Annotated in this window: 172 protein-coding genes, 1 tRNA gene, 2 other RNA genes and 3 pseudogenes (1 of these 178 only partly in view); 137 read left to right on the top strand and 41 right to left on the bottom strand. The window is 55.8% G+C overall.

All coding sequences use genetic code 11. The annotated features are described in order from the left end of the window. Positions 1–57 precede the first annotated feature (57 nt). Positions 58–131, bottom strand: a tRNA-Val gene (locus tag PT279_RS06610). 199 nt (positions 132–330) lie between these two features. Between PT279_RS06610 and PT279_RS06605 the strand changes: the two genes are divergently transcribed. The 3 genes from PT279_RS06605 (at position 331) to PT279_RS06595 (ending at position 4,015) form a co-directional block, all read left to right on the top strand. Continuing rightward, on the top strand, positions 331–2,103 hold the full coding sequence (locus tag PT279_RS06605; protein WP_277166587.1) for a serine/threonine-protein kinase: 1,773 nt from the start codon (positions 331–333) through the stop codon (positions 2,101–2,103). Beyond that, positions 2,100–2,813 carry a hypothetical protein gene (locus tag PT279_RS06600; RefSeq protein WP_277166586.1) on the top strand — a complete coding sequence of 238 codons (714 nt, stop codon included), beginning with the start codon at positions 2,100–2,102 and terminating at the stop codon, positions 2,811–2,813. Before PT279_RS06605 ends, PT279_RS06600 begins: the two co-directional genes overlap by 4 nt. A 134-nt stretch (positions 2,814–2,947) precedes the next feature. Next, positions 2,948–4,015: a leucine-rich repeat domain-containing protein gene (locus PT279_RS06595; protein WP_277166585.1), complete on the top strand. Its 1,068-nt coding sequence runs from the start codon at positions 2,948–2,950 to the stop codon at positions 4,013–4,015. Positions 4,016–5,903: 1,888 nt separating this feature from the next. Here the strand turns inward: PT279_RS06595 and PT279_RS06590 are convergent. Beyond that, complete coding sequence (locus PT279_RS06590; RefSeq protein WP_277166584.1) at positions 5,904–6,485, bottom strand: hypothetical protein; 582 nt, start codon at positions 6,483–6,485, stop codon at positions 5,904–5,906. 156 nt (positions 6,486–6,641) lie between these two features. Here PT279_RS06590 and PT279_RS06585 point away from each other — a divergent pair, with 156 nt between their 5' ends. From PT279_RS06585 to PT279_RS06490, 20 genes are all read left to right on the top strand, one after another. Next, positions 6,642–9,050: an Ig-like domain repeat protein gene (locus PT279_RS06585; RefSeq protein ID WP_277166583.1), complete on the top strand. Its 2,409-nt coding sequence runs from the start codon at positions 6,642–6,644 to the stop codon at positions 9,048–9,050. Between the two features lie 150 nt (positions 9,051–9,200). After that, positions 9,201–9,494, top strand: a complete 294-nt coding sequence (locus tag PT279_RS06580; RefSeq protein ID WP_277166582.1) for a WXG100 family type VII secretion target — start codon at positions 9,201–9,203, stop codon at positions 9,492–9,494. 80 nt (positions 9,495–9,574) lie between these two features. Then, positions 9,575–14,173, top strand: coding sequence for a type VII secretion protein EssC (essC, locus tag PT279_RS06575; RefSeq protein ID WP_277166581.1), 4,599 nt, complete (start codon positions 9,575–9,577; stop codon positions 14,171–14,173). A gap of 30 nt (positions 14,174–14,203) precedes the next feature. Further along, positions 14,204–14,572 carry a DUF4176 domain-containing protein gene (locus tag PT279_RS06570; RefSeq protein WP_277166580.1) on the top strand — a complete coding sequence of 123 codons (369 nt, stop codon included), beginning with the start codon at positions 14,204–14,206 and terminating at the stop codon, positions 14,570–14,572. A gap of 2 nt (positions 14,573–14,574) precedes the next feature. Further along, the gene (locus PT279_RS06565; protein WP_277166579.1) at positions 14,575–14,847 is read left to right on the top strand and encodes a DUF5344 family protein; all 273 of its coding nucleotides are present in this window, start codon (positions 14,575–14,577) and stop codon (positions 14,845–14,847) included. 2 nt (positions 14,848–14,849) lie between these two features. Further along, a complete protein-coding gene (locus tag PT279_RS06560; protein ID WP_277166578.1) occupies positions 14,850–15,323 on the top strand; it encodes a hypothetical protein in 474 nt (157 codons plus the stop codon). Next, a complete protein-coding gene (locus tag PT279_RS06555) occupies positions 15,320–19,012 on the top strand; it encodes a TNT domain-containing protein (protein WP_277166577.1) in 3,693 nt (1,230 codons plus the stop codon). The genes PT279_RS06560 and PT279_RS06555 overlap by 4 nt, the downstream gene beginning before the upstream one ends. Before the next feature lie 65 nt (positions 19,013–19,077). After that, positions 19,078–19,845 carry a hypothetical protein gene (locus PT279_RS06550; protein WP_277166576.1) on the top strand — a complete coding sequence of 256 codons (768 nt, stop codon included), beginning with the start codon at positions 19,078–19,080 and terminating at the stop codon, positions 19,843–19,845. 49 nt (positions 19,846–19,894) lie between these two features. Beyond that, on the top strand, positions 19,895–20,611 hold the full coding sequence (locus PT279_RS06545) for a hypothetical protein (RefSeq protein ID WP_277166575.1): 717 nt from the start codon (positions 19,895–19,897) through the stop codon (positions 20,609–20,611). A gap of 51 nt (positions 20,612–20,662) precedes the next feature. After that, the gene (locus PT279_RS06540) at positions 20,663–21,079 is read left to right on the top strand and encodes a DUF5082 family protein (protein WP_277166574.1); all 417 of its coding nucleotides are present in this window, start codon (positions 20,663–20,665) and stop codon (positions 21,077–21,079) included. Positions 21,080–21,137: 58 nt separating this feature from the next. Next, positions 21,138–21,431 (top strand): hypothetical protein, encoded by a 294-nt coding sequence (locus PT279_RS06535; RefSeq protein ID WP_277166573.1) that lies wholly within the window; start codon positions 21,138–21,140, stop codon positions 21,429–21,431. Positions 21,432–21,482: 51 nt separating this feature from the next. Next, complete coding sequence (locus PT279_RS06530) at positions 21,483–22,328, top strand: hypothetical protein (protein ID WP_277166572.1); 846 nt, start codon at positions 21,483–21,485, stop codon at positions 22,326–22,328. Between the two features lie 417 nt (positions 22,329–22,745). Beyond that, on the top strand, positions 22,746–23,468 hold the full coding sequence (locus PT279_RS06525) for a hypothetical protein (RefSeq protein WP_277166571.1): 723 nt from the start codon (positions 22,746–22,748) through the stop codon (positions 23,466–23,468). Between the two features lie 282 nt (positions 23,469–23,750). After that, entirely contained in the window at positions 23,751–24,509 is a 759-nt protein-coding gene (locus PT279_RS06520; protein ID WP_277166570.1) for a hypothetical protein, read from the top strand. Further along, on the top strand, positions 24,509–25,408 hold the full coding sequence (locus PT279_RS06515; protein ID WP_277166569.1) for a hypothetical protein: 900 nt from the start codon (positions 24,509–24,511) through the stop codon (positions 25,406–25,408). The genes PT279_RS06520 and PT279_RS06515 overlap by 1 nt, the downstream gene beginning before the upstream one ends. A 235-nt stretch (positions 25,409–25,643) precedes the next feature. Then, positions 25,644–27,308: an FHA domain-containing protein gene (locus PT279_RS06510; RefSeq protein ID WP_277166568.1), complete on the top strand. Its 1,665-nt coding sequence runs from the start codon at positions 25,644–25,646 to the stop codon at positions 27,306–27,308. A gap of 435 nt (positions 27,309–27,743) precedes the next feature. Continuing rightward, a complete protein-coding gene (locus PT279_RS06505) occupies positions 27,744–29,045 on the top strand; it encodes a DivIVA domain-containing protein (RefSeq protein ID WP_277166567.1) in 1,302 nt (433 codons plus the stop codon). A gap of 162 nt (positions 29,046–29,207) precedes the next feature. Continuing rightward, positions 29,208–30,845: an alpha/beta hydrolase gene (locus PT279_RS06500; protein ID WP_277166630.1), complete on the top strand. Its 1,638-nt coding sequence runs from the start codon at positions 29,208–29,210 to the stop codon at positions 30,843–30,845. A gap of 240 nt (positions 30,846–31,085) precedes the next feature. Then, complete coding sequence (gene recO / locus PT279_RS06495; RefSeq protein WP_277166566.1) at positions 31,086–31,808, top strand: DNA repair protein RecO; 723 nt, start codon at positions 31,086–31,088, stop codon at positions 31,806–31,808. 2 nt (positions 31,809–31,810) lie between these two features. Then, positions 31,811–32,611, top strand: coding sequence for an isoprenyl transferase (locus PT279_RS06490; protein ID WP_277166565.1), 801 nt, complete (start codon positions 31,811–31,813; stop codon positions 32,609–32,611). Positions 32,612–32,774: 163 nt separating this feature from the next. On the opposite strand, the gene PT279_RS06485 is transcribed toward PT279_RS06490, so the two are convergent. Further along, positions 32,775–33,824 carry a LacI family DNA-binding transcriptional regulator gene (locus PT279_RS06485; protein WP_277166564.1) on the bottom strand — a complete coding sequence of 350 codons (1,050 nt, stop codon included), beginning with the start codon at positions 33,822–33,824 and terminating at the stop codon, positions 32,775–32,777. An 86-nt stretch (positions 33,825–33,910) separates the two neighbouring features. After that, positions 33,911–34,288 (bottom strand): thiamine-binding protein, encoded by a 378-nt coding sequence (locus PT279_RS06480; protein WP_277166563.1) that lies wholly within the window; start codon positions 34,286–34,288, stop codon positions 33,911–33,913. Positions 34,289–34,441: 153 nt separating this feature from the next. Here PT279_RS06480 and PT279_RS06475 point away from each other — a divergent pair, with 153 nt between their 5' ends. The 20 genes from PT279_RS06475 to PT279_RS06380 all read left to right on the top strand — a co-directional run bounded on the left by PT279_RS06475 (position 34,442) and on the right by PT279_RS06380 (position 57,365). Further along, positions 34,442–35,962, top strand: coding sequence for a glycine--tRNA ligase (locus PT279_RS06475; protein ID WP_277166562.1), 1,521 nt, complete (start codon positions 34,442–34,444; stop codon positions 35,960–35,962). 577 nt (positions 35,963–36,539) lie between these two features. Next, positions 36,540–37,754 (top strand): tRNA dihydrouridine synthase DusB, encoded by a 1,215-nt coding sequence (gene dusB, locus PT279_RS06470; protein ID WP_277166629.1) that lies wholly within the window; start codon positions 36,540–36,542, stop codon positions 37,752–37,754. A gap of 104 nt (positions 37,755–37,858) precedes the next feature. Next, positions 37,859–39,055 carry a cell division protein FtsZ gene (gene ftsZ, locus PT279_RS06465; RefSeq protein ID WP_277166561.1) on the top strand — a complete coding sequence of 399 codons (1,197 nt, stop codon included), beginning with the start codon at positions 37,859–37,861 and terminating at the stop codon, positions 39,053–39,055. A gap of 21 nt (positions 39,056–39,076) precedes the next feature. Beyond that, complete coding sequence (locus PT279_RS06460) at positions 39,077–39,565, top strand: cell division protein SepF (RefSeq protein ID WP_277166560.1); 489 nt, start codon at positions 39,077–39,079, stop codon at positions 39,563–39,565. A 6-nt stretch (positions 39,566–39,571) separates the two neighbouring features. Further along, a complete protein-coding gene (locus PT279_RS06455) occupies positions 39,572–39,850 on the top strand; it encodes a YggT family protein (protein ID WP_277166559.1) in 279 nt (92 codons plus the stop codon). Positions 39,851–39,901: 51 nt separating this feature from the next. After that, the gene (locus PT279_RS06450; RefSeq protein WP_277166558.1) at positions 39,902–40,228 is read left to right on the top strand and encodes a DivIVA domain-containing protein; all 327 of its coding nucleotides are present in this window, start codon (positions 39,902–39,904) and stop codon (positions 40,226–40,228) included. A 117-nt stretch (positions 40,229–40,345) separates the two neighbouring features. Continuing rightward, the gene (locus PT279_RS06445) at positions 40,346–41,620 is read left to right on the top strand and encodes a DivIVA domain-containing protein (protein ID WP_277166557.1); all 1,275 of its coding nucleotides are present in this window, start codon (positions 40,346–40,348) and stop codon (positions 41,618–41,620) included. 13 nt (positions 41,621–41,633) lie between these two features. Further along, positions 41,634–42,200, top strand: a complete 567-nt coding sequence (locus tag PT279_RS06440; protein ID WP_277166556.1) for a signal peptidase II — start codon at positions 41,634–41,636, stop codon at positions 42,198–42,200. After that, complete coding sequence (locus tag PT279_RS06435) at positions 42,197–43,123, top strand: RluA family pseudouridine synthase (RefSeq protein ID WP_277166555.1); 927 nt, start codon at positions 42,197–42,199, stop codon at positions 43,121–43,123. The genes PT279_RS06440 and PT279_RS06435 overlap by 4 nt, the downstream gene beginning before the upstream one ends. Before the next feature lie 80 nt (positions 43,124–43,203). Next, positions 43,204–46,776, top strand: coding sequence for a DNA polymerase III subunit alpha (gene dnaE, locus PT279_RS06430; RefSeq protein ID WP_277166554.1), 3,573 nt, complete (start codon positions 43,204–43,206; stop codon positions 46,774–46,776). 202 nt (positions 46,777–46,978) lie between these two features. Beyond that, complete coding sequence (gene hisD / locus PT279_RS06425; protein WP_277166553.1) at positions 46,979–48,376, top strand: histidinol dehydrogenase; 1,398 nt, start codon at positions 46,979–46,981, stop codon at positions 48,374–48,376. 81 nt (positions 48,377–48,457) lie between these two features. After that, positions 48,458–48,856 (top strand): GNAT family N-acetyltransferase, encoded by a 399-nt coding sequence (locus PT279_RS06420; RefSeq protein WP_277166552.1) that lies wholly within the window; start codon positions 48,458–48,460, stop codon positions 48,854–48,856. Positions 48,857–48,932: 76 nt separating this feature from the next. Further along, positions 48,933–50,096: a histidinol-phosphate transaminase gene (locus PT279_RS06415; RefSeq protein WP_277166551.1), complete on the top strand. Its 1,164-nt coding sequence runs from the start codon at positions 48,933–48,935 to the stop codon at positions 50,094–50,096. Between the two features lie 237 nt (positions 50,097–50,333). Continuing rightward, positions 50,334–50,936, top strand: coding sequence for an imidazoleglycerol-phosphate dehydratase HisB (gene hisB, locus PT279_RS06410; protein ID WP_277166550.1), 603 nt, complete (start codon positions 50,334–50,336; stop codon positions 50,934–50,936). Next, positions 50,936–51,823, top strand: coding sequence for a hypothetical protein (locus PT279_RS06405; RefSeq protein WP_277166549.1), 888 nt, complete (start codon positions 50,936–50,938; stop codon positions 51,821–51,823). Before hisB ends, PT279_RS06405 begins: the two co-directional genes overlap by 1 nt. Positions 51,824–51,973: 150 nt before the next feature. Then, entirely contained in the window at positions 51,974–52,672 is a 699-nt protein-coding gene (hisH, locus tag PT279_RS06400; RefSeq protein ID WP_277166548.1) for an imidazole glycerol phosphate synthase subunit HisH, read from the top strand. 115 nt (positions 52,673–52,787) lie between these two features. After that, positions 52,788–53,516 (top strand): bifunctional 1-(5-phosphoribosyl)-5-((5-phosphoribosylamino)methylideneamino)imidazole-4-carboxamide isomerase/phosphoribosylanthranilate isomerase PriA, encoded by a 729-nt coding sequence (priA, locus tag PT279_RS06395; RefSeq protein ID WP_277166547.1) that lies wholly within the window; start codon positions 52,788–52,790, stop codon positions 53,514–53,516. A gap of 216 nt (positions 53,517–53,732) precedes the next feature. Beyond that, on the top strand, positions 53,733–54,389 hold the full coding sequence (gene pgmB, locus PT279_RS06390) for a beta-phosphoglucomutase (RefSeq protein ID WP_277166546.1): 657 nt from the start codon (positions 53,733–53,735) through the stop codon (positions 54,387–54,389). 225 nt (positions 54,390–54,614) lie between these two features. Further along, positions 54,615–55,952, top strand: a complete 1,338-nt coding sequence (locus PT279_RS06385) for a glutamine synthetase family protein (RefSeq protein ID WP_277166545.1) — start codon at positions 54,615–54,617, stop codon at positions 55,950–55,952. Between the two features lie 225 nt (positions 55,953–56,177). Beyond that, the gene (locus PT279_RS06380; RefSeq protein ID WP_277166628.1) at positions 56,178–57,365 is read left to right on the top strand and encodes an MFS transporter; all 1,188 of its coding nucleotides are present in this window, start codon (positions 56,178–56,180) and stop codon (positions 57,363–57,365) included. Between the two features lie 19 nt (positions 57,366–57,384). Here the strand turns inward: PT279_RS06380 and PT279_RS06375 are convergent, their stop codons facing one another. The 3 genes from PT279_RS06375 to PT279_RS06365 form a co-directional block, all read right to left on the bottom strand. Beyond that, the gene (locus PT279_RS06375; RefSeq protein WP_277166627.1) at positions 57,385–58,308 is read right to left on the bottom strand and encodes a hemagglutinin; all 924 of its coding nucleotides are present in this window, start codon (positions 58,306–58,308) and stop codon (positions 57,385–57,387) included. Between the two features lie 214 nt (positions 58,309–58,522). Further along, the gene (locus tag PT279_RS06370; protein WP_277166544.1) at positions 58,523–62,854 is read right to left on the bottom strand and encodes a DUF3418 domain-containing protein; all 4,332 of its coding nucleotides are present in this window, start codon (positions 62,852–62,854) and stop codon (positions 58,523–58,525) included. A gap of 101 nt (positions 62,855–62,955) precedes the next feature. After that, entirely contained in the window at positions 62,956–63,615 is a 660-nt protein-coding gene (locus PT279_RS06365) for a methyltransferase (RefSeq protein WP_277166543.1), read from the bottom strand. 215 nt (positions 63,616–63,830) lie between these two features. Between PT279_RS06365 and hflX the strand changes: the two genes are divergently transcribed. Next, positions 63,831–65,267, top strand: coding sequence for a GTPase HflX (gene hflX, locus PT279_RS06360; RefSeq protein WP_277166626.1), 1,437 nt, complete (start codon positions 63,831–63,833; stop codon positions 65,265–65,267). Here the strand turns inward: hflX and PT279_RS06355 are convergent. Beyond that, on the bottom strand, positions 65,264–67,771 hold the full coding sequence (locus PT279_RS06355; RefSeq protein ID WP_277166542.1) for a BspA family leucine-rich repeat surface protein: 2,508 nt from the start codon (positions 67,769–67,771) through the stop codon (positions 65,264–65,266). The two genes, hflX and PT279_RS06355, sit on opposite strands and share 4 nt — an antisense overlap. Positions 67,772–68,229: 458 nt before the next feature. Between PT279_RS06355 and PT279_RS06350 the strand changes: the two genes are divergently transcribed. The 3 genes from PT279_RS06350 (at position 68,230) to PT279_RS06340 (ending at position 71,652) form a co-directional block, all read left to right on the top strand. Continuing rightward, entirely contained in the window at positions 68,230–69,189 is a 960-nt protein-coding gene (locus PT279_RS06350; RefSeq protein ID WP_277166541.1) for an L-lactate dehydrogenase, read from the top strand. A 256-nt stretch (positions 69,190–69,445) separates the two neighbouring features. Then, positions 69,446–70,381, top strand: a complete 936-nt coding sequence (locus tag PT279_RS06345; protein ID WP_277166540.1) for an AEC family transporter — start codon at positions 69,446–69,448, stop codon at positions 70,379–70,381. Positions 70,382–70,779: 398 nt separating this feature from the next. After that, complete coding sequence (locus PT279_RS06340; RefSeq protein ID WP_277166625.1) at positions 70,780–71,652, top strand: cation diffusion facilitator family transporter; 873 nt, start codon at positions 70,780–70,782, stop codon at positions 71,650–71,652. Positions 71,653–71,686: 34 nt separating this feature from the next. On the opposite strand, the gene lexA is transcribed toward PT279_RS06340, so the two are convergent. Beyond that, positions 71,687–72,451 (bottom strand): transcriptional repressor LexA, encoded by a 765-nt coding sequence (gene lexA / locus PT279_RS06335; RefSeq protein WP_277166539.1) that lies wholly within the window; start codon positions 72,449–72,451, stop codon positions 71,687–71,689. A 108-nt stretch (positions 72,452–72,559) separates the two neighbouring features. Between lexA and PT279_RS06330 the strand changes: the two genes are divergently transcribed. Together PT279_RS06330 and nrdR are read left to right on the top strand one after the other, a co-directional pair. Then, positions 72,560–72,892 carry a LysM peptidoglycan-binding domain-containing protein gene (locus tag PT279_RS06330; protein WP_277166538.1) on the top strand — a complete coding sequence of 111 codons (333 nt, stop codon included), beginning with the start codon at positions 72,560–72,562 and terminating at the stop codon, positions 72,890–72,892. A 178-nt stretch (positions 72,893–73,070) separates the two neighbouring features. Continuing rightward, entirely contained in the window at positions 73,071–73,532 is a 462-nt protein-coding gene (nrdR, locus tag PT279_RS06325) for a transcriptional regulator NrdR (RefSeq protein WP_277166537.1), read from the top strand. 229 nt (positions 73,533–73,761) lie between these two features. Here nrdR and PT279_RS06320 read toward each other — a convergent pair whose 3' ends face one another. Next, complete coding sequence (locus tag PT279_RS06320) at positions 73,762–76,098, bottom strand: AAA family ATPase (protein WP_277166624.1); 2,337 nt, start codon at positions 76,096–76,098, stop codon at positions 73,762–73,764. Positions 76,099–76,593: 495 nt separating this feature from the next. On the opposite strand from PT279_RS06320, the gene mraZ reads away from it, so the two are divergent. The 12 genes from mraZ (at position 76,594) to PT279_RS06260 (ending at position 91,723) form a co-directional block, all read left to right on the top strand. Then, a complete protein-coding gene (mraZ, locus tag PT279_RS06315) occupies positions 76,594–77,121 on the top strand; it encodes a division/cell wall cluster transcriptional repressor MraZ (protein WP_277166623.1) in 528 nt (175 codons plus the stop codon). Then, the gene (rsmH, locus tag PT279_RS06310; RefSeq protein WP_277166536.1) at positions 77,121–78,206 is read left to right on the top strand and encodes a 16S rRNA (cytosine(1402)-N(4))-methyltransferase RsmH; all 1,086 of its coding nucleotides are present in this window, start codon (positions 77,121–77,123) and stop codon (positions 78,204–78,206) included. Before mraZ ends, rsmH begins: the two co-directional genes overlap by 1 nt. Next, on the top strand, positions 78,203–78,652 hold the full coding sequence (locus tag PT279_RS06305; RefSeq protein ID WP_277166535.1) for a hypothetical protein: 450 nt from the start codon (positions 78,203–78,205) through the stop codon (positions 78,650–78,652). Before rsmH ends, PT279_RS06305 begins: the two co-directional genes overlap by 4 nt. Position 78,653: 1 nt before the next feature. Next, the gene (locus PT279_RS06300; protein WP_277166534.1) at positions 78,654–80,453 is read left to right on the top strand and encodes a penicillin-binding protein 2; all 1,800 of its coding nucleotides are present in this window, start codon (positions 78,654–78,656) and stop codon (positions 80,451–80,453) included. A gap of 91 nt (positions 80,454–80,544) precedes the next feature. Beyond that, positions 80,545–81,432 (top strand): UDP-N-acetylmuramyl peptide synthase, encoded by an 888-nt coding sequence (locus PT279_RS06295; RefSeq protein WP_277166533.1) that lies wholly within the window; start codon positions 80,545–80,547, stop codon positions 81,430–81,432. 146 nt (positions 81,433–81,578) lie between these two features. Then, positions 81,579–83,159 (top strand): UDP-N-acetylmuramoyl-tripeptide--D-alanyl-D-alanine ligase, encoded by a 1,581-nt coding sequence (murF, locus tag PT279_RS06290; protein ID WP_277166622.1) that lies wholly within the window; start codon positions 81,579–81,581, stop codon positions 83,157–83,159. Next, positions 83,156–84,259, top strand: coding sequence for a phospho-N-acetylmuramoyl-pentapeptide-transferase (gene mraY / locus PT279_RS06285; RefSeq protein WP_277166532.1), 1,104 nt, complete (start codon positions 83,156–83,158; stop codon positions 84,257–84,259). Before murF ends, mraY begins: the two co-directional genes overlap by 4 nt. A gap of 122 nt (positions 84,260–84,381) precedes the next feature. Further along, positions 84,382–85,815: a UDP-N-acetylmuramoyl-L-alanine--D-glutamate ligase gene (murD, locus tag PT279_RS06280; RefSeq protein WP_277166621.1), complete on the top strand. Its 1,434-nt coding sequence runs from the start codon at positions 84,382–84,384 to the stop codon at positions 85,813–85,815. Beyond that, the gene (gene ftsW / locus PT279_RS06275; protein ID WP_277166531.1) at positions 85,808–87,208 is read left to right on the top strand and encodes a putative lipid II flippase FtsW; all 1,401 of its coding nucleotides are present in this window, start codon (positions 85,808–85,810) and stop codon (positions 87,206–87,208) included. The genes murD and ftsW overlap by 8 nt, the downstream gene beginning before the upstream one ends. A 63-nt stretch (positions 87,209–87,271) precedes the next feature. Continuing rightward, positions 87,272–88,441 (top strand): UDP-N-acetylglucosamine--N-acetylmuramyl-(pentapeptide) pyrophosphoryl-undecaprenol N-acetylglucosamine transferase, encoded by a 1,170-nt coding sequence (locus PT279_RS06270; protein WP_277166530.1) that lies wholly within the window; start codon positions 87,272–87,274, stop codon positions 88,439–88,441. Between the two features lie 262 nt (positions 88,442–88,703). Further along, entirely contained in the window at positions 88,704–90,335 is a 1,632-nt protein-coding gene (murC, locus tag PT279_RS06265) for a UDP-N-acetylmuramate--L-alanine ligase (protein ID WP_277166529.1), read from the top strand. Continuing rightward, positions 90,335–91,723 (top strand): FtsQ-type POTRA domain-containing protein, encoded by a 1,389-nt coding sequence (locus PT279_RS06260; RefSeq protein ID WP_277166528.1) that lies wholly within the window; start codon positions 90,335–90,337, stop codon positions 91,721–91,723. Before murC ends, PT279_RS06260 begins: the two co-directional genes overlap by 1 nt. Before the next feature lie 15 nt (positions 91,724–91,738). Here the strand turns inward: PT279_RS06260 and dtd are convergent, their stop codons facing one another. The 7 genes and pseudogenes from dtd to PT279_RS06225 form a co-directional block, all read right to left on the bottom strand. Next, positions 91,739–92,224 (bottom strand): D-aminoacyl-tRNA deacylase, encoded by a 486-nt coding sequence (gene dtd, locus PT279_RS06255; protein WP_277166620.1) that lies wholly within the window; start codon positions 92,222–92,224, stop codon positions 91,739–91,741. 232 nt (positions 92,225–92,456) lie between these two features. Continuing rightward, positions 92,457–92,851, bottom strand: a transfer-messenger RNA (tmRNA) gene (gene ssrA / locus PT279_RS06250). Between the two features lie 228 nt (positions 92,852–93,079). Beyond that, a complete protein-coding gene (locus tag PT279_RS06245) occupies positions 93,080–93,976 on the bottom strand; it encodes a carbohydrate kinase (RefSeq protein WP_277166527.1) in 897 nt (298 codons plus the stop codon). A 113-nt stretch (positions 93,977–94,089) separates the two neighbouring features. Beyond that, on the bottom strand, positions 94,090–95,349 hold the full coding sequence (locus PT279_RS06240; protein ID WP_277166619.1) for an ROK family transcriptional regulator: 1,260 nt from the start codon (positions 95,347–95,349) through the stop codon (positions 94,090–94,092). A gap of 297 nt (positions 95,350–95,646) precedes the next feature. Further along, on the bottom strand, positions 95,647–96,168 hold the full coding sequence (locus tag PT279_RS06235) for an NUDIX domain-containing protein (protein WP_277166526.1): 522 nt from the start codon (positions 96,166–96,168) through the stop codon (positions 95,647–95,649). Between the two features lie 78 nt (positions 96,169–96,246). Continuing rightward, positions 96,247–96,792, bottom strand: coding sequence for an AraC family transcriptional regulator (locus PT279_RS09285; RefSeq protein WP_348519377.1), 546 nt, complete (start codon positions 96,790–96,792; stop codon positions 96,247–96,249). A 51-nt stretch (positions 96,793–96,843) separates the two neighbouring features. After that, a pseudogene (locus PT279_RS06225) lies at positions 96,844–97,041 on the bottom strand (cupin domain-containing protein); the annotation flags it as partial. A gap of 268 nt (positions 97,042–97,309) precedes the next feature. On the opposite strand from PT279_RS06225, the gene PT279_RS06220 reads away from it, so the two are divergent. Together PT279_RS06220 and PT279_RS06215 are read left to right on the top strand one after the other, a co-directional pair. Then, on the top strand, positions 97,310–98,737 hold the full coding sequence (locus tag PT279_RS06220) for an MATE family efflux transporter (RefSeq protein WP_277166525.1): 1,428 nt from the start codon (positions 97,310–97,312) through the stop codon (positions 98,735–98,737). A gap of 54 nt (positions 98,738–98,791) precedes the next feature. Beyond that, positions 98,792–99,433 carry a sugar O-acetyltransferase gene (locus PT279_RS06215; RefSeq protein ID WP_277166524.1) on the top strand — a complete coding sequence of 214 codons (642 nt, stop codon included), beginning with the start codon at positions 98,792–98,794 and terminating at the stop codon, positions 99,431–99,433. Positions 99,434–99,439: 6 nt separating this feature from the next. Here the strand turns inward: PT279_RS06215 and PT279_RS06210 are convergent, their stop codons facing one another. Further along, positions 99,440–101,038, bottom strand: coding sequence for an aminopeptidase P family protein (locus PT279_RS06210; RefSeq protein WP_277166523.1), 1,599 nt, complete (start codon positions 101,036–101,038; stop codon positions 99,440–99,442). Positions 101,039–101,218: 180 nt separating this feature from the next. On the opposite strand from PT279_RS06210, the gene PT279_RS06205 reads away from it, so the two are divergent. After that, positions 101,219–102,841, top strand: coding sequence for a folylpolyglutamate synthase/dihydrofolate synthase family protein (locus tag PT279_RS06205; RefSeq protein WP_277166522.1), 1,623 nt, complete (start codon positions 101,219–101,221; stop codon positions 102,839–102,841). Between the two features lie 361 nt (positions 102,842–103,202). After that, positions 103,203–106,991, top strand: coding sequence for an AAA family ATPase (locus PT279_RS06200; RefSeq protein WP_277166521.1), 3,789 nt, complete (start codon positions 103,203–103,205; stop codon positions 106,989–106,991). Between the two features lie 158 nt (positions 106,992–107,149). Here the strand turns inward: PT279_RS06200 and PT279_RS06195 are convergent, their stop codons facing one another. The 5 genes from PT279_RS06195 to PT279_RS06175 form a co-directional block, all read right to left on the bottom strand. Continuing rightward, positions 107,150–107,881, bottom strand: coding sequence for an amino acid racemase (locus tag PT279_RS06195; RefSeq protein WP_277166520.1), 732 nt, complete (start codon positions 107,879–107,881; stop codon positions 107,150–107,152). A gap of 131 nt (positions 107,882–108,012) precedes the next feature. Further along, positions 108,013–109,323, bottom strand: a complete 1,311-nt coding sequence (locus tag PT279_RS06190; protein WP_277166519.1) for an ATP-grasp domain-containing protein — start codon at positions 109,321–109,323, stop codon at positions 108,013–108,015. A 153-nt stretch (positions 109,324–109,476) separates the two neighbouring features. Then, positions 109,477–110,469, bottom strand: a complete 993-nt coding sequence (locus PT279_RS06185; protein WP_277166518.1) for a GNAT family N-acetyltransferase — start codon at positions 110,467–110,469, stop codon at positions 109,477–109,479. 90 nt (positions 110,470–110,559) lie between these two features. After that, entirely contained in the window at positions 110,560–112,113 is a 1,554-nt protein-coding gene (locus tag PT279_RS06180; protein WP_277166517.1) for a UDP-N-acetylmuramoyl-L-alanyl-D-glutamate--2,6-diaminopimelate ligase, read from the bottom strand. 225 nt (positions 112,114–112,338) lie between these two features. Then, the gene (locus tag PT279_RS06175) at positions 112,339–113,103 is read right to left on the bottom strand and encodes an exonuclease domain-containing protein (protein WP_277166516.1); all 765 of its coding nucleotides are present in this window, start codon (positions 113,101–113,103) and stop codon (positions 112,339–112,341) included. A 315-nt stretch (positions 113,104–113,418) separates the two neighbouring features. On the opposite strand from PT279_RS06175, the gene PT279_RS06170 reads away from it, so the two are divergent. Together PT279_RS06170 and PT279_RS06165 are read left to right on the top strand one after the other, a co-directional pair. Then, positions 113,419–114,108, top strand: a complete 690-nt coding sequence (locus tag PT279_RS06170; protein WP_348519376.1) for a sigma-70 family RNA polymerase sigma factor — start codon at positions 113,419–113,421, stop codon at positions 114,106–114,108. Positions 114,109–114,197: 89 nt separating this feature from the next. Continuing rightward, entirely contained in the window at positions 114,198–114,491 is a 294-nt protein-coding gene (locus tag PT279_RS06165; RefSeq protein ID WP_277166515.1) for a hypothetical protein, read from the top strand. 545 nt (positions 114,492–115,036) lie between these two features. On the opposite strand, the gene PT279_RS06160 is transcribed toward PT279_RS06165, so the two are convergent. The 5 genes from PT279_RS06160 to PT279_RS06140 form a co-directional block, all read right to left on the bottom strand. Further along, on the bottom strand, positions 115,037–115,987 hold the full coding sequence (locus PT279_RS06160) for an aldose 1-epimerase family protein (RefSeq protein WP_277166514.1): 951 nt from the start codon (positions 115,985–115,987) through the stop codon (positions 115,037–115,039). A 250-nt stretch (positions 115,988–116,237) separates the two neighbouring features. Beyond that, positions 116,238–116,747 carry a Cys-tRNA(Pro) deacylase gene (gene ybaK / locus PT279_RS06155; protein WP_277166513.1) on the bottom strand — a complete coding sequence of 170 codons (510 nt, stop codon included), beginning with the start codon at positions 116,745–116,747 and terminating at the stop codon, positions 116,238–116,240. A 320-nt stretch (positions 116,748–117,067) separates the two neighbouring features. Further along, positions 117,068–118,123 carry a type I glyceraldehyde-3-phosphate dehydrogenase gene (gap, locus tag PT279_RS06150; RefSeq protein ID WP_277166512.1) on the bottom strand — a complete coding sequence of 352 codons (1,056 nt, stop codon included), beginning with the start codon at positions 118,121–118,123 and terminating at the stop codon, positions 117,068–117,070. 71 nt (positions 118,124–118,194) lie between these two features. After that, positions 118,195–118,566 (bottom strand): arsenate reductase family protein, encoded by a 372-nt coding sequence (locus PT279_RS06145; protein WP_348519375.1) that lies wholly within the window; start codon positions 118,564–118,566, stop codon positions 118,195–118,197. A gap of 179 nt (positions 118,567–118,745) precedes the next feature. After that, on the bottom strand, positions 118,746–119,591 hold the full coding sequence (locus PT279_RS06140) for a thiamine diphosphokinase (RefSeq protein ID WP_277166510.1): 846 nt from the start codon (positions 119,589–119,591) through the stop codon (positions 118,746–118,748). 121 nt (positions 119,592–119,712) lie between these two features. Between PT279_RS06140 and PT279_RS06135 the strand changes: the two genes are divergently transcribed. Beyond that, a complete protein-coding gene (locus PT279_RS06135) occupies positions 119,713–120,219 on the top strand; it encodes a GNAT family N-acetyltransferase (protein ID WP_277166509.1) in 507 nt (168 codons plus the stop codon). A 68-nt stretch (positions 120,220–120,287) separates the two neighbouring features. Here the strand turns inward: PT279_RS06135 and PT279_RS06130 are convergent, their stop codons facing one another. Beyond that, the gene (locus PT279_RS06130; RefSeq protein ID WP_277166508.1) at positions 120,288–121,352 is read right to left on the bottom strand and encodes a 2,3-butanediol dehydrogenase; all 1,065 of its coding nucleotides are present in this window, start codon (positions 121,350–121,352) and stop codon (positions 120,288–120,290) included. 336 nt (positions 121,353–121,688) lie between these two features. Here PT279_RS06130 and infC point away from each other — a divergent pair. The 15 genes and pseudogenes from infC to PT279_RS06055 all read left to right on the top strand — a co-directional run. Next, positions 121,689–122,351 (top strand): annotated as a pseudogene (gene infC / locus PT279_RS06125) (translation initiation factor IF-3); the annotation flags it as partial. Positions 122,352–122,694: 343 nt separating this feature from the next. Beyond that, positions 122,695–122,889 (top strand): 50S ribosomal protein L35, encoded by a 195-nt coding sequence (gene rpmI / locus PT279_RS06120; protein WP_277151572.1) that lies wholly within the window; start codon positions 122,695–122,697, stop codon positions 122,887–122,889. A 55-nt stretch (positions 122,890–122,944) separates the two neighbouring features. After that, positions 122,945–123,328: a 50S ribosomal protein L20 gene (rplT, locus tag PT279_RS06115; protein ID WP_277141910.1), complete on the top strand. Its 384-nt coding sequence runs from the start codon at positions 122,945–122,947 to the stop codon at positions 123,326–123,328. Positions 123,329–123,547: 219 nt separating this feature from the next. Then, positions 123,548–124,606 (top strand): class C sortase, encoded by a 1,059-nt coding sequence (locus tag PT279_RS06110; RefSeq protein WP_277166507.1) that lies wholly within the window; start codon positions 123,548–123,550, stop codon positions 124,604–124,606. 227 nt (positions 124,607–124,833) lie between these two features. Continuing rightward, positions 124,834–127,497 carry an LPXTG cell wall anchor domain-containing protein gene (locus PT279_RS06105; RefSeq protein WP_277166506.1) on the top strand — a complete coding sequence of 888 codons (2,664 nt, stop codon included), beginning with the start codon at positions 124,834–124,836 and terminating at the stop codon, positions 127,495–127,497. A gap of 171 nt (positions 127,498–127,668) precedes the next feature. Then, the gene (locus PT279_RS06100; RefSeq protein WP_277166505.1) at positions 127,669–129,645 is read left to right on the top strand and encodes an isopeptide-forming domain-containing fimbrial protein; all 1,977 of its coding nucleotides are present in this window, start codon (positions 127,669–127,671) and stop codon (positions 129,643–129,645) included. Positions 129,646–129,775: 130 nt separating this feature from the next. Continuing rightward, on the top strand, positions 129,776–130,696 hold the full coding sequence (gene xerD, locus PT279_RS06095; RefSeq protein ID WP_277166504.1) for a site-specific tyrosine recombinase XerD: 921 nt from the start codon (positions 129,776–129,778) through the stop codon (positions 130,694–130,696). A gap of 475 nt (positions 130,697–131,171) precedes the next feature. Then, on the top strand, positions 131,172–132,011 hold the full coding sequence (locus PT279_RS06090; RefSeq protein ID WP_277166615.1) for an AAA family ATPase: 840 nt from the start codon (positions 131,172–131,174) through the stop codon (positions 132,009–132,011). A 76-nt stretch (positions 132,012–132,087) separates the two neighbouring features. Then, positions 132,088–133,017, top strand: a complete 930-nt coding sequence (locus PT279_RS06085; RefSeq protein WP_277166503.1) for a segregation/condensation protein A — start codon at positions 132,088–132,090, stop codon at positions 133,015–133,017. 281 nt (positions 133,018–133,298) lie between these two features. Next, positions 133,299–133,958, top strand: a complete 660-nt coding sequence (gene scpB, locus PT279_RS06080) for an SMC-Scp complex subunit ScpB (RefSeq protein WP_277166614.1) — start codon at positions 133,299–133,301, stop codon at positions 133,956–133,958. A gap of 134 nt (positions 133,959–134,092) precedes the next feature. After that, entirely contained in the window at positions 134,093–134,911 is an 819-nt protein-coding gene (locus PT279_RS06075) for an NUDIX hydrolase (RefSeq protein ID WP_277166502.1), read from the top strand. Between the two features lie 186 nt (positions 134,912–135,097). Beyond that, a complete protein-coding gene (typA, locus tag PT279_RS06070; RefSeq protein ID WP_277166501.1) occupies positions 135,098–137,026 on the top strand; it encodes a translational GTPase TypA in 1,929 nt (642 codons plus the stop codon). A gap of 214 nt (positions 137,027–137,240) precedes the next feature. Then, positions 137,241–137,765 (top strand): alcohol dehydrogenase, encoded by a 525-nt coding sequence (locus tag PT279_RS06065; RefSeq protein ID WP_277166500.1) that lies wholly within the window; start codon positions 137,241–137,243, stop codon positions 137,763–137,765. Next, positions 137,762–138,811, top strand: a complete 1,050-nt coding sequence (locus tag PT279_RS06060; protein WP_277166499.1) for a prephenate dehydratase domain-containing protein — start codon at positions 137,762–137,764, stop codon at positions 138,809–138,811. Before PT279_RS06065 ends, PT279_RS06060 begins: the two co-directional genes overlap by 4 nt. After that, the gene (locus PT279_RS06055; RefSeq protein WP_277166498.1) at positions 138,805–139,881 is read left to right on the top strand and encodes a prephenate dehydrogenase/arogenate dehydrogenase family protein; all 1,077 of its coding nucleotides are present in this window, start codon (positions 138,805–138,807) and stop codon (positions 139,879–139,881) included. The genes PT279_RS06060 and PT279_RS06055 overlap by 7 nt, the downstream gene beginning before the upstream one ends. Before the next feature lie 92 nt (positions 139,882–139,973). On the opposite strand, the gene PT279_RS06050 is transcribed toward PT279_RS06055, so the two are convergent. Next, positions 139,974–140,249: a DUF6725 family protein gene (locus PT279_RS06050; protein ID WP_277166497.1), complete on the bottom strand. Its 276-nt coding sequence runs from the start codon at positions 140,247–140,249 to the stop codon at positions 139,974–139,976. Between the two features lie 174 nt (positions 140,250–140,423). Here PT279_RS06050 and PT279_RS06045 point away from each other — a divergent pair, with 174 nt between their 5' ends. The 16 genes from PT279_RS06045 (at position 140,424) to acnA (ending at position 162,931) form a co-directional block, all read left to right on the top strand. After that, entirely contained in the window at positions 140,424–140,582 is a 159-nt protein-coding gene (locus PT279_RS06045; RefSeq protein WP_277166496.1) for a hypothetical protein, read from the top strand. Further along, positions 140,551–141,105 carry a hypothetical protein gene (locus PT279_RS06040; RefSeq protein WP_277166495.1) on the top strand — a complete coding sequence of 185 codons (555 nt, stop codon included), beginning with the start codon at positions 140,551–140,553 and terminating at the stop codon, positions 141,103–141,105. Before PT279_RS06045 ends, PT279_RS06040 begins: the two co-directional genes overlap by 32 nt. A gap of 49 nt (positions 141,106–141,154) precedes the next feature. After that, positions 141,155–142,183: a tyrosine recombinase XerC gene (locus PT279_RS06035; protein WP_277166494.1), complete on the top strand. Its 1,029-nt coding sequence runs from the start codon at positions 141,155–141,157 to the stop codon at positions 142,181–142,183. A 197-nt stretch (positions 142,184–142,380) separates the two neighbouring features. Further along, the gene (locus PT279_RS06030; RefSeq protein ID WP_277166493.1) at positions 142,381–144,033 is read left to right on the top strand and encodes an ABC transporter substrate-binding protein; all 1,653 of its coding nucleotides are present in this window, start codon (positions 142,381–142,383) and stop codon (positions 144,031–144,033) included. A 319-nt stretch (positions 144,034–144,352) separates the two neighbouring features. Next, positions 144,353–145,978, top strand: a complete 1,626-nt coding sequence (locus tag PT279_RS06025) for an alpha-amylase family glycosyl hydrolase (protein ID WP_277166492.1) — start codon at positions 144,353–144,355, stop codon at positions 145,976–145,978. Positions 145,979–146,117: 139 nt separating this feature from the next. Further along, positions 146,118–147,758, top strand: coding sequence for an ABC transporter substrate-binding protein (locus PT279_RS06020; protein ID WP_277166491.1), 1,641 nt, complete (start codon positions 146,118–146,120; stop codon positions 147,756–147,758). A 245-nt stretch (positions 147,759–148,003) separates the two neighbouring features. Beyond that, a complete protein-coding gene (locus PT279_RS06015) occupies positions 148,004–148,930 on the top strand; it encodes an ABC transporter permease (RefSeq protein WP_277166490.1) in 927 nt (308 codons plus the stop codon). Between the two features lie 22 nt (positions 148,931–148,952). Further along, the gene (locus tag PT279_RS06010; RefSeq protein WP_277166489.1) at positions 148,953–149,930 is read left to right on the top strand and encodes an ABC transporter permease; all 978 of its coding nucleotides are present in this window, start codon (positions 148,953–148,955) and stop codon (positions 149,928–149,930) included. A 17-nt stretch (positions 149,931–149,947) separates the two neighbouring features. Further along, positions 149,948–151,972: an ABC transporter ATP-binding protein gene (locus PT279_RS06005; protein ID WP_277166488.1), complete on the top strand. Its 2,025-nt coding sequence runs from the start codon at positions 149,948–149,950 to the stop codon at positions 151,970–151,972. Between the two features lie 137 nt (positions 151,973–152,109). After that, on the top strand, positions 152,110–152,976 hold the full coding sequence (locus tag PT279_RS06000; protein WP_277166487.1) for an exodeoxyribonuclease III: 867 nt from the start codon (positions 152,110–152,112) through the stop codon (positions 152,974–152,976). Between the two features lie 98 nt (positions 152,977–153,074). Continuing rightward, the gene (locus PT279_RS05995) at positions 153,075–154,004 is read left to right on the top strand and encodes a DUF3710 domain-containing protein (RefSeq protein ID WP_277166486.1); all 930 of its coding nucleotides are present in this window, start codon (positions 153,075–153,077) and stop codon (positions 154,002–154,004) included. A 144-nt stretch (positions 154,005–154,148) separates the two neighbouring features. Then, positions 154,149–154,949 (top strand): DUF3159 domain-containing protein, encoded by an 801-nt coding sequence (locus tag PT279_RS05990; protein WP_277166485.1) that lies wholly within the window; start codon positions 154,149–154,151, stop codon positions 154,947–154,949. A gap of 191 nt (positions 154,950–155,140) precedes the next feature. Further along, entirely contained in the window at positions 155,141–156,439 is a 1,299-nt protein-coding gene (locus PT279_RS05985) for a TRAM domain-containing protein (protein WP_277166484.1), read from the top strand. A 14-nt stretch (positions 156,440–156,453) separates the two neighbouring features. After that, a complete protein-coding gene (locus PT279_RS05980; protein ID WP_277166483.1) occupies positions 156,454–157,029 on the top strand; it encodes a hypothetical protein in 576 nt (191 codons plus the stop codon). Positions 157,030–157,208: 179 nt separating this feature from the next. Further along, positions 157,209–159,911, top strand: coding sequence for an HAD-IC family P-type ATPase (locus PT279_RS05975; protein WP_277166482.1), 2,703 nt, complete (start codon positions 157,209–157,211; stop codon positions 159,909–159,911). A gap of 302 nt (positions 159,912–160,213) precedes the next feature. After that, positions 160,214–162,931 carry an aconitate hydratase AcnA gene (gene acnA / locus PT279_RS05970; protein WP_277166481.1) on the top strand — a complete coding sequence of 906 codons (2,718 nt, stop codon included), beginning with the start codon at positions 160,214–160,216 and terminating at the stop codon, positions 162,929–162,931. A gap of 147 nt (positions 162,932–163,078) precedes the next feature. Here acnA and PT279_RS05965 read toward each other — a convergent pair whose 3' ends face one another. Further along, positions 163,079–163,888 carry a Bax inhibitor-1/YccA family protein gene (locus tag PT279_RS05965; RefSeq protein WP_277166613.1) on the bottom strand — a complete coding sequence of 270 codons (810 nt, stop codon included), beginning with the start codon at positions 163,886–163,888 and terminating at the stop codon, positions 163,079–163,081. A 313-nt stretch (positions 163,889–164,201) separates the two neighbouring features. Beyond that, the gene (locus PT279_RS05960) at positions 164,202–164,966 is read right to left on the bottom strand and encodes a GTP pyrophosphokinase family protein (protein ID WP_277166480.1); all 765 of its coding nucleotides are present in this window, start codon (positions 164,964–164,966) and stop codon (positions 164,202–164,204) included. 152 nt (positions 164,967–165,118) lie between these two features. On the opposite strand from PT279_RS05960, the gene miaA reads away from it, so the two are divergent. Then, the gene (gene miaA, locus PT279_RS05955) at positions 165,119–166,102 is read left to right on the top strand and encodes a tRNA (adenosine(37)-N6)-dimethylallyltransferase MiaA (RefSeq protein ID WP_277166612.1); all 984 of its coding nucleotides are present in this window, start codon (positions 165,119–165,121) and stop codon (positions 166,100–166,102) included. Between the two features lie 8 nt (positions 166,103–166,110). Here miaA and PT279_RS05950 read toward each other — a convergent pair whose 3' ends face one another. After that, a complete protein-coding gene (locus PT279_RS05950; RefSeq protein ID WP_277166479.1) occupies positions 166,111–166,926 on the bottom strand; it encodes a Fic family protein in 816 nt (271 codons plus the stop codon). A gap of 208 nt (positions 166,927–167,134) precedes the next feature. Between PT279_RS05950 and PT279_RS05945 the strand changes: the two genes are divergently transcribed. The 7 genes from PT279_RS05945 (at position 167,135) to PT279_RS05915 (ending at position 174,940) form a co-directional block, all read left to right on the top strand. Continuing rightward, entirely contained in the window at positions 167,135–170,032 is a 2,898-nt protein-coding gene (locus PT279_RS05945; protein WP_277166478.1) for a DNA translocase FtsK, read from the top strand. A gap of 37 nt (positions 170,033–170,069) precedes the next feature. Then, positions 170,070–170,759: a CDP-diacylglycerol--glycerol-3-phosphate 3-phosphatidyltransferase gene (pgsA, locus tag PT279_RS05940; RefSeq protein WP_277166477.1), complete on the top strand. Its 690-nt coding sequence runs from the start codon at positions 170,070–170,072 to the stop codon at positions 170,757–170,759. A 184-nt stretch (positions 170,760–170,943) separates the two neighbouring features. Beyond that, positions 170,944–171,501, top strand: a complete 558-nt coding sequence (locus PT279_RS05935) for a nicotinamide-nucleotide amidohydrolase family protein (protein WP_277166610.1) — start codon at positions 170,944–170,946, stop codon at positions 171,499–171,501. A gap of 66 nt (positions 171,502–171,567) precedes the next feature. Next, the gene (locus PT279_RS05930; RefSeq protein ID WP_277166476.1) at positions 171,568–172,080 is read left to right on the top strand and encodes a helix-turn-helix transcriptional regulator; all 513 of its coding nucleotides are present in this window, start codon (positions 171,568–171,570) and stop codon (positions 172,078–172,080) included. Positions 172,081–172,289: 209 nt separating this feature from the next. Next, positions 172,290–172,562 carry a DUF3046 domain-containing protein gene (locus PT279_RS05925; RefSeq protein WP_277166475.1) on the top strand — a complete coding sequence of 91 codons (273 nt, stop codon included), beginning with the start codon at positions 172,290–172,292 and terminating at the stop codon, positions 172,560–172,562. Positions 172,563–172,798: 236 nt separating this feature from the next. After that, complete coding sequence (gene recA, locus PT279_RS05920) at positions 172,799–174,007, top strand: recombinase RecA (protein ID WP_277166474.1); 1,209 nt, start codon at positions 172,799–172,801, stop codon at positions 174,005–174,007. Between the two features lie 438 nt (positions 174,008–174,445). Beyond that, positions 174,446–174,940, top strand: a complete 495-nt coding sequence (locus PT279_RS05915; RefSeq protein ID WP_277166609.1) for a regulatory protein RecX — start codon at positions 174,446–174,448, stop codon at positions 174,938–174,940. An 84-nt stretch (positions 174,941–175,024) separates the two neighbouring features. Here the strand turns inward: PT279_RS05915 and rnpB are convergent. Next, positions 175,025–175,405, bottom strand: an RNA gene (gene rnpB / locus PT279_RS05910) — RNase P RNA component class A. 183 nt (positions 175,406–175,588) lie between these two features. Between rnpB and raiA the strand changes: the two genes are divergently transcribed. Together raiA and secA are read left to right on the top strand one after the other, a co-directional pair. Further along, a complete protein-coding gene (gene raiA, locus PT279_RS05905) occupies positions 175,589–176,281 on the top strand; it encodes a ribosome-associated translation inhibitor RaiA (RefSeq protein ID WP_277166473.1) in 693 nt (230 codons plus the stop codon). A gap of 270 nt (positions 176,282–176,551) precedes the next feature. Continuing rightward, complete coding sequence (gene secA, locus PT279_RS05900; protein WP_277166472.1) at positions 176,552–179,473, top strand: preprotein translocase subunit SecA; 2,922 nt, start codon at positions 176,552–176,554, stop codon at positions 179,471–179,473. Positions 179,474–179,758: 285 nt separating this feature from the next. On the opposite strand, the gene PT279_RS05895 is transcribed toward secA, so the two are convergent. Beyond that, positions 179,759–180,316, bottom strand: a complete 558-nt coding sequence (locus PT279_RS05895) for a DUF308 domain-containing protein (protein ID WP_277166471.1) — start codon at positions 180,314–180,316, stop codon at positions 179,759–179,761. Between the two features lie 85 nt (positions 180,317–180,401). On the opposite strand from PT279_RS05895, the gene PT279_RS05890 reads away from it, so the two are divergent. Beyond that, positions 180,402–181,148, top strand: a complete 747-nt coding sequence (locus PT279_RS05890) for a lysophospholipid acyltransferase family protein (RefSeq protein WP_277166470.1) — start codon at positions 180,402–180,404, stop codon at positions 181,146–181,148. 71 nt (positions 181,149–181,219) lie between these two features. Here the strand turns inward: PT279_RS05890 and PT279_RS05885 are convergent, their stop codons facing one another. Then, positions 181,220–183,568 (bottom strand): Stk1 family PASTA domain-containing Ser/Thr kinase, encoded by a 2,349-nt coding sequence (locus tag PT279_RS05885; protein ID WP_277166469.1) that lies wholly within the window; start codon positions 183,566–183,568, stop codon positions 181,220–181,222. A 99-nt stretch (positions 183,569–183,667) separates the two neighbouring features. Next, complete coding sequence (locus tag PT279_RS05880) at positions 183,668–184,903, bottom strand: polyprenyl synthetase family protein (RefSeq protein WP_277166468.1); 1,236 nt, start codon at positions 184,901–184,903, stop codon at positions 183,668–183,670. A gap of 163 nt (positions 184,904–185,066) precedes the next feature. On the opposite strand from PT279_RS05880, the gene PT279_RS05875 reads away from it, so the two are divergent. From PT279_RS05875 to PT279_RS05830, 10 genes and pseudogenes are all read left to right on the top strand, one after another. Next, a complete protein-coding gene (locus PT279_RS05875; RefSeq protein ID WP_277166467.1) occupies positions 185,067–185,999 on the top strand; it encodes a hypothetical protein in 933 nt (310 codons plus the stop codon). Positions 186,000–186,221: 222 nt separating this feature from the next. Beyond that, the gene (locus PT279_RS05870; RefSeq protein ID WP_277166466.1) at positions 186,222–187,685 is read left to right on the top strand and encodes an RNA polymerase sigma factor; all 1,464 of its coding nucleotides are present in this window, start codon (positions 186,222–186,224) and stop codon (positions 187,683–187,685) included. Between the two features lie 248 nt (positions 187,686–187,933). Continuing rightward, entirely contained in the window at positions 187,934–190,393 is a 2,460-nt protein-coding gene (locus PT279_RS05865; RefSeq protein WP_277166465.1) for a DNA topoisomerase IV subunit B, read from the top strand. A 259-nt stretch (positions 190,394–190,652) separates the two neighbouring features. Beyond that, positions 190,653–191,918 (top strand): MFS transporter, encoded by a 1,266-nt coding sequence (locus tag PT279_RS05860; RefSeq protein WP_277166464.1) that lies wholly within the window; start codon positions 190,653–190,655, stop codon positions 191,916–191,918. 54 nt (positions 191,919–191,972) lie between these two features. After that, positions 191,973–195,458, top strand: a pseudogene (locus PT279_RS05855) (DEAD/DEAH box helicase); the annotation flags it as partial. A 1,937-nt stretch (positions 195,459–197,395) separates the two neighbouring features. Continuing rightward, positions 197,396–198,094, top strand: coding sequence for a lantibiotic protection ABC transporter ATP-binding protein (locus tag PT279_RS05850; protein ID WP_277166462.1), 699 nt, complete (start codon positions 197,396–197,398; stop codon positions 198,092–198,094). Beyond that, complete coding sequence (locus PT279_RS05845; RefSeq protein WP_277166461.1) at positions 198,091–198,915, top strand: ABC transporter permease; 825 nt, start codon at positions 198,091–198,093, stop codon at positions 198,913–198,915. The genes PT279_RS05850 and PT279_RS05845 overlap by 4 nt, the downstream gene beginning before the upstream one ends. Then, positions 198,912–199,739, top strand: a complete 828-nt coding sequence (locus PT279_RS05840; protein WP_277166460.1) for an ABC transporter permease — start codon at positions 198,912–198,914, stop codon at positions 199,737–199,739. The genes PT279_RS05845 and PT279_RS05840 overlap by 4 nt, the downstream gene beginning before the upstream one ends. Then, entirely contained in the window at positions 199,736–200,449 is a 714-nt protein-coding gene (locus tag PT279_RS05835; RefSeq protein WP_277166459.1) for a response regulator transcription factor, read from the top strand. The genes PT279_RS05840 and PT279_RS05835 overlap by 4 nt, the downstream gene beginning before the upstream one ends. A gap of 1 nt (position 200,450) precedes the next feature. Beyond that, the gene (locus PT279_RS05830; RefSeq protein ID WP_277166458.1) at positions 200,451–202,049 is read left to right on the top strand and encodes a HAMP domain-containing sensor histidine kinase; all 1,599 of its coding nucleotides are present in this window, start codon (positions 200,451–200,453) and stop codon (positions 202,047–202,049) included. A gap of 159 nt (positions 202,050–202,208) precedes the next feature. On the opposite strand, the gene PT279_RS05825 is transcribed toward PT279_RS05830, so the two are convergent. Then, positions 202,209–204,953 carry a DNA topoisomerase IV subunit A gene (locus tag PT279_RS05825; RefSeq protein WP_277166457.1) on the bottom strand — a complete coding sequence of 915 codons (2,745 nt, stop codon included), beginning with the start codon at positions 204,951–204,953 and terminating at the stop codon, positions 202,209–202,211. A 111-nt stretch (positions 204,954–205,064) separates the two neighbouring features. Between PT279_RS05825 and PT279_RS05820 the strand changes: the two genes are divergently transcribed. After that, positions 205,065–206,261 (top strand): nucleotide pyrophosphatase/phosphodiesterase family protein, encoded by a 1,197-nt coding sequence (locus PT279_RS05820; RefSeq protein ID WP_277166456.1) that lies wholly within the window; start codon positions 205,065–205,067, stop codon positions 206,259–206,261. A gap of 135 nt (positions 206,262–206,396) precedes the next feature. Here the strand turns inward: PT279_RS05820 and sepH are convergent, their stop codons facing one another. After that, positions 206,397–207,650 (bottom strand): septation protein SepH, encoded by a 1,254-nt coding sequence (gene sepH, locus PT279_RS05815; protein ID WP_277166455.1) that lies wholly within the window; start codon positions 207,648–207,650, stop codon positions 206,397–206,399. A 176-nt stretch (positions 207,651–207,826) separates the two neighbouring features. Between sepH and PT279_RS05810 the strand changes: the two genes are divergently transcribed. Genes PT279_RS05810 through PT279_RS05800 form a run of 3 tightly spaced genes read left to right on the top strand, consistent with a single transcriptional unit; the run spans position 207,827 to position 210,978 of the window. After that, on the top strand, positions 207,827–208,117 hold the full coding sequence (locus tag PT279_RS05810; RefSeq protein WP_277151701.1) for a DUF4193 domain-containing protein: 291 nt from the start codon (positions 207,827–207,829) through the stop codon (positions 208,115–208,117). Further along, positions 208,117–208,596, top strand: coding sequence for a dUTP diphosphatase (dut, locus tag PT279_RS05805; protein WP_277166454.1), 480 nt, complete (start codon positions 208,117–208,119; stop codon positions 208,594–208,596). The genes PT279_RS05810 and dut overlap by 1 nt, the downstream gene beginning before the upstream one ends. 57 nt (positions 208,597–208,653) lie before the next feature. Further along, positions 208,654–210,978, top strand: a complete 2,325-nt coding sequence (locus PT279_RS05800) for a bifunctional (p)ppGpp synthetase/guanosine-3',5'-bis(diphosphate) 3'-pyrophosphohydrolase (RefSeq protein ID WP_277166608.1) — start codon at positions 208,654–208,656, stop codon at positions 210,976–210,978. Positions 210,979–211,147: 169 nt separating this feature from the next. Here PT279_RS05800 and PT279_RS05795 read toward each other — a convergent pair whose 3' ends face one another. After that, a complete protein-coding gene (locus PT279_RS05795) occupies positions 211,148–211,687 on the bottom strand; it encodes a peptidylprolyl isomerase (protein ID WP_277166453.1) in 540 nt (179 codons plus the stop codon). Positions 211,688–211,883: 196 nt separating this feature from the next. Between PT279_RS05795 and PT279_RS05790 the strand changes: the two genes are divergently transcribed. The 12 genes from PT279_RS05790 to PT279_RS05735 all read left to right on the top strand — a co-directional run bounded on the left by PT279_RS05790 (position 211,884) and on the right by PT279_RS05735 (position 226,027). After that, entirely contained in the window at positions 211,884–212,900 is a 1,017-nt protein-coding gene (locus tag PT279_RS05790) for a MetQ/NlpA family ABC transporter substrate-binding protein (protein WP_277166452.1), read from the top strand. 125 nt (positions 212,901–213,025) lie between these two features. Beyond that, a complete protein-coding gene (locus tag PT279_RS05785; RefSeq protein WP_277166451.1) occupies positions 213,026–214,297 on the top strand; it encodes a methionine ABC transporter ATP-binding protein in 1,272 nt (423 codons plus the stop codon). 44 nt (positions 214,298–214,341) lie between these two features. Further along, entirely contained in the window at positions 214,342–215,031 is a 690-nt protein-coding gene (locus PT279_RS05780) for a methionine ABC transporter permease (RefSeq protein ID WP_277166607.1), read from the top strand. Positions 215,032–215,297: 266 nt separating this feature from the next. Then, on the top strand, positions 215,298–216,311 hold the full coding sequence (locus PT279_RS05775) for a MetQ/NlpA family ABC transporter substrate-binding protein (protein ID WP_277166450.1): 1,014 nt from the start codon (positions 215,298–215,300) through the stop codon (positions 216,309–216,311). A gap of 174 nt (positions 216,312–216,485) precedes the next feature. Next, entirely contained in the window at positions 216,486–217,637 is a 1,152-nt protein-coding gene (locus PT279_RS05770; protein WP_277166449.1) for an amidohydrolase, read from the top strand. Between the two features lie 169 nt (positions 217,638–217,806). Then, positions 217,807–219,513 (top strand): NAD+ synthase, encoded by a 1,707-nt coding sequence (locus PT279_RS05765; protein WP_277166448.1) that lies wholly within the window; start codon positions 217,807–217,809, stop codon positions 219,511–219,513. 320 nt (positions 219,514–219,833) lie between these two features. Further along, the gene (locus PT279_RS05760) at positions 219,834–220,085 is read left to right on the top strand and encodes a hypothetical protein (protein WP_277166447.1); all 252 of its coding nucleotides are present in this window, start codon (positions 219,834–219,836) and stop codon (positions 220,083–220,085) included. Between the two features lie 333 nt (positions 220,086–220,418). Then, entirely contained in the window at positions 220,419–222,794 is a 2,376-nt protein-coding gene (gene pflB, locus PT279_RS05755) for a formate C-acetyltransferase (RefSeq protein WP_277166446.1), read from the top strand. A 244-nt stretch (positions 222,795–223,038) separates the two neighbouring features. Next, complete coding sequence (pflA, locus tag PT279_RS05750; protein ID WP_277166606.1) at positions 223,039–223,920, top strand: pyruvate formate-lyase-activating protein; 882 nt, start codon at positions 223,039–223,041, stop codon at positions 223,918–223,920. A 113-nt stretch (positions 223,921–224,033) separates the two neighbouring features. Next, positions 224,034–225,206, top strand: coding sequence for a hypothetical protein (locus tag PT279_RS05745; protein WP_277166445.1), 1,173 nt, complete (start codon positions 224,034–224,036; stop codon positions 225,204–225,206). 132 nt (positions 225,207–225,338) lie between these two features. Continuing rightward, positions 225,339–225,626: an AbrB/MazE/SpoVT family DNA-binding domain-containing protein gene (locus PT279_RS05740; protein ID WP_277166444.1), complete on the top strand. Its 288-nt coding sequence runs from the start codon at positions 225,339–225,341 to the stop codon at positions 225,624–225,626. A 5-nt stretch (positions 225,627–225,631) separates the two neighbouring features. Continuing rightward, complete coding sequence (locus PT279_RS05735; RefSeq protein ID WP_277166443.1) at positions 225,632–226,027, top strand: putative toxin-antitoxin system toxin component, PIN family; 396 nt, start codon at positions 225,632–225,634, stop codon at positions 226,025–226,027. Between the two features lie 9 nt (positions 226,028–226,036). Here PT279_RS05735 and PT279_RS05730 read toward each other — a convergent pair whose 3' ends face one another. Further along, the gene (locus PT279_RS05730; protein WP_277166442.1) at positions 226,037–229,540 is read right to left on the bottom strand and encodes an SIR2 family protein; all 3,504 of its coding nucleotides are present in this window, start codon (positions 229,538–229,540) and stop codon (positions 226,037–226,039) included. Positions 229,541–229,943: 403 nt separating this feature from the next. Here PT279_RS05730 and ileS point away from each other — a divergent pair, with 403 nt between their 5' ends. Then, on the top strand, positions 229,944–230,133 hold the 5' end (the start) of the coding sequence (ileS, locus tag PT279_RS05725) for a mupirocin-resistant isoleucine--tRNA ligase (RefSeq protein WP_277166441.1). 3,191 nt of this gene lie beyond the right edge of the window; 190 of the gene's 3,381 nt are visible here — the first part of the coding sequence; its start codon is at positions 229,944–229,946; the stop codon falls past the right edge of the window.

Here is a 230,133-nt window from a genome sequence, read left to right as displayed (position 1 = left end):
GTCTCTAATCAAAAAATGAACCCTTGAAATCATTGCGATTCCAAGGGTTCGAATGTGTGGGCAATAAGGGATTCGAACCCCTGACATCCACCGTGTAAAGGTGGCGCTCTAACCAACTGAGCTAATTGCCCGAAGACCTCATTTACTCTACCGCAACCGTTGCCCAGCGGGGTGTCGGCAGATTGGCGTGCCGTGCCGCTGGCGGCGAATAATGGTAATTACGCCTAAGATTGTATATTATAATAAAAGTCATTTAGATATGATATTTTGAATCTAGTGTAATCGGTTGATATCGGTCAAGACCGGCGAAGCTTTTATAGGGAGAAGCTGGTGGCGAATAAAGGCAACAGATGGGTCGGCAAGCATTACGAATTGCTGACGGAAATCGGGCACGGTGGCATGTCCACCGTGTATTTGGCGCTTGACGCCACGCTGCATAAGCAGTGGGCCGTCAAGGAGATTCGTCATATCCCGGACAAGGAACAGCGCAAGTTCATCATCGACGGCCTGATCAGCGAAGCCAACCTCATCAAGACCTTCGATCATCCCGCCATTCCCCGTATCGTCGATCTGATTGAGGAAAACGGCAGTCTTTATATCGTCATGGACTATATCGAAGGCGAGACGCTTTCCGCGCTGGTTGCCAAGGAAGGCGCGCAAAGCGAGGAGCGGGTGACCGCGTGGGGCATCCAGCTATGCGACGCCCTCGATTACCTGCACCAGCGCATCCCGCCAATCGTTTACCGTGATATGAAACCCTCGAACGTCATGGTGACCCCGGAAGGCGCCGTCCGCATCATCGATTTCGGCATTGCCTGCGAAATACCGCCGAAACGTGGCGAACTGCCCAAAGACTATGAAGCGCGAATGGGCACGCCGGGTTACGCCGCTCCCGAGCAGTACGACGAGTTCGGCCGTTGCGATGCACGTACCGACGTTTATGGCTTGGGCGCGTTGCTCTATGTGTTGCTTACCGGCAAGCCGATCGAAGGCGAACCCTACAAGGCGGCTCCGTTGCGCCAGGTTTTGCCGTCGGCTTCCGTGGGGCTGGAACGTGTGCTGAGCAAGGCCATGCAGCATGATCCGGATCAGCGATATCAGGATTGCGCGCAATTTGCCTACGACCTTGAGCATTATTCCGATAGGGACACGAAACGACGCAAGACCATGCAGATGAAATGGCGTGCGTTCTGTGTGCTGTGCGTGGCGAGTGTCGTCGCTTTGGTATCAGGCGGTGCCACGATGGCGGCCGGGGCGGTCAATGCGAATTCGAATTATGACCTGCAGATGAGCCTGGCCGCACAGTCGACGGACAATAATGATGCCGATGCGCATTACGTCACGGCCGCGAATATCAGACCAAGTGCCATAGACCCGTATGAGGGGCTGATCAAGCGTTATGAATCCGACGGGGTGTTCAGCGCTTCCGAGGAACACCAGTTGCAGCAATCGCTCGACGACCATTCTGAGGTTTTGCAGAAGCAGGGCGGGAATTGGGGGCGTCTTTGCTTCGACGTCGGCAAACTTTATTGGTACTACTATTCGGTTGATCCTTCGAAGAGTCCCGACGTGGGAAGCGATTCCAACGCGCAATCGCAGTATCTGCGTATCACCGCCGCCTCGCATTGGATGAACGTAGCTGGTAACACGAATTTCCGGGATCAGAAGCTGGCCAAGCTTTATGCCACCATCGCAGATTTCAATACCTCGATAGTCCCGTTGATCAACGAGGGGTCGGACGCCGGAAAGTATGCGCCGTACTTCAAGAATCTGAACTCGCTCATGCACATGATGCAGACGAGCAGCAACGATGTCATGAAGCTTTCGACCGTCAACACCGTGCTTGAAGCGTTGCGTACCTATCCGCGCAAATTCCGTGCCGACGGCGTTAGCCAGGACCAATTGAACAAGGCCATCGATGTGGCGCAGAATCTTTCGCAAGGCGTCGATCCCACCACGGCCAAGTTGCGGCAGGCAAAGGACCAGGCGACCGGCTCCATCGCGCCTGCCAGGCAGGCGGTGGCCGAGGCGTTCGTGGATATCGCAGGAACCAATGATGCAGGCGGTGCCGCCAATAACGGCGGGAAGGAGACCAGGCTATGAGTTCGGGATTCAAGATTACCGCTGTTGTGCTGTTCTCGCTGGCCGTGGTCTGCGCCATCGTGGCCGTCATTTTGTATTTCGCTTGGAACATCAGGGCCATCCGTGACACGTTGACCGGCAAGACCGCAGAACGCCGCATCGCCGAGCTTCGCCGCGAAAGCGGTCGTTGGAAGGTCGATTCCAGGCGCTCTGAGGTACAAGAGAATGAGACGCCTTGGCGTGCCGACCAGATACACGGTGGATCTGATTCGGAGGCGTTGGGCGGCGGCTCACCTTTCGTTGGGGATTCGATATCTGCTGAGTCTTCTGCTGGGTCAGAGGATGAGGAAAACGCTGGAACCACATTGCTGGGGCAAAGTCGGCAAGCCGACGGTGCCGAGGCGGATGGAGAAGAAGGGCTTTCAACCACCCTGCTTGGGCGAGATCGACAGGTCGGCGTTGACGACGAAGAAGGCGCGACCACCCTGTTGAAGGGTTCGAGCAAGGGCAAGCCCGTTGCATCGCATAAGGCGGCTGAAGCTGAAGATGAGGATGAACCCTCGACAACCTTGCTTGGCGGTGCCTCTTCTAGTTCTGCGGATGGCGATGATGAGAAGTTTTCCACGACGTTGCTTGGTGGCGCTTCGAAGCATTCGGCAGATGACGGCGATGAAGAGCCCTCAACAACCTTGCTTCGTGGCAGCAAGCCGAAAGGCGGCGGTCAACGATGACGGGGACTTGTAGGGTAGCGCCTTCGCCTGGTTGCTTTGGCGGATGACTGCTTGGTTTTAGGTTTTTGCAATTTGTTGGTTTCGGGCGGGCCTGAGTGGTTTTGGTCTGACCGATTGATTGAAAGGAAAAGAAGATGAGGTTTTCAAGGAAAGGCGTGCGCAGGTCGTTGGCGGCCTGTGCAGCGGGCGTGGCCGCGGTGGCGATGTTGGTGCCGGGTTCGGCGAATGCCGTGGAGACGCGGGGCAATTGTGTGGTGGGTACGAGCACCATCGCCCAGTGCTTCCCGGACACGAGGCTAGCCGCTGATGTCGCGGCCAAGGGCGGGGTCGCAGTCGGCGACGTGTTTACTCAGCAGGTCGCTGACAGCGTCGTTTTATTGCGAAACCATTATGTTTCGTTGCAAGGGGTTCAGTACCTCACTAATCTGGGTTACCTGGAGACCGCTAATACTACGTTAAGCGATCTTTCTCCATTGGCGGGCTTGACTCAGTTGACTCATTTGAATGTGTCGTATAGTTCTGTTTCGGACATTTCCCCGCTAAGGGGGTTGACGAATCTGACGACGCTCGCTCTCGAGCGTGATGAGATTACCGATATCTCTGTTCTTTCCGGGTTGACGCAACTGAGGGACCTGTCGGTCGATGGGAACCACATCGCTGATCTTCGTCCGCTAAAGCCGTTCGCATCCCGATCTGACATGATTAATTTGTACGCCCCTGAGCAGATTCCGGCTATGAATCCTCAGCCGGCTGCGACATGGCTGCAAACTCCGAGGGGCTTGGATGGGGAATATATTCGCCCGACGACCATCACCCCGAGTTCCGGGGTCTTCGATCCTGTAACTGGTGTGGTCAGTTGGACCGGCCTGAATGAGGGAGACTCGATAGGTTTTGTTGCTGATTACCATTTCCCTAACCAACCACCCAATATGTATAACTATGATTATAACAGTTTTACGACGTATTCCGTTTCTGGCCCGTCCGTGCCTTCGGCGGCTCCGACCCCGTCTTCTACTCCGGCCCCGTCTTCTGTCCAGAAACCGGTTTCTGGCAACCCTGTTTCTGCCAATGTGCAACAGCCGAAGGCGGCCGCTTCGGGGTCTCTGGCCGAGACAGGTACATCGGTGCTCGGCATTGCCGGTATGGGGGCGTTGGTGATGCTGCTCGGTGCAGGCCTGTTCATGGCACGTCGTCATGCCTGAGCGTCAATCCCATTGACGGATTGGCTTCTATGGTTTGAAAGATTTTCAGTTTTATAGATAAATGATGTGAGGAATTAGAATGAGAAACAAGCATTTTCATGCTGTCCGTACAGCGGTTTGTGCGGTTGCGTTGTGTGCCGTGTTCGGATGCGGTGCTGCTGTTGCGGCGTCAGCTGCGGGGAATTCTTCGAGTTCTCAGCCTAATTCCTCGCAAACTAATTCAGTGATAGGCCCTCAAACCGATCCGGCAACAGGATCGCAGCCTCAACCGGCTGCTCCTTCACCGGGTTCCGACGCTTCTCCTGTGACGCCGCAACTTCCCAATGTTCCCGATAGTGAGATTGCTGTGGCTCCTTATGCGAGAAATCCACAAAACAATCTCGCTTCGCATATCAAGATCACTTACGGTAATTCAGAAACGGATCTGGATGCTCATTACTCGGGGAACTGGTGGAGTAATGACGCAAATAGTCAGGATCCACAGTACGACCCATTACGTATTTGGGCGAACAAAGATCATCCGAAAATAACGGTAACAGTGGATTCCGCTTCTGCCGCCCAAGGATACCAAGTCTCCAAGGATTCTCCTGTAATCAAGGGCGGGGAAAAAATTTTTTCTCCCAGCAACCCGAATTTAAACAGCGTAACTGTCGAGCCAATTCTTTCGGATCAACCAATGTACGTATATGTTCGAATTGGATCCGGCTTTGCTGAAGCCCCGGGGACCGGAGCTCCGGTGACCTTTAAAACAGGACAATTCGTAAAACTTCCGATTTACGCAGATACCCAAGTTCCTGACTTTACTGTTTCTTCTAGTGAAATACACTATGCTGATGATCTTAACCCAGATGGGATAGTGCCCTTACAAAGCTCATCAAAAGATTCCAGTGGCATCGGAATCACGATTCAGGTCAGAGCTTCAGATCCACAGCAAAAAATACAGTCAACTTCGGGTCAACCGGATACTTTTGCCCCGGCTTCGGGTCTTGTCGCCGGGCAGAAGATAAATGTTCAGTACCCCGATTCCGGTAATGCTTTAAAAAATATTGATACTGAAACTTGCGCTATCAACCCTGATTCTCAATGTGTTCAGTTCACAATGAATCTGGACATGTTGGTGAAACTCAACTATATACAACGTAATCAATATGGTCAAAGCGTCGCTGTGAATCTGGGCAAGCTTGTTTTTTCGGTTTCTGATAGAGCGGGCAATAACTCGTCCTCTTCTCTTGCTGATATGCCTGCATTCAAGCAAAATAACATAAAGAATTGGAACATATATAATACGCCGAACAAAATGGATTTGCCTAACAATATCACCGAAGTAATTACACCTTTGGATGATTCTGGTAATTTTCCCGATAATCCTTTGATTAATTCTTCCACTAATCCAGAAATAGCTCCATGCTCAAATTACGATAACGGGGTTTGTACGCAAAATACCGTAAAAGCACATTCTGTTATGGTGACTGCACGGTTCAAGGGAAAGTTCCAGACACTCATTTATCAGTTGAGGAATTTTGATCCGAGGCTTACTTATACGTATACCGATACTACTTCTGTCCCTCTGAAACCAATAACATCAGATCCAATTGATATTTGCCCAGTCTCTGGAAAAGATAGAAGCTGCAAAGATTTAACTGGAATTGAAAAAGAATATTCCACGATGCTTCTCCATGAAGGTGGATATACAGGAGTGGAATTCACCCTTTCCTTTAGGAAGTCTGCCAATTTACCGGGGCAAAACACCGATGATGGGAACGCTTCACGTGAGTTTTTGCCTCTTCCTGAAGCGAATGTTCTTGTAGATGGCACAGGTCCAAAAGTAACGGGTGCGAAGCTGGATTTGTCGCCTACTGCTTCCAGTGATAATTCGTTCAGTCAGAAGCTATCCGGTAACAAGTCGATACAGGTTCTGGCGACTGTTGCGCAAAAGCCGATGGCATACAACATAAGGATGCAAGATATATTGCCAAAGGATATTTCCGCGGACAACATATCCGTTATGAACGAGAAATGGACGTCCCAAGTCAAGCTTACCCATAAATCTAACCCTGAGAAGAGCAACGAGTCTTGGATTGAGTATCGAAAGTATGATACATATGCAGAAGTCCTCGATGCCGCGAAACGGGAGGGAAACGGCCAAGAACAAGCTTGTGCGGCGGATGATGGCTGTCATTTGACGCATATTGATCTGACCGAAGACAAGTTTGACACTGCCAGTGGTTGGCTGAACAATGAAAATACGCTGAAATTTAATGAGGATGGCGCATACCTGCTTTCTGACATCGTTGTGCATGCCGCCGATAACGCCGGCAATGTGAGCGAGAAAAAGTTCAGTCAGCTCACTGATGACGGCAATGAAATAATCGTAATAGATGGGCAAAAAGACGATAAAAAGGCAACTCTTCAGGTTTGCGACTTGATAAAAGACAAGCAGAAAGGTTGCACGGACGGCAATACCTGGCACAGAAATTCTGCAGCGCTCAAAGTTACTGTGAATGACAAATGGTTCCCAGTTGCTTCCAGATTGTCGGCCAACAAAAGCATGCTTGCTCCTGAACCAGGAAATCCGGGTGAAGTGTCTTTGGGAGAATTCACAGCAGGCGAAGGCGATAACTGGATTATGAATGTGCAGTTGCCGACTAACGGCAGCGGAGAGGGCGCAGGCAGGACCGTGGAAGGTCGATACGGCTTCAAGCTGACGTATCAAACTATTGGAGGAGTGTCGATTCAGAGTCCAAATCTTGAATTTGGTGTGGACTACACCGCGCCGCGGTTCTCCAAGGTTGATTTCGAGCCTGCCAGTCCTTCGCAATGGAACTGGGTCTTTGCGACTCAGCCGGAGATTATTAACATATCTGCGGCTGATGATGTTTCGGGTGTCTGTAATGTCAACGACGGGCAGTGCCAGGGCACCGGCCCTGCATTCCATGGAGTGTTTTCCGAACAGGGGACCAATAGTCCCAATAGCAAGATCGATAGCCGCGATACAGGCAATCACCAGACAGACGTGTCGGTGAGTTTCGGCGACGATTCTGAGCGGTTGACGCTCAAGGGCTCGACCCTGCACATCAGCGACAGGGCAGGCAACGTCAGCTCGCTGGATTTGGGTGACACGGTGATGCCTTCCGGCTATGTCGCGGACAAGGACAAACCCAGACTGCTCTCCAACCTGCCGAAGGGCACCACGGGTATCGCGATCGATACCAAGACCCCGACGATCGGTGTGGTCTACGACAACAATGACGTGCGCAACGGTAAGTATTACAAAGCCAATCGCACGGCGACGGTGACCATCAATGAATCGAACTTCGACTTCATCAAGGACAACGACAAATACCGCGATATCGTCGTCACCCAGGCTGACGGCTCGAAGATGACGGTCGATGCCGACAAGTTCGCCAACCCGAACAAGGACGGCTCGACGTGGGTGGCGCAGGTGCCGTGCGACCATGATGCCGACTGGGCCTTCGACGTCTCGCTGACCGATCCGGCCGGCCATGTCGCCGTCCCGTTCCATGACGAATTCACCATCGACACGCAAAAGCCGGTACTCGAGATGAAATTCGACAACAACGACGCCGAGAACGGCAACTATTACAAGGCCGTGCGCACCGCAAGCATCAAACAGACGGAGCGCAACTTCAGCCCTGCCGACACCGCGGTGACCGTAAGCGCGAAGGACGCCAACGGGGTTGCAGTAACCCCTCCGGCCGCGGCCCCCTGGTCCGAAGCGAACAAGGATTACGAACGCACCACTTCGGTGCCGTTCATGGGCGAGCTGCACTACTCGATCAAGGTGACGGCCACCGACCTGGCGGGCAACACCGCCGAGGCCGTCGAAGAGCCTGAGTTCGTCATCGATTTGACCAAGCCGAAACTGGCAATTAGCCAGGTCGCCGACAAGACCGCCTACGCGGGCAAGGTGACGCCGCAGATTGATTTCAGCGACACCAACTTCGACCCGATGTTCGCCGATTACACGCTGACGCGCACCAGGAACCCCGACCCAAGCAAGAAAGACCAGAACGCGAAGCGCGGACAGTCGAACGACAACGATGTCTTCCTTGAAAGCCAGGAACAGGACAGCAGCACGTCAAAGTCCGTCGCCCTGCCGGACGTGGAACACACCGTCGACAACGACGACGTTTACACGCTCGACGCAAAGGTCAAGGACAAAGCGGGCAACGAGAGCGAGCAGAAGGTGGTGTTTAGCTTGAACCGCTTCGGTTCCAACTACATCCTCGACGGGGCCACACAGAACATTCTGGGTCGCTACATCAAGGTTCCGCAGGAGGTGCACGTCACCGAGATCAACGTCAGCGGTCTGAACTTCGACAAGTCGCATACGGAACTGGTCCACAATCAGAGCGTCAGGTCGATTTCGGCGGCGCAGGACTACCATCTGGTCAGCGATCAGACCAGCGGTTGGCAAGAGGACACCTACGATTTCCCGGCCACCCTCTTCAATGGCGATGGCTATTACCGGCTGCGTCTGTCTTCGGTCGATGCTGCGGGCAACCTTTCGCAGAACACGATGAACAAGAAGAACGAGGCACGCAACGGTGACGCCCAGATCAACTTCGCAGTGGACCACGACAAGCCGACGGCCTCGGTGGACGAGCTCAAGAGCAACGCTGTGGTCTATGTGCCTTCGCGCGACCTTGTGGTCGATGCCAAGGACGACGTGGCGCTCAAATCGGTCAAACTCAAGGTCGATGGGCGAACCGTGGGGCAGTGGAAGGGCAAGAGTACGCTCTCCCCGATGAGCCGGCGCCTCGATGCCGACCAGCACGAGCACGTCGTGGAGGTCGTATCCACCGATATGGCTGGCAATAGCACAACGGCCGTCTATTCCGGCATCGTGGTGGCCACGAGCTGGTGGGCCTACATGATGGCTCGCGGGCTTCTGCTGCCACTGGTCTTCGGCGGCATCATCGTGGTGGCGCTTAGCGTTATCGGCGCTGTTGTAGCGGTACGCCGCCGCAAGTCCGTCGCCTACCGAAGGAACGTCTTCAGGCACTCTAGGTAGGCCGCATCATCCTTCGTCGGCTGCCGTTGCTTCGCTTTCATGACTATTGGGGTGATGGCGGCCGGGAAGGATAACCATCAAAGATTTTGCGTCGAAATCCGGCGCAAGCTCTTCCGGTCCAACCGGGGGAGGCAAGGAAAGGAAATTAAAATGGCAGGACAGATTCGAATTACGCCGGAAGATATGCATGCTCAGGCCGGTAATTATCGTAAAGAAGCTGACAACGTCAACAATGTAATCCATAATATGGATACTCTGCTCCATACATTGATGGGCGAATGGGAAGGCGCTGCGAGTAGGTCATATAATGACCGTTATCAGCAGTTGAAGCCCGGCTTTATTCAGGCCCGTGACCTCATTAATGAAATTGCTGCTGCTCTTGATAAGACGGCTAATACTTTGAGCGATACCGATAACGCCATCGCCAACGGATTCCGCGGCTGAAAGTTTTCAAAAGCATGCTTGGGGAAGTATTTTGCTTCCCCAAGCATTGATACGTATCGCGACTATTTTCGGAGATTGACATGCTGCTCACTGTTCTTGCAGATAACAGGATTCATACATTGACCTTGGCTGATAAGGCATCGGGAATGCAATGGATAACTGTGCCCTTGCGAAATGGCGAGCAACGTGTTGCCCGGGTAGAGGCACACGATGGCTCATGGGTGTTGTCGCCCAGAAAAGGGAGTCGGATGGTGGATTCCGCCGGACGACAGACAGATACTGCTGTATTGCTAGCTTCGAAGTCTTCCGCGTATGCGATAGATGATGGCTCAATGCCGGTTTCGGTGATTGCTCGTAACGCCACGGAAAATGACAAGACGTTTACCATTACGGGCTTTGTTGCGGAGACAACAGTGACTATCGGCAGAGCGCCGGAGTGCAGCTTTGCTTATGAATCTCCATATGTATCCACTAAGCATGCGAGCATAAGATTTGTGAAGAACCAGTTCGTTCTTACGGATTTGAATTCGGCGAACGGCACTTATGTCAATGGTGCAAGGGTGCCGGCAAATTCCCCTGCAATATTGAATCCCGGGGATGTCATAGAAATACTGGGATTGATCATCACTGTTGGTTTCAAGTTTTTAAGCTACAATCATCCTGATGCGTTGAAAGTACAGAATAATCCTGCACTTGCCGCCTATTGGGAACCGCCTCAGCAGAATACCGACAATGGCGAGGAGCCGTCGCAAGATACCGAAGATGCAGATTATTTTTATCCTGCACCGCGTTTTAAACGTGATATCAAACCTTTTAAACTTACCGTTGACGCCCCTCCTGCAGCGCAGAAACCGGATAAGACCTCCATTGCAAGCAAGATAGGACCTTCGATGGTCATGGTGCTTGGAGCGTTGGTTTCCGGGTCGGTGATGGCTATGAGGATGCAGCAATCCAATGGATCGATACTCACCGCGATTCCCATGTTGGTAATGGCGGTTTCCATGATTGCGGGCAGCATCTTATGGCCGATTATCAATCGGCATATGGAAAACAAACAAATTGCCGGTGATGAGAAAAAGCGTAGACAACGATATGCCGAATATCTCGATCAAGTACGTGCACAAATTGCGAACGAGGCAGCGACGCAGAAGGCAATTCTCCATGAGAATCGGATCTCGGTGCAGGAATGTGTCAATCGGGCGCTTAGACATGATCCTCGCATGATGGATCGGACTCCTGCCCATGACGATTTCCTTGAACTGAGACTTGGCGTGGGTACGCTTCCACTTGCCGCGGAAATCAAATATCCTGACGAGCATTTCTCCATCGAAAAAGATGACCTTTCTGAAGTTGTCTACAAGTTGGCGAAGGAGCCTACAGATATCACTGAAGTGCCTGTTTCGGTCGAGTTGCGAAAGAACGCGGTTATAGGCATTTGCGGCAGCGGGGTTTCAGCACAACAGTTTCTTTTTGGTCTTGTGTCGCAGCTGGCGGCTTTGCACTCTTACGAGGACGTTAAGCTGGTATTGATTTGTAATCCCGATGAACGCGAGCAATGGGCGTGGGCACAGGCGCTTCCCCATATCTTCTCGAACGATAAAAGCGCTCGTTATTTTGCAACTTCAATGGAAGAGGCCAGTGAACTTTCTCTTGAGCTGGGAAAGGTGGCACAGCAACGTCGGGAAGAAAAGAAGGAAGACAAGGCGATTCCGTTACCTTGTTATGTAGTATTATGCACTTCAAAGAAATTGATGGAGAAAAGTGAGTTCATCGATGACTTGGCTCGCCACCCTTCACCCGGATTTACGTTGGTGTGCATGTCCGCCGAACGCAAGGATTTGCCAAAGCAGTGTACTTCGATTATCGAGCTTTCAGAGAGTGAAGGTGTTATCTCCAACGTCGCAGACAGCACTGGTACAGGTGTGAAATTCATTCCTGACATAGCCATGGGAGCGGATGGATGTCTGAAATTGTCGCATGCGTTGGCTTCAACACGTTTGGATATTGCCGAGTCTCATATGGCGTTGCCCGATTCGCTCGGGTTTATGGATATGTACAAGGTAGGTAACGTTGAGCAGCTAAACGTTCGGAAGCGTTGGCAGGAGGCTAGGGCCTCTGAAACGTTGGCTGCACGAATTGGGTTGGACCCGCAAGGTGAACCTTTCTATCTGAATCTCCACGAAAAATTCCATGGTCCGCATGGCTTGATTGCGGGCACAACCGGTTCTGGAAAATCAGAGTTCATTATTACGTGGATTCTGTCGATGTGTGTGCAATACTCGCCTGAAGAAGCGGCGTTCGTATTGATTGATTATAAAGGCGGCGGTTTGGCCGGTGCTTTTGATAACAATCGTTATCGTTTGCCTCATCTTGCAGGGACCATCACCAATCTCGATGGTGCCGCTGTCACTCGCAGCATGGTGTCAATACAAAGTGAATTGAAGCGGCGCCAGGCTTTGTTTAATGAAGCTCGTGAGGCCGCCGGTGGGGACAATGTTGACATTTATGATTATCTTCGCATGTATCACGAGGGGAAAGTTAAAGAGCCTTGCCCACATCTGTTCATTGTGGCAGATGAGTTCGCTGAGTTGAAGCAGCAGGAACCTGAATTTCTGGACGAGTTGGTTTCGGCTGCTCGTATCGGTCGTTCACTGGGTGTGCATCTGGTGTTGGCGACGCAGAAGCCAAGTGGCGTGGTCAATGATCAGATTTGGAGCAATTCCAAGTTCAAGGTGAGTTTGAAGGTTTCTGATGCTGCTGATTCCAAAGAGATGATTCAGCGGCCAGACGCGGCGGAATTGACACAGGCCGGAAGATTCTACTTGCTTGTAGGCTACAACGAGCTCTTCGCTGAGGGACAAGCGGCATATTCGGGTGGCCCTTACCGTTCTTCCGAACAATACGAGGAGCCAGTGGACGATGCTGTAGTGCTTATAGGGGATACCGGTCGGAAACTTTCATCGGCGCATCCTGCATCAAGGTCTGCTTTTGCCGAGTCGAGTACGCCAGAACTCGTGGCAGTGCTTGGGCATATTTGTGACGTTGCGCGTTCAGAAGGGCTCAAAGCGCGACAGCTATGGCTTGACCCCATTCCTGCTTTGGTTAAAGTTGAGGATTTGGAAAGTACGCATGACACTGGGATCGGCAGGCATGCTTCGGAAAATTCTGAGCAGGATGAAAAACATGATGGTTCTGATTACATTTTGGAACCAATTGTCGGTGTTTTGGACGATCCGGAGCATCAGGAGCAACGCGTGCTTTCGCAGCCGTTGACAGCAGGCGGAAACCTTGTGATGTATGGCGGTGTGGATTCCGGAATAGAACAGGTGCTGCTCGCGATGCTGTTCGACTTGGTGAAGACACATGACGCATCGCATTGCAATATTTACGTTCTTGACCTTGGTTCCGAGGCGTTGGGCGCCTTGCGCAGAGCTCCGCAGGTAGGTGATGTGGTGGTCAATGGTGAGGACGAGAAGGTGCTACGGCTGTTCGACATGTTGGAGTCGATGGTCACTGAACGTCGTGGGCGGCTGGCCCCATATGGTGGTTCATTCGACCGGTATGTTTTGGAACATGATGACATGCCCTCGGTGGTGTTCGTGCTTAATGGTGTGGCGGCGTTCACAGAGCTGTATGAGCAGACGCTGATGGACCGGCTGGTGCGTCTGTCGAGGGACATGCCGCGCGTGGGAATGACATTGATCGTGGTGGCAGGAACGGCGAATGAGATTCGTGGGCGGCTGAGGTCGAATCTGAAGAGCCGTCTGGTATTCGCGTTGGATGATCCGGACGGGTATATGGAGGTTCTGGGCTCGATGCGAGGCGTGGTTGCCCCTTCCCGCTTCGGCCAGGGGCTGGTTCGTCTTGGCGAGGTGACGTACCTGTTCCAAGGGGCGCAGGTGCTGGGTCGCGGTGGTGACGAGTACGGCTATGTGGAGCGCGCTTGCGCCGGCATGGCAGGGGAGGTTTCCGGAAGCGCTGTTGGAGTTCCTGTTATGCCTGAGAGAGTGGATGCCGGGTATTTAGCGGGGCATTGCGGCGAGGATGTCGATTTCCCGTTTGGCGTGTATGAGGGCGATTTGACGCTCGCGGGCTTTGATTTCCGTGAACGTCCAATCGAGCGTGTTGTGTTCAACCGAACAGCTGATGGTCTTGCTTTCGTCAGGGCGTTGTTGCGCTTTATGTCTGCCAATCCGAAGTGTGATCTGGCGTTGTTGGATGTTGGCAAGAAATTTGCCGATCTGCCCGGATGTTGCTCGTTCGAGACGCAGGATGACGGTGCGGCGCTCGATTACCTGTGCGCGTTGGGCGATAGTTCTGACCGGTCGCCAATGAAAATGGTGTTTGTTTCGGGAATGTCGGGTCTATTATTGCGTGGTTTGCCGGACAAGACAGCCAAGGTAACGGATTTCTTGACTTCCCTTGATGGCAAGGGAGCCGCTGTGGTCCTGTTCGATACGCCGAATGATGCGATGTACGGCTCAGATTCGTGGTTCACGGCTCATTCCTCGTCGTCGAACGGCGTGTGGGTCGGCGCCGGGCTTGACGGACAGAACTGTGTGCAGCATACCTATGGTGTCGGCGAACGGGTCGATCCGAAGGTTAAGGCCCCGTGGGGCTATGTCGTGCTGGATGGCGGGCCGAGGAAGGTAAATCTTCTGGCTTGTGGAGACGAGTAAACGAAGGAACTAACAAAAGGAGCGGTTGTTATGGAGCGTGTGGATTTCTTGCCGTTGGGTTCGGTGTGCAGGGTGAAGGGCATCGACGGCCGGATGATGGTGATCGCCCGGGGCGAGCAGGTAGGTTTCCCGGACGGACCGCGTTATTTCGATTATGGCGGCTGCCTGTGGCCTGAGGGGCTGGTCGGCGACCGCATGGCGTATTTCAATCGTGAGGGCATCGTCGAGGTTGTCCGCCGGGGTTTCTCCGACGAGGAAGACAGGGAATACGTGAAGAAGACGAATGACGCGATTGCCCAAATAGATTTGCCGCGCGGCAACCCGCCGGAAGATGTACAAGATGCCGAGCAGTCGGATGGAACCGGTAGGTCTGCAGTCGACGTAAACCAGGAGGTCTGATCATGGGTGAAATCAAGGCGAATGACGAATCGCTGTCCGATATTGAGAGTTCGTTGAATGGTGTCGTGGTGAAGCTTCCTGATAAGTTCAGTCCTTTCGAGGGAGGAAGTTCAGCCGATGGCTATAACGAATTCAAACGCCAGCTTAAGGACGTTAACGACGTGTGCAAGAAGTATGGGGCCTTGCTGGCGGCTGATGTCAAGGTTTTGAAGTCTGCGGTAAAGCAGCTGCAGGATAGCGATGAAGCCGTGAGCGCTTCCTTCGCAGGGAGATAGAGATGGTCAATCAGAATCATGAAGAGCAAGGCGAAGAGCGTCGTGATGGTCGGCGTCCGATGTATCGGAAACGGAATGTGGTGCCGGTGGTGCCGTCACGCGCCAAGGGCTGTCTGATAGCGATGGGTGTGCTGAATGTATGCATGGCTGTTTTCTTGGGGACTGTATCGGTGCTTGCTGGTTCGTCTATGTTCAGGATGGTGGAGCTGGTGTCGTTGGGCGTGGTGGCTCTGGTATGTCTAGTGGCGGGTGCGGTGACTTTGGTGTTCGTGGGTGTGCGTTCGCGTGCTTGGCGCGAGGTTGTTCGCTGGTCGTGCCGTGTGGGGCTTGTGCTGTTGGTTCTCGTTGCGGTGATGGACGTGGTGCTGCGTTCGGGCAGCGATTATATCGCGGTGTGTTTTGTGATGCTGTTTGTGGGTGCGATGTGCATCGATTCCGTGTTGCATTTTCTTGATTTCGTGGAGGTTAGGTCATGAGCTTCAATGTAAGCGCAAAAGATGTCGATTCCTTGGTGAAAAGCGTCGCGAAGTATGAGGATGATCTGGAGAAGGCTATGAAGAATCTCTCCAGCGCTATAGATAACTTGTCTGGTAACCAAGGTTTTTCAGGTGCCTTGGCTACTAGCGTAAAGGCCTATTTTTCTGAGGTTCATGGTGCTGCCTCCCAATCGTTGCTGACGTTGGCTGCAGAGGCTTTGGCAATTGCATCACAGTATAAACAGGGTTATACAGGCATTGATGGTTCTGCGACATTCCATCTCACTGATGCCTCTTTGTCAGCGGCCAGTAGCCAAATGGCTAGTTTCAAAGGTGGGGTCGAGTCTGCTTCCGGTTCTTTGGCGGCGCAGATTTCATCCATCAGGGACATCATTTCGATTGCAAATCCGTCGATGGCGTCTTTGGATAACTCGTTGGCTACGACTCAGGCCAATGCGGACGATACAAATAATAAGGTATCTGCGCATGAGCAGAACAGCATGCAAAACGCCAAACGTATCGGTGATCTTGCGTCGTCATTATCGTCGTTCTTGGATGGGCAAGGCGCGCATCCCACGGGAGGAGTGGGATATGTGCCCGGCTCCGTTTTTGAGTCGCCTGCATATCAGGCTCTTATCGGTTCTCTTGGCTCTGCTGTGGATGTTGTTTCTCAAAGCGAATCCGTGATACAGGCGGCATTGAAGTCGGTCGAAAAGAATGATGAGATTCGTCAGAAGATTGCCGAGGCTGAACAGCGGAAAAAAGATGGTGTATGGCAGTTGATTGCGGGAGGACTTGCTTTGGTCGGCACGGTTGCCGTGTGTGTACTGACGTGTGGTGCTGGCGTTCCCGTGGTTCTCGCAGTAGGGGGTGCTTTGCTAGCAGGCGCTTTCGATGCTTCGGAAATGGCGGAGGGCGCTGGCAAATGGTATTACGGTGCGAAAGGAGATGCGACGACTAAAGTTATTAACCCGGTGCGTGACTGGTTGATGGGTGGCAATCAGAAGGCGTATGATACGGCTTCGTTCTGGGTCCATACCGTTGATTGTGCTATTGCTCCAGTAGGTGGCGCTGTCAATCTTGCCCGAGCGAGTACGACTGTTGGAGGCAAAGCCCTCGCCCTTGGGCGGGTTGCGCTTGAGCAGGGTGCGGGATATGCAGGAGGCAAACTGTTTGGTGAGGCCAGTGATGCGATCTTCGAAAAATTCGGAGCGAGTCAGTATGAATCCGCAGCATTCCAAAATGCAATTGGGCTGAAGGGCAGTATGAAGGGCATGAAAGGTCCCCATGAAGATACGTTCCATCATACGACCGAAGATTTGGAAGGATCCAAAGGCAAACATGCTTGGGTTGACCCTGACCGTCCGGTGCGTGGAACGGAAGCCGATATCAAGGCGTACCAAATCGGTAAGGATTTGCATGAGATTCGAGATTGGGCTTTTGATGCCGTTTTTCTTCCTGCGTATTCTCATCAAGACGCAGCAAAGAATTTTGCCATTAAAGGTACGGGACATCAAGATACTGTATTTTCTCATGATGCTCCTGCTCATAGGGATAGTGCAGGGCAAGAAAGGGCCAAGAATTCTACGGGTGAGGCGATGCATAGTTCCTCATCTGATTCTCAGTTGAGGACTGAGCATTTCGGACAGACTGATCCGACGGATACGGCGAAAGATGAGCGACGTACCGAATCAGCTGAGAGCAAGCATTCATCGGTTGGCGGCAATGGATCTCGGAACGGCGCCGTTCAGTCAGATCGATCTCAGTTTGATAAAATTGATAAGTCCGATGAATCAAGGAATACAGATGCCACGAACAAATCGAATAATAATGGAAAATTGAATCGTGATAATGCAGCTTCCCCTGTTTCGAGCAACAGATCTTCAGAGCATCCTGCCCGACCAGAGCAAGGACAGACGAATGTAGGGGATTCCCGCAACAATGCCGTATCTTCCCATGACACAGGACAGTCCAGCAACGAAGGGAGCATACCGAGACAAGGTTCTGAATCCAAGAGTCCCGCTTCCGTTGGCCAGGGCGGTGTTGTCCATGAGACTGCAAACAAATTGGCCGATGGTGGTGCGCAAGCAGATCTGCACCCTACTACTGACGACAACGGTGTCAAGAATGGCGGTATGGGCCAGCCCGATGACGTGAAACCCACGGATGCCAACGGGTCCGATGCTGCCAATGCCGGTGCTAATAGACCGAATGGTGACGTCAGCGGCAACACCAAGGCAGATGTGAATGACAAGGTGGAGCATGCCGATGGTTCAGAGAAAGGCAATGCGCACACGGCCGATGCCTCCGTGAAGGATGATGGTACAGTAAAGTCCGACAAGGAGGATAGCGTTGCAAAGGGTGACGATGCGATAAAGTCCAATCAGGCAGATAGCGCAGCAAAGGATACCGAATACAGTAAAGAGAACAGGTCGGCTAGATCGGACAAATCCTCACATTCTGCAGAGAAGACGGAGTCCAAGTCTGCTATTGGTTCCGAAGGGGATGCGAATAAGTCCGGAGAAAGTAAGAACTCTGGTGGTGTTCATCATGGGGTTTCGGATTCTCATGACACGCGTAAGGATAATACCCAGGCGGGCGATGTTGCCGAAGACGCTAAACCTAATACCAACGCGAATGGTATCAAACAACCTGAGCATGATGGCATCATTGATGGGGCAGCAGATTCCTCTCATCACAACGTCAGTAAGGATTGGGCGGCAACGGGCAGTCAGGATGAAGGTGGTTCGTCCTCTTCGCAAGCTGCCGGCCATGTGGCAGCGGCTGATACGTTTGTGAAGGTGGTCGATGGGCATCCCGTCGACTCCTGCGGCACGCTTTTGCAGGATCCGAGTGGTGAGAACAGGCCATGGCATCAGGATAATTATGCCGATTTGCGGGATGCGGGTGCCAGCGAAGCGGATGCCAGACGCATGGCATGGTGGAATAAGCCACCGTCTGGTGAGCAGTATCAAAAGTATGAGTATCAGTACAACTCGGTGATTGACCCAAAGGATCCGGCTGCGCCTTACAAGCTTGACGCTGATGGCAGTATCCTGCGAGATCCTGATGGTAATCCTATCAAGGAGCAGCATTGGATCGATCCAGTCACCGGGGAGGCCCATTACCCACGTCAGGCGGGCTTCGAACTCGGAAAGGGCGAGAAACTCGAAACACAGGTAATGGAAAGAGGACAACTGCTTGATCGAATTGGCGGGGAAGACGGAGGATATCTGGCAACAGTGGATGATCCGGCCCATCAAGGTGCGCCTCTCGACGAGCGGAGCGTTGCTCCTTGGAGCAAGAGAAGCAGCCGTCATCTTTACGTTGTGGTCAATGAGTTCAAAGCGTTGCGTGGACAAGCGGCTCCAGCTTTCGGTGATCCGGGTGGAGCTGAACAGGTCATTGTTCCCAAGGATCCACATGAGGGAGGATATACAGGTGAAGATTTATCAAGACTAGGAACAGACAAGGTGACGCCAGAAGATCAGCTGAATACGGTCGCTGATATGGTTGATAAAAACTGCGAGAAAATGTCGGGTCGTGAATATGATTCCATTCATGATTTGGTCGCAGATTTCTCGAAAGAAGATACCAATAAGGGCCTGATAGAGGTCCATTACAACGAGGAGGGGAAGATAGTAGTCGGGCCGCCTCCGGAGTCCGAGTCTGGGCCCGGAAAATCCTGAAATAGGAAGAGTATTGCCTGATGTCTAACAATGGCGTGTGTGGGTCGTTTTGAAAGGAGTGACGTATGGATTCTGGAGATGCGAAAAAAGTGGCTGCGGCGTTGGATCCCGTGGCGCGACGGTATGGGTGGAAGGCGGATATGGATGTGCTGAATGGGGGTGTCGCCGGCGTGTCGTTGAGCCCATTGGGGTTCCAGGTGGAGAATATGTTCTGTGTGTATCTCACTGAGGGAGGGTTCGATGCCAGGTACCGCGGTCGTTATCATGATTCGTTTCTGAAGGTGGATACTTTGGATGGTCTGCGCCTGTTGTTCGATCTGGTGTTGGCGAAGCATGGTGATCCCAATGAGACCGGTGACCCATCGATACTTGCGGCTTGCCGCCAAGTGTGGCCGGAGTTGCCTTCGGGGCTTTACAAACTGAAACGAGAGGCAATGACGCCTTGGGAAGTCCCTGAGGTAGTTGGTGAGTTCGTAGATTCGCGATGGTGGTCGTCCGGTTCGTTAAGACGGCATGCGGTGTGTCTGGTCGGCGGTGGTACGGGCCGCGACGGCTTGCCGGTGTATCGTCTGGTGTACGTGGATGGTGGAGATGGTTATTACGAATATGGCAATATCCCTGGCCGGCATGAGGTGCTGGCTCCGGATGGTGCCGCTTACGGCTATTCCGTGTACCGCCACGCGGTATCTGCGATGGCGGAGGCTGCGTGGACCCTGCGGTGTGCGTGGAATCGTATCCGTGCTTTGGGCTCCGAAGATAATCCAGATGCGGAGAAGATTGTGGCCTTTTTCGTGCGGGAAAAATTTAGCAGCCTTTGGAGTGTAGGCCTATAAAACTTATCCCGGTTGTTTTGGTCCAATTGTATTTTTGGAGGTGTTCTATATGGATTTTAATGCTGTGGTCGGGGCCCTGAGCCCGGTGGCCCGCCAACGTTGGTGGGTGTTGTATCGTTCGGGCGAAGGCGTGGATTGTCTGGAGCAGACGGGTGAGGAAACGGTGGATCGGGAGAATTTCTACCGGTTTGTGCCTTCGTCGGAGGGGTGTGGGGTGTATGGCGTGCATCGCAATGTGTCATCGCCTGTGATGACGGTCAAGGGAGAGGGAAACCTCAGACTGTTGGCCGATTTGCTGATGCATGATCCTTATATGGACTGGCCTGAGGCGATCCGCACGTTCCATTCCTATGATGGTCGGCCGTGGAATCTACCTGACCTGTTTTCCAAATATCTGGACGGGCGCTGGTATTCGGCAGGGAAGCCCAAGCCTGGTGCGGTGTGCCTGATGGATGCACAGGAGAATGGTGCCGGATTCGTGTTGATGTATGCGGGGCCGAACGGTGGCCTGTTCATGCAGCCGGGGGAGGTCGGCTCGTATTCGAATCGTGTGCCTCTGCTGGCTTACCGAGCTTGGGATTTGCAGGAGATTGATCGTCGTGCCCATGAGTTCGACGTGCGGCCAGATGATGAGACCGATGTGATTCGGCGGAAGTATGCGTTGGATGTGATTGAGCACGGGGCGGCATTGTCGAGTGTGAAGCATCTGATTCGTGAGGGGTATATTCAAGAAGTGGATGGTCCGGACGAAGTTGGCCAGGCTTAATGCCTAGGGCTCGTTTTCATTTGGGTTGATGAACATAAGGAGTTGATTGGGATGGCGCAGAGTAGGAGACAGCTGGAAAATCAGCGGTCAAACGCACAGTCGTGTATTGCGTCCGCGAAGGCATCGAATGCAAAGATTGACGAGCAGCTGTCCCGTCTGAAGACGGCCCTCGGCCAAGTCGACGGCATCTATCAGTCGTGCAAGGGGTTGTCGCGTTCGATTAACAAGTATGACGTAGGTGGCACCTGGCAAGGCGACCGGCGTGAGGATTTCGAACATAAGAAGAGCAGTGCGCATGGTGATGCGGATTCGTATACGAACGCGGTTGACAATGTGTACGACCAGATTCATGACAAGATAAATGAGCTGAACGACCAGAAAATTGACAACAATGGCATTATCGGCGATGCTCAGAGGACGCTGAACAATGTCGTCAATGCGTTGCAGAAGTGGGTCCATGACTGGTGACCTTTAGTGTGTCGGATTTTCCGGCTCGGGGTTTTGCTGCGTCTGTCTTTGTGACAGGATGTGTCGTTTTCTTTGGAAGGATGGGTTGATGGCGGATCAGGGCGATAGGGTGTTGTTGCATGTGTGGCTGCCGGCGACGCGACGGTCGTATGATGTGTGGGTGCCGTCGGACATGTCGGTGCATGAGGCTGCGGTGTTGACTGGCTCGATTCTGGCGGGCCGTGAGCCGGGCCGGTATGTGGACCGTGGCGATGTGGCGTTCATGGATTCGGGGACGGGCCGTTTGCTCAATCCTGCGGCGAGCGTGTCGAGTGCGGGTCTGGTGGATGGCAGCCAGGTCATGCTGGTGTGATGGGCAGGTCCAAAATCGACGAGGCTGTGCCTGGGGGGGGGGATGGAGCGGATGGCTGGCGTTGAGGATCTTGGAAGGCCGGGGAATAAGTTCGTAGGCGTGTGGCGTGCCGTCGGGCCGGTCGGCCAGTCTTCGGATTCGTCTCGGTCGGGTGCTTGGTCGTTTGATTTTACGTTGACTGGGCCGATGTGGTGCAGGTTCGCGCAGGCGTCGAACGCGTACGGCAGGGGGATACGTCTCATCGGCGTCCTCTTGGTCATCGGTGGTTTTGCGGCCTTGTGGGTGGGGTTTTCTGTGTGCACGCCGTTCGAGATGCTTCTTTTGACGGCCATCGGTGCTATTGGTTTGTTGGCGTGTACGCGGTCGTATTCGTGTTGGTTGTTGATGCATACGGTGTTGTGGTCGGCGTGTGAGTGGTTCGATGTGCCGGCGTTGAATACGTGGCAGGCGAAGGAGACGGTGTCGGCGTGGCGTGAGCACCGGTTCGACGCGCGTTGGCTGACGCCGTGCCGCCTGGTGGCGGACCAGGACGGGGTGGTGCTACTGCGTCGTGTGCGGGGCGGGGTGCGTGAGATGCGTGTCTCGTGGTCGGATCTGGCGTGTGTGCGGCTGACGGAGGAGGCGGTGGTGCTCTCGCCGTCGGCTGGCGGCCTGTCTGGTGTGGACATCATTCCGGCGATCGCGGATGCGAAGTTCGCGGATTTGTCCGGTTGTGTGCTGGTGGATCGGAGGGTGGTGCCTGATGTGGACGGGTTCGTCTCCTGGTGTCGGGAGCGTATCGCGGCCGCGTCGCCTCGGTTGCGTGGCCCGCGTCGTTGGTGGCGTGGGTTGTGGTCGTGGCTGTATGCGGACGGGAAGTATCTGGACGGCCCGCCGGCATGGGCGGCGAACAAGTGAACGGGGTTGTGCATGGTCTTTGACCGTGGTTTTAACGAAGAAAGTCGGTAATGGCCGAGAGTCTCGCTAGAAGTTTCCGTCCTGTGTGAGACCAATAGCGAACGTACTATTCCGATAGATGGAAGCCTGACATATGGGTTTGGGTGCCGGTGGAGTTTGTTCCCCTGAAAGGGTGGTGTCGGGGAACATAAATGGCTTTGGAGAGAGGACTGCTTTATGAGATTTTTGGATGAGGGTAGGAAGCCCTGTCCGTCTGTTGTCCGTTACCGTATACAGGCCCGGTTGTATGGAGTCTTTTGCTTGGTGGTATGTGTGTTTCTTCTGTATCACTCGACAATTGGGTTTCTTGATGGTAAAGACTCGCCTGTTTTGTGGCAATGGATGCTTCAAGGTTTGCTGCTTGGATTGGAGGGCAGCATGCTCTTACTGCTTGCGTGGAAGCCCAAGGATCGGTGGTATGACTGGTTTCGAGTTGCCGGTTATGGCGGGATCATGATTCCGGTGTTTGCGGTTATTGCGTGGATATCTGGTTCCAAGTCATATATTCCTTATGTGTTACCGGGTTTGTTGGTTTCGGCTGTGGCTTTGTTTGGCGGGGATCGTCTGTTCGGGGAGGACTTGCCGGAGGGCGTGAGGCGTCCCAAAACGATGCCGGATACTGCGGCGGTGCTCAAGTCGGGGCATGGCCTGATCTGGAGTGACGAGGCTGAGCGCGGAGGCTCGGCCGAAGAGCATGGGTATGTGCCCTATCGCCGAAGGGTGCGTCAGTTCTCGTTTGTGATGTTCGGTATGGCGGCGCTGGCTTTGGGGATGGGCGTGTGGTTCCTTTGGATGGGGCACGGTGGTTTTTCCGGTGACAACCGCGCGGTGTCGTTGCTGGCTGTCTCGCTGGTCGTCCAGGCCGTATTCATCGCGGTATCCGGGTATTGGTACTTCAAGATTTCGAGCTTCTTGTCGGAGGGTAGCCGTTCGGGGCTGAAAGCTTCGTGCTGGCTTTCGGCGGGTGTGGGGCTGGTGTGCTTGCTGCTGCTGGCCGTGCTGCTTGATGGCGATGAGAAGGCGTTCTGCATGGCGGGGCTGTTCGGGTTCTTCCCGCTCCTGTGTGTCGGGATGGTCAACCAGTGGATACTCAAACGGTGAAGAGCGGTGCATGCTGTGCTAATAAACGAGAATGTGATGAGGAATAGGCGCAGGTATGGCAGTCGATTGGATATGGAATCAAGGTAAAAACAGCAGTGGTATAAGGACGCGAAGAACGGGTTCAGGAACGGTTTTGACGATCTATTGCATGGAGGCAAATGATGAGCGGGCGTTTTTTGCCGGACAGGTCGGTTGATGGTTCCCCGTCCGTTCTGTCGGGTCCGTTTCGTTTTGGGTTGGGGGTACCGCAGGGAGCTGTTCCGTGCGGAGAACGGTGTCTACATGCGCAAGCTGGGGTTGATCGGCACGGTATGCGCCGGGTGGTTTTCGGTTGCCGCGGTTTTCACGTATTATATTCCGCTGTTTTTCGGGCTGCCTTCTTCTGCGGAAGTCAGCAAGGATGAGTTTTGGCCGGTGACCGGTGGTTTTTTGATTGGTTGTTTTTTTGTGTGGTGTCTGGTGCGTCCGCCGTTTCTGTTTGTGTTTCGTTCGGGTGAGGCGCGTTCGTTTTTCCGGTTCCATGGGTTGCGTGTGTCCGGGGGCGCGGATCCGCGGGGGGGGCTGTCGGTTTCAGTGTCGACGTCGTTGTGCGGGCTGGGCGGCGAGGAGGTGGCGGCCGACGGGACGGTGGTGCGTACGCCGTATGCGTTCATGCGGCGGTGGCCGGTGGTGACGCGTCGTTTCGTGTTTCTGCCGGTGGCGGATTGGCGCAGTGATTCGGCGTTGTGGAACATGGTGGGGGTGAACTGGGCGTTTCGTCCTGAGTGGGACGGTGAGGGTGTGGCGTTGCCGCGTTCGGGTGTGTCTGGCGTGTGGCGTGTGTGCTGGCGGGTGCATGGGCGTGTGCGTGAGGCGTCGAGGCGGTATCGGCGTGCGAGGCGTCTGGCGGGTCGTGGGGTGCGTGATCCCGCGGCGGTGTCGGAGGCGTTGGCGTTGATGCGTCCGGAGCTGGAGTGGCTGGCCGAGGGCGAGCGCCTCAACCAGGAACGTGAGCGGCAGGCGGATCGGGATGCCGTATTATCCGAAAGGAGTGGGTGCTGATGAGCGGTTCTGGCAATGCGGGGTTGCCGACGGACGGGCATGTGCGCGCGCAAGATGCCGTCGGATCGGGCGGCCGTGCGTCGAGTTCGTCTGCATCCGCTGCTCGGTCATTTGATTTCATGTTGACTGGTCCGATGTGGGGCGAGTTTACTGAGGCGTCGAACGCGTATGGGCGTGGGGTGCGTCGCATCTTGTTGCCGTTCATAGTGTTTTTCGGCGTGGTGCTGTTAGCGGGTTTCCTGAGGAACGGGACTTTGTATATTCCGGGTGATGAGGGGAAGGCGGTGCTTTGCCTTATTGGGATTATGGCGGTGTGTTTGTTCTTGTGTTGGGGACGTTTGGATTGTTCGTTGGTGTTGCATGTGATGTTTCGTTCGGTGTCGGATTGGTTTGCGGTGCCGAGTACAAGCACGGCGGAGTTGACGCGGGTGTTTGCTGAATGGCGTGCCGATGATTTCGATTCGCGTTGGAATACTCCGTGCCGGCTGACGGTCGATGCGGATGGTGTGGTGTTGGAGCGTTGGGTGCGCGGCGCGCATGCTCGTGAGGGGTCGGCGGGCCGGCGTCGTGTGGTGCGCGCTTCCTGGTCGCAGTTGGATTGTGTGCGTCTGACGGAGCATGCGGTGGTATTGTCGCCGTCGGCCGGTGGAAAGGCGTCGATTGATATCATCCCGGCTGTGGCGGATGTGCGGTTCGCAGATCTGGATGGTTGTGTGTTGGTGGACCGGAGCGTGGTTTCTGATGTGGAGGGGTTCGTGGCCTGGTGCCGTGAGCGTATCGCGGCTATGGCGGTTCCGTTGCCGTCGCGTGGCCTGTGTGCGTGGGTGCGTCGTTTCTGGTCATGGTTGTACGGGGACCGTGAGTTTCTGGACGGTCCGCCAGCATGTGCAGCGAAGTGAGTCGCTGATGGTGATGTCTTTGTTGGTTGTGGTTTTAAGTATAAGGAGTCGGTGATGAAGGCTGTCTGCTCGACAGTGATTCCTTTTTGCTGGCGATGTCTGTATTCTTTCGCCAGCATGATATCGAAATTATCGCCAATGAATTAGAATGATTTTATTCAGATAATTCTGTCAAATCGTATCAATGGCAGGTGCGTGTTGGGCGTGCTTGTGCTCGTGCGTTGAAAGGGATAGCGTGAAAGAGAAGAAACTCAAGGACCGTCACACCGGCGCGCGCACGCTGAGCATCCATACCACGCGCGGCGAGAACCTGGATTATGAACGTGCCGAATGGCTGGCGACATGGCCTTCCCCGGTTCTACTCAGGTTCAAATACGAGGTCAAGGGTCACAACAACCTTTTCTATTACGACATCACCGGTTTGCCCACACTCAAGGAATATCTGGGCATGGGCATCTCCCGATCGCAGTATGTCTCGCTGCTGCGCTCGTTGGGCAGGCTCGGCGATCTGTGCTCAAAGGCGAACCTGCCGATGGAGATATTGCGTTTCGAGCCGGAAAACGTGTATGTCGCCAATGACGCAATGGTGTTTTGCTGCCTGCCGATGACCCCTGTTGTTCAGCAGATGTCGGTACTCGCTCTGTTGGCGCTTCTTGCCGATTCGAGCAAGGTGAAATTTGTGCTGCCCGCCGACCGGGAACTCACTGCACGCACGATGGATTTCGTCCGGCGCTCCCGTGTGTTTTCGGCGTTCGATTTCAACGAGTTTCTTGCAAACAATTTCGGTGGCGCCTCGGGAATGGCGGGCGCGCAGTCTTCGGCGTCGCAGGATTTCTCAGCCCGAGGTCGTTCGCAGGAAGCCGTGTTCGATCCGTTTGCATCCGATGCGCAACATGGTCAGGCCGGCAGTGGCCTGCAGAACGATGCTCGTCGGCAGGCTCCTTTCGGACAGTCTTACCCGAATGGGCAACAGGCTGGCGGCGGAAATGGTCCCGACGTCTTGCAGCCTGCGTCTGGGCGGCCTTACGCAGACCCTAGGCAGGCGTCCGTGGCTTCATCTGCCGGGTTCTCTCTTCCATCTCAAACTCAGGCTTCAGCTCAGGCTCAGGCTCCAACTCAAGCTCAGACTTCATCCCACGTTCCATCTCAAACTCAAACGTCAGCTCAAACTCAAGCTCCGGCTCAGCGCCCAGCCCAAGTTCACTCTCCAGCTCAGACCGCTATTGGCGTCGACATGCATACAAATCGGAATTCCGGCCAGGCAGATTCCTCCCACGATACCGACGGTGAGACTCGACCGAGCCTTATACACCCGCCTTCCGCGCAGGTCCAATTGCCGCAATCTCACGATCAGGCCGATGCCGAAAACAATAAAGCAGATGTTACGATGGCCGATCGTCCCGCAGAGCCCCAAACTCCCTTGGATTCCGGGACCCGTGCGCTGTCCGGGGCTTTGAGGCCTTCAAATCCAGGTCTGGCCGGAGCCGATTCAACAGGTAGGGTGCAGGCGGCAAACCATATGGCAACGTTCGCCGCGGTCGGGCGGAATGGCATGAATGGCCAAACGGCTCCTGCGAATTCCGCTTTTGTTCAGCAGCCCGCTGCATCCCGATCTTTTGCGGTGGTGCGTGACAGTGATGGGTCCAGGCTATGTACGGCGGTGAATACGGTGATGATCGGGCGTTCCAAACGCTGTGCCGCGAGAGTTGGCGGCAATACCAATGTCAGCCGCATCCACGCTAGCGTCACCGACCTCGGCGGCGGCCGGTTTGCCGTATCTGATTTGGGCTCTGCAAACGGAACCACCGTGGCCGGCAGGGTTCTTCATCAAGGCGATCAGGCACAGGTCGAGCTTGGGGAGCATTTCAGCGTGGCCGACGAGTCGCTTCATCTCGAATAGTTCGGTTGAACGCTAGGATTTTTGCCGTGTGGCGGCAGTCTCCGACGGGTTTCGCATGGTGCGGGTTTGCATGGCTTTTTGTCGTTGCAGAACGATTTTGAAAGTGGTTTCAGGCGCGTCCAAAGATAATGTTGCCGTTATGGTTCTGATCCCTTCCGAGGCGTTGACGGTCTTCGCCCCAGTTGGCAACTGACATATTGCGAGGTTTCGTCGTTGTCTTGCAAATGTTGTGAGTATAGTGCGGTCGCGCTGTTTGAGACGATTATAGTCAAATTGTCGCAAAAAGCCGTTTGAAAAGTTATGATGTTCGATTTTGTTAAGAGGTATTAATGTGTGCTTATAGACGTTTACGCTTTTTGCGTGAAGGCAATCGTATTGCGTCGTAACGACCACGTATACTAGCAAAGATGCATAGATCACCAGGAGGCAGAACTGATGGCTGAAGAGTCGGGTAACAACCAAAGCTCAACGGGAATAGAATATGCGGGAAAACGTAAGTGGGGCTATGACGTTGATCAGGTGAATGATTTCCTGGAGCGTGCCCATGAAATGTATGATAGGAATGATGGCGAGCTCACTCAGCAGGACATTCAGAGTGCTGCATTTACCTTTACCAAGGGTGGCTATGTCATTGCCGAAGTGGATGCCGCGCTGGCGCGGCTCGAGCATGCGGTGGTAGACAAGGAGACGGCCCGTCAGATTGGCGGCGATGGCAACGTGGCTTGGCAGGCTCGCACGCAACAGCTTTATAGCATGGTCAGTAATCATGCCAAGCGTAGCCATAAGGACCGTTTCATGCGTGGGGAGAAGAAGCGTCCTTCTTACGATGTCAAGCAGGTTGATCGCCTGATCGACCAGGTTATCGTCAAGGCCTCTGACGATTTGGGTGTCAGGTCTCTGAGCAGTGAAGAGGCGAAGGATCTCGCCGATCTCAACTCAAGCACTGTGGCCAATGTCATTTTCACCCAGCGCAAAGGCAACCACGGCTATGACGAACGTCAGGTCGATTATTACCTTGATGCCTGCGTCCAGCTTTTGAGCCGCATCGAATCCTATGCGCGTATCACGGATTACAACGAAAAGAACGCTACCGCAGCTGCAGCAGCCCAACCGTCTGCGGCTCCGGCGCCGGTTCCTGTTGTTGCGCCGGTACAGCCTGTTTCCGTGTCCGACAATGCCTCTGTCAGCCCGTTGATCAATGACAATGCCACGGTTCCATTCGCGGATCAGCCTATTCCATCAGCTCCATCGCCTGTCCCTCTCTATCAGGCTACGCAGTCAACGGAGCCTGCACAAAATGCTCAGACTACTGTTTCCTCGGGTTCTTTTGACGCGTTCCAGACGGACAGCCAAACTGTGCCCAATGATTTTGGCGCGGCTTCCTCTTCCACGTTTGATTTCAATACCGCGGTTCCCAATACACCCGCTCCGGTAATTCCCAATTTGCCAGATGGCGTCGGAACAACGGGCAACAATGTTCCTCAGCCAGTCCAAGACACCGCGGCCGATGCAAATTCCTCATTGGCTGCCTTGGCCAGTATGGCGCGTACCGCTGAAAATACATCCAAGAATGCCGAAACCTCAGCGTTTAATCCTCAGATGCCAACGCTCAGCACCCCGTCTCAGGGTATTGCTGACAATGGTGCTGCGAGTGCCAGCCCCGATGCCGAGATCCCGAATATTTTGTTCCCCGATCCCAGCGCCGGCAAAAGCGATGATCAGAAGACCGGTGAGTGACACTTCCATCAGCAGCGTACGCTGTGCCGTGGGCCACTTATCATGAGCACTGTGTCCAATGAATTGTCCTGCCAAACCGAGGTTTCCGGAGCTCAAAGCCAAAACACCGATAGTGTTTCGGGCAACAAACCCAACGAACCATGGGGACTTGGCCGTCGTCTTTTGGTGACCATTCCCATCTTCATTGTCCTTTTGGGCATTTTGGTGACGGTTTCCAGCCTCACCAGCGTTTCATGGAAAAGGGAACCCACCGGGCAGTCGGTGTCCACGCTTTCGCCCGACACCGCCGTCACTTTCGACAACCCTAAGGGTTTGCCGTTGGCACATCGCGACAGTTTCAAGGTTTCCTCGCGTACGGTCACTTTGGATATCAAGCGGCCTTCCACCGGCGAAGTTCAGCGTATCAATGTCCTGATCCGGGCGCCAAAAGATCCGGCTGGGGTGAGCGCAAGGCATCCCGGTGTTGTTTTCATGCACGGCGCAGGTTATGGGACCGCTGAAAACAGTTTCGGTGATGCCGCTGCGGATCTTTCTTCGGCCGGTTTCGTCACGGCCGTGCTCGACAAGCCTGTCTGGTCGACCAGCGATTTGACGCGCGACTATCCGGGCAGCGCGAAGGCTTACGACCAGGTCGTTCAATATCTGCGCAGGCAGTCCAACGTCAATCCGGACAAGGTCGGGCTTTACGCTACTTCCGAGAGCACGTGGATCTCGCCTTATGTCATTAAGTATGACAAACGTATCGCCTTCCAACTTCTTTTAAGTCCGATGGTTTACGGACCTCGTCAGTCCGTGGGATTTTTCGTCGCGCAGGACTTCTCGTTGGTCGGGGCGAACAACGGCTACCAGTCCATCGTCCGCCGGCTTTTCTACACCGATACGCAGATGATGGGGCTTCAAAACCTTGATTTCCCGATGGATCTGCCCGAGGCTTACTCCGTACCGACCATGGTGGTCTACGGTTCCAAAGATGTGTTGACCGCGCAGGTCGAAGGGCTGGAGCATATTCTTTATTCGGCTCACCGCGCCGGCAACCAGGACGTGACGGTGCGTAGCTATTCCGTGGCCAACCACGTTTTGCGGCTGGGCGACGAGGCGGAAAGCGGCACGCCGTTCGCCGATGATTACATCAATGACGTCATCTCATGGGCTGTGGGCACCACCGCCGACCTCAAACAGACCAGCGAGCTGGTCGCCGGCACCACCATCCGCCAGTCCATCGCCGTGCCGCTGGAACTCAAAGCCGACCGCAACCTCACCATTTACGGTTCTATCGTCAATGTCGGTATGGTGATTTTGCTCCTCGCGGCGCTGCTGATGGCGCTGGTCGGCTGCGGAATCAAAGCGTTGCGTCTGATCCGTCATGATCACAATCGGGTATTCGGCTTCATGCGCGGATTCGGCAGCGAACTTTTTGCCGTCACGCTTACGACGCTGGCGACGTTCGTGCTTTTCGCCGCCGGCCTTGGGCAGGTCATCATGGCCGTGGTCAAGCTTGGCTGGGGCGGGGCGCCCACGGAGAACCCGGGCATGATGCATTGGAGCTGGCCGGTCATCCAGGTGGTTTCGATTCTGGTCGTGTGGGCGTGGGCGCGCATTCTCGCCCGCTGCATCGAAGTCGCGCAGGTGCGCGGACTGGCGCAGCTCCCGCCACGAAAAGGCGCGATCCGTGAGGTGGTCAGCGGCCGTGAACCGGTTTTCGCTTCGAAGCGTTTCGGTCGTGTCTTCTTCTGGCTTGTCGCCGCCGCGATGTTCAGTGTCCTGCTGTTCTTCGCGTTCTGGGGCCTGTTCATCTTCTAAAACATGGTTCGTCCCGCTATTCGTACCAAGTTATTGTTGGTTATCCTGCGGGTAACCGGTCAATCCTGCAAGAAAACGTACGTTTTGACGCGCAAAAGCATACGAAAACTAGCGGGATTGACTGGTTACTGACAGTATGATTGGATTTCGTAACCCGTCAAGCGGTGCTCTCGCTTGAGGCATAGCGACGAGCGGTGCCCGTAGTATGTATGGTGGTGTCGGAATCGGGGAGGTGAGCGGATGGCGTTGTACCGGGACGAAGCTGTGGTCTTGAAAACCGTCAAACTCGGCGAGGCCGACCGCATCCTTACCCTCATGACCAAGAATCACGGCAAGGTGCGTGCCGTCGCCAAAGGGGTGCGGCGCACCAAATCGCGCTTCGGCGGCAGACTGGAACCCTTCATGCGTGACGACCTGCTCATCGCCGAAGGCCGTTCGCTGGACGTCGTCTCGCAGGCCTCCTGTATTTCCTCTTACGCCGCACGTATCTGTGTGGATTACGATGCCTATACTGCCGCCAACGTCATCGCCGAAACGACGGATAAGCTTGTCTCCACCGAGCACGAACCTGCCCAAAGACAATATATGCTATTGATTTCCGCGTTGGCGGCACTTGTCCGCGCACGTCATCCGGCCGAGGCCATCAGCGATTCCTATGTCATGCGGGCCTTGTCTCAGGCCGGTTGGACCCCGCGCCTTTCCTCATGCGCGGTGTGCGGCAAGCGCGATGACCTCGACTATTTTTCCGTGGCTTCCGGTGGTATTCTCTGCTCCACCGACCACACACCGGATTCACGGCGCATGGACCTCGACGGCCGTGAGCAGATGGAGGCGTTGATCGAGGGGGACTGGAATGTGCTTGACCGCACTCCTCTGAGAGCCGAAATTCGTCGATTTGTTGAAGAATGGGGTGAATATTACCTCGAACGTCCCATTCGCTCACTGAAGTTGCTAGATTCTTAAGTATGGCTTTCGAACATGTGGATTACACCTCGCTTGACGTGCCCGCGGCACCGTTCTCCGATCCGTCGATTATCCCGGCATTTCCGAAGAATAAGGTTCCCCGTCACGTCGGCGTGATCATGGACGGCAACGGACGTTGGGCCCAGCAGCGTGGGCTGACCCGCACCCATGGCCACCAGGCTGCCGAGCCGGTCGTTTTCGATACCATCGCCGGTGCCATCGAGGCCGGGGTGCGTTACCTGAGCCTCTATACTTTTTCGACGGAGAATTGGAAACGCAGCCCGCAGGAAGTCCGCTTCCTGATGGGCTTTTCGCGCGATATCATCCACCGCCGTGTGGCGCAGATGGACGAGTGGGGCGTGCGCGTGCGCTGGTCCGGCCGTCGCCCGAGACTTTGGAAATCCGTGATCGACGAACTTGAGGTTGCCATGGAGCGCACCAAGCACAATTCGACCATCGACGTGGTCTTCTGTATCAATTACGGCGGTCGTTCCGAGATTGCCGACGCTGCCGCGGCCATAGCCAAAGAGGTGCGCGACGGCAAAATCAGCGGTGATCGTGTCACCGAATCGATGATTTCCGAGCATCTTTATAATCCAGACATCCCCGATTGCGATTTGATAATCCGCACTTCCGGCGAACAACGCACTTCGAACTTCCTACCATGGGAAGCGGCTTACGCGGAACTTGATTTCGCGCCCGAACTTTTCCCGGACTACGGGCGTGAAGCCCTGTGGCGCTCCATCGATCACTACGTACATCGGGACCGACGTTTCGGCGGGGTAAAGGCCAAGTCGAAGTGACAAGTCAACAAGCCGATTAGTAGTATATAAGTCGGATCGGCAAATGGCGAAAACAAATAAACGGCTCTTCCGAAGTGTTACGGAAGAGCCGTTTATTTGTTCATCAATTATCCGTTGGTGATTATCGCAAACAAGTATCACGGATAATCGGCAATAAATGCTTCTATTTCTGTCCGACCACCGATTGGTTTCCAATGATTTGGCAATGGATGCAGGCCGGGATGGCCGAATTGATCGGCGGAAGGTCGATGAGGTTCTTGGGGAACGGATCTTCGCCCAGTGAACGCTTCTCAATGAGCGAGACCAGCTTGGAAACCGCCCAATAGCCCATTTCATAATACGGAATGGCGACGCTGGTCAGTCTGGGGGAGAAGGTATCGGCGATGTTGCTGTCGTTGCCCACGCCGATAACCGAAAGATCCTTGCCGACGGTCAAGCCACGGCGTGCGGCGCATTCGTAGATATACCATGCACGCGCGTCATCGTAGCAGAAGAAGGCGTCCGGCTTTACCTGGTCGAATAGCGAGGAAATCAAACCAAGAGCTTCGTCATTCTGCGAGATGTTGACAACCAGCTCCTTATCGAAGGGGATTTCCGCTTCGCTAAGCGCCTTGCGGTATCCTTCAAGCCTCGTGGCCTGGGCGATGGTGGGTGCGGAATTGCCGATGTAAGCAATTCTCTTGGCTCCGGCTTCAATGAGCTTTTTCGTCGCGTCATAGCCGACGAAAAATTCGTCAGGCTCGACGATGGGGAAACGGTTGTCTACGGTGTTGGTGGAAATCAGCACCAGCGGCGAATGGACCAGATCCTCAGGGACTTCAGTGACTTGGCTGGAAGGCCTGGAATAAAGGAAACCATCCATGCCGTAACGCTGTAGCACGGAAATCTGATCCGTCTGACTGGCTGAGCCGTCCGTGTCGACGAACAGGATGATGTAGCCGTAGTGGCTGGCTGCATCCTGTGCGCCCTGCAGGGTTTGTGCGGTGTAAGGGATGTCATAGATTTCGTCGGCGACGAATCCCAGAATCCCGGTTTTGCTGGTACGCAGGCTTCGGGCCATCGGATTGGGCTTGTATCCAAGCTCGTCGGCAATTTCCCGCACCTTTGCGGCTATTTGTGTTTTTACGCGCCCGGCATCCCTATTGTTGAGAACCAAGGAGACAGTGGAGATCGAGACTCCGGCCTTCTCCGCAACGTCTTTCATTGTCATCATATTTTCTAATCTATACCTATTTACGGACTAAGTAAACACTATGCTTATTATTTGAAATAAATGTCTATTTCGTTGGAAACTGGCGTTTATTTCGTTTGACCTAGAATCTCGTCAACAAGCTGTTTCTTTTCTTTGATTTGACCAGAAAAACCGGGACGTATGTCAAGTTTAAGTGTGACCTCGGTTCGAAATCCTTGACTTGACAGCACCATCGTCGCGTCCCGTACGGTCTTGAGCACGTCGTCAAGATCGCCCTCGATATTCGTGAACATCGCGTTGGTTTCGTTGGGCAGTCCCGATTCGCGGATGACATTGACGGATTGTGCGACGTATTCGCTTAGTTCCGAGCCGGTACCGCTGGGCGCGATGGCCACGGCGGCGACGGTGTTGATATAGGGCTTGCCGGTTTTCGGGTCGGTGGGAATGGCTTGTTTTACGGCGTTGCGGTCAATGTTCTCACTCATAATGGTCTCCTTAATAACTGATTGCATGCTACCTTCAAGGCTTAGCATTGCCGGTCGTCGCGTTTGCACAGTGTGTCAGGCTATGTCGGTAAAGTGGACACACAAGTACATGTGGTGAAATGGCTGATTAAAGCCGAAAACGGAAGGTGTGTTGTGGCTCAATCCAAACTTGATGAAGTCGTATCGCTGGCCAAGCGTCGTGGTTTCGTGTTCCCTGCGGGGGAGATCTACGGCGGCACACGTTCCGCATGGGATTACGGTCCCCTTGGCGTCGCTTTGAAGGACAATATCAAGCGCGAATGGTGGCGTTCGATGGTGGTCACCCGCGGCGACGTCGTCGGTGTCGACACCTCGATCATTCTTCCTTCTGCGGTCTGGGAAGCTTCTGGCCATGTCAAGGTCTTCAACGACCCGCTGATCGAATGCCTCAACTGCCACAAGCGCCAGCGCGCGGACAAGCTCGAAGAATCCTATGCCGAGAAACATGGCGACAAGATGCCCGAGAACGGTCTCAAGGATATCGTCTGCCCCGATTGCGGCACCCGCGGTGAGTGGACCGAACCGCGTGACTTCAACATGATGCTGCGCACCCACCTCGGACCGGTGGACGACGAGAATTCGCTGCACTATCTGCGTCCGGAGACCGCCCAGGGCATCTTCGTGGACTTCAAGAACGTCATGACTTCCTCGCGTTCCAAACCGCCGTTCGGCATCGCCAATATGGGCAAGTCGTTCCGCAACGAGATCACCCCCGGCAACTTCATCTTCCGCACCCGCGAATTCGAGCAGATGGAGATGGAGTTCTTCGTCGAGCCTGGCACCGATGAGGAATGGCACCAGTACTGGATCGACACCCGCACCCGCTGGTACACCGACCTGGGCATCAACCCGGAGAACCTGCGTCATTACGAGCATCCCAAGGAGAAGCTCGCGCACTATTCCAAGCGCACCGTCGACATCGAATACAAGTTCGGCTTCAAGGGCTCCGACTGGGGCGAGCTCGAAGGCGTGGCCAACCGCACCGATTTCGACCTTTCCGCGCATCAGGAGCATTCCGGCGAGGATCTGGCCTTCTTCGACCAGGCCAGCGGCAAGAAGTACATTCCCTACGTCATCGAGCCGGCCGCGGGCCTGACCCGTTCGCTCATGGCCTTCCTCGTGGACGCCTATGCTGTTGATGAGGCGCCGAACACCAAGGGCGGCGTCGATCGCCGTACCGTGCTGCGTCTCGACCCGAGGCTTTCGCCGGTCAAGGCCGCCGTCTTCCCGCTGAGCAAGAAGGCGCCACTGCAGGGCATCGCCCACGACTTGGCCGCCGAACTGCGCCAGCATGACTGGATGATTGACTACGACGAGGCCGGAGCCATCGGTCGCCGCTATCGTCGTCAGGATGAGATCGGTACCCCGCTTTGCATCACGGTCGACTTCGACACCGCCGACGACCACGCTGTCACCATCCGTGAACGCGACTCGATGAAGCAGGAGCGCGTCGACCTCGACAACGTGGCCAAGTATGTCGCCGACCGCATTTCAGAGAAGCGGGTGCGTTACCCCGAAGGCCCGGCCTCCATCGTCGGTACCACCGCAGCCGATGGCGCCGTGGACTTCGCCAAGGAGTCCGGCGTCGATGAGTCCGCCCCGGTCAAGGTCGCAGAGGCCGGCGGTCTCTACTGAGTCGCTCTGAAGACTGGTTAATAAAAAGCTGTGCACAAGCTTTAACTGGCGTTGCTGGGTGTCGGGATATACAATGTCTAGATACCTTCCAGGCCGGTAGGCCAAGCTTTATGTCTAGCCATCGCATATCCCGACGCCCAGCACTCAACGGAATCTAACTGTTTGTATTTGGATTTAAAGTAGGCATCTGCAGTTGTTTAGAGTTAAGCGGCTGAGTTTCAAAACGTGTTGAGTGGTGGGCCGGGGATATGCGATGCTTGACCGTAAAGACTTGGCCGCGAAATCGTAGATTTCGCCTTCGCGCTCGAGAATCGCGCTCACCTCGCCTACAATCAGTCCACTGGACTGATTGCTTAACGGCGAGGCCCAGAGCGTGTCGGACATTGTATGCCCCAGCCCCAAGCACGCCAGTCGAAGTATTGTTTTTACGAACATTAAATAAACGACGAATATTGAGTAAATAAAAAATAGGTGATACGTGAAGGATTTTAAGGAATGGCTGAGCAAAGTGGATTATTCGGAGGCTCGGCAGCGGTTTGATGATGGCTGGGATGAGGTGCTCAAGGGGCTGCCCGGGTTGGATTCAAGCGAAACCAGTGCGCAGGATGGCGAATATGAAGCCGCGGATGATGGCAAGCCGTTGCCGAAGATCGCGCCCGTCGACTTGGGACCATTGCATATCGAGACTCCGGTGGTGCTCTCTCCGATGGCGGGCGTGACCAACTGGCCGTTCCGTTCGATTTGCCGTGTGTATGGTCCCGATGGGCTGTATGTCGCCGAAATGATTACTGCGAGAGCACTCGTCGCCCGCAATCCCAAAGCGTTCCGCCTCTGCCGTTTCGCACCCACCGAGAAGATTCGTTCACTGCAGCTCTACGGCGTCGATCCCAATATCACCGCGCAGGCTGCGCAGATGGTGGTTCATGGCAATCTAGCCGATCACGTTGATCTGAACTTCGGCTGTCCGGTGCCCAAAGTAACCCGTCGTGGCGGCGGTTCTGCGATGCCATGGAAAACGGATTTGTTCCGCGAGCTCATTCATCGCGTGGTCGAGGTGTGCAGCGATGCCAATATTCCTGTAACTGCCAAAATTCGCGTCGGCATCGACGCTGATCACACCACCTTCCTCGATGCGGCCCGTATCGCTGAAGACGAAGGCTGTGCCGCCGTAACGCTTCACGCGCGTACAACCGCAGAATATTATGGTGGCCACTCCGACTGGAGCCGCATTGCTGAACTCGTTGAAGCCGTGGATATCCCTGTCTTCGGCAACGGCGACATCTGGGGAGCCGAGGATGCACTGGAAATGGTGCGCGAAACCGGTTGCGCCGGCGTCGCCATCGGCCGCGGATGCCAAGGCAGGCCATGGATCTTCTCCGACATCAAGCACGCCTTCGCCGGCTCCGACGAACGCTTCAGCCCGACGCTGGGCGGTGTTTTCCAGATCATCATGGCACACGGTCAACTGTTGCTGCGCTTCTATGACGGCGATGAGACCATGGCCGTACACGATTTGCGCAAGCACGTCGCCTGGTACCTCAAGGGGTTCCCGGTCGGTGGCACAACCCGACGTGAATTCATGGAATCCGAAACGTTGGATGATGTCAAAAAGGTAATGGACAAACTTGACCCGTCCATCACATACCCGGAACGCATCGCCGACAAACCTCGTGGCCGTGTTCGCTACGCGAAAAAGGTTCACGTCCCTTACGGTTGGTTCGATTCGCGCACCACTACCCATGAGGAGCGCGAGCAGCTTTTCGGTGATGACCCCATGGATGCCAGCTACTAATTTAAAAAAATCCAAAAAATCTGTGGTACACCCCGGGAAATAGTCTTAATTTAGGCGTGTTCTGCGATAGAGTAATAGGCATAACCGTGAAGTGACAGGAGACTATGGTGAGCGAGATTGCCCAGAATGACAATTTCAACGATAAAACAAGCATCAAGGTGGTCGGTGTCGGTGGTGCCGGTGGTAACGCCGTCAATCGCATGATTGCCGAAGGCTTGCAAAACGTTGAATTTGTAGCGATTAATACCGACGCGAAAGATTTGCTCCGCAGCGACGCAGATGTCAAGATTTCCCTGAGCGATCACTCCAGCCGTGGGCTCGGAGCCGGGGCTGACCCCGAAAAAGGCGCCAAAGCCGCGCAGGATCACCAGTCGGATATCGAAGAGGCCCTCAAGGGCGCCGATATGGTCTTCGTCACCTGCGGCGAAGGTGGCGGCACCGGAACCGGTGCAAGCCCGATCGTGGCTCGTGCGGCCCACCAGCAGGGTGCGCTGACAATAGCTGTCGTCACTCGTCCGTTCGCCTTCGAGGGTCCACAGCGTGCTGCCTCCGCAAAACTTGGTATCGAGAACCTGCGCAAGGAAGTCGATGCGCTCATTGTCATCCCCAACGATCGTCTCCTTGAGCTTTCCGACAAGACCATCGGCATCGTAGATGCTTTCAAGACCGCGGATACCGCGCTTCTGGCCGGCGTACAGGGCATCACCGACCTGATCACGATGAACTCCTACATCCACGTCGACTTCTCAGATGTCACCGCGATTCTTCGTGGCGCGGGCACGGCCCTCTTCGGCATCGGCTCGGCACGCGGCGAGGACCGCGCCACCCAGGCCGCCGAAATCGCCATCAGCTCGCCGTTGCTCGAAGAGAGTATCGAGGGCGCCCACGGTGCTCTCATCAACATCGCCGGTCCTACCGACCTGAAGCTGCAGGAAGCCAGCGACGCCACCGAACTGGTTCGCAAGGCCATCCATCCGGAAGCCCAGATTATTTGGGGTCTCGCGCTCGACGATGCTTATGGCGACGAGGTCCGTGTCACCGTCATCGCGGCAGGTTTCGACGCCGAAGGCAAGAAGGACGCCGAGAACCTCGACGAGGGTTCAGATACGGCGTCGCGCAACGCCAGTTCGTCGGCGGAAACCTATGTGTCCGAACCGCAGACCCCGCTGGTCCGTCATATGCCCGATCTGGACACCCCGACCGTTTCGCACACTCCGGAGAACGAATCGTATGACGATCCCGATGAATCGTCTTCGCCCGATGATCCCGGCGATCTCGATATCCCCGATTTCCTGCGCTAAAGAGAAGACGAAAGGATTGTTATGGCTGGATATATGAAAAAGGCGATGTCATATCTTGGAATGTCCGATGTCGTCGACGACGATGACGACGAAACGATGGAAGCCGAAGATGCCGCACCCTCCGATTTCGATTCGGACAGCACTGTGACACCGATCACCCCGCATACGGCTTCGGTTACCCAAAGTCAGGACAGCTCTTCGTCTTCGCGCGCAGCCAAGCCTTTCCCGGCAGGCCGTATCAACCGTATCACCACGATTCATCCCAAATCCTATGACGAGGCACAGAAGGTCGGTCGTGCCATTCGCGACGGCATTCCGGTGGTCTTGAATCTGACCGGTGTCTCCGAAGCTGTCGCCTACCGCATCGTCGACTTTTCCGCAGGCGTGGTCTTCGGTGTCCGCGGTTCGCTTGAGCGTGTCACGCCCAGGGTCTTCCTGCTGAGCCCTGCTCAGGTCAACATCAAGGTGGATCAGTCATCTTCCGACGAATCCGAAGACGGCCTGTTCTGAGGTTTTATGCTGTATACCATCCTTTACCTGATCAAGTGGCTTATCAGCATTTATGAGACGGTGCTCTTTATCAGAGTACTGATTGACTGGGTGCTCGTGCTGATTCCGCGCTGGCGTCCGGGCCCCGTGATTGGTGCGATTATCAATGTCTTCTATGTTTTGACTGAGCCACCGTTGCGCTGGTTGCGCCGGTTCATTCCCGTCATCCGTATGGGCAATGGCGGATTGGACTTCACACCGGTGGTGTTGTGGTTCATTCTGGCTGTGGTGGCGTTCATCATTTAGTTTTCAATTTTCGGGGCAGAATTCCGCTTCCTCATGGAGAAAGGCCATATTATGGTGTTGCTGACGGCACAACAAGTAAGCAATAAGGCGTTCCAAGTAGTGCGTTTTAAGGAAGGCTATGATGTCGGGGAAGTCGATGATTTCCTCGATCAGGTCGCTGACACTCTGACCGCGCAGCAACAGCGGATTTCGTATCTTGAGGGCCAGCTTGGTGCGGGTGCTTCTTCCGCTGGCCCGGTCTCCGGTATGGGGGCTGGCGCGCAGGGCTTCGTACCGGACGTCTCATCGTCTTCGTCGTATTTTTCTTCGATCGATTCGGAATCCACACCGGGCAATGACAGGTTCTCGTCCTCGCAACAGGTTTCATGGGAACAATAAACATAAAATAAGTATCTTGGAGAAAATGTGAGACCTTCGGGTACACTGCTTGGTGTAAGATTTGTTCAAGAGTCAAAAAATCAGAGGCATTATGCCCAAAGTGAGGTGTAAAAGTTTATGGCACTGTTAACGCCGAAAGATATCAGGGAACATGCCTTCCAAACCGTACGTTTTAAAGAAGGGTACGATGTCGAAGAGGTCGATGACTTCCTCGATCAGGTAACCGAGACCGTCGAAGCTCTCGGCAAGCAGGCTATGGCCAATGGCAACGGTCAGTCGACGCAGTCGCTGGGTCCGGATGTCAGCAAGCTCAATTCCAAGATTTCTGATTTGACCAGCCAGGTCCAGACCTTGAGCCGCGAAAACCAAACCCTGAAGACGGCGGCCAGCCAACAGCAGAATGCCACCAATCAGTCTGCTACCGCAAGTGTGGATGCCTCAAAGCTCGCCGAAGCCGAAGAAAGCAACAGGGCCCTGGCTGAGCAGAACAAGCAGTTGAAGGATCAGGTAGATCGCTTGAACTCCCAGATCGATCAGCTCACCGCTCAGGCAGCGCAGGCCGCCGGCAAGAAGGATATCGACAACCAGCTTGTCGCCGTCCAGCATGAGCGCGACGAATTCCGCAACGGCAACGAGAAGCTCACCCGTGAACTGGAACAGGCCAAGAAGCAGCTCTCCAATGCCAGCGAGCAGAGCCAGAAGCTGCAGGATCTTTCCCGTCAGCTTGAGGAATCCAAGCAACGCGAGAATCAGTTGCGCGCCCAGGTCTCCAAGATTGAGCCGAGTACCGAGACCGGCAGCCTGCAGAAGATCGCAGGAGCTGCTGCTGGAGCCAATAGCGAGCCCGAGCGTGCGACCGCCATGCTGACGCTTGCCATGCAGCTGCACGACCAGTACGTCGACAAGGGCAAGGCGAAGGCCAAGGAAATTACCGACGCCAGCCAGGCCAAGTACCAGGAACTGGTCAACAAAGCCAACGACTATTCGACCCGCACACGCAATGAATCCGACGAGTATGCCAAGCAGACCCGTGGCAAGGCTGAGGAATATTCCAAGCAGACCCGCTCCGAAGCGGATGCATATGCACAGAAGACCCGTACAGCCGCTGATGATTATTCCACGCAGAAGCATTCTACGGCCGATACCTACGAGTCCGAAGTTCAGCGTCGCGCCGCCGAGTACGACCAGAAGACCCGTTCGGCTGCTGAGACCTATGCCCAGCAGGTGCGTGACAACCTCGCATCGCAGTCCAAGGTCATCGAGGACAATATCCAGAGCCTGAAGCAGTTCGAGACCGAGTACCGCACTCGTCTCACTGAGTTCTTGGGCCAGCTTGTCTCCCAGGTCAGCGATACGAACACGTACAACAAGATGGAAGAGTCCAAGGACTGATTCGGCCATCGATATGAAGAATGTATCACCCAAACGGCCGCGCAATCGTGTGGCCGTTTTCGTTATCGTAGCCGTGGTGGCGCTGTTGGCCGATCGACTCACCAAAGTGTGGGCGCAGGGCGCGCTGAGCGATGGCAAAACCATCATCGTCATTCCGAAGCTGCTGGGGCTGACGCTGGTCCGTAATCCCGGGGCGTCGCTGGGAATGGGTTCGTCAGTCACCTGGCTGATTTCATGTCTGGCTTTCGTGGCCTGTGTGGCGTTGGTGTATCTGGCCCTGACCACGGTTTCGCTTTGGTGGACGGCGGCGTTGACGTTGGCATTTGCCGGAGCTTTCGGCAATCTTATCGACCGCGTCGTTTTCGCCGACGGTTTCCTTAATGGTAAAGTGGTCGATTTTCTCAACTATGGCTGGTCTGTTGGCAATGTGGCCGATATCGAGCTGGGAATCGCCGCGGTCCTTATTATCGTTTTGCTGTTGACCAGCGTTTCGTTCAGTGCAAAAGATATGAACAATACCGAAGACACCGATGTGGAGCCGTCGTATAGCGTCGAGGATAGGGGAGAGAACAGCCGATGAGCCGACTGGTACCTGCCCCGGATGCTTTGATCGGCAAGAGATTTGACGTTGCCGTAGCGAAGATGCTTGGCGTCTCGCGTTCCAAAGCCGTCGAACTTATTGAGGCCGGCGAGGTATCTGTATTACAGCACCAAATTTCAAAATCGGGAACACTGGCCAGCGGCGATACGGTTGAATTCGATATCGTTGAGCCCGATCCTGAGCCGGAACCGCTGGCGGAAGACATGACCGTCGTCTACGAGGACGAAGATATCGTCGTGGTCGACAAGCCTGTCGGCGTCGCTGCGCATGCTTCGGCCGGGTGGACGGGGCCGACGGTCTTGGGCAGTCTTTTGGCCCGCGGAGTACATATCACATCTATGGGAGCTCCCGGCAGACAGGGTATCGTCAGCAGACTCGACGTCGGTACCAGCGGATTGATGCTGGTATGCAAATCCGACTTGGCCTATCGAGAGATGCGCCGTCAATTTGCCCATCACGAAGTGACCAAAATCTATCATGCACTTGCGCAGGGCAACCTGACCCACGACAAGGCGACCATCGAAGCGCCCATCGGCCGTGCCAAAGTCTCGGATTTCCGCTTCACCGTCACTCCTCTTGGCAAAAAGGCGATTACGCATTGGGATGTGCTTGAGCGGTTCAGCGAAGCGACACTCGTAAGCGTCAATCTCGAAACCGGCCGCACCCACCAGATCCGTGTACATTTTTCGTCCATCGGCCATCCGCTGGTAGGCGACTCGATGTATGGCGCCAATCCCGTGTTGGCTGATCGCTTGGGCCTGACTCGCCAATGGCTGCACGCGATGCGCTTGGAATTCAAGCATCCCCGCACCCACGTCCGCACTGTGGTAGAGTCCCGTTATCCCGCCGATTTGCAGCATGCGTTGGACGTCGTGCGCGAAGACAAACAAGAAAAAGAATAGAATTTTTTGATCAAAACATATACCCGAAAATGATTCGCTGAAGGCTTTTCGAGTCTGACCGGCTCGGTATCGTGGAGAGCATGGCTAATTCCGGGAATTTCGTTCAGTTGCATAACCATACCCATTACTCGCTGCTTGACGGCGCATCCAAGATTCCCGATCTGATCAACCGCGCCAAAGAGCTTGAAATGCCGGCTGTCGGTATTACAGACCACGGCAATATGCACGGTGCCTATGAGATGTGGAGCAATGCCGTAAGCGCTGGTATCAAGCCGATTATCGGCATCGAAGCGTACGTCACTCCTGAGACCTCCAGGACCGACAAAACCCGTGTACACTGGGGCACCGAAGCCCAACGTAGCGACGATGTCTCCGGCGGTGGTTTCATCACCCATATGACCCTTTGGGCCGAAAACGACGAGGGCCTGGTCAATCTGATGAAGGCTTCGTCGGTGGCCAATCTGGAAGGCCGAGTCGGCAAGTGGCCGCGTATGGATTACGAGGTACTGGAAAGGTACCACAAAGGCGTTATCGGCACCTCCGGCTGCCCATCCGGCATCATCCAGACCCGCTTGCGTCTGGGGCAGTACAAAGAGGCCTTGCGTGCCGCCCACCAGCTGCAGGACATCTTCGGTAAGGATAATTTCTATATCGAACTGATGGACCATAATCTCGAGATTGAAAAGAGGGTCTCCAAGGACCTGCTCAAGATTGCCAAAGACCTCGGTGCCCCTATCATTGCCACCAACGATTCCCACTACGTCCACGAGGCAGATCGTGGCTCCCAGGACGCGATGCTCTGCATCAATTCCGGCTCTCATCTCGACGATCCGAACCGCTTCAAATTCGACGGTTCCGGCTACTACATCAAGTCCGCCGAGGAGATGCGTGAGCTCTTCAAGGATTTGCCCGAAGCTTGCGACAACACGCTGGAAGTGGCGGAACGCTGCAACGTGATGTTCGATGACCACGAGGATGGCGCCTTCATGCCGCTGTTCGACTGCCCGGACGGCTGGGACGAGACCTCGCTGTTCCTGCACGATGTGCAGAAGGGCCTTGAGAAACGTTATGAAGGCAACGTACCGGACGACGTGCGTAAACAGGCCGACTACGAGTGCGGCGTGATCTGCCAGATGCAGTTCTGCGGCTACTTCCTCGTCGTCGCCGACTACATCAACTGGGCCAAGACCCACGGCGTGATGGTCGGCCCGGGGCGTGGCTCCGCGGCAGGATCGATGGTGGCCTACGCCATGGGCATCACCGAACTCGATCCGCTGGAACACGGCCTGATCTTCGAACGGTTCCTCAACCCGGAACGCGTCTCCCTGCCTGATATCGATATCGATTTCGATCCTGAAGGCCGCCAGAAGGTGCTCGACTACGTCGCCGACAAATATGGGCATGACAAGGTGGCGCAGTGCGTCATCTACGGCACCATCAAAACCAAGCAGGCTCTCAAGGATTCCGCGCGCATCATGGGCTACGAGTTCTCCGTTGGCGACCGCATCGTAAAGGCCTTGCCGCCGAGCAAGAACGGCAAGGACGCGAGCTTGAAGGAGATGTTCGACCCGACCTCCAAGAAATACGCCGAAGCACGCGAGTTTCGTGAGCTTTACGACTCCGATCCGGACGCCAAACGCATCACCGACCAGGCCAAGGGCATCGAAGGCCTGATCCGCCAGACCGGTGTGCATGCCTGCGCCACCATCATGTCGGCCACGCCGATCACCGACACCTCTCCGCTTTTGGAACGCACCGACGGCACGGTGACCACGACCTTCGAATATCATACGTGCGAAACGCTGGGACTGGTCAAGAACGACTTCCTCGGCCTCTCCAACTTGACGGTCATCCGCGACACCTTGAAAAACATCGAGCTCAACGGCAAAGAGCCTATCGACTACACGAAGATTCCGCTGGATGACAAGGAGACTTACCAGCTTTTGACACGAGGCGACACCCTCGGCGTCTTCCAGCTCGATGGCGACGGGATGCGGGCACTCCTCAAAAGCCTCAAACCCGATAACTTCAACGATATCTCCGCACTTATCGCCCTCTACCGTCCGGGCCCCATGGATGTCGACTCGCACAACAACTATGCCAAGCGCAAGAACGGTTTGCAGCCCATCACCCCAATCAACGACGAGGTGGCCGAGGCGCTGGCCCCGGTGCTCGACGAAACATACGGTCTCATCGTCTATCAGGAACAGGTGCAGTCCGCCGCGCGAATCCTGGCCGGTTATTCGCTGGGACGCGCAGACGTGTTGCGACGAGCGATGGGCAAGAAGAAGCCCGAAGTGCTGGCCAAGGAACAGAAGCCGTTCTTTGAGGGTATGAAGCAGCACGGCTACTCCCAAAAGGCCGCGCAGGACGTCTGGGACATCTTCGTGCCGTTCGCCGGCTATGCGTTCAACAAGGCGCATTCGGCAGCATACGGGCTGATCTCCTACTGGACCGCATACCTGAAGACCCACTATCCGGTGGAATTCATGGCTGCGTTGCTGCAGAACGAACGCAGCAACAAGGACAAGACCGCGCTCTACCTGGGCGAGGCACGCCGCATGGGCATCAAGGTGCTGCCGCCGGACGTCAACGAATCCCGGCTCGAATATGCTCCTGTCGGTGACATCATCCGTTTCGGCCTCGGTGCCATCCGCAACGTCGGCGACAAGGCCGTGCAGGACATCATCGCCGAACGCGAGAGCAAACGCGGCAAGTTCGTCAACTTCATGGACTTCATCCGCCGCGTGCCGTTGAGCGCGCTCAACAAGCGTCTGGTGGAATCGCTGATCAAGGCCGGTGCTTTCGACTCCATCGACCCGAACCGTCGTGCGCTTTTCCAGATCCATGAATCCGCCATCGACTCCGTGGTGAGTCTCAAACGCAAGCAGGCCGAAGGGCAGTTCGACCTCTTCAGCGGCCTCGGGGACGACGATGGCAGTGAAGGCGAAAGCGGCGATGGCGCGATGGGCGACGCGCAGGTCAGCGTTCCCGACATCGAGGAATGGGACAAGAAGACCAAATTGAACTTCGAGCGCGAAATGCTCGGGCTCTACGTCTCCGATCATCCGCTTTCCGGAATGGCCTCCGTGCTCAACAGCTTGCGTGACATGTCCATCGCCCAGCTGGTCAACAGCGCCGCCAATATGGACGACCGGCAGCAGGTCACCATCGCCGGGTTGATTACTTCAGTCGATCGACGTGTTTCCAAGAAAGGCAACCCCTGGGCCATCGTCACCATCGAAGACATGGAAAGCTCCATCCAATGTATGTTCTTCGGGCGCGCCTACACCGGTGCCGCCGACAAGCTGGCCGTCGACGAGGTGGTGCAGATCCGCGGGCAGGTCGAACAGCGCGACGAAACGGTGAGTCTGCGGGCCAACGATATGAATGTGCCGAACCTCGTGGCCGAAGACGAACGGCCCTTGGTACTCACCTTGCCGCAGACCGCTCTCAATCGTCCGCATGTCATGAAGTTGGGGAGGATACTCACGGGCCATCCCGGTGTCTGCGAAGTGAAATTGGCCATCATGGATTCTGACGGCAATGCCAGGGTGTTGACGTTTGGTGATCGTTTTCGTGTAAAGCGCGACACGTCGCTTTTCGCCGAGATCAAAATCCTCTTCGGTCCCAAGTGCCTGCCTGCGTCGTAGATTTTGTTATGGTTGGCCGTGCTTCATTGGACATGCCAATCGTCTCGTTCGAGGGCCTCTTGGCATGCCAAGAGGCCCTCTTGTAGCGGTTTCTGGCATAATATACACGATTTACTGTAATGCAACGAACCAAATGGGCAATCGGTCTCAGAATGTGAGTTGTGTCTCATACTGAGGCCTTGTGCCGAATACGATTGCAGGTATGGAAAATAACACCATGCGAATTATCGATCTGCGCGGAAAGCGCCTCACTCGCGCGCAAATGCTGGAGGCTATGCCTCGTGCCGAAATGGGTACGAACGAAGCCAGCAGCGCTGTGCGCCCTATCCTCGACGATGTCAAGGCCCGTGGAGCTGCGGCCTTGCGTGATTTCGAGGAGAAATTCGATCACATTCGCCCGCACCATCTGCGTGTGCCCGTTGACGCGATGCGCAGTGCGCTCGAAGAGCTGGACCCTGAGGTTCGCGCCGCCATCGAGGAATCGGTGCGTCGTATTCGCAAGGTCTGCGCCTCTCAGGTGCCGAAGGACTTCTACACCGACCTGGCCGAAGGTGCACGCGTCGCCGAACGCTGGATTCCGGTCGAGCGCGTCGGTCTGTATGTGCCCGGCGGCAAGGCGGTCTATCCGACTTCCGTAATCATGAACGCCGTTCCGGCCCAGGTCGCTGGCGTCTCGTCGCTGGCCATCGCCACGCCTCCGAGCGCTGACAACGACGGCTTGCCCAATAAGACCATTCTTGCCACCTGCGCCATCCTGGGCGTAGACGAGGTCTATGCGGTCGGTGGTGCGCAGGCCGTCGCCATGTTCGCTTACGGCGCTAACGGCTCGGAGCCGCAGGACGGCGAAGTGCTCTGCGAACCGGTCGACAAAATTACCGGTCCGGGCAATATCTTCGTGGCCACGGCCAAGAGCATGGTCTCCGGTATCGTCGGCATCGACGCGGTCGCCGGACCCACCGAAATCGCCATTCTTGCGGACAAGACCGCCAACCCGAGCTGGGTCGCGGCCGATCTGATCGGTCAGGCCGAGCATGATGAGCTCGCCGGTTCCGTTCTGATCACCGACAGCGAGGAATTGGCCAAGAAGACCCAGGAGAGCCTTGATTACCGTGTGCCACGCACCATGTCGCACGAGCGCGTCGCCACGTCGCTGACTGGCCGTCAGTCGGGCATCATCCTTACCGACGGGCTCGACCAGTCGGTGGATGCAGCCAACGCCTACGCCGCCGAGCATTTGGAAATCCAGACCGAGAACCCGGACGAGGTTGTGCCGCGCATCAAGAACGCCGGTGCCATCTTCCGTGGCCCGTATTCGCCGGTTCCGTTGGGCGATTACATGTCCGGTTCCAACCACGTGCTGCCCACCGGCGGCACCGCCCGCTTCGCTTGCGGTCTCGGCGTGCACACCTTCATGAAGCCGGTCGAGGTCATCGAATACGACGAGCAGGGCTTGAAGCCGCTGGCCTCGTTGATCAATGCCTTCGCTGTCTCCGAAGACCTGCCTGCCCATGGCGAGTGCGTGCTGAGCCGCTTCGTCGATGATCCGTACGATAAGGCCACGCTCAAGGAACAGGAGCGCAGGGCCGGCCTGCGCAAGTAGGCTATTCGTTTTTGGCCTCGGGGTCGGCGGTCTGAAGCCGCTGGCCCCGAGGCCTTTTGAATTATTGGGAGGGAATCGGATATGATCGTCTATACGCATGAACGGAGCATCACTGTTGAGCAACTTGCTTGCGTGTTCGATCGATCTGGAATACACCGGCCCACCAACGATTTGGCTAGGTTGCAGGAAATGCTCGACAATGCCGATGTTTTATGGACGGCGTGGGAAGGCGAATGTCTTGTCGGCGTGGCACGCGCCCTGACCGATTTCAGCTATGCCTGTTATCTCTCGGATCTGGCAGTCGACAAGGATTATCAGCGTCAGGGCATTGGTTCTGGACTGGTGGACAGACTCCGTCGTCAGCTTGGATCGGATGTTTCGTTGGTGTTGCTGGCCGCGCAAAGTGCGATGGAATACTATCCGAAACTGGGCTTCAATCATATCGACAATGCGTTCTTAATAGCCAGACAGCCTTTTTAGAATTAACAGGATTCATGCCGGATTGCCGTATGATTGCCATAATGGCCGATTAGTATAAAAAGTTAAGAGGAATATCATGACCAATTCGATTCCACAAGATCTGCCGTTGCGCAACGATCTCATCGGCGAAGTGCCGTACGGGGCGCCACAACTCGATGTGCCGGTTTGTCTGAATGTGAACGAGAACCCGTACCAGCCGGTGCCTGCCGTGGTCGATGAGATCGCTGAGGATGTCCGTAAGGTTGCCCCGACCTTGAACCGTTATCCCGACCGCGAGCACACCGAGCTGCGGCAGGCCTTCTCGGACTATCTTGAGCGTGAATCCGGTGTGAAACTCGGCGTCGAGCAGCTGTGGGGCGCCAATGGCAGCAACGAGATCATGCTCCAGCTCTTCCAGGCCTTTGGCGGCCCGGGACGCAAGGCGTTGGGCGCCGATCCGACCTATTCTATGTATCCCGAATATGCGCGTGACACGTTTACCAAATGGATTACGGTGAAGCGCAACGCTGATTTCTCGCTGAATCTTGAGGCTTTGCTGGACGCCATGGAACGTGAGCAGCCATCGATTATTCTGTTGACCAGTCCCAATAATCCTACTGGCACTATCCTGCCGATGGATCAGCTCGAAGCCGTGCTCAAAGCCGCGCAAAACGCCAAGGTCGAGGGAGCCGCAGAAGGTGTGCATCCGGTGGTCGTGGTGGATGAGGCCTATATCGAATTCCGTACTCCTGGCACACCGACGGCGTTGCAATTGCTTGCAAAATACCCGAACCTTGCCGTAAGTCGCACCATGAGCAAGGCTTTCGCTTTTGCAGGCGCTCGTGTGGGTTATCTGGCCGCCGACCATGGCATCGTCGACTGCGTTCGCATCGTGCGCATGCCCTATCATCTTTCTGCCGTCACGCAGGCCACGGCACTCGCAGCATTCAAACACACCGACGAGCAGCTGAGCCAGGTGAAACACCTGCGCGAGATTCGTGAAACCACTGCCGAGTGGCTTAAAACCCAGACTTGGCACGGCAAGCCGCTTCAGGTCGCGGATTCCCAGTCCAACTTTGTCCTCTTCGGCGGTTCGTTTGAAGACCGTGACCGCATTTTCGACGAGCTCCTGAAGCGTGGCGTCCTGATTCGTGTGGTTGGCCCGGACGGCTGGTTGCGTGTTTGCATGGGCACCGACGAGGAGATGGCCCGTTTCCGTGAGGCGTTGACGGAAGTGCTGACAGAACTTGGAAACCAATAACTGTTATTGTGATTCGTAATTTGCAGCATAGAGACGAATCAAGGTCGTTGTTGCGCCATGTTTTGTGTTGTATACGTTGGTCAGTGCGATTTGTATAGCAGGTGCGAATTACGGTTCCGACAATGATAAATCTTTCTTACACATTATTGTAATGCATATGGTTTTCGCTTGACTTTGTAATGAATTATGATGGTAGAAGCTTTGAAATGTGTGCGAACCAGCGATAAAGGAGCGGGTATGGCAAGAACGGCGACAATAGTGCGCGAGACCAGCGAATCCAAAGTCGAACTGAGTCTGAATCTCGACGGCACCGGCAAAACCGACATCGAAACGACGGTGCCTTTCTACAACCATATGATGACCGCGCTCGGCAAGCATTCGCTGATCGACCTCAAAATCCGGGCCAGCGGCGACACCGACATCGATGTGCATCATACCGTCGAGGACACGGCCATCGTCTTCGGTGAGGCGCTGAAGCAAGCACTGGGGGACAAGCGCGGTATCCGTCGGTTCGCCGATGCCACTGTGCCGCTGGACGAGGCGCTCGCTCGTGCGGTGGTCGACATTTCCGGGCGCCCGTATGCGGTGTGCACCGGGGAGCCGGAAGGGTTCGAATACGCCATGATCGGCGGGCATTTCACCGGTTCGTTGGTCCGTCACGTCATGGAATCCATCGCCTTCCACGCCGACCTCTGCCTGCACATGACGGTGCTCGCAGGGCGTGACCCCCACCATATCGCTGAAGCCGAGTTCAAAGCGCTTGCCCGTGCGTTGCGTTTCGCCTGCGAGCCGGACCCTCGTATCGCCGGCATCATCCCCAGCACGAAAGGGGCGCTGTGATGAGCGAACGTCGCGATGATAGCAAAGAGAACGACGACTTTAAGAATTTTAACAACTCAGACGACGCTGATAACGTCAGCGGTTCCGACTCTGCCGATAATTTCGCCAATACGAAAGGTTCCAAGGGTTTTGGCGATTCTGACAACGTCAATGGTTCCGCTGATTCAAACGACGATAACGGCGGCCTGTTCAGCGACGAAGAACTGGAGAAGGCGCTCGCGGGATTCGAGAAGGAATTCGCAGACGATCCCGATGGCAAAAATGTCGGTATGGACGATGACGGCAGAAGCTCTGAAAATCCCGGTATGAATGGCACTGATTCTTCGCTCGACGGTGTCGATGACAGTGCCGAACAATCCGACCGAAGGATTACCGACGAACTCGACAAAATGAACTTCGACGAGGAGCTCGAAGGGCTTATCGGCAACCGTGCCAAGGTCGCCATACTTATCACCAGGCTGATTTCAGCGGATCTGCTAGCTGCGTTCTGCCAGATCGCGGACATTTCCGCCGACTGCGTGGCCGATGAAAACGGAGCCGTGGCCATTCTGCATAACCTGGATGGCGACGCCCCCGAAGGTGCGGCCAAGGACCTTACCGGCGTGGTCAATGGTATGCCTGCGGTGCTGTCGGTCAACCGCGCGGACAAACTCGTCTCAACGCTTTATATGGCCGGTGAACCGGGTCAGCAGTTCGCGCCGCCGATGCTCTTCACCACTGCGCCCAGCTGTGTCGAAGACCTGATGCTTGGCATCACCGATGTCGCCGGACTCAAGGAGCAGGGCGTGCGTGTGGTGGCGACCGCCGATTTCGACCGTAAGAAGGCGTTCGAGGTGATTGCCGACCATACACGTTCGCGTGGGAGCGGTAAGCCGAATATTGAATGAGCGATGATTCGTTCTCATGGGCTGGAAATCTGCCGCCAGGCCGCATTTTAAATTATTCCGTATCGTATGGTGAATGATGGCGACGGTTTGCGGTAATCCGGGCGATACTTAGAAACAACCAGACAAATGTAGGGAAACGGGGAACAGGCAATGACCGCAGTGGTGGTGTTCGATTACGGCTTTGGCAACGTGCGCTCGATGATGCGCGCACTGGCGCATATCGGGCTTGAGCCGACCCTGACCAGCAATCGTCGTCAGGCGCTCGAGGCCGATGGACTGGTGGTGCCCGGTGTAGGTGCTTTCGCCGCATGCATGGACGGGCTCAAGGCGGTCGGTGGCGATCAGGTCATACTCAATCGCCTGTTCGCGGGACGTCCGGTGCTTGGCGTGTGCGTCGGCTTGCAGATCATGTTCAGTCAGGGCACTGAAGGCGGCAAGGTCAGTGACGGCCTGGACGTCATTGATGGCAGCGTCGATCTGCTTGACGCGGATGTCGTCCCACACATGGGCTGGGATACAATCAGTGCTCCCGCCGATTCGGCGATTTTGCATGGACTTGAGAATGAGCGGTTCTATTTCGTCCATTCGTATGCGGCAATGGGTGCTTCCATTCCGGCGAAGCCTGTCACGGGCGCGAGTTTCGTGGCCTCGGGAATAGATGGCTATCATGGCCATGCACAATCTTCCATTGATGATGTCGATACGCAAAAGGTCGGTTTTTGCGATTACGGACGTAGTCATTTCGTGGCGTCCTACGAGCGTGGCCCGCTTTCGGCCACCCAGTTCCACCCCGAAAAATCGGGGGAGGCGGGTGCCCAGTTGCTCAAGAACTGGGCCGCGACGCTGTAACGTAGAGATTCAGCGGTGCGGTAATGCGGGATTCGGGAAATGCGGAGCCTGCAAATGTGCATTCCATGCTGAGCGTTGATAGAAGGAATATGAAACTTCAATTCAAGGAGAAAACATGCTGACATTGCTTCCGGCCGTTGATGTCCGAGGCGGCAAGGCCGTGCGCCTGCGCCAAGGCAAATCAGGCTCCGAAACCGATTATGGCAGCCCGTATGAGGCCGCACAGACTTGGTTCGATGAGGGAGCGACTTGGATTCATTTGGTGGATCTCGACGCTGCGTTCGGCACTGGCGACAATCGCTCGAAACTGCGCGAGATCGGCGAAAAACTCGGCGACAAGGTTCATATCGAGATGAGCGGCGGCATCCGTGACGACGCAAGTCTCGAAGCCGTTTTCGCAGCCGGGGCCGCACGCGTCAATATCGGCACCGCCGCGTTGGAAAACCCGGAGTGGACAGCCAGAATCATCAGGAAATACGGCGACAAGGTGGCCATCAGTCTCGACGTCAAAGGCCACACGTTGGCCGGTCGGGGATGGACCAGCAAAGGCGGCGATCTGTTCGAGACCATGGCCATGCTCGATAAGGCCGGCTGCCAGCGTTACGTGGTCACCGACGTTGCCCATGACGGCATGATGGACGGCCCGAACCTCACGTTGCTGCGTGAGGTCGCCGAACGCACGCCGGCCCATGTCACCGCTTCCGGCGGCATTTCCGGCCTCGATGACATCCGTGCGGTTTCCGAGCTCGAAAATGTCGGTGTGGATGCTGCAATCCTTGGAAAATCCCTTTACGCCCATGCTTTCACCCTCAAAGAGGCGCTCGCGGTTGTAGGACAGAAGTAACGTCGGTCTCTTGAGACAGGCTTACCGGGCGGATTCGTTGGTCAGAGCAGAAAGCCGGTCCGAATATTGCTTCGTAATAGAGTTTGCGCTGCGAGATTGGAACAGATTGGAATACCCCTGTGGTAATTCAGCGCAAATCGATAATGCGAATATTGCGAAATGAGTATTATTCTCTATTGAATATAAACGTAAAAGAGTAAAAGAAAGAAGGAGTCGATGAAGGGTGCGCTTTTTGATTTGGACGGTGTAATTGCCGATACCGCCGTTTATCATTTTCAGGCTTGGCGCAAGTTGGCCAGGGACCATTTCGACCGCGAGCTTCCCGACGAACTTGAGGAAAAGACCAAGGGCGTCAGTCGTGCGGATTCGCTCAAGGTGATTCTGGACTATCTTGGCGTCTCGGTGCCGCAAAAGGAGTTTGACGCCTTGGCCGCCGAAAAGAACGAGGCATACCGTGGGCTTTTGGCGGGGCTTACTTCGGCCGATATCCTCCCGGGCATCCCGGAGCTGATTGGTCAGATGAAGCGGCATGGCATAAAGCTTTCGCTGGCTTCGGCAAGTATGAACGGCCCGTTCATCCTCGAGAAGCTTGGCCTCTCGTATACGTTCGACGCGATTGCCGACCCGAGCAAAGTGGCCGCCGGCAAGCCCGCCCCTGACATTTTCCTGGAAGCGGCTTCCGAGATCGGCGAAAAGCCGGAAGATTGCGTGGGCCTGGAGGATTCCGTCGCCGGAATCACCGCCATCAATACCGCCGGAGCGTTTTCGGTAGGAGTCGGCAGTCCCAACGAGCTCGGCCATGCCAGGCTGCTGGTGCCGAATACCGGTGCGTTGAAGTACGACGATATCGAAAAGGCTTGGGAGCGTCGATAATTTCGTAGAAGAGCCAAAAGGTTGGTTGACAGCAAAGCAGGAACGGTGGAATGTCGTCGATGTGAAATTGTTATCAACCGACTTTTTATTTGATTCGATAATCTCTCGCTAATTTGAAGTCGGAAAGTAATAATCGTTCCTGCAACCTGAAGCGGAAAGTTCCGAAAATATCCCCGCGACTCATGGTTTAACTGGAATGTAATAATGCCGTGAGAACATAGGAATATGGATAAACAGCAGGAATTCGCCTTGCGTACCGTCGAGGAACGCGATGTGCGTTTTATTCGTTTGTGGTTCACCGACGTGCTGGGGACGTTGAAGTCCGTGGCTATCGCCCCTGCGGAACTCGAGGACGCCTTTGAGGAGGGCCTCGGCTTCGACGGCTCGGCGATTGAAGGCATGACCCGCGTCTCCGAAGACGATATGATCGTCAAGCCGGACCCTTCCACTTTCCAACTGTTGCCGTGGCGCGACGGTCCGCAAGGTACCGCCCGCATGTTCTGCAACATCTTGACCCCGGACGGTGAACCGTCGCTCGGCGATCCGCGCCACGTCTTGGAACAGGAGCTTCAAAAGGCCAAGGAGAAGGGCTTCACCTTCTACGTCCACCCCGAAATCGAATTCTATCTTTTCGAACAGCAGGACGATTGGGGCAAGCCGCCCACCCCCGTCGACTACGGCACCTACTTCGACCACGTGCCGCGCAGTCCCGGGATGGACTTCCGTCGTGCTGCCGTCAACATGCTTGAGCAGATGGGCATTTCCGTCGAATACTCGCACCACGAGGTCGGACCGGGCCAGAACGAGATCGACCTGCGCTACGCCGACGCGATGGCGACCAGCGACAACATCATGACCTTCCGCACGGTGGTCAAGGAGATTTCGCTGGAGCGCGGCATTCACGCCAGCTTCATGCCCAAGCCTCTTACCGACGAGCCTGGCAGCGGCATGCACACTCACCTGAGCCTATTCGAGGGGGATTCCAATGCCTTCTACGAAGCCGGGCAGGAATTCAACATGTCGCTGATCGCCCGCCAGTTCGCCGCCGGCATCCTCTACCATGCCCGCGAAATCAGCGCAATCACCAACCAGTACGTCAACTCCTACAAACGTCTTTGGGGCGGCAACGAGGCCCCGAGCTACGTCTGCTGGGGCCATAACAACCGTTCGGCACTGCTGCGTATCCCGCAGTATAAGCCCGGCAAGGGCAATTCGGCTCGTATGGAATACCGCGCGCTGGATCCGGTGGCCAACCCGTATCTGGCGTTCTCGGTGCTTCTGGCTAGCGGTCTCGACGGTGTTGAGCAGAAGATGACGTTGTGCGAGCCGACCAGCGACGCGGTCTGGGATCTGACTGACGCCGAACGCAAGGCCATGGGCATCGAGCCGTTGCCGGAGAATCTTGACGAGGCGCTTAAGGTGATGGAGAAGTCCGATTTCGTCGCCGGCGTTCTGGGCGAGCACGTCTTCGAGTACTTCCTGCGCAACAAGCGCCAGGAATGGGACGATTATCGCCGCCAAGTCACCCGCTATGAACTGGAGAAGTTCCTGCCCAAGCTCTAAAAGGGTATGCCCAGCTGCTGTGTCTCGCTGGGTTTCGTTCAGTGGCTATTTATGGCGGTTTCGTTTTATTCGCGCGAGTTCGAGCCGGTTTTGGCATGCCTCATCCGTAAAATTTGATGGAGGGTATTCAAGTTTTAGGCAGTTTGGCGGGGCGAGAAGAAGATGGCAAAGGGATTAGTGCAGGGCAATGCCGGCGAGGCGAAAGCCGATGCGGGGCACGATAAGATGGCTCAACCTGCCGGCCGCCGCTTTTGGAACCTGCCTGTCTTCACGCTGGTGGCCATGAGCTTCATGCTGGGGATGAGTGAATTCATCGTGGTCGGCATTCTGCCCGACATCGCACGCGGGCTTTCCGTTTCCGAGGTCGCAGTCGGCAATCTGGTCTCGATTTTCGCCTTCGTCTATGCCCCGGCCACCCCAATCGGATCCGCTCTGAGCGGCCGTTTCCCGCGTTTCCCAACCCATATGGCGCTTATCGTCGTTTTTATCCTGGGCAATGTCTTATGCGCGGTGGCTACGAATTTCGCGTTTCTGGTGGTGGCCCGCATGGTCATCGCGCTGGTTTCCGGCACGTTGGTTGCGATGTCGATGACCTATTCCGGCGAGGTCACCGATCCGGAGCACCGCACGAAATTCATCGCTTGGGTATTTTCCGGCTTCTCACTTGCCTCCGTTGCGGGCGTTCCTGTGGGTACGTGGCTTGCGGGCGTGTGTGGCTGGCGTTGGACATTCTGGCTGATTGTCGCTTTGAGCGTCGTACTCATGATCCTGATGATTATCGTGTTGCCGCGTAGCGGCCAGATGCAGCATATCGGCTTCATCGCCCAATTCAAGCTTTTCTTCGACCCGCGTATCGATCTGGGTGTCGCCGCAGTCCTATGCGGGGCTGCGGCCAGCTACGTCTTCTATACTTATCTGACGCCCATTATGCGTGACGAAATTCATCTGCCGAAACAATATCTTAGTGTCGGTTTGGTCGTTTTCGGCCTCGCCTGCCTTTGGAGCAACCTTTACGGAGGCAAACTGGCGAACAGGGGCAAAGGCGTTGAACCGTTGGCACGCATCCGGCCCATTTACGTCGCCCAGACTGTGTGCCTCTGCGCCCTACCTCTCGTCCATTTCCTGCCGTGGCTCGGCGTGCCGTTGCTCATCGCGCTTGGCATGCTGATGTACCTGCAGAACTCGGCCTCGCAGGTGCTCTACATGGACGTTGCGGAATCCTCGCACCCCGGCTGCCTCAACCTGGCCTCGTCGCTCAATTCGATGTCATTCAACATCGGCATCGCCCTGGGTTCGGCTGTCGGCGGTTTGGTCAACGGTGCGCTCGGCCTGACTTGGCTCGGCCCGTTCGCCGCCGTTTTCGGTGCATTAGCCGTCGTCGTGACCTGTTTGCTGCGCCGCTATATCAAGTAGTTTTACGGTTGCGTCGCCGCTACTTGCGCGGGTCGCCGAACCAGTTGTTGTAGATCAGAGCGAAGTTGCGGTTGCCGTAGCTGGAGCAAGAGTCTCCCTCGTTGAAGCCCGCTTTCAGTGACGCGGTGTTGGGTTGGTAGGGCGTGTAGACGTAGAGGAGCGCCGTGGCCTGGTTGCGGATGTAGACCTGGGTGCCGCCGCAGCTTTTGTTCGGATGATACTGAACGTAGTTGAGCGTTCCGACGTGGTAGCCGTATTTGCTTTCGTGGGCTTGATAGTACCTGAACCGTTTCGCCGAGCCGTAGACCTGATTGAAGAAGCCGGCATATTGCGGGTCGCAGTCGGCATCGTCCGGGCAGCTCAGGCCCATGGCGGCTTTGTACTGGAAGTCGGTGGGATTGGCCGAGCCGATGAGATGCTGTTCCTTTTGCATTACAGTAAGCAGTACTTTTTCGCTGACGCCGCAAGCCTGCGAGGATTTGTAGATGATGGCGCTCGCAGATTCGCCTTTTGCGCCTTCGTAGGCTTTGCAAAGGCTGTTGGCGGCAATGTCGGTGGTATCGAAGGTCTTGACGGGCAGGCAGTTGGTTGAGGTGCAGTTTGGGCCGTGCTTGATGATGAAGGCTTGTACTTCGGCCTGGCTCATGGCGTCGGCGTTGAAGAACTGCGCGTCGGAGATGATATTGCCAGGGTCGAAATCATATTTCTGGACCAGCTCTTCCTGCCGTTTCTGCGCGTCTGTGACTTCGATATGCCACTGGACCATACGAATGAGCCCCATCACCAGTGCCATTACGCAGATCACTGCGACGATACCACCGAGAACCACACCTACTTTTGCGGGTACGCCGGCCTTGCGCCACTTGCGTTTGCAGGTCGCGATGAATTTGGCAGGGGAGTGGGAACGTTTGCGGGACTTGGAAGATGAGGTCACTTGGCCAATGCTACCGTTCGCCCCTGAAAGTTTTCCTACAGAAAAGTCGGGTTGCGGAAATTGTCATCATGCAATGCTATCTGCCGTCTAGGGAGTCATAATGGCCGAACGAAACGAATCAATCAGGGTAATCGTTTACAGTCTTGGACTCCGGCGATTTATCTGGCCAGTAAGACGGACAGATGGCAGTAAACACCGTTCAAGCAACGATGATTATAGGCGATTAGTCCAACAGCTTGCGGATGCGTTTGAGACTGGCGGGGGACTTCGTGCCCAGTTCCTGCGCCCACAGGGAGACGTAGAATTCCTCGAGCATCCAGCGGGCCTGCTCCACCTGCTTGCCGAATTGCTCGCGTCGGGGACCGGCGGGTTCGGCTTTCAGTTTTTCTTCGGCTCTCGTCACCAAGTCCTTGGCCTCATCGGCCTCCCATGCCCAACGGACGTCACGGTTCTTGTCGGTTTTGGCCTTTTCCAAGCGCATCAGGTCGGCGTGCAGGTAGCGTTCGATGTTCGGCAGCGCTTGTGGCGGGGTCGAACCCACGAAAACTGGGTAGACGAGCGTGGCGATATGCTCGCGGACCGATTGCAGCACGGCCAGCATGGTGAGGTCGGCTTTGCCGCCCACCGCCGAATCGACGGCCGCATAGCGTTTGAGAATGGCGATGACGTCATGAGCCACGGCGTAGACCGTGTCTTCGAAAGTCTGCGTCACCCCGCTTACGGCCTCAGCCAGAGCGTTGTCATCGGCAAGCTTGTCGATATGGGGAAGCAGACGTTTGACGGCCGCTAGCTCAAGGTCATCGACCAAGAGTTTCGTGGACTTGTAGGGCGCGCTGGCTAGCATCAGCGCCTCGTTGCCAAGCCAGCGTGAGGAAATGCGGTCTTCGGGCAGTTTCAGCTTTTCGTATGCCGCTTGCCAGAGCATTTCGGCTCGCGAAACCGTGGTGGCACCGGCTTTGTTCAGAAGGTTCGCCTGTGCGACCACCTTGCCCTGCGACTTGGCCTTGCTAGCCTGTCGCTCCACGGTTTTCCGAGCGCTGGCCTGAGCTTGACGGGCGAACTTACGTTGCAGCTCGACAAGCGATTTGCCCGTGCCGAGCACCCGATAACGTTGTGCCTTGCCGTGCCGCTGGGCCCGGAATGTTGCGTCATCGATGATCGTCGGAGTATTGGCGGTATTGTCCGGATTATTCTGTCCTGATTGGGCGTTGGCGTTGTTCTTTCGGGAATTCGAAGCGGAACTGTTTGCGTACTTATTGTAGGGAATCGCTGAGTTGCTGGCATCGGCGGCATCAACGTGGTTGCGGTCGCCTTTGCTGTTTCGTTTGTTGCTGCGCCGGTCCTTACTGGGTGCCGGTGGCAATGGTTCCTCGACGCTGAACGCGACGCGCAGATACGGTGAAAGCTTGTCGAGCTGGTCGTTGTTGAAGTCTTCGGGGTGGATGGTCGCGTTGACGCTGGTGATGGCGGCATAAGTGAAGGCGTGAGCGAAGTCGGGCCAACGTGTGGTGCCGGTCGCATCGTCTATTGGCGGTAAGCTTGGCTTGCCCTCAGAACCCGATCCGGGAAGGTCGGGGTAGCGCTCGTCAATAGCGGCGCGGATGCTGCGGGCCGTGTCGGGCGCGGGTACGAACTGGACGCGCAGCGACTTCGGCAGCGACTTGATATAGCCCAGAATAAGCTCGTCCAGAAGTCCCGGCACGTTCCAAGTGAACTGCTCGGGAGTCAGGCGGGACAGGGCCTTGATGGGGATATGCACGGTTACGCCGTCGGCGGGGTCGCTGGGGTTGTAGATATAACTCAAGCGCAGGTCGATAGGGGTACCGTCGGTTCCGAGCGTGTGCCATTGGTCGGGGTAATCGCGCAAGTCCACGGATTCGTGCGATTGCAGGCGCTCGACCTTGTCCGGGTCGAAGTCGAGCAGGTGTGGCTGCGTCTGGTGGATGGACTTGACCCATTTGCCGAGGTCGGCGACGCTGGTCACGTCAGCCGGAATGACGGCGTTGTAGAAGTCGAACAGATCTTCGTCACTGACGCTATCGGAAATTTGGCGGGTGCGGTTGGTGTCGTCCACCGCGTCCTGAAGAATGTCTCGGTTGGCCTCGACGAAATCGTCATAGGAGAAACGCTGCTGGATATCGCCTTCGACCAATCCTTGACGAATCAGAAAGTCACGGGCTTCGGGAGGATTGATACGACCCCATTGCACCGGCCGGTCCTGGACGATGGGCAGGCCGTAGAGCAGCACCTTCGAACTGGCGATGGCGCTGCCGCGCGAGCCCGACCAATGGGGCTCGGCGTAGGTGACGCGGGTGAGGCTTCCTGCCAATGGTTCGGCCCACGCCGGATCGATGGCAGCGGAATAGCGCGCCCACAGGCGTGAAGTTTCGGTCAGGTCGGTCGCCATTACCCACGGCGGGGTGGACTTGGCCACCGACGAGGCAGGGAAGAGCGCGAACCGTGTGCCGCGCGCACCTTGGTACTCGTTCTTTGATTGCTTGGCCGCACGTTTCATGGCTCGGGCTTTTGCTGCACCCTTGAGGCCGGAGAAGTCCGAGGCTTTGGGCTCGCGCACCACCTGCATGCCCATCATCGAGAGCAGACCGGCGAGCATGGAGGAGTGGATGCCCTGCGAATCCCACGAGCAGCACAAGGCATGAGCCGCCTGCTGATTGATCGGCAACATGAGGATTTCCGGTGCCGGACGCGAAATAGGGGCGGGCTTGCCCACCTTGAAATGCATCTGCCGGCACATCTGCCGCAGCTGGGAGACGAGGTCGCGCCATTGGCGCAGGCGAATGAAGTTGAAGTATTCGGACTTGCAGATTTTGCGCAGCTTGGCGTTGCCGGTGTGGTTGCCGTCGTTGCCTTCGTTAGGGCCGAAAATATGGTCCCATATATTGAGCGCGGTCAGAAAATCGCTGGTCTCGTCGGCGTAGCGGTTGTGAACGCGGTCGGCTTCAGCACGGATTTCGTCGGGCCGTTCACGCGGGTCCTGCAGGCTGAGGAAGGCGACGATGACCAGCACTGCGGCGAGCGTGTTGGGCGTGGCTTTTTGCGCGGCCTCGAGGATCATACGGCCCAGCCTGATATCGATGGGGATGCGCGAAAGTTGACGGCCGGTGTGGGTCAGGCGCACCTCGCCGTGCTTGCGCGCGATGGCCTTGAGCTCGGTCAATTCGTTGAAGCCGTCGGAGACGGAACGGGTGTCCGGCGGATCGATGAAGCCGAAATGCGTTACGTCGTCGGCCGTGCGCGCAACGCCCACCGACAGCATATGTAGTACAACAGCCCCAAGCGAAGTGCGCAGGATCTCCGGCTCGGTGAAGCGTGGGCGGGATTCGTAGTCGTCCTTGGAGTAAAGGCGGATGGCGATGCCGTCGGCGATACGTCCGCATCGGCCGCTTCGCTGGTCGGCGCTGGCCTGGCTGATGGCCTCAATCGGCAGACGCTGCACCTTGGCGGATTTGGAATATCGCGAGATACGCGCTTCGCCGGGGTCGACCACGTAACGGATGCCGGGTACGGTCAGCGAGGTCTCGGCCACGTTGGTGGCGATGACGATGCGCTGGTGTGTATGGTGCTCGAAGACGCGGTGCTGTTCCTTGGAAGACAGGCGGGCGTAGAGTGGTACGATTTCCAGTGCGTCCGGGCGACGCATATCGGCGGCACGGGGGCCGAAATGGTGGCGGATGGCATCTTCGTATTCGTGGATGTCGCGCTCGCCGGAAGCAAAGACCAGGATATCGCGCGGCCCGCGGTCGTGCGAGGAATGGATGACCAGCTCGGCACAAGCTCGTGCCACGGCTCGGGGCATATCTTCGCTGCCGGTGTTGCTGAAGCTGTTGCCGGAACCATTGCGGCTGTCGGCTCCCGGAATCTCGCCGTTTTCATTGGGTAGCGACCCATCGGCAAATCCCGGCACATGCCGCATCAGCGCGGGCATGCCGCCCAGTGGCTCGTAGACGATTTGCACGGGGTAGGTGCGTCCGGAGACTTCGATGACGGGCACTTTCGTGTGCAGCGCGTCCTCGAAATGCTCTTTGAATTTCACCGAGTCTATGGTGGCCGAAGTGATGATGAGCTTCAGATCGCGGCGCTTCGGCAGCAACGCGGTCAGGTAGCCGAGCAGGAAGTCGATGTTGAGGCTACGTTCGTGCGCCTCGTCGATGATGATGGTGTCGTAACGCGAAAGCCGCGGATCGTGCTGAATCTGAGCCAAAAGAATGCCGTCAGTGACGATGCGCAGACGTGTTTTGGGTGAGCTTTTGTCGGTGAAGCGGACCTGATAGCCGATTTCCTCGCCGAGCTTCACACCCATTTCGTCACAGATGCGTTCGGCTACGGTACGTGCGGCCAAACGGCGCGGCTGGGTGTGTACGATCTGATGGCCGTGGGTGCCACGGCCCATCTCCAGAAGCATTTTCGGAATCTGGGTGGTCTTGCCCGATCCGGTCTGTCCGGAGACAATGACGACCTGCGAATCCCGCACCGCGCGCTGGATCTCGTCGCGCGCGGCGCTAACCGGCAAGTCTGAAGGATAATGGTATTTCATGTGTTTCTCTATTGTACGCACATCCAAACGGGGACATTGAAAAACAGGCGAGCAGCATCGTACCAATCGTTTCCAAAGTGCCTTTTGGATGTGCGGGTTTGTCAGTGCTTTACTTCGATGACACGGTAGCCTTTGGAACTCGCATATTTCGATACCTGATAATCGTCGCCGAGCTCGGCCGAAAGCCACCTGATCAGCGAATCGCTGCCGAGGTTTTTCTGCACGACAAGATAGGCGTATCCGCCGGCCGTAAGCCGCGGAAGCCAAGCCATAAGTAACGTATGCAGTTCGTCCTTGCCCACGCGAATCGGTGGGTTCGACCAGATGAGGTCAAAGGTGAGGTCAGCCGGCATATCCGAGGCCTTTACTGTGTGGATGCGCTTGGCTAGCCCCAATTTCTCTGCATTGGTTTTCGTCAGTTCCAGCGCACGTTCGTTGATGTCAAGTGCCCAGATATCGGCCTTTGGAGACTCCAGCCCAAGTGCCAATGCGATCGGTCCCCAACCGCAGCCGATATCGAGAAAAGTCCCGTTTTCCGGCACTTCCGGCGCATGCCGTAGCAGCACGGAAGTCCCAAGATCCAGACGATGCCCCGAAAACACCCCGTTGGAAACCTCGACATCCACGTCATGCCCACGCAAAGAAACGTGCAGGTTCCGCCGCACGTCGCGCGAGGCCGGTTCCGCCGTAAAATACTGTTCTGCCGATTGGTGTTCGGCATCCGTTCGTTCCTGTTGCTTTCCTGCTGTTTCGCTCATCATGCCCCGTCAGATTTTTGTTTTTTCGGCCTTCGGCTGTGCCGCAATAATAGGTTTCCAATATTAGTGGCATACCGGAACAGTGAAACGCGTTCACCTCACCGAATATGCTTGGATAAAGATGGATTTTCAACTATCGAAAGGTTGATTTATTGGCAACAAACGACGGGCGTAAGGACGTTCAGGCTGAGCATGGTGAACGTGGCGAGCAGAACGAGGTGCTGGGACGTAAGTCCGACATCCTGCAGGAGCAAAGCGATGGCCGCGCTCCCGGGGTCGAGGAGTGGAACGAACGCGAGTCGCGCAACGAGCTCAAGCATGTCACCGGCTTGGGTGAGATGCAGGATGAGACGGATGTCGAATACCGCAAGGTCCGGCTTGAGCGCGTCGTGCTGGTGGGGGTGTGGTCGAACGTAGACACCACCATCGAGCAGGCTGAGGAATCGTTGCGAGAGCTGGCGGCGCTTGCTCACACGGCCGGTGCTGTGGTCTGCGATGGTGTATTGCAGCATCGTCTGAAGCCCGACGCCGCCACTTACGTCGGCCGGGGCAAGGCCAAGGAGATTGCCGGTATCGTCGCACAATGCGAAGCCGATACGATCATTGTCGACGGCGATCTGGCACCGAGCCAGCGTCGTGCGCTTGAGGACGCCACCAAAGTCAAAGTGGTCGATCGCACGGCCGTCATTCTTGACATTTTCGCGGCTCATGCCACCAGTCGCGAAGGCAAGGCACAAGTGGAGCTGGCGCAGCTGGAATACATGCTTCCGCGTCTTCGTGGTTGGGGCGGATCGCTTTCCCGTCAGGCCGGTGGTCAGGCTGCCGGCGTCAACGGCGGCATCGGTTCCCGCGGCCCGGGCGAGACACAGATCGAGATGGACCGTCGAGTCATCCGCACCCGCATCGCACGCCTCAAGAAGCAGATTCGGGCCATGGCTCCGGCCCGTGAGGTCAAACGTGGTTCCCGCCATCGCTATGGCCTGCCTACGGTTGCCGTGGTCGGCTATACCAATGCCGGCAAGTCCTCGTTGGTAAACCGTCTGACGAACTCCGGTGAGCTGGTCGGCAATGCGCTGTTTGCAACCCTCGATACGGCCGTCCGACGCGCCAAAGCTGCCGACGGACGTCTTTATGCCTACGTCGATACGGTCGGTTTCGTGCGTCGTCTGCCCACCCAGCTGGTCGAGGCGTTCAAATCCACGCTTGAGGAAATCGGCGAGGCCGATGTCATCTTGCATGTAGTCGATGCCTCCACCACCGACCCGTTCGCCCAGATCGAAGCGGTCAACGACGTGCTCGTCGGCATCGACGGCGCAACCGACATCCCACGCATTCTCGCCTTCAACAAGGCCGACCAGGTCGACCAGGGCACGCTCGATCGTCTGCACAACATCCGTCCTGACGCACTTATCGTCTCTGTGGCCGACGAAAGGGGCTTGGACGACCTGCGTGAGACTGTGGAAAAGGCGTTGCCCGTCCCACAGGTGCATGTCGAGGCGCTGCTGCCGTATAGCGACGAGGCAGGGTCACTGCTTTCGCGCATTCGTGAGTACGGCAAAGTGACCAAAGAGGATTACCGGGCCGACGGTGTGGCGCTGGAGGCGGATGTCGATTCCCGGCTTGCCGCCCAGGTCATGGAGTTGGCTATCGGCTAGGTGCGCCGGTTCCATTTTGTGATCAGACGTTTTCTGAGAGCGATGGCAACGGCAACCAGACTAAGGGCCAGAAGGATGCCGGGTATTCCGATGGCTGTCAATGTACTGCCGGTGAGTGGCAGAGCCGAGACTCCTCCCGCGCCTTGTGCGGCGACGATTTTGGCGGGAACCGAGGCGCTGTAGTCGCCGTTGGCGTTTTTCGCTTTGGCGGTGATATCGCCGGTGCCGTGTGTTTGCGCTTCGGATCCCGCGATGCTCCATTTCCCGTCTGATCCGGTGGTCGTTTCGCTAGTGGTATGGTCCGGCCAGGTGACAGTGACGGTGTCGCCGGCTTCCGGCTGCCCTCCCTGATGGTCGAGAACGGCTCCCGAAACGTCCTGGCCCACGCTGAATTGGGCGTGGTCGAAGGAGACCACCGGCTTCACCGCTCTGCTGGACCATTGGACGTAGAAGGTCATCGGTTCCAGCACGTAGAGGGTGTCTCCAGGATGGTATTCGGTGCCGCTGCCATCGGCTTCGGTGTTCCAGGAAACCGCTTGGTCGCTGGGTTTGGAGACTCTCGTGAAATCCGGAATCTCCAGCAGCTGGCCTTCCTGTGTTGTGGTGATGTATCCTCCGCTACCGCCGTTCGGGTCGAAGGTAAGACGGGCGGGTTGGGCATTCCTGTAGACGCCGGCAGATGCCGTGCCTCCTTGGTTGATGCGTGTGACCAGGTCAGAACTATTCCCGACCGCGAATCCCTCGGAACCGGGCGTGATGGTCGTGCCGTTGCCATCGCTCAGATGCAGCCATGAGAGCGGGGCGCTGAGTGTGAAGTACTGGAAGGCTTCCGAGCGGAAACGGGTATAGGGGCCCACGGTAAGGTTGTTGAAGAAGGGGAGGTTCATGAACATCTTGTACATGTTCGTGACGTTTCGTGTGTCCCAGCTTGACGCATTGAGGTTTTTAAGATTGCCGAGATGCCTCGTCGGATAGAAGTCCACTCCGAACATGTCGGACATATCTGTCACCGAACTTGTGTCCCAGCCGCTGGCGTCCAATGTTTCCAGCTTCGTTTCATAGAACATGTAGGACATGTTGGTGACCTTGCCAGTTTTCCAATTATGCACATCGAGGGTGGTTACGCCCGAGTTCGCGAACATATAGCTCATATCAGTGACGTTGTTTGTGTTCCACTGGCCGATATCGAGTGTGGTCAGTGACCGGGTGGAATCGAACATATCGCGCATGTTGGTGACGTTGCCCGTCTTCCATCCGCTGATTGGCAACGCTCCGAGATCATAATCGCGATCGAACATGCTGTTCATGGCCTTGACGTTATGAACATTCCAATTGGCGACCGGTAGTGATGTAATGCAAAAAAGGCCGGCGAAGGCACGTGACATGTCGGTGACGTCGCTGGTGTCCCAGCTTCCGATGCCGGATAAAGTCTGTAGGGAAAGATTTTCGGCGAATATGCCCTGCATGTTGGTGACGTTGGGTGTGTCCCATCCGGAGAGGTCAAGAGAAACGAGTTGCCTCCGATTGTTGAATGCGTCGAGCATGTCGGTGACGTGGCTGGTGTCCCATCCGGAGAGGTTCAATGAGGTGAGTTTGTCGTCGTCGTGGCCCGTTGAGAAGATGCCGCGTATGGTCTTGAGGCTGTGGGTATCCCAATTGGAGAGGTCCAAGGATGTGAGTGAAGACACGCTGTAGAACGTACTGTTCATGTTGGTGACATTACCGGTATGCCAACCGTGGATATCGAGGGCGGTCAGCGAGGAATCGAACTGGAACATCTCTTCCATACTGGTGACTCGGCTGGTGTTCCAGTTTTTCAGATTGAGCGAGGTGAGATGTACATCGCCGGTGAACATGTCTCGCATGTCGGTGCTGGCGCTGACGTCGATTTTGGAGGCGTCCAAGTCCGTCAGGGAACGCATATCGTAGAACATGTATTCGGCGGCTTTTCCTTCGGATTTTAACGAACCCGAACCGCTGAAGGTCAGTGAGCGCACCGAATCCATCTTGAAGAACAGCCCGCTTTTGTTATAGCCGAAGTCATGTGAACTGGTAACGCTCAGAGGTCCGTCGATGACGATGGACGTCACTCCTTCCCCGGGGTCGCTGTTCTTTTGCCAGGGAATGTCGTAAACCTCGTCGCTGGGATGTATGTCGGGCGAGCTTCCGCCGGAGAGATGAAGCGTGCACACTTTGCTGCCATCCGTCGCGACGCCATCGTCGGTGATGCTCCACGTCACGCTTCCCCACATGGCAGGCCCGCTGGGCACGCATGCCGGCGTGGGTGATTTTCTCTCGAAAGACGGATTGGATTGCGGGGAGACGGAAGGCGGGGTTCGCTTTTTCTTGGTGGCTGGGTTTTCTTCTTGCGCTTCGATGTGCGTAGAGGGGCTCGAAGCCTCGGGTGTGCTTGACGCCTGCGTTGCCGCGGCCTGGGAGATGGTGGCCAGTGTGAGCATGGCTGTTACGGCCACGGCACATATGGTGCGGATATTGGTGCGCATTGCGTAAGACCCTGTTCGCTCGAAAGAAAATTACCTCATAATAATTTTAATTTAATATAGATAATCTGTTGGACAAGGACTTTCGATCTCAATGATAATTTAGACTGTTTTCTCCTCACTTTTGGAAGCCGAAGGGGGGCAAGTTCGAAACTGTGACGAATTTCAAATTTATGTAGGCCGTCTGCTAAAATGAAGTAAGCCACAAATTCCGTTTTGGTGCCGATTTCGGTTCGGCAGGGCGGTAACCACCGGTACTGGGGGACGTGCAAATGACTCGTTCACGGGTTGTGTCGGTCAAGGTTTGCGGCGATCACAATGACGAGATGCATGGCGCTGCTATACTGCCGCGTTCCAGCATGCCCGCATAGCTGTGTGAAAGAGGATCGAACATATGCCACAACTTACCGAGTCGGTTATTGTTCCTCTTCGGCACACCCATTTTGAAAGGGCTCAATCATATGTCCAATTCGATTAAACCAACCAAGCTTGCCATCATCGGAGCCGGGGCCGTCGGCTCCACACTTGCCTTCGCCGCCGCCCAGCGCGGCGTCGCCCGCGACATCGTGCTCGAAGACATCAACAAGGAGCGCGTCGAAGCCGAAGTCCTCGATATGCAGCACGGCTCCAGCTTCTACCCTTCCGTCTCCATCGACGGTAGCGACGATGTGGAGATCTGCCGCGACGCCGATATGGTGGTCATCACCGCGGGCGCCCGCCAGAAGCCGGGCCAGACCAGGCTCGACCTCGCCAGCGCGACCATCAACATGATGAAGTCCATCGTTCCCGGCGTCATCAAGGTCGCCCCGAACGCCATCTACATGCTCATCACCAACCCGGTCGATATCGTCACCTACGTGATGCTGAAGCTCTCCGGTCTACCCGCGAACCAGATCTTCGGCTCCGGCACCAACCTGGACACGGCCCGCCTTCGTTTCCTTATCGGCCAGCAGACCGGCGTCAACGTCAAGAACGTGCACGCCTACATCGCCGGTGAGCACGGCGATTCCGAAGTGCCGCTGTGGGCTTCGGCCACCATCGGCGGCGTGACCATGTGCGACTGGAAGGCATTGCCCGGGCACGAGCCGCTCGACGCCGCCAAGCGCGAGGAGATCCACCAGGAAGTCAAGAACGCCGCCTACCGCATCATCAACGGCAAGGGCGCCACGAATTTCGCCATCGCCATGTCCGGTGTCGACATCATCGACGCGGTCCTGAACGATTCCAACCGCGTGCTGCCGGTTTCCTCGCTGCTGCAGGACTTCCACGGCATCTCCGACATCTGCATGTCCGTGCCGACTCTGGTCAACCGTTCCGGTGTCAACTCCCACATCAACACGCCGCTTTCCGACCACGAACTCGCGGAATTGCGCCGTTCGGCCGACACGTTGAAGGAAACCGTCGCGCAGTTTGGGTTCTGATCTTCGGCTGTTGATCGTTTAGCGATAAACACGTGGAATGCCGCTTCTGCTTCTTGTAAAGCAGGCGGCATTCGTGATTTCTATAGATGTTTGGTCAATAACTTTTCTTGTCCGTTGGGTGAGACGGAAACTTCAAGAAAATATGCGTCGTGTACAGTAGCCCTAATTCACGCCAGAACCTCTACGTGCGATGTAGCTGTTCAATGATGTACGTCTAGATGTTTATAGGAAGGCGTGTGCGAGATGGAGGTGGATTATGCTGAAAACCGTCATATTTGCGTTGTTGCCGATACTTGTCACCATGTTGCTTGGCGCTTTTGCCGCCAAACGTGGCGATTTTGATAGTACTGATAGCAGCAGGCTCATCAAATTCGTCATGAATTATGCTCTCCCCATGCACGTTTTCGGTGGTATCTGGGCCACCAAACGCAAATTGATAGTGGAGGATATCCCGCTGGCATTGTGGATGCTGGGCGCCATGCTCGTGTCTTATTTCCTGCTCTATTTCATCTATTGGAAAATCATCAAGAACCAGAGTGGGCTTTCTGCACTCCGTGCGCTTTCGGTGGCCGACCCCTCAATTCCCTTCATCGGTTCCGCGGTGCTTCCCCTCTTCTTTGACGAGAGTATCAGCGCCATCGACATCGGCATCGCCAGTCTTATCATCAATGTGATTCTGGTCCCGTTCGTCTTCGAGGCGCTTGCTGCGGATGTCAACAAAGAGAACGGTCCAAAGATTTCCGTTGGCAAACGGTTGGTGAAAGGGCTTAAGAAACCGCTGGTGCTTGCGGCGTTCCTCGGTTTCATCCTTTCCATTTGCGGTTGGTCGATGCCCAGCGTTCTCGAGCCCACGTTCACGGTGCTTGGCAAGACGGCGGGCGGTGTTGCTATGTTCGCCACTGGCATCGTGCTCGTGACCCGCAAGATCTCCTTCAACCCGCATGTCTGGCTGACCGTGGGTCTGAAGAACATTGTCTATCCTGCCATTATCTGGGTACTGATGGTCGCCACGGGTATGCCCAGCGAGCTGACGCGCATCGTCGTGATCACCATGGCCATCCCCACCGCCACACTGCCCACGAATCTGGCCATCGATTACGGCATTCACGAATCGGAGATGGCTTCGACGCAGTTCCTGAGCACAGTGCTTTCGTTTATTACCCTGAGCTGTGCGATGCTGTTGCTGCAGTAGCGCAAATTGTTGGTTTGAGTTGGTTTCTGGCGTTTTGCCGGCGGTATTCAGAGCATATTTGACGATGAAAAAGATTGTCGGTTTCAGTGTCAAAGAAAAATGAAATGCACAATATTGTGCGACCTGCTTGTTCTTCGGCTCTGAGCCGCAAAACCCAACTCCCGCTTAGGTTTTCATGCGTATAGTGTCACCAGTAACGAGACATGTTTGACGCGTGAAAATTGTGTCTGCGTCAAGCGACGGAAGCTGAAGGGAATTTGATTCTGGCTTCGTTGAAGTGATGGATCGGGCAGGGAGAGGATATGGCTTCGCAACATCAGGAAACCGAAACGCAGATAGTCAAAGGCACCCAATCCGTGGATGGCCAAGGCAAGGCGAAGGAACACCAGAGCAGACTGATGGTGACGCTGGGGCTTACCCTGACGATTTTCGTGGTTGAGGTTGTTGGTGCCATTATCACTGGCTCTCTCGCGCTCCTGGTTGATTGTGCTCATATGTTGACCGATGTCGCTGTGCTCACCGCTTCCACGATTACCGCCATACTGATGCGCAGACAGCCCGACAAAGAACGGACCTGGGGCTGGGCGCGGCTCGAGCCGATCACCGCAGGCCTGGGTGCATTGATTCTGATGGCCGTGGGTGTCTACGCGTTGATCGAAGCCGTGCTGCGTTTGGCAGGCGTCTCCGGTGAAGAGGTGCAAAGTGTCGGCATGCTGCTGGGATTCGGCATTCTCGGTCTGGTGTTCAATCTCATTTCCGTCTTCGTTCTTTCCGGCCAGCACAAAGACAACATGAACATGCGCGCCGCATTCCTGGAGACTATGAACGATGCGCTTGGCTCGCTTACCGTAGTGGTTTCGGCCGTCGTCATCATGACTACCGGTTGGCACGGTTTCGATGCCGTCGCCGGTGCAGTCATCGCGTTGCTGATTGTGCCAAGGGCCTTCGTGCTGATGAAAAACGCGGTTAAGGTATTGCTTGAGGAGACACCTGAAGGCTTGGACTTGGACGAGGTCCGCGAGCATATGAAAAACGTCGACCACGTCATCGATGTTCATGATGTGCACGCCTCGACGGTGGCCACCGGTATGCCGATTCTGACGGCTCACGTCGTGGTGGAGCCGGGTTTGACGATGGCCCAGGGCGCCGATATCCTGCATCAGTTGCACACCTGCCTGACCGACCACTTCTCGGTTTCGATTCCCCACACCACCTTCCAGTTGGAACCGCAAGGCTTCAGCCAGGCCCAAAGCGAGAAGATTCATCGCTGAATCTGCAGTGATATCGGGTGGAAACGATAGTGGTTCAGATCTTGCGCAGGACCGTAACGACCTTGCCCATTACCTTGGCGTAGGTGCCGTCGATGGGGGAGTAGGCCGGGTTGTGCGGCATCAGCCAGACATGGCCGTGGTCCTTCTGGAAGGTCTTGACCGTTGCCTCACCGTCGAGCAGGGCGGCCACGATATCGCCGTTTTCGGCCGTCTCTTGTTCGCGCACCACCACGAAATCGCCGTCGCAAATGGCGGCGTCGATCATGGAATCCCCATGGACCTCGAGCATGAAAAGGTTGCCGTTGCCGGTAAGGCGTTCCGGCAGCCTCATCACGTCGTCGACATGTTGCTCGGCGGTGATGGGTGTGCCTGCGGCGATGCGGCCGACCAAGGGAATGTCGTGCGATTGGGCGATGGCTTCATCTGTTTCATCTTGCGAGCCGAACGGAAGAACGGTGGAGGTGCGAGTGGTTTCACGGATATTCGCTTCGTTTTCCACCAGTTCGATGGCGCGTCCCTTGTTCGCGTTCATCCTGATATAGCCTTTGTCTTCGAGGACCTCGAGCTGGTGCTTGACCGACGAGGGGCTTTTGAGACCGGCTTGCTCACCTATCTCTCGAAATGAAGGGGCGAAACCGTAACGGGAAACGTGCCTGCGTACCGCATCGAGAACTTTGCGTTGCCGGTCTGTCAGCTGCTGGTTTGGGGTAGCTTGGGCGAAGTCGCCATGCGGATTATGGATAGGTGGAAGGCTGCTCACGTTAGTTCCTTTCGGCGTTTGACTTACAGCATAACTCATTTTCCTTTGAAAATCAAACAGATGTTCGATTTCGCTTTGCTTTTTTCGAACAAGTGTGCCAATATAGAACAAACGTTCGTTAGTACAAATGTTCTAAGGAGTGCAGAGATGAGTGAAAAAGGCAGTGGTTGCAAGGCCCGGAGTGCAGCAAATCGTCATCGCATCATGCGCAACAGGGTTGTTGCAGCACTTGCGTTGGCCGTCGTCGTATTCTTCGGCTGGCAGGCGGTCGCCCCGCATGTCGCCAATTCGGCAACCGGAGACGCCGATGTAGTCAGCTATACGGTTCGTCCCGGCGACACGTTGTGGTCGTATGCCCAGCAGATCACCCCGGAAAACAAGAATGTCGGAGACACAGTTGCCGAAATCATGGATCTGAACCGGTTGGATTCGGCTCAATTACAACCGGGCCAGAGGATCATGGTTCCTGAAGAGGCATGAATCCTCGGCTCTGCTCGTTTGTTTCGTCAGACGCCGGGGCAAGGATCCAACGCAGGTGCATATATTCGGCAGGTTAGGTTTTCGCCAGAGGCTGCGTTTGGCGTCAAGTAGGTAATCGAGTGTGAATATGTCTCGATGCAGACACACTGTTCTCCCGACCTCTGGATAAGGTGACAATATGCATTGTCCTTTTTGCCAGAATAATGACACGAAAGTAGTCGATACGCGTATCAGCGAAGATGGTCATTCTATCCGACGCAGACGCGAATGTCCTGAATGCGGCCGCAGATTCACCACGGTTGAGACAACGATGCTTCTGGTCACCAAGCGTTCCGGCAATTTGGAGCCCTTCGATCGTCAGAAGGTCATCGACGGGGTGTGCAAGGCATGTCAGGGCAGGCCTATTGATGAAGATGCGCTGAAACAGTTGGGGCAGCAGGTCGAGGAGGATTTGCGCAGTCAGGGTTTGGCACAGGTGAAATCCGAGGATATCGGCAAAGCCATCCTCAAGCCGTTGCGTGAACTCGACGAGGTCGCCTATCTGCGTTTCGCCAGCGTCTACCAGAATTTCAACGGACTGTCTGATTTTCAGAAGGCCATCGACGATTTGAAACAAGACAAGGCCACTTCTGGCAAATAGCATATTGAAACCAACAAGATTCCTCCATACATGGGCAACATACGTGAACAACCGTTGCAATCCTACATTTTGAAATTTTGGAATGAAAAGATTTCAACGGTTTTCTGTTGCTCTAGGCCGGCTGCGCAGTAAGTGAGTTTTAGCGCAGTACGGCTATGCTGCGACAGTTTGGTTCTGTCGTCGAACTGTCACAGCATATTCATGTCAATACTGGTTGTCCTTTGAGGTTTTATATATCGAGCAGGCTTTTGTCGTTTTCGGTTTCGATGATGACAAGTCGTTGTGTCGGGCGAGTCAGAGCCACGTAAAGATCGGCTGCACCTGAGAGTCGTGATGGCGCGTCTTGGGCGATTTTACCGGGTTGTACAAGAACCACGGCGTCGTATTCCAAGCCTTTGATCATCTGAGTGTCACAGACACTCAAAGGAGCATCGCTCAGAGACCCTTCAAGACTGGCGTTTGCAGCTGTCTGGTCGTCCTGCCCGTCGATTCCCATCAGTTTCGAGGCGAGGGCCTCGCCCTTGATTGCCAGCAAACGAGCGTAAAGATTCTGCCGTATGGCTGTATTCAACGAGTCGGATGCAATGACTGCGACCCGTCCGGTTCCGTCATCGGAAATGAACTGCCGTACCAAGTCCAGCGTTTCATCGCCGATGGTCTGCAAAATGTGGGCCTCGGAAGCCTCTTCATCTCCTATATTCACGCGTTTCACCGAATCGGCCATCGTTCGCACGCCCTTGGTGGTCGACACGTACAGTCCCTCGTCTTCGGCGAAACGGGTGGCCAGCTGCGAGACTTCCTGTGGGTTGCGATAGTTGATCGTCAGCTCTTTGAGGTCCCAGCCGTCAGTTCCGAACAGGCGGTCCATGGTCTTCTCCCAGCGGCGGGTTCCGCCCAGAGCGGAGGTCTGGGCCACGTCGCCCACGATGGTGAATGAACGCGAGGGACAGCGGCGCATCAGCATCCGCCAATCCATGGCCGTCAGCTCCTGAGCCTCGTCGATGACGATATGCCCGTAGGTCCATTCGCGGTCAGAGCCGGCCTTCTGGGCCACGGCTTCGGCGTCCAGTCCGTTGATGTTGTCGACCAGCGTGGAGGAGGTGACGATGCCCGAACCGATTCCGGCTTGAGCCAGCGTGTCCTTGGCGAACTGTTCCTCTTCGGCTCGTTTGGCCTTGGCGGCCACTTCACGGGCTGAGACTTTCGGGTCGGGCCCGAGCAGCTCCATGGCCTCGTCGAGCAGCGGGATGTCGGAAACGGTAAGCGGGGAGTGCTTCGGTCGAGTCAGCGCCTTGATATCGGCGTCGGTAAGCCATGGGGCGAATCGGCGCAGCTGTGCGGGCTTGGCGAAAAGCTGGTCGATAAGCCATGGGGCGTTCATGGGCAACCAGGCCAAGTTCAGCGCCTTGCGAATCTCGTCATGCATTTTCAGCTGCATTGCCGCATCGGAGATTTCCGACTGTTCCGGCGTATAGTCAAGGTTTTCGACGTACCGGTTGCGCATGGCGCTCAAAACGCTGCGCACAAAGGTCTCTCTGGCCTTGTTATGCGGGGAATGTGTGCGCTTGGCATCTTCCAGTGCCTGTATGATATCGCTTTTGCGCATGGGCACATCCATGCCGTTGACACGAACCGTCGGCAGGTGCTTGGGGACGCGTTCGCGGGCGGCGACGGCATTGGCGATGGCGCTGGCCATGCGTGCCTCACCTTTCAGCTGCGCGGCCCGAGGTGAATCCATTTTCTGAGCGGCAAAGCCCGGCACCAGGTCGCCGATGGTGCGCGAAACGACGCCCGTCTCACCCAACGAGGGCAGCACCTGGTTGATATAACGCAAAAAAGCGGAACTCGGCCCCACCACAAGAACGCCGGAGCGTTCGAGCCTGCGCCGGTGAGTGTAGAGAAGATAGGCTGCGCGATGCAGCGCCACGGCGGTCTTGCCTGTTCCCGGTCCGCCCTGCACCACGATCGCGCGGTCCATCGGCGCACGGATGATACGGTCCTGCTCGCCTTGGATGGTGGCTACGATATCGGTCATTTTGCCGGTGCGTTTGGAATTGAGCGAGGCGATCAACGCACCTTCGCCGGTCAGCGTCCCGGCCTGTTGAGCCTCGTCGACCTGTCCGGAGTTGACGTCGAGTACCTCGTCCTCGATGCCTACGACCTTTCGGAAATTCAACGTGATGTGCCGACGCATGACGATGTCGCCGTGATGGGATGGCGTGGCTTCGTAGAACGGCCGTGCGGCCTCAGCCCGCCAGTCGGTCAGAATCGGCTCGTGGTTTTCGCTGGAAAGTCCCATGCGCCCGATGTAGCGTTTTTCGCCCTTGTCGCTGTCGATGCGTCCGAAAACCAGCCGGTCTTCGACGCCGCGCAACTGGGTGAGCCTGTCCTCGTACATCGTGGCAAAGGAATCCCGTTCGGTGCGCATGGTGGGGGAACCATGGGCACCGGCTGCGCGGACCGTGTCGAGACGCGAGCGGGTCTGTGAACGTAAGGAATCCAGCCGTCCGTAAGCGCGATCGACCGCATGCTGTTCTTCGTCGATTTGCGAGGAGTAGCTCGACATGTATACGTTCCCCTTCATTTGGGTGGTTCCGGTTGCGTTTGTTACTTGAAAACTCGAATTAATAATTCTAGCCTGCACTCCCTATTTCTTTTGAGCTGATTGTGCTCTTGGAAAATGCCGTTTCGACGGATTGAAATTCTCGTTATTTCGGCATCGTTCGGGCAGGTGTATCGATTAAGCGACTATTGAATCCTCGGTCTTATGAAAATCGCTCCTCGCAGGATGTTTTGTGTATCGCAAAATGGCAGGATTGAATTTTTTGGAGTCTAGAAATCGTAAAAACTGCCATGAGACAAGTTTTTTTGAAGAAAAATTGAGATTTTTGCGTTTTTGTGGGGAAGAATGGTGACAAGTGGGGTAAAGTGGTGAAGTAGTTGTAAGACTTGACAGATTGTTGGCAGTTATCCAAAAGGAGGAGGCGGAATGGCGGGGCGCGATAAAAATCCCATCAGCGGCGAACCGTTTCCTGATTCCTCCGTTCCCGCCTTTTCTTCCATGAACATCAATCCCTCCAATCCCGCCACTTCGTCGATTCAAACGTCCGATGCGGCCAACGGAGCCGTATCTGCATCGCCTGCGCCAGAACCTCTCCTGCTTGGCACCTATACCCCGAAAATTGACCAGAAGGGGCGTATGGCTCTGCCGGCCAAAATGCGCGCCCAACTTGGCACGGGCATGGTGATGGCCCGCGGTCAGGAAAAATGCGTCTATCTCTTGCCGCAAACCGAATTCCGTCGTATAGCGGCGCGTATCCAGCGTGCTTCAATGGGCAACAAGGCCACCAGAAGCTATCTGCGTGTCTTCCTTTCCGGTGCCGTTGAGGGCGAACCGGACAAGCAGGGCCGCGTTTTGGTGCCGCAGAACCTGCGCAGTTACGCGGGCTTGGGCAATGACATCGTGGTGATCGGCGTCGGCACCCGTGCCGAAATCTGGAATAAGGAATCGTGGGACGCCTATCTTGCCGACCAAGAGGAAGGCTATTCCGACATAGCTGATGACGTATTGCCGGCGGTGGAGTGGTGATGAGAGATTTCAACAACATCCATACCCCGGTCCTCCTGGACGAATGTGTCCAGCTGGTCACCCCCGCGCTTGAACATCCGCGTGCCGTGGTGGTCGATTGCACGCTCGGCCTGGCCGGGCACGCGACGGCTTTTTTGAAGGCCGCCCCACAGGCCCGACTGATCGGCATCGACCGCGACGAAGAAGCGCTTTCGATGGCCGGCGAACGGATGAAGGAAGCAGGGTTGAATGACCGGTTCACACCTATTCATGCGGCCTTCGATGAGTTCGGCGATGTGCTTGACGATTTGAAGCTGGACCGCGTCGATGCGGCATTTATGGATTTGGGGCTTTCCAGCCTGCAGATTGACGAAACCGATCGCGGATTCTCCTATTCCCATGACGCCCCGCTCGACATGCGCATGGACACCGGCCAAAGCCTTGACGCCGCAGGGATTTTGGCACAATATTCCGAAGACGAGTTGGTTCGGGTTTTCCGCGAATATGGCCAGGAACGCTTCTCCAGACCGATTGCCCGAGCCATCGTGCGCCAGCGTGAAAAGGAGCCCCTGAAGACCTCTCGCCAGCTCGATGTTCTCGTCGATCGTGTCGTGCCCAAGGCCCACCGAGCCAAAGGCAACCCCGCCAAGCGCGTCTTTCAGGCCCTGCGCATCGAAGTCAACGGTGAACTTGACAAGCTCAAGCGCACGCTGCCGCAGATTGCCAACAGGCTCGACGTCGGCGGCCGCTTGGTGGTCGAGTCCTATCATTCGCTCGAAGACCGCACGGTCAAGACGTTCATGGCCCAAGGGCTCGTGGTCGATGCGCCGGCCGATCTGCCGGTCGTTCCTCCGGACGCGCAGCCGTTCTTCAAGGAACTGACCCGGGGGGCGATCAAAGCGGATGAAGCCGAGATCGAGTATAACCCGCGCTCGGCTCCCGTCAGATTGCGTGGGATCGAGCTTTCCCGTGAGCTTCCCGAACGTTGGCACAATCGGTTTGCGCAGGATGCCCGGGAAAATCCGACGGCTGGCGGCAATGTGCGTGGCGAGTTTTTGCATGACAATCGAGACAAACGAGACAACCGAAGGAAAAGGAGGGGATGATGAGCACAGCGACAGCAAGATCGGTTCGTTCCCGTATTGCCCCTGCCGGGCGTGACGACGATACCCGTGCGGCATCCTCACGTCCCAAGCTCCAGGTGGTTGCCGGCGGCAAGGAGAAAAAGGACAGCGACAATGTGGCTTCAGGGATTTTGGGCCGTATCAGAACGGTTTCGGTGGTCCACGTCATCATCGCGGTGGTCTTCCTCTTCGCGGCGCTGCTCGGTTCTCTGGCCCTGCGTACCCAGATGGTGCAGAATTCCTTCGAGGCGGCACAGGTGCAGTCGTCCATCAGCAAGCTCAACCAGGATGTCGAGGACGATCAGGCACAGCTTGACGGCTTGCAGGCAAGTCTTCCAGACCGTGCCCAGAAAATGGGCATGGTGCCTCAGTCCGGTCCGCTGTCGATAGATCTTCAGGGATACCAACCTACGGGTAAAGGTCAGTGATATGCGAACAGGCGCCAAGAAAAGCAAAGGCAAACAATTCGTGTCGCGTTGCACCGTGATCGCTACGGTGCTTGCGATCGTATTCATTGTGTGCTTCGGTCAGTTGGCCAATCTTCAGCTGCTCAACGGCCGCGAGATGGCCGAAGCGGCGACGGCGGGCCGTACACTGAAAGTGCCCGTCCACGGCATGCGTGGCAAGATACTGGACACCAACGGGGCCGTTCTGGCGCAAAGCGTGGAGCGCTATACGATTATCGGGGACCCGAAAGCCGCACAGGAATACGACCCGATATGCAGCACGCAGATCACCGACAACTGCACGCAGACCAAGAAACAGGGAGGCAAGACCCTTGGTGTGGTCGGCGCCGCGCGTGTGGCCAGGATGGCCGCGCCGATACTGGGCATGGATCCCATGGAGCTTGGAGGCAAACTTGCCGGGTCCGGCCGTTATGTCGTCTTGAAAAAGGATGTGGAACCTGCAGCCAAACGTAAGCTCGACAAACTTGGCCTCGGTGGCATCGTTTACGGCGAACTTTCGCAGAACCGCGTCTATTCCGACGGCACGCTGATGGGTGCCTTCCTCGGAGGAGTCGACGACAAGGCCAACGGCGCCTCGGGCATGGAACAGGTCCAGAACGCGGCGCTCGCCGGCGCTGACGGTTATAAGATCTACCAGCAAGGCAACAACGGCGTCGAAATTCCCGGCACCTTGACCGATTCCAAGGCTGCTCGCAACGGCAGCGATGTCAAGCTGACCATCGACGCGGATGTGGACTGGTTCGTCAAGAAGGTGCTGACCGAAGGCAAGGCGCAGTATCACGCCGATTGGGCGATAGCCTGCGTCATCGATACGCGCACCCATCAGATCATCGCGCTGGACGATTCTGACGAGATCCAAGCTGGCAGCGACCAGGCCAAACTGAACGTCTCCCGTGCGGTTTCCGAAACCTTCGAACCCGGCTCCATCGGCAAGACCTTCTCGATGGCAGGCCTCTTGCAGCACGGCGTCCACCAGATGACCGACCAGTTCCAAGTTCCCGATCGTTTAGATAAAAACAATCAGGTCTTCACCGATTCCGATAGTCACCCGCTTTCCAACTGGACCCTTGCCGGCATTCTCCAGCAGTCCTCCAACGTGGGCATGGTCATGGCCTCCGACAACTACAAGGACCAGGACCGCTACGACATGTTGACCAAATTCGGCATCGGGCAGCCCACCGGTCTCAACCTTCCCGGCGAATCGCGAGGAACGCTCACCAACCCCAACGCCTGGGACAAGCGCACCCGCGACACCATCCTCTTCGGGCAGGGCTATTCCACCAACATCCTTCAGATCACCAACGCCATCGCCTCGATCGCCGACGGCGGCATCTACCGCAAGCCGTCCATCGTCGCCTCAACACAAGATGCCGACGGACACGTCACCGAAATGCCTCAGGACGAAGGTACGCGCATCCTCGACCCGAACGTCGACTCGCAGCTGCTCAATGCCATGGAGTCAGCCGCCGAAGAGTACCACAGAACGGCCGGCATCGACGGCTACCGCATCGCCGGCAAGTCCGGCACCGCGCAGGTCGCAGGACCCAGCGGCGCGCTCGATGGCATCGTAGGCGATTTCACTGGCATTCTTCCCGCCGACAACCCGCGTTTCGTGGTCACAGTGGCGATGAAGAACCCGCAGGGCATGTTCGGCGGCCTCACCAGCGGCACGCTGTTCAAGCAAATCGGTGAATTCCTTATGCAGAAGTATGAGGTCCCGGCCTCGACTCCGCGCAACAATGCTATTCCTGTGTCGTGGTGACAATGGCGGCAGGTGCCCACACGGCTATGAAATCGAATCGAGCGGCAGTGACTGCTGGCTGCCCAACGTTTCCGACGGGAGGGGTCGAAGCATGAGCGTGGTGAGCGAATCGATTTCGCGGCGTGTGACCTTGGGCTATATCGCCAGCCATTACGGGTTCAAGCTTGAGCCCAAGTTTTCTGACGGCGTTACGGTTACCTCGATTGCCGATAGTCCGGATTCGGTGCGTCCGGGAGCCCTTTATGTGCTCAAAGGCGATGATGACCCATCGTTGCTTTCTGTGGCCGTGGCCCGTGGCGCATATGCGGTATTGGTGCCGCCTTCGTTTGCCTCACAAGCCCGATCCGTAGGGGTTCCGGTGCTGTTTGCCACCCCCGACCCCGAAACCATGGGGGCGCTGGCTTCCGATATCGCGGGAATGCCGGCCAATACCATGGCGGTATTCGTGGTTTGCGGCGAGGACGACCAAGAAACTCAGGCCGATGTGGTGCGCTTGGCCGATTTTCTTCATATGCTCGGCAACCCTGTGGGTATCGTCAGCCGTGCGGGTTCCAGTTCGCTGGAACGTGAGCTTGAAATGAATTATCCTCTGGGAATCCTTGACGTCCAGCACACATTGGCGGTCTGCTCGGAGGATGGGGCTGCGGCGATGGTGGTTTCCGCCGACAGTGAGACCCTGCGCCCCGGAGCGCTTGAAGGCGTCAGTGTTGATGTGTTGGGGTCCATCGAAACGCTGAACAGGGCTCAATCGGTCGACATGCTCGAATCGGTTCGGAACCGTTATGGTTTCATCATTGACGAACACAAGCGTCTGGTCTCCTGTTCCGAGGAATCCAATTGGCTGGTCGGGCAGAGTGGGCCGGCAAACGGTCTGCAGGCCCAACGCAGGCTTTCGCTGGCAATCGCCATGGCGCTGGATGCTGGGGTGCGCCGCAGCAATATCCGCAACGCGCTGCGTGTCTCTAAGGAAATGCAGTGAAAACTTTATTTGACGACAGTCCGTTTGATACGGTTTGCATGAGTTGATTGCAACCTGCATTGCAAGCGATATTGAGATACATATGAGACAAAAGGTGGCATGCGTTGAGCACTAAGATGACAGGGATTTCAGACGGCCAGCCCGGTATGATGCCGATGACGATCGAAGAGATCGCGCAGACGGTCGATGGGCATATCGTTGTTGGCTCTGATTTTCAGATCCCCCTTGGCGCAGTGGCGACTTCGACATTCAGCGATTCCCGGCAAGTCAAGGCTGGTTCGGTTTTTGTCGCCATTAAGGGCGAACGTGTGGACGGGCATGATTTTGTCTCCGGTGTGGGTGCAAAAGGCGCGGTGGCGGCGCTGGTTGATCACGCTATCGACGGCGTCGGCGATATCGCACAGATCGTGGTTTCCGACACCATAAAGGCCTTGGGGCGTTTGGCTCACCATAATATTGTACGGCGCCGTAAGCTTGATTCTGCTTTTTCCGTCATCGGCATCACCGGGTCGGTCGGCAAGACCACCACCAAGGACCTGCTGCATTCCCTTCTGGCTTCTCTTGGCGAGACGGTGGCGCCGGTCGGCTCGTTCAACAACGACATCGGCCTGCCGCTGACTGCCTTGAAAGTAGGGGAGTACACCCGCTTTTTCATCGCCGAAATGGGTGCCAACCATGTCGGGGAAATCGCCAATCTGACGAAAATCGTTCCTCCTGATCTCGCTGTGGTTTTGAAAGTCGGCGTCGCCCATTTGGGGGAATTCGGTTCTGTCGAACGTATCGCCCAAGCCAAAAGCGAGATTGTGCAGGGACTGATGCCCGACGGCATCGCCGTGCTTAACGCAGACGACAAGCATGTGGCGGCTATGACGAAATTCGCGCCCGGCAAGGTTCTTTGGTTCGGGCTTGATAGCAATGCAAAACCAGATGCTCGGCGGATGACTGCCACTGATATCACCGTCGATTCCTTGGATCGTCCGAGCTTCACTCTGGTGGCTCCTGACGGTTCCAGCACGCCGGTGCATCTCGGAATCGGAGGGGCCCACAATGTCGTGAATGCGCTTGCTGCAGCCACCGTCGCATACTATTTTGGGATGCCGCTGGCCGATATCGCTTCGGGGCTTGACAATGTGAAACATATCAGTCCTCATCGCATGGCTGTGTCGAGCGTGAAACTTGACGATGCCGATTTCACGTTGATCGATGATTCCTTCAATGCGAACCCCGACTCCACGCGTGCGGGGCTTGACGGGCTTGCCCGTTGGGAGACTGCCGAAAAGTCTGCCGGTGATGGGTTGCAGACGGCTAAGAACGCAAAACCCTATCGTATCGCCGTGTTGGGAGCCATGCTTGAGCTTGGCGAAGACGAGCTCAAATTGCATCGGCAAGTCGGTGAATATGCCGCGGGGCTTGGTATCGACGAAATCATTGCCGTAGGAAACGAGACCGACAAGCATTTCGACCAATTGGCCCAAGCGTTGGCACAGGGCGCCGAAGCGGAAGAAAAGCACGTGGACGCGGCAAAGAGTCAAACGCGTACCCCCGTCGTGGTGCAATGGGTACATAGTGCGGGTGAGGCCGAGCGGCTGGTCGCCGAGGCCGCCCGCCGGCATGAAAATACCGTTGTGCTGCTCAAAGGATCGCATATTTCGGGGCTTTCCGCCTTGGCCGAACGTTGGGCGCACGCCAAAAAGCAGGAACGTACAGAAGTGGAGCCGAAACATTGATTTCCCTTATCATCGGCATCGTGGTCTCGCTCGTGGTCACGATGGTCGGTACGCCGGCCATGATCAAACTCGTGCATCGGCTCCATTACGGCCAGTACATTCGTCAGGACGGTCCACAGTCGCATCTGTTGAAGCGTGGCACCGCCACGATGGGCGGCGTGGTCATTATCCTTGCCGTGCTGCTTGGTTGGGGCGCTTCGGCTGTGTACCGCGGGTTGACTGGCGGTCAGGCCGTTTCGTGGTCGGCGGTTCTGGTGCTTTTCGCCATGGTTTCCATGGGCAGCCTGGGATTCATCGATGATTTCGCGAAAGTGCGCAAAAAGCAGAACACCGGCTTGAGTGTCGGCGGCAAGTTCTTCGGCCAGTTTGTTTTCGCTACCATTTACGCGGTGTTGGCGCTGCTGATTCCCACCAAATCCGGCTTTCCTTCGGCGCAGGCGGGTATGAGCTTCATCGAGCACCCGTTCTTCAGCTTTGAATTCGCAGGCAAGGCCGTCGCCATCATCATTTTCGTCATCTGGGTCAATTTCCTGATGATCGCATGGACCAACGCCGTCAACCTCACCGATGGACTCGACGGGCTTGCCACCGGTTCCTCGATGATTTCCCTGGCCGGTTACACCATCATCGCCTTTTGGGAAAGCTATCACGTCAAGGGTGGTCCGAAGCCCGGTTATTCCTATGCGGTTTCCGACCCGCTGGACCTGACGATCATCGCGGCCTGCGCGGCCGTGGCCTGCTTCGGCTTCCTCTGGTACAACTCCAACCCGGCCACCATCTTCATGGGAGACACCGGCTCGCTGGCTTTGGGCGGTCTTTTCGCTGCGCTTTCCATTGCCACGCACACCGAATTCCTTGCTGTGATCATCGGCGGGCTCTACGTCATCGAAGCGATGAGCGATGTCATCCAGGTCGGTTGTTTCAAGCTCACCCACAAACGCGTCTTCAAGATGGCGCCTATCCACCATCATTTCGAGCTGATGGGTTGGAGCGAACAGAAGGTCGTCGTGCGTTTCTGGATGATCGAATTCATGTTCGTGCTCATCGGCCTCGTGATTTTCTACACGGATTGGGCGTCGCGTACCGGCTTGCTGGTGTAGGCGACGATATCGAATACGGCGTTGACGGCCAAAGCTTGGAAAGGAAGTTTTAGATGCAGGCAGCAGGGGATTCCGGATTTTCATCGGTGCGTCGTGACGGCGCGGCAAACGGGTCATCGGCTCTGGATGTGAGCGGCAGAACCGTACTGGTGGCGGGTCTAGGGGTCTCCGGCCGTGGTGCAGTGGAAGCCTTGCAGGGCCGTGCCGGGCGTGTGATCAGTGTCGACGAGAAGAAGCCCGAGGCCGATCTGCATTCCTTCGACGATATCGATTGGGATGATGTCGACATCGTGGTTGCTTCGCCGGTTTTCAACCCGCGTACGCCTTTCATCCTTGAAGCCCAGCGTCGTAGTATTCCGGTCATCAGCGAAGTCGAGCTGGCTTGGGCCTTGCGGGTTCCCGCCGAGCATTCGACGTTGCATGAGCCGGCGCCATGGGTCGGCATCACCGGTACCAACGGCAAGACCTCGACCACGCAGATGGTTTCCGCTATGCTCACCCATTGCGGTATGGACGCTCCAGCGGTGGGCAATATCGGCAAATCCGTCAGTCTCGCCGCCGTAGATCCGAAGCATGATGCCTTGTGCGTGGAACTGAGCAGTTTCCAGATGCATTTCACCGATTCGTTGGCACTGGATTGCGCGGCCATCACCAATATCGCCGCCGATCATCTCGACTGGCACGGTGGCATGGCCAATTATGCCGCCGACAAATCCAAGGTCTTCCACAACGCCAAGCGCGTATTGGTCTTCAATGCCGACGACAAGCGTGTTTCCGCGTTGGCCGATGAAGCCCAGACCGGCCCAGAATGCCGCAAGATCGGTTTCACGCTCAATGCCCCGCAGCCTGGCCAGATCGGCATTGCCGACGGCTGGATAGTCGATACCAGCGGTTTGGCCGGTGCCCCGGAAGGGGATATGAACACGTTGGCCAAAGTCACCGAATTCTCCCATCTGTGCGAGCCTGACGGCACTGTATACCCGCATCTGCTTGCTGATGCCATAACCGCGCTTGCCCTTGCGATGGGTTTGGGCGCTGATCCGGGCCGCTGTCTCGATGCACTGCGTGCCTTTGCACCCGGCGGCCATCGTATCCAGACCGTCGCCACCGCGCATCTGGAAGACGGCGGTGTCGTCCGCTTCGTCGACGATTCCAAAGCCACCAATGCCCATGCCGCCCATGCCTCGCTTTCCAGCTACAAGCCGAAGTCCGTGGTCTGGATTGCCGGAGGGCTTGCCAAAGGCGGGCATTTCGAGGATCTTGTGGCCAACCAGGCCAAAACCATCAAAGCCGCCGTCATCATCGGCGTCGACCAGAAGCCCATGCTCGAGGCCTTCAGCGCCAGCGCGCCGGATATCCCGCTAACCGTTATCGACCCGAATGACAAGGCAAGCGTGATGGCCCGAGCTGTCGAAGCTGCCGGCGCATATGCCACAAGTGGGGATGTGGTACTGATGGCGCCCGCCTGTGCTTCTATGGACCAGTTCGTCTCCTATGCCGACCGCGGCTCCCAATTCGCCGACGCCGCCCAAGACTGGGTGCGCAGACATGGCTAGACGCGTATACAATCGGGATGAGAAGCAGCGGGCTGACCCGGCCAAAAAGAAAGGTCGCGGTAGTCGAAATTCCACATCCAAAATCTCGCGGACCGGGAATCAGAATTCCGCGTCAATCGATGGCGACAAGCAACAATCCCGATCCCGAATCAGCGTTCTGTATCATAAAGCCAAAGGATTGTCCCAATCCGACAACCCGCTTCCCACAGACACCTCCGACACCATCGACGTCACCGATTACAGCGGCATTCGCGCTTTGCTGAACCCGTTGTGGTGCTACTACGGGTTCCGTATTTCCGTGATCGCGCTGACCTGTTTCGGTGTGGTCATGGTCTTTTCCGCCTCTTCGGTCACCATGATCGCCGCCAACCTTTCTCCATGGAAACAGGCGCTGAGCCAGGGGCTTTACTGCCTGATCGGCCTGCTGGTCTGTGTCGGCGCGATGCATGTGCATTCGGACCGCTACCGCAAGATCTCGTTGGGATTCGTGATTTTCTCGATTTTCCTCCAGCTGCTGACGATGACTCCGCTGGGGGTCACCATCAACGGCAATACCGGCTGGATCGGCATCAAGAACAAGTTCACCATGCAGCCGGCCGAGGTCATGAAGCTTGCACTGTGCATGTGGATGCCGTGGGCGGTGGCCAGGGCCGCGAAACGCTATAAGACTCAGGGATTCAAAGCCTATCTGCCGATGGTTGTCGTCTTTTTGGCTTGCCTTGGTGCCGTCATGCTCGGCGGCGATCTGGGAACGGCGCTCATTCTTGTGGCTATCGGAGTCACGGCGATGCTGGTCGGCGGTTTCCCCACCAAATGGCTGGTAGGCTCCGGCCTTGCTCTTGTGGTCTTGGTCGTTCTATTCGTCATTACCAGTCCGAACCGTATGCTTCGTATTACAGCGGCCTACCGTCCCTGTCCGGCTTCCGCGTTGCAGGGGGAGTGCTATCAGTCGATGCATGCCAAATACGCCATGGCTTCCGGCGGTTTCTTCGGCGTCGGTATCGGCAATTCCCGTGAGAAATGGAATTACTTGCCTGAGGCCCACAACGATTTCATCTTCGCCATCATCGGCGAGGAGACGGGGTTCGTGGGTGCTGCGGCCGTGGTCATCCTCTTCGCCATCCTGGGCTGGTGCATGTTCGTCATCGCTTTGCAGACACCCGACAAATACGCCTCGCGCGTGCTGATCTGCATCGCCATCTGGATTGTCGGCCAGGCGCTCGTCAATATCATGGTCGTCATCGGCCTGCTGCCGGTGATGGGTGTGCCGCTGCCGTTCGTCTCGGCAGGTGGGTCGAGTCTGGTGATGTGTCTGTTCGCGGCAGGCGTGGCTACCAGTATGATGAAGATGCAACCGCAGATTCACGCCAATATCGCCGCACAGCGTATCTGAAACGATATTGGCGTTTAAAGGTTGTGTCGATTGGATGTCAAGGCAAGCCGAGGGAAAGAGCATATGAAGCATATCGTATTGGCCGGAGGCGGCACGGCCGGGCATGTCAACCCGCTGTTGAGCGTCGCCGCCGCCATCAAACGTGAGGATCCGCAGGCCGCCATCAGCGTGATTGGCACCGATGTTGGTCTTGAAAAGGAGTTGGTGCCGCAGGCCGGTTTCGAGCTTGATACCATCGCCAAGGTGCCGTTCCCGCGGCGTCCCAATATGCAGGCGCTGCGTTTCCCGGGTCGTTGGCGTCAGGAGCAGAAGAAAGTCCGTGCGATTCTTGAAGCTCGTCGGGCGGACGTGGTCGTCGGTTTCGGCGGTTATGTTTCTGCTCCCGTCTATACGGTCGCGCATTCCATGGATCTGCCCATCATCATCCACGAGCAGAACGCGCGTGCCGGCATGGCCAACAAACTCGGCGCCCGATGGGCCGATTTCATCGGTACCGCTTACGAAAACACAGGTCTCAAGGCACATGGCGATGCTGAAATCCGCCGTGTCGGGCTTCCGCTGCGGCCGGTGATGGCGGATTTGTGCCAAAAGCTGCAAAACGATAAGCAAACGGCACGCCAGTCCGCCGCCGCACAGCTCGGCATCGATCCCGAGCGTCCACTGGTGGTTATCACCGGTGGTTCCCTGGGCGCGGTGAGCCTCAATGAGGCCGTGAGCGGGGCCGCCGCAGAACTGCTGAAAGTGGCTCAGGTCATCCACCTTACCGGACGGAAAAAAGGTGCCGAAGTCAGCCAGCGAGTAAGGAGTACGGTGGGTGAGCAGGCGCTTACTGACCTGGATCCGGCGCACGCAGGTCTTGGCGATTACCATGTTGCTGAATATCTGGAACGCATCGACCTGGCGTTTGCCGCGGCAGATCTGGTGATCTGTCGTTCCGGGGCTGGCACTGTGAGCGAACTGGCTGCCATCGGCATGCCCGCGGTCTATGTCCCCTTGCCTATCGGTAACGGCGAACAGCGTTTCAACGCCCAGCCGGTGGTCGATGCCGGAGGCGGGCTTATGGTCGCCGACAGTGATTTTTCGTCGGCTTGGGTACGTGAGCACATACCCGCCCTGATTGCCGATGCCGGACGTCTGCAGGCAATGGGCCGCAAAGCTTACGATTACGGCATTCGCGACGCCGCGCAAACCATGGCCGGCATCGTGCTGGGCTACGCCGGACGCAGTCATTGATGTGTAATATGACAGTGATGAATCCCGTCTATGTGCTGTCCTTTTGCCATTAAAGTTTTATAAGGTGCACGGGGTTACGCAACGGCAAAGTCGATGGCAATCGGCAATTCGTCAGTTTTTTAAGTAGTCGCGGACTTGCAAGATGCCAATTGCAAGCAGTCTGCGTGGGTTTGCGGCTTGGGCTTCGGCAAGGCGGGATTATCAGGTATAACGGCATCAGTGATGTTTTTCATCGTGAAATCTAGCGTTCAAGGAGCGTATCGTGCAGTCAAATAATGGCTCTGAACCCATCGTGCTTGACCCGACGAAGGCCGCGTTCGGCCCGTCGGATACGCTGGCCTCGCTTGGACGTACTCATTTCATCGGCATCGGCGGAGCCGGCATGAGCGTTCTGGCCGAGATGCTGCATGAAGAAGGCGTTGAAGTCACCGGTTCCGACCGTGAGGCCAATGCCAAAACCGATAGGTTGACAGCATTGGGTATCAACGTCTATTTCGGTCAGCGTGGACAGAACGTTGCAGGTGCGCAGACCGTCGTCTACTCCAGCGCCATCAAACCTGACAATCCGGAAATCGTCGCCGCGGCACTTGCCGGAGCGCGTATCGTTCACCGCAGCGATATCCTGGCGCTGCTCATGGCCAGCAAATGCGCGGTCAGCGTCGCCGGCGCACATGGCAAGACCACCACCAGTTCGCTGATTTCTCATATTCTTGTCAATGCCGGTGTCGAGTCCGATGCCGAGGCTGCGGCCACACCGCAATCCGTCAGACTTGCCGACCCGAGCTACGCCATCGGCGGTTCCATTCAGGGTCCCGACGGTGTTGCCATCGACGGAGGGCACGCGGGCGGCGGTGACGTATTGGTGGCTGAATCCGACGAATCCGACGGAAGTTTCGAAAAGTACCGGCCGCAATTCGCTCTGATTACCAACGCCGAAGCCGACCATCTCGACCATTACGGCGACGCCGAGCACTACCAGCAGGCGTTCGTCGAATATGCCCGACATGCCAAGGGATATGTGGTCATGTCCATCGACGACACGGGGGCCCAGGCCATCGTGCGTGCGCTGCCGGCCGAGGTGGCGACCAGGACCATCTGCTATACCACCAATCCGACTGGCGATATCGCTCAAATCGTCGGTTTGAACAATACAGAAACCGGCAAGGGCGGCAATTTCCGGCTCGTTCGCATCCTTTCCGAACAGGAAAGTGCGGGAGACGGCACAGAACGGTTCACCATCGAGCTGCCGGCCGGTTTTGCAGGATTCGCGGAAGTTCGCCGTATACCCGTCACCTTGGGGATTCCCGGCATCCATAACGCGCGCAACGCGACTGCGGCGATCGTCGTAGCCACTTTGCTAGGCATGGATCCGGCGCTCGCCGCCCGCACGGCGGCAACGTTCAAGGGGGCGTCGCGTCGTTTCGAGGTCAACGGTGTCGCCGACGGGGTAACGGTGGTCGATGATTATGCCCACCATCCTACCGAAATCGCCGCGCTGCTTGACGCCGCACGCCGCCGCTACCCGGATTCGATCATCCGCGTGCTTTTCCAGCCGCATCTGTTCAGCCGGACCAAGTTCTTCATCAGCCGTTTTGCCGCCGCACTGGCCAAGGCCGATGACGTGGTCATCGCGCCGATCTACCCGGCACGTGAGCGACAGGAGGATTTCCCCGATATCACCTCCCAAGTCGTTGTTGACGCGGCGCAAAGCTTGTCCCATAACCCTTCTCAGGGATGGATCGCCGCTTCGAAGGACCTTGAAACCGGTGCCGAAACGTTGGTCCGCCATTCAAACCCCGGAGATGTCCTCATCACCGTAGGGGCGGGTGATGTCACCACGATGGATGATGTCATGCTCGCAATGCTCAGGGCGCGCGCACAGGAGTCGCGCTGATGGCCGGCCGTCGTGTAACCAGCTCGAGCAGCGGCAAAAACGGTTCACCCCGACGCGGGCGGAGCTCCGCATCCTCGTCCCAATCCTCATCGACATCGCACGACGAACCGATGGTCAATGATTTCGGCGTGCGGACAGGCAGACGTGGGAAAACGGGACATTCGGATTTCCGCATGGGCGAAAACTCACAAAACAAATCGCGTTCGTCGCGCAGCCGTACAAAAGAGGATTCGCTGCGTCAGGCGCGTTCGGTGGCATCCGGCACGCCCGTCGGTGACGATACGACGGTTGATGCCCGCCGCGCAAAACGTAGGGCGAGCGCTTCGAAAATGGCGTTGACGGGTGGCAAACCAGCTCAATCCGCCGGGGCACAGCCATCTCGCAACAAGAAAACCGTAGGCTTTTTCCATCGTCGCCAATCCGGAAGGCCGAAGTATGGCATCGACGAGCCGTTGACGGATACTGACGACACGTCGCAGCCTGCCCGTTCGCCGCGTTCGGCTTCATCCGCCAATGCAGCCACCAAAAGTGCTCCCGGAGACTTCGTCGACGCTCGAGCACTGAAAAACGAGGACTTGGTCGGTGAGACTTTGAACCAGACTTCTGGTTCGTTGGGCGTTGCGGCGCGTCCCAAAGTCATCGATTTCAACGCGCGGCTCAAAGAGCGGCGACGGGTCAGCGCGTTCAAGACGGTGACTAAAGTCTTGGCAACCCTTGTGGTTCTTGCGCTTTTGGTGGCTCTCGGATGGGTTCTTTTCTTCTCGCCGGTCTTTTTACTTGATCCGCACCAGATTTCGGTATCCGGCGAAAACCAATGGGTCGGCAAGGCCAGGGTCGTTTCCATCGCAGACAAGCAGGCAGGCAAATCGCTACTGCTGGTCTCAAGCGGGGACGTCGAGCAGGAGCTAAAAAGCATTCCTGGAGTCTCGATGGCCAAGGTTGAGAAGGTCTATCCGCAAGCGATGAAAGTCACCATCACCGCACAGGAACCCGCAGCGATGCTCCAGACACCAGACGGCAGCGAGACCGCCGTTGACGGTTACGGGCGTGTGCTCAACAAGGTCGGCAATGTCTCGACCAAGGGCATTCCCGTCATCGAAGTGAACGACGTCAAGACGAGCCTTCGAGACCGTTCCGTTCAGCAGGCCTTGAAAGTGCTGGGTCTTCTTGACGGGAACACGCGTGGCGCCATCACCAAGGTGACGGCCAAAACGCAGGATTCCATCACCACTGAATTGAACGGCGGCCAACGGGTTATCGTTTGGGGTGACGCCTCCGACATGAAGCTCAAAAAGGCCGTGGTCGACAAGATCATCAACGACCCGACCAAGATCGGCGACAAGCACCAGGTCGACGTTTCGGCCCCGCTTCGCCCGATCATTAAGTGACCGGTTTTAGTTTTATCAGTGCTTGGCCATGAGCTCATCGGTGTCGAAGAGGATGGTCACCGGGCCGTCGTTGGTCAGGCTTACCCGCATGTGCGAACCGAAACGGCCGACCTTTACGTTGATGCCTTGTGCTTTCAGCGCGTCGTTGAAATCAAGCCAGATTTGTTTGGCATGTTCCGGTTTTCCGGCTTTGATGAAGCTCGGCCGGTTGCCTTTTCGCACGTCGCCGAACAGCGTGAACTGCGAAATCGACAGGATTTCGCCGCCGACTTGCGCCAGTGAAAGGTTCATCTTCCCGTTCTCGTCTTCGAACACGCGCAGCTTGCTGATTTTGTTGGCAAGCCAGTCGATCTGTTCCTGCCCGTCCTCATCACTGACTCCGACGAGCAACACATATCCGATTCCGATATGCTGTGGGTCGAATGATTTGTCAACTTCGCCGCTGATTTCGTCGACGACGTCGATATCGGCTTTACTGACTTTCTGCAACACGATTCTCATGGTTGCCAAGTCTAGTCTCTCTTGATGTACAAATAGATAACGAGAATGCCATCAACGACCTATGAAAGACTCACCGGGCGACCAACAAGACCCACCAAACGACCCATATAGACACTTAGATACGTGTCAAAATACCTTGAAACTACTTTGGCTTACTATCGTTGCGAACGGCTTGAAAACGACGTAACCACAACGAAAAACGCCGCCAAGGCGAACCCTGGCGGCATTTGAACAGTGGAGATGCGGGGAATTGAACCCCGGTCCGATGACCGAACCCTCAGTCTTCTACGTGCGTAGTCCGCTGGCCTTTTGGCAGTTTTTCTGCCCCCATCCGTGTCGCGGACAATGGATGGCGAGCATATCTACAGTTAAAGTCCCTGAGTCACCCTGTGGTTCAATGGCTCAAGCAAGTCCTCTAATGACGCCCAACATCCTCCCGAAGACGAGAAGGAGTGGACGGAGCAGCTGCTCACCGGTTAATCCTGGCGCGAAGCTCAGGCAGCGAGAGCGAACTCAGTGCGATTAGATTTAGCACTTGTTGTTTCGTGGAGGTCATCTCGAGTGGACTCCACATTCTCGGCACGCTTCCCTGCGACGAACAGGTCACCGTCGAAACCGATCATCCCCAAATTTTCAATTATCAAATTGTCAAGTCCCGGTTTGCGCCGGAACTCTTCATTTTAGCTTGTCGCTGCGACGGTTATCACAAGACGGTCTCTGAGCGTAATTTTCCGCGTCAAGTGTCGCGGTTTCTTTGCCTGATTTACGCAATAAAAGTCGGAGCGCCAACATAACGTTCGCACTCCGACATGCTGAAATTCAATAGAATGGAAAATCTACTTCGTTTTCAGTGGTTTATTTCTCGGCTTGTGCCAGATAGTCGGGAATGTCCTCCGGGTATTGCGGCCAGGCGCCGGCCTGCGTGCAGACGAAAGCGGCGGTGTTGACGGCGGCGCGGTGCGCTTCGACGAGTGACGCGCCGGTGAGCACCTTGGCGGTGAACGTGCCCGAGAAGGAATCGCCGGCGCCGACGGTATCCACCACATCCACGCGCGGAGTGTCCAAAGTGGAGGATTCTCCGTCCTTGGCGATGATGGTGCTGAAGGTCGAGCCGCCGGTTAGGATGACGTAGTTGAGGTCGTACTTTTCCGTGAACCAGTTGCAGGCCTCTTCGTCGGAGGTGCCGCGGATGCCGAACATGTCACGCAGCAGCAAGAGCTCCGCGTCGTTGATCTTGAAGACGGTCGCGTAGCCGAGCAGTTCGTTGATCAGGTCCTTGGAATAGTGGTCGCCGCGGATGTTGATGTCGAAGAATTTCATCGCGGTGGGCTTGGCGTGCTTCAGGAGCTCGACGATGGTGTCGTGCGATTCTTGGCTGCGCAGGGCGAGGGTGCCGTAGCAGATCGCGTCGGCCCTCTGCACCATGTTGATCAGCTCGCGGGTGTAAAGGATGTGGTCCCAAGCCACGCCCTTGATGATGGTGTACTCCGGGATGCCGTTCTTCAGAGCGACCTCGACGGTGGAGGTCGGCCAGGCGTTGCGCTGCACGATGGACTCGACTCCGGACTGTTTGATCGCCTCGACGAGTTCATCGCCCAGCGGGTCTTCGCCCACGGCGCTGATGGCGTGGCCCTCCGCGCCGTTCATCGCGGCGTGATAGGCGAAATTGACGGGAGCGCCGCCTGCGCGCTTTCCGGTGGGGAGCATGTCCCAGAGCAATTCTCCTAGAGAGACAACGATTGGCTTGGTCATGATATGATCCTTTCTTACATCTTTTATACGTTTTTCAATTATGAAATTGTCGATTGATTGGTTGCGTTATCCATTTCGGCTAAAAGTCGGCATGGAATCGATTCCGTTTGAGGTTATCGCGCGTTTCCTGGCGGCCGAGCGGCCCGGAAATAGGAAGGACGGTCCAAAAATTGGGTGATGGCCGTAGCAGCGGCACCAAGTACGGCCGCGTCGGTGGGCAGGCTGGAAAAGGTGATTTCGGTGGATTGGGCGATTTCGGGGATGACTCGTTGGTTGACAATCGCTTGCGCAGCGTCGAGTAGCTGTTGCCCGCCAAGCGCCCCGATATCGCCCAGCACGATACGACGCGGGTTGAAGACGTTGCAGATGATGACGCATCCGTAGCCCACGTAGCGGCCGATGTCGGCGACCAAACCACGAGCTTGACGGATTTGCGGGGTATCCCCGCTTTGTTTTTCGGCGAGGGCGAACAAGGCTTTGCACGCTTCGATATGTGTCATTGCCTCGGAGCCGTGGATGATGCCGAGTTTGTCGATTTGCTCGTGGATCGCGCCGGCTGAGCAATAGCATTCCAGACAACCGACATTGCCGCATTCGCATTTTCTGCCATCGACGGCATCGATGGAGACGTGGCCAAGTTCGGTGGAGGCGCCGAGATTGCCGTAGACGAGCCTCCCGTTTTCGATGACCCCGAGGCCGACGCCTTCGCCAAGCAGAAAATAAGCGAGGCTGCCGGCATCGTCAAGTGTGCCGAAAAGCCGTTGGGCCAACGCGCCGGCACGCGCGTCCTGTTCGATGAAAACGGGAATGGGGCAGTTCTGTCCGAATTCCTTCTGGAAATTGATGTTGCGCCAGTGCGGCATGCTGGAAACGAGCGCGGCGTAACCGGTGCCGTGCAGGTACGGCCCGGGTACGGCCATGCCGATGGCGACGATATAGGGGTCGGCGGCCAGCAGAGAATCGATGGTCTTGTGTGTGGCGTCGATGGCGGCGTCAATCGTGTCATCGCTGACCCGCGGCATGTCCGTAAGGCTCAGACGTTTGCCTTTGAGGTCGAAAACGCCGATTTGCACTAGGCTGCGCGCGAATTTGACACCGATGAAATGGAATCGGGTGGTGTCGATTTTCAACCCGATGGAGCGACGGCGTTTGCTGCCTTCCATATCGCCGGTTTCGGTCACGATGCCGGCTTCGATTAGACGCGCCGTGATTTTCGTGATGGCGGCGGGGGTGAGGCCGAGGGCTTTGGCGATTTGCGCTCGCGAGGAGATGCCGTAGCGATACAGATGCCACAAGGTCCTTGAACGGTTGCGTTCGGAGACGACCGATTGCGGTGCTGTGGCATGTGCCGGGTCGTCGGGAAAGTCAGGCATCGAAGGCGCAAGATGGTCGATTGAGAAGGATTGTGCACAAGGCTGAGGCGTTGCGGATTCGCTGTGTTCGAGCATCTGACACCTCCTCGGGTCATTCCCTCATCGGTAACCGCCGTCCATGTCAATTCCATATTGATGAACTGACTTCATATATTAACGAGGTTAACGCAAAACTGCAAATCAAAATATGATTAAAATCATTATTCGATATTATTGTGGATTGTTCGGAGTCAAATGTCCCAATAGTGAGCATTGTGGTTCGGGCTGTTTTCGCATGGAGACGCGATGCAGTTTGCCCTATTGCAGCTGGTTATTTTGGATGAACAAGGCATGGGCATCGCCGTTGGCGTTGTTGCGTTGGTATTCGTCGAAGATTCTAAGACGCTCGACGGTGCTTTTGGCAAGCGGCTGGGGGAGATTGTCGCGCGAGAACCAGCCGACTTTAAGGCTTTCGTCGTCGCCGACGAACGGGTCCGCGTTGCCTCCAGGCACCAGACGGCAGAGGAACGAATGGTCCATGTACTGCGTGCGGTCGCCGTTGGCATAGGTGATGATTTCGGACGACGAGATGACGGCGACCAGATCGGTGACTTCGGCGTCGATACCGGTTTCCTCCTTGATCTCTCGCACCACGGTGTCGGCGGGCTGCTCGCCTGGCTCGTTGATGCCGTAGACCATCGCCCATTCGCCGGTATCGGCCCGCTGCCCGAGCAGGATGTGGCCGTTGCCATCCTTGACAAGTCCCGTGACCCCGTTGAGCCACAACAGATCATGTCCGATTTTCTTGCGCATCTCGATAATGAACGAGGGTGTTGTCATGATTTCTTCTTCCGTTTGAACGTTCTTTGGTTTGCTTTGAGCGTTACCAGTGATAATAGAGCTTTTGGGATATGTCGGTTATATCGCTTTTGCGTTTTTCGCGCGATATTCCTTGGGCGTGCATCCCATGAGTTCCCTGAAAGTGGCGGCAAAGTAACTGGGCGAGGGAAAGCCGACACGGCGACCGATTTGGGTGATTGAAAGTTCCGTGTCTCGTAGGAGGTTCGTGGCTGCTCCGATTCGCACCCCGGTGGTGTATTGAATGGGGGACTGGGCGAGGAATTTCCGGAAAATGTTGTCGCAGGTGCTTCGGCCCACCGATCCCGAAGTGGCGATTGCGGGCAGGGTGAGGTTTTCGCTGTAATGACGGCGGATATAGCTGGTCATCTTGCGCAAAGCGCCGATTTGGCCGTTTTCTGGAATTGCGGGAGTCGTCCCTTTTTCGTCCAGAGCTTTCATTCGTTCGTACAGTATTCTTGCGATGTTGAAAAATGTCCCCAAACCGGTCAATGGCAGGGTTGGCTTGTTGCTCTGGCGGTGAAGCGTGTCGAGCAGCTTGATGATGGGGTCTTTTGCTCCGCCTTCGTCGTGCAGTACCAGATAAGGCATGGCTGTGGATTCCATAATCGGCAATATGAAATGTTTGGTGATTTCGTCCGGCGCGTTGACCTCGATGGGATTGAAGAGGATGCAATAGAATTTGGAATCCGTCTTGTCGGCTGAAAAACCGTAATGCAACCTTTTGGAATTGACGAATATGGTTTCGCCTTCATTAACCCGCACGACTTTGCCGTCGATGAAGTAGTCCATGTGTCCTTCGAGCATTCTGGTGAATTCAAGGTCGACATGCCAATGGCACAACGCTTGGTTTTGGGGAAATCGCTGAGTCGTGCGTCATCCACATAAAGGAAGTCGGTCGGATAGCGGTAGTGCACGACTTCCGATCCGTCGGCGTAGAGCTGTGGCCTTGCCTGCAATTCGTCATTGGAGACGGGAATCCCGTTCATGGTGTCGCTCTCCTTTATTACTCCCGTTCTGCTGTCTATGGCCATTGACGGTTTTGGTATGTATTTATAGTTTCAAGGTATATTATGGCACTTTTTGTTCTACTTGTGGAAGATAGTATTAATAGACTTATCTCATGACGAAAAATGCTGAAGAATCCTCTCCTGTGAGCAGCCATGACAGGCAAGCCGGCGACGGCATTGAGGATTCCTCGCGTTCGTCGTTCCTCCGACTGATTGCGCCGCTTGCTTTGCCCATGGCGGCGCAACAGTTCATGGTAGCTCTTTCCTCGTGTGCGGATTCGCTGATGATGGCAGGCGTCGGCCAGAACGAGCTGGCGGGAGTCTCGCTTGCCGCGCAATTCCAATTCATCTTTTCGCTGTTTCTGACCGCCCTGACGGTGGCCATGAGCACGTTGGTCGCCCAGTATTGGGGCATCAAAGACAGGGTGACGGTTGCGAAAGTCTCCGCTTTTGTAATGCGTTTTGTTCTTCTTGTCTCGTTGATATTTTTCCTGCTGCTGGTTTTGGCGCCGGGCGCGTTGATGAGGTTCATGACCAATGACCCTTCCTTGATTCCCGTAGGTATCGAATATCTGCGGATTTCCGCGCCGTCGTATTTCTTTCTTGCCGCCTCCCAGGTGCTGCTCTGCCTGATGAGGAACGTCGGACTGGTGGCTCAAGGCACTTGGGTCAGTTTCGCCGGCTTGCTGGTGCATCTTGCGCTGAACGTGGTGCTGATTTACGGCTGGTTCGGTGCTCCAAAGATGGGAGTGTTGGGCGCGGCCGTCTCGAATCTGGCCTCTCAGGTATTGATCTGGCTGGGGTTGATGCTGATCCTTCGCATTCATGGCTGGGCTCATTTCGGCCTCAAAAACATCCTGCGCCGCGAGTCTCGGCTGCAGCACGATTTCTGGCGTTACTGTCTGCCGCTTTTGGGCAATCAGATTGTCTGGGGCGGTGGTTTTAGCATGTACACCGTCATCATGGGTCATCTCGACGGTGACGCGGTCGCGGCCAACGCCATAGCCAACATGGTCAAGGATCTTCTGGTATGCGGTTGCATCGGGCTGGGCAACGCCGGCAATGTGATCGTCGGCAATATGCTCGGCCGCAACGAGTTTGCGAGGGCCAAACGTACGGGAGGGGAACTTACGAAGTTCGCCATACTGGCTGGTGTCGTTACCGGTCTGGCGATTCTTGCTATACGTCCGTTGCTGCTTCGTTTTGTTGGATTATCGTCCCGTGCGACGAGCTATCTTTCCGTCATGCTGGTTGTCTGTTCGTATTATGTGATCGGCAAATCCATCAATGTCACCACGATCAACGGCATTTTCCCGGCCGGCGGCGATACCAAGTTTGGCCTCCTGTGTGATTCGGTGGTGATGTGGCTGATCGTCATCCCGCTGGGGTCATTGGTCGCATTTGTTTTCAAACTGCCGGTTCTGGTGGTCTATGTGCTGCTCAATATCGACGAGATCATCAAGCTTCCCGCGGTGTCCATCCACTATCGCCGTTATCGTTGGCTGAAAAATGTGACCATTGAAGGTGAAGAAATAAGATAACGTATACAAATTTATAAGTAATACAAAATTAAGTTAGATCAAGGAATATCCATTATGAAAACGATGCATCAACGAATGGAAGAGGGGCTGCTGTTCACCGACGAGTGTGAGGGGCTTCCTGAAGAGCGCTTGGCGGCAAAGAGGCTGATGCGTGAATTCAACGCATCAGATCCGGCGGATACCGAAAACCGTGTGAAACTAATGGCCAGGATTTTCCACATCGACGGGGCCCAGGCCGCGACATTCTGGATCGAACCACCATTCAGCTTCGCCTACGGCAGCCATATTTCCATCGGTGAAGGTGCCTATATCAATGTCGGTTGCACGTTCATCGACGACGGCAGGCTGAAAATCGGCAAGGGGCTGATGTGCGGGCCGAATGTCACCATTGCCACCGTGAGCCACCCCATCAATTCCGACCTACGCGAGTACATGTATACTTCGCCGGTGACGATCGGTGACGATTGCTGGATCGGCGCCGGCGTGACGATTTGCCCGGGTGTGACCATCGGAGCCGGCACCACCATCGGCGCCGGCAGCGTGGTCACCAAAGACATTCCCGATCATGTAGTGGCCGTCGGCAACCCTTGCCGCGTATTACGTAAGGTCAGCGAGCAGGACATGACCACTTACAACCACGGCCATCCCATCGATCCCGCCGACCTTGAGGAAGAGCGCCAACTAAGAAACAGCTAAGCTGAGTTACTTATTGACGGCTGCGCGCTGCGCCATCCATGCCTCGACATCAGGGATCTGCTTCGGGATGTCCTTGGAAATCCATTCCGGGCCGTTTTCGGTCATCAGAACGTCGTCTTCGATACGCACGCCGATACCGCGCATCTCCGGAGGAATCAGCAGGTCGTTCTTGGCGAAGTAGAGACCCGGCTCGATGGTGAAGACCATGCCTGGTGTGATCTTTGCGCCCTGATAGGACTCGTAGCGGGCCTGCGCGCAGTCGTGCACGTCGAGTCCGAGGTGGTGTGCCACGCCGCAGGCAAGCCAACGGCGATGCTGCTGGCCTTCGGGCGAAAGCGATTCCTCCACGTCGACCTTCAGAATGCCCCAATCGTGGAGTTTTTGCGCGATGACGCGCATGCAGGCGTGGTGGATGTCGGAATAGGTTGCACCTGGCTTGGCGGCCTCGAAACCGGCCTGCTGGCTATCGAGCACGGCCTGATAGATCTTCTTCTGCAGTGGCGTGAACTTGCCATCCACCGGGAAGGTGCGGGTGATATCGGCAGTATATAGGCTGTCGACTTCGATACCCGCGTCAATCAGCAACATTTCGCCGTGACCGACCACACCGGTGTTGCGCATCCAATGCAGGATCGGCGCGTGTTCGCCGGAGGCAACGATGGTGTCATAACCGACGGTATTGCCTTCTTCGCGTGAAACGGCATTGAATTCGCCTTCCAGCATGCGTTCGCTGCGCGGTTTGCCAACGGCTTCGGGCAGACGGGTCAAGATGCGGTCGAAACCATCTTTGGTGGCGGCGACGGCCTTGCGAATTTCGCCGACTTCGTAGGAATCCTTGACCATACGTGCTGTCGAGGCGAACTCCTGCAGTTCGTCATCGGCCTTTTCGTTGGTGGCCGGGTCTGGGAAACCATTGGCTTCGCGCACGTTCTCGACTTCGTCGGTCATCTCCGGGTCGGCCAGGCGAACCACACGCATGCGCACAGCGCCGGCCTCAGCGCCGACATCCTTGCCTAGAGCATCGGGCAGTTGGGCGATATCGTGGGTGGCGATGCCGGTCATTGCGTTGAGCTCTTTGAGTCCGGCACGCGGGCCAACCCAATACTCGCCGTAATGGGCGTCGACGTAATAGGCCTCGGTGCTGTTGTCGGCACGAGGGGCCACGAAAAGCTCAGGCGTATGCGTCTTGCCGGCTTTGGCTTCAGAACTTTCGGGATCGACAGGGTTCAGCACGAGCACCGCTCCGGCTTCGTAATCCTGCCCAAGTCCCGTGTAATACGAGAACTCCGTGTTCGGACGGAAAGCATAGTCGTCATCGTTGTTACGTACTTTGGGCGTGCCGGCCGGAATAACGATGCGCTCGCCAGGGAAGCGCTTCCCAAGCGCTTCGAGACGCGCTGGAATGAATTTGCTGGATTCCAACGGCTCGATTTCCGGCTCCTGATTGTCCCAGCCGGTCTTCATGAATTCCGCGAATTTCTTGGATGTGGTCGGCCGCAGCGTGCGGTTGTTGGTCCTGTCTTCCATCGGTTGGTCTGCTCCCGGCGCTTCTGCCATTTCCTGTGCCTCGTATTCCTTGTCGTTTGCCGTAATGACTTCGCTCATGCGTGTTCTCCTCATTGGCGGGTTTCGATTGTCATTCTAATAAACGGCCTGTCCCGCAAGGAAATGGGTTTTAAGAAGCCGAAGATTACGTTATTCGCCGTTCGGCTTAGCGCTGGTGACACCGTTTCATAGAATAGTTATGTCTATTTTTTCAAGGGTTTTACACCAAAACGAGGTCTTATGTCATTCGAGCATCCGAAAACCAATGGGGTCACCATACGCGAGGTTGAGCGCGAGATCATGTCCCGGCGCACCACCCACGAGGAGCTGGGCCACGATCTCGAGGTGATGAACCTGATGCTTGACCTGTTGGGCCACCCGGAAGATACGTTCCGTATCATCCATATCACCGGCACCAACGGCAAAGGTTCCACCGCCCGCATGGCCGAGGCCATCTGCCGTGCCTACGGCATGCGCACCGGGCTTTACACCTCACCGCACCTTCAGAAGATCAACGAGCGCATCGCCGTGGACGGCCAGCAGCTTTCCGACGACGATTTCATCGACGCATGGATGCAGATCAAGGATTTCGTCGCGCTGGTCGATCGCAAGATGGAGGCCGACGGCAAGGCGCCGATGAGCTATTTCGAGATTTTGACGGCGATGGCCGTCTGGAAGTTCGCCGACGCACCCGTTGATGTCGCTATTTTCGAGGTCGGCATGGGTGGCAAGTGGGATGCCACCAACGCGCTCAACGGCGATGCTGCGGTTATCGGGCCTGTTGACATGGACCACATGCAGTGGTTGGGGGACACGGTCGAGAAGATCGCTACCGAAAAGTCCGGCATCATCAAACATGAATCCACCGCGATCATCGGCGTGCAGCCGCATGAAACCGAAGTTATGCCCATCTTGGAGCAGGCGGCGGTGGCCGAGCATGCAACGCTGATCCGTGACGGCGAGGAGATGGAGGTCGTTTCGCGTCAGCCTGCGGTCGGTGGCCAGCTGGTCACGTTCCGCACCCCGAACGGCACTTATGAAGATATTCCGGTCGCCAAGTTCGGCGAGCATCAGGCACACAACGCTCTGGCGGCGCTCGCGGCAGCTGAAGTTGTCATGCCGGTCAACGGACAGCTCACGCAGGATGTGGTGGCCGAAGCGTTGGGCGGGGTCAAGATTCCCGGCCGCATCGAGCAGGTGCGCACTTCGCCGACCATTATCGTCGACGGAGGACACAACGTCAACGCCGCCGAATCGTTGCGTGCGGCTCTCGAGGAAAACTACAGCTTCGAGCAGTTGGTCGGCGTCGTCGCGATGATGAAGGATAAGCAGGTTGAGGAATATCTCGGCACGCTTGAGCCGATCCTGAGCCATATCATCGTCACGGAAAACTCGTGGCGAGATCGAGTAATGCCCGCTGAAGAGCTGGAGAAAATCGCCGTTGGCGTGTTCGGCCGCGACCGCGTCACCCGCATCGACAACCTTCCCGACGCCATTCAGGAGGCCGTTAACATGGTTGACGCTGATGATGAGTTGGGTGTCGGCTACGGTCACGGCGTGCTCATCTGTGGGAGCTTCGTCACGGCTGGCGATGCTCGTACGCTTCTGATGGAGAAGAAGAATCCCGAACTGGCGCTGCCCAAGGCGCAGCGTGTGTCTGGAAAACCCAAGGGAGACAAAGCCGACGACGAATCCAAGAATGCCAAAGACGAAGACGAAGATATCGTCTCTGAAGTATTCGGCGACGCCTTCGGTGATTTCGGGGTCAAGCAGGTCCCGTTCGAGGGCGAGCCCGAGCCCGGCAACACCGCCGAGCAGCTCCGTCATCATGCCAATGGTGACGGCACAAAAGGCGACAAGTAGGCATAACCCGTGAGAAAGGCACCTTTTTAAGCCCTAAATAGTGCTTTTCTCCTCAAGTAGGGTTATATCTCAGTGGCAAAAGCACCAAAATAGGCTTGGAATGGTGCTTTTCTTCTCAGCAGGATCACGAATCGGTGAAGAAAGCGCCATTTTGGGTCTGATTTGATGCTTTTCTCACGGGTTGTCATGTTGACTGAGGCGAAAAGCACGTTTTTGGGTCGATTTTCGTGTTTTTCGCCGCAGTTGTGGCAGTTACGGCTGATTTGCTGGGTTGCCCCAGACGGTATGATGGCTACAGAAAGTGGAAGCGTCTCGCAATGACGCTAAGGGTTTGCGGAAAAGCAGAGGAAGTCAATAATCCATGTATCTGAAGGAACTGACGCTCAAGGGATTCAAGTCCTTCGCTTCCGCGACCACTCTGCGATTTGAACCGGGCATTACTGCCGTTGTGGGCCCGAACGGTTCCGGCAAATCCAATATCGTCGATGCGTTGACATGGGTGATGGGGGAGCAGGGCGCGAAGAACCTGCGTGGCACCTCGATGGAAGACGTGATTTTTGCCGGCACTTCCTCGCGTCCTCCGCTGGGACGCGCACAAGTCAGCCTCACGATTGACAACACCGACGGCACGCTCGACATCGACTATACAGAAGTCACCATCAGCCGCACCATCTACCGCAACGGTGGCTCCGAATATGCCATCAACGGCTCGCCATGCCGGCTACTCGACATTCAGGAACTTCTGAGCGACACCGGCCTGGGCCAGCAGATGCACGTCATCGTCGGCCAAGGCAGACTTGACGAGATTCTCAAAGCTGACCCCGCCGGTCATCGCGCCTTCATCGAAGAGGCCGCGGGTATTCTGAAACACCGCAAGCGCAAGGAACGTGCGATACGCAAGCTTAAGAACACCGAGGCGAACCTTGCTCGTACTGACGATCTCCTTCACGAGATTCGCCGGCAGCTGGGACCTCTCGGTCGCCAGGCCAAGATTTCACGGCGCGCGGCAAGCATCCAGATTTCCTTGCGTGACGCACAGTCGAGGATTTTCGCCGAGGATGCCCAGAAATCCATGGAAAGCCGCGCCAAGCTTCGCAATGATCTGGGTGATGTGCGTCGAGAACTGGAAGGTGCACAGCGCGAACTGGCGAAGGTCAAGGTGCATATCGAGCAGGTCGAGGCGCTGAGCTCCGAATCCAGTCCGGCCATGGAGAAAATCAACGAGACTTGGCATGAGTTGTCGAACATTGAGGAGCGGTTCCGTTCGCTGGCTTCTTTGGCCGACGAACGTGCGCGTTCCTTTGCCGGTCAGATGATCACGAATTTCGGCGAGGATCCCGACATTCTCGAATCCCGTGCCAAGGAATTGGATGGCCAAGCGGAAGCGCAGAAAAAGGCCGTTTCCGATAGACGCTTGGACTACGACAAGGCGACCGAAGCGCGTGCGGGCAATGAAAAGCAGCTTGCAGCGGCCCGTCAGACGTTGACGGAACTGCGGAAGGCCGCGCAGGAACACACTTCGAAAGTGGCAAATCTGCGTGAGCTCAAGACGCGAGAGGAATCTGCCATCGAACTGGCGCAAAGCCGTACCAAGGACTTCAACGGGCAGCGAGAATCCATCGCGAAGCAACGTGACGATGCCACCGCCCAGCGCGATACTCTTGAAACGGAAACGCAGAATGCCGGTGAAAAGGACAGCGCCGCCGAGCTTGAAGCGGCGAAAACCGCGATGCAGCAGCGTCAGGAGGAGCTTGACGTCTTACAAGAGCAGCTGCGGGCTGCGAACGCCAAGGTGACGGCGCTCAAGGCCAAGGCCGATGCATTGAATGAGATGTTGGAGAGCCGCAACGCTTCCGGCGAGCTGGAACAAGATGACGCTGTGGCCGCGTTGGGTAGGCTTGCCGACTTTATTCACGTCGAGGATGGCTGGGAAGAGGCCATCGCCCATGCGCTTGACCAATTTGCCAGTGCCATCGTGGTGCCGGGTAAGTCCAATATGGTCGAGGCTCTGCGGCGGGCCAGTGAGGGCAAGCTCGGACAGGCAGTTGTATTGCATCCGCTTGAAGGCGGAAACAGTGATAACGCTGGAATCGAAAAGGCCGATGGCAAAGACGGCCAATATCCGGTTCGTTGCGCTTCGACGTTGGTAAGTGTCAATGATTCCGCCAAAGATGCTGATTTTGCAGCCAGTGTTGTGCGTGCCGTGCGGCTTTTGCTGGATGATGTCGCAGCTGTACCTGATATGGATACTGCGCTGGAAGCCGTGGAGGGGAAGCGGTTCGGTCAGGTCGTCACCAAGTCCGGCGAAGTGGTCAATGCCGTGGGCGCCATCGGCGGTTCCTCGCGCTCGCAGAGCGATTTGTCATTGGCCGCAAGGCATGACAAAGCTGCGGCAGAAGCCAAAAAACTTCAAGGCGAGGTAGATGCTATACGGCCGAAGATTAAAGCCGCACAAGAGGCTCGAGATAAGGCACGTCTTGAAGTTGACAAGCAATCACAACAGCGCATTCAGGCCAAAGTCAAGGCTGATCAAGCTCGTAAGAATCTCAAGAATGTCGAAGATCGCGTCAAGCAGCTGACGCGCCAATTGAACGGTCTTGACGAGAAAATCAAGCAGACCGACGATGACCGGCAGACCCACCAGCTTAAGCTTGAAGATTTGAGCCAGGCGCTGGAAACCGCCGAACATTCCGACACCGAAAACGAAGACTTCGACGATTTGGACAAACGCGTACACGAGCTTGAGACCACGCTCGATAAGGCGCGTGAGCAGGAAGTCTCGGCCAAAATCGTCTGGAACGACGCTAACCGCAAGGCTGATTCGCTCGTACGTCAGGCTGGTCTGCTGCACGATCAGTCAAGCGAAGCCGTCACTCGTCGCACCAAGATGAAGGCGCTCAACGAAAAGCGCGAACGTCAGCAGACCCATGACCGGCAAATCGCTGCCGACGCGAGGGGCATGGCCGCATTGGTTGCCGCCGAACTCAAGACTGTGGTCGCCAAGCGTGACGAACTTTCCAAGGCCGCTTCCAGCCACGATGCCGAACTGAAGCAGTTGCGCGCGCAACGCGACGAGGCCGAGCCGAAGGTCTCGGAGTCGCAACAGCATGAGCACGAGCTGGACGTCAATCGCGAGCGTCTGGCCGCGCAATACGGCCAGATTGAGCAGAAGGTTTCGGATACGTTGGGCATGGATCTCGAGGCGTTGGTCAACGAATACGGACCCGACAAGCTGGTTCCGGTCCTTGACGACGAAGGCCATCCGATTCCGCTCGAAAACAGTGATGGCACTGATGGTTCTGTCACTGAAAATGGCGAATCGACATCGACTTCAACTGTTGACACCGATAACGTAGACGCAGTAGATAATGCAAAGAATGTTTCTGACGTCGAAGTCTCTGACAATTCAGATGAAAATACGTCTGAAGTCGATAATCAGGACGATGCAAACGAGAACGTACCAATCGATGCCGATCATTATCAGATGGTGCCATACGTCCGTGCGGAGCAGGAGAAGCGCTTGCAAAAAGCCGAGCGCGACCTCAAGGCTCTAGGCAAGATTAATCCGTTGGCAGCCGAGGAATTCGACGCGCTCGAGACGCGCAACCAGTACCTGAACGACCAACGCAACGATGTCGCCAAGAGCCGTGATGACTTGCTGAAGCTCATCAAGGACCTTGACCATACGATGATTGAGGTCTTCAAGAACGCTTTCGATGACACTGCGGCCGCGTTCGAAAAGGTCTTTGCCACGCTCTTCCCGGGCGGCAAGGGACGACTGCGTTTGGAGAACCCTGACGATTTGCTCACCACCGGTGTCATCGTTGAGGCCAGTCCAGCGGGTAAGCGAGTCAAGCAGCTCAGTTTGCTCTCTGGCGGCGAGCGCAGCCTCACCGCGCTGGCGTTGCTCTTCGCCATCTTCACCGCACGCCCCAGCCCGTTCTACGTGATGGACGAGGTCGAAGCTGCGCTCGACGACATCAACTTGACCCGCCTGATCAACGCGTTCAACGACTTGCGCAAGCACGCCCAGCTCATCATCATCACCCACCAGCAGCGCACGATGGCCATCGCCGACGCCCTCTACGGCGTAACAATGCGCTCCGACGGCGTCACCGCCGTAGTGAGCCAAAAGCTCGAGCACGAATGAGTAAAAATATGATTTTGGCTCGGTAACATTAAATGTACCGAGCCAAAATCGTGGAAATATTCCAGTCCTTTCAATTGAGACACCGTCTGATAAAAGCGTTATTGCCGGACTTTTGATTCCAAACGGATAGCACTGCCGCAATTGATAATGTCAGTGTACTACTTTCGTAGTGCTTTCGCACGCTCCACGGTATCCTCGGCAAGAATCGTTTGGGCGTCGATGATGGGTAGATTGGGGAGCGGGAAAGCCTCGTTTAAGACCGAGAGTTCGGTGCAGCCTAGGACCACGATATCGCAACGGTAGCGAGCTGACGGGGACTTGTTGAGGAACGTGTCGATGACGAAGCGATAGCGATCGAGGCTCAGCGGGCCGCCACTTTTTACATCGTCGTAGATAAGCGAGTCGATGCGCTTTTGCAGGTCATCGTCGGGTTCGATGAACGCATAGCCGGCGGCTTCAATCTCGCGTTGGTAGAGGCCGGAATGGCGGGAGCCTTCGGTGCCCATGAAGCCTACGCGCGGGTGCGTGGAGACCGGCAGAGTTGTCTTCATCCGTTCCACGGCACCGGTGAGCATGTTGAGAATCGGGACGTCGGTGAGTTCTTGGAAACGCGGCAGCATGAAATGCGCGGTGTTGCAAGGAATCGTAATGAAGCTGGCGCCGATGGACGTGGCCTTGGCAATATCGTCGGCGATGACGGGGAAGGGGTCGTCGGTGCTGTCGCCGAGCATGAAATCGGTGCGGTCGGGCACGGAGGCGTCGTTGAAAACCACGTAATCGAGGAAGTCCTGGTCGGTGGTGGCCTCGCTCATCTTGTCGATCAGCCGGATATACGATTCGGTTGCCAAGGTTCCCATACCACCAATAACGGCGAAAAACGGTCGTTTCATAGCTCTCCCAACCAACAGATACGGTATCCGCTCGAAACGGAATGTAACGATGCTCCCGACTTATAGTACCAGCGTAAGGTATCTTATGCGTTTGAATATGGTTGCGTGTCTAGACAGGCACGATTCCTGATCTAGCCCCGCTTCGGCGCATACTGCTTGAAATCGCGTGAGATGTGCAGCTGCCAGCGCCAAAGTTCCAGCGTGCGCTTGAAGTTGCGGTCGGCCGGGTTGAAGCAGGAACGGCTCCACTTACCTTCGCTGATGAGTCGCAGCGCGTCATCCTTGAGTTGGCCGGCGGGAGCGTACTTCTTGAGCACCCGCTTCGGAATTTCCATCCAGAGATGTTCGCTGAAACACAGCGACGGCTTGGCATGATGGTGCATCACCAGGTCTTCGGCGATCCAGCGGGCCAGATTGAAGCCGGCTTGGGTGACGTAGTCGCTGCTGCCGCCCGGCCTTGGGTTGATTTCGAAGAAGCGGTAGCTGCCGTCACGCGGGTCGCGTTTGATGTCGAAATTCACGTAGCCGGTGTAGCCGAGTTCATCGATGAGGCGTTTGCATTGCTCGTAAACGGTTTTGTCGCCCTCCGAAATGATGGCTGCGTAGTTGCCGATGCGGTTGGGCGCGTATTCCTCCATGACCGGCCGTCCCATGCACATCATGGCTACGCTGCCGTCGCTGTTGACATACGCGTTAAGCGTGCGCATGCCGGTGTCGTCGCCGGGAATGAATTCCTGGATGATGAGGTCGCCGCGGTATCCGTTCGTATAGATGTCGTGCGCGACTTGGCTGAGTTCGGCGGCATCACCGATGGTGTAGGCCTTCTTACGTCCGGGGAAATCAATGCTCAGGTACGAAACGCTGTCCGCAGCCTTGAGTTCCAGCGGGAACACGGAAGGCTGCGGAACCTTTTTACCAGACTGGAAATCGGCAAACGAATAAACCGCCGTCAGCGGGGTGTTGACCTTCGTGGTTTCGCAAAGCTTCCAGAACGAGACCTTGTCAACGGCGCGTTCTAGCGTCGGTCCGTCGATGGTCGAAGTCAGATAGTCCTTGCGGATTTCGTCACGATGCTCGGCCAGCAGCGCGGCAGAGGTGTCACCGCAGGCGATGATGAGCAGTTGACGGTTGGGATTCTGTGCCTTGAGTTTCATGGACAGCTTGTGCAGTTCGGGCACGAAATGCTCGTCTTCGGTCAGATCTGCGATGACGTGAATATCAACGATAGAAGAGTTCCGGCATTGAATCAGTGCAGCCGGCCCGACGGCCAGCGATTTGACGCCGTAGGTCTTGTAGAACCCGCAAGCCAGCCCATACGCATTGGCTCCCGTGCCAATCAAAACCGGCAGGAACTGGGGGTGCTGAGCCTGCTGAGTCTGTGCCGAGGTTGCGCCAGTAGAAGCAGCGTCGAGGCTGCTGGCACCGTTTGTGTTGTTTGCCATGATATGCAATCCTTTGCAATGACCTGACCGATGAAGGGATAAAATCAACTGAATCAACCAGTCAAATGATTCAGGAATCGAATAGTCAATGGGCTATAAACAAATCAGTTTTCAACTATCCGGCTAATTGGCTGGTTCCACAATTCTGCAACTTTATAGCTTGTTTTTAAGCTTTTTCGCCGCCTTGAGTGTCTTGTAGAAAGTCTTTTTGATCGGCACGTCGCGGGCGGGTGCAACCGGGGTGATGTCTTCGGTGAACTTGCACTTGAACTCGTTCAGCCCCATCAGACTCGGCGCGAAATCGCTGCCGATGCCCATTAAGTCGTAGTCGGTGATACCTTGCGAACTCAAGATGCAGCATTCCTGATAGAGCAGTTTGTCGGTGACATGTAGACGCATCACATCGTTACGCATCGCGGCGTAGTAGCGCACGGCGCGCGTTCCGTTGACGGTGACGATTGACCAAGCCACCACGCGCCCGGCGATACGTGCGGCGAACACGCGGCAATGGTCGGCCCCCAACGCTTCTATCATGTCGGAATAATCGGTGATGGGAGCCGGGGCAAAACCGTCACGTTTTCCGGTTTCCACCATCACGTCGTAATATTCGCGGAAATCGGCGATGGCTTCTTTCGTCTCGTCGGCCACATCGGCGGGGCACTCTCGCAGCGCTTTGCGCACGTCACGACGGCCGCGCTTTTTCATTCGCGTGATAATGGCGTCATCCCCGCCGGTGACATCGATGATGACGGTCTGGTTATACGGAATCGTCGAAAGCACCCGCGTGGTGCCGCCGGTGTACCAAGTGTCAATGCGTAGAAAAGCGACCTTCTTATCGACGCGCTGCACCTCGGAGACGATGGCATCGATGGTCTCGCGTTCCAGCTTTTCGTCTGGTTTGGCAATCCAGGCCGGTCCGTGAACGGCGCGCAGATAGTGATAGCCGTGCGTTTCCATATCGGTAAATCCGATGAACGCCACGGTCTTGCCGTCCTGAAGGATTTTGTAGGAGCCCCATGGCGTGCGTCCGGGGATGTCCGCCTGGAACTTGGCCCATATGCCGGTCTGCTCGATCGGCAATGTGACGCCGGCCTCACTTGCGTCCTGCTCCATCTGAGGGTATTCGGTTTTTTCTAAGCTGATCATGCTTTCCTTTATCGTTTCGCTTCCGCTCGCTGAATCAAGTGTACGTCTATGCGCGCGCCCGAAGGCTGTATCCGAAATCTTTCACAGGGCTTACGAGAACAGCCGGGTGACGATATGGGTATCGCCTTCGTAGGAGGCGTGTTTGCCGTCGACCTTGAGCCATTGTTCCTCGCCTTTGCCGACAATCAGGATGACGTCGAAACCATCATGGGCCTGAGCCTCAGCAATCGCTGTCTCGACGGCCTTCTGACGGTCGACAATGATGGTGGAGTTCACATTGGGGTCGTTGACGGCAGCCCGCATCGTTTCGCAGATATCCTCGGCGCGTTCCCTGTCAGGGTCGTCGGTGGTGATGATGATGCGATCGACACGGTGCTGCGCGGCATCGATGATCTCCTGCCTGCGATCGACGGCCTTGCCGCCCGCTGAGCCACTGACCAAGGTGATGCGTGGTTTTTCGGCGCCATAACGTTCCATCGTGAAATCGATCAGCGCGGAAACGCTGGCGAAATTGTGGGCGTAATCGACGATGGCGATGTTCGGGCCATGTGCGTCCTTGAACTGTTCCATGCGCCCAGAGATTCGCACGTTTTCAAGGGCATGTGCAACTTTTTTATCGGCCAAATCAATGCCGGCAAGCTGGGCGATGGTCAGCGCGGCGGCCGCGTTGGCATAGTTGAAGTCGCCATCCATACGCAATTTATAGGTATCCGCGGTAGCCGTGCCCGCAACCTCGATATGGAAGGCCGTACGATCTTTATCGGCGGGCCAGGCGATGGTGTCGGCCGCGGTGCCGCTGTCGCGTCCGTCCGTATGTAGTGCAAAAGTCGTCACGGGAACGTTCGCCGCCGCCGCGTCCTCTTTTATAAGATCGGCGTGATCGCAGTCCGCGCCGAGCACCAGCGTTTTGCTGTTCGCGGTGATTTGCCGTTTGCAATACAGGTAATCCTCGAAGGTGGGGTGCTCGATGGGGCTGATATGGTCGGGGGAGATATTCAGAAACGCCCCAACGTCGAAGGTAAGCCCGTAGACGCGGTGGACCTTGTAGGCCTGCGAGGAGACTTCCATCACCAAGTAACGCATCCCGTTATCAAGGGCTTCGCGCATCATCCGGAAGGCATCCATCGATTCCGGCGTGGTCAGAGCGGAAGCCTTGTAGGTATGTCCGTCAAGGCAATTGTCAACCGACGAGAACAGTGCGGCCTTGCCGTCGCTGGCGGCGTTCAGGATCGCCTGAGCGAAGTAGGCGGTGGTCGTCTTTCCCTTGGTTCCGGTGATGCCGATAACCGTGAGCTCGTCCTGCGGCCTTTCGTAGAATTCGGCGGAAAGCAGGCTCATCGCCTTGCGTATGTCGCTTACGATTATGCCAATGGCACCGCATTCGGCGCTGAAATCGGTTTCCGCGACGTAGGTTTTGAGCCCGCGTTCGTCGCAGCCGTCAAGATAATCCGCCTTGAAATGGCCTTTGCAGCACAGCAGCGTTCCGTCGCGCACCTCTCGTGTGTCATACGTAATGGAGGTAAAGGCATCCTCGGATCCAACGAAACGAGCAGGGTTGCGCGACCACGTTTTGCCTTGGATGATTTCCCGTAAAAGACCATGCTTTTCAAGCAATTCAACCGCAGTTGCCAGAGTCAGAGCCATATCAGAACCTTTCTTGCCGTCCACAAGGTTAACGCATTGCGCCAGCCAAAATAAGAGATACCTGCCACAATCGAATGGAACTTACACATCGAGGTGAACCCGTCGCCGTTTGCGCGAAACCGGATATGTATGATTCCGCGGGATCATCAAGACAAATCAGCCGCTTGCCGCTGCGAAGCCTCTTATCGATTCTTTACTGGCGCTTCAACACTGTTACATGGCCGTTTACAGCCAGTTGTCGGTGATGGGCCGGCGACCGCGCGACTCTATCCACTTGTTGAACGAATCCTTCCACTTCTTGTGTGCCTTGCGCTGCCAGTCCATGAGATCGCCGAGCTTCAAGTTGCCGACCTGCGGATACAGCGTCGACATCGGCTTGATCAGATCGACGGCCGCAGTGGTGTCAGCGGTGGCGTCGTGGAAGTCGCCGTGCGGCTCGATGCCGTAATATTCGGTAGTGTAGGTCAGCGTCCGCTTGCCGTGACGGTGCGAGATTTCGCGGTCGATGACCAACGGGTCGACCACCAAAAGCTCGTCCGGCAGTGCCTGAAGCTTCCAACGCTTGAGGTCACCGGAGAGCATCCGCACGTCAAAAGGCGCGTTATAGGCCAGCAGCGGGATGCTCTTGGCCTGGGCCGCGGTGACGATACTGCCGATGGCAGCGATGGCATCGCCGGGTTCCGCGCCGTTGGCCTCGAGGAATTCATCGGTGAACCCGTTGACGCGGCTGGCGCCTTCGCAGATGTGCCGGTGCGGATTGACCACCCATTCCGCCACTACATCGCCAAGGTAGCCTTTCGCCGGATCTCGCAGAACCAGTGAGGCGGAAACGATGGCGTCACTGGAACCGGTTCCTGTGGTTTCGGTGTCGAAACCAAGCAACCAGGCCTCGCCGAGCGTCGTGTCGTCGTCTTGCTGCGGGGCCTGAGCTATGGCATCGAGCAGGATTGCCGCGTTGTCCGGGTCGGGATTGTTTTTCATTGTTGTCATAACCATATTGTGCGTTTCGATTCCGACATTGTATTGCATTTTTTTGAGAGTGACATTCGAAGATTCAGGATGTTTTCATTCCATGCAAATCTGGGCATATCGATGGATTCCGGATCAAGCTTCGATATGAGACCATGTCGAAAAAACCGTTTGTCGGCAACGAAAATGTCTTGATATATTCCTGTAAATGCGCGTGTCGGACGAAGCATGGCAAGCGTTTAGAATAGTAGTGTGACGCAAACCGACCAGGCACAGCCCAAGCAGCAAGAGCACGAGACGACCGCTCAGAAGCGAGCGCGTTTCGAGGCTTTGGCGATGCCTGCTGTCGACGCGCTCTACCGTCAGGCGATGAAGCTGACGAACAACACGGAGGACGCCCAGGATCTGGTGCAGGATGCCTACGAACGCGCGTTCAAGGCCTTCGACAGTTTCCGTCCCGGCAGCAATTTCGAGGCGTGGATGACCACCATCGAGCGCAACGCCTATTTCAACCAGTATGCCAAGGCCAAGCGTCGCCCCCAGCGTGCCAACGATTCGACGGGGGAGTATGACGATTGGGATATTTACTCCGCTTCCGACCACTCATCGGAAGGGTTGAAATCCGCTGAACAGGAGTACTTGGACGGGTTCGCTCCGGCGGAAATCATGCAGGCGTTGGATTCGCTTTCACCTGAACGCCGGCAGGTCTTTATCGACACCGCCATCGATGGCAAATCCTACAAGCAGGTCGCCAAGGAGCAGGGTATCAAGATCGGCACGGTGATGAGCCGGCTCAACCGCGCGCGCTCGCAGCTTAAAGACGAGCTCACTGAATATGCGAAGCAGCGTGGTTATGGCAAGGGCACTGCCGCTGAAACTGAAACGTCAACCCAAAAGACGGAACCGCCAAAGTCGCCGAAAACAACCAAAAAGGCAGAACTTGCTAAGTCGACGGAAAAGGTGAAACCTGCGAAACTCCAAAATCGTGGGGATTCGGCCAAGGCGGCTGAAAAGGCCGAAAAGTAGACAAAACCCGCGTCTTCACTATCCGCGAACCCCAAAACGGCCAAAATGAGTAATAATAGTCAATTAGATGTCACGAAAGGAGAACGACGATGGACGGACGAATCGAGCGTACCAGCCGAGTGGTGGTGAGAAGCCAGCATTCCGATGGTTTCACGCGTACCGACATCGAAATCTCCCGCTATGATTCCAGCAATCGCGTCCCCGATGACGAGTGCTTCAACCCCGAATCCTGCTGTGATGCCCGTGAAAAGGCGTTGATCGCCGAGTTGCGTGAACTGTTGCGCCCGGCCTCCGCCCCGCAATGCCTGATTGCCAAGCTCGAAGCGACGCTTGACCGCTGTTGCCTCGAGGAATCCTGCGGCGGTGAAGTCGCGTCCGCATAGCCGTTCGGTTTGTCAAAATTCGTTTCCAGCCACGCTTTGATGTGTGGCTTTTTTGATGTGTTGATCTATACCGGTTACACCTTGACCTCTGGAAATGTTGACAGTGACGTCGGTATTGATGCTTGTTGATTGGCGCTGATAATGGGAGACAGGCGCTGGCAGCGTCGCCGTTGCCGCGAATGTGCAGCCGGCTTGGTATATGAAAAATGCCTCGCTTGTTGCGAGGCATTCGTCATTTTTACGTACCTAACGGAACTCAGGCATTTGGCCTTTTGCCGTGGTTGGCCGCCTTTTTGCGGCGTGCCTTACGCTTACGTCCGCGCATTCCCATGATGGACTCCTTTACATTAATGAATAAGCCTTAGGTATTATCGCACGTTGTTGCGACTTCGCATGGGGTTTACTGCTAGTTTCAAGTCAGTTCCGCTAGTTTTCGTATACTTTGAACTCCTAAAACATACGAAAACTAGCAGGATTGACCGGTTACTCGCAGTTCTCAGATTGGCGTGAGTCGCAAGCAACTATCAAGCGAGCCGGAGAATGGTTCAGCGCTGCTCGGCCTTGAAATAGAGGTTGGTGGAGCTGGTTTCGCCGGGACGTATGACAATCAGGTCCTTGCCGCTGTTGAATGCGTTGGCATAGGCCGTCTGCGGCTCGATGGCAACGCCGGCGGGGTGCGACTCGGGTGCGAAACCGGTGCCGGTGCACATCTGGAAGGAGGTGATGGTCTTGTCTCCGCCGACGCTCACGGTCAACCCATCGGGGCGTGTCAAGGTGGCGAAGGTGTTGCCGTCGGCATCGCGTTCGACGTCGGTCCACGCGTCATCATACGGTTGCTCGGTCAATGCGGTGGGCTGGCGCAGGTCGTATTTGCTGCTGACAGGTTCCGTGCCGCAGGGCAGCAGACGCTCATTGACGGTGACATGGGTGTGCGCCGGAATGGTGACCGAGCACTGTGCGTTCTGTCCGTCGATTTCGTCGCCGTAACCGCCGAATCCGTTGGCGATCCACGGGTGGATAGCCAGGGCCCACGGCGCGTTGACGCTGTCGTTGTTGGTCGCAGACAGCGTGAGCTTAAGCCCGTCGTCGCTGACGCTGAACGTTGCACGAACCAGCAGGTCGAAGGGGTAGCCTTTCATGTTGCCGGTGCGCCAGGTAAGAGTCACGCGGTCCTCTTCGAGGTTTTCAAGGTTCCAGAAGGCTCGGTAGCCGTAGCCGTGGATGGCATTGTGCTTCTCGTGCTCATCGATGGGCAGCTTATAGGTCTTGCCTTCGAAGGTGTAGACGCCATCCTCGATGCGGTTGGGGAAGGGGACGAGCAGCTCGCCGTTGGTGCAGGGCACCGGCTTGTCCGCGTCCCATGAGGCGATCATGTCTTTGCCGCGGTAGGTGAGTTTGCGCAGTGTGGCGCCGAGCTGCGTGACCACAGCCGCGTAGTCCCCATGTGAAATGGTGAATTGCTGGCCCGAGCGTGGGGGCAGAACCGATGAAGTCATGTCAACTCCTGTGTAGAAACGTATTTTTTACCATTCACTATTCTAATGCGTCACCCTGCTTAATTTGCATCCAACGTTTGCATGCGATTTTGCCAAAGTTAGAGTTCTTGGTGCGCGAAGGGACTCGAAATAGCGCAATTGGTCCACATCTTTCGATAAAACGGTTCTCTTGGCGCATCAAGAGAACCGTTTTATAAGAGAATCATGCTCAGGTTAAAGTTTCCTTGAGTTTCCGACTTCGATGGCTGCTTTACCAAGTGCCGATTTTGGCGATGGTCGCACCGAGTACTTTCACGAGGTCGTTTGGGTTCACTCCGACGCTGAAGCCGCGTTTGCCGCCGGAGACGATGATCTCGTCATATTGCATTGCACTTTCGTCGAGCACTGTCTTGTGCTTCGTACGCTGGCCGAGCGGGGAGATGCCGCCGACCACATAGCCGCTTTCGCGCTGTGCCGCCTTCGGGTCAGCCATGGCTGCCTTCTTGGCGCCGACAGCCGCCGCAAGATATTTCATATCGAGGTGTCCGCTTACGGGTACCACACCGATGACCCGTTCCTCACCGGTATCGGCCATAAGTGTCTTGAACGAGCGATGCGGATCGACGCCGAGCTTTTCCGCGCCTTCGAGCCCGTAACCCTCGTCCATGTGATCCGAGGAATGTTCGTACTCGTAGATTTTAAAGGGAATTCCGGCTTCGGTCAGTTCGCGCGTGGCTGGAGTGGAGGCCGTCCCTGCCGTTTTCCTGTGTTTCTTGCTCATGTCTTTAAGTTTTACCATTTCTGCGGCAGGCATGTGCAGCCATCGGCATTGCGTGACATTCCAGCCTCCGCCAATGGGAATTGCCACTAGCCTGTGAGTGATCCCGACATGAATGAGCCACCGTTGCTGGTTCAGTGGTGCGAATATGGCGTGACTTGATAATTGCTCCATAAAAGGGCCGATGCGCATGTCTCGGCGGCCCATTTATAAAAGGACCTGTGACATGATGAAGGGCCTCCGTCCCAATACTGGATGGAGGCCCTTCATCAATAAGCTACCTATTTAATATCTAACAGATACCTATGATTATCGCAACTTGCTCACTTGCTCAGTTCGGCGAAGTAGAGCAGGGTGCGGATCATGTTGCAGGTGAAGCCGTACTCGTTGTCGTAGAAGGCGACGGTGCGGGCCAGCGTGGTGCCGTCAATGGTGTTGACGTCGGTCTGCGTCGGGTCGAAGACGCCGCCGTGGGTGTCATCGATGATGTCGGAGGAGACGATGCTGTCAGCGTTGTAACCATAGGTCTCGTTGTTCTCGAAGGCCTTCTTGGCGGCTGTGTTGATGTCGTCGGCGGTAACGTCCTTGTCGAGCACAGTGAAGAGCTCGGTGATGGACCCATCCGGGACCTGCACGCGCTGTGCGTGACCTTGCAGCTTGCCTTGCACGGAAGGAACGACCTTGCCGATGGCCTTGGCGGCACCGGTGGAGTGTTCGATCGTGTTGACGGCGGCGGCGCGGTTGTTGCGCGGCTTGGAACCACGAGGGCCGTCGAGGATCATCTGGGTGCCGGTGTAGGCGTGGATGGTGGTCATGTAGCCGACCTTGATGCCGAAGTTGTCATCAAGCAGCTTGACGAGCGCCGCGAAGGAATTCGTGGTGCAGGAGCCGGCGGAGACGATGTTGTCGCTTGGCTTCAGAATGTCTTGGTTGACGCCGTAGACGACGGTCGGGGTGGTCTCGTCCTTCGCCGGAGCGGAGATGAGGACCTTCTTGGCGCCGGCGTCCAGGTGAGCCTGGCTCTTCTCGGCGGAGGTATAGAAGCCGGTGCACTCGAGCACGAACTCAACGCCATCGTTCTTGACCCACGGAATGTTGCGGGCGTCCTTCTCGGCATAGACCTTGTATTCCTTGCCATCGACGATGATCGCGTCATCTGTGGACTTCACGTCGACCGGGGTACCGTCATCGTGACGGAAAGTGCCGTGCGTGCTGTCATACTTCAAGAGGTAGGCGAGCATGGAAGGCGTGGTCAAATCGTTGATTGCTGCGACTTCGATGTCACCGGCCTCGCCACCGCGGGCCTGAAGTTCGAAAATGCGACGGAACGCAAGGCGGCCGATGCGGCCAAAACCGTTAATACCAATCTTTACTGTCATGTAATACTCCCTAAAGGAAACAGCTTGGGGACGCGGGCTAGCGTCCTTTGCCGTATATTTACCAACACTTGTTACTTTAACTGGTCTTCTGTACTAGACAGGGCGTTTTTCCATGTTTCTGGTCTAAAACCGACCAAAATTTTGTTAGCGTTCACAATGATTGGGCGCTTGACCAGCATGCCATTGGTTGCAAGGAGTTTCAGCTGCTCGTCCTCGCTCATTTCGGGCAGTTTGGTCTTGAGCTTCATTTCGCGATAGGGCATGCCCGAAGTGTTGAAGAAGCGCTTCAATGGCAGGCCGCTCGCCTTCCACCAGCGCTTGAGTTCCATGGCGGTGGGGTTGTCGCCTTTGATGTCGCGTTCGGTGAAATCGATGTCGTTTTCATCGAGCCACTTGCGGGCCTTGGCGCAGGTGGAGCAATGGCTGTAGCAGACAAAGAGCACCTTACCGCCCTGCTGGGCTGGATCGGGTTTTTCAGTTGTGGAATTCGAGCTGGTTTTTGCGTTGGTCATGATGGGTCCTTTCATTACGCCATTGCGTTGCTGATTTGATACTAGGACTTTTTGAAGGTTGAAATACGAAAAAATCCAATCGTGTGCTATCAGACAAACTCCGGTTTCGTTCACCGCGACTTATTGAGCAGCGTGGAGACCTGCGAAGCCAACGGTCCCAACGTTTCCGTGGCTTTGACATCGGTGCTGAACGTCGGCAAAGCGGCGACGAAGGGGAAGGTGACGATAAGCGTGCCGTCAGTCACGCTGATGGAGGCCGCGCGTCCGTCGAGCAGTTCGTTGCTCACTCCGAGCACGGTGTCGCTATGCATCGTGCCGTTCTTGAGCTCATATTTGAGTCCGGTTTCCGTGACCCCGCGCGAGATGTCGGCGTGAGAAAATACGGAAACCATGCGGTCTATGGTGTCGGCACCTGTATCGCAAGCCGTTCTTAAACCGCGAATGATGACATTTTGATTGTTAGGATCCGTTTTTACAATTTTGGCATTGGTCTTATTTGCTTTGCCGGCAGTGTGCAAGTCGTTGGCAGGGAAGTGGAGCGAGCCGTTGCAGATGGCGGTGACCACGCTATGCTCGCCATAGAGCAACCCACGTCCGCCATTATGGGCAAGTAGCGCGAGCATCTGGATATTGGCGATAGTGTGGTCGATCCGTCCGCCGAGGCCGCCATAAATACGAAAATCCCGGTAGCCCCGTGTCCATCCGGCTTTCAGCGCCGAAAGCATGTCCGGGTCGTCGTGTTCCGGCGGCAACGCTATGGTTTCTGCGCCTGCCGGAACCTGTACGTTCGCCGAATCAAAGTCCCCAATGACCAAGTCAACCCGAGCCCCCAACTCGCGCGCGTGATCAAGCCCCCCGTCCGCCGCAATAACGAAGCCATTTTCTGGAAGTGCGTCGCCGGACGGTTCATTGCCGTAATACGTTCCGGCGGCAAAGATGACACAAGTTTGAGACATACCGCAATTGTAGATTAACGGGTGCGCCGCACGACAATCGTGATTTTGGGGAAGCTTTGGATTTGTAAGGAACCACGACCATAATATGGTGCATATTCGAGTTCATCATCAAGGGGGATTTGTGGGCAGCCATTGCATCGTCGTTCGTCACATCACGCAGGCTGATTTCAAGGCTAAGGCCGAAGTGCATTCGCGTACTTGGCACGAGACCTATCAGGGTAAGTTGCCACAATGGCTGGTCGACAAGATCACTCCGGAATTCGCCCTCGGAGTCACTAGGCGCCATGATCCGGCGAACGTGTTCGTGGCGCTGATGGACGGCGAAGTGGTGGGTTACGCCGAGCTTGCCAATCCCGCCCGCGAGCCCAGCGATTATCCCGATACTGCGGAACTGGCCGCGATTTATGTCCTGAACCGTTGCCAAGGTCTTGGCATTGGGCGCAGGTTGGCGCAGGCGGTGTTCGATACCTTGCCTACCAAGCGTGTGGTGCTGTGGGTGTTTGAATCCAACGAAAAGGCGCAAGGATTTTATCGCCATATGGGTTTCCATCCCACCGGCAAGACCCAGACAGAGGATAACGGTGCTAACCCGGAGCTCGAGTTCGCCAATTTCGATACGGCGTCGTGAAAACGGAAAGTGGCAGGCAACCCCAACTTGGCTGCCTGCCACTTCTCATTACTGTTGACTAAAGGCGATTACATCTGGACGATGATCTTGACATGGTGTTCGGCATCGTTGCGCAGGGCTTTGAAACCTTTCTCCACGATGTCATCGACCTTGATTCGGTCAGTGATGAACTGCGAGAGATCGATGTGCTTGTCGCGTACCAGTTTGATAACGGGCTCATGGTCATGGGCGTAGCCAATGGAAGCGCCGACGAGCTTTTCCGGCATGATGAGCTCAGGAAGCACGTTGAACGTGACGGGCTTGGCATGCAACGCCACGATTTCCAGCCTTCCCTCAGGACGCAGGGCGGAAAGCAGCTGGTGAACCACAATTTCGGAGCCGGCCGCATCGAACGCGATATCCGCGCCGGCGCCGTTGGTCTCTTCGTGCACCCGTTTGCCGAGATCTTCCTTGCTGGGGTCGATGACGATGTCCGCAGACTTGGAGCTCAATGCTTTTTCCTTACGAGCCCCAGAAAGCTCGGAGACGATAACGCGGACGCCCTTGGCTTTGAGCACGGTGCCAATCAGTAGACCGATGGGGCCGGCGCCGCCGACTACGGCGGTCTGTCCAGGCTGGGGGTTGGTGCGGCGCACCGCATGATAGGCCACCGACATGGGCTCGATAAGTGCAGCTTGGTCAAGCGGCAGATCTCCGATGGGGTGTACCCAGCGGGACTCGACCACGATATGCTCGCTCAGACCGCCGCCACCGCCGTTGACTCCGATGAAACCCATCTTTTCGCAGGCGTTGTAATTGCCGGACTTGCAGGCGTAGCATTTGCCGCAAACCATAAGCGGTTCGACGACGACGTGGTCGCCGACCTTGACGGTGGTGTCGACGTCATCTGCGATTTCCTCGACAACGCCTGAGAATTCATGGCCGAAACCTGTGGGGAGTTTCTCGCCGGAAAGCGGGTGTGCGACGCCAGGGGTGATGCCGCCGCTTTCAGGACCATCAAAGTAAAGATGCAGATCCGATCCGCAGATGCCGGTGTAAGCCGGTTTGATCTTGATGGTTCCCGGTTTCAGCTCCGGTTCCGCAATATCGTCAATCTGAATATGTTCTTTGCCGTAATAACGTACAGCTCTCATGCCTTCTCCTTTTAAAATGTGATTGAAATCACATCTATGATAAGTCATTGATGTCGATGTACCGGTTCGGGAATGTTCTGGATTGTCTGCAGGCAGGGTATACTAAGACAGGCTTGAGAAATCAAGAAAGTGGGTGCGCCCCACCTGGAAGCTTTTCGTAGCTTCGGGTTCAAAACATTTCCTACGTTTAGGTAGGGAATCGAAAGCTTGGCATTCGCCGTGGCTTTCTGCTGCGTCGGTTATTCTGACGCCTGCGTTTTGAATCTTTGCCGCGATTAATGCCGAAAGTGTTTCGGTAAAGGTTTCCGTTGTCAGCGCGTCCAAGAGCAGCAAGGATTGGAGTTCATCATCAGCGCAGAACCACGCATTAACGACGAGATACGCGTTTCCAAGGTACGCCTGATCGGCCCGAACAGCGAGCAGGTCGGGGTCATCGCGACCTCAGTCGCATTGAATCTGGCCAAGGAAGCGAATCTCGATTTGGTTGAGGTGGCGCCGAATGCGGATCCTCCGGTGGCCAAGCTCATCGACTATGGCAAGTACAAGTACAACGAGAAGATCAAGCAGCGCGAAGCGCGTCGCAACCAGAGTGCGGCCGAGATCAAGGAAATTCGTTTCCGTTTGAAGATCGACGAGCATGACTTCGAGGTCAAGAAGAGCCATGTCATCCGCTTCCTTCAGGGCGGCGACAAGGTCAAGGTCACCATCATGCTGCGTGGACGTGAGCAGTCTCGTCCGATCGGCGGTGTGGAGCTTCTGCAGCGTCTGGCCGATGAGGTTTCGGAATACGGCACCATCGAGTTTTACCCGAAGCATGAGGGACGCAACATCTTCATGACGTTGGCTCCCAAGGGCAAGAAGATTCATGCTAAGTCCGAGCAGCGTCGTCGCGGCGCCGACACCCGTGCCGACCGTCAGGCCCGCCAGAAGGCGAGGCTCGCGGCCAAGGAGAAGGAAAAGGCTCAGGAAGCCGGTCAGGCGAAGGCTGCGGTCAATGAAATCAAGTCAGCCGAATCGTCTGTTCCTGCAAAGCCTACGAAAACAGCCGAACCGAAGATTTCTACAAAGCCTTCCGTCAAAGCAACGCCCAAGGCAACTAAGGCCGAAGTACCTGCTAAGTCCGCTGCTGCCAAGCCTGCGAAGTCGGACAAGCCGGCAGCGCCCGCTTCCAAGAGCGCGAAGCCGAAGCCTGCAGCAGCAGCCAAGCCCGCAAAACCAGCTAAGCCGGCGCCAAGGGCGAAGAAGTAACAACAAATTTTTGTGTCGGCTGATTCAAACGTCGGCAGACACAGGGCATCGAAGACTGAATTCGATAACCTTGAAGATAAATAGGAGGGCAGCAATGCCGAAGATGAAAACCAATTCCGCCGCGAAAAAGCGCGTCCGCGTCACCGGTACGGGCAAGCTCATGCAGGCTGGCACCTCGATGCGCCACAACCTTGAGCACAAGTCCGCGCGCAAGCGCCGCAACCTCTCCCGCGACCAGGTGCTGGCCACGTCGCAGAGCAAGAACATGCGAAAGCTGCTCGGCCGCTGAAATCGGCTTGGTTTATAGGGTTTAAGTAAGTTTATAGAAAGCTAGAGGAAACAATATGGCACGTGTCAAGCGCGCAGTGAACGCTCATAAGAAGCGTCGCGTCGTTCTCAAGAGGGCTTCGGGCTACCGTGGCCAGCGCTCCCGTTCGTATCGTCGTGCGAAAGAGCAGCTGCTCCATTCATTTAACTACAACTTCCGCGACCGCAAGGCGCGTAAGGGTGACTTCCGCAAGCTGTGGATCCAGCGTATCAACGCCGCCGTCCGTGCTCAGGGCATCACCTACAACCGCTTTATGCAGGGTCTGAAGCTCGCGGGCATCGAACTCGACCGCCGCGCGCTTGCCGAGCTCGCCGTTTCCGATCCGGACACCTTCAAGACCATCGTCGACAAGGCCAAGGCCGCGCTGCCCAAGGACGTCAACGCTCCGGTGGCTGCCTGAGTATTTCTCAAGCGATATCTTTCAAGCCCTGCATTTTTAGATGTGGGGCTTGTTTGTTTGTTTGTGTATTCATCCCAAAGCAGTGATAATCTCATGCAAAGATATATGACATGATGAAATCAGATCGATGTCGATTGTCTGTGGCTTGGGTTGCCGCATTTGTTTGATTAGGGCAAGTACTGGGCATTGTATGACCCCTCAGAGGAGGGTGTGGAGATCATGGGCGAATTGAATCCAACTGATGGCAGCGGCAGAGGTGCTGGTTACGTGTCCAATCCAGACGGCGGCATTGCAAATACCGACATCTCGAATGACGCCATTGCTGATCGCGACATTTCCTTCGAGGATGTGCTCAGGCATGGCAAAGTTCGCTATCATGTTATTCGCCGTAAACGCAAGGTCATCAACGCTCTCAAGACATTGATGGCGCTGTGCGTGGTTGCGGCGGTGGCGTTGGCATTGTGGCTGCCCACGAACCAGTACATCAACTCCCGCGAGCAGGAGCGGCAAGCCGTCGCCGCCATGAACCGGGTCAAAAAATGGCCGCAGGGCCGCGTTGCCCAAGAACTTAACAAGGCCAGACAATACAATGCCGGCATCGCCGCCGGCAGCCAGTCATTCGGCGAGTATACCGACCCCTTTGCTTCCGGTTCGGCGGGTAAGAAAGACAAGAACAAAGTCGTCACTCGTTCCGAACGCGACACGGTCTATCAGGGACTGCTCAACAGCGGAGGAGGCGTGATGGGCATGGTACGGATTCCCAAAATCTCCTTGAAGCTGCCGATCTACCATGGCACTTCGGATAAGGTACTCGACAAAGGTGCCGGCCATCTTTACGGCACCAGCTTGCCGGTTGGCGGGAAGTCGACGAACGCCGTGATTACCGGCCATACTGGGCGGCCTTATGAGCTGTTGTTCACTCGACTTGACGAGCTCAAAAAAGGTGATGTCATCTATATCAACACGCTCGACCACACCTTCGGTTATCAGATTACGTCCATATACGTCGTGTTACCCGATGACACGCGCTATTACAAAGTCGTTCCCGGCAAAGACATCCTCACGTTGATGACCTGTACACCGTATGGCGTCAATTCGCACAGGTTGGTGATCACTGCCGAGCGGCGTCCGATTCCCAAGGACATCCCATACCCTGACGACGCATCTGGCGACGGAGTGCTTGCAGGGGGTTGCTCGGCCTTGGCGATTCTTTCTTTGGGGATAATTATCAATGTAATTCGCCACCGGCGTAAATGGCCTGTACGTCATTGCAAGTGATTTTCTTTTGATGTGATGCAATGTTTGATGTGATGCAATAGCGAGATTTGAGACATTCTATCAAAACCTTATATATGCGCCTGAATTGGTTAAAAAACCAAGTAAATCAAAGATAAAAAGTCGCTTTATTTCCTTTGTGATTCTCCGTTGTACCAATTTGTTATACAATAGTTATTGATTAGATATATTAATCAACGGATGTTTTAGTAGTGCCGAAGGTGGCAACTATGTTACGTAATGGTGATAAAAACAGCAGGCTGGCGACTTCCCTGTGTGCATTCCTGCTCGCTGTTTTGCTTGTCGTGGCGCAGGGCGTGGTCTGCTCTTTCGGTTCCGTTTCCTCGAAAAGCATCGCGAATGCCGCTGAGGTATCGACGCAGGATGTTCCGCAGACCAGCAAGCCGAAGCTGACCAAGATGCTGGCCGACAACCAGCATATCGTGCTCAACAACTATTATATTTTGCCCCTCACGCCTACACGTGAACAGATGCGTGCCGATTTTGTTGTTCGTGTGCGTCATGGCCAAGTCAATGTCAAGGCGACGAATTGGTCGAATATGGCTTGGCAATGTTCCGACGGAACGTATCACATCGGTCAAAGTTGCGGCATGATCATCCGATATGCCTACAACATGAACCTGCTGCTAAGTGGTGCCATCAACACACTTGATTACAAGAACACGATGTCAGGTAAAACCGGCGCCATGAACTGGGCGGCCAATCAGGACGATTGCTTCACCATCCACAGCGTGCTGACGGCAGGGAATTATGATTATCTCACCATCTCGGTGACCTGCGCCCTTGATGTGACGGGGCTAACGACCAGTGCATATGACGTAGGAGGCTCGGAGCTCAACCAGTTTCTATGGGTTGAGGTGCCGACGGTGGCTTTGAATTCCATCCCACCTAATTATGGCGGACTTTATCCCGTGTTGGCCACAGAGCAACTGGGTGTCGACACCGACTATATGACCAATGTTCTCGCAGATTATCCGGCCTATATTTATCAGGATACGTTATGCGGCGATAATTCCGATGGACAGGGATGCAACGGACCGCGTGCCATGGTCGGTTGGAACAATAAACCGGCTTTGTGGAGCAACGGACAGGCCAATTGGGGGTTGGTCACCGATTTTGGTTTGACGGCCAACAGCACCAATTACAATCCCGGCGTCGCGCCACCCACATCGTTCTTCGTCAAATGGTTCAATCGTGCATCGGCCTCATCGCCATGTTCCAACACGTCTTCCTATTATTTCCAATGGATTGGCTTGAAAGACGGCCAATGGGTGCCGGTAACCGATTTGACACCGCATGCCCAGTTGGTCTCCCAGTCGGCGATCAACGGCGAACGGATTCAAGAGGCCGCAAATGATAATACCGGATTCGCGTTTAACAACAATAACTCCTCCTTGCATTTGCGTTCAATGCAAGGTTCCGGGGGCGGATTGAGCATCGCGCAGAACGCGGACGGATCTATCGATTTTGCGAGGGCCAGGGCTGATCAGGGTCTTGACGGCTATTTCAAGCTGGTTACGTGGCCTGTTACCAATCCTGGTGACACCAGATGCACGGCATCCACTATCTCTTCTTCTCCGTGGACTCAGAAATTCAGTCCACGCGATATCTTCAACCCGGTGCTTAGCCAGTTGCAGAATAATGAAGATCCCGGAATCTCGACTTCTATGACCCAGACCGAAATCGCCACGTTGGTCAACAAGGCTTGGGTGATCGATACGGTCTTCAACAAGTACGGTCTGCCGGTCCGCCCGCCGGTCATCACCGCGCCTGCCGAAAATGCGTATGCCGGCCTGCATCCGACAATCAATGGCACCGGCGAGCCGGGGGCCACCATCAACCTCTATGCCGAGAAAGACGGCAATCTTATCGATCCGAACAATCCCAATGATCCTGATAAGGCGGGCCGTCTGGTAGGAACGACGACCGTGGACGGAAGCGGCAACTGGTCGATCGTCGATACGGGCAACACCAAGGTCACGGGTTCTCAGCGCTATCATGCCACGCAGACCGCGACGAGGGATTCGGAAGATATCACTTCGGAGTTCTCCAACATCCGTACGGTTCAGTTCGCGGTACCGAGTACCGCGCCGCCGGTGACAACAATTGACGTGCCGCATACGACCAATCCGAATGGTGGCGTGCTACTGGGGACCGATAGAGTTGTCATCCACGGTACGGCGAGCCCGAACTCGCCCGGCGAGACGTTGAAGGTCTATGTCAGGCATGCGTCCGACCCGCCGATGAGTGAAGGCGATATTATCAGCGGCTGCACGCAGGTCCTTACCAATGCTGGATCGCAGAATTGGTCGTGTGAGGTGGTTCCGTCGTTCTTCACCAGCGAGTTGGCCCAGGGCGAGGACTATGTGTTCGTCGCAAAGCTGGTCAACACTACGGGAGGCGTGGATTCTGGCTTCTCCGCAGACAAGGAACAGATTGTCGATATGACAGCGCCTTTTGTTGCCTTCGATGCTTTACAACCCTTGAACACGATCAGCGGTACCGCATATCTCGATGCAGCCCATACGGTTCCAGCCAACGGGGCGACGATTCATATCCATTGGCCTGACAATTCTGAGGATACGGCGACCGTTCAGGCGGGTGGCACCTGGTCGTTCTCTGTACCGTCGGGCATGACATCTGGTCAGGTCAGAGTGTACGGCATCGATCCGCAAACCAACGAGTCCGATTGGATTGTTCATGAGCTTGAATTGTCCGCGCCGGTCTACTCGTTGCCGTTGACCGGCGATCACAGCAAGCTGGTGTTGATCATCGCCGGAATTATCGCGGCGTTGCTGGCGATTGGAGCCGGTGTCTACGCGGTGATCGATAGAAAAATGAGGTTTGGAAAGGCGGCGGCCGATGATCCCTAAATTGGTGAGTTGCCGGGCGGCGTCAGCGTTGACGCTGATGTCGCTCCCGCCGCCCGGGGCGTCCGGCCGCTGCAGGTCGAGGAGGTATAGCGGCTGAATAAACAGTTGATTGCCGGACATAATCAATATCAATATTTGAAAAACGAAATTTCACAGAGAAAGTGAACCATCATGAATATCAGTAAAGGATTGAGACGCGGCGTTGGCGGTGTTGTCGCCGCTGCGGCCCTCTTGGCGTTGGCGATGGTGCCTGCGGGCACCGCGTTGGCGGATACCAACATTCCCATTGATCAGAACGCCAATACGACGTTGAAGATCAAGAGCAAAGGTTCCCGGCTGCGTGGACATTACTTCACCGCAATGCGCATCGGTGCCTATGGCAATGCGCAGACCCCGACCGTCGGTGGCGGGAAATTGTCCTCGGTTGGTGTGGATTCCAGCCAGGTCGATGCCGGCGGTGTGCCGGCTAACGAGCAGATCATGCAGGCCATGAAGGACGCCTATACAACCACCAGCACCAGCGGCTCTTTGCCTTCCGGTTATAGCAACAACCCTGTTGGCGCGGTTGCGGTTACGTGGCTTGGCTTCCCCTCGTCTATCACACCTCCTTCCGGAGAGACGGCAGATACCACCTCGAATTCGAGCTCGGCGGCTTGGAGTGGCAGCCTTCGTAAGTTCGTCACTACGTTGACAAAGAATACGAATTTCAAGAACCGTCTTGCCGATGCCACACATGGTCACGAAGTGCAGGCTTCGACTACAGTGCTTGATGATGATGACACCACAGTTGAATTCAATGTCAAACAGGGTATCTACATCATCGTCGACACCACCGCCAACCACGGCACGGTGAGTTCCACCGCCATTCCGGTATCAATTCCTATGCTGGCAAGCACGGCAGTGGTTGACACCGCAAGCACTCCGAATGTCTACGATGCCTTCTCCACAAGTCCGTTGGTCAAGCTCGGTGAGGTCAGTGTGAAGAACGACCCGCTGATCGTAAAGAAGAAGATGATTGACCCGACCACTGGTAATGCTGCCGTCGGTGACACATTGACTTATATGATCGTTGCCAAGGTCCCATTGACCACAGGGTTCAGTCACTATACCTACGTGGTCCAGGATGATCCTTCTGCAGGTTTGACCTATCAGGGAGTAACCAGCATCAAGTTTTCCACTGATGCCAATTTTACGGATACCGGGATTGAGCATACATTGACCGGTTCTGATTATACGGTGTCTGGCGGTGCCTCTTCCGGAGCCCCGGTGGAGTTTAACTTCTCCGGTAGTATCATCAATTTCACGCAAGGCACCCCTTCATATTACAATGACTATATCAAGATCACCTATACGATGAAGATCGATGACAGCGCACGTGAAGGTACCCAGTTGCAGAACGGTGTGTCGTTGACCCATTCCAACGATCCGGGCAATCCGCCAACTGGCGACGGCGGAACTCCTGGAGACGGTACGACTACTACTATCGACAACAGCGGTGACCCGACCGGCACCGTCAAGACATATATGTACGGCTTCAGTCTTGCCGATGTCGACAAGAACAACCATGCGACGTATTTGACCGGTGGTGAATTCCAGATCAAGCAGGGTGCCACGGTGATCAAGTTCAAGAAGTTGGGTGATGGAACGTATCAGAAGGCTGCGGACCAAACGGCTACTGCCGATAACGTTACCGTATTCGATACGTTGACTCCTGCTCTTGGCAGTGGTGGTGGAACCTATGACCTGGCTATCGGCAGGATGCGGTTCACAGGCCTTGCAGAAGGAACCTACACTGTTGTGCAGAACACGGTGCCGGTACCGTATTCGGCTCTGGGCAAATCGACCTTCACCGTCACGGTTTCGACCGATACGGCTACCACTTCCGTTCCTACTCCAACCGCTGAGACACCTGCGTACTCCAACTCCCATGATGGATGGGACCTGGTTGCTGAGAATAACTGGAACCCGACAACTGATCCTAATCATTACATCCTTGTGCAGGAGATTAACTCCTTCTCGCAGCTGCCTATGACCGGCGGCGCTGGTGCGATTGTGGTCGGCCTCGTTGTCATCGTCCTGCTTGGCGGCGCTGGAGCGCTCTTCTTCATCACTCGCCGTGGCGAGAAGTCCCTGAGTAAGGAAGTCTGATGTTCTAGCTTTCTCATCCGAGAAAAACCTGTGCAGCTCATACGCCGTCGCAAACGGTGTGTGGGCTGTGCGGGTTTTCTTGCTGAAAGCGGCAATCGCAAAAGTCGCCTAATGAAGTGAAAATGGAACCATGAACGGAACGGACGCACTGCTTGGCCAGTTTCTGGCGCATATCGACGTGGAGCGCGGGCTGGCGAAATCCACGGTGAAGGCGTACGCGGCCGATATCCGCAAGTATCTTGGGTGGCTGGAAGGCCGGAATATCAAGGATTTAGCGAGTGTTACCACCCATGACGTCGAGGCGTATGTCGCTGCGCTCGACAAGGCGGGGGAAAGCGGGCGCAGCAAGGCGCGGCGGCTCGCCAGTGTCCATGAGTTCCACAAGTTCGCGTTGACACAGGGAGTGGTGACCGACGACGTTTCCGCGCGGGTCAAGGCGCCGAAAGCAAACGGGCATCTGCCGGACGTGCTGAGCGTCGACGAGGTCACGCGGTTGCTCGACGCCGCTTCCATGGGCGGCAGCGACGACCCGGTGGTGTTGCGCGACAAGGCGTTGTTGGAGTTCATGTATGCTACCGGCTGCCGCGTTTCCGAAGCCGTTGACGCCGATCTGAACGACGTCGACACCAACGAGCGGGTAGTCGTGCTTACCGGTAAAGGCTCGAAACAACGGTTGGTGCCGTTGGGAGAGTATGCGATCAAAGCGCTGCAACGCTACGTTTCGCTGGGACGGCCGCAACTCGAGGCCAAGGCCAAAGGAGGCAGGGAGCGGCGCGCGATCTTCCTCAACAAACGCGGCCGGCGGATTTCGAGGCAATCGGTATGGGAAGTCGTCAAAGCGGCGGGAGAGCGCGCGCATATCGACAAGCCGCTGCATCCGCACACCCTTCGCCATTCCTTCGCCACTCACCTGATTCAGGGCGGCGCCGACGTGCGCACTGTTCAGGAGCTTCTTGGGCACGCCTCGGTGACCACCACGCAGATCTACACCCACGTCAGCCCCGAAACCCTCATCGAAACCTATCTGATCGCCCATCCACGTGCGCGGTGATGCGATGAAAATCAGGATTTTAGCATCAGAATCCTGATTTTGAGCGTATGTTCGTTGAAGCTGCGATGAAACTCACAATTAGGGGGCGATTTTGCTGATTTTCCGCGCATGTTGGACGAGACTGCAGAAGGCAGAGAGGAGTCGGGTTGTTGGCATGTGAACGGATTATGATGACTATCAGTATTGCGTAGCGAAGAGGCGGGAGAGTGTGATGGCAAGGAAAAGTGCGAAGTCACGCGGAACCAATGGCAGGAATACAAGTAAGAACACTGGCAAAAACCGTGTCAAAAGACCGAACGGCGTTAGCTCGCAAAAGCCCAAGAGCCAATACCGTGACGGCGGATTCAGTAAGGAGCGGTGGCTCGGTGAGGAGCAGCCGAAACGCGTGGTGCAGGGCAAGCTTGCGATTCCGGGAACGATTTCTGTGAAACCGCTAGATGAAAGCGTGAACAGGCCTGTTGCTAGCATGAATGACATGCCTACCGATCTTCTTGGACGTAATTATGAGACTTTTCCTGCGCCGAAATCGCTTGACCATCACGGTCCGGCGCGCATCATCGCGATGTGCAACCAGAAGGGCGGGGTCGGCAAGACGACCAGTTCCATCAACATCGGCGGGGCGCTGAGCCAATACGGCAGGCGTGTGCTTATTGTCGACTTCGATCCGCAGGGGGCCGCCAGCGTGGGCCTCGGCATCAATGCAAACACCGTGGATGCTACCATTTACAACGCGTTGTTTGATTCGTCGCTTGACGTGCATGACGTGGTGCAGCACACCGATTTCGAGAACCTTGACATCATTCCGGCCAATATCGACCTTTCCGCTGCCGAAGTGCAGCTCGTCACCGAGGTCGGTCGCGAGCGCATTCTTGCCAGCGTTTTGGAAGGTGTGCGTGACGAATACGATGTCATTATCATCGACTGCCAGCCTTCACTGGGCCTGTTGACCGTCAATGCGCTCGCCGCAGCCGATGGTGTGATCATCCCCGTCGCCGCCGAGTTCTTCGCCTTGCGTGGCGTGGCGCTGCTGATGCAATCCATCGAGAAAGTGCGCTCGCGTATCAATCCTCAGCTTGAGGTCTACGGCGTTCTGGTGACGATGTACACCTCGACGCTGCATTGCGAGGAAGTGCTGCAACGCATCTACGAGGCCTTCCAGGACAAGGTCTTCCATTCGGTGATTTCCCGTTCCATCAAACTGCCGGATTCCAACGTCGCCGCGGCTCCGATCACCATCTACGCGCCAAATCACAAGACGGCCAAGGAATATCGCGAAACCGCACGTGAGCTCATCGCCCGTGGCATCGTGGATTGAGAGATTTCGGTTTCGTCGATAATAAAGATTTCGTGGTTTCTGAATACTTTCAAGTCAGTCGTGCAAGTGAGGTGTCATGAGCGAGGATGAGTTTGAGATTCCCGTTGATGACGCGACTTTGAAACCGAATCTTTCAGATAATGCTGGGATTCCGAATGGTGCAGATGTCTTAGGCGGTACCGAGATCAAGGAGCCACAAAAGTCCGGAGGAAAAGGCTTTTCGGTCAATCTCTCCATTTATTCTGGACCGTTCGACGCGCTGCTGACGATGATCGCCAACCGCAAGCTCGAGCTTACGGAGGTCTCGCTTTCCGCCATCACCGAAGAATTCATCGAATACGTGCGCGGACTTGACATGGCCCGCGACATGGAGCAGGTCAGCGCTTTTCTTGATGTCGCCTCCGTTTTGGTGGAGGCCAAAAGCGCCGCGATTCTGCCCGGTGACGAGAACGGCGAACGCGACGAGCAAAGTATGGAAGCCCTGCGCGAGCGGGATCTGCTTTTCGCGCGTCTTGTGCAATATCGTGCATTCAAAAGTGCCGCCAACGATTTCCGTGAGCTTTTTGCCGCCAATTCCGGCCGTTTCCCGCACCCTGCCTTCACCGATCCTGCCATTTCCGCGATGCTTCCTGAATTGGCTTGGACGCTTGCACCGGAGGATTTGGCGAAAATCGCCGCCGAAGTATTTTTGAACGCACCGGCCGACGAGGTGCGCCTCGATCAGCTGCACGTCTCGCAGGTCGATCTGAAACAGCAATCGCAGGTGGTTCGAGATCGGTTGCGAGGACTTGGCGACGGGGAATCGATGACCTTCGGCCAGCTGACGGCCGATGCCAAGAGCACGTTGGTGGTCGTCGCCAGGTTTTTGGCCATTCTGCTCTTCTTCAAGCAAGGAGTATTACAATATAAGCAGGCCGGTCCGTTCGAGGATTTGCATTTACGATGGATACCAGGTGCCGATAACGGGGACGACGCCGTGGAAGTGAACGAGGGTGATTTCGCATGAGCGAGACCAATGATATGGCCGAGAACGGCGTGGAATCGACAGGCGGGAATGGATTCGTTGAATCCGCTGTGGGGATTGATATGGAAGATTTGAATATTTTTGAAGCCGATGATGAATCAGGTGATGATGCCCAAAGCGAAACCGTGAACGAGGCGGGTGACACCGAGCAAAAAAGCCATGAAAACTCTGACCGGGGCAATGATTTGAAGACTTACAGGTCCGGCGAAAGTAATGACGCTTCGGCATTAGGCCCAGATGAGCCCTCCACTCGACCCGAATACGTGGACTTTTCCGTCGAGGATTTTCCCGGCGGCTTGGAGTCCTGTCTTGAGGCGATTCTGATGGTGGCCGACCAGCCGCAGCAGGCGGGGGATATGGCCCGTGTGCTGGCGGTCGACGAAGGCGAAGTCACGGCGGCGCTTGAGTCGATGCAGCGTGAATATGACGGTGACGAGTCCCGGAACCTTGCCCCTCGCGGCTTCGAGTTGCGGCACACCGCGCGCGGTTGGCAATATGGCAACCGTGCGGTCTTCGAGCCGGTGGTCTCCGCTTTCGTCACCGACGGGCAGATGGCCCGGCTTTCGCAGGCGGCGCTTGAGGCGCTTGCCATCGTCGCCTACAAGCAGCCGATCACCCGCGCCCAGATCGCGGCCATTCGTGGTGTCAATTCCGATGGGGTGGTGCGTGCGTTGAATGTGCGAGGTCTTATCCGGGAGGAGGGCGCCGACCCTGATTCCCGTGCGGCGCTTTTGGTCACCACGGGCCTTTTCCTCGAGAAAATGGGTCTTGAGTCTCTTGATCAGCTCCCGGAACTCGCACCGTTCATGCCGAAGGCCAGCGATGTGGTCAGCCAGGCCGAAAAAGCGGATACCGACGCCTCGGTTGCTGCCGCTTCCGCCATTCAGGGCGAAACCGAGACCGTGTCCGGCTTTGCGAGCTGAAATTGCGATATCGGCATGCGGCTTCTTCGATTCGGGAAATCCATGACTCGCAGTAAAACGATGTGGCACACTTGGTAATCTTGATTTGGTAATGTTGGCTGAAGAAATCGGACATAGCGAAGGAGCGTATCGACATGTGGCAGGGCAATGTGACGGAACGCAAGGCAGGCCCGCCCGAGGTCGGGGTTTCCGTCATTATTTTCGCCTTGGCGCATTCTCATGACGGCGATGACGGCAAAGCCGAACGCGACGAATTATGGATACCGTTGGTACGTCGTGTTCGTGAACCGTTCAAAGGGATGTGGGCGCTTCCCGGCGGTGATTTGCTGGCCGGTAAGTCGCTGGAATGGTCGGCATACGTCGCGCTGGAATCGACCACGAATCTGCGTCCGCGCTATCTCGAGCAGCTCTACACTTTCGGTGATCCGCATCGTTCCGGCTCCGCCCTTCCCATGGTTTCCATCGTTTACTGGGCATTGATCGGCAGCGCTCAGGTCGATGACCTGCGTGACGGCGACAACGTGCAATGGTTCGCTGAATCCGCCTTGCCGTCTCTCGCCTTCGACCACGCCGACATCATCAAGTATGCCTTGGATCGTCTGCGTTCCAAAATGTCGTATCCCGACGTGGCTTCCAAGCTGGTCGGGCCGCGCTTCACCTTGCGCCGCCTTCACGACGTCTACGAGGCCATCGCCGGACGGACGTTCGACTTGGGTAATTTCCGTCGCAAAATGCTTGCTTCCGGCCAACTCGAAGAGACTGGGGAGAAGCTTGCCGAAGGCCGGCACAGGCCAGCAGCCGTCTATCGCTACATACCCGGGGTGGTGGCAGAAGACGATGAGGCATGGAAATCCTGGGACAAGCAGCCCAACCCCCAATCTGACCGATCGGGTATGGCGCTTGGCGGCTCCGAGTCCGGTGACGATGTGCTTTCTGCATTGACCACGGTTTGAGCATCTTGGCCGATTGACGTTTGCGACTTCAGCCGAGGCCGACGGAACTTACGATTCCAAGGCTTTGCAAATAGCGTATCCGTGTCGGGATACGCGGATACTATTGTGAAGGTTTGTGTGTAAGTAGAAGGTTAGAGTAGTTCTATCTGATAGACACCCAAGAAAAGGTAATTAGGAGAGGCTTTTATGGCGGTACGTGGTGATATTCGGAATGTGGCGATCGTGGCTCACGTCGATCACGGCAAGACCACGCTGGTCAACGCGATGCTTCAGCAGTCGCATGTGTTCAGCGAACGCGAGGAAGTGCCGGACCGTGTGATGGATTCCAACGATCTCGAGCGTGAGAAGGGCATCACCATCCTCGCCAAGAACACTGCTGTACGTTACACCGGCCCGCTGGCCGCCAAGTACGGTGAACCCGATGGCATCACCATCAACGTCATTGACACCCCCGGCCACGCCGATTTCGGCGGCGAGGTCGAGCGCGGCATCTCCATGGTCGACGGCGTCGTGCTGCTGGTAGATGCCTCTGAAGGCCCGCTGCCACAGACCCGCTTCGTGCTGCGCAAGGCACTCGAAGCCAAGCTGCCGGTGATTCTGTGCGTCAACAAGACCGACCGTCCCGACGCCCGTATCGAAGAGGTCGTCAGTGAATCCACCGATCTGCTGCTGGGCTTGGCTCAGGACGTGAGTGAGGAAGGCGTGGACCTCGATCTCGACTCTCTGCTCGATCTGCCGGTCATCTATTGCGCCGCCAAGGCGGGATACGCCTCGGTCAACCAGCCTAAGAACGGCGAGCTGCCGGACAACGACAATGTCGAACCGATTTTCGACGCCATCATCTCCAACATCCCGGCTCCGGAATACGAAGAGGGCGCTCCGCTACAGGCCCATGTCACCAACATCGATGCCTCCGATTACCTCGGACGTCTCGGCCTGGTCCGCGTCTACAACGGCACGCTCGAAAAGGGCAAGCAGTACGGCCTTTCCCGTGTAGATGGCACCATTGAGAACTTCAAGCTCACCGAGATTCTGCGTACGCAGGGCCTTGAGCGTACTCCCGCAGAGAGCGCCGGCCCTGGCGACATCGTCGCGGTCGCGGGTGTGGACGACATCATGATCGGCGAGACCATCGTCGACAAGAACGATCCGAAGCCCCTGCCGCTTATCCATGTCGACGACCCTGCCATCTCCATGACCTTTGGCATCAACGATTCCCCGCTGGCCGGCCGCGAAGGCAAGGACCACAAGCTCACCGCTCGCATGATCAAGGACAGGCTCGACAAAGAGCTCATCGGCAACGTTTCTATCAAGGTGCTGCCGACCGACCGTCCTGATGCTTGGGAAGTGCAGGGCCGTGGCGAACTTGCGCTCGCCATCCTCGCCGAGCAGATGCGTCGTGAAGGCTACGAGCTGACCGTCGGCCGCCCACAGGTGGTCACCAAGACCATTGACGGCAAGCTCAACGAGCCTATGGAAGCCGACACCATCGACGTGCCCGAAGAATACATGGGCGCCGTCACCCAGCTCATGGCTGACCGCAAGGGCCGCATGGACTCCATGTCGAACCACGGTTCCGGCTGGGTCCGCCTGCAGTTCACGGTTCCTTCCCGTGGCCTGATTGGCTTCCGCACCGCGTTGCTGACCGCTACTCGCGGCACCGGTATCTCCAGCTCCATTTCTGCCGGATATGCTCCGTGGGCTGGCGAAATTTCGACCCGTCTGAATGGCTCGATGGTTTCCGATCGCGCCGGTACCGCTACTCCGTATGCGATGCAGCGCTTGCAGGCCCGCGGCAACTTCTTCGTCGAGCCGCAGTCCAACGTCTATGAAGGCCAGGTCGTCGGCATCAACAACAAGCCCGACGAGCTCGACGTCAACATCACGCTTGCCAAGCACATGACCAACATGCGCTCCGCCACCGCCGATGTGCTCGAGACGCTCACCCCGCCGATCAAGATGAGCCTCGAAGAGGCACTTGATTTCGCCAACGAGGACGAGTGCGTCGAGGTCACCCCCGAGGCCATCCGCGTGCGCAAGGTCATCCTCGACCGCGACGAATGGTACAAGTGGCACGCTCGTCAGCGTCGCCAGAACGCCAGCAAGGCCAAGTAAGGCTCATTCTTTTAGCTCAATGCGCACCCACCATCCAAAACAACGGATGTGGGTGCGCATTGTCATAATGCCCGACGTGCGGCATGCTGGTAAATCGTCGATAGACCGATTGACTGTGTCTTTTTACTTGGTTAGGGTCAAGCAAACAAGTAAAAAGGCACAATTGGGAAGATGTGATGCTGCCTTTGACCGCCCGATGGGGCATACTGGCACTATGACTTCTCCTGCCGTATCAGCCAAAACCGTCGCGCAAAAAGCGGATTTGCCGTGGTCGTATCAATACAATGCGTGGATTCGTGCGCTCATATGCATAGTGACGGGCATTGCGGCCGGGGTGTGCGGCACGCTGGTGCACCGGCTGGGAGCGCAATATAATGTGCCGATTGGTTTGATACTTGCCTTATTGATTATCGGTATTTCGGCCTGGAGCGCCCGCGCACGCAGCGGGGTAGTAGGCCTAGGACTGCATCTGATCGCTTCTTCCGGCGTCATCGCCGTTGCGTCGATTACCGCCACGTCGGGCGACATCCTTTTGCCGATGGGTTTCTATAGTTCACGCATTCCGTTCTTCAGCCAGAATGCGTTCTGGTTCTGGTTCTTCGGCATGATTGTCATCCAATTCGTAATGGTATTTCTTCCACGAAGCCTGTTCGTTATTCCTGCTCCTAAAAAGGCTTCCGTCGGCCGTCGTGATGCCGCACAGGCTGACAGTGCTTCCCGAGAGGTGGCACAGGCATGAGCGCTTTCGAAGAGAACACAAACGATAATAGAACAGGGCAAACGAAGCACTCCGTCCCGCACAAGCTGTTCTTCCTTGGCCCGCAAGGTTCATTCACGCATCAGGCGGCTGCGAGTGCGGCGGAGATGTTGGGTGAAGACGGCCAATATATTGCGCTGGTCGCACGTGAAAATGTTCCCTCCATCATCAGTGACGTCGAGGCAGGAGAAGGTTGGGGCGTCATTGCCTGGGAAAACAGCGTTGAAGGCTATGTCGTTCCGAATCTTGACGTCGTCATCGACGCGAAGGATCTGGCCGGTCTCAGTCGTCTGAGCGTGGATATCGCGTTCGATGCTTTCGTGCGTGCCGACGATGGCAAAGTGTGTGATGCGAATGAAGGCGAGCATACGCCATTGCATGAGATAACGGCGCACCCACATGGTTTGGCGCAATGTACAAGATTTGCTAGGGAGCATGATTTGACCCCGGTTCCCGCTTCTTCGAACGCTGCGGCCTGCCGTGACGTCAAGTCGGGACAGGTGGCGTTGGGGCCGGCCTTGTGCGGTAAATTATATGGTCTCAAAACGCTGGAACGCAATGTTCAGGACTTCGGCGGGGCCAATACCGATTTTCTTGTCGTGGCTCCCAGAGATGATGCTCGCTCGGTTTTGCAAGGGTATCGGCAGGCCGATATCGCTGATTTCGAGACGATTATCGCGGTGATTCCGTTGAGCACCGGCCCCGGTGTCATCGCCAAACTGCTTGATTCAGTGCGTGACGAGGGCCTCAACATGACCAGCCTCATGTCGCGGCCCATCAAGGGCCACGCCGGCACTTACAGCTTCATCATCACCCTGGATGCAGCACCATGGCAGTCCAATTTCAGCCATCTTCTTCATCAGATTGTCTCGGACGGCGATTGGGTCAAGACACTGGCCGTCTATCCGAGAGGCGAGCATCCGAACCCGCCGGTCGACACTTGGATGCTGCCGCAAGGCGGGATATGCCGCAAACGCTTGCATGCAAGCGATGTCGAGACGAAAGAGGAAAGGGAACTGCTGTGGTGAAAACGGTCGGGATTGTCGGTTTGGGGCTTATTGGCGGTTCGCTGGCGAGGCTGTTGACCCAACGAGGCGTTGAGGTCGTCGCTTTCAACCACAACGAAAAACCATATGCAGCCGCACGCCAGGACGGGATTGCCTGCATGGGCTCGTTAGAAGAACTCGCCGCAGCCAAGCCGGAGATACTTTTCCTGTGCAATCCGCTGAAGGCCATGCCCGAGATGTTGCGACGGTTGGCGCCGATGCTTGACCGCAAAGCAACCACGCTGAGTGATGTCGGCAGCGTCAAGGCCATGGTGCATCAGCAGGTCAAAGAAGCCGGTCTGGCTGATTGCTATGTCGGGGCGCATCCGATGGCCGGCACCGAGTTTTCTGGGTTTGCGGCCAGCGATCCGGCCATCTACGACAATGCGCTTTGGGCAGTGACAGTTGACGAATCCACCGATTACCAGCGTTTCCTCAAGGTAGCCACGCTGATTACCGGTGTGGCCGGCGACCGCATCATCGTTCTTGACGACCAGACCCACGACCGAGCAGCCGCGATGATCTCGCATGCGCCGCATGTCGTTTCGACCGCATTCATCAACGAACTGAGTCAAAGCCCGGATCGCAACATTGCCACTGCACTCGCCGCCGGTTCCTGGCGCGACATGACCCGAGTGGCCCTGACCGACCCTGAACGCACCCGCGCGATGATTGAGGAGAACGCGGACAACGTAGAAATGCTGTTGCGCGACCTTGCCGTCAGGCTCACCTCATTCGCTGATGATCTGCACTCCCACGATGACGGGGCGCTGAACCGGTTCTTCACCGCTGGCCAGCCGTTTCGTGACTACAAGCTGCGCGAAAGGAAGTTCGGCACGTCCGGAGAAACCGATGGTGGCGGCAATGACGTTGCCGCCCTCGAAACGGGTTCGGTCAAAGAAACCGAATCAGGAGCGGGGAAGCGCATCGTCATTGATGTTGCGAAGTCGGATTGGCAATGCACCTTCCTCGATTCCGCACGCCGCGGAGAACATGTCGTCCGTTTCATCCAACCCTGGCAGGTCGAGGTCGAGAGGCGTTCCGCCATTTGACCGATTTGTATTACAGTTTAGGCAGGCGTTGAAAATCAATCATGTTGTACTGCAAATTTTGCACCTGAGAATTGCGCCAGGTCTTGATCGTTTCATCTGCCGGTTGATTCGGGGCTGCGCTGATGCGGCTGTTTGCGCTCGGGGATCGGCTTCAGCGCAACAATGCGTTCGCGTGGGATATCAACATCCTGAGCCGGGCGTGACCCGTTGGCGGCAGGGTCACGTGTGATGCAAAGCGTGTTGCTGTCCCACGAGCGGACATGGCCGATGAAATCGCGGAACTGCTGACGGCCGGTCTGCGGATCGTGCCCGTCCAACGTGCGCACCATAAGCCGTGCCCCGGTAGGAATGGACTTTGGTAACGGCATGTTTTCCGCTTTCGTGAAGTTGATTTCGAATACTATCGTTAAGTTATTCGTTATCCACTATACGCAAACATTGTTGTAATCAGTCATTCCGTTCTTGTAAAGTGTAAGAACATTGTTTGGCACTAATTTTCTGAGCGTACCAGACTTTGTAAAACCAAAGGAAAGTGGGACAATATGGCACGAGATAAGATACTTGAGCGCGCCAAGGCGCCGACTGGCCGAAATCTTAAGCAAGATGAGTATTGGCAGTCTTTGGAACGTTCTTTTAATAAAGATTTTATTGAAGCGGCACGGGAGAAATATGACAAGCGAAAGCGACTGCCGCTGGACTGAAGCGTCTCCTGATTATAGAGGAAGACTGCAGCAATTTGCATGTGCCGCCCCTTTGGGCGGCTTTGCTTTAAATGCTGTGCGAAAACATAATCAATATTACGCAGAATATGAGTATGAGGTTCAATCCACGATACGGGATATGAGAGCGTGGGACCGCAAGAGTCAGTGGGTCGATATTTGTGTATCTCGCGAGAAGCAGGAACGTATCTGGTCTTTTGTTTGGTTCGGCGTTGTCGGTGGAACAAAAAGAGACTCGATGGGAACCTATATGATTGGTTATATTGCCAGATCTCTGGATGCAAAAGGTTGCCATTTCGGAGATTCGACGTTGAAGCATGCTCTTTCTGTCATGGAAAACAATCAAAAAGAAACTGGAAGAGACGCAGTTATTGGTGTGCGAATAGATCCTGACAATAAAAATAGCATGACACTTTTCAAGAGGAATGGATTTAGTGATACGGGCCGGGACCCAGAAGCAGAAGAATATCATAGATTAGTGCGATTTGGGTTTGATGAGTCTTAGTTGCTCGCGATATCGTAATGTGAAATACAATATTGAGGAAACAAAGTTTATGGAATATCGGCGTCAGATAAACCAGTTTCTTACCTTTCTCAAAGCCAACCGCGGGCTTTCCGATAACACGGTGAAGGCTTACCGCAGTGATTTGCTGGAATGTCTGGGTTTTCTTACCGATAGTGGCGTAACCACCCTAGACACGGTCAGACTCGAGGACCTGCGAGGCTGGATGGCCCACGAATCAGGCACTCACGCCCGCAGTTCCATGGCACGCAAAACCGTGGCCGTGCGCAACTTTTTCGCTTGGGCCGACGAGCACGATGTCATCGCCACCAATCCCGCCGCAACACTGATGACGCCGAAAATCCCGCAGACCTTGCCCACTGTCTTGAACGAATCCCAGGCCGAGAAGCTGATGGATAGTGTCGACGCCCAAGTTTCTCCGAAGCCCAAAGACGAGGCGCTCGCCCTGCGCGATGCCGCGATGGTGGAGCTGCTCTACGCCACCGGCATTCGCGTCGCTGAGCTCACCGGACTCGATATCAGCGATGTCGCTTTCGATACTAGGACCGTTCGTGTCACCGGCAAAGGAGACAAGCAACGCGTTGTGCCGTTCGGGGCGCCCGCTTGCCGTGCGCTTGAAGCATGGCTTTCAGATTCGGGGCGGCCGGTCTTATTTAAAGCTGGAGACCAATCCAAATCGGGAAAAATTGTTTCTAAAAAAGTAAAACTGGCTAAAACTGCAAGCGCCGCTGATGGCGCAAGTGTTATTAAGGGTAGAGGAGAAGCCGATAAATCCAACGATTCGAAAGCTGCGTTGTTTCTCGGGGCTCGCGGGGCGCGCATCGATCAGCGTGTGGTGCGTGAGGTGGTCCACGAGCAGGCCGAAAAAGCTGGGGTGCCCGACATCGGCCCACACGCTTTGCGCCACAGCGCGGCGACCCACCTGCTCGACGGCGGTGCCGACTTAAGAGAAGTGCAGGAGATGCTTGGTCATTCCTCCCTGAAAACCACGCAACGTTATACACATGTTTCCATCGAGCAATTGAAGTCGCGGTATCGCCAGGCTTTTCCGCGAGCGTAACGATAGGATTTGCTTTTTTTATATAGACATTCAATGGTCTCCATGAATTTTTGCTGTTCATTTTTTGAAAACGGGCTTGCATAATCCATAAGCTAGCGTATAACTTGAAATGCAAAGCAATGAGGTTGGCGACTATGCCGGCCTTTTTTGTTTGAAGTGCGGGTTTCTGCACAAAATACAAAGATAGGAGAAATCTTATGAAGAAGAAAGGTCTGGCACTCGCGGCGGTAGCCTGCTCAGTGGCCATGCTTCTTAGTGCCTGCGGTGGCTCCGGCTCTGGCTCTTCGTCGAGCTCATCGTCCAAGGGCGGCAGCAACATCATTATTGCTTACAGCAGTGAACCGCAGAATCCGCTGGTCCCCGGCAACACCAATGAGAGTGAAGGGGCAAAGCCCATTCAGCTTGCCTTCTCGGGTCTGATTACTTTTGATTCCAAGGGCAATCCGAAGAACGAGGTCGCTCAGTCGATCACTCCGAATGCCAATTCGACCCAATACACCGTCAAGCTCAAGCCGGGCTGGAAATTCACTGATGGCACTCCTGTCACTGCCGAGTCCTTCACGAAGGCTTGGAGCTATACGGCCAACGCGAAGAACGCACAGAAGGGTTCTTCGTTCTTCTCCACTATCAAAGGTTTCTCCGACCTGCAGAAGCCTGATGGCCTCAAGGGTGACGAGCAGCTTTCCGGTCTCAAGATCGTCGACGACAAGACCTTCACCGTCGATATGGCACAGCCCGATTCGACTTTCCCGATCAAGGTAGGCCATTACGCCTTCGCGCCTCTGCCCGCCTCCTTCTACAAGGATCCCAAGGCGTTCGGCGAGAAGCCGGTTGGAGATGGCCCCTACAAGGTCGTCGCGTGGGACCACAGCAATGACATTAAACTCGTGAAGAACAAGGATTACAAGGGTGTCCAGCCTGTCAAGAACGACGGTGTCACCTTCAAGATCTACACCAAGGATGATGCGGCCTATGCCGACGTTCAGGCCGGCAAGCTTGACGTCATGGAAACCGTCCCTGCTGCCGACAGCAAGTCCTTCCGTACCGATTCCAGCGTCCAGCCTTACAACAAGCCTGGTTCCGTCAACCAGATGTTCACCATTCCTTCCGATCTCAACCACTTCAAGTCCGGCACCGAGGAAGGTACCCTGCGTCGTCAGGCGATTTCCATGGCGATCGACCGCAAGACCATCGTCAACAAGATCCTCAGTGGTCTGGGCGTGCCGGCCGATGATTTCACCTCGCCGTTGACCCCTGGCTACAAGTCCGGCCTCAAGGGCAGCGAGAACCTCAAGTACAACCCGACCAAGGCCAAGGAACTCTGGCAGAAGGCCGAAGCCATCTCCAAGGACACCGAACCCCTCACCTTCGCTTACAACGCTGATGGCGGGTCCAAGCCTATTTTCGACGCTGTTGTCAACTCCATCAACAACGCGCTCGGTTCCAAGGTCGCCAGCACCAATCCGATGCCGACCTTCCAGCAGTTCCGTGATGCGGTGGGCAACCACTCCATCAAGGGCGCGTTCCGTTCGGGCTGGCAGCCGGATTATCCCTCGGCTGAGAACTACCTGTTCCAGAACTTCGCTTCCGGCGCTGCCGATGGCAACGGTTCGAATGACGGCGGTTACAAGAACCCGAAGTTTGATGCGCTGATCGATCAGGCTTATGCGGCCAAGGATCAGGATACGGCCAACGGCTTCTATACCCAGGCTCAGGAGATTCTGCTCAACGATCTGCCCGCCATCCCTATGTATTATAAGAACAATGATGGTGTCGCTTCGACCAAGGTCAATGGATTCGAAATGAATTGGCAGGGCGAGCCTGTCTACGGCGAAATAACCCGTAAGTGAGACGACCTTTTAGCGTGATCCTTCGGCTTTATGTCGCTTTATCCGTAAGGGATTGATTCGCCGGGGATTATATCGGTCGCCAATAAAAGGAAGCACATGCTTTTGTCATGTGCTTCCTTTTTTGTTGGAATCCAACGGTTTGTGTAAAGAAACACCGGGAGGGTTGCCTGGGCGAGAAAGCCTTGTGGCAAGTCGTCAGCGGTGCATGGGTTAAAACAATCGCTATAGGTGTGTCTGATTAAATGCCTCGGATATAATTCTTTGTAGAGAATACGATGTTATTTCGTTTCATCGATGGCGAGAGAAGGGAAAACCCGGTATGTCGATTACCAAGACACCGTCGTGGCTTCAGGATGCAAGATTCTATGAGATCTACCCACAGAGTTTTTACGACAGCAACTGCGACGGTATAGGGGATTTGCCTGGTATCACCGAAAAACTCGATTATATTCATGACTTGGGCTGCAACGCCATCTGGATCAATCCATGCTTTGATTCCCCGTTCAAGGACGCCGGTTACGATGTCCGGGACTACAAAAAGATAGCCCCCCGCTACGGCACCAATCAGGATATGGTCGATCTCTTCGAAGCCGCACACAGCAAAGGGATGCATGTGCTGCTCGATTTGGTTCCCGGACATACCAGCGAGGAACATGAGTGGTTCAAGGCAAGCCAATTGGCCGAACGCAATGAATTCTCGGATCGCTATATATGGACAAACGGGGCTTTCGAACGCTATACGATGCCGTTTGTCGGCGGTGAATGTCCGCGAGACGGTGCCTATATCCTCAATTACTTCAAATCGCAGCCCGCATTGAATTATGGTTTCGGCAGACGTGACAGGGCCTGGCAGATGTCCCCTGACTCCCCGGCCGCACGGGCGACACGCAACGCCATGGTCGATGTCATGCGTTTTTGGCTTTCCAAAGGATGTGATGGTTTCCGCGTGGACCTGGCCGATTCGCTGGTCAAGAACGACGATGCGGACCACAGTTGGACGGTCGCGGCCTGGAGGCAGATGTTCGCCACCATCAGACCTGAGTTTCCCGAGGCCGCATTCGTCTCCGAATGGTCGAATCCCAAGCAGTCCTTCGCTGCCGGCTTTGATATGGATTTCTATCTCGACAACCTCGACGGAGGCCAGTCCGACACCAAGGAAGGCAACGGGTACCACAAGCTGGTGCGCAACATCCTGACTTGGGAGGGCAAAAAGCAAAATCTGAGCTACGTCAAAGCCGAAAGCAGCACCGGCATCGGCGCGTTTCTTTCCGATTATCTTCCGCTTTACCGGTCCGGCGAGGGCAACGGCTATTTCTGCATGATCACCTGCAACCACGACACCAACAGGATCATGCCGATGCTTTCACAGCGCGAGTACAAGCTGGTGCTGGCAATGATACTGACCATGCCGGGGGCGCCTTTCATCTATTACGGCGATGAAATCGGCATGAATTACCTCGAAACCTTGCCTACCAAAGAGGGCGGCTACCGAAGGACCGGCACGCGTACGCCGATGCAATGGTCTTCCGACAAGAACCTCGGCTTCTCGCAGGCGGACCCCGATTTGCTTTATCTGCCGGTCGATTCTTCGCCCGATGCTCCCACTGTGGCCGAGCAGCTGCACGATGACGATTCGCTCCTTAACTGGACCAGGAGTCTGCTTCATCTTCGTGATGACCATCCAGCACTGTCGGCAGGTGCGGGCTTCGAGGTTCTCGCGGCGCCGGATGATGGAAAGTCGTTTGTCTATCGACGCCTTGGCGAGGATAGCGGTGACCTCGTCATCGCTCTGAATCCCGGTTTGGAAAACGAAACCGTCACGATCCATATGCCGCGGCAAGGGGCCGGGAACGCCCTTGTCTCTCTGGGGCAGGTTGCTCTGGACGATAACGGCATACTGCGATTGGGGCCGCAAAGTTGCTGTGTTTTCGGCTTCAACAGGTGATTCGCATGTATCCGTCTTACCGTTCGTGAAGATGTGAAGAAGCCCTGCTTTCCTCTTGTTAAAGGCTGATTCGTCAGCAAAATGATGTTTTTGTTTCCATCGGTTATGCAGAAGTAACCACAACAAAGGAGAAAAATCAATGAAGAAGAAATCTCTGGCATTGCTCGCTATCAGCTGTTCGATGGCGATGCTTTTGGGGGCCTGCGGCAGCTCGTCGTCCGGCGGCAATTCGTCCGCGGCCAACGACCATACGATCACCGCATATCTGACCGAACCCAACAACCCGTTGGTTCCCGGAGATACCAATGAGACCGGTGGCGGCAAGCCCATTCAGCTTGCGTTCTCCGGGCTGATCTACTTCGATGCCAAAGGCAATTCCAAGAATGAAGTGGCCCAGTCCATCACTCCCAATGCCGACGCCTCGCAATATACCATCAAGCTCAAGCCGGGCTGGAAATTCAGCGATGGTTCCGCAGTGACCGCCAAGACCTTCACACGGGCATGGAGCTATGTCGCCAACGTGAAGAACGCGCAGAAATGCTCTTCCTTCTTCTCTACCATCAAGGGTTATGATGACCTGCAGAACAAGGACAGGGTAAAGGGCGACGAGCAGCTCAGCGGGCTCAAGGTCATCGATGACCAGACGTTCAGCGTGGACATGGCCAAGCCGGATTCGACATTCCTGCTTCGTATTGGTCTGCCTTCCTTTTCCCCGCTTCCTGATGCTTTCTATAAAGACAAGAAGGCATTCGGTGAGAAGCCGATCGGCAATGGCCCCTACAAGGTCGACAAATGGGATCATAACCATAGCATCAAAATGGTGAAGAACCCCTATTACAAGGGTGGGCAGACGCCCCAGAACAACGGCATCACCTTCAAGATCTACACCACTCCGGATTCGGCTTTCGCAGATGTGCAGTCCGGCAATCTCGATGTCATGGACACCATTCCGGATTCCGCGCAGAAGACCTTCCAAAAGGATTCCTCGGTTAAACCCTTCAACAAGCCGGGTTCGACCATTCAGATGATTGACATCCCTTCATATGTCGAGCATTTCAAGACAGGGACCCAGGAAGGCACACTGCGTCGCCGCGCGATTTCCATGGCGATCGACCGTAAGGCCATCGTCGACAAGGTGCTTGGAGGCCTTGGCAAGCCGGCCCGTGACTTCACTTCTCCGCTGACCCCCGGATTCAATGCCAATCTCAAAGGTGTTGAAAACATAGAATACAATCCGAAGAAGGCCAAGGAACTCTGGAATCAGGCCGAAGCCATCTCGCATGATCCCAACCCGTTCACCATCTCCTACAACAGTGACGGCGGCACCAAGGCCGTGTTCGACGCCATCGTGAATTCCGTGAACAACGCCATCGGCTCCAAGGTCGCGCAGACCACGCCGATCCCCACGAACCAGGAGTTCCTCAAGCCCATCTATGATCACACGATGACCGGTGCCTACAGGGCCGGTTGGGCGCCGGATTATCCTTCGGCCGAGAATTACCTCTTCCAGAACTTCGCCAGCGCCGCTGCCGATGGCAACGGTTCGAACAACGAACAGTACAAGAACCCCAAGTTCGACCAGTTCATTGACCAGGCCTATACGGCTAAGAGCGTCGATGCCGCCAACAAGCTATACAGCCAGGCCCAGGAGATCCTTCTCGAGGACCTCCCGGGAATCCCGCTGTACAACAAGGCCAATGTCGGCGTCTGCTCGAGCAAGGTCAAGGGCTACCAGATGGATTGGAAGAGCCAGCCTGTTTACAACGAACTCAAGAAGTGAGGTAAGTCAATAACTGCAACTGCACGGCTTTGTTGTTTTGTGCGCCAAAGTTCAGGCTTGCCCGAAGACGTTAGCTTTGGCACCGGCCGTATATGAATAAGTGTCAAAGTCGACCGAATACGGATGCATGAGTCATCTTTTCGGTCGACTTTGACGTGTGTGTGAGTTAAAGTAGCAAACATGTGTTTATGAGTCGACTATTTGTAAATTTCGAATTTGGCCGATTCCAAAATAAGGAGTAACCGATGGGTAAGTATCTTCTGCGCCGTATCCTGCAGATGATCCCTGTGGTTCTCGGCACGACATTGTTGGTTTATGCGCTTGTCTTCGCGCTGCCGGGCGATCCGGTAAAAGCGATGTTTGGAGACAAACCCGTCAACCAGGCGGTGGCCGCCCAGATCCGCGCCGAGTATAATTTGGATAAGCCGTTCATTATCCAGTACCTGCTGTTCCTCAAGAACGCGTTGACGTTGAATTTCGGCAACACGTTTGCCGGACAGCCGGTTATCGATGAGATTGGCCGGGCATTCCCGGTAACCATCAAGCTGGGGTTGATGGCTTTTGTATTTGAAGCGCTTTTCGGTGTTGCCTTCGGCATTGTGTCCGGTTTGAAGAAGGGCAAGTGGTATGACTCCGTCATCCTTATCGTCTCCCTGCTTCTGATTTCCGTGCCTACTTTCGTCACTGGTTTCCTTGGCCAGTATTTCATTGGTGTCAAATGGCGCATCCTTCCGGTGACCGCCGGCAACGACCCTGGATTCATCGATCTGCTGATGCCTGCCATGGTGCTTGGCTCGGCTTCCATGGCCTATGTCATCAGACTTACACGTTCCGAAGTCTCTTCGAACATCGCCGAGGATTATGTGCGCACTGCCCGTGCCAAGGGTATGAGCAACCGTTCGGTCATCGTCCGTCATGTGCTGCGCAACTCCATGATTCCCGTGGTCACCTATCTGGGGCAGGATCTTGGAGGTCTTATGGGAGGCGCCATGATTTCGGAAACGATCTTCAATATTCACGGCATCGGTTTCCTTACCTATCAGAGCATTCTCAAGGGTGAAAGCAACATGGTCGTTTCCATCGTCACCTTGCTGACCTTGATATTCGTGGTCTGCAACCTCGTTGTCGATATGCTCTACGCGGCCCTCGATCCCCGTATCCGTTACGCGTGAGTCTGGAGTGTGAATAAGATTTATGAGTGACAACACTATTCAACAAGCCAAGGCTTCCTCCCGCATTCTGCCGGGCCAGGAGCGCTATGTCGCCCCCGCCGGCAAGGTGGAACTGCAGGATGTCGATTCCGTCGATGAGTCGATGCCGGCCACGAACATGTGGGCGGATGCATGGCGCACGTTGCGACGCAATCCTTTGTTCATCGTTTCCGCGATTCTGATTGTCTGCATCATCTTCGTGGCGTTGTTCCCGGGGGTATTCACCCACCGAGACCCCAATTTCTGCCAACTCGATCATTCGCTGGAAAAGTCAAGCCCAGGGCATCCCTTCGGCTATGACACGCAGGGTTGCGACGTGTTCACCAGAACCGTCTACGGGACGCGGACCTCGCTTTCCGTGGGTATTCTTACTGCGATCCTCGTGGTCATTTTCGGTTCTGTGATCGGCGCCCTCGGAGGATTCTTCGGAGGCTGGGTCGATGCCCTGCTGAGCCGTTTCACGGATATCTTCATGGCCATCCCCATGCTGCTCGGTGCCATCGTTGTATTGCAGATGTTCCGTACCTCGGGTTCCATCTGGAAGATCGTCCTGGTGCTGACCCTGTTTGGCTGGACACAGACCTCGCGTATCGCGCGAAGTGCCGTGATGGAGACCAAGAACCTTGAATTCAACACCGCTGCGACGGCGCTGGGTTCCACCCCGGGCCGCAATCTGCTCAGACATATCATGCCCAATTCCTTCGCTTCGATTATCGTCATCGGAACCACTTCGTTGGGTTCCTACATCGTTTCGGAAGCGACCCTGAGCTTCCTCGGCATCGGCTTGCCGACAACCACCGTGAGTTGGGGCGGCGACATCTCCAACGCGCAGACCATCCTGCGCACCGATCCTTCGGTACTCTTCTATCCATCGGCCGCGCTGGCCATTACGGTGCTTGCCTTCATCATGATGGGCGATGCCGTCAAGGACGCGCTTGATCCCAAGAGCCGTACGGCGTGAGTGTAGAGGAAAACACGATGAGTGAAATGAACAGCAACAACGAGAAGAGCGACAAACTCTTCGAAATGCAGCGCGAGCAAGGGCCGATTCTTGAGGTCAAGGACCTCAAGGTTGACTTCACCACGGGCAACAACCATGCGGTGCACGCCGTACGAGATGCCTCATTCAATGTCTATCCTGGTCAATGGGTCGCCATCGTAGGCGAGTCCGGCTCCGGCAAATCCACTTCGGCCATGGCCGTCCTTGGACTTCTTCCCGGCACCGGTCACGTCGTGGGCGGCTCCATCAAGCTGGAAGGCGAGGAGATCTCGCACTATACGCGCAAGCAGTATGAGCAGATTCTCGGTGACAAGATGGGCCTTGTCCCGCAGGACCCGATGAGCAACCTGAACCCTGTCTGGCGTATCGGCACCCAGGTGGAAGAGGCTCTGAAGGCCAACCACATGGATATCTCGCACGAGAAGCGTTCGAAACTCGCCCAGGCTTTGGCGGGCGGCGGAGTGGCTGTCAAAAGCGAGGACGATGAGACCTTCATCGGTTCAAAGGAACTACCTGAACTGCTCAAGGCCGCGCAAGCCGCGTTGAACGAGGCGGGCGTCACCGGTGATGGCGCCAAAAACAAGATGGACTATTTCACCAAGGAATGGGTCCCGGGCTCCGAGACCCGTTGGCGAGTGGCCGACGACCTGATCAAGGCCGGTGTGAGCGATGACAAGGCTTGGCAGATCGCCAAGCAGTATGTCACCGGCAGCACCATGACCGACCGTATCGCAGGTCTTCTGGAAGAGGCCGGTCTGCCTGATGCTGCCACGCGTGCCCGCCAGTATCCGCATGAGTTCTCCGGCGGCATGCTGCAGCGTGCGTTGATTGCCATCGGTTTGGCCTGCCGTCCCGATCTGCTGATTGCCGACGAGCCCACCAGCGCCCTCGACGTCACCGTGCAGAAGAAGATCCTCGACCACTTGCACACCCTGACCGACGAGCTCGGCACGGCCGTGCTCTTCATCACCCACGATCTGGGTCTCGCCGCCGAGCGCGCCCAGCATATCGTCGTGATGTACAAGGGGCAGGTCGTCGAATCCGGTCCATCACTCGATGTATTGCAACACCCGCAGCACCCCTACACCAAGCGTCTGGTGGCTGCGGCTCCGTCGCTGGCCTCGCAACGCATCATCTCTGCCAAGGAGCACGGCGAGAACGCCGATGCCCTGATGGAGCATCATGCCAAAGGTGAGGAAACGCTTGAGAAAAGCGAACACATCATCACGGTGAGCCACCTGACCAAAGAGTTCAAGCTTCCGCGCAAGAAGGAAATGTTCAAGGCCGTCGACGACGTGTCGTTCTCGGTCAAGCGCGGCACCACGCTCGCGATCGTGGGCGAATCCGGTTCCGGCAAGTCCACCGTGGCCAACATGGTGTTGAAGCTCTTGAAGCCGACCAGCGGCACGGTGACTTATGAAGGCAAGGATATCAGCGAGTTCGAAGGCAAGTCGCTGCTTGACTTCCGCAGACACGTGCAGCCGGTCTTCCAGAACCCCTACGGTTCGCTTGACCCGATGTATTCGATTTACCGTTCCATCGAAGAGCCGCTGCGCATCCACAAGATCGGCGACAAGAAGAGCCGTGAGCAACGCGTGCGCGAGTTGCTCGACCTCGTGAAGATGCCGCAGTCGGTGATGCAGCGCTACCCGAACGAGCTTTCCGGCGGACAGCGCCAGCGTATCGCCGTCGCCCGCGCCATGGCTCTGAATCCGGACGTCATTGTCTGTGATGAGGCCGTTTCCGCCCTCGACGTCCTGGTGCAGGATCAGGTGCTGCAGCTTTTGAACGATCTGCAGGCCGAACGCGGGCTGAGCTACCTCTTCATCACCCATGATCTGGCGGTTGTCCGCCAGATCGCCGACGAGGTTGTGGTGATGCAGAAGGGCAAGCTCGTCGAGCACGCCACCACCGATGAGGTCTTCGAACATCCTCAGAAGCAATACACCAAGGATCTGCTCGATGCGATTCCTGGCGGCCATCTTCAGCTTGGTCTGGACTGAGCTTGACAGCCTGCTGATGGAATCCATCTGAAGATTCGTCCAATCCCGTCACTGAAGTGTGGCAGGATTTCCATATTCTGCAAACGAACGTAATAATTGGTTTGCCGCGACCACGCAAGCGTGTATCGTCAGGAATCATGAGCATAACAGTGACTACTTCGAATTTGAACGGTATCCGCGCGGCCAAGCGCAAGGGTGTACTTGACTGGGCAGCGGCCAATACCCCCGACATCTGGTGCATGCAGGAGGTCCGCGCCCCGCAAGAGGAGATCGACCCGATTTTCGCCGCCATGGCCGATGGGTACGAAAAGGCAGGCAAAGTGGAGGGGGCCGATGAACTCGGCCGTATGGACGAGGTCTGCCGCATCAAGGGACGTGCCGGCGTCGGGCTGCTGAGCGACCTGAAGATTGAGCAACAGCGCTACGGATTGATGGATTTGAGCGATGACGTGGATTCAGGCCGCTGGATCGAGGCCGATGTCACCACGCCGAGCGGCATGAAACTCACCGTGGCCAGCGTCTACGTACACGCGGGCAACACCGATGACCCCAACAAGATGACCCAGAAATACCGTTTCCTCGACCGTATGCTCGAACGCATGGGCCAGCTTCGCAATGAGGCCGAGAAAGGCGGTCGGCAGGCGCTGCTGTGCGGTGATATGAACATCGCCCACACCCCGTTGGACATCAAGAACGCCAAGGCCAACGAGAAGCATTCCGGCTTCCTACCTGAGGAACGTGCCTACGTCGACAAGTGGCTCGATCCGAAACAATATGGTTTCGTCGACGTGATGCGAAATCTTGCCGGCGACGTGCAAGGCCCCTATACCTGGTGGAGCCAGCGCGGGCGCGCTTTCGACAACAACGTCGGCTGGAGGATCGATTACCAGCTGGCCACACCGGGACTGGCACAAAAGGCCAAATCCTTCGACATCGACCGTGCTCCCTCGTATGACGCCCGCTGGTCGGATCATGCGCCGCTGAGCGTGGTATACGAGGTTTAGACTTCAATTTTTTTTCAGGCGCTTAACAATGTGAGCCGTGCTGGGACGTAACCCGGTGATAGGCTTGGACCATCATTTAGGTTTTGAAACGAGGAACTATGGGATTGTTCGGATTCGGCAAAAAGAAGCACGATGACGATGAAGCCGAGGTCAAGGCCAAAGAGGCCGAGGCGAAGGATGAGGACGCTGATTCGGCAGTAGAAACTGAGGATACTGCTGCTGACGCCGAGAAAGGCAACGAAGGCAAAGACGTAACGGGCGAGGATACACAAGCGGATTGTGACGCAGACGAGGCCGAAAATCATAAGGTTCCCGGCGAACCGAGCGAGGCCTATCCCGAACGTGGCGAGCTTTACGGACCATGGGATGTCGACGAGGAAGAAGCGCCGAATTACGACGAGTACCTCGATCTGGGTGCCTATTATCTGCCGTTCATGCCAGGTATCGAACTGCGCGTCAAGGCCAACCGCGCCAGCGGCCAGGTGCTCGGCTGCACCATTTCCTACAAGACTTCGAGCCTCGAAATCGAAGCGCTCGCGGCCCCGAAGACCTTGAGCCTGTGGGATGGAGTGAGAGAGGATCTGCTCGCCGCCAATCCTAAGGCCAGCGAGGAGCCCGGCATTTTCGGCACGGAAATCAAGTTGCCGGTCGTTGTCAAAGGCGGCAAAAAGCTGGTCACCCGCATCGTTGGCGTCGACGGCCCACGTTGGATGCTTCGCGGCATCTTCTCCGGTCGCGCCGCTACCCATCCGGAAAGCCCGGAGACCAAGGCTTTGAACCAGTTCTTCTCCGATATCGTGGTCGATCGCGGCGAGGAGCCGTTGGCCCCGCGTGATCTCATCCCGATGCATCCTCCGGTTTCTCCCGAGGAACGCCGCAAGGCCGAGGAAGCCGCCGCACAGGAAGCCGATAAGAGCGGCAAGGGCCACAAGATCCCCAAGCGCATCAAGGGACCGTTCGTCGCCGACCAGCAGACCGAGGTGCAGACCACGATTTCACGCGGGCCCATGTTCTCAGAACTACGCTGATGCGTTTGTCTTTCGTTTCGCCGGTCTGCCTTTTGGGGCGGACCGGCGAATTATGTACCAGCCTTAGGTGATTTGAAACAATAAAAACTATCAAAAATAATTCACGTCAAATCCGTTAAACCACTTCGAATAGAACAGGAAAACATGGCCGACACCAAGAAACGTCAGGGATTCGCCGCACTGGCTGCGGCCGGCAACGGCGAGGACTTCTCCGTTATCGACGCCATTGGCGGCATACGTGGCGTGGCTGAATCGATGCTGCCGAGTTTCGTCTTCGTCGTCATGTTCGTCATCACTTCGAACCTCAAGACGACGATTATCGTTTCGGCGGTTTTGGCCGTACTTTTGGTCGTGGTTCGTCTGTTGCAACGCCAGACCGTACTCGGCGCTCTGGCAGGTCTCATTTCCATCGCTATCTGCCTGGTCTGGGCGTGGAATACGCACGAGGCCCGCAACTATTACATGTACGGGTTCATCACCAACAGCGTCTATATGGTGGTATTGGCCATTACGTTGGCCATTCGCGTGCCCGGGGTCGGCTTTCTGGTCGAATTCATCCGTTCGTTGCCCACTGAGCATTTGCGGGCTTGGCTGGCCGATTGGCGAGGCGACAAGAAGCTTATGCGTGCCTACGACATCGTCACGGCCATGTGGATCGGGGTTTTCGCGTTGCGTTTGGTGGTGCAAGTGCCGCTTTACCTCACCAATCACGTCACTTGGCTGGGTACGACGCGGCTTTTGATGGGGCTGCCGTTCTGGGCGTTGGCGATTTGGGTTTCCTATCTGTTGATCGCTGATCCGATGAGGCATCATCCCAAATTCAAGTCGGAAGGCGATGGCGATGATAGTGACGATGCCGTCGAAGATTACGCAAACGCAGATGCAAGCGCCAACGATATGGCTACCGTGGCAAGTCCCGGAAACAAAGGCGTTGGTGGGGTGTGAAATCGCGGAGCATCGTAGACGTTGCGAAAGCCGCAGACGAGGGTCAACGATAGACTGGGATTACAGTCGTGGGGATATGTCGGTTCTGATACTCATCAATATCGGCCGCAATATGCCATACAAAACGAATGATAAGACGGGGATTTCATATTGCCCGTGCAGCTATTGAATTCCTAGAAGCAGAGGTCAACATGCAAGCCACAGTACGTATCGAACGTTACGCCGACCAGGGGCGCTGCGTCGCCCATATCGACGGGCGGGTGGTTTTCGTACGTTTCGCGCTGCCCGGCGAACTGGACACCATCGAACTTGACGAGCCGCACGAGCGCGATGATCGCTTCTGGACCGGCGAGGTGGTCGACGTAGTCGAGGCCTCAGAAGACCGTGTTGAGCCGCTTTGGCCGTTGGCCGGGCCGCTGGCACAAGGTGGGGGGGTCGGCGGTGCCGATCTCATCCACGTCTCACTGCCGGGGCAATTGAAGTGGAAATCAGCGGTCATCACCGATCAGATGCGGCGTATGGGTCATCTCGATATTGACGATGTGCCGGTCGCCCGAATGGACGGTGATGTCGAAGAAAAAGGTTTGCATTGGCGCACCCGCATCGAACTGATCGCCGATGAGGAAGGCCGCGCCTCGATGCGTCGCCGTGCCTCGCATACCCGCGTTCGTATCGACACGATGCCGTTGGCCACCCGCACATTGCTGGCCGTTGCCCGCGACCAGAAACTCTGGGACGAGCAGTTCGAGCCTGGTGCCAAAATCCGCATTGCCGTGCCCGAACCCCGTGATATTCATACCTCCCGCGCTTCAAACAAGGCCTTGCTTGAAGCCGTAGGGGACGATTTCGCCATCACGGTCGACGGCCACTTGCACGCCGGCTCCAAGCGGCTCAAGGAAGTCGTGGACGTGGATGGCAAACGCTACAAGTACGGCGTGGAGGCCGACGGGTTCTGGCAGGTGCACCGCATGGCCCCGCCGACGCTGGTCAAATATGTAATGCGTTTGGTCAGCCAGGAGCTTTCCGGTGTGCAGTCCGCCACCCTTTGGGATCTCTTCTCGGGTTCCGGCCTGTTCACCGTGCCGCTGGCCAAGACCTTCGCACATACGCAGATGCTGTCGGTGGAAGGCGGACGCATGGCTGTGCGCAACGCCGAACGCAATCTGCATATCGCCAAGGATGCCAACGTCACCCTGATGCAAGGCGACGTCTCCCACTGTCTGCGCCGTGTGCCTGAAGAACTGGCCAATCCCAACGTCGTCGTGCTCGATCCACCGCGTGCCGGTGCCAAGGCCCAGGTCTGTCGTCAGCTCGCCGAGGCAGGAACGCATTCCATCGTCTATATCGCCTGCGATCCGACCAGCCTCGCCCGTGACACTGCCACGCTGACCAAGTTGGGTTATGGCCTGAAATCGATTCAGGCGTTCGATATCTACCCGATGACCCATCACGTCGAAACCGTGGCTTTGTTTGTAGATAACGACCGCTGAAATAGGTGGATTTGATGCGTCGGGAATTGGGCATTGTTTTGAGCGTCTGCGTGGCGTTGTCGGCCATGCCGGCGCTCGCTTCCTGCGCCCCGAAGAACGCGGCGGTGGGGGATACCGCTTCCGTTTCCCGGCACGTCAACCACGACAGCGTCGACAAATCCGATATGCTGATCGGTGTTGTCGCGGCAGGGGATGAAGAACTTGACCGGACTGTGTTGGAATCTTTCAAAAAAGCCGACATCAAGGCTATTTATGCTCCCGTGACGGATGGAAGTGCAACGCTTGATCCAACGCAATCGTTCAAAGACATGACCCGCCGGCCAGTCAACGCATTCGTGGTCGATGGTCTTGATATGCAATCTGGTCAACATGGCGATTGGAGCGAGGCCTTGCAAATGGCGCGGGACGCCGGCATACCCGTGATACTGGTCAATCCCGTGAACCTGCCGAAGGATGCGAATTCCTATGCCGAATCATTGAAGATAGTTCCTTCGCCTGAGGGCAAAGGAACGGTCCCGTTTGACCAAGCCGTCCAATCCGCGGTCAATGACAATCCGCATGACAAAACAATCAGCGTGACGTTACCGTAAATATGCGGCGAGTGCCCAACGCGAACGCGTGCAACACGATAGAGTAACACAGCATATACTTTAACAAGGAAATAGGCCGCCTGAGGCTTTTGGAATGGCGGCGGGTGAGTAACAGAAAACGCATCAGTAACCGTGAAATCCACGTTTGAGATGGACAGGGCACGGGTGAGGGGCAATCAATGAGCGCAACCGGAATGTTCGGGAAGAACGACGGCCAGACTGCGGCCGAGGTATCCGCGAACGGGCAAGACGGCAATAGTGGGAATGCTGCGAATAACGGCAAAACCAACGTCGGGCAGCAGGGAGCGTCTACGGTTCATCTTCCCCGGATTTCCGAAGTGGGTTTGACTCCCGCCGAGGTCCAGGAACAGGTCGCGCAGGGCAACGTCAACAAGATCGACACCGAAAGCTCGCGTTCGCTGGGCCAGATCATCCGCGAGAACGTCTTCACGCTGTTCAACGCCATCATTTTCGTGGCGATGGTTCTGGTGCTTCTGACCGGCCAATGGAAGGACGCGGTTTTCGGGCTGGTCATCATCATCAACTCCGGCATCGGTGTTTTCACCGAAATGCGGGCCAAGCACACGCTTGACAAGCTTTCCATCCTGGTCGCTTCGAAATCGCTGGTACGCCGTGACGGACGCGATGTTGAAATCGAGCATGAGGACATCGTACTCGGTGACCTGCTCTGGCTCAGGAGCGGCGAACAGGTGCCCGCCGATGCCACCATCGTGCATACCTGGGGCCTCGAGCTCGACGAATCGATGCTGACCGGTGAATCCCGCACCGTCAAAAAAGGTGAGGGTGCCGAGGTCTATTCCGGTTCCAATGCGACTTCCGGCATGGCGCTGGTTCGCGTCGACGCCGTGGGTGAGCAGGGCTATGCCGCCAAATTGACGGCCAAAGCCAAGGTCTACAAAAAGACCGTTTCCGACCTGAGCAAGGGCATCAACACCATCCTCAAGGTGATGACCGTCATCGTCATCCCGCTTTGCATCTTGTTAGTCGCTTCCCAGATTCGTACGGTCGGCGGCTGGCAGGTCGCCTTCTCGACGGGCGCATGGCGTTCCGCCATCGTTTCGGCTGTCGCCGGCGTGGTCGGTATGATTCCTGAGGGTTTGGTCCTCCTGACTTCACTCAACTTCGCGATTGCCGCGATGCGTCTGGCGCGTCAGCATACGCTGGTCCAGGAGTTGGAAAGCGTCGAGACGCTGGCCCGCGTCGACGCGCTGAATCTCGACAAGACCGGCACCATTACCGACGGCGGCATCGTCTTCAACCAGGTCGTAATGCTCGGCGAGGCGGATAACATGAGTCCGGCGGCGGATGCCGATATCGTAGTGGATGCTCCGTCGGGCCAAAACGCCGTGCACGCCAGCGTGACCGTCGGCACTACGGATGATGAAAAATCGGCGGCGGTACAAGCACTCTATGATCTTTCCAACGAAGAGAACCCTAACGGTACAGGGGAGGCAGTACTCAAGGCTTTGAACGCCAAGGGCGTGCGGGCCCAGGCTGTCGATGTTCGCGTGCCATTCTCATCGGCACGCAAGTGGAGTGCCATTGTGCGTGGCGGCGACGTCTGGTATATGGGTGCTCCGGAAATGCTCTTCAGCGGCTTCGAAGGCGACAGCACGGCTGCCAAGAGCATGGTGGCCAAATACGCCAACCAAGGCATGCGCGTGCTGCTGATCGCGCGTGCAGCTGGTGCGTGCGCGACACCTGAGGCCGCAACCAACTTCTCCAACAACCCACGTCTGATTGCCGCTTCCGTGCCGGTTGCGCTGGTGCTGTGCCAGGAACACATCCGCGACGATGCCGGGGAGACGCTGGAATGGTTCCGTGAGCAGGGCGTGCGCTGTCGCATCATCTCCGGCGACAGCCCGGCAACCGTCGGTGCCATCGCAAGAACGGTTCGTCTGACCGGCGACCGCGAACCCGTGGCCATGGACGCCCGCGAGCTGCCCAGCGATGTCAAGAAGCTTTCCGCCGTTATGGAAAACGTCGATGTGCTCGGCCGTGTCTTGCCCGAGCAGAAGAAGGCCATCGTCGACGCACTGCACGAAAGCAACCATGTCGTGGCGATGACCGGCGACGGCGTCAACGACGCTCTGGCATTGAAAGAGGCCGATCTGGGTATCGCCATGGGCAACGCCGCACCCGCCACCAAAGCCGTGGCGCAGGTCGTGCTGGTCGATTCCAAGTTCTCGCATTTGCCAAGCGTCGTGGCACGCGGCCGTCAGGTCATGGCCAATATGGAACGCGTCTCGTCACTCTTCCTCGTCAAGACGGTCTACTCCGCGCTGATTTCGCTCGGCGTGGTCTGCACGTTCATTCCTTTCCCGTACCTGCCGCGCCACATCACCTACATCGGCGCGCTGACCATTGGCATCCCGGCGTTTATTCTTGCGCTGGCGCCAAACAATCGACGCTATATTCCGGGCTTCCTCGGGCGCGTGGTGCGTTTCGCCTTGCCAGGCGGCATTGCGGTGGCGCTTTCGGTGTTGCTTACCGCTTGGACGTTGCCGGGCTTTATGAACTGGAACGTTTCAAAGCCTGGTGACCTGCTGAAGTTGCGCGACATCTGCGCCATCATCGTCTTTGTGCTGGGCATTCTGGTGATGGCCCGCGTGGCCCAGCCCCTGAAGTCGTGGCGTGGCATTCTCGTGGCTGCGTTTGCGGCGGCCGGCCTGATCGGCATGTTTATCCCGATTGTCTCGAACTTCTTCGAACTGCAGTTCCCGACTGGCTGGATGTTGGTCGCCACCACCATTGTATTGGCACTTTCCATCGTCATCTTCGCCGGCATCCAGACTATCGCCGACCTGATCGGCCGTGTCTACTCGAACATCGCCAATCGTAAGAAGAACAAGAACAAGTAGTTTCGCACTTGCCACAAGCATTTTCGTAAATTACGCAGGTCTGACATCTTTGAAATTCAAAGGAAGTCAGACCTGTTTTTGTTTTTATTGATGATATTTAATCATTCGTGATTACCTTCTTGATGAGGACTGGTCTCGGTTTTGCGGGTCTCACATAGTGAATTGGTTGCTTTCGTTGATTTTTCAAAGGTTTTATCTTGTAATTATCACGGAATCGACGAGGAAATGGTGCTATTAACGTTTCTGGCTTTCGATTGGCCGATAATGAATAAGGAAGATTATCAGAGATTCGGAGGGTTCCAATGTCATTGCGTGACGAGCAGCTGGATACATTGCAGGTCGGAGAGAAGGTTGTCGATTACTATCGGATTGCCGACTTGCCTGGCATCGAACACCTGCCGTATTCGCTGAAAGTACTGGTCGAAAACCTGCTGCGCCGCATCGACGGCATCAATGTCACCGAAGACCAGGTCAACGAGCTGCTCAAGTGGGACCCGAACGCCGAGCCCAGCCATGAAATCGAATTCGGGCCCTCGCGCGTCCTGATGCAGGATTTCACCGGCGTTCCGTGCATTGTCGACCTTGCCACCATGCGTGACGCCGTGGCGGACTTGGGCGGCGACCCCGAGGTCATCAATCCGCAGGTCGAGGCTGACATGGTCATCGATCATTCCGTACAGATCGACAACTACGGTGTTGCCGACGCGGTCGCGCGCAACATGGACCGCGAATACCAACGCAACGGCGAACGCTATCGCTTCCTGCGCTGGGGCCAGCAGGCGTTCAAGAACTTCCGTGTGGTGCCGCCGGGCACTGGCATCATCCATCAGGTCAACATCGAATACCTCGCCAAAGTCGTCATGAGCAAGCCGGGGGAGCGCGGGCGCGACCTCGCCTATCTCGATTCCTGTGTTGGCACCGATTCGCACACCACCATGGTCGGCGGCTTGGGCGTGCTCGGCTGGGGCGTCGGCGGCATCGAGGCCGAAGCGGCCATGCTCGGCCAGCCCATCTCCATGCTCGTCCCGCGCGTCGTCGGCTTCAAGCTCACCGGTTCCATCCCCGAAGGCGTCACCACCACCGACGTGGTGCTCACCATCACCCAGATGCTGCGCGAGCACGGCGTGGTCGGTAAATTCGTCGAGTTCTATGGCGACGGCGTCGCTTCCGTGCCACTGGCCAACCGCGCCACCATCGGCAACATGAGTCCCGAATTCGGCTCGACCTGCGGCATCTTCCCGATCGATCAGGTCACTCTGGATTACCTGCGCCTGACCGGTCGCAGCGACGAACAGATCACGCTGGTCGAGGCTTACGCGAAGGCCAACCGTCTCTGGGGTGACACCAGCGACCCCGATTATATGGAACCGGAATATTCCGAATACATGGAACTTGATTTGGGAACCGTTGTCCCCTCAATCGCCGGCCCCAAGCGCCCGCAGGACCGCATCAGGCTTGACCAAGCGAAGGAAATGTTCGAAAAGACACTGCCGGATTACGAGACACCGAAAACCAACCAGAACCCGGTACCGGTGCATACCGATTTCCGCGGCGACTTCGAAATCCAAAATGGTGATGTCGCCATCGCTTCTATCACCAGCTGCACCAACACTTCCAATCCGTCGGTGATGATCGCCGCCGGACTGCTTGCCCGTGCCGCCCGCAAGCATGGCCTGAAGCCCAAGCCATGGGTCAAGACCTCGCTGGCCCCGGGTTCGCAGGTCGTAGCCGACTATCTCAAGAAGGCCCGTCTGCAAGGGGATTTGGACGCACTGGGCTATGAGCTGGTCGGTTTCGGCTGCACAACCTGCATCGGCAATTCAGGCCCATTGCTGCCTGAAATTTCCAAGGCCGTCAACGATAATGATCTGACGGTGGTCTCAGTGCTTTCGGGCAACCGCAACTTCGAAGGCCGCATCAGCCCCGATGTTAAGATGAACTACCTTGCCTCACCGCCGCTGGTCATCGCCTACGCCATCGCCGGCACGCTCGATTTTGACTTCGAAACCCAGCCGCTCGGCATCGATGCCAAAACCGGCCGCGAGATTTTCCTTCGTGATATCTGGCCGAGCAACGAGGAGATTGACAAAGTCGTCTCGGCTTCGGTCAACCGTGAGATGTTCGTGCGCGGCTACGCCGATGTCTTCGAAGGCGACGAACGCTGGAAGTCCCTCGACGTGCCGAAGGGCGAGCGTTTCGCTTGGGATCCTGATTCGACCTACGTGCGTAAGCAGATCTTCTTCGACGGCATGAGCGCCAAGCCGCAACCGGTCGAAGATGTGCGTGGTGCTCGCGTGCTGGCGTTGCTCGGCGATTCGGTGACCACCGACCACATCTCGCCGGCCGGTGCCTTCCCTGCCTCGAGTCCTGCGGGCAAATACCTGCTGGAACACGGCATCCAGCCTAAGGACTTCAATTCCTACGGTTCGCGTCGTGGCAATCACGAAGTGATGGTTCGTGGCACATTCGGCAATATCCGTCTGCGCAACCAGCTGCTTGCCTCGGTGGGTGAGGAAGTGCGCTCCGGCGGATTCACCTATGATTTCGTCATCGGCAAGCCCTCCACAATTTTCGATGCTTCGCTCGATTACCGTAAGGCCGGTACCCCGTTGGTTGTATTGGCAGGTTCGGAATACGGCACCGGTTCCTCGCGTGACTGGGCAGCCAAAGGTACGCTGATGCTCGGTGTCAAAGTCGTCGTCGCCAAGAGTTTCGAGCGCATCCACCGCTCCAACCTCATCGGCATGGGTGTGCTGCCCCTGCAGTTCTCCGAAGGACAATCGGCGGAGTCGTTGGGTCTCGATGGGACGGAAAACTACGATTTCCAAGGCATCGACGCACTCAACAACGGAATCATCCCCGAGACGATTCACGCCGTCGTCACCAAGCCTGCGGCCGATGGCAAGCCCGAAAAGAAGACGGAATTCGATGCCACCGTCCGTATCGATACCCCAGGCGAGGCCGAATATTATCGCAACGGCGGCATCCTCCAGTACGTCCTGCGCCGGCTGATGGAGTAGATACAATAGCACTAAAACGAAGGATGACGTGTTCCAGAAGACTGAACACATACAGATAACAAAAATCGGGAATAACGGAATCAATCCATCATTCCCGATTTGTTGTATGAAAATTGTATTACCGGCTTTGCAAAATCATGCCGTTTCTCAGTTATCGCTGTTGCCGAAAATCTGCAGCAGGTAGAGGAACATGTTGATGAAGTCGAGGTAGAGGTTCAGGGCGCAGATGATGGAGATGCGGTTGAACATCACGGTGTTGCCGGAACGTTCGGCCACGTCGAACATGGCGCGAGTCTGCTGGGCATCATACATCGTCAATCCCGCGAAGATGACGAGGCCGATGGCGGCGGTAATCATAAGCGTGGTGTGCGAAGGAGCGAGAAACATCATGATGAATTCGCCGATTACCAGTACCAAAAGCGCCACAAAGAGAATCGGACCGGCCTTGAGCATGTCCTTCTTGGTCGTCAGCGAAAGCATGGTGAGCACCAAGAAGAACGCGACGCACATACCCAGAGCAACGCCGATGGACGGCAGGCTGTAGGTGTAGAAAATGGTCGCGAGCGTAAACCCGGTCAGCGCCGCGTAAAGGTAGAACAGCACACGTGCGGTGCCCACCTTCATCTTATTGATGCGCCAGCCGAGAACGATGGCGATGGCCACCTGCACCACGGCCAGGCCGATCCAGCCGACCATACCCGTCGCCATCAGGAAGCCTTCAAGCGCGCCGGTCATCTGCGTTAATACTGCGACGACGGCCGTGAGCAGCAGTCCCAGCGTCATCTCGCCGTAAGCCTTGGTGGTGGAGACGTGACGAGCGTGTTCGAATGAATAGGCGGTCTGCCCGTTCATCGTCATCGTCGGCACAGCCGTCCCGGCACCCGCGCCCGCGTATGTCGGCTGCCCGTATTGAGGTTGCTGATACTGCGGCTGCGCATAGGGTTGACCGTACTGCATGTTCTGGCCTTGGCCATAAGGCTGACCTTGCGGCTGCCCGTACTGGCCGTATTGCGGTTGTCCATAGTTCTGCCCGTAAGCGTTCGGCTGCCCGTAAGGCTGCTGCGCGTTGTTGTTTTCAGGCTTGTTCCCGAAAGCCATGCCTGCTCCTTTTATCGATTTTCGATTGAAATTTCATTTATGACTAAATTCTACCGGCAGACTCTGGCAATTGGCTGAGTGTGAACAACGAAAAATGAGGGAATAAAATTCGCCGGTTCCTCGATAAAAGGAAACCGGCGAAACCACTGTCTAAGAACAGATCTTGGTGTTGTCACTGTTTCGGGTTGAATACCTGCGAGGTCGGTGCTTCCTCCTGCTGGGGTGCTCCATTGATGTCACGGTGAATGTTCTGCATCTGCGTTTCGATGTTTTGCAGGCTGCGCGCGCAATCGAGCAGCGTCTGCGAATGTTCGGTCAACTTGGCGTCCGGCAGATCGGACTTGTAGCGTAAGGCGTGCTCGAGGCTGGCCCAATAATCCATTGCGATGGTGCGGAACTGCACCTCGACCGGCGTGTAATGCTCTCCGGTGGAAAGGAATACGGGCACGGCGTAGATGACATGCAAGCTGCGATATCCGTTCTGCTTCGGATTCTTGATATAGTCCTTGACGCGCAAGACCTGGATGTCGGACTGGCTGGAAAGGTAGTTGGCCACGGAATAGACGTCATCGCGGTAATTGCAGATCACGCGGATGCCGGCCACGTCGAAAAGGTTGTCACGGATGGATTCCGTGCACATCGGTAGGTTGCGACGTTGCAGTTTGCCGAGAATCGAATTGACGGACTTGAGTCTGCGTTCCATATGGTGGATGGGGTCGTGGGCGAAATGGACGTGAAATTCGCTGTCGAGGACTTCGAGTTTTGTGCTGATTTCGTACATCGCGCCTTCGTAGACCTGCATCATATCGATGAACTCGGTGATTTCTTCGGTCGGGAAAGCTGGCTTTTCCGGCTCTACACTGCCCGTCTCGGCCACTTTTTCGAGCCTTGCCTGAATTTCCGTGGTGTTAATGCGTTCGTGTCGATCAAGTATCACGTCTTCCCATTTTACTGAGCCCTGTCTATCTAAACTGGACGTTTCCTTAAAATTATTGGGAAATATCGTAGGTTATGCCCGTCATTAGAATCACCAATGACAGCGTGAACGGCGATTGCGGGAGATGACATATAGTGGCGAATGATTGCGGCATGCGTGTCGTTTCCATCATCGGACCCACCGCATCGGGCAAAACCGGCTTGGGGATTGCGTTGGCGCAGCGGCTTGCACAGCCCGGCCAACGTGCGGAAATCGTCAATGCCGACGCCTATCAGATGTATCGCTCCATGGATGTCGGCACCGCCAAGGCAAGTGCGGTTGAACAAGCCGCCGTGCCGCATCATCTGCTTGACATCATCGATCCCGGCGAAACCATGACCGTCGCCAGGTTTCAGAAACTGGCGCGTCACGAAATTGCGGAATTGCAGAACAGAGGGGTCCGGCCGATTCTGGTCGGTGGTTCCGGCCTATATGCTCGTGCGGCCATCGACGACATTTCGTTTCCCGGCACCGACCCGCAGGTGCGTGCGGCGTTGGAGCAGCGCGAGCAAACCGAGGGTGCCGGAGTGTTGTATGACGAATTGAAACGCAGGGACCCTGAGGCAGCAGAGCGTATGGACCCGCACAATGCCCGTCGTACCATTCGAGCGCTCGAGGTCATCGAGATTACCGGCCGACCTTATTCCGCGAGCCTTCCACGCTACCGTTACGTCATTCCGTCCGTGCAGATCGGCCTTGATTTGCCGCGTGAAGAGCTTGACCGGCGCATCGATACCCGCACCGCTCAGATGCGCGATCAGGGCTTTGTCGACGAGGTGCGCAGAATCCGCCCGCAACTTGGCGTCACCGCCTCGCGTGCCTTGGGCTACGCGCAGATTGAGGCATATCTTGACGGTGAGATGAGCGAGGACGAAGCGTTCGCAGACATCGCCCAGAAAACGAAGCGCCTGGCCCGCAAGCAGATGGGCTGGTTCGGCCGCGACCCGCGTATCCATTGGCTTAACGCGCTTGGCGACGATTTGACGGACAAGGCGCTGGATATCGTCGCCAAAGCCGATGCTGGCGAATATGACGAGGACGACGCCCATGCCGACGAACGTCATGTCACCCATCATTTGGGTGACATCGCCCAATAGACCAAAGTTCAGTGTGCGGGGCCTTGGTCCCAGCCGGATATCAGGAAGATGCGTGTCGGATTGGCGAGTCTGATAATCGAAGCGAACATGCGTTCCAATCCTGAGATGTCATGCTTGAAAAGCGCAAGGCTGGCTGCGTTTCGGTAGTTTTCCAGCGTCACCGTACCCCAGTTCAAATCCCAGCCCACCATGTGCGTGAGTTCCGAAATGAAGATGCGCAGCACCATGCCGTTGCCGTAGCGGAAGGGGTGCAGCGCGTTGAGTTCGTCGTAGAGGCCGGCCAGCGCGCGGATGAATCCCGCGCGGTCAAATCCTGAAAAACGATCCTGTTCGTCCAGCTGTGAGAAGATATTGGCCGTCCCGGTTTCGATAAGTGAGGCCGGGAAATATGGGTTGAGTCGTTGACGGTTTTCATGCGTTCGTGAGCCCTCAGTTGCGTCGGGTCTCTCCGTTGCGATCTTTGCGTTATTGCCAATATCATTGGCGCTGTCGCTGCGCAATTGGCCGGCGTTGTTCATTGCCCCGACGAAAAGCCCGCGATGGATGGTTTTGAGCTCGCCGAGCCCGCCGTTGGCCCGCCATCCATAATCAATAAGTCGGACGGAACGGGCGAAAATCCGGTCATCGCGCAATTGTGATTCATTGCGGTCGTTGTGTCGTATAGTTCGTTCAGGTGTCTCGACAAAATTCGAAAGGTTAATGGTTCCGCGTTGATAACCGTTCGCAGCGGCTACCATCGCTTCGCTGGGTGTGATAGCCGAAAGTTCGCAGTTTTTATAGGAGAACGCAACGGCGCTCGCGCGTTCCGCAGGAGTCATGACCATATCTCCATCCTAAGGCCACGGGTGAAGCTACATTTTGTTTGCTGTTGTGCGGCGGTACCGATGGTGTTGGCAGCAAAAAGGTTCAGAAGTATTACAGATACCGTTGAGAAAAAGTTACAGGATTATTCCGACTTCATTTGAAAGGGTTGGGCAGGTTCATAGTTCGCCGCGCCCAACGGGACGGGCTTGAAGTAGAATCACTCTTGTTATGGCACGTAAGACACAGACGAACAGCAAGAGCACGAAGACCCGTCGCAGTAAGGCGAACGGGTCTTCTTCTGATAAGGATATCGCGGCGACGAAAGTCATGCCGCCCGCCGACGCATCGTTCTTTGAACGCCACTCCACCTTGTGTCGCATCGCCGGTTTCTTTGCGTTGGTGATCGTCGCCATCATGTTCTGCGCCTCGGAATGGTTCCATGTCGATGGTTTTCTGGGCCACTGGCTGCACATGGTCGCCGCCGGACTGTTCGGCGTGATGAGCGTGGTGCTGCCGCTTTTTTTGCTTGTTCTGGCCTATCAGGTCCTGCTTGATCCAACCAAACACAAACGTAACTGGCGCTTGATTATCGGTTGCACCCTGCTTTTCTGGTCGATTTGCTCAATTGTCGATGCCATTGTCGCTTCTCCGTCGCGTGATTTCAATATGGACGTGCTGCGTGGGGCCGGCGGCCTGCTTGGTTTCGTGTTGGGATCTCCTTTGGCATGGGGGCTTTCCAGCATTTTCGCCGTCATTATTTTTGTGGTAGTCGCGATATTCTCGCTGCTGCTCATCGTCAAGCTTGATATCACCAAGATTCCCGAACGGTTGCAGAATTGGTTGCAACAGCGCAAAAACGGTGACAATCACGAAGGCGATGACGTTGAAAATGCAGGCGTGAACCTGCAAGGCGAGCAGTTCCCGAACGAGGTACGTGTAGGCGACGAAACGCTGCAACTTGCCGACGGCGTGCCGACGCACGATGGCAATGACGAAGAGAATGAATCCAATGCGACTGAGCAACCCCGCAAGCGCGGTATCGGTGCATTCTTCTCTCGTATTTTTAGCCGCGGGGATTCCAAAGGCGACGATGACGGGAAACTTGAACGATATGCCGGCGACGAGGCTTTCGACAGGGCCGCCGACCTCAATGGGCAGACCGACGAGACGCAGATTATCGAGGGACATCGCCAGCAGTTGGTCGACCCGGTCACTGGTGAACTCCAGAATATTGCCGATGGTGCAGGCCGGTCTTCCGCTATTCCGACGAATACAGGCGGATTCGGCAGTGTTGGAGCCGGTAACGTCGCAAATCCGGGTGTCGCAGCGAACGTCCAGCCGGGAGCTTTCGGCGTTCCAAATGCAGCTAGCGGATCTGGCCCATATGGCACCGTTGCGGATTCGGATGCTTCTGCCGTGGGGCAGGCAAGCGATCCGTGGGCTGTAGTCGGCAAGGACGGCAGTGCCGCCGATCCCATTCTTCCTCAAGTCAAAGGCATCGCCGGGGGGGCGGCGAATCTGCCCGCCTCCATCGCCAACCATGACGGTGACGATTCAGTTGCCACGCACGAGGCCGAGAATGCTGCAGATGAAGAGGACAATCGGCCTTACCATCTGCCCAGCCTCGATATCCTTGTCAAGGGCAAACCGCATCTGGCTCGTACGCAGGCTAACGACAACGTTATCAAGGCGTTGACCGCGACCTTCCATCAGTTCAATGTCGATGCCAAGGTCGTCGGTTTTTTGCGCGGCCCGTCGGTCACGCAGTACGAAGTCGAGCTCGGTCCTGGTGTCAAGGTCGAGAAAGTCACCAACCTGCAGCGCAACATCGCCTATGCCGTGGCCTCCACCGACGTGCGCATCCTTTCGCCGATCCCCGGCAAATCCGCCATCGGCATCGAGATTCCGAACATCGACCGCGAGATCGTCCATTTGGGCGACGTGCTGCGTAGCGACAAGGCCATGAACGACCCGAACCCGATGCTCGCCGGTGTCGGCAAGGACGTCGAAGGCCATTTCGTCACTGCCGACCTCACCAAGATGCCGCATCTCTTGGTTGCGGGTGCCACCGGTTCCGGCAAATCGAGCTTCATCAACTCGATGCTCACCTCGTTGATCATGCGCGCCACCCCGGAGCAGGTCCGCCTGATCATGGTCGACCCCAAGCGTGTCGAGCTTTCCGCCTACGCCGGCATCCCACACCTCTTGACCCCGATCATCACCGATCCCAAGAAGGCCGCACAGGCCTTGGAATGGGTCGTGAAGGAGATGGACGCCCGCTACGACGATCTCCAGTATTTCGGCTTCCGCCACATCAAGGACTTCAACAAGGCGGTGCTCGCCGGCAAGGTTCATGCCCCGCTCGGTTCCAACCGCAAAGTTGCTCCATATCCTTATATCGTCGTGGTCGTCGACGAGATGGCCGATCTGATGATGATGGCCAAGAACGACGTCGAAAGTTCCATCCAGCGCATCACCCAGTTGGCGCGTGCCGCCGGCGTTCACCTAGTGCTCGCCACCCAGCGTCCGTCCGTCGACGTCATCACCGGTCTGATCAAGGCCAACATCCCCTCACGTCTGGCCTTCGCCACTTCCTCGGCCACCGATTCGCGAGTCATCCTCGACTCCACCGGCGCTGAATCGCTGATCGGTCAGGGCGACGCACTGTTCCTGCCGATGGGTTCCGCCAAGCCGATCCGTGTGCAAGGCTCGTGGGTCGGGGAATCCGAGATTCGCAAGGCCGTCGAATTCGCCCGCACTCAACGTAAGCCGCACTATCGCGAGGATATCGAGGAGATGGCCAAAAAGGCCGAAGAGAACGAGACGCATCCCGACGAGGAAATCGGCGACGACATGGACACACTCCTGGAGGCCGCAAAACTTGTGGTCACCACGCAGTTCGGCTCCACCTCGATGCTCCAGCGCAAGCTGCGCATCGGTTTCGCCAAGGCCGGCCGCATGATGGATCTGCTCGAATCCCGTGGCGTCGTGGGCCCCTCGGAAGGCTCCAAGGCCCGCGAGGTCTTGGTCCAGCCGCAGGACCTCACCCAGGTTCTAGACTTCATCCAAGGCAAGAGTGGCGCGGTTGCGCCGTCGACTCCCGACGGCAATGCACAGGCCGCATAAATGGGCTTCGGTATCGTAGCCGCGCTAAGGTATGAGTATGCAACAACGAGATGGGAAACAATCGCTTCTGAACGGATGGAACAGTCCGCCGAATCTGGTGACCTACACGCGCATCGTGCTGGTCCTGATATTCCTATGGGTTGATATCGAGGCAGGCCCGTGGGGCCAGCGCAGCCCGTGGATGCGTTTCGCCGCTGCAATGCTCTTCATCGTGGCCGCTTCGACCGACAAACTCGACGGTTGGATGGCGCGAACCTATAATCAGGTCACGGAACTTGGCAAATTGATGGATCCCATCGCCGACAAGCTCTTGATTTGTTCGGCACTTATCGTCGCCTCCGTTTTCGGTGAAGTGCCCTGGTGGGTCACGGCCCTCTTCCTCATCCGTGAGATCGGCATCACCGTCATGCGTTTCTTCGTCATCGATACCGGCGGCAAGGTCATCGCAGCGCAAAAGGCAGGCAAATACAAGACCCTCACCCAATGCATCGGCCTTGGCATGCTCCTGATGCCGGTATGGGCGCTTTCCTCGAGCATCACGAATCCTGGATTGGTGGCTTTCGCAGGTGGTATTCCCTCGTTCTCGCATGTTGGCGCGGGTGTTCCCGTTTGGTGGTCCTGCTATTACACCGTCACCGACCTGCTTATCTTCATTGCGCTGATACTTTGCCTTTATTCCGGTTATATTTATGTCCGCAATGTGGTGCGGGCTCGAAAAACAAAGTAAGAACTTGTAAAATCTGCCCCAAACCAATCACTTACCGAACGGTAAGCGGGTTTGGGGTGTTTTTATAGGTTTCGGGAATATCGGATATTCTTAAGGTCTATGAACCGCTTGATCAGGAGGCAATATGCTTGAGTATGCGGAAACGCCGGACGGCACCTCGCGCGCCATCAAGGATTTCGAGGGTATGGTTTCAAACGGAACTGAGGCTCGAATCCAGCCGCGCTGCGACGAACTGGCTGCGCGGATTCTCGACGGTGCCAAGGTTGCCGGCTGGAAGATCGCCGCGGCCGAATCGTTGACCGGCGGGCTGCTGGCCGATGCTTTCGTGCGTATTCCCGGGGCTTCCGACGTTTTTCTCGGTTCTGCTGTGACTTATGACATCAACGCCAAGGCGAGTGTGCTCGGAGTGGACGGCGATTTGTTGGCTCAGGAGGGTGCCGTTCACCCCGAAGTGGCGCGGCAAATGGCTTTGTGCACGTCCCGGCTTTATCGCCAGCCGCAGTATGGTGATAAGGTTCTGGGATTGTCGACCACTGGTGTGGCAGGTCCCGGCCCTGACGGCGACAAACCGGCCGGGCTGGTCTATATCGGCATCAGCGTTCCCGCTAACAGTGACATGGATACCCGGCGGACGGTTGCGGCGGAATTGCGGCTTTTCGGCTCGAGAGAAGAGGTTCGGAGGCTTACGGTACTTAACATATTGCGCTTTGTGACGCAGCTCACAACGCTCACAGAGGAATAAACTTCCCCCTCAGCTGTTGATGAAAGTGACAACATGAACAGCACTAGGCAAAAGAGGGGTGGCGTAATGGAAACGATGACTCGACCACAGGAGCAGATGGCAATGAACACGCTTGCATCAGGGGCGACGCGCCCAAGCAATGCGCGCAACAGGGACTTGACCCCTGCTCAGCGACGCGCGGTGGCTTTCGCACAACAGCAGGTTTTGAAGGCTCGTGCCGCCAAGAAGGCGAAGGATGAGCGCCAGGCGGTACTCAACAGGATGTGGCAGGAAGAGGATGCCGAGCAGTCCAAACCCAGGGCGGCAGCTCGTAAGCATGATGCCGACGGCGAGAGCCGTGACATTTCGTTGCGTGAAGCCATCGGGCATGTGCTGCGCGACCTGCGCACCCGCGACCATAAGACCCTCCGTGAAGTCAGCGAAAAGGCAGGCGTCTCGCTCGGTTATCTTTCCGAAGTCGAGCGTGGGCAGAAGGAGGCCAGCTCCGAACTGCTGGCGTCCATTGCCGAATCGCTGGGCCTGAGCACCTCGCAGATGCTGCGCATGGTGGCGGATTACCTCGACTACAACGAGTCGTGACCTGCGGTTTCATACCGTTTGAATGAAGAGCCTATCGGATTATGCCCGATGGGCTCTTTGTCGTTGCGGGCGTTTCTTGTATATGGGTAAAGGCGTGGTGTCTTGTTCTGCCATGATTCGGATCTGCAATGGAGAACTTTACGCAGTCTTGTGCGATTAATTGCCGCGGCATTGCTTCATGGCGGCAGTTTTATGGACTGACCTTGCGGATGGATTCGCATTCATGCACGCTGATAGACTTAGGCGTCGTGAAAGAACGTGAATTTTGGCAGTTGTTGGAAGAGGTACTCGGACGTACGTATGGGCGTTCGTTGGCGCATGATCAAGTATTGACGGCGCTTGACGACATGACTGTGGTTGAGGCACTTGCCGATGGCGTCGAGCCTCGCGTCGTCTGGAACGTACTGTGCGACCAGCTGCAGATTCCTGATTCGAAGCGTTGGGGCAAAGACCACAACGCACCGCCGCTGCCGGCCAAATAAGGTTTCCGAATTCGGCCCGGTCTGCCTTTGGCGTGTCTATTCGAACAAATGTTCGTATGTTGTTCTATGATTATTTTGTCAGTCAGGAACGAATAAGCGGGGTTGGGGGCTTAAAAGCCCGTAAAACCACGGCGTGTCGAAAAGGCAAGCATTCGACCACATAACCCCGTTGTGCTTGCATAAGTGACGGATTGCTTCGTATTCTGGTAGTGCAGGAGCGGACGTAAAGGAGAACGATGGCACAGCAATCAAAGACCGCCAAGGGCGGCAAAGCCAAGAACGCTGAACCCCAGACCAACGCCGGGCACGGCATCGACCCGCGCAAGCAGGCGGCGCTCGACACTGCGCTGAAACAGGTCGAAAAGGACTTCGGCAAAGGCTCTGCGATGCGGCTTGGCGATAAGCCTGCGCAAGACGTCGAGGTCATTCCCACGGGTTCGCTGGCGCTTGATATGGCGTTGGGAATCGGAGGGCTGCCGCGAGGCAGGATCGTTGAGATTTACGGACCGGAATCTTCTGGCAAGACCACGTTGGCACTGCATGCGGTGGCCAACGCGCAGAAAAACGGGGGAGTGGCCGCCTATATTGACGCGGAACATGCACTTGATCCGGTCTATGCCAAGAAGCTCGGCGTTGATACGGATTCCCTGATCATTTCTCAGCCCGACAACGGCGAGCAGGCACTTGAGATCGCCGACATGCTGGTGCGCAGCGGTGCACTGGATATCGTAGTGATTGATTCGGTCGCGGCTTTGGTTCCCAAGGCTGAAATCGAAGGGGAGATGGGAGACAGTCATGTAGGCTTGCAGGCCCGCTTGATGAGCCAGGCACTGCGCAAGATGACCGGTGCGTTGGCCCAGTCCAACACCACCGCCATCTTCATCAACCAGCTGCGTGAGAAGATCGGCGTCTTCTTCGGCAGCCCGGAGACGACGACCGGCGGCAAAGCGCTGAAGTTCTATGCCTCCGTGCGTCTCGACATCCGTCGGATCCAGACCTTGAAGAATGGTGACGAGGCCGTCGGCAACCGCACCAAGGTCAAGGTCGTCAAGAACAAGATGGCCCCGCCCTTCAAGTTCGCCGAATTCGACATCCTGTACGGAGAGGGTATCTCCAGAGAAGGCTCGGTGCTCGACATGGCCCTGCAATGCGATGTCGTCAAGAAGTCCGGCTCGTGGTTCACCTATGAGGGCGACCAGCTGGGGCAGGGGCGTGAGAACGTTCGTCAGTTCCTCAAAGACAATCCGGCGCTGACCGACGAGATCGAACGCAAGGTCAAGATCAAGTATGGCCTGATTGAAGACGATTCAAAACCGGATGATGATGGAGACGGGAAAGCTGCCGACTCACAGCAGGATTCCGGTTCGTCTCGTGCCGATGCCGGTGCGGGCGCGTCTGAAGTTGGCGGAGCCTCCTCTTCGCCCGATTCGGCTTCGAAAGCCTGATCAATCGGAGTCGACTCCATGATCAGCGTCGAGGAATTTTTGCAAGGTTGTCATTTGTCGGATGCTTTACCCGACGATGGCGATCATTGCCCGGCCGATACCAGCCGTATCGCCGGAAGTCGAAAAGGTGATGACGCAGCTGTATTCGGTCCGGAGTCGATGGGCGCGACCGTTGCGGACTCGATTGCTCCCGATTTGCAGAGCGGAAGGGCAAACGACAATGCAGCTTCAGCTCGGAATCGCAAGTCGACAGAGCATAAAAGACCCAACAGGGCTCATACCCATACGGTCGCGGTGACGAGCAATTACACCAGCGGCTTTGGCGGCAGTCTTGATGCCGAGGATACCTTCGACGGGTCACATAGGCGCAGGAAGTATGGCAAATACGGACGTGGGCGTGGCGATGCCCGTTACCGCAAATACCGTACGGGTGCGCCGGTGAAACATGTGCCGGACGATCCGTCCGACGCCGACGCCTGCCGGGAGGCGGCGCTGACCCTGCTCGATGCCGCCGCCCGTTCTTCGGGTGCGCTTGTCAAACGGTTGACCGACAAAGGCTATGATTCACAAGTCGCCGAGGACGTGGTCATGCGTCTGGTTGAGGTCCATCTCATCGATGACGAGGAATATGCCCGTTCCGTCGTGCGTAGTTGTGCCGGGCGGATGCTCGGTTTCCGTGGCACCGTCATGGAGCTGAAACGCAAGGGTGTCGATGACCGGTTGGCGCTCAATGTGGCGGTCGATGCGCGTGAACAAGGCGTGTTCGAGGATGCCGCATGGCAACTGGGGCGTAAGGTCGCGGCAAAAACGCAAGGCATGGAACGTGAGGTCCGGCGTCGTCGTTTCTGGAGTGCGGGTGGACGAAAAGGTCATGACCCGGAAGCGTTGCGTCGTGTAGCCCATGAGTTGTTCGACGAAGCTTCAGAGTCCTGAAGAGAGCGCCATCTGACACCGTCATGTTGATTTGCCATAGGCATTGCCGACGAATCCCTTCAGTGGAATTCGTGGTTGAAAAGTGAAGTGAGACCTCGTATACCCCGGGTTCTGTCGCGTGTTGCCACGCGGATGGCCATCCATCTCGACCTGACGTCGCCGCCAGGCTCCAGCAGCCTACCCGAAGGCCGGGCGAGCAGCCCGTGCCGGACAAATGCCCGACGTGCCTTCTGCTTGGCCTTGCTCCCGATGAGGCTTGCCAGCGGCACACTGTTACCAGTGGCCCGGTGGTCTCTTACACCGCCGTTTCACCCTTACCCGATTGCTCGGGCGGTCTGTTCTCTGTTGCGCTTGCTCTCAGGTCACCCTGGGCGGACGTTATCCGCCATCGTGCTCTGTGGAGCCCGGAAGTTCCTCAGCCGGTCCGGTAAAACCGAACACGGCCGCGACCATCAAGAGGTCTCACAGACATATAATTATAGCAAACGTGGGCGCTCGGCGTTGCGGAAAAGCGAACGGCGTATTTTCTGGGTAATACACAGCTTGCTCCAAGGTAAGACGCTAGACTGGAACTAGCAGCACAGCAGTAACGTAGCTGCTGGCACATCAGGCGGGGCAAATCCCGCCGAACCTAACAGGAGGTCGACCATGGATATTGTCGTCACCGGACGTCACATGCAAATCAATCAGAAGTTCCGTGATGTCGTTGATACCAAGATGAATCGCGTCACGTCCATCGCTCCGGACGTTGCACGCGCGCAGATTGTCGTATCGCGCGAAGGCAACCCGCGTCAGGCCGACACCGCCAAGCGCGTAGAGATCACCATTGAGGCGGGTGCCACGGTGGTCCGTGCCGAAGCCTCGAGCTCCGACGAATACAGCGCCCTTGACATTGCCTTGGACAAGCTGACATTGCGCCTGCGTCGCGTGCGTGATCGCCGCAAGAGCCATCGCCCCACCCGCAAAGAGCAGAAGGCCGTCGATATGGGCGTGGTCCCAATTGACGAGCCGCTCAATACCGAGCCCACCGCGCTGCAGGAGCCTGAAGAGGTGGAGCATCCGCTTTCCACCGACCTCGGTCCCGGTGAGAGCGTCGAAGTGCAGGTTGGTGACACCCCGATCGTCATCCGCCGCAAGCTGCATATCGCCGAACCGATGACCATCGACGAGGCACTCTATGAGATGGAGCTTATCGGTCACGACTTCTTCCTGTTCGTCAACAGCGAGACGCATCGTCCTTCGGTCGTCTATCGCCGTCACGGCTGGAGCTACGGCGTCTTCGAGATCGACACTGCTGAAAATGTCGAGAAGGCTCACAAAGCCGCCAAGAACAAGAAATAGATACATCGGATTCCGTTTACGAAAGTCTTGATTAACCAAGACTTTCGTAAACGGATTCCAGCAATCGGCTTTTAATCGACCCACCGGATTCCAACCGGTGGGTCGAGTTATGTTAAGCCTTATATTAAGTCAAAAATTATCCTTTTTTGTAAGACAGCGCGACCGATAACTCGGAAAATCTGCGCCGTCGCGTAAGATGTAGCCTAGTCTGTGCCAAGCCTCAGTTGGCTTGGTCTTGCTCGTTTATGGGAAACGAACTAGGGAGCGAAATTGGTAGATATCGTCGATAAGGCCCTGCGTATGGGCGAAGGCCACCAGATCAAGAAGCTTGAGAATGTGGCTAAGGCGACCAACGCACACGAGGATGAAATCGCAGCACTGAGTGACGAGGAACTTGCCGGGCAAACCGCGAAGTTCAAGCAGCGTCTCGACAATGGCGAGGATCTGGACAAGCTCATGCCAGAGGCTTTCGCCACGGTGCGTGAAGTCTCCAAGCGCACGCTTGGCCAGCGGCACTTCGATGTGCAGCTCATGGGCGGCGCGGCCTTGCACTGGGGCAATATCGCTGAGATGAAAACCGGTGAAGGCAAGACCTTGGTCGCCACCCTTCCCTCCTATCTCAACGCATTGGAAGGCAAGGGCGTCCACATCGTCACGGTCAACGACTACCTCGCCAGCTACCAGAGCGAGCTGATGGGCCGTATCTTCCGTTTCCTGAAAATGAACGTCGGCTGCATCATCACCGACCAGAAGCCTGCCGAACGCCGCAAGCAGTACGAGGCGGACATCACCTACGGCACCAACAACGAGTTCGGCTTCGACTACCTGCGCGACAACATGGCGTGGGAGAAGAGCGAGCTGGTGCAGCGCGGCCATCATTACGCCATCGTCGATGAGGTCGACTCCATTCTTATCGATGAGGCCCGTACGCCTCTGATCATTTCCGGTCCCGCCGAAGGCGGGGTGACCCGTTGGTATCGCCAGTTCGCCAAGCTGGTCACCAAGCTCACTCGCGACGAGGACTACGAAGTCGACGAGAAGAAGAAGGTCGTCGGCATTCTCGATCCCGGCATCACCAAAGTCGAGGACTTCCTTGGTATCGACAATCTTTACGAGCCCAGCAACACCGCGCTGATCGGTTACCTGAACAACGCCATCAAGGCCAAGGAACTCTTCCTGCGCGACAAGGACTACGTCGTCACCGGCGGCGAAGTGCTCATCGTCGATGAACATACCGGCCGTGTGCTTCCCGGCCGTCGTTACAACGAAGGTCTCCACCAGGCCATCGAGGCCAAGGAAGGCGTCGAGGTCAAGGCCGAGAACCAGACCTTTGCGACGATTACCTTGCAGAACTACTTCCGTATGTACGACAAGCTCGCAGGCATGACCGGTACGGCAGAGACCGAAGCCGCCGAGTTCATGAACACCTACAAGCTGGGTGTGCTGCCGATTCCGACCAACAAGCCGATGATCCGCGTCGATCAGGACGATTTGATTTACCGTACCAAGAAGGAAAAGCTCACCGCCATTATCAAGGATGTCGCCAGGCGCTACAAGAAGGGCCAGCCGGTCCTTCTGGGCACCGCTTCCGTTGAGTCCTCCGAGGTTGTCTCCTCGCTGCTTGACGTGGCCGGCATTCCTCACCAGGTTTTGAACGCGAAGCACCATGAGAAAGAGGCGGCGGTCGTCGCCGTCGCAGGCCGTAAGGGCGCCATCACTGTGGCCACCAACATGGCCGGTCGTGGTACCGACATCATGCTCGGTGGCAACGTCGAGTTTCTTGCCGACCAGAAACTCAAGAGCGAAGGCTATTCCGCCGACGACACTCCCGAAGAGTACGAGAAGCGCTGGCCCGGTACGTTGGCCGAGATGAAGGATCAGGCCAAGGACGAACACGAGGAGGTCACCAAGCTCGGTGGTCTTTACGTGCTCGGCACCGAACGCCACGAATCCCGCCGTATCGACAACCAGCTGCGCGGTCGTTCCGGTCGTCAGGGTGACCCTGGCGAGTCCCGCTTCTACTTGAGCCTTGAAGACGATCTGATGAGGCTTTTCAACACCCAGCTCGTGGCACGCGTCATGGCGAAGGGTCTGCCGGAAGGCGAGCCCATCGAGTCCAAGAGCGTTTCCAAGGGCGTGCGCACCGCACAGAAGTCCGTGGAATCCCGCAACTTCGAGATGCGTAAGAACGTCCTCAAGTACGATGACGTGATGAACAAGCAGCGCAAGGTCATCTATGCCGAGCGTCAGGCCGTGCTGCGCGGCGTCGATATTCATGATGATATCCTGCGCTTTATCGACGAGACGATCTTGAGCTATATCAAGGGTGCCAACAACGGCAGCGACAAGCCTGAGGAATGGGATTGGGACGGTCTATTCAGCGCGCTGAAGGCGGTCTATCCGATTGCCGTCGAAGAGGACGATGCCAAAGAAAGGGCGGAAGGCCTCAAGGGCGAAAAGGCCGTCGATGCACTCAAGGAATTCATCGTTGACGACGCCAAGAAACAGTACGCGGGTTACGAGGATAAGATCGGTGCCGACGGACTTCGTCAGCTCGAACGTCGTGTCGTGCTCGCCGTGCTCGACAAGAAATGGCGTGAACATCTCTACGAGATGGATTACTTGAAGGACGGCATTGGTCTGCGTGGCATGGGCCAGCGCGATCCGTTGGTCGAGTATCAGCGTGAGGGTTTCCAGATGTACAACAAGATGATCGACGCCATCAAGGAGGAAAGCATCCAGCTGCTCTTCCACGTCGATATCCGGCAGGTCGCCGAGACCGAGGATGCCGAAGCCGAGAATGGGGAATCCTCCGCCGAGGACGAGGCTGTCGATGCTGCCGCGCAAGCCGCCGGAGTCGCTTCTGTCGATGAGGGTGAAGCTGCACATTCGCAAGCCGAGGTCGCTTCCGCTCCTGGTGATCCGGATGCCGCCGATGAGGATGCCGAGGAAGCCGATATCGCTGAGACCGAGGAAAGCGACGAAGGCAATCCCGAACCCAGCATTGTCGGTCCGGAACCGATGAGCCACGCCGAAGGCAAGGTCCCGGCCAACAAACGTCCGAAGGCTGAAGAGCTCAAGAGCCCGTGGGCCGACGGCAGGACGTTCCCGGGCACCAAGAAGAACGATCCGTGCCCCTGCGGTTCGGGCCGCAAGTACAAGATGTGCCACGGACAGAACGAAAAGAAGTGAGGTCCGCAATGATTATCCGCTAGCTTTGCGTTAGTGGATACAAGAAAACGGTGTCTGACAGTTCAATATGTCAGACACCGTTTTTATTGATTTGTTTGGCGTTTGGCGTTTGGCGCTCACACATATCCGTCATGCAAATAATGAAACTGCCGGTAGGCAATGAAATGTGTGATTAATCGACATCTTGTTTTTGTCTATTTTCGCCGGAATCTGATGAATAGGCTATCGGTCGGTCAGACCCTGGACCCGTCGTCGAAATAATCCGTTTGTGTCTGCCGGAACCCCTTATGCATGGTGGGTGAGCAGTCCCACGCCCCCTATCAGCGCGCACATGCCGAAAACAAGACCCATGATGCCGGCGAATCTGGGTAAGAAGACCGCAGCGATGAGCCCGGCGATACCGACTACCAGCAACGCCCAGAATACTACCTTTACCGGGTTGAGATGGCCCAAGTCGGGATTCGGCGGCGTGAAGTCGTCGAAGCTGTCCATGACATCATCGGTGTCCAGCCAGCTGGAACCCTCGAAATCGCGAGGTCCGCGCGGTTTCGAGGATGTTGAGGATGATCCTTGAGCAGAGGAACCCGGCGTAATGTTTTCAATGGAAAGTAAAGTCTTCTTTTCCTCTTGGCTGGCCCGTTTTTCAAAGCGTTTTGCGCTGCGGGAACGGCTGATGTCGTCAAGGTCATCGGTATGTTCGGCCTCGAACTGTTTCCAGGCTTCCTCAAGTACCGCAGCGTCGGAACGGGTACTTTTTTCGCTCCCATTGGCCCCCGATTCGGTGTCGGAATCGGCGTCGTCTCGTTTGTCGTCACTGTTGTTGCTATCCTTGAGGCTAGTCATACCGACCACTTTAACCCAGCGGTCGGCCAATTGTATGGTGGCGCGTACGCTGCGAGACGTACGTGAATCAGGGAGGGAAGAGCTCGTGCTCTATTGGTTCTTTGTCCGAGGGTTGGGTTGGCTTGCCCGGTGGCGTATGCATCCGAAAGGCGTCGGTGTCGAAAACATCCCGAAAACGGGCGGCGGCATCATCGCTTCGAACCATCTGGCCGTCATTGACGACGCGCTGATCCCGTTGACCAGTCCGCGCATGATTCATTTCATGGGCAAGGCCGAATATTTCGAGGGCAAAGGTATCAAAGGCAAGTTCATCAAATGGTGGTTCACATCGGTCGGTGTGTTCCCGGTGGATCGTTCCGGCGGCTCGAAATCGCTTGGAGCGCTTGCCCATGCTCGCGAGATCATCGAGGACGGTCATCTTTTCGGTATCCATGTGGAAGGCACGCGTAGCCCCGATGGAAGGCTTTATCGGGGACACACCGGCGTGGCGAAGCTTGCGCTGGAAACCGGCTGCGATATCATTCCCACCGCCGTCATCGGCAGCCGCAAGCTTCAGATGCCTGGTCAGGTTATTCCGAGCGCCGGGCATACCAAGGTGATTTATGGCAAACCGATTTCAGTACGTAAGATCGATCCCGACGCCATCACCCACGAGGAGCTGCGCGAGCTGACCGACCATGTCATGGCCGAAATTGACAAGTTGAGCGGGCAGGAATACGTCGATGAATACGCACAGACCGTCAAAGCGCGGATGAAAAAAGAGCAACAGGCCAAACAGATTTCCGTAAAAGGAAATGCATCTGTTAATGGTGTCGATACCTCAAAAAAGTAACATATCCGTCAGGGATTGCGGATACGTAGGATTGGCCGGTTTATGGGTTTATTGATTGACAGGAAGGACTCTTAAACCACGGTAAGCGTGACGACGGTGGGATTTCCGTCATCGCCGCGCACACGAATCTGCGCTCCGGGGTCGGGGGACTGGAAACGAACCTGATGGGTGAGGTCGCCCAATGGCGCGGAGATCTTGACCTTCAAGCCCAATGTCTCGAGCGTTTTCTGCGCGTCGTTTTCGTTCTTGCCGCGCACGTCGGGGATCGTCACCGTTTCGGGTCCTTTGGAGACCACGACATCGACCTTGTCGCCCCAATGCAGCTGGGTGCCCGCTTTGATCGAAGTGGAGACGATGGAGCCTGCGGGTACCGAATCGCTGAACGCTTCGGTATAGTTTGGCTTGAGTTTTGCGTCGTCGAAGGCCGCTTGTGCATCATCCTTCGAACGCCCGGTCACATCGGGCATGCTCACCGGCATCGGCCCCTTGGAAAGGACCAACGTCACTTTGCTGTTGTGGGCGATGGTGGTGCCGGGCTTGGGAGATACTGATTTCGCCGCGCCAACGGGCAAGTCTTCGGAGTATTCGTCTTGGTCTTCCTCGTGGACGATATTGGTGAAACCGGCCTGGGAGAGTGCTTCCATCGGTTTCTTGCCGTCGGTGCTCGACGGGTCAAGGATGTCTTTGGGTATGGTGACGTGGCGGACGCCTTTGGAGACGACCACCTTGAGTTTCGCGTTGGTGCGCTTGCTCACATGGCCTCCCACATTGCCGGGATCGGTGGAGATCACCTCGCCCTTGCTCACCTTGTCGCTGAATTGTTCGGAGGTTTCGTAAGGCACTCCGGCCACCTTGAGCGTGCTCTCGTACGGTTTCCATTTGACGTTGGTGATACGGCAGACGCTGTTTTTGCTGCAGCCCAGATCTTCGGGTTTGGGCACGCTGTAGTAGCTGCCGGGCCCGAGGAAATACCACCATGCCACACCGCAGGCGGCGAGCACGGCCAGAAGCGCCATGACGATGGTCGTGATGACCACGGGCTTGCGCAGTTTCGAAGGCTTTTTCGGTTTTGATTCGGCGGCCGGGTTATTACCAGCCATATCCTTGCTGTGCTCGCCATCCGGCGCATCCATCAAACCGATGGTCATGGTCGGATTGTTCGTGGCCGCCGTTCCGTCATTGGCCAGGGTGCGTCCGTCGATGCTCTGTGTGGCTGCGTTGGGTGAGGATTGGCGCTCGTAAGTGCTTGGGGGCATGGACTGCGTTGCCGTGGAAGTTGGGGCCGTGGAAGGCGTCGGTGAGGAAACGGGGGTTGTTGAAGACATCGCCGGGGTGGTTGGGGACGTCGAAGGTATTGGCGAGGAAGCTGAAACCGCAGGTGTCGTAGGAAGCTCGTTGTTTACAGGAGGCTCGGGGGCGGTGACGGATTCTGCGGTGGCTGGCTCTGCTGCGTCTGCGGCTGTCGGTGGCATCGGCGGAGCTGTGCCGACAAGTGGGGAAGTAGTCCCTTTCCCCGCGTCTTCGGCACGTTGTTCGGATGCAAAATAGCGGTATTGCCATCCGTCAACGCCGATACGCGAACTCAAGGTCTTGAGTTCCTGCAGTGCAGCAGCGGCATCGGCTGGGCGGCCTTCTACCGCCCGGGCCGTCAGATGGCTTACAAAGCCCGAAATCGACGGGTCTATGCCCGGGCAGACGGTTTCGAGCGCCGGCACATCCTCGTGAACATGTTTGAAGACCATCGTCACCGGGTTGTCCGAAGTGAAGGGCACCACTCCGGCAAGCATTTCCCAGGCCATGATGCCTACGGAATACAGGTCGCCTTGCGGGGTGGCGAGGTTGTTCTCAATCATTTCGGGGGCCAGATATGCTGCTGTGCCAAGGAGCATGCCGGTGGTCGAAAGCGTTGCCTCGCTCATCGCCTTGGCCAGGCCGAAATCGGTGATCTGCACACGGCCACGGTCGTTCAAAAGAATATTTTCGGGCTTGATATCGCGATGCACGACTCCTGCCCGGTGTGCGCTCGCCAGTCCGTCGAGCGTCTGGGAAATGATGCGTACCGTCTCATGGACACTGAAGGTGCCACGCTCGTTCATCTCGTGTCGCAGGTTGACGCCGTGCACGTATTCCATCACCAGATAGTCGCGTCCGCCGGCCGTCCCGGAATCGTAGACCTGGACGATATGCGGGTTGCTGATGGCCGCGGCACTGCGGGCTTCGCGGTGGAAGCGGGCGACGAACTGGTCGCGGTGCGGGCCCTGCGCCAGCTGCGTGTGCATCACCTTGATGGCCACCACGCGTTCAAGCCGTTCGTCCTTGGCCTTGTAGACCGTAGCCATGCCGCCGTCCGCAATCGGCCCCAAGACACGGTAACGCCCGTCGATCAACTGGGTTTGCGGCTCGTTTTCGGCTTCGCTCATGACTTGGTTGTGTTCCTTGGCTACTGGTGGGTACGAATGACTCAATATTACATGCCGCAAGGTACGGGAAGGATTCGGACGAAATAGGCGGACGGTGGATTACCTCAGTGCTTCGGGGATGAATCGTGCACAGGAAGCCGTCAGCATGGTATGGCCTTCCAGCGTCATATCCGTTTTGGCGATTGCGGTCTGCGTTTGCTTCCACCGGTCGTGGATACGTTTGCGTGACAGATTGATGGCACCACTCGACGCGAAAAGGCCGAGCACGGCATGCACGTCAGCGTTGCTTCGGGCGGGCTTGCGGTATATCTCGATAAGAGTCTGTCTGTCTGTTTCGTCTGCCGCTTGCAGAGCGTCGGCGAGCAGAACGGTGTGCTTGCCTTCTCGGATGTCCCCGCCGATGGGTTTGCCGGTGGATTGCGACGTACCGATGACATCGAGCAGGTCGTCGGTCAGCTGGAACGCGACTCCCAGCGGCAGCCCGATGTCGTACGCGGCCTGATGCGCGGTTTCCGGATCCATCCCTGAGGCGCATAGTCCAAGTTCGAGCGGGGCGATGGTGGTGTAGCTTGCCGTTTTCCAGGCAAAGACGTTAAGTGAGGCGTTGATCAGTTCGTCCGGTTCGTCGAGGCCGATGGTCTCCGCGCCCAGATCCAGCGTCTGTCCGATTTCGACGGCACGTTGCATATCAAGGAACGTATGAAGATTGGCGTCGGCATATTGTAATACCGATTTTTCAAGAGCCAATGTGGCGATTTCGACCGAGGCGGTGGCGAGCATATTACCGAGCATCAGCGCCAATCCGGTTCCGAGATTGTCCGGCCCGTTTTTCCCTCTCAGACTGAATTGGGCACTGGGACGGCCGCGGCGCAACGGTGAATCATCGATGATGTCGTCGTGGATCAACGCGCTGGTCTGATAGATTTCGATGGCGCAGGCCAGGTCGAGCATGGCATCGGGAACGTTTCGGATTGTTGGAAGAAGCCGGTTGGAGTCGTCTGAATGAGTCGCATTCGCAGTTTTTCCATGGCTTGGCGTTGCGCAATCTTCGCCGTTGCCGCCGGCTGCTGGGGATGTCGAGATTCCATAGGCCTTGAAAGCGGACAGGGCGAGCAGCGCCCGAAGCCGTTTGCCGCCCTGATTGGCGGCCAGCCCTTCGTCGAAGACGGCTTGCAAAGTCGGATTAAGATTCGTAGCCACGTCGTGGTGGCCATTGACGCGCATCCATTCCTTGCATAGTTCGGCGATACGTCGGTCGATGACACGGTTATCCACACTTGCTTGCATGCCTCCCAGATTATCCACATCATCATACTTGCCTGTCCACATCGTCATATAGAGCCAAAGAATGGCGGATTTTCAACGTTAATAAGCATCCGACCACCGTAGCCGAAAATCACATGGAAAACAGGCAAAGTGTGCCATAGTGAATCAGACAAGATGTTTTATCTTTTTGCCGATCAGTGCCGGCAAAACGCAACCAACGACAGGAGCAACCATGAGCAAGAAAACATCAACTCAGGCGACTGACAAGACATTGCAACGTCATCTTGCGGCAGGATCTTCGGATTCACACTCTCATCGTCCAGCGGGTGTCCGAAAAAAGCCGAATGCGACCAACGGTCCCGCTTGCCGCAGCAGGAGAGGCGTCAAACCCCGGAAGCGTTCGATGCCAGGCACGGCGGAGCATGCACCGGCATCAAGACCGGGCGAAAAGCAATCCCGGCATCGTTGCTGTGACGAGCCTGAACGGCAATTCGACCTGGATGGCATAGATGAGCACATCCTCGACGCCGCGATAGCGCAGCATGCCGCGGATGCCATCGAAGATTTGCAGGAAGAACCTCAAAACGCTCAACTGGAAGCATTGGCGCGACGATTGCAGCAGTGCAAAATGGAAAAAGGCATCGCGAAAGCGAACCGTGATTGGCTTGATGCCCCGTTCGGCGAGTGGAACGACAACCTTCGCCATGACGTGCATAGCATGTCGGAACCCCACGCGCTGGCGATCTGTGTGGCCATGGCGGACATGCTTTCCGCCCGTGATGCTCTGATCATGTCGCTGGTGGGGGCCACGAATGCGAAAATCGGAGTCAAGGCGATGCTTGATTTGGCCGCCGAACCACATGACCCGGCCAATGTCATCCGTCTTTACCGCTTGTTGGATGCCGCCTTCAACGACGCCGACGCCTCCCCGGATCTTGAACGCTGCGCCTGTGGAATCGACATGCTTGCCGACATGGCAGAGACGGTCTGTGGCCGTTTCGAAGTGCAGCCGTTGACCGTAGCGGCTTACGGATCATGGTGGGTGGGCAGCGACGATGCTCTCGACTATGCCCGTCAGGCACTTTGCCTGGATGAGCAATGTACGCTTGCGCGCATTATCTGTTCTGCGATCGACCAGGGTTTGCGTCCCGCATGGCGAATGTAGGATCTGAAAAAAGAATGGTCTTTGACCCTGGCTGAGCAGAAACCCGATTAAAACAAAAGCGGATGGACATTCCCGTATGTTTTGACGAAGTCATTTGTTGTCAATGGGAATAATCGTCCTTGTTTGATGGTTGACTTTTATAGTCACAAAAATTGTAATGTGGTGGATTCGCGTCGCTTTACAGGCGTGGAAATGTTTTTCATTCACTTGAGGAGGGTTCGTTTGGCCAAGAAGGAACAGGCAACAACCGTAGAGTCTGAGCAAAGCGAGGAGACCGAAGTCACTCGTAAGTCGAAGGCCACCCGTTCGTCTTCTTCAACGACTACGCGTAAGGTGACAGCCAAAACGAAGAAAGCCAAGAAAACCACCGCTGCGAAAAAAACGTCGAAAAAGGCGAAGAAGGACGAAGAAATAACCGAGGAAAAGCTTGATATCACTGATATCGAAAAGGATTCCGAGGATATTTCGGACGATGAGGAACTTCAGGATGCCGATCTCGATGACGTCGACGATGTAACGGAAGTCGACGACGATGAGGATTTCGACGATCTGACCGATGATTCCTCCACTTTGCCCGAAAGCGACGAGGACGAGACCTCCGAACCCGACGACGACGATGAGGATGAGGACGACGATGACAGCGCCGCTTCCCATCGCAAGGCCGCCGAGCTGCCAAAGGCCAAGGGCGCTTTCGTCGTCAGCAACAATGACGACGACGATGACAATCTGACGCCTTCCGGCAATCCTAAGCGCCGTGTGGTAGCTGCGGGTGCGACCGCCGATCCCGTCAAGGATTACCTGAAGCAGATCGGCCGTGTAAGCCTTTTGAACGCGGAGCAGGAAGTCGACCTTTCCGAGCGCATCGAGGCCGGGCTTTATGCCCAGCATCTGCTCGATACCGAGAGCGAGGGCATGGACTTCAAGCGCAAGCGCGAGCTCAAGTGGGCCGCGAACGATGGCAAGAAGGCCAAGGACCACCTGCTGGAGGCCAACCTTCGTCTGGTCGTCTCTCTGGCCAAACGCTACACCGGTCGTGGCATGCTCTTCCTCGATTTGATTCAGGAAGGCAACTTGGGCCTCATTCGCGCTGTCGAGAAGTTCGACTGGAAAAAGGGCTTCAAGTTCTCCACCTACGCCACTTGGTGGATTCGCCAGGCTATCACCCGCGCCATGGCCGACCAGGCCCGCACGATTCGTGTACCCGTCCATATGGTCGAGGTCATCAACAAGCTTTCCCGCGTGCAGCGTCAGATGCTGCAGGATCTGGGCCGTGAGCCCACGCCCGACGAGTTGGCCCGCGAGCTCGACATGCCTGTCGAGAAGGTGCAGGAAGTGCAGAAGTACGGTCGTGAGCCGATTTCGCTGCACACCCCGCTCGGCGAGGACGGCGATTCGGAATTCGGAGACCTTATCGAAGACACGGACGCAATCGCGCCTTCCGAAGCCGTTGCGTTCTCGCTGTTGCAGGAACAGTTCAAGCAGGTGCTCGAGACGCTTTCACCTCGAGAAGCGGGCGTCATCAAGATGCGTTATGGCCTTGAAGACGGCCAGCCCAAGACCTTGGACGATATCGGTCGCGTCTATGGGGTCACTCGTGAACGCATCCGTCAGATCGAATCCAAGACCATGTCGAAGCTGCGCCACCCGTCTCGTTCGCAGACGCTGCGTGACTTCCTCGATCAGTGATTGCATTCCAGTGCCCGTCGCTTTTGTGCGGCGGGTTTTCCGTATCTGATGGTTCATGATAAAAGAACTGGCGGATTTTGGTATTCGGCTTTCCATATCATCTTGCTGCGTAAGTAAGCGAGACGATGGAGGTTCTTACCCCGACCTTCTGGTGGGTTATTTGAAGCACAGTTGGCGAGGCTGTTGGGTATGGTGATAATTCGTGGCTAAAAGCTTGAGACTCATTTGTAAGGTAGGTAGAGAAGCCAATGGTTGAGGAATACAGTGCCAAGAACCTGTCCGTGCTGGAAGGGCTCGACGCCGTGCGCAAGCGCCCTGGCATGTATATCGGCACCACCGACAGCCAAGGGCTCATGCACTGCCTGTGGGAGATCATCGACAACTCCGTCGATGAGGCGCTCGCCGGTGCCTGCGACAAGATCGTGGTCACCCTGCACACCGACGGTTCCATCGAAGTGGCCGACAATGGCCGTGGTATCCCGGTGGACGTCGAAAAGAAGACCAAGCTCACCGGTGTCGAAGTCGTCTTGACCAAGCTGCATGCCGGTGCGAAATTCGGCAATTCCTCCTACGGCGCTTCCGGTGGCCTGCACGGCGTCGGCTCCTCGGTGGTCAACGCGTTGAGTTCACGCTTGGACGTCGAGGTCGACCGTAACGGAAAGACCTACCATATGGCCTTCCATCAGGGCCATCCCGGGGTTTACGATGACCCGGATACCGAACACCGTTCGCCTGACAACAAATTCAAGAAGACCCGTAAAGGCAAGCCCACTGACCTCGAGGTCATCGGCAAGGTGACGCCCAAGACCACCGGTACCCGCATCCGCTATTGGGCCGACCCGGAGATTTTCAACGACACCGCCCATTTCAGCTACGAGCAGCTCATCGACCGCGTGCGACAGACCAGCTTCCTGGTTCCGGGATTGAAGATTGTGGTCATCGACGAGAACATCCCTGAAACCGGCGATGCCGCGGTTGATGACATGTTCGAGGTCGACACACCACAGCCGGAGGAGCCTTCCAACGGTAACGGGGTGGGCGGTGTGGATGCTGCTGAGGCTTCTCAGGCGCCTACACTGGCTTCTGCCTTCGATGATGACGATGATTCTGAGGCTCCATTCGATAATTCCGAAAATGATAATACGGAGTTATCGGAAGATAATGATGACAAGACCAACGCGGCTGATGACAAATCCGAGATTCCACAAGCCGATGACGATCATTTATCCGATAAAACTCAAGACGACCGCGATAGCGGCAATGATACGCAAGCCAATGCCTCGCTGAACGTCGAAACCGATGGAGCGCCGGAACGCCCCCACAAGCGCGTCGAAGAGTTCCTGCATACCGGCGGCGTCAAGGATTTCGTCGACTTCCTCTCCCACGGTGAGCCCGTTTCGACCGTCTGGAGCATCTCCGGCGACGCCACCTATACCGAGGAGACACAGGCGGTCGACGCCGATGGCGACCTGCACGCCGAAAAGATCAAGCGCGACTGCTCGGTCAATATCGCCCTCCGGTGGGTCAACGGTTATGACATCACCATCCGCAGTTTCGTCAACGTGGTGGAGACTCCTGGCGGCGGCATGCACGTCGATGGATTCCTTCAAAGCATCACCAAGCAGGTGCGCAAGGCCGTCGAGGCTAACGCCCGCAAGCTCAAGGTCAATCTCAAAGACAGTAAAAACAAGGTCGAACGCGATGACATCCTCGCCGGCCTTGTCGCCGTGGTCACCGTGCGCATCGCTGAACCGCAGTTCCAAGGTCAGACCAAGGACGTGCTCGGCACGGCTCCGGTGCGTCCGATCGTTTCCAGAATGACCGACAAGCAGTTCGGCGAGATGATCAACGGGTCGCGGCGTGGCTTCAAGGAACAGTCCGGGCGAGTCCTGGAGAAAATTGTCGGCGAGATGCACGCCCGTATTCAGGCGCGCAAGACCAAAGAGGTCACCCGCCGCAAGAACGCGCTCGAATCCGCCTCCATGCCAGCCAAGCTCTCCGACTGCCAGCCGGGCAACGACGACGTGGCAGAACTGTTCATCGTCGAGGGCGATTCCGCACTCGGCACCGCCAAGGCCGCACGCAATTCGGGCTTCCAGGCACTGCTGCCGATCCGCGGCAAGATCTTGAACGTGCAAAAGGCCAGCATGACCCAGATCCTGGCCAATAAGGAATGCTCCGCGATCATCCAGGTCATCGGTGCAGGCTCAGGCGCGAATTTCGACGTCACGCAGACCCGCTATGACAAGGTCATCATGATGACCGATGCCGACGTCGACGGCGCGCATATTCGCATCCTTCTGCTGACACTGTTCTATCGGTTCATGCGCCCACTCATCTCGCACGGCCATGTCTACGCCGCCGTCCCGCCGCTGCACCGCATTGCGCTCGCCGGCAAGCACAAGGGCGAGTTCATCTACACCTATTCCGACGACGAACTGGCCGGAAAGCTCGCCGAACTCGACAAGAAAGGCATTGCCTACAATCCCGACGTGCAGCGTTACAAGGGCTTGGGAGAGATGGACGCCGACCAGCTGGCCGACACCACCATGGACCCGCGCACCCGCATGCTCCGTCGCATCTCGATGGAGGAGGCGGAGGACGCCAGTGGCATCTTCACCTTGCTGATGGGTGACGAGGTGCCCCCACGCCGCCAGTTCATCGTGGAGAATGCCGACGATTTCGACCGCACCAAGATCGACACCTGATAGCGATTTCAATATCTACTTGCCTATAGCCTAAGAATAAGGTTATAGGCAAGTTTTATGCGCGAGCCATGCGTCATAGTTGGAACAGGTTGGATTCGCACATTTCCGTTGTTGCGGCGGTATTCCGTATCATAAGACATCGGCGTTTCGTTTTTGTCTTTTCGTCCCCACCGGTATGAGAGAATGAAAACGTTGTCTTTGGCCCGCGGTTCGGCGTCGCCTGAGTCAAGAGCCATTGTCATGACCCAAAGGAGTCATCGTGACCAATCTGTTGCTGGCCGTCATTTATCTGGCGTTCATTTCGTTGGGCTTGCCTGATTCGTTGCTCGGTGCCGCGTGGCCCAGTATGCGGCCGCAAATGGGCGTGCCGCTTTCCTGGGTCGGCGGCATCTCGATGATCATTTCCGGGGGCACCATCGTCTCTGCGCTGCTTTCCGACCGCATGACCCTGTGCTTTGGCACCGGCAAATTGACCGCCGCTTCGGTCGGCTTGACCGCAGTGGCGCTTTTCGGTTTCTCCGTGGCACCCAACTACTGGGTGCTCGCCCTGATCGCGATTCCTTACGGCCTCGGCGCCGGCGGCGTGGATGCGGCACTCAACAACTACGTCGCCATCCACTACGCCAGCCGGCACATGAGCTGGCTGCACTGCATGTGGGGCGTCGGCGCCTCGGTGGGGCCCTACATCATGGGATTCGCGCTTTCCAACGGGCAGGGCTGGCCGTGGGGGTATCGCTACATCTCGATTATTCAAATCGTGCTCACCGCCATCATCGTCTTCTCGCTGCCGTTGTGGAAAAACCGCAATGATGTGCCGGCGGCAACTTCCGACCAGAGTGAGGATAAAACCCCGGTCGATGAGGTCGAGGCCGTTTCTGAGGTCGAAGCCGAAACCAAGGCCGAGAGCAAAGCAGAGGCTGAGCCCAAGCCAGCCAAACCGCTGGGCGTGCGCGGGGTGCTCGCCATCCGCGGTGCCAAAGAGATCCTGGTGATGTTCTTCTGCTATTGCGCCATCGAAACCACTTCGGGCCTCTGGGCGTCAAGCTACATGGTCGGCCACGACGGCATCAGCAAAGTCACTGCCGCGAGCCTCGCGAGCCTGTTTTATTTGGGCATTACGGCAGGCCGTGCGTTGAGCGGGTTTATGACGATGAAATTCGATGACCCCACGATGATTCGCATTGGTCAAGCCGTTCTGGGCCTGGGGATCATCGTTATGCTCATTCCATTGCCTGGGCATGTGGCCACAGTCGCCGGCCTGATTATGATTGGTTTGGGGTGCGCGCCGATTTATCCTTGCGTCATCCATTCCACGCCGGCCTATTTCGGTGCGGAGCGCTCGCAGGCGATTGTCGGGGTGCAGATGGCTTGCGCCTACGCCGGTTCCATGATTATGCCTCCTGTGTTCGGCCTGATCGCGCAGCATATTTCGATAGCCCTGTACCCGTGGTATCTGTTGGTATTGCTGGTGCTTATGGTGGTCATGCATGAGTTGCTGCGGCGCAAGGTGAGTCGTCAAGGTTGATGGTCAACTGACGACCGATTACCGACGTCGTGAGGCGTTGCGATAATCGAACATATGTACGAATGTCTGGATTTGTTTTCATCGCCTACTGCGGCGTGGTTCAGACATGCGTTCGCTGCGCCTACCGATGCCCAGCAAGAGGCTTGGCCACATATCAAAGCCAAGGAAAATGTCTTGGTGGTCGCGCCTACCGGTTCCGGCAAGACCTTGGCCGCTTTCCTTTCGGCCATTGACGGGTTGATTGGTGAGCAATTATCGCAAGATGATGAATCGGCGAATCAATCCAAAAGGCCACGCAAGTCCGCTGGGCAATCGGGTCGGGCTAATGGGACTGGTGAACCTCACAAACCGGGGGCAAAGTCCAAGCAAGGCAAGTCCGGCAAGCCGGGTGTCAAAGTACTTTATATTTCACCGTTGAAGGCGCTGGGAGCCGACGTTGAACGCAACTTGAGGGTTCCGCTGGAAGGCATAGCTGCGCAGTGCGTTGTGCAAGGTGCAAAACCGCCTGACATCGACGTCGCGATTCGTTCGGGGGATACCACGGCCAAGGAACGCCGCCGCATCGCCACGCATCCGCCGGATATCTTGATTACCACACCTGAATCACTGTATCTGCTGTTGACGTCTCAAGTTCGTCGCATCCTGAAAGGCGTTGAAACCGTCATCATCGACGAGGTACATGCGCTCGCGGCCACCAAACGTGGAGCGCACTTGGCGTTGAGCCTTGAACGACTCGATTTGTTAACCAGCCGGAAGGTGCAGCGTATCGGGCTTTCGGCTACGGTCAACCCGCCGAAGGAAGCCGCATTTTTCTTGGGCGGCGACCAGCCGGTAACGATTGTCGATGCTACCGACCCGGTACACATGGACCTGAAAATCGTCGAACCGGTTGCAGATATGGGCGCGTTGGGCGCATCATCCGACGATGAAGGTGGGTTCCATGTAGGCGGAGTCAACGGAGAAACAAGAACGCCTGCGATAGGCACTGCAAGTGGGAGAGATGTTGGTCCTCGCCATATCAGCGGTGTCACCCCTGCCATGCGCGCCTTGGCTGAAACCCGTGAAAATTCTATCGACCGTCATTCGAATACTGACGATACATTCAAAAATTCGAATTCTTCGGCCAAACGCGGCGACTATTCCTCGCCGACTGCCTCCGCCTCGCATTCCATCTGGCCGGCGGTCGAGCGCAGCATTCTTGATGAAATCCTGAGCCATCACAGCACGCTGGTATTCGTCAATTCTCGCGGGCTGGCCGAGCGATTGACCGCGCGTATCAATGACTTGTACGCCGAAACCGAATGCGGAGTCGAAATCAACAATCGTTCCTACGGAGATGGTAAACATTACGATTCCGTAGTCGGTTCCTCCACATCGCTTGTTGGCTCACACCCCAAAGGCGAAACCATCGCGATGGCCCACCACGGTTCCGTTTCCAAAGAACGCCGCAAGGTCATCGAAGACGATCTGAAGCACGGCCGCTTGCGATGCGTGGTCGCTACGAGCAGTCTGGAACTGGGTATCGATATGGGTTCGGTCGATATGGTGATACAGGTCGCGCCGCCTCTTTCCATTTCTTCCGGTCTGCAACGTGTCGGCAGGGCCGACCATCGTGTCGGTGGGGTCTCGCACGCACTGCTCTATCCGTTGACCCGTCAGGAATTGATTACTTCCACGGCGACTGTGGAGGGCATGAGGCGCAGCGAGATCGAACCGTTGGCCGTGCGTCACAATCCGCTTGATATCCTTGCCCAGCAGACGGTTGCCGCTGCGGCGATGGATGATCTCAAAATCGACGATTGGTATACGGCTGTGCGTCGCACCACACCGTTCGCCACGCTTTCGCGCGACATGTTCGACAATGTCATCGGCATGCTGACCGGTGCCTACAATTCCGAGGAATTCTCGGCTTTTCGCCCCCCGCTGCAACTCAATACCGAACAAGGCATTATCTCTGCTCGTCCAGGAGCCCAGCGTTTGGCCGTCACCAGCGGAGGTACGATTCCCGACCGGGGCACCTACACTGTCGTCCTGCCCGAAGCCGATGCCGGATCGGGCCGCAAAAAGGTGGGGGAGCTGGACGAGGAGATGGTCTATGAATCCCGTGTCGGCGATGTCATCACGCTCGGCACCTCCACATGGCAGATTGATGAGATCACCAACAACCGTGTGGTGGTCACGCCGGCTCCAGGCCGCACCGCGCGGCTGCCGTTCTGGCACGGGGAGGGACCCGGACGTGACGCAGGTTTCGGCGCATTGTTGGGCGCATTCGTTCGTGAAATTGGCAATGGCCTGATACCGGCGTCATCGTATGCTTCGGATATATCGCAATCTGATAATGACAATGCCGAGCCGCATTTTGATGCCACCACTGAGCAACGCTTGTGTGATAATGGTTTAGACGATAACGGCAGAGCCAATCTTGCCCGTTTGCTCTCCGAACAAAAGGCCGCCACCGGTGCGTTGCCGACGGATAAAACCATCATCATCGAGCGTTGTCAGGATGAAGAAGGCGACTGGCGGATTATCCTGCATTCGCCGTATGGCCGTCGTGTCCACGAGCCATGGGCGCTCGCCATCACCAACCGGCTCAAACGCAAATACGGTTTTGATGGGCAAACCTATGCCACCGATGACGGCATTGTGGTGCGATTGCCTGAGCAGGATAGCCACGTCAGTGCTGCTGAACTTTTTCAGTTCGACGCTGATGAATTGATGCGCGATGTGGAGGAGGAAATCGGCGATTCAGTGCTGTTTGCAACCCGTTTCCGTGAATGTGCCGCTCGCTCGCTGTACATGCCGAGGATGAATCCTGGCAAGCGCGTGCCGCTGTGGCAACAGCGTCTTCGGGCTTCGGAGCTTCTGGCTGCGGCCAAGACCCAGCATAATTTTCCGCTGGTTCTGGAGACCGCCCGCGAATGCCTACAGGATGTCTATGATTTGCCTGCTTTGAAGCGACTCATGACCGATATCGATAACGGCAAAATTGAGGTCAAGGATATCGAGACGCAAAGTCCGTCTCCGTTCGCGCAGAACCTGTTGTTTGGTTTTGTCGGTTCGGTGATGTACGAATATGATTCCCCGCAGGCCGAGCGTCGTGCCTCGCTCTTGGCGATGGATCCGGAAGTTTTGGAAGAGCTTTTGGGAAGCGGTCATATCGCAGATGTGCTCGATCCGAAAGCCATCAAACAAGTCGAAGAGGAACTGAGTCGTCGGCAGTTCTGGAACGAGCTGGAACCTGATGATGTCGATGGCAGAATGGTGCGCTTTGCCAAGACGCACGGACCGTTTACTGCGGATCAGGCCGTGAAGGAACTCGGCTTGGATGCGGCTACGGTGGTTCACGAACTCGATGATCTGAAGGCCCGCGGCGTGCTCATGACCGGCGAGTTCGCCAAGGATCTGCCAAGTCCGCAATATCTGCACCGTGAAGTGTTCCGTCGTATTCGTTCGCGTTCGCAGACGTTGACCCGCAAATCTCTGAAACCCGTAAATCCAGAGACCTACCAATCATGGCTTCTGGTTCGACAGGGGATAGGTACGAAATCCGGCAGCACCGCTTTCCGGCACAGCTCGCCTGATGATCGCCATTTTACTGGTGACGTGGTTTCAACAGAAGATGAGCCAATAGAAGATGCGTCGGCAGATTCTCAAACGACGTGGCCGCGTTTTACCGGAACCGATGGTCTGTTGCGTGTCATTGAGCAGTTGGAAGGCATGCCTCTGCCTGCGGCGATGTGGGAGTCGTCGATATTCCCTGCCAGAGTCTCGGATTTCACCCCAGCTATGCTCGATGAGCTGCTTTCGTCAGGTGAGATTATTTGGGTGGGTTCCAAGGATGCCGCCACGGATGACGAAAATCTCAACACTTCTTTGAAACCGGGCAAAATAGCGTTCTATCTTTCGGATTCGCCATTGCTTGCGGGTATTGGCGACACTGATTCAATCTCGGAGCAGTCTGGTTCGCAAGCCACTGCACAGTCAATGGCGGCGGGGATGGGCAATGGGCGAAACAGCGATGGACAACTGTCGGAAACTCAATATTCGAAGATTCCTGTGGCTGATACTCAATCGGGTAAGCATTCTGTTCAACTCGATTCGTTTACGAAGATGGAGGATGATTCACCTGATAACGGCATGATGTCGTTGCTGTCTCTTGGTGGTTCGTATCGCGGCGAGCAGCTTGAGGAGCGCTGGCGTGCTAATGGAGGCCAGAAACCGCAAGAGGTCGTGGATCCGTTGACCGGCGAGGTTCGTGTGTCTTCATTCGGCGATTCAGGCTTCGAACGAGAACTTTGGTCGCTGGTATGGCAGGGCAAGGTAACCAATTCGTCGTTTGCTGCCGTTCGAGCTTTGCTGCAGAACGGGAATGGCGCGAGGGCTGCCAGTCGTTCGCATGCAAGAACGTCGTTGAACCGTCACCGCCTATATGGCCGCGCGCGGGTCGAGCGGCGTCCGCAATTGCCAGGGACTTTGGCCGGCTTGTGGTCGGCGTTGCCGAAGCCTCAGGACATGCGGCCGGAACAGCGTGCCATCGCACAGATCGAAACGTTTATCGACCGTTATGGCATCATTGCGCCGCCGCTGATGGATATGGATTCGGGAGCTTTAAGTTTTTCAGATATCTATCCCGTCTTGAAACAGATGGAAGCCACCGGAACGTTGATCCGTGGAATGTTCGTCCATGGTCTGTCGGCGGTCCAATTTGCGGAACGCACCACAATTGACCAGTTGCGTCAATGGCGTACGAAGGATGCTCCGCTAGCGGTCGCGCTGGATGCTGCCGACCCGGCCAGTCTCGCCGGTGGTGCCGTTCCGTGGCCGTTATTAAACACGTCCGACGATACGGTCGGTATCACCCGAAACGGCAGTGCCAAAACCGATCAGGAAAATGATTCAGTTGCTGCCCAATCTGCCGACACTGATGATATTGAAGAGATTAGAGATTCACAAGTCGATGAAGGAAGACGTGATCTAAGCAAGTCGTCGGTTCCGTCAAACGATAGCCTGCTCGCCAGTACTAGTGTCGGAGCCACGCTTAAGCGTGGAAAACCGGTGCAACCCATGCGCAAGGTCGGTTCCATGGTCATCTTTATCGAGGGCAAGCCGATACTCTATGCCATTCCATCCAGTCACCATCTGCTGTGTTTCAAGGCCACCGATTTCGAACTGCAACGTGCCATCACCCAGCTGGCCGATACCCTGCGCTCGCAATATGAATCCGGTCGACGAACCGGCAACAAGCACGGCAGCGTCACCTTCCGCGATGTCAACGGTGGGCAGTTAACCGCTTTGAGCCATTACGCGCAACTGTTGCGTACCGCCGGCTTCACCCCGTCCCCGCAAGGAATGAAACTTTATCGATAGTGCAAAGTCTTGATAGCTGGACTTTGCTCATCTTAATACTTCTTTATTTTCGCCTTTTAGACTGAAATTGACCGATAAAAGAACGGTATTTTCGCTAAAAGGAGGGAACAATGTCTCGACTGAAGTTGCAAACCGTGGGCTTGAGCAAACGGTTCGGTTCGCAGATGGCTGTGAATGAAGTAAATCTTCATGTCAATGAGGGCGAAGTCTACGGTCTGTTGGGGCCAAACGGCGCAGGCAAATCGACCACGTTGAAAATAATGACTGGCATGCTGTATCCGAGTGGAGGGGAAATTCTCGTTGATGGCCATCCTTGGTCACGTCATGATTTGTACCATATCGGAGCGCTCATCGAGGAGCCACCCCTGTATCCGAACCTCACCGCTCAAGAGAACCTACGAGTGAGGACTCTTCTACTGGGATTGCCTGACGCTCGCATCGCGGAAGTTCTTTCGATCGTCGGTCTGCCTGATACCGGTGGCAAACGGTCTGGCCAGTTCTCCATGGGGATGAAGCAGCGGCTTGGCATCGCCTGTGCTCTGTTAGCCAATCCAGGGCTGCTGATTCTCGATGAGCCCACCAATGGTTTGGATCCCATAGGCATCGAAGAGTTGCGAAGGCTTATCCGAATGTTGCCGCATCAAGGAATCACGGTCATTATTTCAAGCCATATCCTCTCGGAAATCGCTCAGGTGGCCAATTGCATCGGTATCATTGCCAACGGGCGGCTGGCCTATGAAGACCGATTGGATAAGAACATCAACCTTGAAAAGCTCTTTATGGATGTCTGCAGGGAGACAAGTCGATGAACAATCTTCAACGTCAATCAAACTACCGCATCGATGTAAGACAAGTGCAAGATGCGATGAGCCCGAGCCGGTTGCCGTTTACCAGAATCTTGAAATCGGAAAACCTCAAAAGCCGACGTTCCCCCTGCCTTAAACTCGCCCTAATCATGCCGTTGCCGCTCGTGTTTCTCGGTTTGCTTATGGCCGTTTCGACTCCGAAAGCGCTCATGGCGACCTATGCATGGAATTATTGGGTGTTCCTGCTGTGCCCCATCATGCTTGTCCTTGTCTGCAGCACGACAGCCAATCTTGATCGCAAACAACGTCTGCGCACGGTATTGGCTCTTCCGATAAATCCCGCTCGGATTTGGTTGGCGAAATGCTGCCGAGTTGTCATGTTACTGGTTCTGTCCAATTTGGTGGTCTGGGTGCTTACTACGGTCTTTGGCTCGGCTTATGGGTTACAGGTCCCAAAACCTCTTCAGGGGCTGGCAGCAGTCTTCTGTAGTACTGTGATGCTTTCCTGTATGATTCCCGTCAGTTTATGGTTGACCACGTCTTTGGGCAATCTCGCAGGTATTGCCATTCCTTTTCTTATTGAATTGGTGGGCTCCGTTTTGGCCGGTGGGATATCTGTTTGGTGGCTTGTTCCTCCTTGCGGAATTATGCGTGTCATCGCCCCGCTGATCGGTGTGCTTCCAGATGGTAGTCCTATCACTGCCGGTGATCCGCTCAACTCGTTCGGCTTGTTCAATTGGCTGGCCTTATTGATGGCGCTGCTCATCGTAGCCGTGCTTATCGCTTTAACTGCTGGATGGTTTAGCCGCAGGGAGACGAAATGAGCCGGGGAAAGATGAGCCTGCTCAGGGCGATACATGCGGAATCGTTGAAAATGAAACGATCCATGCTGGTCTGGATTCATGTAGGGGCAGGTGTCGCGGCTGGAGTGCTTTGCGGGGCATATTTTGCGGTTGCTTCGTGGAATACCAGTTATGGCGCGGATGCTTTCGTGCAGGTTCTTGGTGCCGCCCTTCCGCTCATGGTGGGGTTGGTATGTGGTCTGGCGGTGGAAGCCGAACAGGACGCCGGGGGTATGGCTAATCTTTTGCAGCTGTCTTCACGCTGGATAGCATTGGCAGCGAAACTGCTCATGCTCGTGCTGTGGGGGCTGCTGGCACTTGCCCTAGCTGTGGGGCTGTTTGCGCTGATACTTCTGGCCGTTGGACGAAATCATCTGCCGGTGCAAGTCTGGATATTCGCTGTTTTTGGTCTTTTGCTTGGTTCGCTCAGTAGCTACCTGATTGCTTTGGGGCTGGCTCTGATAGGCGGGCGCAGCCTTGCCATCGGAATCGGCGCCTTGGGCACCCTCGTCGCTGTCATGTCTGTCGGAGGGGTGGCATATGGCTTGGTTGCCGGAAAACTGACGGCGGGACAATCCAGTGCGGTCATGTCGTGGGTACCTTTCACCTGGCCTACCAGATTCGCCAGTCTTGCCATTGAATATGGGATATCCGGTCAATATCACTTGGGGCAAGAGATTAGACGACAACTTGGCGCGGCTTTATATGTTAATCTGTGTGCATGCAGCGTGGTTACGGTTTCGTTTGCTACGCTTTTGCTGGTATGGATCAATTGTTTCGAAAATCGAAGAGGACGAAGCGTATGAACGCGCATGCAGATGATTCCGCGCATGCCCGGATATTGGTGGTTGATGATGAGCCGGCCATCACTGCCATGCTTTCCGCGATGTTGAGCAAGGAAGGTTATTACCCAACAACTATCAATGATTCGAGAAAAGTCAAAAATCTGGATTTGGAACATTTCGATGTGATGTTGATCGATGTGATGATGCCTCATTTGGACGGGTTTGACTTGGTAGGCCAAATTCGCGGTCGGGTGGACTGTCCGATCCTTTTCCTCACTGCGAAGACCAGCGAGCAGGATGCAGTGGAAGGGTATGGTTTGGGGGCGGACGACTATATCCGAAAGCCTTTCGGCAGAGCCGAGCTGATGGCCAAGATAGCCGCTCACATCAGATGCTATCGACACGAACATCATCGGGCGTTGATCGTTGGCCCATATCGATTTGATTTCATTACCGAAGCGTTGACCTATGCGGGTGACTCCGTACCGCTGACTGGTGCTGAATACCGGATTTGTGAATATCTGGCTCGCCATCGGTCGATGGTGGTGAGCAAACGGACGCTTGAGGAGATCCTATACAAGGAAACCGACCAACAGGATTCGTATCCATATAATGGTGGCGCGCAGGTGATTACCGTACATATCAGCAATATAAGAACGAAGTTTAAGCGATGGGACGTTGACCCGATTCGCACGGTAAGATCCAGCGGCTATCAATGGATAGGATGCTGATATGTCGGTTTTCAGCGGACGGACGCGAAACAATGGTAAGACAACACGGTTTGTTCAGCCGATAAGTCTGCTTATCATACGATATTTTCTGTATATTTTAGTCGGATTGGCTGGGTTGGCTATGGTCTACGCGATATTGTTCAGCAATCTCGTCGTTATCTGGCCCTCCTCATGGGCGAATAATCATATCGATGCGACCATGGATTCGCTTACGTTGAAACCTGCGCGCGAGGTCAATGATGACGATATTCCCTCCGCCTATCACTGGCAGACGATGACCAAGCAGGGTGAGCCCATTGCCGGGGACATGAGTCCGCAGATGACCTCGAGCGCCCACAAGGTGATCTCGTTGCCCAAGCAGCAAGATGAATCTGGCAAGGGTTTTGTCTCTCTGGTGGATGGCAGGCTAAGCGATGCCAGCACTCTGTTTTACAGGGGATTCCGACTTGCTGATGGCAATTGGTGTGTGCTTGCTTATGGCACCCATCCCCAGTTTGTCAGCAGACAATGGCGCGATCATTTGCCAAATCCGGATATCTTGGCTTCCTTCATCGGTATAGCGGTATGCACATTGCTGGTTGTCGGTGTCGCGATTCGTGCGGGTAGAAGCGTCACCAGAAGGTTGCGGCCTTTGCGGGACGCAGCGGAATGTGTTCAGAACGGCGATCTTCATTTTGTCATCGCACAAACCGATGTGCGTGAGGTCAACGTCCTGCTACATGCTTTCGGTGATATGCGTGATGCATTGAACCGGTCTTTGACCAAGCAGCGGGAGGCTCGCCAGACACAGGAAAGGCAGATATCAGCTCTCACCCATGACATCAAGACGCCGTTGACGATCATTCGTGGCAATGCCGAGCTGCTTCAGGAGACCCCATTGGACGGTGAGCAACAGACCTATGCCGCTTCCATCAGCGAGGCAAGTCAGCGGGTGGATGGCTATGTGCAGGAAGTACTCGACATCACCGTCAATGGAGCTGAGTCGAGCAAAACACAGACTTTTGATCGAGGGCGGGACCTGAAGTCACCGGATAGAGACGAAAAAGCCGAACTCGTACCTGTACGGTGGTTTGTCAGTCAACTTTTGGGGGAGGCCAGGCAATATATCGCTTTGACAGATCTGCAGGTTCGCATTGTTGAGCATGGAATCGATGGTTTTCCTGAAGACATTGACTCAGGAACAGGTATTACTGGTTTCGATATGGATGATACGGAAATAAGAAGCATCTCTTCTACCACTTACGTATTCATCAACCGACAAGAGGTTACCCGAGCCTTTATGAATATCGTAAGCAACGGGGTCTCTTATGCGCCGAAGTATTCTGCCATAACGATTGTCATCGTCAATGACAAACAGGATCTGCTGTTGAATATTAGAGATGACGGGCCAGGGTTTTCCGAGGAAGCGTTGCGGCATGGTACGGAATGGCTGTATCAAGGCGATCGCAGCCGAAGCGATTCCGCTCATCATGGGATGGGTCTTACCACAGCTGCGGCCATCATCGAGCGTAATCAGGGGCACCTTACATTGGAAAACCAATCTCAAGGCGGCGCGTCGGTGACCATCTCGTTGCCAATCAGATCAGAAGAGACCGCATGAGAGGGAAAGGGGAAGCAGTTTCTGCCATAGGGCTGGTTTTCGTTTTTAGACATAAGTATAATACAATAACAATGCTGCGAGGGAACTCGGAGAAAAATAATATGGCCGTAACCTGGATGAGGATTTCAGATTACGGCCATATGAATAATCAATCCGTCTTTACGCCACGTACTCGATCGGCGCGGGGAGATCAACGCCTGAGGCGTCGCGGCGCATGTCTAGCTTGGGCAGCTCGACAGGTGCTCCGCCGGATGTGCTGGCGTATAGCGGATAGGTGCCGATGGTCGCGCAGGTTAGGGTGTTCTGGCCTTTGAGGAAGCGCTGCGAACGCACGCCGCCGGTGCCGCGTCCCTTACTCGGGTACATCTCCAGTGGGGTCACCTTGGCCGCTCCGGTTTCGGTACCGGGCAGGGCAGCATCATCGCCGGCGACGGTGAGCACGACGGCTCCAGAGGCCGAATACAGGCCATTTTCGCCTTCGTCGTAGGTCCAGGCAATCTTGCCGGCCGGAACGACGTTGAAGGCCACGACGTGCTGCCCCTCGGCCAATCTGATGCCGTTCATGCCGCCTGCGGTTCGTCCCTGCGGGCGCACAACATTGGCCTCGAAGGTCAGCAGCGAGGAATCGGAGGAGATGAAGACAATCCGGTCGTCGTCGGCTGCGGGCGCCGCGAATACGATGGCATCTCCGTCCTTCAAGTCGATAACAGGCCAAGAATCCATGGTGCTGGGCGACTCGCGATTCCAGCGCTTAATGATGCCATGTCGTGTGCCGATAGCCAACGGGGTAGTGGCGGTGTCACTACCGTTCGTATTGTCGTCACCTGAATCGGAAGATTCGGTTTTACCTGAGACGTCGCCCATCGCAATCGCCGCCACGACGTGCTCGCCGATGACTGGATCGGTGCTGGTGGTCATCCCGAGCAATTCGTCGGCATTCACGCCGCCGGAAACGTTGAGATTTTCGCTTGCCGGCAGCAACGGCAGATCGGCTACTTGGGCCAGAACAAGGCGTCCAGCAGAGGTAATCAGACCATAGCTGGAAAGCGTTGTGCTGGCGAAGATGGAGACAATCTGGTCATCATGTCCACGCTTCCCGCTGGCCTCTCGCGTCTGCCAAAGGTCCACGGCGCTGGGGGAGGTGCGTGCGATAAGTCCGGTCGCACTGAGCATGACGGCGCAAGGTTCGTCATCAAGCCGCAGGGCAGCGGTCGCTTCCTCGACCTTGCCGGCTTTCTTGGCCTTCTTCGCGGCTTCGACGTCCTGTGCCGCCTGTGAAACGGTGTTTTCCACACGGATGGCCGCCAGAGCGGAGGAATCCGGATTGGCGTTGGTGCCATCGCTCTCGGAGTTTGAAGAAGCCAGCGAACGCACCGGCGTGAGACTGCCATCTTCATGGCGTTCGAGCAGCACCGTACGGCGCGGGTCGCCCCACTTTTCCACGGCCTCATCCATCTCGGAGACGATAACTTCGTCAAGCCGCTCGCCCGAGGCAAGAATAGCGTTGAGTTCATCAATCTGTTGTTTCAGATCGTCCTGCTCGGCCTCGAGTTCGATGCGGCTCATCTTGGTAAGTCTGCGCAGCCTCAGGTCAAGGATGTATTGCGCTTGGATTTCGTCGAGGTCGAAGACGGCCATGAGTCGGGTCTTGGCAGCGTCGGCGTTGTCCGAGGTACGGATGACCTGGATGACCTCATCGATGTCGACCATGGCCAGCAGCATGCCCTCGACCAAGTGCAGCCGTTCCCGCGCCTTGCGCAGGCGGTATTCGCTGCGCCTGTGGATGACATTGCGACGGTGCTCCACCCACACTTCGAGCATTTCCTTCAAGCCCATGGTATGCGGCCGTCCGTGGACGAGCGCCACGTTGTTCATGGTGAAGTTGTCTTCCAGCGGCGTGTTCTTAAAAAGCTGGGCGAGTACGGCGTTGGGGTCAAAACCGGTTTTGATCTCGATGACAATGCGCGTGCCGTTGTGCCGGTCCGTGAGGTCGATCGCGCCCGAAACACCTTCGATGTGATGGTTCTTTACGCCCTCCGAGATACGTTCAAGCACGCGTTCCGGACCGACCATGAATGGCAATTCGGTGACGACGATGGCCTTCTTACGTGCGGTCACGTTTTCGATATGCGTGGCGGAGCGCGTGGTCAGCGTACCACGTCCGGTTTCGTAGGCCTCTCGGATGCCGTCGCGTCCGATGATGATGCCGCCGCTCGGCCAGTCCGGCCCAGGCACGTAGTCCATCAGTTCGTCGAGCGTGGCGTCAGGATGTTTCATCAGGTATTTCGCGGCAGCGACCACTTCGCCGAGATTATGCGTGGCCATGTTGGTGGCCATGCCCACCGCGATGCCAGAAGCTCCGTTGACCAAAAGGTTCGGGATGGCGGCCGGCAGCACGTCTGGTTCTTTCAATTTGTTGTCGTAATTGGGAGAGAAGTCGACCGTATCTTCATCGATGTTGGCGTTCATTCCCAGTGCCGCAGGTGCAAGCCTTGCCTCGGTATAACGCGAGGCTGCGGGGCCATCGTCCAGTGAGCCGAAATTGCCGTGCCCGTCCACCAGTGGCAGACGCATCGCAAACGGCTGGGCGAGGCGCACCATGGCCTCGTAAATGGAGGAATCGCCATGCGGGTGGAGCTTGCCCATCACCTCGCCGACGGCGCGGGCAGATTTCATATAGGGCTTGTCGGGGGTCAGATTCATCTGGCCCATCTGATAGATGATGCGTCGCTGCACCGGTTTGAGACCGTCGCGCGCGTCTGGCAGGGCTCGCGCGTAAATCACCGAATAAGCGTATTCGAGGAACGATTTGCTCATTTCCTCGTCGAGCGGCGTTTCGACGATGTTCTCCTTGACCGTGTGGGGGTCATAGGCTGGTTTGGCCGTTTTGCGACGTTGAGCCATACTGAAAAGCACCTCTATCTGCTAAAAGACAATCCGCTTCATCATACCGGTTCCCCTCGTCGGCGACCCTCACATATGCGGCTTTTCGGCGCGCGGTGATTGAATGGATGCATGAGTGTTGAAGTCGAGCCGATGGGCGAATTGTTGGAATTCCGGCAAGTCGATGCATATGGCAGCTCTCGCCATATCTCCGCGGTTCTGCCGGCGTTGAGTGCCGCGATCGGTCATCCGATGCCGACGCCGATGCATCCTGATCCGGAGGCTGCAAGGCTGGCTTTGGGCTTTCCGAAAGCCGATTCGGCGGTCGTCGTTCTGGTGGATGGTCTGGGTTTCTGGAATCTGGCCATGCGCGCCGGTCACGCTCCCTATCTGCGCGGTCTGATGAATCAGGAACGCAACGCAAAACCGATTGCCACCTGCATTCCCAGTACCACGCCCATCGTCATGGGATCCTTCGGTACCGGTACCTGCCCGGGAATGACGGGCATGACCGGCTTCACCCAGCGCAACGAAAAGACAGGAGGGCTGGGGCAGCTCATCAGTTTCGCCGGTGCCCCCGAACCCGAAGAGCTTCAGAGGCAACCCACGATTTTCGAGAGGCTTGCCGAGGCCGGTGTGCGTGTCACGAGTGTGGGTCTGCCCAAATTCGCCCATTCCGGTCTCACCAGAGCCGCTTTGCGCGGTGGCGAGTATGCAGGCTCCCGGCATGAGGAATTGCGCGTGCGTGCCGCCATCAAAGCCGCCGCCAAGCTGGGGCTTACGTATTACTATGTTGAGGATGTCGACAAAACCGGCCATCACCATGGTCCGTTCGGTGAGGAATGGGCTGCCGCCTTGGAAAACACGGACGAGCAGTTGCAGTCGTTGAAGCGTGGGTTGAAACCCGGCACGTTGATGGTCGTCGTCGCCGACCACGGCATGGTGCAGGTCGACCCGGCGGCGCAAGTCGATATCGCGAATCGCGAAAATCTGACGCGCGATGTCGCATTGGTCGCCGGAGAGCCGCGCATGATGATGCTGTACGCCGAGCCGGAAGTGGATTGCAACGCCATGGCTGCACGTTGGCGTGAGGAATTGGGTGGCATCGCGCAGATTTTCACTCGCGACGAGGCCATCGAACGTGGCCTTTATGGCAATGTCGAGGCGCGTGTCAGGCCGTTGATCGGCGATGTGATCGTCTGTGCCAAAGGCAACGTCACCATCGTCGATTCCCGTACGCAAAGCGAGGGCGCCATGGGGTTGCTCGGCGTGCATGGCTCGCTAACGCGATTGGAACGCGAGATTCCCTGTCTGATCGATGTGGCCTGATTGGGATTTCGTTCGGATATGGGAGCCCCGGTCGCATCGCATGCTTGTAATCGTTGCAATGCATATTATGACGAATAAAAGAAACCGTCACCTTGATTGGAAACAGGGTGACGGCTTCTAAGTCAGATTGAAAAATCACTCTCCGAACAGGATTTCATCCCAGCTCGGCACGGCGGAGCGGCCGGACTTGCGCTTGTTGTGTTTGCGGTCTTCCTGATTTCTGTCCTCGTTCGTCTCCTGGTTGCCTTCCCGCGCATTATCGGTGGAGGAGATAGCGGCATCGTTGTTCTCTGCCTGCTGCTCGGAACCGTTGCTGAACGGGGTAAACATTTCAGGTTGCGCCGTAGGTGTCCGATTGGGTAACGGCAAAGACAGGGCGTCGACCGGCACGGTTTCGTCTGAGACGGAAGCAGATGCTGAAGGATTTGTTGAAGAGGGCTGAGGATTGGCGGTCGGTGCAGGATATGGCAACGATACCGAACCGGCGCTGCCTAGGTTTTCCTGTTCCGTATGGCCATAATCGGTTGCGGTCCGGGAACCGGTCGTCGGGGATGCATCGTTTTCCGTCGTTTCCTGCATCGAGGCTACGGTGCTGGCGATGCGCGCGGAACGTACGGAGTCGCCGGGCAGGGCCTGACTTGTCGAGAATTCGGCAGTGGCTATCGCATCATTGCCACCGCCCAAGGATGTTTGCGCCGCGCTTGCAGACGATTCCCTGATGTTTTCCTGCGCTTGCTCTGAACCGCTGTTTTGAGCCGGAGTCTCCTGCGCTGCGTCATTGGATTCATCGGAGGTCCGAGCCGATTCACCCTCACCCAGCAATATTTGCGCGGCCGCATTCTGGCATTCGACCGTGTTGTCGTGCATGTTCCATGACCACTCGGCCCGTATGCGATTGCGCTGGGTGCTGAATGTTGCCGTAATCAGCCAAGGTTCCCGTCCTCGGCGTGTCGCGCCCCACTCAACCGATTCTATACCGATACGAGCGGCCGCCAAGGTCCGAGCGATGAGTTCTTCGACGGAATGGACCTTGCTGCCTTTGGGCGCGGAAACCGCGAGGAACTGCTCGATGGCGTATTGTTTTTCCGTTTCGACCGCGGCTGAAAAACGTCGTACCAGCGCCTGGCTGAGCCCATATTTCTCCGCCACCTTTTCGGGTTGTGCGCCGGCACGGATAAGTGCCTGAATGCTTGAAATCGGTAGGGTTTGCGCCATTCCCGGGTTGCTTGCCTCATCGGTTTCGCTCAGGATCTGACGTGCCTCCAAAATGGCGTGTTCCAGCGTGTCGTCCACCGGTATGCGAAACTTCAATCCCTTCGAAACGAACACCAGCTCGCCGTCTTCGTCGACATGGTCGAACCGAGCATCCGCAACTGAACTGATTGACATGCGTGCACCGCTTTCCTGGAACAATAAAACTACAAAAATTTTACCTTATTCCATTATGTCCCTCGTGTCGTACTTTACGAATTTTCTAAATCGTGTATCCTTTTGCCCGTAAAAGACATTTTGACGTGGACGCCATCGGTATACTTACCGTGAACCAATAAAGAAAGGAATGCGAGATGGCCCAGGATTATGATTCCCCTCGTAACAAGGACGAGGACGAGGAATCCCTTCAGGCGTTGAGCAAGAGCAATAGGGATTCCGCCGAGGACATCGACGACGACGAGAACGCCATCGCCGAGGATTATGAGCTGCCGGGTGCCGACCTGAGCAACGAGGACTCCTCGGTGACCGTCATCCCCATGCAAGGCGACGAGTTCATCTGCTCGGAGTGCTTCCTCGTCAAGCACCGCAGCCAGCTTGACCACATGGGTCCCAACGGCCCGGTGTGCAAGGAGTGCGCTGCCTGATGGCCTATGCCGAAAGCTATAACGAGCCCGAAAATGTCGAGGTGCTGCTGAAAGCCGACGCCGACGGCAATGTGCCTGCGTTGCGGTACGCCCACGCGGGTGACGCCGGTGCCGACCTGACCTCCACCATCGACGTCGAGCTCAAGCCGTTCGAACGCGCTTTGGTGCCGACAGGCGTTTCGATCGCGCTGCCCTGCGGTTATGTCGGCCTTGTCCACCCGCGTTCCGGGCTGGCCGTGAAGATGGGGGTTACGGTCTTGAACGCGCCGGGCACCATCGATGCCGGATACCGTGGCGAAATCAAGGTGCCGCTGATCAACCTCGACCCTGAACATACGGCGGTTTTGCACGCCGGCGACCGCATTGCGCAGCTGGTTATCCAACGTTACGTCGAGGCTCGGTTCGTGCCGGCGACGAAGCTGCCGGGCAGCGATCGGGCCGAACGTGGCTTCGGTTCGACCGGGATGGCGAGCAAATAGAGACAGACCGTCCTTCAATCGGATAGAATGAAGCCAAATACGGTGATGGGAGCGGGCATGGGCGATACGGTTTCGGATAACAATTCGGCGAGGATGCTGGGCTGCGAGATCAGTACGGATCCTCTCGACCCGTTGCAGCCCATTGTTCGCGCATGCCGAGCGCACCATCCCGATGCGGATCTGAGCATCCTTGAACGCGCCTACCGTCGGGCCGTCTGGCAGCATCGCAACCAACGCCGCCGTTCCGGCGAGCCTTACATCATCCATCCTCTGGCCGTGGCCCAGATCCTTGCAGACCTTGGCATGGGCTCGTTGGTCGTTGCCGCGGGATTGCTGCATGATACCGTCGAGGATACCGATTACACACTTGACGATTGCCGCGCGGAATTCGGTGACACCGTCACCGGCCTGGTCGACGGGGTCACCAAACTCACCAACATGGAGGTCGGCGATTCGGCGCAGGCCGAAACCATCCGCAAGATGGTGGTGGCCATGAGCCGTGACGTGCGCGTGCTCGTTGTTAAACTGGCCGATCGCCTTCATAACGCGCGTACCTGGCGCTATGTCAAACCTTCGAATGCGCAGCGCAAAGCGCGCGAGACCCTCGACGTCTACGCGCCTCTGGCCAACAGGCTCGGTATGAACGCCATCAAGACGGAGCTTGAGGAGCTGAGCTTCAAGGTCCTCTATCCCAAGATCTACAACGAGATCGTCGTCCTAGTCACGCGTCGCGCCGGCCAGCGCGACGTCTACCTGAAGCAGATCATCGAGGAGATCAACGAGGACCTCGCCAAGCAGCACGTCAAGGCCACCGTCACCGGCCGGCCGAAGGACTATTTCTCGATCTACCAGAAGATGATCGTGCGCGGCCACGATTTCTCCAACATTTACGATTTGGTCGGCGTGCGTATCATCGTCGACACCATTCAGGACTGCTATGCGGCACTTGGCGCCGTCCATGCCCGTTGGAGCCCAATCCCCGGCAGGTTCAAGGACTACATCGCCATGCCGAAGATGAACATGTACCAGAGCCTGCACACCACCGTGGTCGGCCCCGGCGGCAAGCCCGTCGAGATCCAGATTCGCACCTGGGACATGCATCGGCGCAGCGAATTCGGCATTGCAGCGCATTGGAAATACAAGGAAAACGGTCAGGCCGGACGCAAGTTGAGCGAACCCGACAAGGGCGACCGCAAACGCGAAAGCGAAGAGAACCAGGACCTAAGCGAGGCCGACAACCTCAAATGGATCCAGCAGCTGGCCGACTGGACCAGCGAGACCCCGGATTCCGATGAATTCCTCGGCTCGCTCAAAGAGGATTTGGGCAGCGCTGAGGTCTATGTGTTCACGCCGAAAGGCAAGATCGTTTCCTTGCCGGCCAAGGCCACGCCTGTCGATTTCGCTTATGCCGTACATACCGAGGTAGGCCATCGCACGATGGGCGCGCGTGTCAACGGCCGTCTCGTTCCCCTCGACACCGTTCTTGAAAGCGGCGACACCGTCGAGATCCTGACTTCCAAGTCCGAAACCGCAGGACCTTCGCGCGATTGGCTGAGCTTTGTCAAGAGCCCGAAAGCGCGCAACAAGATTCGCCAGTGGTTCAGCAAGGAACGCCGCAGTGAAGCCATCGATGAAGGCCGCGACGAGCTCACCCGCTCCATGCGCAAGCGCAGTCTGCCGGTCTCAAATCTGCTGACGCCTCAGGCGTTGGTCGGTGTGGCCGACGAACTCAATTTCGACAACGCCGACGCCGTATTCGCCGCCATCGGCGATGGCCAGATCTCCACGCAAAACGTCATCTCGCGCCTGGTCAAGGACGCCGGCCAGGATGAGGTCGAGGAGGACGTTGAGCAAGAGGCGCTGCCCTTGAAGCACGCCGAACGCCGTCGTGATACCAATAAGCTCGGCATTTCGGTCAAGGGCGTGGAAGGCGTGTGGGTCAAGCTGGCCCGTTGCTGCACGCCGGTGCCTGGTGACAAGATCGTGGGCTTCATCACCAAGAACGAAGGTGTCTCGGTGCACCGCACCGACTGCCAGAACATGCTCAATCTTGAGAAGCAGCAGCCCGATCGTGTCGTTGAGGTCGCCTGGACCAGCACCAAGGGCCTGTTCATGGTCAAGATCCAGGTGGAGGCGCTCGATCGCCCGCACCTGTTGACCGATGTGACCCAGGTGCTTTCCGACCACGGTGTCAATATCATCAGCGCCACCGTCGCCACCGGTTCCGACCGTGTGGCCACGAGCCAGTTCTCCTTCGAAATGGCCGATCCGCAGCACATGAACACGCTGTTGAGCGCGGTACGCAAGATCGACGGCGTCTTCGATGTCTACCGCTTGACCGGTGCCAAGGATTCCGCCGTTCCGCACATGCGCAAGATGTAGTAACCGTAGTATTCGTGTTTTGTGCTTAAATTCTGCTGAATACAGACGTCAGGAATTTAAGCATAGAAAACGTCGGATTTTTCGCTTAAATTCCTGTTGAAAGAAGAAGCTCCTTGTCTCTGTATTAACAGTGACAAGGAGCTTAGTGATAGCTGCTAAATGGCTGAACTTACTTCACGACTTCAACGGAGACGATGCCGGCCGGTTCCAGCGGCATGTCGTTGCCATCCGTGGGCAGGTTCTGCAGGCGATCGACCACGGACTTGCCGGCGTCATCCGCCACTTCGCCGAAAATGGTGTGATGGCCGTTCAACCACGGGGTCGCCACGGTGGTGATGAAGAACTGCGAGCCGTTGGTTCCGTGAGGCTGGCCGTCACGTCCGCGACGCAGTCCGGCGTTGGCCATGGCGAGCTTGTACGGCTGGTCGAAGTTCAGGCCGTCGGCGAACTCGTCGTCGAATTCATAGCCCGGGCCGCCGGTGCCATTTCCGAGCGGGCAACCGCCCTGGATCATGAAATCCTTGATGATGCGGTGGAAGGTGAGTCCGTCGTAGAAGGGCTCGTGCGATTTTTCACCGGTTTCCGGATTGGTCCATTCCTTTTCACCGGTGGAAAGACCGATGAAGTTCTTGACGGTTTCCGGCGCTTTGTCGTCGAAGAGATTCAGGACGATATCGCCCTCAGTGGTATGCATGATTACATTTGTCATAAGGTTTATTTTCCCACCGTGTTAGGACGAGGGGTATGTGGACAGTGGTACACATGGCCTTACAAAACGTTGGCTTTTCTGCCGATATTGTACTTGTTATAACGAATGTCAATAGGCCTTTCCGGCTTTTGCGTTGTGTCGAGAGCGTAAGTTCGGGTATGGTGGCGACAATACATCCATCGAAATGAGGAGCAGCATGACAGCATCCAACAATCATCACAACGACGGCGATACAAGTGGGAAAGCACCTTTGCCGGTTGATGGGTTCCAAAGCTCGGAGGAACCGGTCAGGGTGAATCACACCGCGCGTAATGTCATCATCGCGGCCGTGGTCGTGGTGCTGGTTGTGGTCCTTGCCTTCTTCGGCTATCGGGGATTTGTCGGTAAGAAAACGGCTGCAACGAAAGGCAGCGAATCCGATCCGATCAAGATTGGCGTGGTCGGTGTCACCAGTCCGGAATGGCCGATTTTCAAGGCCGAAGCGCAAAAGCAGGGTATCTACGTGAAACTGGTGGATTTCCAGGATTATACTTCCGAAAACCCGGCGCTCGATTCGGGCGATCTTGACCTGAACGAGTTCCAGCACATTCGTTACCTGGCCGATTACAACGTCAAGAATCACAAGGACCTGCAGCCCATCGGCGGCGTCGCGGTTTATCCTCTGGGCATCTATTCCAGCAAATACAAGGATGTCAAAGACATCCCTGCCGGCACCACGGTTCCCGTGCCCAATGACGAGACCAACCAGGCCCGCGCGCTCGGCGTGCTCAAATCCGCCGGGCTCATCAAGCTCAAGCACGCCTGGACCGCGTTCACTGCTCCGTCCGACATCGACACCGCCGCCTCAAAGGTGAAAGTACTTCCCCTGAAGGCCGAGCAGGTCGCCAATTCGTTGAAGGACCCACAGGTCTCCGCAGGCGTCATCAACAACGATTATGTCAAGGATGCCGGTCTTAAGGCCAGTGATGCCATCTACCACGACAGCGCCGAGACCAAAGAGGCGAGGCCCTACATCAACATTTTCGTCGCTCGAAAAGCAGACGCCAACAATCCCACGTATCTGAAGCTCGTGAAGATTTTCCATTCCAAGAAAGTCTCGGCGGGTATCATGAAGAAATCGGATAACAGCGCATCGCTGGCGGACGAATACAGTGCCGAACAATTGCAAGGCTTCCTGCAGGATGTCGAAAAGGACGCCAAGACGCAACAATGACATTGTTCATTGTCCAGCATGGTCCCGGCCGATTGACAGCCTGTGTTCGCCGCCAATCGGTTCGGTATATACTCGGGCAAGAACTTTAGACAACGACCTAGGCAGGAACGTTAAGAAGCGGGAATATGAGCGAGGCAATCATCAAGCTCGACCATGTGGTCAAGGAATTCAAGTCAAAGGACAAAAAGAAGCCCATGCGGGCTGTCGACGATGTGTCACTGAGCATCAACAAAGGTGACGTTTTCGGCATCATCGGCTACTCCGGTGCAGGCAAATCAACGCTGGTACGCATGATCAACGCCTTGGAACGCCCGACTTCCGGCTCGGTTCGCGTTTTGGGTCAGGACCTCACCGGGCTGAACGAATCCGGATTGCGCCCACTTCGTCGCAAAATCGGCATGATTTTCCAGCAGTTCAATCTATTCTCGACCAAGACCGTCGCACAGAACATTGCCTATCCGTTGGTGCTTGACCATTGGCGAAAGGACTATCAGGAGCGTCGGGTCAGCCAGCTGTTGAAATTCGTCGGTCTTGAGGAACACGCGAACAAATATCCCTCACAGCTTTCCGGCGGCCAGAAGCAGCGTGTCGGTATCGCGCGGGCTCTAGCCACCAACCCGGAAATCCTTCTGACGGACGAGGCGACCAGCGCGCTTGACCCTGAGACCACGGGGGAGGTGCTTGATCTGCTGCAGCAGATCAACCGTCAGCTGGGAGTGACTATCGTGCTCATCACCCACCAGATGAATGTCGTGCAGAAGATCGCTAACCGGATCGCCGTGATGAGCGATGGCCGTGTGGTCGAGCGTGGCGATGCCTACAGCGTCTTCGCAGCCCCGAAGCAGGAGATTACCAGGCGTTTCATCGCCACCGCCATTTCCGGTATCCCGGACGCAGAACGTGTCGTTGACATGCGCCGCCAGTGGGGCGGCCGGATCGTTACTGTCCTCATCCGTCAAAAAGACGCGCAAAACGAGTTGGACAATTCGGTCGTGCCGTCCTCTGGCCAGAACATCTCGGGATTGATCGCCAAATACGGTGTCTCCACCAACCTCATTTACGGGGGCATCGATACCGTCACCGGTTATGCGATTGGTGCCATGACCTACGAGTTGGCGGGAGAGCCATCGGTCATCGACGGATTCCTTGGCGAATTGTCGCGCGACAGTGACGTGCTCGATTTCGGTACTGCGCAAGACCCGGTGGATTACGATACAGCGGTTTCGACGCCGTTGGGTGGGCTGAAGGCGCATCCGGCAGGGAACGGCGACACCAGTGAGACCGGTGGCTATGGAAATGCCGATAACGCCGATAGGGCAGATACGCTCGCCGGTAATGCGGATGACGCTGCCAGGTCTACGAGTGCGGATAGCGACGGGAAAGAGGAGCAGGCCTGATGAACGCTTTTAATGTTATTACCGGTTCGTTGGCGGTAAAGTCAATGACAACCATCACTTTGGCGTCGGACCAGGATTGGTCGATTCTGAAGCCGATGCTGTTCCAATCCATCGCCCAAACGCTGGAAATGGTGTTCATCACCCTCGTTGTCGGTGGCATTCTGGGCTTGGTTCTGGGAGTGATTCTTTACGGTACCAGGCCAGGCAATCTTTTTCAGAATTCCGTGATTTACCGCATTCTTGACGTCATCGTCAACATCGTGCGGCCGATTCCGTTCATCATCTTCCTGGCCGCTATCCAGCCTCTGACCATGAAGGTTGTCGGCACGTCGATTGGTACGGCGGCGGCGATTTTCCCTATGATTATCATGGCCACCTTCGCTACGTCGAGGCTCGTCGAGCAGAATCTCGTGCCGGTCGACAGGGGAGTGATCGAAGCCGCGCGTTCCATGGGCGCTTCCACGTTCACCATCGTATGCACCGTCCTCATACCGGAGGCGCTCGGTCCGCTGATTCTGGCCTACGCGTTCCTATTCATCTCGATTCTCGACATGTCGGCCATGGCCGGCTACATCGGCGGCGGCGGTCTTGGTAATTTCGCGATTTCCTATGGCTATCAGAAGTTCGATCCAGCCGTCACATGGACGGCCGTCATCATCATGATCGTTTTGGTGCAGGTCGTACAGGCGATCGCCAATATGCTGGCCAAGCGCATTCTCAAACGGCAGAAGTAGTTTGTAGCCCGATTCCGTATCTAATGCATATATCCGGCATAACTGTATCGGCGTTGGCGGGCACCCGTTTTCTGCTTTCAACGGCAGGAAGCGGGTGTTTCCTTTATTTTCGCCGTTTTGGGCCGGGATATTCCCGAAATAACGAGGTTCTTATACGCGTCATAACGAATACGGATAATTGTTTTTGTTTTTTTGATATTTTCCGCTGTTTTTGCCGTGTATTCTTGCCTCAAGACACAACCCGCAATCATCAATAAGGCAAGCACATGTCATCAGCAGATTCCAATACGCAACCCAGTCCCGATTTGAGCCCGTTGTCGGCAGGCGGCCTCGGCCCGGAGGAGCCGGTGCGCGTCAATCATACGAAACGCAACGTCGTCATAGCGGTCATCGTTATCGTACTGCTTGCCGCGTTGGCCTTCTTCGGATACCACGGTTACGCAGCCAAGCGGGCAAGCGCAGCGAAAGGAACGCCCTCCAATCCGGTCAAGATCGGTGTGGTCGGTGTCACCAATCCCGATTGGGTCGTTTTTAAGCAACAGGCTCAGAAGCTTGGTATTTCGGTCCAACTGGTCGATTTCCAGGATTACACATCCGAGGACCCCGCGGTGGATTCAGGCAGCCTTGACATGAACGAATCGCAGCATATCCTTCTGCTTGCCAACTACAACGTGAAGAACCACAAGAACCTGCAGCCCATCGGTGCCACCGGTGTCTTCCCGCTCGGGATGTATTCAACCAAGTACAAGGACGTCTCCCAGATTCCTGCCGGGGCCAGCATCCCCGTGCCCAACGACGAGACGAACCTTTCCCGTGCGCTGGGCGTGCTCGACCAGGCCAAACTCATCAAGTTGAAGCATCCCTGGACCCCGTTCACGTCCCAAGCTGATCTCGACGAATCCGCTTCCAAGGTCAAGGTCGTGCCGGTGAAGGGCGCGCAGGTCCCCAAGTCGCTCAATGATCCGGACGTCGCAGCAGGCATCATGAACAATGATTTCGTCGCCGACGCCGGGCTTAAGCCCTCGGAATCGATTTTCCGCGACGACCCGCACAGCAACCACGCCCGTCCCTACATCAACGTCTTCATCGTCAAGAAAGCCGATATCAACAATCCGCTCTATCTGAAGCTCGCAGGAATCTCCCACACCAAGGAATTCAAGGCTGCATTACAGCAAAAGTCGAAAGGCACCTGCGTGTTCGCGGACCAATACAGCGGTTCCCAACTGCGCGGGTTCCTGAGCGACGTTGAAAGCGACATGCGCAAGTCGCAAGGCGAGTGAGAGGCGAACCTGCAAAGCTCCGTATACAGGAAGATTTTCTTCGTCGGCAGGTTTGCGCTTCAAATTTGCCGTCGATTTCGGGGCTTTCGGGTTTAGACGAATCGGTTCGGCGTTTTAAATTGAAATGGCCGGTTGATATCCTTCTATAAGAAACAAAAGAAAGAGTATTGCATCATGGCAGAGCACTTGGAGATTTCCGACGATCTGATCGCCGTCAGGCATCATCTTCATCAATATCCCGAACTTGGTTTCAAGGAATACGAAACAACAAAATTCCTGCGCGACCAGCTGACCTCGCACGGCATCGAGGTGTTGGAAACTCCTCTTGAAACCGGGTTGGTGGCCGAAATCAAGGGTGAGAAACCCGGCCCGCGGGTTGTGCTCCGGGCTGATATCGACGGTCTGCCCATCCACGAGCATTCCGGCCTGCCTTTCAGCTCCAAGAACCCCGGCGTCATGCATGGCTGCGGCCACGACATCCACATGACCGGTCTACTTGCCGCCGCCTTCTGGCTCTTCGAGCACCGCGAGCGCATCCAAGGCACCGCGGTCATCCTCTTCCAGCCCGCCGAAGAAACCGGCAGGGGAGCCCGCCACGTCATCGAAACCGGTGCCCTTGGCAAGGTCGATGCCCTTATCGGCACCCACAACACCCCCGACCACAAGCCCGGCGAGATCGCGGTGAGCTGGGACCCGATGATGGCCGGTTGCGTGAGCTTCGCCGTCACGTTCCACGCCGACGGAACCCATGCCGGCCACCCGGATTGCGGCACCGGCCCCATCGAGGCGTTGGCTTCCACCATTCTTTCGTTGCAGACGATCGTCAGCCGCAATATCTCGCCGTTGCATCCCGTGGTGCTTTCCATCACGGAAATCCACGGCGGCGACGTGTGGAACGTGATTCCGGATACCGCCGGATTCCTCGGTACGGTTCGTTATTTCCACAAGGACGATCATAAGCTGGTCGTCAGCCGTTTCCGCCAGGTCGTGGAGTCGACCGCAGCCGCTTACGACATCACCGTCGACATCAAATGGGACGAGCTCGGGGCGCCCCTGGTCAGTGATGCGGCGCTGATAGGTCCTGTGGCCGAGGATTTGCCCGGCTATGCGACCCCTGTGTCGGTTATCACGTCCATGGGCGGCGAGGATTTCGCGGACTTCCAGCAGCTGGGACCATTGGTATTCGCGTCGGTCGGTTCCAACGGTCGCCCCGGCCATCGCAGCATTCACAATCCGGAATTCGTGGCGTTCGACGAAGCCATCAAACCGACCGCTGAATTCCTGGTCAACGCCTTGCTGCGGGTCGAAAGCGAACTGCAGAAGTAGGCCGGCCCCGTCGGTCTGGAATAAGGATTTGCCGCGTTGTATCGGTTTTTCTTCAACGGTAAAGCAGCGCAATGCCTGACAAGATGAATGTGAGGGAAACGACACGATATCGTCTGGTCACATTAGCGCACCTGACAGAATACGACACGGAAATGGATATGATAAAGACATGACTCAACTACGTTTTGCTTTGGCCCAAATCGACACCTGCGTCGGCGATCTCAACGGCAACGCCGCCACCGTCCTGCAATTCAGCCGCATGGCCGCGCTCAAGCAAGCCCAGGTCGTCGTCTTCCCGGAAATGACCCTGACCGGCTACCCGATCGAGGATCTCGCCTTCCGCGCCACCTTCCGCAAGGCCGCCGCACACAAGGCCGATGAACTGGCACAAACGCTCAAAAAAGAGGGGTTGGGCAGTCTTTACGTGGTTGTCGGAACCGTTGGAACATCCGAGGCGACCGATGTAGACGGCAAGCCAACCAACCGTTTGGTCGTGCTGCATGACGGGTCTGTCTGGTCGGCCTACGACAAACATTTCCTGCCCAATTACGGTGTATTCGACGAGTTCCGCATCTTCGAGTCCGGTCAGCATTCCGTCATCCTCGCCATTAACGGGGTGAAGGTCGGCGTCGCCATCTGCGAGGACATCTGGCAGGACGGTGGCCCGGTAGCGGAGCTCGCTTCGCGGGGCATCGACGTGTTGCTTACCATCAATGGTTCGCCCTATGAGGAAGGCAAGACGCATACGCGGCAGGACCTGGCCGTTCGCCGCGCTCGCGAGGTGAACGCTCCTCTGATTTATCTCAATCAGGTCGGCGGTCAGGACGATCTGATCTTCGACGGCGGCAGCTTTGTGGTCGACGCTGACGGCGCGCTGGTTGAGCGTTCGCCTATGTTCGTGGAGGACCTGAGCTATTTCGATTACGATTCGTCTGCGGTTCACCAGCGGGTCGGCACGCTTGCCGCGCTGCGCGATCCCGACGAAGAAGTCTATACGGCCTGTGTTTTGGGGCTCAAGGATTACATGGCCAAGAACCATTTCACCGGCGTCGTGCTCGGCCTTTCCGGGGGCATTGATTCGGCGTTGGTGGCGGCCATGGCGGCGGACGCCGTCGGTGGTGAAAACGTTCAGGGCGTTTCCATGCCGAGCATGTATTCCTCCGATGGTTCGAAAGACGATGCCGCCGATCTGGCGCACAACATCGGCGCCCACTACGACATCCAGCCCATCGAGCCGCTGTTCAAGGCCTTCCAATCCCAGCTCAACCTCGAGGGGATAGCTGCCGAAAACCTGCAGGCCCGCATCCGCGGCGTCATTGTGATGGCCTATTCCAATTCCAAGAACCTGCTGGCGCTCGCCACGGGCAACAAATCCGAGCTGGCCTGCGGATACTCGACGATTTACGGCGACGCTGTAGGCGGCTACGCACCGATCAAGGATTTGCTCAAAACCCGGGTCTGGGAGCTTTCCCGTTGGCGCAACCGTGCCGCAGCTGCCGGTGTCGGCGTTGGAGGTCTCAAAATCGTCGGCAATGAGAATGGGGGAGCAGGAGTCCCGCTCAAAGACGGTGTGATGATTCCCGTCTCCAGCATCGAGAAGGCCCCGAGCGCCGAGCTGCGTCCCGGTCAAAAAGACTCCGATTCACTGCCCGAGTACGCTTTGCTCGACAAGGTCCTTGAGGCTTATATTGAGAAAGCCCATGGCCGCGCCGATCTGTTGCACGATGGCTTCGACGAGAAGACGGTGGACACGGTGATGCGGCTGGTCGATCGAGCCGAATGGAAGCGCCGCCAGTATCCGCTGGGCCCCAAGGTCACTTCGTTGGCGTTCGGCCGCGACCGTCGTCTGCCAGTGACCAGCGCCTTCCGTGAGTAGATGAGGTATCGGTGGGAACACAACGATTAACTTGTTCCCGCATTTCTTGCTTGCCAAGCCAAGAAGACGCATTCCGGTTCAGGCCAGCCCGTGATCTGGCTGCCTCGGATTACTGGCTTTTGGCCATTCTCGACGTATTTATCATCGTAGGTCCATTCATTTATATGTATGAGTATCTGGATGCAGTCAATATGTTGTACGCCGACTACAACCAGCATGGTTGAGTTTGTGTCCTACGCCCTCGGGCAAGCCTGACATATTTGGCAACCAGCATGGGCTAAGGTTGAGAAAGTTCACGTTGGCGACACAAGGGAATTGTGATGACAGATAATACGCAGAACACGAATGGCGACAAGCAATGGTATTTCAATACCGCCACCGGTAAGCCCGAACTGGGCAAGCTTTCGCCGGTCGGACAGCGCAGTGGTCCTTACAAGACGCGCAAGGACGCAGAAGACGCTTGGAAGATCGCAAAGGAACGCAACCTGATCTGGGACGAACAGAACCGTCAATGGAATGCCTGGAACAACGGGTCCGACTCCGATGCGGGGCAGCGGAACCGACAGGCATGATATAAGGTTCTTTATTCAAACGAAGAAGCAGGTCAGCGAGCAAATAAGAGCTCACTGACCTGCTTTTTTACGGCTTGAAATGAAAATGTGACGTATGTCACATTATTTTTGGGTGTTGCTGATTGAAGTCTTCGAAAAACCGTAATCCACAAAACCGTTCTCCGGATTGGGCTTGTGGTTTTTTAGGAAATTTCGGCGGATTGATGCAAATGCAAAAATAGTAAAAAAGTGATGTAGGTCACATAATTTTGGAGTGCCTGTGACGTAGACCACTCTACAATGATTAACGAACGCAACGTGAAGATGCGTTGCTCCACTAATAAGGAGTGCTAAATGACCGCAGTAGATCAGACTGCTCTCTCTCAAGAAGAGCTCCAGGCAAAGGCTTGGAACGGCTTCGTCGGAGGGAACTGGCAAAAGGAAATCGATGTTCGCGATTTCATTCAGAAGAACTACACGCCGTACGATGGCGATGAGTCCTTCCTAGCCAAGGCGACCCCCAAGACGAAGGAAATGTGGGAGTATCTTGACAACAACCAGCTTGCCGTAGAGCGCAAGCAGCGCGTGTATGACGTTGATACCCACACCCCGGCTGGCATTGACAACTTCGGCCCCGGTTACATCATGGACAAGGAACACGATAACGTGATCGTCGGCCTGCAGACCGATGAGCCTTGCAAGCGTGCCATGATGCCGAACGGCGGCTGGCGTATGGTCGAGCAGGCCATCATTGAGGCGGGCAAGGAGCCCGACCCCAACATTAAGACGATTTTCACCAAGTATCGCAAGACCCACAACGACGGTGTCTTCGGCGTCTACACCAAGCAGATCAAGCTTGCTCGCCACAACAAGATTCTCACCGGCCTGCCTGATGCCTATGGCCGCGGCCGCATCATCGGCGACTATCGCCGTGTTGCTCTCTATGGCGTCAACTATCTGATCGCCCAGAAGAAGATCGACAAGGATTCGATTCCTTATCGCAACGACTTCACCGAAGCTGAGATTGAGCATTGGATCCGCTTCCGCGAAGAGCACTCCGACCAGATCAAGGCCCTGAAGGAGCTCATCGCTCTCGGCAACGAGTATGGCCTCGACCTCTCTCGTCCGGCACAGACCGCTCAGGAAGCCGTGCAGTGGACCTACATGGGCTATCTCGCCTCCGTCAAGAGCCAGGACGGCGCGGCCATGAGCTTCGGCCGTAACTCCGCCTTCTTCGATTGCTACTTCGAGCGCGACCTGAAGAACGGCAAGATCACCGAAACCGATGCTCAGGAGATCATCGATCAGATCGTCATGAAGCTGCGTATCGTCCGCTTCCTGCGTACGAAGGACTACGACAACATCTTCTCCGGTGATCCGTACTGGGCCACCTGGTCCGATGCAGGCTTCGCCGATGACGGACGCCACATGGTCACCAAGACCTCGTTCCGTCTGCTCGCCACCCTGACCCTTGATCACCTTGGACCTGGCCCTGAGCCGAACATCACGATCTTCTGGGATTCCAAGCTGCCTGAAGGCTACAAGCGCTTCTGCGCCCGTATCTCCATCGACACCTCGGCCATCCAGTATGAGTCCGATCGCGACATCCGCAACCACTGGGGCGACGATGCAGCCATCGCTTGCTGCGTCTCCCCGATGCGCGTGGGCAAGCAGATGCAGTTCTTCGGCGCTCGTGTGAACTCCGCCAAGGCTCTGCTTTACGCCATCAACGGCGGCCGCGACGAGATGACCGGTATGCAGGTCATCGACAAGGGCATTATCGATCCGATCAAGCCTGAAGCCGACGGCACCCTTGACTATCAGAAGGTCAAGGACAACTATGAGAAGGCCCTTGAGTGGCTCTCCGAGACCTACGTCGAAGCGCTGAACATCATCCATTACATGCATGATAAGTATGCGTATGAGGCCGTTGAGATGGCTCTGCACGACAAGGAAGTCTACCGCACCCTCGGCTGCGGCATGTCTGGCCTGTCGATTGCTGCCGACTCGCTCTCCGCCCTGAAGTATGCGAAGGTCTATCCTATCTACAACAAGGATGCGAAGAACCTCGAAGGCCATGAGAAGGAATATGTCGAAGGTGCGGACGACGACCTGGTGGTCGGCTATCGCACGGTCGGCGACTTCCCGATCTACGGCAATGACGACGATCGCGCCGATGAGCTCGCCAAGTGGACCGTCTCCACGGTTATGGATCAGATCAAGGCTCTGCCGGTCTACCGCAACGCGGTTCCGACGCAGTCCGTCCTGACCATCACCTCCAACGTGGTCTATGGCAAGGCGACTGGTTCCTTCCCGAGCGGACACAAGAAGGGCGAGCCTTACGCCCCCGGTGCCAACCCGGAGAACGGCATGGATTCGCACGGCATGCTGCCGTCCATGTTCTCGGTCGGCAAGATCAACTACAACGACGCGTTGGACGGCATTAGCCTCACCAACACGATCACTCCTGACGGCCTCGGCCGTGACGAGGACGAGCGTGTCACCAACCTGGTCGGCATCCTGGATTCCGGCAATGGCCATGGCCTCTACCACGCCAACATCAACGTGCTGCGCAAGGAGCAGCTTGAGGACGCCGTCGCGCATCCTGAGAAGTATCCGCACCTCACCGTGCGCGTCTCGGGCTATGCCGTGAACTTCGTCAAGCTCACCCGCGAGCAGCAGCTCGATGTGATTTCCCGTACGTTCCATCAGGGTGCTGTCACAGAGTGACAGTTTGCCTTTAGGTAACGTGATGAACAATTGATCTGAAGGGGCGGAGCGTCAGTTTCGTCCCTTCAATCATGTTCCATGGGCCTGGAAACCGTCCTTGCAATAGGAATAAATGCAGAGGATCAGCGGTTGCCATCTATGGAATATTCAGTGCATCACATTGCGCTGGAGGCACACCGAACAGTTGGGATTTCGGCTTGAAATCCGATAATATAGAAAGCAGAATTTGACAAGGAGGGCAATGATGTCCGAAACCACTCAATTTAGAACGACGACGCAGCACATGCTGAAGGTTTCGAAAGTATATGCCAAGCACACGTTGATGGGCGGTCTTTCGGGTTTTCAGTCTCCTATAGGTCTTGATCGTCACGACCGCATCGACGCGCTGCGCACTGGCGAGATCGGCTTCGTCCATTCATGGGACATCAATACATCCGTCGACGGGCCGGGCACCAGAATGACCGTGTTCATGAGCGGATGCCCGCTTCGCTGCCAGTTCTGCCAGAATCCTGACACGTGGAAGATGCGTGACGGCCAGCCGGTCTATCTCGACGACATGATCGAGCGTGTCACCCGCTATAAGGACGTCTTCCAGAGCACCGGCGGGGGAGTGACCTTCTCGGGCGGCGAGTCGATGATGCAAGGCAAATTCGTCTCGCGCGTTTTTCATGCCGTGCATAAAGAAGGCATTCACACCTGCCTCGACACTTCCGGATTCCTTAGCAAGGACTGGACCGACGAGATGATCGACGATATCGATCTGTGTCTGCTTGATGTCAAGTCCGGCGACGAGAAGACTTACCATGAGGTGACCGGCAGCCAGCTCGCTCCGACCATCGCATTCGGCCAGCGTCTGAGCAAGGCCGGCAAGAAGATCTGGGTGCGTTTCGTTCTTGTCCCGGGTCTTACCGACAGCGTCGAGAACGTCGAGAACGTCGCCAAGATCTGCGAAAGCTTCGGTGATGCTGTCGAGCATATCGACGTCCTTCCGTTCCACCAGCTTGGTCGTCCCAAGTGGCATCAGCTCAACATCCCCTACCCTCTGGAAACCAAGGAAGGCCCGTCCAAGGAACTGAAAAAGCGAGTCCACGACCAGTTCAAGGCTCACGGTTTCGAGGTTTACTAAAGACTGGTACTTATAGAGCGTGAATGCTTGATAGGGCATATTTATCGTAATTTATTTCGATAAATATGCCTTTTTTACTTTGATAGATATCTGGCAAGAATGGAATAAGAATAATGTCAAGGCATAAGATTTCTCATAAAGCTTGGTTACGTAAAAAGACCATTGAAAGCGCGAAGAGTCATAAAGACCCGATGCCTGTCGAGGAACAAGTATTAAAAGATGAGAGGGTACTTAAGCTTCGTCAGAAACGTTTACAACAGGAAAAAGAAATTAGGCTAGCCAAAGAGACAAAAGAAAAACAGGTAAAAGAACAAGAAGAAGAGGAGCAGCAACAATGGGAGAAAAAGTTAGCTCAACTTAGGATTAAGCGTGATCAAGAGACAAAAGAACTTATTATAGAAATAAATAAACGTCATAAAGAAGAAGAGCAAAAACAACGTTTAGAATATGAAAACGACTATGTATCTTTTATTTGCAAGCCTAGAGGAGTGTCTGTAACTAAAAGAGTAAGCCAAATGAAACAGCCTAAGGGAGGATATGTTCATCCAAAATCCTTCATCTGTCTTGATCTGACTTCAGGTCGACCATTACTTGAACCTGAAAATATCCCTCCTTCAATTGTTGGAACAACCGTAGATTACATGACTCGCTGGCTGGATTGTAAGTCTATTGAGGACATTTTCATCTCATCTTTTGAGGGAGCAAGTGCCATCAATGAAGGGGATAAGGCATTTGATTTAGCGGATTCGATAAGCGGAGTTGACGATAAGTCGATAATTGCATGTTGTCGTTTGAGCGCATATGAGGCAATTTCCAGAACGCAGTATCGTATATCTCAAGGTGTAGAGGAAATTCTGCCTGACGCTGCAACGATAAACTCAATTCGCATCATGATTTCTCGTGCGCAGACGTGGCGTGAAAAATATGGACCAATCGTGGGTGACGGTTTTAAAGTCTTTGGCGGCGATGACACTCGATATATCGCGCAGGGTGAGGGCGACTTTTTGACAGCTGATACTTTATGGGATTTTAAAGTTTCGAAATCTGATTTGAAAACTCGTTATACCTTACAAGTTCTGGTCTATTATTTGATGGGCAAACATTCCAGAGAAGCTAAATTTGAAGGTATTAAGCGCTTGGGAATCGTAAATCCCCGATTAGATAAAGTTTATTTAAAAGAGATTTCCAAGATATCTGAAGAAGTAATTACTCAAGTCGAGAAAAAGGTAATTGGTTATGGGGCGCCATATCGAGGATGGAGTCCTGAAGAATATAGATTGCTTTAGGATTTTTAAGTTTCAAAAGGTTAGGACTTTGTCCACTTCAGTCTTTTGACAATATTGAGGTAGGTCTGAAAGAAATCTAATGCGAACCTCGTGGTATCGTAATAGTAAGAAATTTCTTACTTGTAAGGAGTGATGATGGGTGAAGTTATGGACGTGGCCAAAGTGACTTCCAAAGGACAGGTCACTATTCCGTCGGACGTAAGGAAAAGTCTTGGTATTCGTAAAGGTGACAAGGTTCTTTTCATCAAGATGGATGACGGAAGTATCGTTTTGAAAGGCTCCAACCTTGAAGCTGTTGATCGTGCATCTCAAGGATTCGCAGGAGCTGCGGAAAAAGCTGGATTGCACAACGAAGATGACCTCAATACACTTATTAAGGAGGTACGTATCGATAGAGCCAAAAGACAGGAAACACAATGAGAGTAATGATTGATACCAATGTGCTGCTCTCGGCTGTTATTTTTCATTCGTACAATATGGTCAGGGCCATACAAGTAGCATCGTGGAAGAACAACGACTTATTGCTTTCGACTTTCGAAATAGACGAAGCCCGCGAAGTAGTGATGCGAAAATGGCCTGAACATATTGATGTGTTCGAACAATTCCTATATGAGTTGAGTTTCGAGACAGTCGTTACGCCGCTGAATCCCAAACAGGGCTTGTTCGAGATTCGTGATCCAAACGATTACCCTGTTTTGTATTCGGCCGTTATCGGCGCGGCGGACGTCTTCGTCACAGGTGATAAAGATTTTGACGATGTCGAAGTGGACACCCCAGCCATCATGACGCCTGCGGAGTTTGTTACTAATTTCGCGTTTTGAGTTTGATTTTTAATCTTCGGGTGATTTCAAGTCAAATCCGTTTTCATAGGCCATAGCGTATAAATACTGCATCTTCTCTGCTTCCAGTACCTTTGCTAATTTCTCGAATAATTCTTGAAGTGCATAATTGGCAAATGGCGTATCTGGATGCGAATTCTTCAGCATTCGTTCAAAAAGTTTCAGTTTTGATGAATCTGCCCTGTCTATCTTGTCCAATGAAAACATTATATCTTCAGTAAGATAAGGTGTAATGTTTTCGAATTCTTTGATTGCTTTATTTAAATCATCTGTGTTTAGATAAAATAGATCTCTACAAAGCCAGTTAATTTCTTCTGGGGAATTGTCGCGAGGCAAACCATTGCAACGGTTTTGGAAATATTCATGCAACCAGGATGACCATATCTGTTTAATTATCTTTTCGTTGCATTGAGATAGTTCATGAAAAATCGTTACTTTTGCGAATTCTAAAGGATTTCCATAGATTATAATCGACGACATCAATTTTTGTTTTATCGGAAGGGCGAGATTTTGCGATACCGAAAGGGTTTCAAAAACAAGCAGCTCTAGGATTCTAAGAGTTCCGTCGTCAGGAGTTCCCCATTTCTCGCAATTTTGCATGCCGTACAGTAGTTCTTTGTCGAAACCAGCGTCGATTATTTTTGCATCGATTTGTCTAGAATTAAGTAAATATGAATTCCAACACCAATAATCGGTATCTGATTTCGAGAATAATGGGAAAATTTGTTTTGCAACGAACTCTGGATACATTTCAAAGAGATTGAACATTCTGTATGCAAATGTTCCAGCTACTGTCTGATATGTTGGAAAATCTGTATTTAATAATGTTACGAATTTTTCTTCGAATTTCTTGGTTTTTGGAGTCTTTAGCGCATAATCAATCCAATATTTTGTGATGATTCCGGGCCATTCATTAACTGTGCTCATTGAAGGATTCATTGTCAGGTTAATGGCAGTGTATTCAGATGCCTGACAATCCCATAATCTAGTTGCAAGTTTTGATAAGTTTTGGAAGTTTTCAATATCATTTGAAGAAGATCGGGTCTTTGCCTCAATAAAGCGTGCAATAGGAAGAGCTAGCTTTGAGTTTGTGACGCAGGGCTCCAGTGCTGAAACCACTTTTGTCAACACTGTATTAGTTGAATTTTCCCATCCTTTGATAATGGCAGCAATTATTAAAGAGGATTTATCGTTATTGATAGTATTATCTGCTTTAACCGCTTCTAGAATATTCAAGCTCACATCGGTATTGGATACGCTCAGCCTCGTGAGTTGTTCAGTTCCTCCATCAAAAGTTCCTCCCGGCGCAAACGGATGCTCTCGATGGGTTGGTAGTGAAGCAAGCAGAGTGACCAGTGACTTCGGATTTTCCTTGGCTTCGAATATAAATTTGTCATCGGTTAGAGGATTTTCATCTGCAAAATCGACCATGCCTGAAGAGATGACGAAATCTAAATCAGGATGTTCTCGTGGAGCAAACTTTTCCTGTTTTGCAATTCGATCTCGTTCTTTTTCAGCCTCATTCCAATTGGGCACTGAATCACACAACCAAACAAGAAGATTGTATTTATCATATTCAAAACTTCGTTTATCTAAAAAGGCTTTATCGTATGGGCCATCCAGAGCTTTCGCCAATATCGTATTTTTTGTTGTTTGTGAGGCTAAATAAAGATTGTCTCTTAACAAACAAAATGTTTCATGTTTAGCTGGATTGTTATATAACAGATTATTACTATTCAGCCATTGGATTTTTGTATCAGGCGGTATGTTTTGGCTATGATTTTCTAAATCGATAGCCAGCCGTATGAAAACAGGATAAGACATTTTCATCCAATGATTAATGAGTTCGTTAGAGTTTGAGTAGCTTTGTCCTAAGCTTCTCAATGCGTCAATAATTGCGTCTGGAACTGTGGGGTAATGATCTCTATCTTCTTCTGATGCCTCGATTCGAGGACGTTGGAAGCCAATAACGTTATCTATAAATAAACTATCTCCATTTTGGGAATGAGCCAGGTTGTACGCTTCAAGTAAAGAATTTTCAAGAATTATGAAAAGTTGATACTTGTTGTAAGATTTGTCCTTCTTAATTAGCTTGAGCTGTTTCTTGATGGCGTCTGGTTTTATCTGCCATGAAATTGTCCCAGACTGCTTAGAAATGAATGGTCTTAACGAGGCAGATAATAATGTCAAAGGCATGCCAGTGGAGCTATAACCATATGCAAACATATCAGGGTCTGGCCAGTTAATTAAAGTTTGCCTGGGCACTGAGGTCATTAAATAAGTTGCTATCTTATCGGTTTTTTGTGGATGCTCACTTATTGAAAAAATTGAAGCACGGCATAATTCGTAAAAGAGTGTGTCGGATAATGGTTTTCCGTTTAAAAGTGAGAGCGCTACATCAGCCGAATCAGAATTCGAAACAAAATAAGTTATAAACCAAGATAGGATTTTGCCTTCATATTTTTTATCTTTGTCTGGTTCTTTGCCTTCAAATAATTCTCGAAAGTCCGGTACGCTTAAAATCCAACGTAACCATTCTAGACTCGACTGAGCGATATCTGCAAAAACTTTGACTCCATCAACGGTATGGAGTTGTTTGATTAGATAATCATTGTCTGTCTTGGATAATGTAGTATGATTCATAATTTCCTGAAGACGCGCTTTTCTTCCGGCGCGGTTACTTGAAATATCTTGATACCAATGTTCCAGAGCTTCAGGAAGTTCTGAGAAATCGCCATTATGGACTGGATATTCAACTGGAATTATTTTTAGATGTTCCCACTTTTGTTTTTCTTTCGCTTTTTTGATTTTGGGACAGAGAACATATCTTTTTGTTTCTGACGGTAATCCCATAGCCAAATATTGCATCAAAGTATCATCATGACTGTATCCAATGAATAGAACTGTGTAATTTTTGAACATGTCCAAAAGGAATCTGGTAGCCCAAGCTTCAGAAAGATACGCACTTGCAAAATCTCGATCTGAAAGGACTAAGGGAGAATCTTGATCGTCATATTTGCCGTGAATATGAACGATTCCTTTGAATGATTTACCAGATGGAAGTGCTGGTGCAGTATAAACATGTGGAGGAGTTTGTTGGGCATCAATACTGGCTTGTTCTAGTAATGTATCGTAATTTGTGGTGACAATTTTTAATTCATGTTTATTTGTGGCAGCTAAGCGCACTATAGCTCGGTGGGTTCTATTGGGCTTTGCACCTGCATTTGCGAAGAAATTACGTGTGTGGTACTGCTGATCAAAATTTCTGGGCAAATTTCCTATAAATGAATCTAAAGCTTCATTATGGCAAGGGTCGTTCTCTTCTGGACCAGGAACACCCGCTTCTTCTGCTAATCTATCTGCAAGTCCCTTAAATAGAGGAAGATTGGATGGATCGCTTCTGGAGGCGCCAGCTCCGACAAAGAATACGAGCTTATTGTCATCCAATGCATCAAGAACTTCATCTGGTACATTTACACCTTTGGTAATTTGCATCTTTGCCTCGTCGTTAATTTGAAGTTACTCTGTTAGTTTCATATTTTGATATTTATTTTACATGTAAGTAAATAGAGCCGTTCCTTTTTAAGATGGTGCTTTATCTTGTTTCAGATATCGGAAAAGAAATTTCACAATCGTGATGAGGTGTTAATATGGCTTTCATAAGCACTGATCCGTTATCGGCGGGGAGCTTTTGGAAGAACGGCTGTTCATTTGGTTGGATGGCTTATTAGAACCGACGGGTGGGCCCGAGACAGCCTGTACTTCAAGCGGTTGTGTTGTGTGGTGCGTTCAAGTATCCGCAGCTCAACAAGCGAGGTGGTACCGCGGTAACGGCGCGTGTTAGCGCCTGTCATCGTCCTCGTGGTAGTCATGACATCTGCCAAGCGAGGAGACAACGGTGAGCGAAACCACCAATTCCCATGTGTATCCCAAGGCGTCTGTAGGCGAGCAAAGCGCACACGTCGCGCCGAACCCGAGCTTCCCCAAAATGGAAGAATCGGTGCTCGACTATTGGGACAAGGACGATACCTTTGAAAAGTCCGTCGAACGCAACCCCAGCGGTGACCACAGCGACAACGAATTCGTCT

The organism is Bifidobacterium sp. ESL0784 (assembly GCF_029433295.1).
GTDB lineage: Bacteria > Actinomycetota > Actinomycetes > Actinomycetales > Bifidobacteriaceae > Bifidobacterium.
Note: the sequence above shows the minus strand (reverse complement) of the source record. Positions and strands in the feature narration are given on the sequence as shown.

Excerpts from the sequence above, each read along its gene's own strand:
- PT279_RS06600 (WP_277166586.1), top strand. The coding sequence starts at position 2,100 with ATGAGTTCGGGATTCAAGATTACCGCTGTTGTGCTGTTCTCGCTGGCC.
- PT279_RS06595 (WP_277166585.1), top strand. The coding sequence starts at position 2,948 with ATGAGGTTTTCAAGGAAAGGCGTGCGCAGGTCGTTGGCGGCCTGTGCA.
- PT279_RS06585 (WP_277166583.1), top strand. The coding sequence starts at position 6,642 with ATGAATGTGCAGTTGCCGACTAACGGCAGCGGAGAGGGCGCAGGCAGG.
- PT279_RS06580 (WP_277166582.1), top strand. The coding sequence starts at position 9,201 with ATGGCAGGACAGATTCGAATTACGCCGGAAGATATGCATGCTCAGGCC.
- essC (WP_277166581.1), top strand. The coding sequence starts at position 9,575 with ATGCTGCTCACTGTTCTTGCAGATAACAGGATTCATACATTGACCTTG.
- PT279_RS06570 (WP_277166580.1), top strand. The coding sequence starts at position 14,204 with ATGGAGCGTGTGGATTTCTTGCCGTTGGGTTCGGTGTGCAGGGTGAAG.
- PT279_RS06565 (WP_277166579.1), top strand. The coding sequence starts at position 14,575 with ATGGGTGAAATCAAGGCGAATGACGAATCGCTGTCCGATATTGAGAGT.
- PT279_RS06560 (WP_277166578.1), top strand. The coding sequence starts at position 14,850 with ATGGTCAATCAGAATCATGAAGAGCAAGGCGAAGAGCGTCGTGATGGT.
- PT279_RS06555 (WP_277166577.1), top strand. The coding sequence starts at position 15,320 with ATGAGCTTCAATGTAAGCGCAAAAGATGTCGATTCCTTGGTGAAAAGC.
- PT279_RS06550 (WP_277166576.1), top strand. The coding sequence starts at position 19,078 with ATGGATTCTGGAGATGCGAAAAAAGTGGCTGCGGCGTTGGATCCCGTG.
- PT279_RS06545 (WP_277166575.1), top strand. The coding sequence starts at position 19,895 with ATGGATTTTAATGCTGTGGTCGGGGCCCTGAGCCCGGTGGCCCGCCAA.
- PT279_RS06540 (WP_277166574.1), top strand. The coding sequence starts at position 20,663 with ATGGCGCAGAGTAGGAGACAGCTGGAAAATCAGCGGTCAAACGCACAG.
- PT279_RS06535 (WP_277166573.1), top strand. The coding sequence starts at position 21,138 with ATGTGTCGTTTTCTTTGGAAGGATGGGTTGATGGCGGATCAGGGCGAT.
- PT279_RS06530 (WP_277166572.1), top strand. The coding sequence starts at position 21,483 with ATGGCTGGCGTTGAGGATCTTGGAAGGCCGGGGAATAAGTTCGTAGGC.
- PT279_RS06525 (WP_277166571.1), top strand. The coding sequence starts at position 22,746 with ATGCTCTTACTGCTTGCGTGGAAGCCCAAGGATCGGTGGTATGACTGG.
- PT279_RS06520 (WP_277166570.1), top strand. The coding sequence starts at position 23,751 with ATGCGCAAGCTGGGGTTGATCGGCACGGTATGCGCCGGGTGGTTTTCG.
- PT279_RS06515 (WP_277166569.1), top strand. The coding sequence starts at position 24,509 with ATGAGCGGTTCTGGCAATGCGGGGTTGCCGACGGACGGGCATGTGCGC.
- PT279_RS06505 (WP_277166567.1), top strand. The coding sequence starts at position 27,744 with ATGGCTGAAGAGTCGGGTAACAACCAAAGCTCAACGGGAATAGAATAT.
- recO (WP_277166566.1), top strand. The coding sequence starts at position 31,086 with ATGGCGTTGTACCGGGACGAAGCTGTGGTCTTGAAAACCGTCAAACTC.
- PT279_RS06490 (WP_277166565.1), top strand. The coding sequence starts at position 31,811 with ATGGCTTTCGAACATGTGGATTACACCTCGCTTGACGTGCCCGCGGCA.
- PT279_RS06485 (WP_277166564.1), bottom strand. The coding sequence starts at position 33,824 with ATGATGACAATGAAAGACGTTGCGGAGAAGGCCGGAGTCTCGATCTCC.
- PT279_RS06480 (WP_277166563.1), bottom strand. The coding sequence starts at position 34,288 with ATGAGTGAGAACATTGACCGCAACGCCGTAAAACAAGCCATTCCCACC.
- ftsZ (WP_277166561.1), top strand. The coding sequence starts at position 37,859 with ATGGTGAGCGAGATTGCCCAGAATGACAATTTCAACGATAAAACAAGC.
- PT279_RS06460 (WP_277166560.1), top strand. The coding sequence starts at position 39,077 with ATGGCTGGATATATGAAAAAGGCGATGTCATATCTTGGAATGTCCGAT.
- PT279_RS06455 (WP_277166559.1), top strand. The coding sequence starts at position 39,572 with ATGCTGTATACCATCCTTTACCTGATCAAGTGGCTTATCAGCATTTAT.
- PT279_RS06450 (WP_277166558.1), top strand. The coding sequence starts at position 39,902 with ATGGTGTTGCTGACGGCACAACAAGTAAGCAATAAGGCGTTCCAAGTA.
- PT279_RS06445 (WP_277166557.1), top strand. The coding sequence starts at position 40,346 with ATGGCACTGTTAACGCCGAAAGATATCAGGGAACATGCCTTCCAAACC.
- PT279_RS06440 (WP_277166556.1), top strand. The coding sequence starts at position 41,634 with ATGAAGAATGTATCACCCAAACGGCCGCGCAATCGTGTGGCCGTTTTC.
- PT279_RS06435 (WP_277166555.1), top strand. The coding sequence starts at position 42,197 with ATGAGCCGACTGGTACCTGCCCCGGATGCTTTGATCGGCAAGAGATTT.
- dnaE (WP_277166554.1), top strand. The coding sequence starts at position 43,204 with ATGGCTAATTCCGGGAATTTCGTTCAGTTGCATAACCATACCCATTAC.
- hisD (WP_277166553.1), top strand. The coding sequence starts at position 46,979 with ATGGAAAATAACACCATGCGAATTATCGATCTGCGCGGAAAGCGCCTC.
- PT279_RS06420 (WP_277166552.1), top strand. The coding sequence starts at position 48,458 with ATGATCGTCTATACGCATGAACGGAGCATCACTGTTGAGCAACTTGCT.
- PT279_RS06415 (WP_277166551.1), top strand. The coding sequence starts at position 48,933 with ATGACCAATTCGATTCCACAAGATCTGCCGTTGCGCAACGATCTCATC.
- hisB (WP_277166550.1), top strand. The coding sequence starts at position 50,334 with ATGGCAAGAACGGCGACAATAGTGCGCGAGACCAGCGAATCCAAAGTC.
- PT279_RS06405 (WP_277166549.1), top strand. The coding sequence starts at position 50,936 with ATGAGCGAACGTCGCGATGATAGCAAAGAGAACGACGACTTTAAGAAT.
- hisH (WP_277166548.1), top strand. The coding sequence starts at position 51,974 with ATGACCGCAGTGGTGGTGTTCGATTACGGCTTTGGCAACGTGCGCTCG.
- priA (WP_277166547.1), top strand. The coding sequence starts at position 52,788 with ATGCTGACATTGCTTCCGGCCGTTGATGTCCGAGGCGGCAAGGCCGTG.
- pgmB (WP_277166546.1), top strand. The coding sequence starts at position 53,733 with ATGAAGGGTGCGCTTTTTGATTTGGACGGTGTAATTGCCGATACCGCC.
- PT279_RS06385 (WP_277166545.1), top strand. The coding sequence starts at position 54,615 with ATGGATAAACAGCAGGAATTCGCCTTGCGTACCGTCGAGGAACGCGAT.
- PT279_RS06380 (WP_277166628.1), top strand. The coding sequence starts at position 56,178 with ATGGCTCAACCTGCCGGCCGCCGCTTTTGGAACCTGCCTGTCTTCACG.
- PT279_RS06370 (WP_277166544.1), bottom strand. The coding sequence starts at position 62,854 with ATGAAATACCATTATCCTTCAGACTTGCCGGTTAGCGCCGCGCGCGAC.
- PT279_RS06365 (WP_277166543.1), bottom strand. The coding sequence starts at position 63,615 with ATGATGAGCGAAACAGCAGGAAAGCAACAGGAACGAACGGATGCCGAA.
- PT279_RS06355 (WP_277166542.1), bottom strand. The coding sequence starts at position 67,771 with ATGCGCACCAATATCCGCACCATATGTGCCGTGGCCGTAACAGCCATG.
- PT279_RS06350 (WP_277166541.1), top strand. The coding sequence starts at position 68,230 with ATGTCCAATTCGATTAAACCAACCAAGCTTGCCATCATCGGAGCCGGG.
- PT279_RS06345 (WP_277166540.1), top strand. The coding sequence starts at position 69,446 with ATGCTGAAAACCGTCATATTTGCGTTGTTGCCGATACTTGTCACCATG.
- PT279_RS06340 (WP_277166625.1), top strand. The coding sequence starts at position 70,780 with ATGGTGACGCTGGGGCTTACCCTGACGATTTTCGTGGTTGAGGTTGTT.
- lexA (WP_277166539.1), bottom strand. The coding sequence starts at position 72,451 with ATGAGTTATGCTGTAAGTCAAACGCCGAAAGGAACTAACGTGAGCAGC.
- PT279_RS06330 (WP_277166538.1), top strand. The coding sequence starts at position 72,560 with ATGAGTGAAAAAGGCAGTGGTTGCAAGGCCCGGAGTGCAGCAAATCGT.
- nrdR (WP_277166537.1), top strand. The coding sequence starts at position 73,071 with ATGCATTGTCCTTTTTGCCAGAATAATGACACGAAAGTAGTCGATACG.
- PT279_RS06320 (WP_277166624.1), bottom strand. The coding sequence starts at position 76,098 with ATGTCGAGCTACTCCTCGCAAATCGACGAAGAACAGCATGCGGTCGAT.
- mraZ (WP_277166623.1), top strand. The coding sequence starts at position 76,594 with ATGAACATCAATCCCTCCAATCCCGCCACTTCGTCGATTCAAACGTCC.
- rsmH (WP_277166536.1), top strand. The coding sequence starts at position 77,121 with ATGAGAGATTTCAACAACATCCATACCCCGGTCCTCCTGGACGAATGT.
- PT279_RS06305 (WP_277166535.1), top strand. The coding sequence starts at position 78,203 with ATGATGAGCACAGCGACAGCAAGATCGGTTCGTTCCCGTATTGCCCCT.
- PT279_RS06300 (WP_277166534.1), top strand. The coding sequence starts at position 78,654 with ATGCGAACAGGCGCCAAGAAAAGCAAAGGCAAACAATTCGTGTCGCGT.
- PT279_RS06295 (WP_277166533.1), top strand. The coding sequence starts at position 80,545 with ATGAGCGTGGTGAGCGAATCGATTTCGCGGCGTGTGACCTTGGGCTAT.
- murF (WP_277166622.1), top strand. The coding sequence starts at position 81,579 with ATGATGCCGATGACGATCGAAGAGATCGCGCAGACGGTCGATGGGCAT.
- ftsW (WP_277166531.1), top strand. The coding sequence starts at position 85,808 with ATGGCTAGACGCGTATACAATCGGGATGAGAAGCAGCGGGCTGACCCG.
- PT279_RS06270 (WP_277166530.1), top strand. The coding sequence starts at position 87,272 with ATGAAGCATATCGTATTGGCCGGAGGCGGCACGGCCGGGCATGTCAAC.
- PT279_RS06260 (WP_277166528.1), top strand. The coding sequence starts at position 90,335 with ATGGCCGGCCGTCGTGTAACCAGCTCGAGCAGCGGCAAAAACGGTTCA.
- dtd (WP_277166620.1), bottom strand. The coding sequence starts at position 92,224 with ATGAGAATCGTGTTGCAGAAAGTCAGTAAAGCCGATATCGACGTCGTC.
- PT279_RS06245 (WP_277166527.1), bottom strand. The coding sequence starts at position 93,976 with ATGACCAAGCCAATCGTTGTCTCTCTAGGAGAATTGCTCTGGGACATG.
- PT279_RS06240 (WP_277166619.1), bottom strand. The coding sequence starts at position 95,349 with ATGCCTGACTTTCCCGACGACCCGGCACATGCCACAGCACCGCAATCG.
- PT279_RS06235 (WP_277166526.1), bottom strand. The coding sequence starts at position 96,168 with ATGACAACACCCTCGTTCATTATCGAGATGCGCAAGAAAATCGGACAT.
- PT279_RS09285 (WP_348519377.1), bottom strand. The coding sequence starts at position 96,792 with ATGGAATCCACAGCCATGCCTTATCTGGTACTGCACGACGAAGGCGGA.
- PT279_RS06220 (WP_277166525.1), top strand. The coding sequence starts at position 97,310 with ATGACGAAAAATGCTGAAGAATCCTCTCCTGTGAGCAGCCATGACAGG.
- PT279_RS06215 (WP_277166524.1), top strand. The coding sequence starts at position 98,792 with ATGAAAACGATGCATCAACGAATGGAAGAGGGGCTGCTGTTCACCGAC.
- PT279_RS06210 (WP_277166523.1), bottom strand. The coding sequence starts at position 101,038 with ATGAGCGAAGTCATTACGGCAAACGACAAGGAATACGAGGCACAGGAA.
- PT279_RS06205 (WP_277166522.1), top strand. The coding sequence starts at position 101,219 with ATGTCATTCGAGCATCCGAAAACCAATGGGGTCACCATACGCGAGGTT.
- PT279_RS06200 (WP_277166521.1), top strand. The coding sequence starts at position 103,203 with ATGTATCTGAAGGAACTGACGCTCAAGGGATTCAAGTCCTTCGCTTCC.
- PT279_RS06195 (WP_277166520.1), bottom strand. The coding sequence starts at position 107,881 with ATGAAACGACCGTTTTTCGCCGTTATTGGTGGTATGGGAACCTTGGCA.
- PT279_RS06190 (WP_277166519.1), bottom strand. The coding sequence starts at position 109,323 with ATGGCAAACAACACAAACGGTGCCAGCAGCCTCGACGCTGCTTCTACT.
- PT279_RS06185 (WP_277166518.1), bottom strand. The coding sequence starts at position 110,469 with ATGATCAGCTTAGAAAAAACCGAATACCCTCAGATGGAGCAGGACGCA.
- PT279_RS06180 (WP_277166517.1), bottom strand. The coding sequence starts at position 112,113 with ATGGCTCTGACTCTGGCAACTGCGGTTGAATTGCTTGAAAAGCATGGT.
- PT279_RS06175 (WP_277166516.1), bottom strand. The coding sequence starts at position 113,103 with ATGACAACAATGAAAAACAATCCCGACCCGGACAACGCGGCAATCCTG.
- PT279_RS06170 (WP_348519376.1), top strand. The coding sequence starts at position 113,419 with ATGCCTGCTGTCGACGCGCTCTACCGTCAGGCGATGAAGCTGACGAAC.
- PT279_RS06165 (WP_277166515.1), top strand. The coding sequence starts at position 114,198 with ATGGACGGACGAATCGAGCGTACCAGCCGAGTGGTGGTGAGAAGCCAG.
- PT279_RS06160 (WP_277166514.1), bottom strand. The coding sequence starts at position 115,987 with ATGACTTCATCGGTTCTGCCCCCACGCTCGGGCCAGCAATTCACCATT.
- ybaK (WP_277166513.1), bottom strand. The coding sequence starts at position 116,747 with ATGAGCAAGAAACACAGGAAAACGGCAGGGACGGCCTCCACTCCAGCC.
- gap (WP_277166512.1), bottom strand. The coding sequence starts at position 118,123 with ATGACAGTAAAGATTGGTATTAACGGTTTTGGCCGCATCGGCCGCCTT.
- PT279_RS06140 (WP_277166510.1), bottom strand. The coding sequence starts at position 119,591 with ATGTCTCAAACTTGTGTCATCTTTGCCGCCGGAACGTATTACGGCAAT.
- PT279_RS06130 (WP_277166508.1), bottom strand. The coding sequence starts at position 121,352 with ATGAGAGCTGTACGTTATTACGGCAAAGAACATATTCAGATTGACGAT.
- rpmI (WP_277151572.1), top strand. The coding sequence starts at position 122,695 with ATGCCGAAGATGAAAACCAATTCCGCCGCGAAAAAGCGCGTCCGCGTC.
- rplT (WP_277141910.1), top strand. The coding sequence starts at position 122,945 with ATGGCACGTGTCAAGCGCGCAGTGAACGCTCATAAGAAGCGTCGCGTC.
- PT279_RS06110 (WP_277166507.1), top strand. The coding sequence starts at position 123,548 with ATGGGCGAATTGAATCCAACTGATGGCAGCGGCAGAGGTGCTGGTTAC.
- PT279_RS06105 (WP_277166506.1), top strand. The coding sequence starts at position 124,834 with ATGTTACGTAATGGTGATAAAAACAGCAGGCTGGCGACTTCCCTGTGT.
- PT279_RS06100 (WP_277166505.1), top strand. The coding sequence starts at position 127,669 with ATGAATATCAGTAAAGGATTGAGACGCGGCGTTGGCGGTGTTGTCGCC.
- xerD (WP_277166504.1), top strand. The coding sequence starts at position 129,776 with ATGAACGGAACGGACGCACTGCTTGGCCAGTTTCTGGCGCATATCGAC.
- PT279_RS06090 (WP_277166615.1), top strand. The coding sequence starts at position 131,172 with ATGCCTACCGATCTTCTTGGACGTAATTATGAGACTTTTCCTGCGCCG.
- PT279_RS06085 (WP_277166503.1), top strand. The coding sequence starts at position 132,088 with ATGAGCGAGGATGAGTTTGAGATTCCCGTTGATGACGCGACTTTGAAA.
- PT279_RS06075 (WP_277166502.1), top strand. The coding sequence starts at position 134,093 with ATGTGGCAGGGCAATGTGACGGAACGCAAGGCAGGCCCGCCCGAGGTC.
- typA (WP_277166501.1), top strand. The coding sequence starts at position 135,098 with ATGGCGGTACGTGGTGATATTCGGAATGTGGCGATCGTGGCTCACGTC.
- PT279_RS06065 (WP_277166500.1), top strand. The coding sequence starts at position 137,241 with ATGACTTCTCCTGCCGTATCAGCCAAAACCGTCGCGCAAAAAGCGGAT.
- PT279_RS06060 (WP_277166499.1), top strand. The coding sequence starts at position 137,762 with ATGAGCGCTTTCGAAGAGAACACAAACGATAATAGAACAGGGCAAACG.
- PT279_RS06050 (WP_277166497.1), bottom strand. The coding sequence starts at position 140,249 with ATGCCGTTACCAAAGTCCATTCCTACCGGGGCACGGCTTATGGTGCGC.
- PT279_RS06045 (WP_277166496.1), top strand. The coding sequence starts at position 140,424 with ATGGCACGAGATAAGATACTTGAGCGCGCCAAGGCGCCGACTGGCCGA.
- PT279_RS06040 (WP_277166495.1), top strand. The coding sequence starts at position 140,551 with ATGACAAGCGAAAGCGACTGCCGCTGGACTGAAGCGTCTCCTGATTAT.
- PT279_RS06035 (WP_277166494.1), top strand. The coding sequence starts at position 141,155 with ATGGAATATCGGCGTCAGATAAACCAGTTTCTTACCTTTCTCAAAGCC.
- PT279_RS06030 (WP_277166493.1), top strand. The coding sequence starts at position 142,381 with ATGAAGAAGAAAGGTCTGGCACTCGCGGCGGTAGCCTGCTCAGTGGCC.
- PT279_RS06025 (WP_277166492.1), top strand. The coding sequence starts at position 144,353 with ATGTCGATTACCAAGACACCGTCGTGGCTTCAGGATGCAAGATTCTAT.
- PT279_RS06020 (WP_277166491.1), top strand. The coding sequence starts at position 146,118 with ATGAAGAAGAAATCTCTGGCATTGCTCGCTATCAGCTGTTCGATGGCG.
- PT279_RS06015 (WP_277166490.1), top strand. The coding sequence starts at position 148,004 with ATGGGTAAGTATCTTCTGCGCCGTATCCTGCAGATGATCCCTGTGGTT.
- PT279_RS06010 (WP_277166489.1), top strand. The coding sequence starts at position 148,953 with ATGAGTGACAACACTATTCAACAAGCCAAGGCTTCCTCCCGCATTCTG.
- PT279_RS06005 (WP_277166488.1), top strand. The coding sequence starts at position 149,948 with ATGAGTGAAATGAACAGCAACAACGAGAAGAGCGACAAACTCTTCGAA.
- PT279_RS06000 (WP_277166487.1), top strand. The coding sequence starts at position 152,110 with ATGAGCATAACAGTGACTACTTCGAATTTGAACGGTATCCGCGCGGCC.
- PT279_RS05995 (WP_277166486.1), top strand. The coding sequence starts at position 153,075 with ATGGGATTGTTCGGATTCGGCAAAAAGAAGCACGATGACGATGAAGCC.
- PT279_RS05990 (WP_277166485.1), top strand. The coding sequence starts at position 154,149 with ATGGCCGACACCAAGAAACGTCAGGGATTCGCCGCACTGGCTGCGGCC.
- PT279_RS05985 (WP_277166484.1), top strand. The coding sequence starts at position 155,141 with ATGCAAGCCACAGTACGTATCGAACGTTACGCCGACCAGGGGCGCTGC.
- PT279_RS05980 (WP_277166483.1), top strand. The coding sequence starts at position 156,454 with ATGCGTCGGGAATTGGGCATTGTTTTGAGCGTCTGCGTGGCGTTGTCG.
- PT279_RS05975 (WP_277166482.1), top strand. The coding sequence starts at position 157,209 with ATGAGCGCAACCGGAATGTTCGGGAAGAACGACGGCCAGACTGCGGCC.
- acnA (WP_277166481.1), top strand. The coding sequence starts at position 160,214 with ATGTCATTGCGTGACGAGCAGCTGGATACATTGCAGGTCGGAGAGAAG.
- PT279_RS05965 (WP_277166613.1), bottom strand. The coding sequence starts at position 163,888 with ATGCAGTACGGTCAACCCTATGCGCAGCCGCAGTATCAGCAACCTCAA.
- miaA (WP_277166612.1), top strand. The coding sequence starts at position 165,119 with ATGCGTGTCGTTTCCATCATCGGACCCACCGCATCGGGCAAAACCGGC.
- PT279_RS05950 (WP_277166479.1), bottom strand. The coding sequence starts at position 166,926 with ATGGTCATGACTCCTGCGGAACGCGCGAGCGCCGTTGCGTTCTCCTAT.
- PT279_RS05945 (WP_277166478.1), top strand. The coding sequence starts at position 167,135 with ATGGCACGTAAGACACAGACGAACAGCAAGAGCACGAAGACCCGTCGC.
- pgsA (WP_277166477.1), top strand. The coding sequence starts at position 170,070 with ATGCAACAACGAGATGGGAAACAATCGCTTCTGAACGGATGGAACAGT.
- PT279_RS05935 (WP_277166610.1), top strand. The coding sequence starts at position 170,944 with ATGGTTTCAAACGGAACTGAGGCTCGAATCCAGCCGCGCTGCGACGAA.
- PT279_RS05930 (WP_277166476.1), top strand. The coding sequence starts at position 171,568 with ATGGAAACGATGACTCGACCACAGGAGCAGATGGCAATGAACACGCTT.
- PT279_RS05925 (WP_277166475.1), top strand. The coding sequence starts at position 172,290 with ATGGATTCGCATTCATGCACGCTGATAGACTTAGGCGTCGTGAAAGAA.
- recA (WP_277166474.1), top strand. The coding sequence starts at position 172,799 with ATGGCACAGCAATCAAAGACCGCCAAGGGCGGCAAAGCCAAGAACGCT.
- raiA (WP_277166473.1), top strand. The coding sequence starts at position 175,589 with ATGGATATTGTCGTCACCGGACGTCACATGCAAATCAATCAGAAGTTC.
- PT279_RS05895 (WP_277166471.1), bottom strand. The coding sequence starts at position 180,316 with ATGACTAGCCTCAAGGATAGCAACAACAGTGACGACAAACGAGACGAC.
- PT279_RS05885 (WP_277166469.1), bottom strand. The coding sequence starts at position 183,568 with ATGAGCGAAGCCGAAAACGAGCCGCAAACCCAGTTGATCGACGGGCGT.
- PT279_RS05880 (WP_277166468.1), bottom strand. The coding sequence starts at position 184,903 with ATGACGATGTGGACAGGCAAGTATGATGATGTGGATAATCTGGGAGGC.
- PT279_RS05875 (WP_277166467.1), top strand. The coding sequence starts at position 185,067 with ATGAGCAAGAAAACATCAACTCAGGCGACTGACAAGACATTGCAACGT.
- PT279_RS05865 (WP_277166465.1), top strand. The coding sequence starts at position 187,934 with ATGGTTGAGGAATACAGTGCCAAGAACCTGTCCGTGCTGGAAGGGCTC.
- PT279_RS05850 (WP_277166462.1), top strand. The coding sequence starts at position 197,396 with ATGTCTCGACTGAAGTTGCAAACCGTGGGCTTGAGCAAACGGTTCGGT.
- PT279_RS05845 (WP_277166461.1), top strand. The coding sequence starts at position 198,091 with ATGAACAATCTTCAACGTCAATCAAACTACCGCATCGATGTAAGACAA.
- PT279_RS05840 (WP_277166460.1), top strand. The coding sequence starts at position 198,912 with ATGAGCCGGGGAAAGATGAGCCTGCTCAGGGCGATACATGCGGAATCG.
- PT279_RS05835 (WP_277166459.1), top strand. The coding sequence starts at position 199,736 with ATGAACGCGCATGCAGATGATTCCGCGCATGCCCGGATATTGGTGGTT.
- PT279_RS05830 (WP_277166458.1), top strand. The coding sequence starts at position 200,451 with ATGTCGGTTTTCAGCGGACGGACGCGAAACAATGGTAAGACAACACGG.
- PT279_RS05825 (WP_277166457.1), bottom strand. The coding sequence starts at position 204,953 with ATGGCTCAACGTCGCAAAACGGCCAAACCAGCCTATGACCCCCACACG.
- PT279_RS05820 (WP_277166456.1), top strand. The coding sequence starts at position 205,065 with ATGAGTGTTGAAGTCGAGCCGATGGGCGAATTGTTGGAATTCCGGCAA.
- sepH (WP_277166455.1), bottom strand. The coding sequence starts at position 207,650 with ATGTCAATCAGTTCAGTTGCGGATGCTCGGTTCGACCATGTCGACGAA.
- PT279_RS05810 (WP_277151701.1), top strand. The coding sequence starts at position 207,827 with ATGGCCCAGGATTATGATTCCCCTCGTAACAAGGACGAGGACGAGGAA.
- dut (WP_277166454.1), top strand. The coding sequence starts at position 208,117 with ATGGCCTATGCCGAAAGCTATAACGAGCCCGAAAATGTCGAGGTGCTG.
- PT279_RS05800 (WP_277166608.1), top strand. The coding sequence starts at position 208,654 with ATGGGCGATACGGTTTCGGATAACAATTCGGCGAGGATGCTGGGCTGC.
- PT279_RS05795 (WP_277166453.1), bottom strand. The coding sequence starts at position 211,687 with ATGACAAATGTAATCATGCATACCACTGAGGGCGATATCGTCCTGAAT.
- PT279_RS05790 (WP_277166452.1), top strand. The coding sequence starts at position 211,884 with ATGACAGCATCCAACAATCATCACAACGACGGCGATACAAGTGGGAAA.
- PT279_RS05785 (WP_277166451.1), top strand. The coding sequence starts at position 213,026 with ATGAGCGAGGCAATCATCAAGCTCGACCATGTGGTCAAGGAATTCAAG.
- PT279_RS05780 (WP_277166607.1), top strand. The coding sequence starts at position 214,342 with ATGACAACCATCACTTTGGCGTCGGACCAGGATTGGTCGATTCTGAAG.
- PT279_RS05775 (WP_277166450.1), top strand. The coding sequence starts at position 215,298 with ATGTCATCAGCAGATTCCAATACGCAACCCAGTCCCGATTTGAGCCCG.
- PT279_RS05770 (WP_277166449.1), top strand. The coding sequence starts at position 216,486 with ATGGCAGAGCACTTGGAGATTTCCGACGATCTGATCGCCGTCAGGCAT.
- PT279_RS05765 (WP_277166448.1), top strand. The coding sequence starts at position 217,807 with ATGACTCAACTACGTTTTGCTTTGGCCCAAATCGACACCTGCGTCGGC.
- PT279_RS05760 (WP_277166447.1), top strand. The coding sequence starts at position 219,834 with ATGACAGATAATACGCAGAACACGAATGGCGACAAGCAATGGTATTTC.
- pflB (WP_277166446.1), top strand. The coding sequence starts at position 220,419 with ATGACCGCAGTAGATCAGACTGCTCTCTCTCAAGAAGAGCTCCAGGCA.
- pflA (WP_277166606.1), top strand. The coding sequence starts at position 223,039 with ATGTCCGAAACCACTCAATTTAGAACGACGACGCAGCACATGCTGAAG.
- PT279_RS05745 (WP_277166445.1), top strand. The coding sequence starts at position 224,034 with ATGTCAAGGCATAAGATTTCTCATAAAGCTTGGTTACGTAAAAAGACC.
- PT279_RS05740 (WP_277166444.1), top strand. The coding sequence starts at position 225,339 with ATGATGGGTGAAGTTATGGACGTGGCCAAAGTGACTTCCAAAGGACAG.
- PT279_RS05735 (WP_277166443.1), top strand. The coding sequence starts at position 225,632 with ATGATTGATACCAATGTGCTGCTCTCGGCTGTTATTTTTCATTCGTAC.
- PT279_RS05730 (WP_277166442.1), bottom strand. The coding sequence starts at position 229,540 with ATGCAAATTACCAAAGGTGTAAATGTACCAGATGAAGTTCTTGATGCA.